Below are 181,827 nucleotides of genomic sequence, written 5' to 3'. Positions count from 1 at the left end.
TCCGCTTTAGCTTGAAGGACTATTTAACCCTTGTAGATGAAACAGGTCGCGTAATAAGAGCAGACAAACGAGGCGCTATCGATAACAAAACCGCAAATATACTGTCAAGACTTCACATCAGCGATAAAAGTTGGCTCAAACTCACCACAAACTTTGAAGGTATATTCACTGGCGCGGTGGGCACCGCAGAGCATTTGTGTGAATTTACTGAGCACGTGGGGTTAAAGCGCGCACACGGTAAAGCAAATGCCCAAGCTTGTTTGAATAACGCGTAAACTTAACTAAATTCAAAGACCACACTAAGACAGCAAGATAACCACAAGAAAAATACAGCTACCTTGGGGGAGAAGTAAAGCTTGCCTGAAATTCATTCATTTAATCAACATCTATAAAAATCGATATGCAAAGGCTTACAAGATGAAATACATGCATTGTTGTTGGCCAATGGATAGCAGTGTTTCAGAGCATTATTATTGCGTAGCATTATTATGGGTAGCTTAGTAATTTTTTTTGGTTAAAGTTGATTCGATTCAGGTTTTGCATCGCTATTTTGTCGCACTTCACAGTTGATATTATGTGTCACACATTTACTCAATAGCCTTTGACATAAACATACTATATGGATCTTCTTGATAGTTACCAAAAGGGGCACATGGTTGAAAACCAAATTGTTGATAAAGTTTTTGTGCTGGAATAAACGCATCCATAGTACCCGTTTCCAAACTTAATCTTTTATACGAACGAAGAATCGCTTGTTCAACGATATGCTCTAATATCTTACGAGCAATACCTTTACGTAAAAACTTGGTCGATGTGCGCATAGACTTTATCTCGCAATGATCTTTATCAAGTTCTTTTATAGCGCCAATACCAGCTAAATCTTGATTAACCCATAAACTCCAGAACGTTACATCGGGGTGTTCAAGTGCACGCAAATCTAGCGCGTGAACACTTTCTGGAGGTGAGTGAGCTAGCATATCTTCATGATGTTCTTGTAACAAAGAAATTACAGCTTCATGTCTTAATTCGCCAAGCTTAATATCCATATTGCACCTTTGTTTATCTGTATACCTAACGCCCATTCAGAAGCTAAAATAAGCGAGGCACGAGCAATGGCCAGCTTTTTTAGTCCTTTGGAATACCTTGTTATTTGCTAATTACGAAGAAAATGAACACTATATCTGTAGTAACTTGGGATATGACTATGTTCAATATCAACAACTTTATAGCTATTATATTCTGGATTTTCTGCAATAAACGCCATAGCTTTTTCATATAAAGCAGAATCAGTTCCTTCTTGAAAGTTTACATCTGTAGCCCATTGGGGAGGTGGGCCTCCGTAGTAAATTTTTAAAGTATAAATATCGTTAGTCTTAGCTATAGCCTCGAAGGTTGATCCATAGGTTGATGTTGTAACGCAAGATGTTGTATTTAGTAAAAGGATTAAAACAACACAAAACTTGATCAATAATTTCATTAACACTCCTATGCTCTAAGGCAAATAACGCCCAATTTACAGGCAAAACTAGTTGGCTAAAATAAATGAACGAAGTGAACAAAAAGCCAACTGTTTTTTGTCCTTGTTTAATTTCTTATTATGTTTCTAATTTAAACGAAGAGTAAGTTTTGCAACCCTACGACCTAAGTGCTTTGCCGTTGCAAGATCAACTTCATGTGCGACACTATTAGTCGTTTGGGAAACGACTCCTAATTGGCAACCTAATCGATTTAAAGTGGAACTATCTGTTCCATATGAAGCATCAATATTCACCCACAACATACCATGCTGACTTGCTAAAGTGGCCATGTATTGCAAAGTACTTGATTGGTCACCATTTAGGCCTGTTCCAGAGGTGAATCCAGCAGAGACTTTATCAGCCCACTCTTGGCTCTGCCAATGTTCACTTGAAGCATCCGCAAAAGCCTTGAATTGAGCTGATACACTTCCCATATATGTTGGGCTTCCAAAGATAATCGCATCGCATAATTTTAGCGCTTTGAATAACTCTTCGTTTTCAAATCTTCCTTCAAGGATTTCGCGCCCTTCAATTTTATGTTCAAGCACAGTTATTCCATGTTCTTGTTTAGCACCTAAAGCTATTGCTTTAGCAAGTTGTCCTGTGACATCACTCTTAGAAAAATAGACTATCGCTATGCGGGACATCGATTTCAAACTCCTTTATTCGATTGTGCACAATCAAAACTAACACCTCGTTAAGAGGCAAAACACCGTTGATTAAAATAAGCGACAAAGGAGTATAAGCCAACTGTTATTTGTCCTGCTTGAGTGACTTATTATCTTTCTGTTTAATAATCCATGAACAAATTATCTCATTAACCTCTTTAACTATTGGCTCATTACATGAGCTAGCATAGCTCAGTATTGATGACTCTTCTGTTTGAACCCTGAGCATATGATCCATGTTTTCAATTATATGAACATCTGACTGACTTGAAGAAATACTTGGTATTAAAAGTGTATCATCGGGATGGCACTGAAAATCTTTACTGCCTCCAATCGCTAATATTGGGTGCTCTGTATTTTTCAAGAACGATTTAACGTCATAGTTAAAAGTCTCTCGATAAAATTTCGTACTCACCCTAGAAAAAGAAACCCATATTCTATTAGCTTTAGTTTTTTCAACCTTACGCCTAAGCTTTATCATGGTCTCTAATGGGGTTTTAGAATATAGAAACAATCGGGCTAATTTTCCTTTTATTCCCGTCATTTTGTTTAAATCACGATTAAATATTTCAGCGTTTTTGACTCCATCTTCTTCAAAACTTCTTAGACTGGCACATAACATCAATATACCTGCAAGGTTATGCTTTTTAGACGCTATCTCAGGAGCTAAAACAGCTCCTTCACTATGTCCGAGTAGATAAATTCCCTTTGAATCTACAGCATCTGTTTGCTCGCTAATGAAGTCAATTGCAGCACATGCATCTTCAACCATTTCAGATAAGCCAGCAATATTAAAATTGCCTTCACTTTTTCCACAGCCTCTTTTGTCATAACGAAAAGAAGCAATTCCTTGTTCAGCCAAAAAGTCGGAAATGTATTTAAAGATTTGAGTGTTGAAGCCTGAAATATTCCCGTCACGATCTTGAGCACCACTGCCATGAACCATAATTACACAAGGTGGTGGTGCGTCACATTTAGGTACAGTAAGCGTACCTGATAGAAATATGTTATCCGATGAAAAGATTACTTCTGCGAACATGACAACCCACTTTTGAAATGTAACACCTTGTTAAGAGGCAAAACACCGTTGATTAAAATAAGCGACAAAGGAGTATAAGCCAACTGTTATTTGTCCTGCTTTAATAGCTTGCTAGAGGTAAACGTCCCCGGAACAACAGCATTAGCGACTGATTTAAATAACACTACCCACAACGCCAACAAGACAAACCAATATAATTTTGCCCCCTCTGTTTTTAACTCTCGTACTTTGGGTTCCATATATACATATGGAAGTAGAATGTTATTTTTTGATTTTATTTGATGGATTAATCCATCTTCATGCCAAATAGAAACATTAGATCCAACCTTTAAACTTCGTGCTAAGTTTTTACACTTACCCTCACCAATACCAACTGCTGAAAAAGTATCTTGGTATGAGCCAATATTAAGATCGAAGTATGAATATACTTTATCCGTTTCATCATCTATCACTTCTTCTTTATGACATTCAACAAAGTCAATTTTTGTTGAATATTCATGTATGTTCGTTAAATCAGTAACTATATATTTAGGTAATACAAAGGCGAGTACAGCTAAATTGATTAAGATAAAACCCAAAATGAACAGCTTACGCTTTTTTCCATTTCCCTCAGCAGAGAAATCAATGATAAATTCATTTTCATCATCGTCCTCGTCTTCCTGATCTTCAATTTCTTGGGCTTTTTTTTCAAACTCTCCACTTTCTTTTCTTCGTTGAATTTCTTCACATAACTGCTTATATCGCTCAGGAAATTTATCTTTATCGATATTTTGGTTAACATCAAATAATTCATCCAATGTGTAATTTGAATAGTTGATTGACAAGATATTTCCTTTTACCTCTAACGCCCCATTAAGAGGCAAATAATGCTTGGCTAAAATAAGCGACGATGGAGCAAATAGCTAGCTGTTATTTGCCCTGTTTGAATGACTTATATGCCTTTTGTCTATTTAGTGATCAGAACTAGAGCTACTTCCCTTGTTCTGTTGATTTAAAATCTGGGAGGTTTTTTCTTTTTCCCATTCTTCACCAAAGGGTTGAAATACCTGGAAAGCGAGGCCAGCAATAAGCGCACCAAAAGATAAGAATACAACAATCAATGGACCTAAATTTTCTCCATCATTGTAGTTAGGCAACATAAATAGGAGAAAGACTGCAATTAAAAGTGCCGAGAATGTATAAAAATATTTTATAGATTTAACCTTCTCTTTTGCTTTGTTGTGCTGAGAATGATCTTTAATCATATCCGCATCCCCTTCTGTTTGGAGATTTTTTTCATTATTTATAGCACATATAAGCTCATCAGTTGAGATTTCAAAAACCGCAGCCAAAGACTTCAAGGTTTCAGTTCCAATGCTTTCTCCTTTTTCTACTCTTTGAATTGTGCGAACATTTAAATCGCTTAGTTGCGCCAATTGTTCTTGAGACCAGCGTTTTTCGAGTCTTAATGATTTCACAGGTAACTCCATTTATTGTTGAATGCTGATGCACTATACACCAAGGGCATACTGTCGGTAATGACAAACAGACGACAAATAGCCGACAAATAGCCGACAGACATAAATTTACGCTTAACAACGCCGCATTAAGCCGAAAATTATAGTTGGCTAAAATGTGTGAAGCACGAACAACAGCCAGCTGTTATTTGTCTTGCTTAAGTGGCCTGTTATGTAACGATTACAAACCCCAGATCTGATTTAACGATGCTAAAATAAAAAAACAACAGAATAATGAAATAGAGCCGAGTATAAGTGACGTAAATATAATGACAAAATGGTTCCAAGACTTAGTTGAAGCTAAGAAAAGGAATGGACCAACTAGCCAAATAGAAGAAGATAAAAACAATGCAGAACCTATTTGACTTACTTCGTCGGTTTCACTCCATACACTTGCACCAATAACTAATAAAATGCATAACAAAGCGAACCAAGAATACAAAACAAACTTGGCTGATTTAATATTGGTTTTACTCACACTAAATATCCAATATAAAATTAATATCGGTGCATTAAAAATTAATAGATCGATATATGCCATACTTCCTTAGTTACCTAACGCCCCACTAAGAGGCTTTTAATTGTTGGCTAAAATAGTCAGGCACAAAAAACAGCCAGCTGTTATTTATCTGTTTGAACGCATTGTTATGTGAAATATATCTCGGTGCTATTCCTCTAAAATAACTTCGAAACCACCGTAGATTAAACGTTTACCATCAAAGGGCATTGGATTTTGATCTGGGTGCATTCTAGGATCTGCCATAATAGCGTCCCAACCAGCATCACGAACTTCCTTTGTTGGCCATACAACAGATGAAAAAACTACAGTTTCATCTTTGCCACATTTTACAGCCATAGGGAAGGATGTAATATCACCATCAGGAACGTTATCTCCCCAACTTTCAGTAATTTTAAGTGCTCTGTGATCTTTGAATACGACCGCAGACAATTTCGCATGTTCAATGTACTTTTCTTTATTTACTGTTGGTACTGCGGCAACAAAACCATCGACATAAGACATATATTATTCCTTTTATACTCTACAGGTTGAAGTTCACATAACGCCCTATTAAGGGGGAGATTGTAGTTGGCTAAAGTATAAAGCGAAGCGAAACTAGCCAACTGTTTATTCTCAATTAAAATTTATATTGTACAATTGCCATATATTGCTTTTGCCTATGTTCCGCTGCTCGACTTTCCCATAAAGTTCTATTTTCATTGTTCGAAGTTGAGTTGATAAATTCAGCGCCTACATTCCAATTTATATCCAGTTGATATCGCCATGCCAACGTAAGGCTATCACCATCGCTGTCATTAGGGTCTTGTCTGTTCTGATCAGTTTCTTTTACTTTGAATTGGTCATGGCGTAGTGAAAATCTATGTGATCCTAATTTATAATTAAACATCACATACCATGAATAAATATCAGTAAACACTCCTGTTTCTTGACTGCCCATACCGGTATCACCAGATAAATACTGAGCTAACAGCCTAAAGTTACTTGTAAATTTATGTTGCATGGCAACGGAATAATATTGGGTTTTCCAAGCATATTGACGATTTTTTTCAATGGCATTTGGATCACCTCTATTATCGTAGTAATAAACTCTCACGTCAGTTTGTTTTAGATAACGCCAATGCCCTCCAACGTAATATCCCCATTTACTATCTGTTTCAATAAAAGGCTCAACAAAATTAGGCGTATTAATAGGGATGTCTTGCTGTGAAAAGTAATCAGAAAAGACAACGGCTTCATTATAAAAAGTTTGCCTATTATGCTGTGCCCAACCACGCCAAACAAGCAAGCTGCCTAAGCCATCATTCGCTTTAAATATAGAGGCTAATGCGGTATAACTATGAGGGCTATTATGCTTTCTTCCACTTCGAGTGATTGACCACTGAGCACCTAAGGTTCTTTGCTCTTCTGCAATCCAAGAATTAATCGCTGAAAAACTATATGTATAAGGACTTGTCCATCCGGTTGATGTATTTTCGAGTGACATTTGAGGATAAAACATGCCGAATTTAATTTGATGTTTTAAGCCTTTATTTAATGGCGAATAAGTAAAGTAAGCTTCTGTTAAACCGATGCTTTTTTCACCATCAGGATTGTAATTGGCGACAAGATCAAAATTAACATTAGAAATTAAGTCGCCACTTATTTCTATCGCCGCTTGTGTTAGCATCAGTTTATCGTCGTCGTTATACCGTAATATACCCACGCCTTCTTCCTGCCAGCTATTTAACCAAGGCTGATGATAATCGGCTTTAATATATCCTGCTTCAATCACCCCTTTAACCGTTATTTGTGCAGCATTAACTGCAGAACTCAATAGAATAAAGGTGGCTAATAGTGTTTTATTTGTTGTACTAAGCATTATTTTCCTCATAATTGAGTAACTAAGGTAAAACTCACCGCCATGAATCGCCTTACTAATAAAGTAACCTTGTGCTGTTTCAACACCAATTTTATTCAACATCTTAAGACTTTATTTATTTTCAATGCCTTCAGCTACAACACTTAATCCTAAGTTGTGCGCTAAATCAGTGATCGATTTAATAATAATACTATCTTCATTACTTGTAATAAGTTCAAGCACCATAATTTATAGATATTGTACTTATCTTTACAAACGTAAAAAGCGATATCAGAAAATTGCATTAGGCCATCAGCTTTAATAGAGTCTTCTGGATATACTGCTATTGCCATACTGGCCGAGACATCTAATTGTATATTATTTATATCAAAAAACGGCTCGAAAATCTTGACTACTAGTGCGACTAAATCATCAATAAAAATATAAATCGTACTAAAATACGATTTTGTAATGATTTCAAATTAATAGTCATCTAATTCATCATCATCTTCATAGGCTGCATATCTAGGCTTCATCGTCTCTTTTACATTAATGGTGATATTCGTATGACTAGAAACCGTTATTTTTTGAGTAAAAGATTGATCAGCCTCTTGGAGTAATGGATGCCATATTTTCAGTGTGTATTTTCCATCTGGGAGTGCTAAATTAATATTACCCTCACCATCAGTTTTGCCAAACCAAGGGGTATCAACAACATAAACATAACCAACCATCCAGTCATGTATGTTGCAGCCTAGGATCACTTCTCCAACTTTATCAAACAAACGAGGGTCTAATTTTTTCTCACGGTATAGTTGTATTTCAAAAGTTTTCGCTGGTGAAAAGGAATAAACATGATGTTTTATTCTGTCTGAATTGGGAAAATCAATGTTAGTATTTTTATTAACGACTAGGATGTGGGGGGAAAATTGTCGATTAACTTGATCCATAATAGCAGTATAAGGAACCGACAAAGTACTCTCTGCCACGGTAGGTTTTATTTCTGGCTCAGCGAAAACGACTATATTAGACAATGGTTTGTTATCGACATCAATCACTAGAAAGTTTGTATTGCTTGCTTTACAGGCAAAGGAACTAAGAATCATTAAAACAGAAATTATTTTGTAATTAAAAACTCTTACCATAATGCCACTTTCCACGCTTATTATTAAATATCTCTATGTTACAAAATTAACACATTTCACTTATTTATTACTATATTTTACCAAAACAATTGGCCATTCAGACCAAAAAATCAAGAATTTTAGACGGAATACTAAAGAATATTATTCGAATTTAAAAATGTTATTCACTTAACAATACTTGAAGAGAAAATAATTGCGCTCAAGCCATTAGTCATTTTTTCCTTTTAGATCTTTAAAAAGGCGCTAACCACTATTTTTATTCGTAGTAGCAAATCATTTCTTTTCTCCACATAGCTTTTAACAGAAAGCTTCGCCTTTAGAGTCTCAACCAAAAGACAAAATCCAATTATCTTTAATAACTTAACAAAATAAAAAAATCATAATGTAATAAAAAAATTAATAGCTACACTTAGATAAACTGATGAAATTAATAAGTGACGCTTTGAGGAATAAATTAATGATGAGATATAAAGCAGCGGGCATCGCCTCAATAATATTACTATTAATAACACAATCGTACTCACCCAAGGTCATGGCCTATAATATGGCTCAAAACATTTGTGAGTATGTCGCGGCTGACGATAAGAGGAGATTCCGCTCTTTATTAAAAGCACAACGTATAAAAATACGCTCTATTTTTGATGAAATAACCTGTAACGGTAAAAATATATTATTTTTTGCTGCAGCAAGCAACGCTAATGATGTCGGTGAAATGATTATTAAAAAATTGCCGAGAAAAGTATTAGGTGAATTAGTTGATGAATTAATAATTGCCTCGCCAACCTTAGGCACTATAGCTAAAGAAAGAGCCGGTTAAGTGATCTATCAAGTCATATCAAGACAATAATGTTTTTAATCTAGCTCAAATTTACGGGCAGTTATTATGATAAAAATAACAAGACCACTCCTTTAACTAATAATAATTTGGGGTGGTCTCAATTCATCTATTTGCAGGGTTGTAAAACGCCAGCAATAATTTAACTAACTAATCAAAATCCCATTTAAAGGAAACATCAAAAGCAATGCCTTTCGTTTCACTACGAAATAAAGTATCAGAAAACTCTATTTCTTTACTTTCATCAAGTAGGTTTTGTACTTTGAATTTTAACGTTGTTGAATAGGTAGGATAGTAGGTATATACCATATCAAGTGAATGAAAAGGTTGCTCATACTTATCATCTTGCTCTTCAATACCTGGGATAATAATACGTTCACCAAAGACATTATAAGCCATTGTCACCGAGTGATTACCATTTGGCGCATCATAACCTAAATTGAGATTAACCACATATTGCGAGTGGCCAGTCATTCGACGCGTCGGATTAGTAATCGCGGCAGAAACCCCAGTTTGCTCAACAACGCGTTGCGTGTTGATGTTTATTTCAGAGTCACTTAAGGTTACGTTACCTGATAAGAAAAAGTCGTTACCATTCATACCAGCAAAATCACCCAAAAAGGCAAAATCTTTCATAAACTCTAGCTCAATACCATAAACTTCGCCGTCGTCTGCATTAGCAATAACGATAAGCGGAGGGCCATCTTGGCCTGGTGATTGTACTGATTCAATCGGATTTATCATATCTTTGTAGAATAACCCTACTGACAAGTTTTCTCCCGTATCTAAGTACCATTCCCAACGTAGATCGTAGTTTTTAATATCCGTGGTTTCTATACCAGCAGTGCCTCGAATAGGGTATCCAGTTAGCGGGTCAAGGTAAGTTGATGGCGCAACCTCGCGAATATCTGGGCGTATTGTGGTTTCACCATAAGATAAACGAAACTGAACAGCTTCACTCATCATGTAAGTAAGCGCTAACGCCGAGTATATATCATCTTCTTGAAAGGCTAATTTCGATAAATCTTCTTCTGTTGGTTGTGGTGGTAAATCAAAACGACCGGTTGCTGGATCTAAAGGTGCGACGACTTGACGGTAATCTTCCCAGCGAAAGCCGCCACTGATACGCCAAGTATTGTCAATAAACCAATCTGCCTCAAAGTAGTAAGCATCGGTCATTTGTGCTGAATAATAGTCATCGCCCATTACAGAGGTGTCACGTATAACCGTTTCACTGCCTTGTAATGGCTGATTAAGAATAATATCGTCTGTTAAAATATCATTCATTTTATTACCACTAAGACTCAGTTCTTCAAAGGCTAAGGTATTAACATCGATACGTCTGGAAAAAGCGTCACGGGTTTTTTCAATAAAATCACCACCGAACTTAAGCTCTAGTTCTGATTGCGAAAAAGTTATGGGTAAAGATAGGTTAAAACCGCTGTTTTCTACTTTATCTTCCAAGTCCTGAAAAGAATAACGGGTAGCGGTTGAAGCCTTACGTAAACTACTTTCGTTAGTAAGATCAAAAGTACCATCTTCGTTTTCATCACTGAGTATGTAGCGCGTAGAAACATTACCCGGTGCGTAACGACTTGAACGAGCGTCTGAATATTTCCAATCAAAACCTATGTTCCACAACCATGGCAGATTGTGAGTACCACGAACCTGATTAGCGATCATTTCGCGCTCTTCGTAGCTAACGTCACTGTCTCGAATGCGCAAACCATCACTGAGTAATACATTGTTAGTATTACCCAGTTTGTCTTTTATTTCGTCGGCGGTATCACGTAGCACAATGAAACTGTAATCAAGGCGATGATCTCGGTCATACTCTACACCTAAGTTCAGCAGTCCAGACCATTTTACTGAATGTTCCGTTGAGGTAACTTGGTCAAAACCTCGTACTAAACTCCATGAATCATCGGTGTTATTACGAAAATCTTGACCTTCGTATAATTCACTTACTTGCCATTCATTGTCATAAGATAAAGAGGTTAAATATCCCCAGCGATATTTACCCAGTTCAAATTTATCACCGAGCGCAATATCAAGGCCAAAATCTGGGGCGATATTTTCTTTAACTGGATCGTAATCACGATTAAGCTGCGCGGTTATTGCACGGTTTTCATCTTGACTAATATTTTTTAATGGACTGTAATTTTTCCATAATTTTTGTAATGTTTTGGGTGCTGCGCGAGTTCCATCATCTTGGCCACGCCAATCATCACTGCCACCATTGTAGCTGTAACCATCGTCAAAATTTTCGCTATTGCCACCTAAATTTCCAGAGATATTAAAAAGGAAATCTGTTGGAATACTTTTTAAACGGATATCAACATTACCACCACCAAAATGCGCAGGCATTGAAGGTGAGTAGGATTTTTGTACAGATAAAGACTCGATAATTGACGCTGGAAATAAATCCAGAGGTATAACACTACGTGTCGGATCTGGGCTGGGTACAGCGGCACCGTTTAACTGTGTGCTTGAGTAACGTTCGCCTAAACCACGTACATAAATAAATTTACCATCAACTAATGTCACACCGGTAACACGTCGTAATGCGGCAGCGGCATCGCTGTCGCCGGTGCGTGAAATTTGCTCTGCACCTAAAATGTCGGCGATAAAGGCTTGGTTGCGACGCTCTTCAATAATAGCGCTCGCCGTACCTTTTAATCGACTTACCTTAACAACAACTTCTTCAATAGCTTCATCTTCTGCTGATGTTTGCTCCGCTACTGCTGATGTCGCTGCTAGGCTTGTTATTATCGCTAGTGCTAAGCCACTTAATCGTAAACAATTATTTGGTTTGTTTACCTTGATTTGCTTGGCACTATGCATTAATTTTTTGTTCATCGTTAACCTCGATAGAGTCTCTGTGCTTGCTTTAGATACGCTTTTACTGCTTTGCTAATCGCTTGCATCAGTTAGGTTGATTGAGTATTTATTAGTTATGCTGAAATAAAAAAGCGAACACTGATTATTGGAAAAAACAGTGTTCGCCTTCAACGTCTAATTATTCTTCAAGACCTACTGTCCATCCTGCTGTCCAGTTTTTCGCTTTCGTTACGGCACCGACATGGTCAGCATTTTCAAAAAAGCTGTTACCGGTGAAGTCTTTAGGTGTTGTGGTATCGATGGTGAAAATGCCTTCTAATACCGCACTTGTATTTGCAGCCGTACTGTTTTCGGTATTATCGTTAATAAACCAGCTCATTAAATCAAAGGTTGCATCACTAGAGTCTTTAGAATCTTTAAACGCTTCATCACAAGCCACAACTGAGTTGCTCATTAGCGTATCACCAGATTTTGCTTGATCTACCGTTAAGCCAGCTTCCAACTCAACACATTCGCCCATGCCTGCAGGACCAGTAACAACAAAGTTATGAAGTTGTGCTTTCGAGCCTTCTCGGAGATAAACACCTTCAGAGTCTTTATCTGCAGTGTCAAATGTATTACCAATAATGGTCATGTTGGCAATACTCGGGTTTGATTGTGGTAGTTTGTTTGGTGTTGAGCCGTCGTTGTCACCTTCAATACCACGGTTTGCTTCACCATTTTGTGGGTCATGCTTAACGAGTACGTATTGTAAGTTGCCACGAAAGCCATTATCCCAATCAACGCTGTCATCTTTATTAGAGGTTAAGACCACGTATTTAAGGTTAACCGTGCCACCAAAAAATTCGATACCATCATCAGCATTTTCATGTACTTGAATATATTCGACTTTGGTACCAGAGCCAACACCACCAAATGTTATCCCGTTCAGTTCGTTGTCTGGTGCTATTTCATAACCTGCATGCTTAACAACGACATAACGTAATGTACCTGAGCTGTCAGCATCGTCTGTGCCGCCAAAGACTGCGCCATCTTGAGCACCTTCAATTTGAAGTGCACAGTCACTGCCATCCGTTGGACATTTATTTGATGTCGCATTACCCAATAACACTATTCCACCCCATTGACCTGCACCTGTTTCAGCGCCAGTCAAATCTTGACTCGACGTAAAAGTGATAGGTTTTGAGGCTGTGCCATTTGCTTGAATTTCTGAATCACGACTGACCACTAGGTAATCGCTACCTGAACGACCATAGATGGTTGTACCGGCTTCAATCGTCAGTGTTGCTGAGTTAATTTTATCGCCACCAACAAAAACAGCGCCGTTTAGAGCATAAATATTATTAGCGGTTAACGTTAAGTTATTAGCAATAACACCGCTTAATTGACAAGTAATGTTTGAGCCATTGACTGAAGAAATTGCCGATGTACCTGTCGGACAACCTTGTGTTTCTGCCTGAGCGGTTACTACACCACCACCGTAACCAAAGGCCCAACCTTCACGCCAATCGTTACCCGCGTTGTCAGCACTGTCAAACGCGCCAATGTAATCAACGGAGTCAAAAAAGGCATTTTGTGTATTAGCGACATCTTGTCCGGCATTATCAGCAACGAGTGGTGAGTTAGCATCGGGAATACCGTTTTCATTAATTAAAATAGAACTACTGATACTGTTGGATGCTTCTGCACTGAACCATGCTTCGAGGTCAAGCAAGACACTACCGTCTTCCGCTTTAGCATTTTTTAAATTTTCACTATTACTACAGGCCATAACACTGTTTTGCATAACAATTTTACCACTGTTAGCATTATTAACGGTTACAGAGCTCGTTGCACCACCTTCAATTTCTAAACATTCCCCCATTTCACTGGTGCCGGTTACCACCGTATTAAATATTTTTGCTGCGGTTCCTTCGCGTAAGTAAATACCTTCTGAGTCTTTATCTGCACTGTCAAAGTTATTACCCACAATCGTCAAGTTAGCGATAATTGGCGCTGACTGTGGCTCTTTATCAGGAGTAGAACCATCGTTATCCCCTTCAATACCACGGTTTGCTTCGCCGGCATTTTTAGCATGTTCGACATAAATATGTTGCAGCATACCTTTATAACCATTGTCCCAATCGATACTGTCATCTTTATTGGCCGTTAAAACTAAATGCTTAACATTGACCGCACCGCCAAAAAATTCTACGCCGTCATCGGCATTTGAATGTACTTGAATATAATCAACCGTTGTTCCTGAGCCAACACCACCAAACGTTATACCATTAAGTTCGTTGTCAGGCGCAATTTCAAACCCTGCATATTTAACAACAAGGTATTTTAAAATACCTGAATTGTCTTCCCAGTTTGAGCCACCAAAGACTGCACCTTCTTCAGCTCCTTCAATTTGAAGGGCACATTCACTGCCATCAGTAGGACATTTATTTGAAGGAGCATTACCTAAAATAACTACGCCACCCCATTGACCAGCTGTTGTTTCTTCACCCTTAACATCTTGCAGTGAGGTTAAAATAATAGGTTTAGTTTTTATGCCTTCTGCCATTATTTTTGCGTCGCGGTGCACAACGACATAATCACCACCTGATTGTCCAAAAAGAACAACGCCGGGCTCTACGGTTAGCGTTGTTCCTGCCATCACTTCTAAAGCTCCACTAATAGCATAAAATACCGGCTTGCTATCAGCACTGGCGACTAAAGTCATATCACTAGTAATTTTTCCATCAAGCACTTGTACAGCAACATCAAAACCTAAAGCTGTTGAAACATCTTGGCCCAACACCGAACTAGACTTACCCGGTAATTCGGTCACAATTGGGTCAGTTGGAGCAGGGTTAGTGATGGTTGTATCGCCTACTGAGTTATCTACTTGAGATGAAAGTTTAATATCGCCACCACCACAACTGGCTAAAGTAATGGCACAAGCTAGCGTACTGATTTTAAAGAGTGAATTTATTTGCATGTTAGTCTGCTCCGCAGAAATTATTAGAATAAAGTTGCGGCTATGCTACTAAGGTTAAATGACAGAATTGTTGAAGTAATATGTAGTTTTTATTTAAGAAAAATTACATAAATGTTACATAATAAATTTCTATTACTGATATCGCTTAACTTACTCACTGATCTGTTAACTTTTCAAAACTAAGCTATTAAAGCTGAACAGATTGAGATACGTTGTTGAATGCGTTAACGTGAGTAAAACTCATAATTTATCAAGAATGTACTATGATGTATTTTAATAATCCTTGGTAATTCAAAGTGAGCACTTAGCATTATCATCTAGTATTTTTTCATCCTAACTTTTAACAGCTCAGCCCCAATTAATGAAAGGAAATTGCATATGAATGACAAAACAACAACGACAGCTGGCAAATGCCCAGTAATGCACGGCGGTGCAACAAAGAGCAGTATGTCCAATATGGGATGGTGGCCAAAGGCACTAAATCTTGACATTCTTCATCAGCATGACAGTAAGACTAATCCTATGGGTGCGAATTATAATTACCGTGAAACCCTGAAAGATCTTGATATGGCTGCTCTTAAAACAGATATGCATGCCCTCATGACAGATAGTCAAGACTGGTGGCCTGCTGATTGGGGCCACTATGGTGGCCTAATGATCCGTATGACTTGGCATGCTGCCGGCACCTATCGTATCGCGGATGGTCGCGGTGGTGCAGCGACTGGCAATCAGCGTTTTACGCCAATAAATTCTTGGCCAGATAACGCCAATTTAGATAAGGCCCGCCGTTTGCTGTGGCCTATCAAAAAGAAATACGGTAACAAACTTAGCTGGGCTGATTTAATTGCTTACGCTGGCACTGTTGCTTATCAATCTATGGGGTTAAAAACCTTCGGTTTCGCTTTTGGTCGTGAAGATATTTGGCAGCCAGAAATTGACACATATTGGGGCGCCGAAAAAGAATGGCTTGCACCAAGTGGTGGAGAAGGCAGCCGTTATTCTGGTGAGCGTGATTTAGAAAACCCATTAGCTGCGGTAATGATGGGGCTAATATATGTTAACCCTGAAGGTGTAGACGGCAAGCCCGATCCCCTTAAAACAGCGCATGATATTAGAGTAACGTTTGAACGTATGGCGATGAACGATGAAGAAACGGTTGCCTTAACGGCCGGTGGTCATACCGTCGGTAAATGTCACGGCAATGGTGACGCTTCGCAAATAGGACCAGAGCCAGAAGCTGGAGATATTACTGAACAAGGTTTAGGTTGGAACAATAAAACCAAACGTGGCATTGGTCGCGATACCATCACCAGTGGTATTGAAGGCGCATGGACTACACATCCTACTCAATGGGATAATGGTTATTTTTCGATGTTGCTTAACCACGAGTGGGAATTAAAGAAGAGCCCAGCGGGTGCTTGGCAGTGGCAACCAATAAATATTAAAGAAGAGCATAAGCCTGTTGATGTTGAAGATGCAACTACACGTCAAACGCCTATTATGACTGATGCCGATATGGCGATGAAAATGGATCCAGCGTACCGTGAAATTTCAGAACGTTTCTCTAAGGATCCTGAATATTTTTCTGACGTTTTTGCACGAGCATGGTTCAAACTCACTCATCGCGATATGGGGCCAAAGGCACGTTATATCGGTAAAGAAGTCCCTCAAGAAGACCTTATTTGGCAAGACCCTGTTCCCACTGGAGCCACGAGTTATGATATTGACTTACTGAAAAATAAAATAGCAGCGAGTGGTTTAAGTATCAGCGAAATGGTTGCAACCGCTTGGGATAGTGCGCGAACCTATCGTAACTCTGACAAACGCGGTGGTGCCAACGGCGCACGCATTCGCCTTGCTCCACAAAAAGATTGGCAAGGTAACGAACCAGCACGCCTTAGCAAAGTACTTTCTGTGCTAGAAAGTATTGCCACAAGTAGTGGTGCAAGTATCGCTGATGTCATTGTTTTGGCAGGTAATGTTGGTATAGAACAGTCCGCAAAAGCGGCTGGTTTTGAAGTCACTGTACCCTTTTCACCAGGGCGTGGCGACGCAACAGATGAAATGACGGATATTGACTCCTTCGAAGTGCTAGAGCCCACTCATGATGCTTATCGAAACTGGCTAAAAGCTGACTATGTTGTCAGCGCAGAAGAACTAATGCTTGACCGAAGTCAGTTAATGGGACTTACCGCGCATCAGATGACCGTGTTAATTGGTGGTATGCGTATGCTTGGCACTAACTACGATGGTACAAAACATGGTGTGTTCACCGAACGTGAAGGTGTACTTTCTAACGATTATTTTGTTAATTTAACAGACATGAATTATACGTGGGAACCTGTTAGTGATAACCTTTATGAGATGCGCGATCGTCAATCAAATGAAGTAAAATGGACAGCAACACGAGTTGACCTTATCTTTGGTTCTAACTCAATTCTTCGTTCATATGCTGAAGTTTACGCGCAGGATGATAACCAAGAGAAGTTTGTTGCTGATTTTGTTACAGCATGGGCGAGTGTCATGAACGCTGATCGATTCGATCTAGTCTGATGATTAGCTAAAATTTCACGCCGCTATTTACCGCGGCGTGAATGATAAATCTAGCCTTAATAAGTAGCGAGTTAAAAGTATTGCACCCGCAATACTTTTTTTTTAGCTATAAACTCTTTAACCTAATAGCTGGAATGACCCCATATCCTTTAAAACTATCACTTGAGCTATAAGCGATTGTATTAGCGATAATTTTTAAGTTTACCAGCGCTCTACACTCCATTGCACGGCCATAATCGCAATTAATATAGAGCCAACAGGTAGTACACCTCTTGTATAAAACGTGGTGTTACGTAATAAAATTAATATCGGCAGTAAAATAGCAAGTATCGCTAACTGACCTATTTCAACACCAAGATTAAAGGCTAGTATACTCAGTAACTGTTGATCCGCAGGTAAGCCTAATTCTCCTAAGACACCAGCAAACCCCATACCGTGCAGCAAACCAAAGGCAAAGGTTAACCAAGCTAAACGTAAAACCACTGGCCAAATATTATTGAGCGCCGCAAATAAAACCGATAAAGCAATGCCCAGCTCTACCCAACGACTGCTTGGGCTTAACCAGCCTAAAGCGGTCGCTGTTAACGTTAGCGAATGAGCCAAGGTAAATGCACTCACGATCCATACGGTGTTAGTCAAAATAGTTTTAACACTTGATATAGCTTGCCACTTTTTATCTTTACGCTGTAGCACCGCCGGCAATAACAAGGCAAACAAAAACAGGATATGGTCTATACCGATCCAAATATGTACAACACCTTGATAAACAAATTGTGTAAATGTCGTCCAGGCACTACCTTTGCTCAAATCTATGGTGATTTTTCGAGTGCTGTCATCTAACACTAAACTGTGTAAGTGGTTACCATCACCAATATTTAGAACCACCTCATGGCTACTATCTAAAGAAAATATTGCGCTGTAGGCAATTTCTAATGGGCCACTGATTGGGCACTGACCTGAGAAATCAGTAACAGCGAAAGCTTCATTGGCATGATCTTGCAAACGCTCCATAATCTCAAAACGTAAGTTACACCTTAAATTTTCACGACTCAATAATAAATGCTCAGCCAAATAGCTAGCAATCTCAGCTTGTCGACTCTTGACCTCTCCCCAGGTTAACTCACCGTTGGCATTTATATCCAAGCCAACAGCTAATTCTAAATCAGTCAAACTCAATTGCCATTCGCCACTGATACGACCGGTGTCGTCGATTTCGGCAATAATGTAACTGGTACTCAATTGATGAGCGACGACAGTATTGGCCAGTAATAACGACAGGCTTATTAGCCCTATTTTTAACCACTGCTGCATATTTTTATCTCACTACTTTTACGGTTTATTAAGGTTTATTGTGTTGAGGTGTAGCTTAAATCTGAGGCTTTTTATCAGGTGATTCTTTAAATGCTAAAGCACGTTTGAGCAAGCGTTCATCCGAGCCCAGCTTAGCTTGTTGCCAATTAATTCTCGCCCAATAAAGCGCCTTAATAGGGTTAGGAACAATATCGAGATAATATTGAGCTATATCTGCAGCATGAGCGGTATCATTTCGTTGCAAACGTATTTCGATACGTTGGGTTAGTCGCTGCTGCCATACGCCATTAGTTGCCTTAGTTATTTGTTCGGCAAGGGTCAAACGTAATAACAAAGCATCATCAAAACTATCACTTGCTTCAACGATAGGTCCTAATGTATCTAAAACAATTTGGCCTTGTTGTTGTGCTAAATAAATATCCGCCCACAGCGCTAAATAACTAACAGGGGCCTGATTCAATGGGTAGCCTGACAAATGGTCTATGGCTTGTTGTGTTAGCTGCTGACGGTGAGCAAGATCAGCTAAAATTTGATTAAGCCATACCTGTTGGGCGATAGGTATATCACCCGCAAGCTTAACGATATTTCTTAACTGTTGGTAACTTTGAGCAACTTTGCCTTGTTCAGCACTAACCTCTAGCACGCAGGCGCTACTGACAAATAAACTGCCCTGCCCCAATACTTGTAAACAGGCACTTTTCGCAGCGTCAAGATCACCTTGTACCATGTGTATATTGGCTTTCATTAACCAAGCAGCGACGTTGTCTGGCTGATATTGAAGTATCTGAGTCAGTAATTGTTGGGCCTGATTAAATTGATGGTAATGCTGTAAGACGGTTGCTGAATAAAATTGTAGCTCTAGATCATTAGGGTTAGCGACCAACAAGGGTTTCAGTAAAGCGCCAGCACGGCCATAATAACGACTTGCTAAGCCAGGCTTACTTGCGTCATTGAGCAGTTGGGCGATAAAAATCTTTGGCTGTTGTGCAGGTTTAGGTACCGTCCAGCTAGCAACGATACTTTGATTTGATTTGGGCACATAACTTTCTGAATGCACAGGCGATGAAGTGGCAATAAAAACCAAAAATAACAAGGGGCTAATAAAACGAAGTGTTGGCATATCATTATCCATAAAAGGGCGCCTTCCTTGGCGCAGTCAAGATGGTTCTACTGTTGAATCAAGTCGTCGTATGCTGCTGGTTCCTCAACATCTTGAATAAACGCACGACCATTTACGGCCAAGGGTTTATCGCTTGGTTGCTGACTAAAAGCTGCACGACTATAACTGGCAAATGACACTTCCAGCGCTTCAATCGTAATATTGATTGTACCGCTAACAGGATAATTAATTCCATCAGAGGCAGTAAAAGTAAAGCTGTCACTTCCTGTCACTTCAGCATTAGGCTGGTAAGTGAAACTACCATTACTATCAATGGTGACCATTCCTAGCATCGGCTCTTGGTCTAAGCTAAAAGTCAACGTGTCACCATTTTCATCATTTGCGCTTAACATGTCAGTGATAGGCGTTTCTGTTTGAGTGATCAAATCGACCGATATCGTAGTCGGTGATGCGTTTTTCGTAATAGGTAGCTCATCGACATCATTATTACAGCCTGAAACTAGCATGGCGGCCGCTAAACTTAACACGACCCCTTTAAGCTTAAAGACTTGACTAAGATGAGATGCTGTATTTCGTTTACTATATAACATAATAGTGTTCCTTATTTAGAGCCTGGTAAAGGCGTTGCTAAGTATGGAAAGCTAGTATCCATCATAGAGGCATTACTTGGCGCACCATCAGTAAAGGGTACATTACCAACACTTGCATCTTCTGGTGCACATAAGCCCAAATCTGTATCTGTGCCATTAACAGGAATTGGGTAACATAAACGACCCATAACAACACGAAGGGCAATATCTACCACATCATCTCCTGGTCGGCGACCATTTGGAAAACCAGCTAAATCGTCACCAGCAACACCAAACGATGACTGCATATCGGCTGCCACTGCTGCAATACCAGTATTTAAGCGTAGCATTTCAGCTGCCGTCACTGTTGATAACTGATTAACACCTGGGAAACCCGTTAAAAATGCGGTAACTAAATCAACCCTAGGGAAATTAGTGGGTGCCAACGTTTCGATATTTGCACCTAAAGTGGTATTAACTGCATCTTTAAACAATATATTCAGCAGTTCAGGTAGCGTTGGATGAGTCACATAATCAGCAAACTGACCATCTGCACTTGGATGAGAACTTGAGAACTTATCTTTATCGGCCAAACCAATAACCAATTCATTCACTAAAGGAGAGCCAAGACGAGAAACTTGCGTCAATGCACCACCATTTACTTCAGTGTTATCAAAGCTAGCATTAGGATTCAAAATTCTAGCCTGAGGCAAACTTGCCGTAGTCCAACTACCGATAACGCCATTACCTGTGCCTGTTAAACAAGCTGTCGGTACTTCAATAGCGATACTAGTAACATTTTTGTCAGCTAAATCATCATTACTTGCTGATTGTGTAATACCACCGGGGAAGCCATCGCCATCGCCTGCTCCAGGAGCACTGTCACCTTCAACAGGAACAAAGTTCACTAAATCAAAAACTTTACCTAAATTAACCGCAAATGCGTCTTTACGCTGACCAACAAATACTTTTGCTGGTGCATCACAGCCAGGTATAGCAGCTGAGTATATATGGCTGTTAGCATAAGCTGAATACTGCTCAGCGTTGCTAAATGTTTTGTTACCGATGTAATCGAGTGGCTTAGCAAAACTTGCTCCACCCGAAGTACTATTAGTAACAGCAGCACTGGTACCCGTTCGCATTGGACCAGAAATCATATTAACCATGTAGCTTTCAGAGAAATTAGCCGCACTTTTATCTGCCATACTGATGCCGCCAACATTTTTAAGTGGTACACCAACAGATTTCTGTTCTCCTTCAGCGCCAACCATCAAAGCAACACCTGCATTATTGTTGCCTAACATCTGGTTAAAATTAAAAGTAAAGGTTATATCTTCAACAGCATCACCATCGTTATCAATATGAATCGCATAAGTTGCAGCAGGGTCCATAGCGAAATAGTTAGGTCCACCATAAGCATCCTGTAAAGGAATGTAATTTGCGATGAGTGTGACGTAATTGCCACGGCCTTCTTCATAACTATTGAATGCATAAAAGTCTGTTGAGTCGACTGTTGGCATACGTGTGACGTTAGGCGCTTCACGATGGCTTGATGCAGATACAGCTTGAGACAAAGTTGCACTCATTATTGCCGATACAATTAGTGTTAATTTAAATTTTTTCATGACGTTTCCTTTATAATTTATAGTTCTTAATGGTTACTTTCTTGAAAGCTCATTAAGTTAAACGATCGAGATTATGAATTGGATGCAAGAAAAATAACTTATTTACAAATTAATAATTATTCAGCCGAACCATAGTTTCAAATCGTGTTATTTTTACTTTTTATATTGGATAGCGTTGTTGCACTTTTTTTAGGTCATGTCGCCTTAGTCAACTTAATCAACAACAGCTAAGGTAAGCCTAGGTCATAAAATTATAGAATGTCTATTATTTGTCATTTAATATAAACAATATATTTACAAATTATTGACTTTTGTCAGCATAAAACAACAGATAAAAAAAAACGAAACTGTCGTTTCGCTTTTTAATATTCGCAGTAAAAGCTAAAGAGTAACTAAAGAATAACCAGTTCTGAAGTATATAAGACAGTGGTTGGTGAACCATTCGGTGAACCACCTAATGGCTCTAAGCTAACCGCTAAAGCCGCAATCTCAATCTGATCAAATAACTGAGGTTTACTTAAAACTAACTTACCACTTTTAGGTAGCAAGCCTAAAGAAATCGGAGGCCGACCGTCTGCTGCCACTATCCATAACTGATAATCAGCATCTGACTTAGCGATTAACTTCTTGGTCGCTTGCACGCTAATAGTGTCTGCACCAATTTCTAGCGCCCATAATAAGTCGGCTTGTTCATTACTCATTAAAGCAAGTTGTTGAACCTCAGGCTGAAGTGGTGGTTGAAAGCTAAATAACAACACAGCAAGTACTATCGCAGCCGCTGAAGCTAAACCCGCAATACCTTGCCAAACTCGAGGCTTAGACTTAGTTATTGCCACAACATTACTTTTTATAGGCTCAGCTACAAATCCTAATTGATCTTCGATACGCAGCCAAACAGCTATGTCTGGGGTAACCGGTGGAATTTTTTGCCCTAAGCCGTTGAGGTGCTGCTCCCATGTTTGGGTTGCATCACTGATCAGTGGAAATTGCATCATCAATTTTTGAAAGCGCTGACGAGCAGGGCCACGTAGAGTACCCAGCACATATTCTGCTGCAAGGGCGTTTTTGAGGTTTTCAGATTGATAATTCATGGTGTTAAGCAACTCTGTAAGCTCATAAGACCACGTCTTATCCAGCTTTTAATTGTACCCAAAGGGTTATTTAGGTGTTTAACCACCTCTTGATGAGAACAGCCATTGAAGTAGGCCAAATAAATAGCTTGTCGTTGTTGAAGATCTAACTGCTGTAAACATTTGTCGAGTAAGAGTTGTTCTGAATCACTTATTTTCTCACTAGTATCAAGATCAAAACTTTCATTCTCAATGAGTTCATCCTCTTTTCTAATTTTATGATAACGTAAAATGTCTAGTGCGCGATAACGCACTATGCTGACCATCCAAGTCAACACTGTGCCTTTACCCGTTCTATATTCAGACGCGTTATGCCAAATGCGGACATAAGCCTCTTGCAGAGCTTCTTCGGCTAATTCTTTCCTAGATAACATTTTTAGACAGACTGCATAGAGCTGTTTACTGGTCGCTTGATAAAGTTTCGAAAACGCTTGTTTATCACCTTGGGCTGACGCGCCAAGTAACGCTAAGTGCTGTTCATGTTCCATTATTTATTGCTCTTTTTTTAAGGAAAATTACATATACTCAAAGATAGTAACCTAAACAATGGTGATTTATCTACAATCCTCTTACTAATAATTTTGAACAAAAGTCTAATAAACATAAATAATTTATCACCTATATCAGCATGAATATTGAGGAGATTAATTTATAGGAAGATAGGTGAATATAAGATGGGCTATTTTTTTAGGTATAAAAAAACGGACACTTCAAGTGAAGTGTCCGTTTTTTAATGTGGCGGTGAGCGAGAGATTCGAACTCTCGAAAGGGATAAACCTTTACACGCTTTCCAGGCGTGCGCCTTCAGCCACTCGGCCAGCTCACCAATTTTTTCACTAACAGGCTAATTTTATTGAGATGAATTAGCATGATAATTTTATCTATTAAAGACATTTTAAAACAAGTCTTGACTCGCTACTCAGAAAATCTACTGCGTAAAAAAATAACTTTATAAACACTTTAAACTTATAGACATGCCATAAAATAAAGTTGCGCTATGGTAGGTAAATTTAATAGCCAACACAACTTAATTTTAATAAAAAGAGGCCAACTGATTACTTTACCAGCAAAAAATCACCTTAATGGTTATTTACTGGCTAAAGCGTTGTTAAACGTTAGCATGCGATCCAATGACTTCAATGCACCGTCGCGAAGTTTCATGTCTACAAACACTTCTCTGCCTAATGGATTAAGCAATGCGTCTTCTATCTCTTTTAAACCGTTCATTGCCATCCATGGGCAATGAGCACAACTTTTACAGGTTGCGCCTTCACCCGCTGTTGGTGCCTCAAAGAATTCTTTATCTGGGCATAGCTGCTGCATTTTATAAAAAATACCACGGTCTGTTGCGACGATAAACTTTTTATTGGGCATCACTTGAGCAGCTTTAATTAGCTGGCTGGTTGAACCAACAGCATCAGCAAGCTCAATAACATCTGCAGGAGACTCTGGGTGCACCAAAATGGCAGCATCTGGATGCAAAGCCTTCATATCCTTTAACGCTTTGCTTTTAAATTCATCATGAACGATACAAGCACCCTGCCACATTAACATTTCGGCACCCGTTTGCTTTTGAATGTATGCGCCTAAATGACGGTCAGGTCCCCAAAGAATTTTTTCACCTTGCTCATCAAGGTGTTCAATAATTTCTAACGCACAAGAAGAGGTAACGATCCAATCCGCTCTAGCTTTTACCGCCGTTGAAGTATTCGCATACACAACAACAGTTCTGTCAGGGTGCTGGTCACAAAAAGCAGAGAACTCTTCGATAGGGCAGCCTAAGTCTAATGAACAAGTTGCTTCGAGTGTTGGCATAACCACGGTCTTTTCAGGCGTCAGTACTTTCGCGGTTTCGCCCATAAAACGAACACCAGCAATAATTAGCGTTGTTGCTGGATGATTGTTGCCAAAGCGCGCCATTTCTAAAGAGTCGGCGACACAGCCACCCGTTTCTTCAGCTAAAGCCTGAATTTCGGGATCGGTATAATAATGAGCAATAAGTACCGCATTTTTCTCTTTCAATAAAGTTTTAATACGATCTTTATATTGGCTACGTTCATTATCTGAAAGTGGAGCTGGTTTCGCTGGAAATTGAAAATCAAATTCTACGGCTAAATTACTTTGCGACATTATTTATCTCTGATTATCTCTTTAAATACCACGCAATTATACGATATAGATATCGCGATGTGTATAAGACTTTTAACTATTAAAGATTAAAACAAGATAATACAGGATGGTATTTTATTGAACATGTAACTTTTGAATTAGATATTAATTAAGGATCGCCTTGAAGTTAAGCGTTTACCTTAAGGACTTACTTTAAGCAGTGTTTGGCCATAAAAGATTTGACCCTTGGAATCAACCGGCTTAACGTTTAAAAGCATCGGCTTTTTGTTGTTTGCTATCTGACTTATAAATTTAGAAATTAACTATTTAAGAAGTGGTCGGCCGTGAAGGGGTTAAACCTTCGAGTTAATCGGCTTAACGGTTAAAAGCCTCGGCTTTGGTATTTGTACTATCTGACTTATAAATTTAGAAGTGGTCGGCCGTGAAGGATTTGAACCTTCGAGTTAATCGGCTTAACGGTTAAAAGCCTCGGCTTTGGTATTTGTACTATCTGACTTATAAATTTAGAAGTGGTCGGCCGTGAAGGATTTGAACCTTCGAGCTAATCGGCTTAACGGTTAAAAGCCTCGGCTTTTTGTTGTTTACTATCTGACTTATAAATTTGGAAATTAATTATTTAAGAAGTGGTCGGCCGTGAAGGATTTGAACCTTCGAGTTAATCGGCTTAACGGTTAAAAGCCTCAGCTTTAGTTTTTGTACTATCTGACTTATAAATTTAGAAATTAACTATTTAAGAAGTGGTCGGCCGTGAAGGATTTGAACCTTCGAGTTAATCGGCTTAACGGTTAAAAGCCTCAGCTTTAGTTTTTGTACTATCTGACTTATAAATTTAGTAATTAACTATTTAAGAAGTGGTCGGCCGTGAAGGATTTGAACCTTCGACAAATTGGTTAAAAGCCAACTGCTCTACCAACTGAGCTAACGGCCGACATATAAACTGTGGTGTTGAGAATCATCATCAACTAATGCAAAAATCACTAACATGCTAATTTTGCATTGTACTTGTTAAGAAAGAAGTTGGTCGGCCGTGAAGGATTTGAACCTTCGACAAATTGGTTAAAAGCCAACTGCTCTACCAACTGAGCTAACGGCCGCCATATTTTCTTTTTTTCGAAATGAATTTCGAATCTTACAAGGTGCTTCTTTTTCTTTATAAGAAATAAACATTATAAAGAAGTGGTCGGCCGTGAAGGATTTGAACCTTCGACAAATTGGTTAAAAGCCAACTGCTCTACCAACTGAGCTAACGGCCGACATAAGTGCTAATTCACACTGCGTTGCACTAGTGCCTCAACGCGACGCATATAATACTCATAATTTTTTTTAGTGCAACCTTAAATTCAACTTATTTCTTATTAATTGACTACTTGCATAAAAAGAAGGCAGTTAGTGTAAGTTATCGTCGCTTTTATTGGTTATAAATTTTCTAACCTAGGTTTTGCTAGTTGAGCCGCACTTGAATCTGGGTATTGTGCGAGGACTTTCTGATACCAAATTTTTGCTGATGCATTATTATTTAGCTTTTGTTCAACCATCGCCAACTTCAACATTGCATCGCTTCGCTTGTTTGAGTCGAGGTATTGTTCAACCACTAAATTAAATTCATTTTTTGCTTTGGTGTATTCAGTTTTATTAAATAATAGCTGTCCTAACCAATAATGTGCGTTGGGTGCATAACTAGAATTTGGGAACTTTCGATTAAACGCTTGAAATTCAGGGATCGCTTTATCGTATTGTTTGTCTTTTAAAACTAAATTTACCGCGCTGTCATATGCTTGGTTTTCAGTTAAATTCGTTGAATAATTTATTGAAGCGTCTGAAGAGGCTTTTGCTGGGGCTATAATCGCCGCAGGAACGTTATTTTCAGGTTTTAATGCTTCTGTTACCCTACGGTCAAGCTCTTGATATAACTCACGCTGTCGATTCAAAACTTGACTAAGCTGATGAGTATGTAATTCAGTAACACCACGTAATTCATTCACTTCATTTTGAAGTTCATCAAGCTGTCGCTGCACCTTGACTTGGGCACGATTACGAGCATCAAGTTTACGTTCAAGATTAACCAACTTCTCAGCCATTGTTTCTGGTACCGAAGAGGTGTATTGCGATGGGCTACTTTTAATTGCACCCGTCTTGGTTATATCTATAACGGGAGCAGATTCTGCTGCCACTACCGCAAGGGTAGTAACAGCAAAGGACATCCCGAATAAAAATTTATTCAGTTTCATTTCTATCCTTGATTAGTAAACTAATACCGCACGACGATTTTTAGCAAATGCGTTTTCACTACGGTCTTTAATCATTGGCTTTTCTTCACCGTAGCTAACAACACTTAGCTGTGCAGATGAAACACCCATATTTTCTAAATAAGTTACTACCGCTTTGGCACGACGTTCGCCTAAAGCAATGTTGTATTCAGGCGTACCACGTTCATCGGCATGACCTTCAACTAAAACTTTCATGCTTGAGCTTTTGTTTAAAAATTTAGCATGTGCATCTAAAATAGCAGAAAATTCAGTGCTAACTGTAGAGGTGTCAAAATCAAAATAAACGATGTGCTCAGCACGAAGTTTTTCTAATGCTTGACGTTGTTGCTCTTCAATTTCAGCGGCACGTTGTACGGCACTTACTTGAACATCAGCAGTATTATTTTCAATTACTGAAGACTCTTGAGCATTAGTCGCTACATTGCTTTGTTCATCAGTTTCTGAATTTGAACTACAAGCAGATAAAGCCAAAATTGGCAAAGCAATCGCAAGAGCTTTCACAGTTTTATTCAAACGCATTATAATTGTCCTTATTTTTCTAAAGTTATGTTTTAAATTAATGTTTAATTTTTTATAAAAATGGTGACCAAGCAGGTGCTTTTACTTCACCATCAGCCGCGGGTAAGCGCGCTTTAAATCTTCCATCTACAGATACTAAACTAAGCACTTGCCTATTATTGTGTAAAGTACTGTAGATTATCATGCCACCATTTGGAGCTATGCTCGGCGACTCATCTAAACGTGTTTTAGTCAGAACTTGAAAAATTCCTGACGCCAACTCTTGTTTAGCTAAATGATAATTCCCTCGTGTTCTGTTCACCATAATTAGTTGGCGACCGTCAGGTGTAATTGAACCACCAAGGTTCATTTCACCATCAAAGGTGAGTCGTTTAACACGACCATCGACTAAATTTACGCGATAAAGCTGAGGTTTACCACCCCGTTCTGAACTAAATACTAATGATTTTCCATCAGGGCTCCAACTTGGCTCTGCATCTATCGCTCGATGACGGGTGATACGACGTAGTTTTCTTGTTGCTACTTCCATAACATAGAGCTCTGAATTGCCATCTTTAGATAACATCATCGCAAGTTGATTACCGTCGGGTGACCAACGTGGGGCACTATTTATACCAGGGTGATCGCTTATCATAGTACGCTTTCCGGTATAGATATCTATAATATATATTTTTTGTTGGTTATTCTCAAATGTCGAGTACGCTAACTGATTGCCACTTGGATGCCATGAAGGTGACATTAACGGCTCTTTAGAACTCAACAAAACGTGCTCATTAACACCGTCATAATCAGCCATCACTAACTGAAAAGGAAATTCACCTTGGTCTCGCACTATCACATAAGCAATTTTGGTTAAAAATGCACCTTTGCTGCCGGTTAACTTTTCATAAATAACATTACTGATGTGATGTCCATAACGACGAAATTGGTCAGCATTAATCTCAAAAGCACCCTCAGCATAAATATGATCAGAAGTTTGAACCAATTCTCCATTGCTTAGCATTTGCGATTGTCCACCGGTGATCTGCCCGCGAATAACATCAACCAGCTGGTAGCTTATTTTGTAACGACTAATACCTATTTGATTAATTTCTCCAACAACAACCGCTTCAACGCCCTCATTTGCCCAAGCTGAATAATCAATGTCTTGATCAGAAAAGGGTGTTTGTGGAAAACGATTATTTTTTATCGGGTTAAATTTACCGCTGCGCAATAAGTCTTCACCAATAATAGACGATATATTTTCTGGGAGTGGCTCTAGCCCTGTCCATTTAAAAGGTACAACAGCGATAGGTCTAGCGCTATCAATACCCTCGGTAATGACAATCTCAAGCGTTGCAAATGCACTATTTGAAATCAGTACGATAAAGAAAATGAAGGCTACTTTAAATTTATTCATATATTTTACTATTTTCTCAGTCATGGGTTATTTTTCATTGAATATAAACTGAACCATTAAAATTCAGGCACCACTGTTAGGCTAATCGTACGCATTTCTTTAAATACTTCGGGGTCTTTAGACACAGGTAATGTCCCTGCTTTATAAATAGCCGTCTTTGAAGCGCTACAAACTACTTGGTCCCCTTTGCCAATAACAACGTTGGTTACAAAACCTGATGGTGCAAGACTTATGGTTAATTTACAAGACTTACCTTCCATAGTGCTGCGGTCGGTGATCAAGTTTCCTTGAATTGTTTGCCTTATAAGGGCGGTAAAGCGACCAACCTCACTCATTGTTTGCTGATATCGGGCTTGTTGTCTAACCGCCATTTCTTCTGCCATTTGTTGCTCTAACATTTTTTGCTGTCGTGCACGCTCTTTAGCTTCTTGCTCTTTACGTTTACGCTCTGCTGCTTTTTTCTTGAGTAAATCATCGGCTTTTTTGGCTGCTATTTCTTCTTTTAAGCGCTTAGCTTTTGCATCAGCCGTCGCTTGTTCTGCGATTTTTTGTTCTTCATCTTTTTGTTTGCGTATTTTTTCAGCGGCGTTAGCTTTGCTTAGCGCTTTTTTTGCTGCTGAGTCAGCTGCCTTTTTCTCTAGTAATTTTTTCTTTCTTTGTCGCTCAAGTTCTTTAATACGTTTTTCTTCTTTAGCACGTTTTACCCTAGCGGAAGCCACTTGTTGTTCCAAGACTTTTAACTGTTGAGCATCATCAAGTTTTTTTTGCTTAATTTTATTAACTTGTGCTTGAATTTTACTTTTATCAACAATAGTTGCCTGAATAGTCTGTACTTGCACAACTTTGGGCGCCACTTTGGGTTCGCTGTCAAAATCGCCCATCAATAATACCGCAGCTAATACGATATGTAATAAGAAACTCAATGATAATGCGATAGCAAATTTTCGGCTCATTAATTATTTAGCTCCAGGGTCTGTCATTAAACCAACCGATGGAACACCTGCTTTTTGTTGTAATAACACCATTAGTTGTATCACAGCATCATAAGAAACAGCACCATCACCGTTAACAACGACTGGCGTGTCAGGTTCAACTTTTAAATGGGCAGCAACCAGTGTTGCCACTTGTTCAGCTGACATGGGTTCATTCTTACTGGTACCGACCGCTAAATAATAATTACCGTCGGCATCAACGGAAGCGACTAAAGGGGGTTTTGACTCTTTATCAAGCGCTTCAGCATCGGCCTTAGGAAGGTTAACTTTCACACCTTGAGTGATCAATGGTGCGGTAACCATAAAAATAATCAATAACACCAACATAACATCAATGTAAGGAACAACATTGATTTCTGCAACTTTACGGCGTCTTACTCTTTTATACATAAGATATTACTCCGTTTATGCTGATGGTTCACTGGTACTTTGACGTTGTAAAATACTGGAAAATTCTTCCATAAAATTACCGTAGCCATTTTCTAATTTTTCAACATGGTGGCTAAAACGATTAAAAGCGATCACTGCTGGTATTGCAGCAAATAAGCCCATAGCCGTGGCAATTAATGCTTCAGCAATACCCGGAGCAACCATAGCAAGTGTTGCTTGCTCAACAGCGCCAAGTGCAATAAACGAATTCATAATTCCCCAAACAGTTCCAAACAAACCTATGTACGGACTAATAGAGCCCACGGTCGCCATAAATGGCAAGTGTGTTTCAAGATGGTCAACTTCACGTGAAAGTGCAACGCGCATTGCTCGATGAGTTCCGTCAACAATCGCTTGTGGTGAATCCATATTGCTTTTTCGTAAACGGGCAAATTCTTTAAAGCCTGATACAAATAAACTTTCAATACCGGTGGCAGGACCTTTAGACGAAACTTCATTATAGAGTTTACTTAGGTCTGCTCCGCTCCAAAACTTATCTTCAAAGATTTTCATTTGTGCCTGTGCGTCGTTAAGTGCTTTTCGACGTTGAAATATCATCGCCCAACATGCAATAGAAAAACCGAGTAGAATTAACATTACACTTTTAACTAACAAACTGGCTTGCAGGAATAAATCAAATATAGAAATTTCAGCTGACACGTTTTAACGCTCCTAATATTTTTTCGGGAATAGCACAGGGTTTGGCAAGTGCTAAGTTAACACAAGCAATTTGGACAACAACAGCACAAATAAGCTTATTTTGCTGATCACTTATTTGTTGAGTAAAAACCAGACTGGCGCGTTTCAATTCGCTAATCCATGAGGTAACAATAAGTAAATCATCTAAGCTGGCTGAAGCTACATTATCCATTTCCACTCTTCTGACCACTAAACCAATGTTTTGTTCTAAAAAAGATGATTGATTAGCGTTTAATTCTCTCAACCACTCAGTACGTGCACGTTCACAAAACTTTAAATAGTTTGCATGATAAACAATACCGCCGGCATCCGTATCTTCATAATATATCCTAACTGGATAAACGTGTTTAATATCTGGCATGAGTTGTATGATGTAAAACGCTCAGTGCATCGTTATTTGTATTTTTATCGTTAAAAATAAAATTCGAGACACTCAATTATAATTTCTTCTATATTAATGATAATAACTTCTGACGACAAGCGTTTAGTGGTAATCGAATGTAACATTTTGAGAAATAGTTTCTAGCGGAGAATTACCGGTTTGTACCGCGCTGATTAAAGACACACCAAAAAAGTAACATTAGTTTTTCTAATGCGGAATATCTAATTTTTTTATCTTGTATAAATAGAACACTTACTCTAAAATCCGCTTGTTGTTCGAGCTAGCGTAATAATTATTCAAGTTTATCTTCACTGATATAACGGGGTAGTTGATAGCCAGACAATTTGAATAGATTTTATCTCTTCTCTCTGACATGTTTATTGGAACCCTATTTCCTCTTATCAACTTAATTTATAAGTTGGCCCACATAATTTATGTGGGCTTTTTTTTACCTAAAATTTGATATAACGATGTGGATTGGTTATTAAACCGGCTTATCTAAACCAAAATGCTGGTAAGCACGTTCAGTTGCTATACGCCCACGCGGTGTTCTTTGCAGGAAACCTTGCTGAATAAGATAAGGTTCAATAACATCTTCAATTGTTTCGCGCTCTTCGCCAATGGCTGCTGCGACATTATCAAGGCCAACAGGACCGCCCATAAATTTATCAATAATCGCTTGCAATAATTTCCGGTCCATTAAATCAAAACCTTGATCATCAACCTCTAACATATTTAGTGCTTTAGCGGCCGTTGCTTGGCTAACAATGCCTTGCGTTTTCACATCGGCATAGTCACGGACTCGACGTAATAACCGATTAGCTATTCTTGGTGTGCCACGAGAGCGCTTGGCCACTTCAAATGCGCCTTCTTCATCAATAGGTAGCTTGAGAAAGTAGGCTGAACGTTTAACTATTTCAGTTAAATCTTTAGTGTTATAGAACTCAAGTCGTTGCACAATGCCAAAACGGTCTCTCAGTGGCGAGGTTAAGGCGCCGGCACGGGTCGTTGCACCAATCAAGGTAAATGCCGGTAAGTCTAATTTTATTGAACGAGCAGCGGGCCCTTCTCCAATCATGATATCTAGCTGATAATCTTCCATTGCGGGGTAAAGGATTTCTTCAACCACAGGACTTAGACGATGAATTTCGTCAATGAAGAGCACATCATTTTCTTCGAGGTTAGTCAGTAAAGCCGCTAAATCTCCGGCTTTTTCTAAGACAGGACCAGAAGTTGTGCGGATATTCACGCCCATCTCATTAGCAACAATATTGGCAAGTGTGGTTTTACCTAAACCAGGAGGACCAAATATCAATAAATGATCGAGTGGTTCATCGCGCTTCTTTGCTGCCGCGATAAAAATTTCCATTTGAATTTTGACATGATCTTGTCCAGTATAATCGGCTAGTAGTTTAGGACGAATAGCACGATCAATGGTTTCTTCTTCTGGCTGGGCAGTAGGTTCAATAAGACGATCAGCTTCTATCATTATTTTCTCTTGTGTCTTTGCTTATTTAAATACGGCTAAGTGAGTATTGTCAGGCCGATGTTACTATTAGCAGCCTGTTATTTACGTGTTAGCTTTATCTACATTTTATCAATGCAGTAGATATTAAAGCATTGACTTTAATGCGTCACGAATAAGATCTTCACTCGTTGATTCTGCTTTAAATACGTTTCGTATCGACTTTTCAGCTTGTTGCTGACTGTAGCCTAAAGAAACTAATGCGTTAATCGCATCACCTTTTGCATTAGTCACAAAAGTATTTTCATGATGAAGCTCAATCGGAAGTGTTCCCGATGCTAATGGCGATGCCGTATGAGTGACTTGCCAATCTTTTAAACGGTCGCGCATTTCAATGAGTAAACGTTCAGCTGTTTTTTTCCCAACGCCTGGTATTTTTACAATGCTGGTCAAGTCGTCATGAGCCACACAGCTAACAAATTGGTCTGCAGACATGCTTGAAAGTATGGCAAGGCCTAATTTAGGGCCAACACCATTAACTTTAATAACCAGTCTAAATAATCTACGTTCGATTTTATTAGCAAAGCCATATAATAATTGCGCATCTTCACGGACCACAAAGTGCGTATAAATAATCGCTTGTTCGTTTAATTCAGGTAAGGCATAAATACTGGTCATTGGCATAGTAACTTCGTAGCCAATCCCCCCACACTCAATTAAGACTTCTGGTGCTAATTTTTCTAATAATGTTCCACGTAAACGACCAATCACAGCTAAAACCTTCTCTACATTAACTTTTGGCAACCATACCACTATATATTTATACAGTAAAGTCGCTTGCGTGGTTTATCGTAATCGTCCACGGACGATTTTACTAACCTGCCCCGCCATTTTTGCAAGAGTATCATGGCTATGCGCATGACAAAGCGCAATAGCGAGTGCATCGGCAGCATCCGCTTGCGGCATAGCAGGCAGTTTTAAAATACATTTCACCATGTGTTGTACTTGGCTTTTATCGGCGGCGCCCGTGCCAACAACCGATTGTTTTATCTGTCTGGCTGAGTATTCTGCAACCGGTAAGCCTTTATTGGTTGCCGCAACAATAGCAGCTCCTCGCGCTTGCCCCAACTTCAACGCGCCACCAGGATTAACGCCCATGAAAACTTGTTCTATAGCAAAAAGTTCGGGAGAAAATTGCAGGATCAACTCAGAAACACCAGCAAAAATAGTTTGTAGACGCAGGCTAAAGTCATCTTCCTCTTTATTGCCCGCATATGCTTTTATACAGCCACTGCCCAAATATGAGATTTTGCGACCTTCTTTTTTTATAACACCGTAACCGGTAATACGTGAGCCAGGATCGATACCTAGGATTATGGTCAAATTGAGTTCTCTTATTTAATAGTATTTTTAACGAAAGCAGGAATGGCTTAAAAGAGTATCGAGATTATGCGTTGAAGTCAGTTAAATGGCAATGTCGTCGTTCGTTGTAATTCATGGCGCCACAACATTGCCTAGAGGGATCAGGGTCTATGATTTACCTAGAACAAAAATGACCTGTACAAAGCAATAATACAGTGAAGGCATGGTTGCCTAAGAACTGTCATGACCGTACATTCTATAGATAAAAAAAGCAGCTAATTAGCTGCTTTTTATCGAACGCTGATTATTTATAAACTATTCAGCTAAAGGTTCTTCTTTCTTTTCAGCTTTAGGTAAACAAGCGATGCCCAGTTCAACAAGCTGTGCTGGATTTGCTTTACCCGGTGCATTGGTTAGTGGACAAGCCGCTGTGGTTGTTTTTGGAAAAGCCATAACATCACGAATTGATGATGCGCCAGTCATTAACATTACTAAGCGGTCTAAACCAAACGCTAAGCCAGCGTGTGGTGGAGCACCATACTGAAGTGCTTCAAGTAAAAAGCCAAATTTTTCTTGCGCTTCTTCGTCACTAATACCCAAAATCCTAAAAACTGCAGCTTGCATATCTTGGTTATGAATACGTACCGAACCGCCGCCTAATTCACAGCCATTTAACACCATATCGTAAGCATCAGAAAGCGCGCCAACAGGGTTAGCTTCTAATGCTTCAGCCGTTAAATTAATAGGTGCGGTAAACGGGTGATGAATTGCATGCATGCCGCCATCAGCTTCTTCAAACATTGGGAAGTCAACAACCCACAATGGTTTCCAATCACCTTGTAATAATTCTAAATCTTCACCTAGTTTAAGACGCAATGCACCAAGTGATTCAGTAACAACATTGTACTTGTCGGCGCCAAAGAAAATAATATCGCCTGTTTTAGCATTAGTACGTGTTAATAACGCTTTTACCGCTTCTTCATTTAAGAACTTCAAGACCGGCGATTGTATGCCGTCAATACCAGTACTTAAGGCTGCGTCAACATCATTAACTTTTAACCAAGGCATGCCTTTAGCACCATAAATGCCAACATACTTAGTCAGTTCGTCAAGACCTTTGCGTGAGAATTTTGCAGCACCACCCGGAACACAAATTACCGATACACGGCCTTTTTCGTCGTTTGCGGGTCCAGAGAAAACTTTAAACTCTACATCTTTAACAATATCAGCAACATCCACTAATTCTAGTGGATTACGTAAATCAGGTTTATCTGAACCAAAACGTGTCATTGCCTCTAAATAAGTCATACGAGGGAATGTGCCTAAATCAACATTCATCAAATCTTTAAATAATTTAACGATCATCGTTTCAGCAACATTCATCACTTGCTCGCTGCTCATGAATGACGTTTCAATATCTATTTGAGTAAATTCAGGCTGACGGTCAGCGCGTAAATCTTCGTCACGAAAACATTTAACAATTTGATAGTAACGTTCCATACCCGACATCATTAACAATTGTTTAAACAACTGAGGTGACTGCGGTAAAGCAAAGAACTGACCTTTATGTGTGCGACTTGGTACTAAATAGTCACGTGCACCTTCAGGTGTTGCCGCAGTTAAGATAGGTGTTTCAATATCTAAAAAGCCCTGCCCTTCTAAGGACGTTCGCACTGCCGATGTTACTTTTGCACGAAAACGCATACGTTCTGTCATCTCGCTACGACGTAAATCTAAATAGCGATATTTTAAACGTTGTTCTTCTGAATTATTTTGGTTGGAATCAAGTGGTAATGGTGCAGACTTATTTAAAATAGTCAGCTCTAATCCTAAAATTTCAATAGCACCGGTTTTCATGTCTTTATTAATTTGACCTTCAGGTCGGGCACGCACCTTGCCTTTAATTTGAACACAAAATTCATTACGTAAGGTATTCGCTTTCGCTATAACTTCAGGTAAATCTGGATCATAAACGACTTGTACCATACCTTCACGATCACGTAGATCTAAAAAGATCACCGCACCTAAGTCTCGACGACGGTTAACCCAGCCGCATAAAGTAATTTCTTTGCCAATGTGAGATTCGTTCACATCACCACAATAAAGATCGCGCATGTCTGTTGTCCTGATAATACTAACTAGCTCATGCAAAGTATTAGCATGGCAATCGTTAGGATGGAAAATTGCCGACATTATAAAGGAATATGACGACAAAAAAAGCATTAAGGGGAATAGTGACCGTAAAATGATTAAAAAATATTTTACGGATGATAAAATAGTTTGGTTTTATTTATTTAGCTGCGTATGTCTCTGAGTTGAAGACATAATGATTTTTTCCATTTGCCTTAACTCTATACATTAACGTATCGGCAATTTTTAGCAGGTCATTATCTGTCACACCATCATCGGGATACATAGCAATACCAATACTACAACCAATATTAACCCGTTCCACCGACAATTCAAAAGGCTGCTGCATCAGCTTTAATACTTTGTCGGCAATATAAGCCGCTTCACTTTTTTGATGCAAACCTGTTAGCAGTAGAACAAATTCATCACCACCGAAACGAACAACCGTATCTGACTGTCGAACACAACTTTTTAGTTTATTAGCCACTTTGACTAACAGTTCATCGCCAACATCATGGCCATGGGTGTCATTTATAGTTTTAAAACCATCAAGATCGAGAAATAAAACGGCCATTTGTAATTGTTGGCGCTGATGGAAGCTAATGGCAGTATTTATCCGGTCTTTTAGCAATACTCGGTTGGCTAACCCGGTTAATTCATCATGGGTCGCCATATGTTTCATTTTTTCTTCAAGCAATTTACGCGTTTTTATTTCACCATATAAGCGCCTATTCCACATTATTATCGCAATAATAATAATGAGGATAAGTACACCAATTTGTGCTGAGACTCGCATGACAACGTCTTTATTAAACCCTGTTTCTATATTCACTCCAAACCAGCGGTCATAAATTTTCTGTTTTTCATTCTCAGAAAGAGTCAATAAGGTTTTGTTTATGATTTGTTGTAATTCAAGCCAATCCGGTCTAATGGCAAAGTGACTGCTGTCCCTTTGCAATTCTTCCAACACTGACATATCTAAAACACTGAGACTTTCTCGTTTCATTAATTCAGAAGCAGACGCTATATTAGAAATAAAACCGTCAACCTTACCTTGCTGAACGGCAAGTAGGCCGTCATTGTGAGTATCAACGAGTTTTAACGATATTAATGGGTGTTCTTTTCTAATAGCAGACGATAGATAGTAGCCTTTAATAACGGCTAATGTTTTACCATGAAAACTGTTAAGTGTCAGTTGAGAGCCCAATTGACGTTGGTGTAAAATGACCCAAGGCATACTCCAATAAGGTTGAGTAAATAGAACCTGTTTCTTTCGCTCTTGCGTCACAGAAATACTGGCAAGCATATCAATTTTTTCCTCGACTAATCCTTGATATAAGTCATTCCAGCTATCAAAAAATGTAAATTCAAACGCTAAACCAGAACGATCTGATATCAACTTAAGTACATCGGGGTTGATACCTGTTACTTGGCCTTTTGCATTAACAAATTCCATTGGCATCCAGTTTTTAACCAGTCCAACATTTACTTTTTGATTTTGTTCTAGCCATAATTGTTCAGACTGAGATAAACTCACTTTTTCAGCAGAGCGAACAAAATAGCCGTTATTTTTATCGATAAGCCAATTTCTCTCGAGTCTAATAAGTTGCTCAATAGGGATATTGTTAAAGCCTTCGTTAATCAATTCAACCAATTTATCATTACCCTTTTTTACTAAGGAATAAACCGGTGTTGGGAAAGTAACATTTTTTAATTGATAAAATGAAGATTGTAAATTGCTTTCTATTAAACGGGCATTTAGGTATTCTTGAGCACTGACCATAGCATCAACATTGCCTAATTCAGCCTGATGAAGAAGTTCATTAGCTGTCTGGTAAACCTGAACTTTTAGATTAGGGTACCTCTTAGTTAAGGTGTTTTCATAAGTAGTCCCCGCTAAAATACCTATTCTTTTACCTTGTAAGTCTTTCAATGAATAAACATTATCAATTCGGGTAGAAACAAACACGCCAGCATCAACACCATAAATTTGTGAAGCGATCTGTAATTTATTATTAAAATTTTCGGCTGAATAACCAATATGTATATCGACATCACCGCCTTGTAACATCGCTAATTCTTGTGATGGAGATTGAGCAATAAATTCAATTTCAATGCCACTTTCTTTCGCCCATAAACGCCATAAATCAATAAATAAACCTTGCGGTTGCCCCGTAGGAGATACCGCCATATAAGGCGGTGCTTGTGTTAGGAAGCTTAATAACAATGTTTTGCTACTTTTCTCTCGTCCTAACCATTTTTTTTCTATTAGCGATTTTTCGGCAACCGTAATTTTATCAAAACCTTCAACGATAAAGTCTTTTAACAACGTATTTTCTATTGATGTGGCGGCTACATATTCACCTTGATAAAAACTAATTCTTTTGTAAGGTGGGTATTGTTTATTTAATTCAAAATACTCACTAAAAAGTTTAGAAGGTTTTTCAACGTCCGTATAAACCATTATTTCGTTAGCTAATGCCGCTTGATATAAGACATGGCGATTTTCGTATAAACGTAATTTAAGGTGCGGATATTTTTCTAAAATGATTGCGGCATGACTTGACCCGCGAACCGAACCAATAATGTAAGGTGACAATTGGCTAATTTCAGTTAAATTAGTAAAGTCTCTATGGGTATAAAAATAGAAATCGTGATAGAAAAATGACGGTGTAAGCAATAATTCTTTACTGCGCTCTACTGTTTTAGTCATTCCGCCATGAATGTCAACTTCACCTGATTGAACCTGTGATAATGTTGATAACCAGTCCGTGGTAATAAATTCAATTTTAACACCTTGTCGCTCTGCCCATAGCTTCCAAAGATCGGGCATTAATCCATCCGCCTGTCCTTTGTCATTGAGGAACATATAAGGATAGCTGGTTTTGTTTATCGCTATTGTGAGTGGCTTTGCTGAGATTTCAAAACGTTCATTGTTTGCTTGCACTGTTATAGCAAAACACATCACCAGTAAGATTAGACAACGAACAAAATAATTGAGTTGCAACAGCAATTCCTTAATGGTTAAAGTGGATGAAATAACAACGATTATAGACCTTATTCGTCATAAGTTGCAGGGTAAATTTTAGCTTTAACTACTAAAAAGTACGCAATACTACCCTATGACAATAAATTTGGGTTAAAATAACGCAAAATTGATATTTAAATACCAAGACAAGTTCAGCCTAATGAAACCATCAGAACCCGATTTAATTTTTTCAAAAAAACAAAGCCAAATTAAAGATTTTACTTTTGACGCACATGTTGTCGAAGTTTTTCCTGATATGATTTCCCGCTCTGTACCTGGTTATAATACCATTATTGATACCATTGGCCGCTTAAGTCAGCGTTTTGTCACTGACAATAGTCATGTGTATGACCTAGGATGCTCACTCGGCGCCGCAACGATAGCCATGCGTAAAGCGATCACCGCAAAAAACTGTAAAATTATAGGTGTTGATAATTCTTCTGCCATGGTTGAGCGCTGTAAAATGCATGTTAGTGCATTCAAAGGTGCTACACCGGTAGAAATTATTGAAGGGAATATTTTAGATATTGAGATTGAAAACGCTTCAATGGTAGTACTTAATTTCACCTTACAGTTTATTGAGCCAGAAATACGCTCGACATTAATAGATAAAATAGCCAAGGGTTTAAAGCCTGGTGGCTTATTGTTATTATCAGAAAAAATATCAGCTGATGATAAGATCTGTAATGAACTACTTGTCGATTTGCATCTCGACTTTAAACGCGCCAACGGTTATAGCGAACTAGAAATAGCCCAAAAACGTACCGCTATTGAAAAAGTTATGCGCATTGATAGCTTACCCGAACATATTGCACGCTTAGAAAATGCTGGTTTCAACCATCAAACGCCTTGGTTCCAATGTTTTAACTTTTTTTCACTCATCGCCATTAAGTAACTTTATTCATGTCATTCAATAAATTTTATCAAGAAATAGCTCAAAACCGCCTAAGCCATTGGTTAAACACTCTTCCTGCGCAACTTAGCCAATGGAAAAAAGAACAATTGCATGGCGAGTTTGCCCAATGGCAAAAAACCTTAACCGCTTTACCAAAGACGACACCATCAGTCGTTAATATCAGTGACGGAGTAACTGTCGGTAAAAAAGAAGATATTACTGAAGGTGAATATAAGCGTTTAGAAAATTTACTGAAAAAATTTAAACCCTGGCGTAAAGGCCCTTACCATATCCATGGTTTGCATATAGACACTGAATGGCGCTCCGATTTTAAATGGGATCGTTTAAAAGAGCATATTAGCCCACTCAACAATAAATACGTTTTAGATATTGGTTGTGGCAGTGGCTATCACTTATGGCGTATGCGCGGTGATGGAGCTAAATTTGTTGTTGGCATAGACCCAACACAATTATTTTTTACACAATTTAATGCTATTCAGCACTTTGTTAACGACCCTAAAGTCAACTTATTGCCGTTAGGTGTAGAACAATTACCTGAGCTTAATGCCTTTGATACCGTATTTGCCATGGGTGTTTTATACCATCGCCGTTCTCCTATTGATTTTCTTTACCAATTAAAAGCACAGTTAGTAAAGGGTGGCGAGTTAGTGCTAGAAACTTTAGTGGTTGATGGTGATGAACATACCGTTTTAGTGCCTGGCGAACGTTATGCTAAAATGCGTAATGTCTGGTTTTTACCTAGTTGTGATGCGATGTGTGCATGGCTTTCGCGATGTGGATTTAAAAATATACGGGTGGTCAATACCGATATCACCGCACTTGATGAACAACGAAAAACTGACTGGATAGATACTGAGTCACTGGCTGATTTCCTTGACCCTGACGATAACAGTAAAACAATAGAAGGTTACCCCGCGCCAAAACGCGCTATTTTTATTGCTAATACTTAAGTTGTCGAGATAAGTAGTCTGTTAATTATCTGCAGAGCATATTTAGGTAGTGACTTTTATTATTTAAGTATGTGATTATGATAGGTAAAAAATTTAACACAATTAAGATAAAAGGGTGTCTATGAACGAACTTTGGTCGCAGCGAAAACTAGCTAGTGTTGCAAAACGTCTAAATGATCACCGTAGCCCTTTTCAGCGTGATCGTGCGCGTATACTCCATTCTGCTGCTTTTCGTCGCTTACAGTCTAAAACCCAAGTGATGGGCAGTGGACAAAGTGATTTCTATCGAACCCGTCTTACCCATTCATTAGAGGCAGCGCAAATTGGCTCAGGAATTAGTGCCCAATTAAGAAACAAGCATGCACAATTATCTGCTGAGCTTTTTCCTGATGATGAGAACTTAATTGAATCTATTTGTTTAGCCCACGATATTGGTCACCCTCCATTTGGGCACGGTGGTGAGGTTGCTCTTAATTATATGATGCGTAACCATGGCGGCTTTGAAGGCAATGGGCAAACTTTTCGCATTGTTTCACACTTAGAGCCCTTTAGTGAGTTTTATGGGATGAATTTATCTCGCCGAACATTATTAGGCTTAATAAAATACCCACAACTATTAACCGAGTTAACACAATTACCTTTACCTGTTGCTCCGCACAGTTTTAGACAATTAAAAGCGGCTGACTGGCATCCTGCCAAAGGCTTATATAGTGATGACACTGAAATGTTTGATTGGGTTTTATCGCCATTATCTGCTGATGATCGCGCTCTTTTTCAATCAATAAAAAAAACCAAAAACAAACATAACAAAACAATATTTAAATCACTCGATTGTTCAATTATGGAGCTCGCTGACGATATAGCTTACGGTATTCATGACCTAGAAGACGCAATAGTTACAGGTGTAGTCAGCCAGCAAGATTTTGAACAAGAAGTTATCACTAAACTTAAAGCAATCGATGAACCTTGGTTGCAAGATTATTGTCAACGTTTAACAGCAAAGCTTTTTAATGAACAACACTACATTCAAAAAGAAGCGATTGGCGGCTTAGTCAATTATTTAATTACCGAAATATATTTAGCTGATTTAAATGAAAACTCGACAATAAGCTTTACTGAACCCTTATTACGTTACAACGCTAAGCTACCAGTTAATGCCGCGAAGGCACTACAGATATTCAAAGACTTTGTCTTCTCATTTGTTATTAAACAAACCAGTATTCAACAACTCGAATATCGTGGGCAACAAATAGTGATGGAGTTATTTGAAGCATTGGCCAGTGATCCCGCTCGATTATTGCCTAAACATACCAAGCAGCGTTGGCTTTATGCAAAAACGCATAACTTGAACGAACATCGAGTAATTGCTGATTATGTCTCAGGGATGACGGATGACTATGCTACTCATCTTTATCAGCGACTGTTCCTGCCCAGTGGTTCATCCCGTCTAAGTGAGCGCTAACTCTAAGCATGCAATGAAGCTAGATATTGACTTGGCTTCATTGTTTACTGTTTGCGCTAAAAGTAAAACGGTCAATACTGACAAAAATTAGCGTAATAGATAAAGCTTAATTCAACCTTGCTGATAGAGTGAACAAACAGCACCTGCGGGATCTTTAATCACCACATGCTTATCTTTACCTACCTGCTTTATTTCAGTGAGCAATTCGCCGCCAAGCTCGATAACATTTGCAACGGCAGCGTGAATATCTTTAACTAAAAAATAAGGTAACCATGTCGCAGGCATACTAGCATTCACTCCTTTAGCATGACAAATACCACTGATCGCTTCACCGCTATCAGGACTCTTCATGACATAATCGTTATGATCGCCCATCGCCACGTTTTCAACTTGCCAACCAATAACGCGCTGGTAAAAATCTTTCACCTCAGTGGCATTGTCTACCGTTAAATCTAACCAAGCCATTTCACCTATTTTGTCACTCATTTTATTTCTCCACTGATTCAATTATTTTTGGGTTTCTTGGATAATACTTTTCAGGCAAGGTGCTGATATGTTCAAAATATCGGGTATCTTTATAGGGTAACTTCATAAAGCCTGATATTCCCTGACCTTGAATTGTTGGTAATAGCGTAATAATTTCAGCTAAACACTCGGCAAATTCTTGCTTTTTTTCATGGTTAAGTAACATTAAATAACTATGAATTTTTAAGTGAGTGGGCAAGACTTCAAAAATAATGCAGCCCGTATGATGAATTAGATTTAAACGTCCTAATACAGCCATTATTTCATCGGGTAGATAGAGGTATTCATCGGGGTCTTTACCGTCTTCAAAGTATGAATGCAAACGTGTAATATCATCTACCTCAGCAACATCACTGATCTCAAATGAAAACTCCTGTCCCAACTCAGCAATGAAGTCGTGCTCACTACTTTGTCGTTCGACATGCAAAGTATTTCTGGCATTAAATAAACAACTCTTAAACATACCAACGCGGTGAATACCTTGAGCGAGATGCACCATATTATTGACAGCACTTTGAAAAGAAGCATTAAGATTAGGGTCAAACAAGGTTAAGTTAGAATCAATATAAACACCATCGGCCTGCCAACGTATCGCTAAACCACCAACCACAGGAAAATTACCTAGCCGACCAACTGCGGCAATAAATGCTTTTTCGGTATCGCCCATGCCCATCAAAAAGTTTTTGTAATATTTTTCTAGTTGCGCATCATCAATCTCGTTTAACTCATCACTCTCGGTAGACTCTCTTAAAAAAGATTTTCTCGAACCGTAAACCACAGTATCAAAAATTTTGTCTGTTTTAGATTTTAACCAAACAGGAATAAGTAATTTAGCATCGAAAGCCGTATGCTTTTTGGCCATAACCATGCGTTTTAAATAAGGTAACTGTTTAAAAAAGTAATCACCGGCGCTATTACGTGTTTTGAGATCGTCGCTGAGCATAGCATCAATAATTTTCGCCAGTAACTTTGGTAAACCCAATGAAAGCGGAGAAATAACCTGATGACCATATCGACACGATTGACCTGACGCAATCGCATAAATAGTTGCCGCTAACCCCTGTTCATCAAAGCGAGGCGAAGACATTGCGCCACTTATTTGGTCTTGACCAATAAAGTAAACATCACCTAAACGCGCATTAGTATTTTGCAAATCGCTACTCATTAAATCCATGACACTATTCGCGGTATTTTGCCCACTAGCATCTAGCTGCGCAACAACAGCAGAGCCCCAGTCGACTAAGTAAACCTTGCCCGTTTTTTCATTAAAAACAACATTTGAGGGTTTAATATCCCCATGAACATAGGGTTTCCCTTTGCTGTGTTTTTTAGGGTTGCGTAAATAAAGCAAAATTTCAGCGAGTTGAATCGCGATATTAACGACAAGTTCAGGCGCTAACGGCCCATGTTGTTGAGAATATTTTTCTAAATCGATGCCCGGCGCTCGTTCCATATGCACGATAGATTGGCGCTTAATTTTGTAATATTTAACAACTTTAGGGATGCGTCGATGCGATAGCTCTCCTTGAATTTCAGCTTCTTCTGCTAGTCTGTCTTGTACGTGTTGCGGTAAGTTCATCCGTGAAAATTTGAAAACGAAGGCATTCCCTAAGTCATCATCACCATTAAACACAAACCCATAGGCGCCCTTTCCCAATAAGGCGATATTTTTATAGCCCAGTAAACTTAATTGCTGCTGACATAATTCAACCCAAACTTTTAATTTAGTAGCGTCTTTAGTGTTTAATAAGTAAACCGATTGCTCTTCGGCAATATAAAAATGTTGCAGTTTATTTTCGTGCACGTGATTTCCTAACAATGCTTGCTCTGCTAAAAAGTATATCTTTAAAGTGACTTGATGTTAACTCAAAGCTCCCGCTTAAATTTAAGCGCTTGAAAGATAATTCTATTGAGGTAATATCTTTAAAAAATAATAAAACATAGATAAAAGGATTTATATGAATTTACTAAAAGCACTGATACTTTTGGCTGTTGGAGCAATACTCGGCTATGGTTTTTCATCGTTGAGCACAGAAAGTTATCAAGATAATTTGGCTCATCCTACGGTAATGGCAGTTAAGACACCCCCAACCGCAAAGATATCAAAATTTAAAGTCGCTCCGGATTTACTCGATCAAACCGTTGTCGCTACTCAAGTCCAACCACAAGTCACCAATAACCAGACATTAACAACTGTTGACGATGAGGAAATGTTAAATCAGCAGCACCTAGATTTAATCGCTGAGCATCAATTATTAAAAGACAAATATAAAAAATCTAAACGTAAAGTATCATCATTGAAATATCAATTAAGTGAATTTGATGGCAGTGAAGCAACCGACGAAGAAATGGAAAAACTAGCTCCAGAGCCCTTCAAATTTTTCTTGAGTTCATTTCGAGGAAAAACAAGAAATGACATCTACGATTTTCATCAAAAAGAAGACGATTTAGATTGGGGTTATAATATGCAAAACAATATTTCAGACTTTGTACTAACCCACTATGATGGCATGAACGTAGATTTAATATCAGTTATTTGTAAACAGCCTTATTGCGAAATTCTAGTGACTGAAAAACAAGAAGATGCTTGGGACAATATTATCAAAGACTTATCGGTACAAACATGGTGGAAATTCTCATCATTTTCAACGTCAACAAAGTCAAATGAAGATAATGAACTCTCTATCTATGCTTTCTTCACTCAATAAAACGTCTCCTTGAGAACCGATACCACCATAAACAAAAAAACCTGCATGAGCAGGTTTTTTTTAATATCAAAAAGCGTCAAACTAAGACATATGCATCAACATATTGCTTGGCTCTTCTAAGAATGATTTCCACAAGTTACAAAAACGGGCAATTGAACCGCCATCAATAACACGATGATCACCAGACCAACTTACTTGCATAATGTAACGTGCTTCAACTTCACCTTTATCATTAAAGCGTGGTAATTTTTGTAATTTACCTAACGCAACAATCGCTGATTCAGGTTTATTGATTATCGGTGTAGCAACCGTGCCGCCAATCGCGCCAATGTTTGAAATGGTAATAGTTCCACCCTTCAAATCTTCTGCACCAACACGACCTGCACGGGCAGAGTCAGTTAAACGCATGATATCTTTAGCAACGTCAACAATAGATTTGTTCTGTACTTGCTTAACATTAGGGACGAGTAAGCCGACTTTAGAGTCAACTGCCATACCAATATTATGATCGTCAAAATAAGTAATTTCAGTACAATCATCATTAACTTGCGTATTTACAATCGGGAATTCTTTTAATGCTAAAGAAATCGATTTCATGAAAAACGGCATCATAGTTAATTTAATATCTTGTTTCGCATAAGCGTCTTTCATACCGCTGCGTAACGCCATTAGATTCGTCATGTCAATTTCTTCACAATAAGTAAAGTGAGGAATCGTTGACACTGAACGTACCATAGCCTTTGCCATCGCCGCTTTAATACCGCGAATAGGCTCAACACGTTTACCGCCACTTTGTGCCACCGCAACAACTGGCGCTACATTTTCAGTGCTTATAACTGGCGCTTTAGTGAAAGAAACAACGTCTTCTTTATAAACACGCCCTTTCTTGCCACTGCCTGGTATTTCATGAATATTAACATTTAATTCGCGAGCTACACGGCGCACCGCCGGGCTAGCAACAGCTTTACTGTTAATAATCTTTTTCTCAACAGCTGCTGCAATAGTTGTTAAAGCCACTTTTTCAACGGCAGAAACCGTTGGCGTTTCAAGAGTTTCTGCCGCGACAACTGCATTCTGATGGCCATTAGCCGCCAGTTTTTCTATTTCAAATAAAGGCGCATGTACTTTCGCAATTTCACCTTTAGCATAGTAAAGCTTAGTCACAGTACCGTTATGCATCGCTGGAATTTGTACTAGCGCTTTGTCTGTCATTACATCAGCAATGGGTTGATCTTCAACAATCACATCACCTTCTTTAACTAACCATTCAACGAGTTCACACTCAACAATACCTTCACCAATATCAGGTAAGATAAAGTCTTCACGTTCAAGTGTTGGCTCACCATGAGTCGAAGCCGCAACTGAATGCTCAGCAACTGGCGAACTTGGCGCAGCAACCACTGGGCTTGCTTGCACAGGCGAAGGTGCCTGCTCTTGATCGGTTGTCATTGAAAAAAGTGGCTGATGTACTTTGGCAATATCGCCCTGAGCGTAATAAAGCTTAGTAACCGTACCATTATGCATCGCCGGAATTTGTACCAGCGCTTTATCTGTCATCACATCAGCAATGGGCTGATCTTCAACAATAACGTCGCCTTCTTTAACTAGCCATTCAACTAGCTCACATTCAACGATACCTTCACCAATATCGGGTAGAATAAAATCAATACTCATGACAAAAACCTTAGTAATTTATGCTGTGTTTAATGGCTTCGTACACTTTTAAGTGGTCGGCAACATATTCTTTTTCTAGTGATAATGGGTAAGGTGTATCCATACCACAGATGCGTGCAATCGGTGACTCAAGGTGTAAGAAACACTCTTTTTGAATCGTTGCTGCAATTTCACTAGCAAAACCCGCCGTTAATGGCGCTTCTTGGCTAACAACTAAGCGTCCTGTTTTGGTAACAGAATTAACAACCGTTTCAATATCCCATGGTAAAATAGTACGTAAATCTATGATTTCACATGAAATACCATCAGCTGCAGCCATTTCAGCCGCCTTCTCTATTATTTCCATTTGTGCGCCCCACGCTAATAACGTGATATCACTACCTGGCGTAACAATTTCAGCTTTGCCAAGGGGTAATTGATAGTCTTCTAAAGGCACTTCGCCCACAGAGGCACGATACAAACGCTTAGGTTCAAAAAAGATAACCGGGTTTTTATCGCGAATAGACGCTAACAATAAACCTTTTGCTTGGTAAGGGTTACGAGGTACAACAACTTTTAAGCCCGGTGTATGAGCAAAATAAGCTTCTGGTGATTGGCTATGATATAAGCCTCCCGCGATACCGCCACCGTATGGTGTACGTATCGTTAAATTACCCACATCAAATTCATTACCACTGCGGTAGCGAAACTTTGCGGATTCATTAACAATTTGATCGAAAGCAGGGAAAATATAATCAGCAAATTGAATTTCAGCGATAGGCACACTGCCTTGAGCTGCTAAACCATTAGCAAAACCAATAACACCTTGTTCAACTAGAGGTGTGTTAAAACAACGTAATTTACCAAATTTTTCTTGTAAGCCACTGGTTGCGCGAAAAACACCACCAAAATGGCCAACATCTTCACCAAAACACACAGCGCGTTCATTTTCTGTCATTGCAATTTCAAGTGCGTTATTAATTGCATGTAATAAATTCATTTGTGCCATTATTTAATTCTCCCCGCGGTGAATGGGTAGGCTTCTGGATACTTTTTAATATGTACTTTCAGCTCGGCAAGTTGTGCTTTTAATAGCGTTGGTGGTTCATCATAAACATCAGTGATTAAATCTTCAACGGGTGGTTTATCAATTTTTTCAGCAACTTTTACTGCCGCTAAGACTTCTTCACGTAATTTATCAAACAAGGTTGTTTCTTGTGCTTCATCCCACCACTTATTCGCTAACATCCAATTTTTCATACGAAGAATAGGATCATGTGCTTGCCATTTAGCTTCTTCTTCACGCGTACGATATCCAGAAGGATCATCTGAGGTAGAATGTGCACCTAAACGATAAGACATGGCTTCAATAAGTACTGGCTTGTTTTCTGCTAAAGCATAAGTACGAGCATCTTGTGTCGCTTTTAAAACCGCAAGTATATCGTTGCCGTCGATTCGAATCGTTTTAATTCCGTAACCCACACCACGAGAAGCAATACCATTACCTGCGTATTGCTCATCTGCAGGTGTTGAAATTGCGTAGCCGTTATTACGACAGAAAAAGATAACAGGAGCACGATGTACTGCTGCCATATTTAATCCCGCATGGAAGTCACCTTCTGACGCAGCGCCTTCACCGAAATAACAAATTGTTACCGCGTCAAGCCCTTGTATCTTCTGGCCATATGCATAACCGGTCGCTTGTGGTATTTGAGTAGCTAGTGGCGATGAAATCGTCATGTAGTTTAATTCACGGCTGCCGTAATGAATGGGCATTTGACGACCTTTGCCTAAATCCTTTTCATTACTGAACATTTGATTCATGAAGTTTTCGAGTGAGAAACCACGATACATTAATGCACCTTGCTCTCGGTATTGCGCCATGATCATATCTTGAGGTTTTAAACCGGCAGCACCACCGACACTTGCGGCTTCTTCACCCAGTGCGGTCATGTAAAAGCTTAAACGACCTTGACGTTGCGATGCGACCATTCTCTCATCGAGTACACGGTGAAACGCTAACGTTTTATAAATTTTTGTTGCTGATTCTTGATCAATTTCAGGAAGCTCAGCACCTTCATATACGGTGCCGTCTTGTTGTAATACTTTGAGGATGGGAATTTCAACTGAATGACCATCAATAAAAGCGGGTTGATGTACCACCGGACTTTCTTTATATACGTCAGTGTTCATAGCCTTCTCTTCTCTTCTTGTCTTATGGAATATGTTCATTGCAGGATTTGCTATACCCATTATTCTTAATGTAAGTGTACTTAGTTTTAGTACTTTTTGGGTTTTGCGCAATGAGCTGCTGTAAATAATCGAACGTACTTTACCTTTACGTAAACTGAAACACAAGTTGTGTGAGCTAAGTAAAATTTTGGGCATACGGCAATATCATCAATATGCCCATAAAAGTTTACATAAGCATGACCATTATTCGATAGATGTGGGAATAACGGTTAATAATGCTCGCTGCCCAATAGCAACATTAGCATTAGGGAAGATAATTGCTTCCCCGACTTTATCTGTTTTGATCTCGTTACCATCATCTATTGCGAGTACGGTACCTTTTGGAAAGTCAGTAAAGTTTTCAACGTTATCAGAAAAATTTAAAGCAAAGTTTTCACCCTGACGATTAATGGTTTGGTAGATCTCATAAATACTAAAGTCATTTTCATCATAGTCTTTTAGCAACAAGTCTTGTCCTGAAATCAAACGCGTTAGTGTTTCTTTAACTTGAACGAATTTAGCCATGTCATTTTCACCAAAGGGCATCACTTTGCCTAATTCCACAGTAAAAGCGTCAGCATTAAATTCATTTGATGAAAAGTAACTAAAGGTCGTGGTTGGTGAATGCGAAAGTAAAATAGTACTTACCCCACACGCATGCATAAATTGAAGTTGAGATTTTTTCCAAGCTTTACCATGTCGAAAAGGATAAACCGCAAATTTATCGTTTTTTGAGCCTCTAATGGCGGTATGTAAATCGTAATGACAACGCTCTCTCTCTTTATTACTGGATAAGCTTTGACCTTGCTGGAAAAAATCTCGCACGGTATTTTCAAGTAATAAAGCACGGTGGCGTTCTTTATTAATTAAACCCGCCCCCTGTCCCTGATCAGCAGAATGGCCACCAGAGAATAAACGATTCATATTTTCTTCAATAAAACGTTCAGAAATGTTAATAGAAGCTGGGTTGCCAAAAATAAACAGTACACGCTCGGTACAAGCAAGCTCTCCTAAAATAAGCTTTTTAATGAGCTCAGCACAAATTTCAATTGGAGCGGTTTCATTACCGTGCACGGCACTAGAGAGCACAATGTCTTTACTAGATGTTTGCAGTTCAACGGGTTCAAAAGTAATAAGACCGGTATCAAGTACGGTAACGTTTGTTTCGCTATTACTTTCTTGATGTTTAATTTGAAAGGAAAAACGTCCTGCTATTGACCACTCATTTGCACGAGTTAAGGCGAGAAAGTCACCCGTAGATTGTAACGCTTGCTGTTGTTCTTGTAAGACTACTTGTAATTTATTCAAACCACATTCACTAAGGCAATAAAAATTACTTATATTGTACAAAAAAATAGAGATTATTGCTTGGTTTGATCACAATAAAAGTTAAAGCGACGATAAAGAAAAGTGATGAGAAGTAGCGACGTTTGGCAGTGCTAGCATATAATATGGGTTAATGATTTAGGTCACTAACCCATATTATTATGTTATTTCAATTTATAGCAGGGTAAAAATTCTGATACCTTTATCTTAACTATCGACCTATAAACCGGCTTTAGTAAAAGCAGCACTTACCAGTACTTGGGCTTCGGTAATAATAAGGGCTAAGTGTTTTTGATCGATAAAACTCTCGGCATAAATTTTATAAATATCTTCGGTCCCTGAAGGACGAGCAGCAAACCAACCATTGTCAGTTGTAACTTTCACACCACCAATAGCGGCATTGTTGCCAGGTGCGTGTGATAAAACTTGGTTAATTTTTTCACCAGCGAGCATCGTAGTCGTAATGTCGTTAGCGCTTAATGAAGTTAGCACTTGTTTTTGTTCAAAACTTGCAACGGCTTCAACACGTCCATAACAAGGCTCACCTAATTTTTCAGCAAGCTCTTGGTATAGTTGATAGGGGTCTTTACCGGTAACAGCAAGAATTTCTGCTGCCAATAACGCCATAATAAAACCGTCTTTATCTGTTGTCCAGCAACTACCATCACGAGATAAAAAAGCAGCACCCGCACTCTCTTCACCACCAAATGCATATGAAGCATCACTGAGACCATCGACAAACCATTTAAAGCCCACCGGCACTTCTGATAAAGGACGGTCAATATAGTTAGCAACACGGTCTATAAGTGAACTAGACACTAGCGTTTTCCCAATTTTACTGGTTTTAGGCCAGTCACGATGAGTCATCAAATAATATATAGCAACGGCTAAGTAATGATTAGGGTTCATTAACCCGCCCGTGCGAGTGACGATACCGTGGCGATCAAAATCGGGATCATTGCCAACAGCAATATCAAACTTGTCTTTTAAAGCAATGAGTCCGGCCATGGCATAAGGAGATGAGCAATCCATGCGAATTTTGCCATCTTTATCAAGTGGCATAAAAGCAAAACTGGCATCAACAACAGGATTGACAACTTCAAGATTTAACTGATATTTCTTTGCGATAACGGGCCAGTAATGAATCCCTGAACCACCAAGTGGGTCAACACCAATTTTAACACCGGCTTTCGCAATAGCTTTCATGTCAACCACTTGTTCAAGTTCGTTAACATAAAAAGTAATAAAGTCTTGTTTTGATAATAAAGCGGACGAACAAGCTTGCTGGTAGCTAACTTGTTTGACATTGATGAGCTTTTCGGCAATTAAGTCATTGGCTCGTTGTTCAATTTTTTTAGTCACACCACCTTCAGCTGGCCCGCCATGAGCTGGATTATATTTAATGCCGCCATCTGTTGGTGGATTGTGAGAAGGGGTAATAATTAAACCATCGGCTTGCTTATCTTTATTTATCGATAATTTATTGTGAGCAATAATGAGCCTAGAAATAACCGGGGTTGGTGTAAAACCATCATCGTCTTGAATAACGACCGGGATGTTATTAGCAATTAACACCGACAGCGCATTAGCAAAAGCGGGCTCTGAAAGGGCATGGGTATCTTTACCTAAAAACAATGGCCCTTTCAATCCTTGTTCAATGCGATGTTCGGCAACTGCCTGGCAAATAGCCAGAATATGTTGCTCATTAAAGCTGGTTTTACTGGCATTACCGCGATGACCTGAGGTACCAAAAGTTACCCTTTGCGCGGTAATAGCAACGTCTGGCCTTAATAAAAAATAATCACTGACTAATTTACCAATATTGATACGGTCTTGTGGTCTAACTGGTTTTCCTGCGTGTGCATGAATAGTCATGATATTCCCTTTATTTTTTATTTAAATATTATCGTCGACAACTTTATACGGCTTATAAAAGATCTCTAATATTTTCGGCATCTTCGTTAGTGTAACCTAACATTAGCGATGCTTTCGTTAACATCATTTTTTTACGGGTAGTGTTCGAGTTTGTCATTACCCAAAATGGACTATCAGGTATTTGTAATGGTTTAGTACTGCTACCACTGGCGGAAAGCTCATCTTTGCTTTTGGCAAAATATAGACGGTCTCGCCCGCGGATCTCAGAGACAACAGCAAAACTTTCACTGTGCACGCGATATAAAGCGGCAAGAATAAGTAAAAATCGACCAACTGCACCACGTTGCATGGCTAACTCTTCTTTATTGATATAATTGAGTACATTATCAATACTAGGTGGTTCTGCCATTACTTCTTCAACTATCACGGCTTCCATTTCGATATTTTCTTCAACGCCAGGCACTAAGTTGTCAGTGGTGACTTCAACATCTTGAACACTTTCGACAAGATCATCAAGCGCATCTTCAGCTAACGTTAAACTCAGTAAGCGACGCAAGATTGACGAAGCACTTTCGCCAATAAATTGGGTATTCGACACTATGTGTTGATAAAGTTCTTCATCTATTTCAATGTTTTTCATTAATTACCCTAGAATTTTATTATTCGCGCAGGATTATACTTAGCTTAAGGAAAACTTTCCAGCGCCAATATCTCGATAAAGCCTCAAAATAATTGCATGGTGCAATAAAAGCTAAGACAATAAAGGTTAAAGCAAGTATATACATTCGATGAGCTATCAATGACTAAGAATTTACATTACCAACAACAAGGCTCCGGCGCCGATATTATTTTAATACATGGCTTATTCGGTAGTTTAGAAAATCTCAATATGGTGGCAAAAGGTTTAAAAGATAATTACCGAGTAACTAATATCGATGTGAGAAATCACGGTTTATCTTTTCACAAAAACTCAATGAGCTATCAAGAATTAGCCCAAGACGTTGTCGATCTAATGGCAATAATTAATATTGAACGTGCCCATATCCTTGGACATTCGATGGGCGGTAAAATAGCCATGCAGCTTGCACTAGACCATAGTGAAAAAGTGGATAAGCTTATTGTTGCTGATATCGCGCCTGTTGCCTATCCACCTCACCACAATCTAATTATTGAAGGTTTACAAAGTATTAAGCTTGAAGACATTAATAATAGAAAAGATGCAGACAAGCAATTGTCTGCATTCGTTGATGACATAGGCGTTAGGCAGTTTTTATTGCGTAATTTAGTGGCCAAAGATGGAAAATTCAATTTCAAATGCAATTTAGATAATATTCAGCAATGTTATCGACAAATAATGGCGGCAAATGAAGGTAAACAAGATTTTAAAGGTGAAACCCTTTTTATCAAAGGTGGTAACTCTGATTATATAACCGCAGCGCATCGTGATATTATCCAAGCATTATTTCCAAATAGTCGAGCCAAAATCATACAAGGCACAGGGCATTGGTTACATGCAGAGAAAACGACAGTATTTAACAAAATTGTTAATGACTATTTAAGCCTTTAATATCGACTTATAAACGCTTTAAAACGAATGAATCAAATAACCTTTTTAGGTTTGCTACAATTAATTGATTGAAAAAATAGCGTCAAATTGCCTTGTCATTTGTGGTAAAAATTATGTGTTTAAGCGTTAGATTATGCTATAGTGCGCCTGAAATTTTTAGGGTGAATTATGTTAGCTGAAAACTTAGAACTTATTGAAACTATTGGTTTGAATTTATTTTTTGCTTTTATCTTTATTTTCATTGGCTTATCGGTCCATGATGTAATGACAAAAAATGATGTTCCCAAAATGGGCCGTATGGTCGTTTATTTGGTTCTATTTTTAGGTTGTGCTGGCTTTATTGCCAAAGGCATTATTCAACTGGTTTGGGAAAGCCAAGGGGTTGGGTAAGAGTTAACAATGGCAAAAGAAGCAAGTGATTTAACCACTATTGATTTGTTTAGTGATGAAAAGCGTCCCGGGCGCCCAAAAACAAATCCTCATTCGCGTAGCGTGCAAGTAAAAATAAACAAGCGCAATCAAGTTAAACGCGATAAAAACAATGGCTTAAAACGAGTTGAGTTTAAAATACATCAAGACTTGTTTGAGCAACTCGACGACTTAGCTAAAGTTAAAGGTGTTAGTCGCGGAGAACTTATTGAGTCGATATTGAAAAATTCAATGACGGCACCAGCATTAAATATTAGTAAATAAGGGTTTTATACCATGGCAATTGTAGGTTTATTTTTCGGTAGTGATACAGGCAATACTGAAGCTGTCAGCAAAACTATTCAAAAAAAGTTAGGCAAAAAATTAGTTGAAGTAAAAGACATCGCAAAAAGTACAAAAGAAGAAATAGCTGAATTTGATTTAATCATTTTAGGTATTCCAACTTGGTATTATGGCGAAAATCAATGTGATTGGGACGACTTCTTACCTGAGCTTGAAGAAGTAGACTTTACCGATAAGTTAGTCGCTATTTTTGGTTTAGGTGATCAAGAGGATTATTCTGAATACTTCTGTGACGCAATGGAACCTTTAAAAGATATTGCCGAGTCAAGAGGCGCAATTATTGTTGGTAACTGGTCAACTGAAGGTTACGAATTTGAAGCATCTAAAGCCTTAGTTGATGAAAAAACGTTTATTGGTTTATGTATTGATGAAGACCGTCAGCCAGAATTAACTGAAGCGAGAATTGACAAGTGGGTTACTCAAATATTTGAAGAAATGTGTTTAGCAGAACTTGCAGACTAATTTATTTCTTATAAGCCACTAATAATAAGCCTGTATCGACAGGCTTTTTTTTGTCTTACTTTTACCTAATTAGGTCAATAAAGTCGGTTTATTCTTCTGACGTATATATAAACGCCTATTTAGTTTAGCAACTAACTCACCATCAATATTTTTGACATAAACATTGACCGTGGGTTGATATTTTTCACCATGACGGGTTTTTTCAATAATCTCATTAATAAAATCATCACTGACGTAAAAATCAGCTGTTACTTCGCCTTTCCCTGGTCTGATAAAGTCAATGTCAGCTGATTTATCCCAGACATAATATTGATTATCTAAACGCGCTAAAATCATTAACACATAAAAAGGGTCGGTCATCGAGAATAGTGAACCTCCAAAATGTGTGCCTAAAGCATTTTTATTCCATGCTCGCATTTTTAAACGCACCTTGGCTTGTCTAAAATCACTAGAAAGTTCTGTAACTTTGATACCCGTAAATAAAAATGGCGGCCAAATATTTAGCAGTAATTTTAATAACCACGCTTTTTTTAACATCTAAATCTCCTTTGATCCTATAATCACTAGCTCACACAACTCATCGTACCAGTAAAGCTATTGGTGTTTATACAAATTTCGAAAATCAAAGCCAATGAATTTACTATTCATTTCAACTAAGGCTTCCCTCAAGCAGAAGAACCCCCTATAATTTTGTTTAAATTACCGAATTAGAGAATTAAAGTTAATGGCAGACCAAAATGAAGAGCTAAAAAGAGCTGGATTAAAAATCACCCTGCCGCGAATCAAAATTCTCACTATTTTGCAAAATCCGAATAATCAGCATATTAGTGCGGAAGATGTTTACAAAATATTATTAGTGCAGAATGAAGAGATTGGCTTGGCTACCGTTTACCGGGTACTTAATCAATTTGACGATGCGGGCATTGTTAGTCGTCATCATTTTGAAGGCGGTAAATCAGTTTTCGAATTAAGTCATAAAAAGCATCACGACCACCTTGTTTGCTTAAAATGTGGCAAAGTAGTTGAGTTTGAAGATAACGTCATTGAACAACGCCAAGAAGATATTGCTAAATCACATAAAATAAAGCTAACAAACCATAGTTTATATTTATATGGTGAGTGTGAAGATGAAGAAGCTTGTGATTCATACCGAACATCTAATAGCTAAGTTGTAGTATGAATTTCGCTTAATAAAACCTGCTTTTAGCAGGTTTTTTCTTTACTGAACAACAATATAATTTCTACAAGTATTAAGATAAATTAGGTGTGTAAATAATCTTTTTCTGGACAAAGAAAAAGCGACATAAAAGTCGCTTTTTCGTTGCTAAATATAATGCTGCAAATCCATTTGCTAATTTTTAAATTTCCTAAATCATACGGAAATTATTTTTGGGTAATATCACTTTACTCAAACTTTATTACTATCCTTAATTAACATCCATTTCAGTACTAACTGTTCATTTAATTCCTTTAAATGACTCCGTATAAGCAGAGGTATTATCTCTGTGTTAAGTATCCCTTCTCAGCTAGTTTCATCCATAAATTTTTATTCATTATAAGCGTAGTAAATTAAGTTAACTTCAGCACTTGTTGTTGCATCCATTCATGTAAATCCATTTACCTTCCATTCCGTTGGAAATGTTAGTGTCCTTGCGGGTAAATCCTTTATCAACTGAATATTAACTTATACCACTTTCCATTTCGTACTTCCTATACGTGTTCAACAAATAGTATTTATCCCTTAAACTTATTTGTAGTGTTATCCATAACTTGTGTCGTCCTGACAAGATAAATATTAGCATTCATGTGTTTTGTCGCTAGCAAGGTAAACGAAATAAAATTAACGTTATTTTGTCTTTTTATCGAACAATTCAAATTTATTACTATTAAACATATAGTTACAAAGTGTTTCTTTTTACACTTACAAATTATTGTATGATCACTGACGTCATTGTGCGAAATGGCTTACACCATAGGTGTGACTTTGTCGGAAGGTATCAAGATGATAAGTGATGGAATATGAAAATATCACTGAAAGTTAAAAGAAAATTGGTTACTCTTGCCAAAGTTTTCAGATCAAACAATATTTTTAGGAGTTTATGTGCTTTTGTTGAAGTCACTATTTTGTTTAACCGGTTCAGATAATCGTCGTCGATTCATCGCTATTCATATAAGTTGTTACTTGTTGTTTACCCTTACTAGCGCCATTTTTTCTTTTAACAACTTATTATCTTTTATGGCATTGTCTATTTTTGCAGGTATTTTTACTCTTTCAACAAAGCGTCGTCTAAATGATGCCAACCTCAAGATAAGCTGGTTGCTGCCACCTACAGCCAGCTTTTTACTTGCTGGGTTAATTATCATCATCAGTGATAACACCATAAGCTACTGGTTACTTTTACTCCCTTTAGCTATTTCTACCTTCTTAATGACCTACAAAAGCCAAAAAATTAATCATATTCTTGGTTACGCTGGTCATGTCGATTTAACGGGCTATATAAAAAAAGGAAGTTCTCAACCTCAAAAACGTATAGAACCGACATTTAATCAGCACGAAGTAAAAGATTCATTGGCAAGCTCCTATCAAGATACCCCTGATACGTTGGCTCAACATGATAACAAAGCTAAAGACTCGCCTGTTTCCCCTACTAATGATATTGGTGAAGCGATCAGGCTGAAGCTACTTAACAATAAACAGAAGGTATTAGCGTTAACAGTACTAATATTAATCATCATAATGGCAATAATTCTGCCATCGAGTATTACCTCAGTTGATGATGACGTTATAGCAGCAAACACTAATGAAAAAACAGCCATAGAACAATCAAAATTATCCCTGAGACACGAAGTTACACTGCCTGATAACTTTTCTTTATTGGCATCATCTTTTGATGGTATTACTATAAAATGGCAGGGTGACAAATCTATTAGTGGTTTTTTATGGCAACAAATGACCGCACAAGGTGATAAAAGCTGTCAGGTTATCTCTTATGATAGTGGTGAAGTGATTAGAACATTGGACGTTAATCAAGAAAATAATGGTGACTATTTAGCGCGGTTTTCACCACTAGATACTAAAGTGATAATCAAGAATATTGCCATTAGAAGCAGCTTTACCTTATGTGGTTATACCTTTTCTCTAAACGGTAGCCAAGCCATTTTAGGTAAGCACCCATATTATTCAACATTCCTTGAGAATAAAATTACTATATTTTAAGCAAAAAAATACGGCTCTAAGAGCCGTATTTCCTGAACTAGCTTATATGCATCCTGCATATTATATGTGTCCCGCTTCATCCATAAAGAACTGTCCGTAGTGTTTCCTAATAATCCTTTGCTTTCCATTCATCTTCCGTGATTGCAACTCGTCCTGAGTCACATCAATAGTGATATTTCATCCTTGGGCTTATTCCGTCAGCCGTTATTCCTTTAACCTAAATCCATTTAGTTCATTCGATGACTCCTGTCATCTGGCTTGTTCCTCTAGCCGTTATTCCTTTAACCTAAATCCGTTTAATTCCTTCGATGACTCCTGTCATCGGGCCTATTCCTTCAAGCGTCCTTTTAAGAGTACTCTACTCTATCGGTCTTCCTGACCTGCATCTTCCTGATGTGGTTAATATTACGTTAATTAAGATTTATTCGTACCCATAATAATACTTTATATTTAACGATATAAAAATGTAACAAGCATGTAAATATACAAAAACCAACATAATCAACAACTAAAGAATATAACACGTCTTTTTTTTTACATCTACTTACTCAATATCTTACATTAACGTAAGATATGTCTTACAAATATTTAATCAAAAATGCAATAGTCTGCAATAAATTGCGTGGTTCGTCACAAATAATGAAAAATGACTCACACGATGAGGAAATTTAACATTTAAGTTACACCGGAGAAAATTTTGTAACCCGTCAACGATCCAATAAGGTCAGCAAAGATACGAAACCGGACGTTAGCCTTGGCTTATCTAGCGACATTTTAATCGATGAAAATCAGCCCTGCGTTAGATAATAGAATTGTTCTAAATTTCATCAGGAATCTATAAAGTCAAAAATTCTAATTTGATTAGAAAATACCAAAGCGGATATTAGATTAATATAATTTTAGGTATTAAATTCTATGGCGCTTCGGGGCACAAAGCGATTTAGGTTATTAACTCTAGTTTAACTGTATTGCAGTGATGTTTATTGTGGTTTTGATTAGGCTAGAAAAATCGCCTGAATTCATTGTAATTCCATGATGATACTCAGCTTTAGTGGTATAAGTTTAAGTTTGTTCGTAGGGGGGAATACCACCAATTCCAATAATAGGTCGCTCATGGTTATAAACCTAACTATCAACTACCTTGAATACAGAAAATGTTTGAACAAGCACTGTTTACTAATTGTTATGTGAATGACCACAGACTTTAGGAGTAAATTTAGGCTCAATTTTTTGCTTGAGGCTCTTTTAACCCAATATCAATTTTGATTATTTAAAACTTTACGTTTCTGGTGCACGTTAAGATACTATTATAAGGTATTAATATTAATCTTATAGTAGTTTACTATAAGATTGCTAAATCTATTTATTCTTTACAATAACTGTTGGTCCAAACTAAGATAGTTACTAACATTATCAATGTTCACATAATCTCTATCCACCTGGTCTGTAGTGGTCGTAAAGAGCTTTCTAGTCAATTTAAGGAATACTAAATGAAGATTCTTGTCGTCGACGACCATGCGCTATTTCGTGAAGGGTTAGTATACGTGCTTAATGGGCTTGAAAATGACCTAACTATTTTAGAAGCGAGTAATTATGATGAAGCGATTATATATTTAAACAGTCATCCGGATCTTGATATGGTTTTGTTGGATCTCTCCATGCCGGATAAAGACGGTTTTGTCCTTTTAAGCTATTGTAGAAAAAATTTCCCACTTGTTTCAGCAGTCGTTTTATCAGCATCGAAACAACAAAGTGACTTAAACCGAGCACTTGATGGTGGCGCTTTAGGTTTTATTCCAAAAGACACAACCAGTAAAGTGATGTTAAATGCACTTCGTTTGATTATTTCAGGTGAAATATACATTCCATCATCGATGACTTTACGAAAAAATAATAATCAGAATACACAGGAAACACTCACTCCTCGACAGCAAGAAGTTGTCAATATGATGATGAAAGGACATTCTAATAAGAAAATAGCGTTAGAAATTGGTATTGCTGAAGCAACGATTAAAATGCATGCCACGTCTATTTTTAAACGTCTTGGCGTAAGTAATAGAACAGAAGCTGCACTTATGATACAAAAACTAGAGCTGTTTAAATAACGCGCGTTTTGGTTATTTTATACTACTTAAAAATGATCTAAGTTTCATCGCTGGAACGGGTTTAAATAACACTAGTAACCCACTGTCTTTTATTTCTATTAATCGTTCTTGCATCATATCACCTGTGATTAATAGCGCAGGGATATCCTTGCCATATTTCTCGTGAAGCGCTTTAATAGCATCAATGCCTGTTCTATTTTCTTTTAACCGGTAATCAGAAATAATAACGTCTGGACTTTGATTGTTTTCTTGAAGTTGGTGTATCGCAACAGTAGTATCGACCGCAGCTATTACCTGATATCCCCAAAGTTCTAGCATACATGTGAGCCCTTCACGGATGCTCTCTTCATCATCAATAACTAGTACGAGTTTATTTGTCGGTTGAATTTGTTCGCATATATTGCTTACTTCGGAATTTGCTTTACTCATCATTACTGCTTGCGTAACAACAATTGAAAAAATTGAACCTTTTCCTATTTCGGAGGTTACTGAAATTTCATGATTAAGTAAGTCGGCAGTTCTTTTAATGATAGATAAACCGAGCCCTAAGCCTTTTTGCCGATCCCTTTCAGGATTACTCACCTGATAAAATTCTTCATAAATTTCTTCAAGTGTCTCTTCAGTCATTCCTATACCTGTGTCTGAGATTCGAATGTAAACTTTCCCGTTACGCGCTTCGCAAATAACTTCCACGCAACCTTCACAGGTATATTTAATGGCATTAGACAAATAATTTCTAAGAATACGTTCAAGTAAATCAGGCTCACTGTGAACGGCTGGATATTCAGTGGGCCATATAAACTCTATATTGTTTTCTTGCGCCTCTCTGGAAAATTCCTTAGTTAACTTGTCAAAGATATCACTCAATGCAAAGTCTTGTTTATTTACTATAACCACACCAGCATCAAGTTGAGATATATCAAGTAACTTGTCAAAAAGATTGGTAAGGGCCGTTACTGATGAATTAATTTGTTCAACAACGCGTTTAACTTTTGGGAACTTGATTGTTTCATCTAGTACCGAGGTAAATAATCCTAATGCATAGAGTGGTTGACGAAGATCATGACTGGCTGCAGCAAGAAACTTAGATTTAGCTTTATTAGCTCGCTCTGCTTCTTCTTTTTGTTCTTTGAGTTGTTCAATAAGAAAGAGGTTTTCAAATCTTAGTGCTAATGTTGCCTTGAAATGTTTATTAATTTTTATGTTAAATAGCGTTAGCACTAAGAAGTATGTAACAGAAATAATGCCCAGGGTATTATGAAATTTATCACCAATGATGAAAAATTGAAGGGTTATTGGCAGTAACGTAGCAGGAATATAAGCAAAGTAGCACGGCAAATAAATACTAAATGTGAAGGCAGAACCTCCTGCCATAACCATTAAACCTCCCAAAAGAAAAATTTGGTATATTTGATTGTCTGCAGGTAAATAAAGAAGGCTAAGCGTCGCCCAAAGTACTCCAGCTAACCCGCTACCTATAATGAGAGATAATGCTAAAGGCCTTAAGTCTTTTGAATCAAATTTATCTTTATAGTTGAAGTACAAGCCAGCTCTAACAGCCACCATAACAAACATTAGCCCTAAACAAATTTTAAGTGAAGTCTGCGAAACGACATCTGAAAAACCATAAGACAGTGCCAAAACAACGACAAAATTAGTAAACAAAATTAAAGGAATAGAACTGTGCATTATTTTAATTTGTTCAGCGTGAATTTTATCTTGAATGTGTTCGTCTTTAACTAATTGCAAAATATTCCCTTTGAGTGTTCTAGGTACCGCGAGTAAATGGTGAATATATTAGTATGTTTATCATGCAGTATTTCAATTGATTCGTCCATCTTACTTCCTAAATTCCAATAAAGTGTAAATATCATGATTTTCAGTTAGATAGGATGTAACTACAGACTTTAGTCTGTGGTAGGTAGACCTATGGGGACTTATACGCTGGTAAGGGCAAGCGTATTATAGGTGCATAAGGCCAATGTGTGCTCGGATAAATAACATAGATTTTTCGCTATAAAGCATCAATCGAATATAACGGACTATTACCATGAAAACTTCAGAAATATCTTCTCCTCCAACGATAAGTTTTCCTTATAAGCCTGACTTCAGTTCAACTAAGTTATGGATGGCCACTTGTGTACTGCTTTCTTCAATGGTTATTAACATTCGAGTGAATGTCTCTTGGGGCAATGTATGAAAGTGCTAGTGATATTGGCATTTTGCTTAGTTGCTCTACTGGCATATTTTTTTCAAGAGCAGCTTGTAGAAAAAGAAATTCTAGTTCTAGATAAAACGCTAGTAGCAAGCATTTCAAATAGAAATATTTCTGTAGTAGATCTCATTGAGCGTCTCAAGTCACGTAGTGGTGGTATACGACAACAGATGGCCAGCGAGCAACAAAAACAACTCGTACTCAATGAAATGATTGCTCGTGAAGTACAAGTAATTGCAGCAATGCGCGCTGGTTATAATACTGACCCTAAAATTATAGCCGCCTTTGAGAACCTTATGGTGGCAAAGCTTAGAAACAATCAACTCGACCAGCTTCTTAATGAAGTCAATGTAACTGACGATGAAATTTCCGCTTATTATCAAGACAACATCGTAAGATACACTACACCTGCAATGACACGTTTTGCCATGATCCAGTTGGCACTATCCCCACAAGCATCGGCAGAAAAATACGCATCGGTAAAAACCACAGCTGAACAGGTGTATAGCTTAGCGAAAACCTTACCTGATTCGATAAATGGTTTTGGCTCTCTAGCGGCGAAATATTCTGATCATCAAGCCTCACGCTACAGTGGTGGTGATGTGGGTTGGTTAACTTCGGGCAAACAAGGGCAATTTGATATTGTTATTGCTACAGCACTCACACAACTCACCCATAAAGCTAAGTTATCGCCATTAGTACAAGGCATTGATGGCTTTTATTTATTAAAACTTATCGATATAAAGCCTGAACATCAAAAATCGCTAGCGCAGGTATCTGGCAATATTAATAACTTAATAGCAAAGAAAAAACGCAAACAGGTTGAATCTGATTGGTTGCTTTCACTGCAAGAGTTGGCAGCACCGCTAGTTATTAATCAACAAGCAATGCAAAGAATTGATCTTTCTAATGCAGCACAGGTACCTAAAAACATGCAAGCATCACCTTTATTACCACAAGGCTAACTGATGCTATATCCAACAATAATAATCCAGACCTTCTTACTCGGAGTCGAATAATGATTAAGTCAATATCACCTTTTGCCAGTATTAGCGTGTCGTTTGCAATATTCTTAAGCAGTATACTTTTCAGTGGCTCATCAATGGCAACTGTCAGCTGTGTAGAAGGCGGGCAATGTACCCAAACCATTGAGCTCGTGCCAGGATGGAATGCTATATATGTACAGGTAGAGCCTGAAGATGGTGGAACTCAGGCGGTATTTGCAGATTTTGTTGATGAAACCGGCCCACAAATAAACAGCGTGTGGACTTGGCTTGAGCAGCGATCAAAAATCGATTTTATTCAAGACCCTGATCCGGAAAATCTATTAAGTGCGGCTGGTTGGTTACGTTATTTTCCGCCGCAAGCACAACAGTCTTTTTTAACTAACCTGTTTGCTATTTCGTCTAACCGTTCTTACTTGGTTAATCTGGCCGGTAGTGCTAACGCGTCCTTGACCATTAGTGGTAAACCCGTAGTGCCGAAAGCAAATTGGGTGGCAGGGTCATTTAATTTAACGGGTTTTCATATTGACCCTACTAACCCGCCTATTTTCTCCGATTTTTTAGCTAACTCATCCGCACATAATGGCCAGCCTATTTACCGTTTAAATAACAACAGCTGGCAGTTGGTTGACCCTTTAACTACACCGATTGAACCTGATGTAGCGTACTGGATTTTCAGTCAAAGCGGCAGTGATTTTACCGGCCCCATGCATATTGATTTACCGCAGCTAAACCGGCTTGAATACGGCTCTACACTAGCGCGCTTAAAACCAATTTTACATAATCGACAGAACGCTGAGCAAGATGTTAAGTTGCACCTTATTGGCGACGCGCTTGGCTTGCGTTACTCCAACGATAACCCAATTGCAGCAGAGCGATGGTTGGCCTTGCCAGCAAGTCTCAGTAAAACCCTTCCTGCCAGTGGCGAACTGCGTTTTCCTTTGGGCGTACGACGCGCCGATTTTACCACTGAAAACTTTAGTCAAACCCTTGAAGTTATTGGTGGTGCGGGTAGTCGTTGGTTAATACCTGTAAGCGCTTCTGCCCCCAAACTCAATTCTTTGTGGATAGGCACAGTAACGATAAACCAAGTTTCGCAGGTGCAGAATTACAAGCACGATTGCGATATTGCTGCCTATCAAGAAATATCCTCTGTGTTAGTAGACGGTGTACCCGTTACCACTACTACAAATATACCGGCCCAAACTTATGCTTTGTGTGTCGATGATAATCGACTACCCATAACAAAAGATGCCGGCAACGTATTAACGCCGGTTGCCGCTGAATTTTCGTTTCGCATTATTATGCATCGCGACGGCACACAAGTGCGCTTACTTAAAGATGTGATTCAAATGCGTAAAAAAAATCTTGATGGCACTGTGGGTGATTACGTTTTACTTACCGATGACTCACTCATAGCCGACTATACCGGCATAGTTTTACGAGATGGCGAAGCCGTTGGTAAACGTGTTAGCACCATGGCCTATGATTTTGGTTTGGATGATTCAGGCACAGAAATCACCAGTATGGGCATGGAAGGGGGCGGCTCGTTAGATACCCATGTAACTTTTCAGCTGAATTTAGCTGCCACAGCGCCAACAAACCCTTTTGGTCATATTTATCATGCTCAGCATGGTAAAAAAACCATAGATGGCCAAGTGGTATCAAGAGCTTATGCCGTGAACCGAAAAATGGAATTTACATTTGAGACTATCGAAAATGGACTCGGTGCAGGCTATGACGCTAAAGGTGGAACTTATAGAGAAGTGGTTGATGGGTTACACAAATTACCCATTATTGCTGCAGGCACCTTTACGCTGCGACACGCCGCTCAAATTGATAAATTGAACCAATAAGGCATCAACCAATGAAAACTATACAACCACATAAAACCAATAATTGGTGCCTAAAGTTAGTTTGGGTATTGCTCATTATTTTTGCATCGATACAAAATAGTATGGCGCAATGGCCAGTGCAATTTGGTGGCGACGGTGATGAAGAAATTATCGACATGGCAGTAGACAGCAATGGCAATATTATTGTTGTCGGCATGTTTGACACCAAAAACTACTTTCCTCTAGGCACTGATGCTAAGTCACTCATTATAGAATCAGCTGGCGGCAAAGATATTTTCGTTGCCTCTTATAACAGTGGCGGTAATGTCAATTGGGTCAGAACAGTCGGCGGCACGGGCGACGATACGGTCAGCTCAGTAGCCGTTGATCATGAAAATGCTATTTATATTAACGGTAATATTGGCTCTGGCGCTGCAACTTTTGGTAACGACAGAGAAACGAGTCTTAGTGTTAATACCGGTTTTACAGGTAAATTTTTTGCTGGCGGAACAAAAGATTGGGCAAAAACCACAACTTATTCTCATTATACTGCACAAAATGATGTTGATTTAGCCTCGTACACAACCACCACTATTAATGCACAACAACAAGAAGAGTTTGCCAGTGGTCTCTTTAGTGGAAAAACAGCAGTCGCAAAGTCATGGAAAGGATATTTCAACGGTATTGATGCTGATGGACTAAGTTCAACAACATACATGATTGAAGGCGGAGATGGAGAGTTGGAATATAGACAAGAAGTGAGCCGAATAGCAGCATCATCGGCGACTGAGGTTTATGTGTTGGGTGTTATTGCTGGTATTGGAAATACTGGAGGCTCATGGTGTGGTACCAATATAGCAAGTGGTGGTGTTTATCCTTATGAGTCGTGGGTATTTGTCTCAAAATACCAAGAAATTAATGGCGTATGGACATGCCAGTGGTTAACACAAGTCGACGATATTCAATATAGAGGCGACATCGTTACCGATATTGAAGGCGACGTATATTATAGCGCTGCTGGCTTAGTCAAACGCTTAGATGGTGGAAGCGGTACTGAAAGTATTTTAGGTGAAGTAGACGACCGTTCGTTATTTACTAAACCTTCGGCTTATACCGTTAGGTACATGGACCATCTTAGTACAGACTTAGGTGGGTTGGCAGTTGATGACGAACAGAACGTTTATATTTCAGGTGCCTATGTTGGCGCACCAATTTTTACCGATCTTGACGAAGCGAAACAATTAAGAGCAGTAACAACACCGTCTTTATTTGTCGCCAAACTGTCGGCAAATGAGAGAAGTGCTGACCCTTTCGGCTGGAAATGGGCAACCACAACTACAACAATTAACGACGAAGAAGACTACATTGCACAAAAAAACGCACGCATTGGGTTAAGCGCCACTGGCAATACTGTATTTGTGGCAGGTTCTACTTCGGGTCGAGAGCGTTTTAATGACAGTGTTGTTGAGCCAAAAGATCGTCAGGTTCTTAGCTTTGATGGCATTGATGATGCTCTGATAATACCATCGGCAGAAACCGAAAGCATTCTCTCTCCTACCGTAGAATTTAGTTTTGCCTTGCGTTTTGGCAACTTAGCTGAATTTCCTCAAGCGCTAATTAGTGATAATGATCCATCGGGCCAAGTATCCGATGCTAACCGCTTCAGCTTGGTGATGGAGTCGCCTACTGAGTTGGTTTTAAACAATTCAGGCGTTACTGGGGATAAACGTTTAATACTTGCATCGCCACTTAATGATGGTAAAACGCACACTTTACGATTTAATTATCAAGCCAGAGCCGGTGAAAATGGTGCTGATATAACGGTTTGGCTTGATGGTGTTCAGCAAGATACTGGTTGGTATAGTTCTTGTCCTGGCAATTGTTTATTTTATGCCGCAAAGTTGTTTTCTTTGGGCTCTCCTGGTGTGTTAGTGGGTACTCATTATTTTAAAGGTACGCTTGAGTCGTTTTCTTTAAATACATTTCCTGTGAACACCTATCCGGACTGTCCCGGCAACACATGTATAAATGGAGAATGGGATTTCACAAGCTCTGCAGAAAATGGCGATATTAGTGATGTAATAGGCAATAACGATATCCTATTAGCAGATCTAAACGCGGCGCAAACACCTTCAATTGGTATTAATACAGACACTGCCCTTAGCTTTGATGGTATTGATAATGTTATTTCAATGCCAATTCCTTATGACACGGTTACACAACAAATACCCGTTTATGAACTTGGTTTTAAAGTATGGTTTGCTGATAATGCCGACGCGTCTTATCCGCAAGTGTTAATGAGTGATAACACCAGATTTCATTTAATTATGGAATCGCCAACCTTGATAACCCTCATTGAAAATCGTGCAGAAAATACCGAGGGCGCATTTAAATTCAAATTAAATTCGCCGCTACAAAGTGGTCAATGGCATACCATTAAAATTAATCGAGCGCTTGAAATATATGGTGATTTTGACAATGCCGTTAGAGCAACAGTTTGGGTCGATGGTGGGCAAATTTATCGTGAAACTAACACCAGTGAATGGTTATATGAATTTGGAGGCATTGAATACAGTGGCTTTGCCGCACAAACTCTGTTTTTTGGACAAACGAGTAGCACAATAGCAGGGTACACCAATCTAAAACCTTTCAACGGTTATGTTGATGAACTCTATATAAACGCTGAAGTATATTCGTTAGATGCACTACAACTTGCCGATCCAGATGGTCCTGAATATTCACAGGGGCCACTTACCCCAAGTGATTTAAGCCTCAAAGGTTTATGGGAGTTTAATACACCACTAACCAATAGTGTAATTCCCAATTCCGCAAGCTCAGGCACAATGATGGATATTGATATTAGCGGTTTAAGCGCGGCAGAACTTCCTAGCCAAATCATCAATAAATACGATGATCCTCGCGATGGCTATATCTCATTATTAGATGCTGTGTCAGGCTCGTGGTTAATACCGCAAAGCTGGGAAATTGGTGAAGCAATAGCCTTGCCTGATGGAGCATTGCCATTACAACCCGATATTAAAATTGATGGTCAATTAGCTTCCGACTACTCCAGTTACCTATACTGGAGTCCTTCAGAAGGGAAACTATACGTCATTGGTGAAGCACCGGGTATTGTTACAATTGAATGGAAAGTCAGTTCAGATACACAAAATGAAACTAGAGTCACAACGTTAGGCTCGCCAGTTCAAACCAATAAAAATGTACAAACACACGTTGCGGGAACTTCTGTTCTGCTTGAACCTGCAGTAAATAATACAGCGCAACGTTTGGTATTTAGTGGTGTTGTGTATCCAGCAAACTCGAATGATTTAGTGAGTGCGGGTATTCAGGGCAAGGTTTTCAATCGAGCTTCTGTAACGGCAAGTCAGTCTGACTATGTTACCTTGCAATACACAGTTACACCGGAAGGTGAAGCGCCTAATGCACAGCTTCAAGCGTCAGTATTTCAAATCGTTTATACCAAAGACTGGCACGATCCAAGTTTTGACCTTCAGACCGCAGCCGGTAGTTGTGTTATTGGGCAGCCAATAACAGACGATAGGCATAATCTATTGAGCAGTCGCAATGGTCATGTGGTTAATAGTCTTTCTCGCTATGACGGTACCATTCATACAGCAGGCATTGGCCCCATTATACCGGTTAATAAACGTGCCTCTGATGAAATTGACGATTACCTTGGTGTCGTTTGGTATACCGCCAACGATTTTGGACAATATTGGGGCGATACCCCCGCGCAATATAATTGTGCTTGGCCAGAAAATCCTAACAAAATAGTGATTGCGAGCCAACAAGGTTTCGAGCTACTGCCAAATATGAGCAATCCTGTTATTTATCGCCAAAATGACCCTGAGCTAGCCGGTTATAACCCAAACGAAGAGCATGCATTATTTGAAAACGAAAGAGTTTACGCCTTACGCAATGATTTGAATGTAGTGCTTCAAGCAGCAAATTCAGCACAAGGCTCTGATCCTTACGTATTGATAAAATATCAAGACTCAATAGCTGACAATCAATGGGCGTTTGAAGTATTAGCCATTGCAGCAAGTACTAATAACAGACCTTTTAGCCCAATTGATGGCAGTGAACTTTATCGTCAAACTGCCGGCTTATTGTTACAACTGCCACAACCGATGACCCGTATGGCGGTTTGTGAAGAAAATGCAATTACCGTAGATGAATCTACAGCGGCTTGGCAAGATAAAGACGATTTTACCTGGGCAAGAGCCGCAGGTGATGTCACTTTACAATATTACTATCCATTGCAAGGCGGTTTTGATTACGATCTAGATGCCGATGGGTTTCAAGATTTAGAAATAGGTACCTGTATACCTTGGTTAAATAGATTAAACAATAACACCGCTGACTCACCTCCGGTAAATGTTGAATACAGTTTTGAATGGCCAGCATCTGTACCGGTGTTGCAACCGGGTGCCACATTATTCAAACCGAATGGCGAAGTGCCTTGCTCAAATGGCGCCGAGGCTGAAAAAGCATGCTATTTACCCACCATTGACGGCCAAGCTGCCGCACAAATTATTTACGATGAAAGTGTGGAAACAGGTAACGGGCAAGTTGCCGATGCCTTGGTTAAGTTGATGGACCCTTTAAGTGCGCGTAGCGTCGATTTAGAAGAATTAGACGCTACTATTGGCACCTTAAGTCAGCAAGGAAAACTGTTTTTCATCGATCTACCTTTTGTGCTCCGTTCTCGCTTAAGTTATGACAAAATCAATAAACAATTAAGTTTCAAAGGCACGGTTGATTTCCCCTTGTTTGGTGACCCGCACTTACTACCGAACATTATGACAAACAAAGAAAAACAACAAATTTTAGCGCTAAGCATCAACACGCCATTTCAAGACGCAGTAAAGGCCCTATATAACTTAACGCGTAATCCTAATCAACTTGATTTGGTTGCTAACGATGGTGAAGGTGGTGGCTCAGATGGCATACCAGATATTGCCTACTTAATTGGTTTGCAGCCCAAATATTTAGGTAAAGGTATTGATGAAGATGGTGACGGGCTCGCTGACAACTTTGTAGATTTAAACCCTATTAATCAAAAAGATGATCGCTTAGACGACAGTGAATTTAGTTTACCCGGGGGGCAGTTTTTAGCGAGTGCAGTTGACCATACCATAGCAGAGCCACAAGCTATGCTAGGATCTCGTATGGCACTTACAGCTGGCCGCCCAGCTGGCGAAGGCTATGTAACCGTTGTATTTAATAACGACCCTAGTTTAAGTTTACCCATTGAATTAGAAGTTATAAATTTGAGTGCTGATTATGGCGTGTACCAAGGTAATATATGGGTTGTGCCATCAGATAATATTTTTGAAGAAGCATTAACCTTGCGCCATACAGGCGATTTTGCAGGTGATCCTGATGAGATTTCTTTCAATTGGTATTATCAACCGGATACCAGTGGTCAACCTTTTGCACCGCTTAATGCAGATTTCGGCCCTGATAATTCTGGAGACTGGGACTTACTCACGCCAGATTCAGGTCTTGGCGCACTGGATATTACTATTCAAGGTCCCGGTTTATTAACCCTGAGTGATAATTGGTTTATTACCCATTATACCGGTTTACCTATTCGAGATAATGCCACGGTTCCTAGTCCGTGGGCAGGTGACCCAACGCAACCACCCAATGCACCCAAAGCAATGTTAGCCATGGGCTGGATAAAACGGGTTATTGCCGGCTTGAATCCATTTGATCAGCGGGTTAATAATTTCCGCACCGATGAAATTAGTACCTTAAGCAGTATGATAGCCCAAGCAGGCAAACCGTATTCAGGTCCTATTCCCTTTAATCCTGACCCAGATGTTGTCAATGCTGTCGGTATTATTGAAGCGTACCAAACAATATTAGAGCGCGGTAAAGACTTAAGTATTCGTTCTGGTTTCGATGATATTGCGGCGAATACGCAGTTGTTGAATGCTTCAACCCGCATTGCTGACTTATATATGCTGCTAGGTAATGAAGCTTATGCTGATGCGCAAGACCCAACTATTGGTTTTGATACCAGCAGCACTGTTGGCAGCTTAGCGTCTTCAATATTTACCTTTCAAAATCAGTTGGTATCGCCGTTAGAAGAAGAACTAGTATTATTGCGTGGTCGTGATGACAGCCGCGCTGGTGTTGCAGGAGCTCCTGTTAATAACCGCTTGTTTTGGAACTTTACTCAAGGCAGTGGCGAAGTTGCTTATGTACAAAGTTACCGAATTACTGATCAGAACGCCGATGGATTCATTAATGAGACCGATGCCAGCATACTTTATCCGCAAGGGCATGGTGATGCTTGGGGCCATTACTTAACCTCGGTTAAAACGAGATACGATCTATTACAAGAGCCGAATTACACTTGGACACCACGCACTGAGTCAGTAACGATTGGTGGCGCGCCCATTGAAATTGACTACTTAGATGAGCGGAAATTTGCCGGTGCAGCAGCAGCTAAAGCACGCGCGGGTGCTGAAATAGTGAACTTAAGTTATCGTGAAAAATATGTCGAAGCGCCTTCAGGTCAATGGCAAGGTTATAAAGATACCGACCGAGAACGTGCTTGGGGTTTAGACGGTTGGGCACGACGTTCTGGACAAGGGGCTTATTTTGATTGGCTTACTGCCAACGCCATACTCCCTTCACAAGACCCTAATCCCGACAATGAGGGAATTGAAAAAATTGACCGCACAACCGTGGTTGAGTTAGCCCAAATAATTTCGGGTTTCAATTCAATTCAAGCACAAGTTGATAAAGCTGACGCTGGTTTAAATCCTTTAGGTTTAGCCAAAGGAGTGGTGCCATTCGATATCGACCCTAGCTTCTTGCAAGTAAGTTCAGCAGTACAAGGCCAGAATCATTTTGACCAAATTGCCAGTCGTGCTCAAAAGGCATTGGATAACGCCCTAGTCGTTTTTGATCACGCCAGTCAACAAACGCAGTCGCTACGAAACGTGCAAGATGATGTTGATAAATTAACCTCACTGGTAAGTGAACAAGAACGAGGCTTTAAAAACCAATTAATTGAAATATTCGGTTATCCGTATGCGGGTGATATGGGCGGAGGAAAAACCTACCCGTCTGATTACGATGGGCCAGACATTCTTCATTATCAGTATGTTAGTTCTGAGTTATCGGGTAATTTACTGCCAAATGCTGAATTTACAACTTTCTTCTCTCCCATGACATTTGGTACTGAAAATAGCTTTATATTTGACGCAGACTCCCTAAATAATGCATACACTAATGTCGATGCTGGAGCAATATTAGAGGTTAACTTTCCTATTGTAACGGGAGCAGACTGGGACTTTATCGCTCCTGTAGCTTGGGGTAAGCGACGGGCACCGGGGCAATTACAAGTAGCCGTGTCAGATTTGCTTCAATCTCAGGCCAATTTAAAGCGAGCTTTAAAGCGACATGAAAACTTATTATTAGATTTAGAAGCCGCTGTAGATTTGGTGGAAGCGGAATACAACACGGCGGCTGAAACAATTACCGTATTACAAAACCAACAGAATTTATCTGATGATTTAGAATCTGCAATTGGGCTTGCAAGAGCTGTACAGCTCTCTGGGCGAACGGCAGCTAAAGTAGGTGAAGAAATCGGTGAAGCAGTTAAAGAATGCTTTCCAAAAGCAGTTGGATTCTCAGTTGACGCTACTTCCGTTCCTAGATGTACTGCTTTGGCTGGTATAGGTGTAGCGGCAAACGTTCTCGGCTTCGCAGCTGCAGATAATGCTGAGATTGCAGAGCTAGATTTAGAACTCCGTAAAGAAGCAGCTGAACTGCAAGCGGGTATTGAACTGATTTCAAATACAACCAATGTTGAGTTGTTAGCGCGGATAAAAGCACTTGAAAATCTTTGGCGCGAAGAAGCTGTACTTCGATTGGAGCTTTTTACTCAAAGTGAAGTGGTCAATCAGACTCAAGGTCGCTATTTCGCAAAACTGGCTGAGGGTGAACGCTTAATTGAAGAACGTAGGGCATTTCGTATAGCCGCTGCCGGAGATACTCAGCAATATCGTTACCGAGATATGACCTTCCGTATTTTCCGCAACGATGCTTTAGCGAAATATAGAGCGCAGTTCGACTTAGCTGCTCGTTATGTGTATTTAGCAGCTGCAGCTTACGATTATGAAACTAACTTATTGGGTAATGAATCTGGATCGGGTCGTGACTTTCTTGCTGATATTGTGCGTCAGCGCAGTTTAGGGCAGGTGATTAACGGTGTACCTATTGCTGGAACACCTGGCCTAGCCGATGTATTGGCGCGTCTCACTCAGAATTTTGATGTCTATCGAGGTCAGTTAGGGTTCAACAACCCCCAAGTTGAAGACAATCGCTTTTCGCTTCGCAAAGAGCTCTTCAGGCTGGCGGGAAATGACGACGCGTGGAGTAAAACTTTAGAAGAGGCTCGTGTCGCTAACCTTTGGGATATACCTGAATTTAAACGTTATGCGCGCCCGTTCACGGTAGAAAGTGCGGGTGAGCAGCCGGGCTTAGTGATCAGGTTTCCAACAACAGTGACCTTCGGTTTAAACTTTTTTGGCCATCAACTCGGTGGAGGAGATAGTGCTTACGACCCCACTAATTTTGCCACTAAAGTTAGGGCAGTAGGCGCTTGGTTTGAAGGTTATGACGGCGCCGCATTGTCTAATACGCCACGGGTTTATTTAATACCTGTAGGTATGGATGTATTACGTTCGCCCTCAGGGGATGACTTTAAAACCAGAGAATGGCATGTTGTTGACCAAAAACTGCCTGCACCTTTTCCATTAGGCGCTTCAGATTTACCTAATCCTGAGTGGATACCTGCCAATGATTCATTAAGCGATACTTATGGCGATATCCGTCGTATGTCGAGCTTTCGTGCCTATCATGACAGCGGTGAATATGTTCCGTCACAATCGATCAGTGATTCTCGTTTGGTTGGACGATCGGTGTGGAATACCGAATGGATGCTGATTATTCCTGGTGGCACTTTGCAGAATGACTCAGACGAAGGACTAAATCGCTTTATTCACGGGCAATTAACACCCGATGGCGTTAGTCGCGATGGTTCTGGTATTACAGATATTCTTTTACACTTTCAAACCTACGGTTATTCAGGGAATTAAGGCGATGACAATGAAACAAATTAACGTGTTCACATTGACAAAATGTTTAATGGTTTGTCTATTGTTGCAAACGAACTTCACCCAAGCGGAGATACCTGAACCTGACAATTTATTTTACGGTTCTATTTCTCTCGATAGTCTATTGTTAACGTCGGCTGATATTCATGTCACTATTGTGGTTAAAAATAACGGTGAAGAAATAGCAAGTTATCGTTTGGGGGATAATCCCATTATTGAAAACCGTTATGTATTGAATATTCTGATAGATTCGTTAAATGCGCGAACTGACAAAGTTGCACGCATTGGTGATACGTTGACTTTACATTACCATTCAGGAGATCTCGTCAGCGAAGTAGGAGAAATAGTGATTGAGGAGCAAGGAGTAGCAACTGAATTTAACATAGCATTGCTCTCTTCTGATCTTCATGAGGAGGATGATTTAACTGCTAACGACTCTGATGGTGATGGTATACCTGATGAGGTTGAATTAGCAAACGGATTAAACCCATTTGATGCTTCGGATGCACTTCTAGATAGTGACGGTGATGGTATAGATAATTTAAGTGAATTCTTAGCCGGAACTGATATTCAAAAGGATGAACAGCCACCTTTAGTTATTGCGCCAGGGACACTTGTTGTTTCAGCAACAGGATTATATACCCCGATAAATTTAGGTGTTTCGGCTGCTTTTGATCAAAAAGATGGTGAATTGACCCCATTGCCCGATGGCAATGGATTTTATGCGCCGGGTAAATATACCGTAACTTGGACTTCGTCAGATGCTGAGGGCAATCAAGGAATCGATACACAAATTTTAATGGTAAATCCCTTAGTTAACTTTTATGCAAATAAATTGGTCGCGGAAGGTGAGCGAGTTAACGTAACAGTAGAATTAAACGGTTATGCTGCGAAATACCCTGTAACCATACCTTTTGTGGTCACAGGCACTGCTGAGGCAAATGGAATTGACTATACGTTAATAGAAAGTCAAATTGAGATTGATAGTGGTTTGGTTGGTAGTACTGAATTATTGGTGGTTGACGATATGATATCGGGGGAAAATATTGAGTCTATTATTTTCACTATGGGTACACCAATCAATGCTGTTGTTGGCAATAAAAATACTTTTGTTGCCAGTATCACCGAAGAAAACATTGTCCCTCGTGTCAAACTGGTTGTTGAACAAGATAATAAAAAGACAAATATTGTTGTTATCGGTATGGGAAATATTAACGTTACAGCGGTAGTAGAAGACCCAAATATACAAGATACCCATAGTTATGATTGGTCGTTAAGTGATAGCAACTTAGTAGATGTTGATGGAGATACACTTAATTCTATTTTAGCTGTCGATTCCACTGCCCTGACAGCTGGAATATATAAAATTTCATTGCTGGTAACTGACAGTGAAGGAAATAATACTAACGTTGAACATTATATTGAACTTCTACAGGAAGCGCCTTTATTAACAGACGTTGACAGTGACGGAGATGGGGTTGCTGATAATATTGAAGGTTTTCACGATAGTGATGGCGATGGTATTGCACAATATATGGATGCAATAGCACAAATACATTTAATGCGAGCGAATTCACAAGTGAGTAATGCTTATATAATGGAAACTGAGATAGGCTTACAGATTTCATTAAATGAGGTTTCCTTGAATGTTGGAAATAGTTCGCCTTCGATATCGATGGCGGAGCTGCAAACTGTTTTTCCTAACTTACAAGAAGAAAGTAGAGTTTTTAATGGTGGTATTTTTGACTTTCGTGTCTCAGGTATTTCTGAATCAGGTGCTTCAATAAAAATTATTATCCCTCAATTAGCAGCCATTCCTGATGAGGCTATTTATACTAAATTACATATCGAGGATTTAAGCTGGCATCAATTTGTAGAAGATAATAAAAATATATTATATTCAGCGCCCGGAGCTATGGGCTTCTGTCCTGCGTCAAATGACAGCTCTTATGTAGAAGGTTTAGTTGCAGGGTATTGGTGTGTAATGCTTGAGATAGAAGACGGTGGAGTGAATGATGCTGATGGCAAAGCAAACAAAACAGTTGTTGACCCCGGTGGCGTACAATCACCGATTGTTACCGAGGCACCACCTCCAACACCTGAGCCGTCAATTCCAATAGAATCTAGTAAAAGTAGCAGCGGTGGTAGTTTTGACTTTGGTCTATTGTTTCTACTTGCTCTGTTTTTTACTTGTAATCGTCGTATTTTATTCAGATCAAAGGTTGTGATCTGATAAATTGCTCTGTATTTATAATTAGGGCTTCTAATGGTCGTAAATAGTCTGTTTTCAATTGGATAGGCTATTTATCTCTTATTTTTTAAGAGAATATTAACTTTTTATAAAAATGGTTTTTCTACTAAAAAAGTTTGTGTCATTTAAAATTTATACAATAAGAAATGTATTTCTTCTTGAATAATTAGGTTGCTATATTAATTTTATATTGCGCTCAGGGGGCGATTACGCCTTAGACTTAATACTCTATATTGATTCAAAACTTAAATAATTCCAATGTCTGCTTTGGGGATTTGAGATCTAACGCCATGCAAAAGTTTTAGTCATAATTTTAGTTGTGAATGGATGTGAATTTAAGTGAAAAAGGAAGCTTTAGGATCTATGAACTACCGTTTTTAAATCAAAAGCTAACTTCCGCTGATGGCTAATAAGTGACCATTCAGTACATAGCTTAGGAGGTTTTTAAATTTTCTTATTTTTTGTGACGTTTTTTATAGTTTTCTCACGACTTTTGACGAAAATTTTTCAATCGATTTAACTCAATCTAGCTACAGCCAAGAAAATCCTGAACGAGAGTTCTAATTATTCATGAAGATCCATAATTGTGCAGATCCTCCCTCCTTAATCATACCGGGTAACGCAGAAAAGGATGTAGCGATTGTTTAAGGGGGAATTACGTTTAGAGAAGGTCAATCCCCCAGAGTTGAATCTCAATATATAGAGTTTGAGGATACGAGTCACTCGCCGACCATCGAACAGGATCAGCGCGGAGTATATGCGGTATTAAAGTGGTTTAAAAAGCATTTTTAATATGACTAATTAGCGTATGCCAAAAATATTAATGAGACGATTAAAAAGGTTATTTTTAATCGTGATGTCTAGCAATAAACATTTGCTACCCAAACTTTAATGATTTAGAGAGCGGTTGTTAGAACATGGGGTTTATATTTCATCCTTTAAATAATAAAGGCACAAAGCTATTTTGTTAACTATGCCCACCTATGATTAGTTAATAACTTCTCGCCACGAGATGACTCGATCATTGCCTCTAAAGACTCCAAAGGTGGCTATCGCGCTAGGGTTTTCATTTAAAGTTTTCACTTCTACACCATTCCAGTGCCAATCGTATTGCAGCCATGGATATATGTTATAGATGACTTCTACCTTTCCTTGATTCCCTGATGCTACAGCAGGTAAAACAATTTGTCGCGTTACGCCATTAGGTAAATCATCAATATCTACAAATGCACCCGAAACAGCAGGAATATCAGCAGAATCAAGGCCAACATCATTAAGCGAGCCGAAACTAACATTAGTCGAATTGTATTGGATACAAGTATCAGTATCAGCTAAAACAAAGTTAGTGCCATCAAAATACTCTACTGATAAAACTTGCCCTATACGGGACGTTTCTGGACCAAAGCTGTTGTTAAGAGAAGCTCGACCAAAACGAATTTCTTTCCCTTCAGGGTTCAAAGCCCATAAGCGACCATTATCGGTATCACCATCACTGTCAATAGCGACTACGCTATCTGTGTCACTTACGGCTGCAATTCCTAATTCTATTTTAGCTGGGAAAGGAGTTATCTCTGTATTTTGATCTCGAAGGTAAACAAAGTTATCCTCAGCGTTAAATGCGTAAGTAATAACTCCTCCGCTCTCTTCAAGAAAAACCCCTTCACTTAAATTGGCAGTAAGCTTAACTTTCGCACCAAGTAAATCAAGAGTGTCAGCATCTTCTGTTGGCGTAATATAGGTAACATTACTCGGTAAAAGTTTTATGAAATCTCCCGTGTAATTACTTGTTGTTGTGCAAGTTCCACTAGGACAGATTGATGATTTTGCCGTAATGAATAATTCAGGAGCAAATTGATATTGCAACGATCCTTTACTTGAAATTGATGATGTCGATGTTCTACTCATTTGCCCGCTATAAGCGAAAGTCATTGCTGGAAAGGGGTTATTAATATCACAAACCGACATTAGATCGCCATCCAGACCCGTTGTTAATTCAAAATGATGAGGGATAAAGCGACCAACATAAGGTGCTACTCCTGTAATATCACCTGCCCCTAAATAAGTACCATTCGTTAAATTTGCAGCAAATTTGACAATACCTACTTCGTCATAAGTCATACTTTTATTATTATTAACACCATTAGTAGCAATACCATTACTAAAATCAGTAAAACTGACATTGGTTAAAACCCCTTCTGTACCTAGGGTTGGCAGATAAAGGCTATCGGTTATAATAGCGTTTTCTGATGTGGCTTCATTACCAAAGTTAACAGTAGTGGTATTATCAGATAAATCAGCACCTGTATCTGGTATTCCATTTCCATCACTGTCATCTGTGGCTTGCCACTGTACGGCTGTTAAACTTGTAGTAAAATCATCCCCTGCTTTTTTAAAAGCACTATTAACTTGATTAGCACTCTGTGCTTTTGGGTTGCCATTAACATTAATATAAAACCCAAGCGGCCTAACCACAAAAGCGCTAGACGAACCGAGCATATAATTACCTGTTGGGTCGCCATTTTCATCACGAATATTATATCTAGCATGAAGTTGTACTTTGCCCGCATCAGGATAAGTAAAAATAAATTCTGCACTGTTTACGGCTTCGTTACTAAAATTAAGAGCCACACCCGTATACGTTTTGCTCGCCGCATTATTTAAAGTTTTAATAGGGATATCAGTGCTTAAGTTATTGATTGTTACTTGGCTACCTGCACACTCGTTAGGGTCAACACAAGTTGCTAGCATTTCAATAGTGTTGCTATCAATAAATGCTGCCTGACAAGCACCCGTTGTAGGGTTTTTCTTTACCGCTTGTACTTTTAATGTACTCGCTTTATAACCAGTATTTGAGGGCTTGGCTGATAATTGCTCTGGAATAGCTGTCCCTTCTGTATCGGAGAAAAATCGAAAACCAGTATCTTCAAAAACTACATCACAGCTTGCTGAAGCATCATTTTTACACTTATAAGTTTGATCTAAGCTTAATGTAGCCGCTCCTGGATTGGTGAAGTCAAAACTGACACCGGTGCGACCAACAACGGTCACTGTTTGATTTACCATACCATTAATTGCTAGTTCTACGTCCGTAGCGTCTAAGTTAACTGTATTACAATCGGCATCTGCACAAGCTTTTATGATGATACTTTCAGCTTCACAAGTTAAACCACTCCCATCATGTTCAATTTCGTAGTGATCAATAATAGGATCACCACAGTTATTGGTAAAATCCTTGAAAGTACCGACCAATGCTAGACCACCAGCTTGTTCATTTGTGTGATAAGTATCAGTGTCTCTGTCACTGTCTTCGACAATACTAAACCCAACATTTACAGGTGAGATAGCACACCGTTTTAGCCAACCACCGTCACCACCATTACGAGTGTTCTGGGTGGCAATAATAAGTGGGTTGTCGCTATAACTGCCAATTAAGTTGAATATACGGCAACTATTTAGACCTTCGATATTATTGCCTGTTTGAAAAGATTCATATCTTATATCATCCGTTAGCTGTCCAATAACACCTTGGGTAATAGCCAAATAACCTATGGTTTCATTGGAAGCAATAGTTCCTGTGTTTGTTTCTGCTCGATCTAAAGCCATATTAAACTGAGTTTTAGTAACACTTCTAATAGCGGTAACTAAAAAGGGCTCTGAAATAGGGAAAGGGCCGTCTGGATTATTTACGTTGGGTTCATTATTCATTGTCTGAATGGATGCAATGATAGAGGGTGGTTGTGAAAACCCTAAATCGGTAATATCAACAGTATCCCAAGAACTACCGCTAAAATATCTCCCTTGAAAACGTTTAGTATCCAATGTGCTCACCCGCATTTTAGCACCTCCATCTAGATCATAATCTCCTTCTACAATAGCCAAAAAATCTACTGTTTGAGCTATGTTACCTGCGGGAGCGCTAGGGTTGGCTTTTTCTGGTGATTCCACCTGAGCAATATCAAAACCACTTTCTGTAACATTGCTGATCCTAAGTGCAAGGCGATCACTATTACTCGCAGTAGTAGGTAAACTAAAAACCACTGGAGCAACTGAAAAAGGAGTATCAAAACAAACACGAGTAAATGAAGGGTTATCTGCTGTGTTATTTAAGGTAATACGCCCTGCGACAACTTCGATTTTGCCACAAACTACTGGGTCTCGCGTTGAACCATCGCCATTGACACCCGCTTTTTGCTTGGCATATATATTAGCTATTCTATCTGAGTTAAGTACAGCATCATAAATTTGAAACTCATCTAGTTTTCCTTCAAAACCTTGAGCCACAGAAAAGTCACCACCAAATTCATCTTGTTCTTGGCCAATAACAATTGCATTACTATTAGTGACAGATAAAACACCGCTATTAACACCATCATCACAATCTTGCTCATTACCATCAACAAATAAGCAAACATCTTCACCCCTTCGGGTAAGAGCAATATGATGCCATGAGCCATCAGTGAGTTCGATACTACTTTTTAATGTTTTACTCCCATTTTTAACTTTAATATAAACTTTTTTATCATCTTCCAGAGCTATCTCTAATTCATCATCTTCATCTTCGCCAATGCCTAAGGCATGAAAAACTTCCTGCTGCTTTTTATCTACAGTTGTATTAACCCAGAAACTCACCGAGAAGTCATCTAGGCCATTAACAGATCCACTAGGCACCATAACCCAGTCATTAATGCCATCAGCAGTTAAGTCGAGTGACCGATTAATAACAGCATCATCAACAGGATCTGATACACCAAAGGTTTTACCAGAATAATTTCCCGTTTGATCAAAAACCTCATCATCAGCCCCTGTGTAGCTACAATCATCAAAACGGTAATCTACGATTAAACTCGCTGCTTTAACAATTGTTCCAGTAGCAGTTGCATCAGCGATAGAGCCTGCACTTGCATTACTTAATGTAAGAGTAAAGTCACCACTCCCTGAAGGTGAAGTAATAATATTTACTGTACTAGATATATCACCCTCGAATATCGTTACCGTGCCATTAGCGCTCGTATAATCAGTTCCTGAAGTAGCAGCCCCATTTGAGGTGGCATAATCCAAGGTAATGTCTTCGGAGTAACTACTCGTCAGCTCAATAGTAAAAGTGGCAATATCGCCAGCATCAATACTTATATCATCAACAGAAATATCGGGCTCATTTCCAATCACCGTAATACCAAATGTAATTGAAAAAACATCACTTTCTTTGTTGGTGTCACAACCATCTTTTCTATAGGCATAAAAAGAAATAGTATAACTACCTGCTGTTGAAGGTGCAGTAATATCAAAACCACGATTATAAGTGCCCGCACGTTCTATATTAGCGTCATTATTGCAAGTAGTCGTACCATTTAATATGTAAGAAGTGGATCGCCAACGCCCATTATCACCGTTCCCATCGGTAGTGACATTAAGTAGCACTGATATTGTTTCGCTCGCTGAAACTATTGTAGTTGGAGTACCATTAAGTAGTACACTATTAATAACTCTCTCAGCTTGACTCGGCAGTGAAAAACAAAGTAACAAAATAGCTAATATTAATACGTTTTTCACGGTGTGATCCTTCCCTATACTATCTGACTAGAACAAGCATTTAAAATGCATCTACATATTGACATAATCTTAGATTGTATTTTGCTTTATCAACAAGTTGCCATTTTTACAACAAATAAGTTTGGTCGCTTGATGAAAGCTTTCATCATCAAAACTCTGTCTTGGCAAAAAATAAAATATAGGCAATGTTAACAAAATAAAGCAAAGGTAACGCTAAGTAGCTAAAGTTGCAATATAAAGAGGTGAAATTGACTGACCACTAAATAAAAATGGATACTCACTTGTATCCATTTTTACTTATTCAAACAACCTATAGCTTACGACTGTTAATAAACCTGTTAAATAACGAGACCATAAAGATATTATTTATCTTTATGGTCGTTAATATCTATCCATGAATTACCTCAAAGATATCTTTAAATGAGGTTTTAGTAATAATATCAATATGTAAATGTAATTTACGCGCAATATCACTCGAAGATATAACACCTCTTATATGGTGATTACTCCTATCAACAACTAAACAATGGCGTAATCCATAATTTTTTAATGTTGAAACAACATCATTAACCTTAGCATTTTCAATATCTTTGTAATCAAGTGCGTGTAGCATAGACCTTGGTATCATCATATCTTTTACTAGTATTTCATCTCTAGCAATGCCCTTTGCAACTTCTGCTACGATACGTTGCTCTGACAACTCATTGGTACTCACTATACCTAAAAAATCATTGTTTGTTGACACAACTATTTTCATTTTTACATGTGCTTTGAGCATCAACTTTAAAGTATCAGCAGCATCAGTATCCCCTTCAATCACTAACGCCTTATGTTCTTTAAAATCAGTAAAGATATCTGTAGCTGGCGATGTTAAAGATATATTGTGAAAATCTTCTGGTGATATAATCTTGTCTATCAAATCTAAATCAAATAACTGTAAACTGGTCATAATTACTACTCACTTTATTAAGAATCATCTTGTCTCTAACAGAAAAAAATACACTAAATGATATTTTCCTGTTGCTTAATCAAGGTTTTAATCGTGTTACTCTGTTAATTAAACGCTTGATTAAAAGCATCTTTTGTATAATTACAAATCACTTTTATATTGATGTTTTTTCTGCCTAGTAAATGAAATATGACAGCCGAACTTAGCATGACCTTTTCGACAACTATCAAGCTCAAAAGTAACATGAACACAATGAATTAAATGTTTATGTATACTAAGGTTTTTACGACTTTATTAACGTAGGATTTTAATTTTAAATCCTAGCTTATATAACAAAAATCGTTGATAGCATCTTAAATAAATCTCCACAAAAAAATTGTCGAGATTAGGTCAAAAATCAATATTTAAATGGCCTGATTAAAAGCAATGAAATTTATACGATTTTTAAGGGAGGAGCTCTTGGGTGCAGGTATTGAAATTTGTCATTCAATAATATGATGTTTTTGTTTGTTGAAATTTTAAATAGGTAGGTAACTTGGTTGATGCGATTATTTGTCTTATTGCTAATAAGCAATACATCAGGTTCTGCATCACATGCGATATCAGTGAAGACTTCAAGAGTGAATTGTTGAGCAATGTTCGAGTTTATTTCATCGCCAATACTATATCCTAACTCTCCATGGGAGCTGGTTATAACAAATAAAAGTATGGCGAAGATAAATTTACTCAAGCGGTTCTCAAAATAAATTACTATTAAATATATATTGAGTGACAAGTTTATTTTTTCAAGTCAGTAAATGTAATTTTTTATTTCTATGATTTTCAAGTTACTTTTTCACATGTAATTTCTCTTAAATGACACTTTAGATAGCGCTTATTTAGGCTATCTACTGGTTATATCTAACAGCATAATCTAAGTAAAAACTCAGCAAATCTTAAGTTAACTCTGCTATCTTCTACAAAGAGAAACTGTTTATTATAGGCTTACCTTGAAAATATTAATTATTGAAGATTCAACTTCATTAAGAAGAAGTCTAAAAATAGGGCTGTCAAACTTAGGTTTCACGGTAGATGATACTGGCGATGGCTCTGAAGGCCTAAGTATGGCTTTAGCTGGTGATTACTCGCTACTAATACTTGATTTGATGCTGCCATCTGTTGATGGCACTGCAATATTAAAAGCTATAAGAAAAGCCAATAAAGACCTAAGGGTACTGATACTATCAGCAAGAGATCTGACTGAGGATAAAATATCAGGCTTACTAAATGGCGCTGATGACTATTTAACAAAACCGTTTTCATTCGATGAACTCCATGTTCGTCTGCTTTGCTTAATGCGCAGAGGCAGCTTAAATATAAATGACAGCAAAATTAATATTGGCGTTTTTTCATTAGACATCCATTTAAAACAATTGCTATGCAATAGCATCGATGCCCATTTAACACCTAATGAATATAAGCTTGTTGAATGTTTATTTACCAATCAAGGTAAAGTCGTCTCTCCTGAAAAACTAAGTGACTATCTAGCCGGCCAGTACAATGCAGTAGCAAAAAATTCCATTGAAGCCCATCTATCAACTACCCGAAAAAAAGTAAGAGATATAGGGCATGATTTACCCATAAAAACCAAGCGTGGTTTCGGCTATTTTGTTGAGAAAAATTAATGACTTCTATTAAGAAAAAGTTAAGTCGATATATATCAATATCAATATCGATATTGTTAGTCTCGCTCTTTTTAATTACTGATATTAGTGTTGATAGTTGGATCAGCAGTCAGTTTGACCGCGCGATGATTAATAAAGCCGGTTTATTAGAAACCTTAGTAAGCGAGCATCCTGACAAAGTAGATTTTGATTTTGCTGATGAGTTTATGCCTGAGTTTTCAGGGGCTAACGATCCTGAATATTTTCAATTATGGCGAGATGACAAGGTATTTGAGCGCTCTGAAACACTTAAGCTTTTTGAAAATAACGACTTACCCAAGTTAGACGTTACACTACACAAATCATCAATAACAAATATAACGCTACCCGATGGGCGTTCTGGCCGGATGTATTTCACAAAATTCATCCCTCAAATCGACAGTGATGTGAGAGAAGAATACGGAATAACAAAAGCGTTCTTTGCAAAAACTCAAAAGCCAATGGAGTTGGCCTATGCAACGAGTAACGAGGGCTTAAATCAAATTCTTTGGTTTGTTGATATTATTTTTATATTGACCTCGATTTTCGCGGTTATCGCGGTAAGGATTATCGTTTTTAATGTTGTTGAGCGAGGGTTAAAACCGCTCGATGAGTTAAATATCAAACTGAAACAGATTAATTTAAATTCTGAAATTAGCACCATATCAACTAGCCAACTCCCCGAAGAACTTATCGCAATAGCAAACGGAATTAACCATTTTATCAGCGAGAATAAAATTCTTTATTCCAGAGAAAAAAGAATTACCTCTGATATTGCACATGAGTTAAAAACGCCAATCGCCGAGTTACTTAATTTAAGTGAAGTTGCAATAAAATTCCCTCATGAAGAGCAGTTAGCCGCAAGCTTTAAGACGGATGTACTTGCGATCACACAGCGATTAAGAAATATCGTCAATGGGATACTTTTATTGCAAAAAAGTACTTATCAAGCTGAATTAGAGAAACAACAAGTAAATGTTGAGCTGTTACTTAAGACAATCATGGTCTCTGAAAATAAGCAGTGCAGAAATATTACCCTTAGCTTTAGTAAGCAATGTGGTTATATTCAGACCAATGAATTTGCTTTCACTACTGTGCTAACTAATCTGATTAATAATGCGCTCTACTATAGCCCAGAAACAACTCCGGTGATTATTGCCGTAAGGCCTGAACAAAATACCCATAAAATACGGCTGGATATTTCAAACGTCAGCAGTTTTGAATATTCAGAACAAGACTTAACGATGTTTTTTGAACCTTTGTGGCAAAAAGATTCATCAAGAACATCCGAAGAAAGGTACGGGCTAGGTTTAGCAATTGTTAAATCTTACTGTGAGAGAATAGGGGCTATTTTAGACGTAGCAATAGCACCTGACCAAAGTATTACTTTTACTATTATAATATGATCTACGGTATTATTTTATCTAGCCTATGACTAAGCTTGTGGCGTTATGAAAAATAACGACCATCAGTACCACTCAATTGCATTTATGTTTACCGCTTTAAAATTAAATATTTGCGATAAAGCTACGATAATTCGTAAACGTCAAGGTAGTTACCAGGCAACTAAGCTGCCATTAATATTTTGTCAAACATTGATGATATAAAACTTTTAACTTTAACTATGCCCCCATAACGATCATAAGTAGATATAATAGCTATTTCCCTTTATCAATTTTATTTGTTAATGTGCTAGTGAGTTAAATCAGTATCGATGTGGGGACGACCTCACCGCTCTATTTTTTCAGGGGACGACCCCTAAATTTAATAGAGTGTCTATATGTATTGGTTCATCTTATTTCTCGCAGGAATTTTAGAAGCTGGCTGGTTAGTTGGTATTCAAAAATCAGAATCTTTTACAAATATCCCATATGTAATATTCGCTGTTCTTTCAATGACGCTTAGCTTAGTGTTGTTCTCAATAGCATTAAAAGACATTCCTGTTAGCCAAGCATACCTCGTTTGGTTAGCTATAGGTGCGTCATCAATTTCAATCATAAACCATTACTTTTTTGATCAACCACTTTCAATTCAACAATTGTTTTTCTTTTGTTTGATCTTTGTTGGTGTGGTTGGTCTAAAAATATCTAATTAATACAAAAATTAAACTTAGGAAATATATATGTCTGGTGAAAAAAACTTAGCAAAATTAATCGCGTCTATGACGCCTGTTTTAATCGAAGATGGATATGTGTTTGGTACTCTTGAGACATATGATTATCAACAAGTATTATTGCTAAACCCTATAAGCACTTTTCAAGAAAAGGAAGGATTAACCGTTATATTGACGAAAGAAAAAGCCGATGAATTTAACATTTCGTACTCTGGTGTTTTTAAATGTATTACATTGAATGTACATTCAAGCCTTGATGCTGTTGGGTTAACCGCTGCGGTTTCTACTAAATTGACGCAATCCAATATTAGTGCAAATGTGGTTGCTGCTTACTATCATGATCATGTTTTTATTGCCGTTAAGGATGCCGAACAAGCATTAATTGATCTTAATGCACTTACTCAACAAGGCATTGCAGGTTAAGACCGTACTGGTTATTGAAAGGCATTACATGGTTTGTATACTGCTGAAGTATCTACTTTGTCAAGAGGTTGCCTTTCAAATTTAAAACCCTAATGACTTCAATGTTGGCTTAGTTGCCAGTTAGGATAAATCCGCATCTATGACTTATGATTATTCTCAGTGGCCTAATAATATATTGATGCTAACGTCGCTTAATCGGAACAGTTGCTATTATAAAAATGAGTATTAACGACTCTTTTTCAAAAATGATTATGATTTATTCCTGAAAGTTGCTGGTTAACCTAAATAACATTAGCTGGCCAATGTTATGTAGTCGCAGTAGTCAATGGTAATAACCGAAAGTTCTAATGTAATTGGGTGGCATAACTGATGTTATTATTCAAAAAAAGTAATGTCTAAAGAAGTACCTAGTATTGAAATAAATGCCAATGTCGTTCAGTTTCGTTACAAATATGTTTTTTAACACTGACCACCTTTTATCTAAACTATCGATTTAGTGGCGAATGCCAGATGACATGACTCAATTTAAAAATATTAATCTTAATCTTAATCTTAATCTTAATCTTTATAAAAGACAGCTTAAAACAAAACGCTCTTCGCCTTTTGACTAAACTGAGGCTTGAATTTTAATCTAGTCACGCTTTAACCGAATAGGTAAACGCTAAAATCACCTATTTAAGATTCTTCTAGTTTACGGCAGGTATTATCAATTTTTTTAATTCGAGTGTTGCAACTTCTTTACCTTCTTTTTCTTGCTCTACTCTAAAAGGAATAAAGTTATGCTCGACACTTAACCAAAAATGGGTTTTTCTTGAGCTATTGGTTTTTACTCGAGAAACCTTTAACGTATCAACCAGCCCCATTGGTGTCTTAATTTTTTCTCTACCTGAATATTCAAATATATAACTTTTAACTGAATTATCATCATAAACAAAATATTCTAAATGCTGTTCTTTTTTTTGTAAGTCATGGCTCAATTTCTCGATAACTAATAACGGGTCGAGTATATTAGCTTTTAAAGCAAGCGACCATTGTTCAGCGGTATCGCTCCCTAAAACAAGTTGGTTAGCATAATTAAATTCAATCGTTTGATTCTTTGTCTTCTTAAATGTTCGCTCATCTTTGCTGGTATATTTTATTGGTTTTATCTGTTGGGCATCATATGAAAACTCACTAGATTCTTCGGTATTAATGACATAAAAATATTTTGAAGCCTCCGTTTTAAATGTCAGTTTATACTGATTATCAGCAGTTTTTGATAACATCCGCTCTGCTGTTCCATATTTATCACCTTTTCGATAAACGGTATAATGCGCTGTATATTCTGCCAAAGTGGCATTATTCGCTACAGTGGATTTCTCTGTACTTTGTGCATAACAACTGACCATAACTAAACAGGACAATATATAAGTTCGAATATAAGTTGAGCGTAAATAATGAGAGTAGAGAAACATCCAAATAGTACCTTGTGGTGGTGATGCAGAAAAATCACGTGGAAAACGTTCTCTTTTTAGCGTAAATCACGTCCAAGGTAAATTGATTTTTATCTTAAAGGCTATTTTCAGTTTAGCCTAAGCGAACCTTAAGTTTGTATTATTACTATGAAGACACTAACCCATAGGTGTTTTTATGAATTTAATAATTAAATATATCTCTTATTTCAACAATATAAAATTAACAACGAATCAATTATTGTTCTTTACCAGTTGCTACATAGCACTGATATTGAATTTACCTTTTTTGATCAAATCCACAACGATTATTACGGCGCTCGATAACTATAATTTATTCTTTCTGGTGTCATTGCCAATATTTTTATTAGCGTTAACCATTATCATTCAAGGGCTTTTTTCATTTAGATGGTTAACTAAACCTTTGTTGATCGCTACGGTGATTTGTTCTGCTTTAATATTTTATGGCACCATTTCATACGGGATCGTTTTTGATTACGGTATGGTGCAAAATACTATAGAAACCGACACGGCTGAAGCGTGGTCCTACATAAATTTTCACGCTATTATATTCTTTATATTTTTTGGATTGCTCCCCTCTTTCATTATTTATTCGGTACAATTAATTTATAAGCCCTTTTTCAAAGAACTGTTAAGTCGACTAAAAATCATTAGCCTAAGTCTTATCTCGGTCTTTTTAATAGGCGTCTTTTTCTATTCAAATTACGCGGCTGTTGGCAGAAATAATAAAGACCTTATTACCTACATCATCCCTTATAAAATGGTGGTTTCGTCATTCAAATTTGTCCGAAATCATTATTTTTATCCACCATTAGAATTTAAGGTCTTAGATACAACACCATCAATAGTGCGTGACAGTCAGAAAAAGCATGTCACCGTAATGGTATTAGGAGAAACAGCTCGCGCTCAAAGTTTTTCACTAAATGGCTATAGTAAACGGACTAACCCATATACCGAAAAACAAGGTGTTGTCTCTTTCTCAAATATGAGTTCATGTGGAACGGCAACGGCTGTTTCTGTCCCCTGCATGTTTTCAAGATTAAATAAAACGGGTTATGACAAACGTGTTGCGATGGCACAACAAAATGTTGTAGATCTTATTCACTTAGCGGGGGCTGACGTTTTATGGATAAGTAATAATAACGGCAGTTGTAAAGGCGTTTGTACGCGGGTAAAAACGAAACAGATAGACACTAACCAATCAAACCCTTTGTGTGATGGTGAGTACTGCTATGACGAAGCACTTTTAGCGCCCTTAAAAAGTAAGCTTAATGAACTAACCCATAAAAACACCATGATCATACTGCATATGATTGGCTCTCACGGACCCACTTATTTTAAACGCTACCCTAAAGACAAACGTATTTTCACTCCTGATTGTCAACGCAGCGATATTCAAAATTGTACACAAGAGCAACTTATTAACAGTTATGACAACACTATCGCTTATACCGACTTGGTACTCTCAAAAATTATTAATGAGTTAAATCAAGTGGCTGAGAAAAATGATATTGAAACTTCTTTGCTTTATATTTCAGATCATGGCGAATCACTTGGTGAGAATGGACTTTATTTACATGGTTTGCCCTACGCCTTCGCTCCAGAGGAGCAAACCCATGTTCCCATGATCTATTGGAACGACCCAATGCAAAATGACTTTGACCTTAATTGCTTGAAAACATCAGCAAAATCACCTATAACTCATGACAATGTTTTTGACACTTTACTTAGTATTATGTCAGTTCGAACAAAAGCATATTATATTGATAATGACCCTTTTCTGGCGTGTAAATCACAAGGTGCTGTAGCACGCACCACTATAACCCAAGACAAATCAATGGAGATTCAAGACTAGTGTTTGACAATATAAATAAACCCAAAGGGTTGCATAGAGTCTATTTAGCGGCTTTAAATTCACTACGCGCATTTAAATGGCTTTACGCCAATGAGTCAGCGTTTAGACAAGAGCTTTTACTGCTTATTATTGCCATACCACTGTCTTTTGTATTTGATATAAGCTTCAAAGAACAAGTGATATTAGTCCTGGCGATCCTCTTTGTTATATTTACAGAAATAATAAATACCGCCATCGAAGCTGTTGTTGATAGGGTTGGTTTAGAGATTCATCCATTGTCTGGGCTTGCAAAAGACTTAGGATCTGCAGCAGTGATGATCAGCCTTATTGTCGCCAGTAGCATTTGGCTAATAATACTTCTGTAATGCTCATAAAAGCTTAACTTCAGTTTAAGTTAAGCTTTCCTTAAGTTTTATACTTTAAGGTAAGTATCGTGTTTTATTAGAGATATTAATAACGATGTTTACCTCTACAACCGCTTTAGTTCGTCCATTTTTACTGTTTGCATTATTATTAATTTTTACACTTTTTGTCGCTAGGCTTGGCTTTGCGATTTGGCAAATTGAACGTTTTACCGATTTTAGCAGTATGGTTACCCTGATACTTAATGGGCTAAAAATCGACTTAAGCACGCTAGGTTATTTATTAATTTTACCTGGAATAGTTCATCCCTTGCTAATGCTGTCTAAATTTCAAAGCACATGGCTTAGCGCGTTAAGAGCAATGTTTTTCTTTATTTTTATGGCAGTGCTCTTTTTTGAGCTTGCCACACCTGCATTTATTAATGAATATGGATTTAGACCTAACAGGTTATTCATCGAATATTTAGCTTATCCTGATGAAGTCATGAAAATGTTATTCAACGGACACTTATTGACCATAGTTGTATTATGTTCCTTAATGATGGTGTCTAGTCCGTTTATTTGGCGTACGGTAGGTAAACTCACTCGTACCAAAAAGCCAATAATTGCTGTAACACCCTCATCATCATCCCTATCATTTATCATGCTCTTTATTGTGCTTTTTCTCTGCGCCAGAGGTACTGTAGGTCATCGCCCTATTAACCCGTCATTCGTTTATTTTTCTACCGACCCACTGATTAATTCATTAACCTTAAATTCAATCTATAGTGTTGCTCATGCTTATAAACAGTTCGGTAATGAAAAGTATGCATCAAAACTTTATGGCACTATGGCTACAGAACAAGTTATTAAACTTGTTCGCCAGGAAACTGGCTTAAATACACAAGTTTTTAATAATAATGCGCAACCTTCTTTTAGCGCTAGGGCACCCGTTTACCAAGGAAAACCTAAAAATTTAGTGATAATTTTAGAAGAGAGTTTAGGTGCGCAATTTGTTTCATCATTGGGAGGGCTACCACTTACGCCTGAAATTGATAAATTAAATACTGAAGGCTGGGCGTTCAAAAATTTATATGCTACCGGTACACGCTCTGTAAGGGGCATTGAAGCGGTTATTACTGGGTTCACACCAACGCCAGCTCGAGCAGTAGTAAAGCTTGATAAATCTCAGCATGGCTTCTTCACCATCGCAAGTTTACTTGAGAGAAATAATTACACCACGCAATTTATTTATGGTGGTGAAAGCCATTTTGATAATATGAAAGGTTTCTTTTTAGGCAATGGCTTTAGCGATATTGTTGATTTTAACAAAATACAAAACCCTCAGTTTGTCGGTTCGTGGGGAGCCAGTGATGAAGACTTGTTTAATCAAGCTGATATCGAATTAAGCAAATTACACAAAGGTGATAAACCTTTTCTAAGTTTTATTTTTTCATCCAGCAATCATGATCCTTTTGAAATACCCTCAGGTAAAATAACGCCACTAGCATATTCAACAGCGCAATTAGCTCTGTACGATTCAAAAGAACTATTGCGCCATCAGGCGATCCAATATGCAGACTATGCTCTGGGTAAGTTTATCGACCAAGCAAAAAAACAACCCTATTGGCAAGACACTATATTTATTATTGTTGCTGACCATGATGCTAGAGCGTTAGGAAACGACCTTGTTCCTATTAAAAATTTCCATATTCCAGGCGTTATTCTTAATTCAGGCAATAAACATTTATCTGATGAAAGAATTGTAAGTCAAATCGACCTTGCTCCGACCTTGCTGTCCTTAATGGGCGTAACTAACGATTCCCCTATGATTGGCCGTGATTTAAATAATACCCAGATCAAAGGAAGGGCAGTGATGCAATATGCCGATAACTTTGCCTATATGACCGATGAGGATGTCACAATACTGCAACCACAAAAGCCACCAGTAAATTTTGACTATTCTTTAAAGAAAAAGAAACTAGAACCTAAAGCAATTAACGCGAAACTTGCTGAGATCGCTTTAGCCCATGCTTTATGGGGAAGTTTAGCCTATGAAAATCAATGGTATTCCAGTAAAACTGAGTAAAACACTGAATAAAAGACTGAGTAATCGAAACTTAAGTTATTATTTTTAATAACTTATTAATGATATCACTGACATATTTTCGTCAGCATTCCATTCGTGAGCTTTATTAAGTCGGCGGGGCTCAATTCTATTTCTAATCCTCGCCGGCCTGCACTCACATAGATAGAGGCGTAATGGTTAGCTGAGGCGTCAACAATTGTTCTCAGTGCTTTTTTTTGTCCAAGTGGACTTACTCCTCCAAGAACATACCCCGTTGAACGTTCAACATCAGACTTATCAGCCATATTAGCTTTTTTAGCTCCAACAGCTTTTGCAATAAGCTTCATACTAAGCATAGCGGAAACCGGAATAATACCTACGGCTAAGCTTTTATCATCTAGCATTACCACTAAAGTTTTGAATATTCGTTGTTCGATGACACCTAATTTTTCGGCTGCTTCGAGTCCATAGGACTCCGTGGTTTCATCATGAGAATACTCATGTATTTTATGTGAAACTTTATTTTTTTTAGCTACATTGATTCCTGGTGTCATTTCAATATCCTAAGTGAGTAGCCTAAAGAAATCGCTGATAATTGTTGGCTAATATATTATTATAAAAACAATGTTCGAACTTAAAGAGCTTCTTTAAAGCGACTCTTTATGTTCATGCTGACAGTTCCAGCATATCTCAAAGGAAGCATCATTTGTTTCAGCGCAGCTTTTACATAGCCAGTCTTCGCCTTTGTTTGCCTGCTGATATGACGTTAATATCGTCGTCGCACGTTCAAAATCAGCCTCATTAACAAGCCAGACTTCTGGCCAAGCATCAAAAGCTGATATTTCACCTACGGCTCCTTGAGCAAATTCATTTTTAATAAAACAACTTATTTGTTGTGCTTCAATAAGGTTTTTAACATTGTTAACCATAAAATGGTTTTCGTGAGCATAAAGCAGTTTCATCATTTCGCCCTAGTGATAGCTATTAATAGGTAGGGTGTAGTTAGCTAAAATATTAACCAATGAATTCATTATTATTTTGTTAATAACAATGAATTTACGCAAGTACGTGTTGGCTAATATGCTGATTAAATTGGATAAGATCGAAAGAACCTTTAATCTCAAATTTAGCCATACCGAGTTCACTGACATAGACTTCTATTTCACAATCCAAATCTAATGTGCCCGATGACTCAACTGAAAAAGCCTGTATTTTGCTATAAGGCAAAGAAGTATAGTCGACCTTTGAACCGGTAATTCCCTGAACGTTGGCGGCAATAATGCGCTTATTTGTGAATACCACTTGGTCTCTAATACTCTTAAAGGCCGCAAAAATTGACTCCCCCTCAATCATAAACTTGTGAAAGTCTTCTCTCGCATCTTCGATTTCTATTGGTTTTAATTTGAACACCGAAGAGTTTTTAAAATCTATCATAGTTAATCCTTATGTAAATAATTTTCGAATACCGTAATAAAAAGCATAGCTTTGCAGTATTGACAAACGTGACATTTATCTCCAACTTCATGGCTTCCCACGATGATGTTACGCCATAGCAGTATAGTTGGGGTGTGCTTGTACCCTATTGATCCACATTTGAATCGCAGGATATTCAAGCAGATTAAAACCACCCTCTTCTGCTACGTGTGTATATCCATAAAGTGAAATATCAGCGGTAGTCAATGTGCTCCCGACAAGATAAGGTGTTATTTCCAATTGCTTCTCCATAATTCTTAGAGCTTTGTGACCCCCTTCTTGTTTGGATTGATATTCCGCTTTACGGTTATCAGGTAAACCAAGATATTTAGCAATAAACCTAGCAACAGCAATAAATGGCTCATGGCTATATTGTTCAAAAAATTGCCACTGCTGTACCTTTGCATTTTCATATCTATCTTTAGGTAACAGTGATGAACCTGAGGCAAGGTAATTCAAAATAGCGTTAGATTCTGATAAAAAACGTCCGTCATCGAGCTCAAGTAACGGAATTTTTCCTGTTGGGTTCTTTTTCAAAAACGACGCTGTGCCACTCTCACCTGCAAGTATATTAATATTAATCCACTCATGCTCTATCTTTAAAATTGAGGTGACAAGCTTAATTTTATAACAATTACCTGACTGAATATCCGCATATATTTTCACTAAATTATCCTTAAGCATGCCACGGTGCAATAATTGCTCGAACAATTATTATCGACAATATAAATAATAGCTTGTGTAATCAAACAGCGTAATACTTTACTGACTAGCTATGCCGATTACTCGTCCAACAACCAACCTTGCTCTACCGCATTATCAATTTGCTGACAAACATATAACCATAACTGAGGAGCGAGTCCTTCAAGAAAACTATTACGTTTTAGTACCTGTGATTTGTTAACCTTATGCTTAACCCAACTGCCCCCCTCATTCTTTATATTTTGTAAAAAGGGTAAAACGCTGTCTATGGCTTTAGCAAATCGAGCATCAACAGTTTTAGCTTCTTCGAACTCTAACCATAAGGCATTAAAAGCTTGAAACTGTTTATCCGGCAATAAACCAAAGATACGGGTTGCTGCAGCAATTTCTTTTTCTTGTTGCTCTGCTAGTGCTTGTTTATCGGAAAAAGCAAACATATCTCCTGCATCTATCTCGACAATATCGTGAATAAGTAACATACTCATCACTCGTGCTATATTGACTTTCTCTACTGCATACTCTTGAAGTATTTCAGCCGTTAATGAAATATGCCAACTGTGCTCTGCACTGTTCTCAAATCTATTTTTATCAGACTTGACCAGCGCTTGTCGATAAATTCCTTTGAGCCTATCTAATTCAATAATAAAATCTAATTGTTTATTGAGTTCTTCCATTGTTTTTCCAAAATGATAAGGTAAATGAAGCATAATTTGACGACAGTTCGCCGCCTATAGCATAAAAGATCGTGCTTAGTGGTGGTCAACAAATCATCAAATAATGGCGAGGCGGGAATGAGCAACTAAGTGGCGTTTAAAACCAAACCTTTCGATTGATTAATGATCACAAGTGAGAAGACAATTTCTGTTGCTCCACCAATAAATGCGCCAATGATAAAATTAGCACCTAACAATATACATAACATACCAGAAAATATCAGCACGCTTCCTAAAAGCCAATATATTTTTAAGCCATACAGCGTATTAAACACTAGATAACGTACACCAATGATCATCAGCATTATCGGATAAAACCATTCAACTTGCAGCTTTGCTACATAGAAAGCCAAAAATAAACCAACAAATAAGATAATTGTACTTTCTAATGCCAGTTTGCCAAGGGGATTTTTAGGATAGTGATTGCCAGGACGTTTAAAGTATTTTGACAATAGCATCGACAACGGATGGATAAACATACCGCCAAAGAATAATGCTAGCATACTCAATTGATTCGAATGCACTAAGGCAACTGAACCAGCAGCACACCAAATTAAACCAGAAACTAATACACCAATTCCACCATCAAAATATGAAAAGCGCATATTTTCCTGTGCTGCTTCAAACTTCATCTAAACTCCTTAACTTTGCAATGCATGTCCTATTAACGGCAATTCACTGACAATAATATCCTTAACAAAAATATTGAGTAAAACCCTATAGCTAATACTTAGTGTTTGAACATTTTTTGTAAGCTAAAATGGATAGTTAAAGCACAAAAATTTGATTAATCAACAAAATATAACATTGGCCACTTTGAAAATACAACCGCTACATTTTTAACTTAGGTAAAAAAACACCTTAAATTAAGTAAAAAAATACCAAATATTAATTTGGTATTTATCTAAAGTTGACCAAGAGAATCAGTTTAACTTTTACTTCGGTAATGAATCATCAGTGAACCCGAAACATTACCAATAGAGAGCTCTTTAACCAGTTCATAATCAACTTCTTTAAAAAATTGTTGATATTTCTTTGTTGTCGCATAAACAGCAACCCCTTCACTTGCAGAGTGCTCTTCTAATATTGTATTAACGGCTGCCATAAGGTAATGACCAAAGCCATGATGTTGATGTAAAGGATGAATCGCAATAAAAGCAAGCATATGAAATTTCTTCATTGGTACAGCAGCAAGTACTGTTTTTTCTTTTTCAATCATCTGTTTGGTACTAAAGTAGCCAGCACCTAACATCATCTTTAAACGCCAGTGCCAAAATCGCTCTGAACTAACACTTTCATCTGGGCTATTTAAACAAGCAACACCTACCATTGCCTCCCCCAAGTATAAGCCAACCATAGGTTGTTTAGCATGCCAAAAAGCACTTAACTCTTCTCGAATGGCTGCGCGCAACTTTTGTTCGTAATCGTTGTTTTCATTGGAAAATATTTCTAGAAAAACAGGATCATCATGATAAGCTTGATACAATAAAGAGGCAGCGAGTTTTAAATCTTCACCTGACAAATAAGCAGCTTTTATATCAAGATTTTTTTTATCACGTATTACTTCTGACATACCTTGTCATCCTTGCGTTTATTATTTTTATCTCATCACCATAGCAGTAAAAAACGAATAAGGTCAAACAAAACTCCAACGCTTTCAAGCTATTTTCTTAAGACAAATATGTAATAATAAACCGTAGATAGCAGGTGCCGTTATAGTAAAAACATAAGGGTTTAGTTGTAAAGGTAGCACTAGTCGTTACCTTTACACTATATGCAATAACGATTAACCTGAAATGTTGCGTCTATAATCTGCACCATTACCCGTTTCTAATAAAACACCATCTACAAAATGTAAATATGTGCACTCGTCCTTAGTGGTTAAATCATCTTTATGGACGCGATGAGTACGATAAAAGAGCACCTGTATTTCTTTACCGTCTATTTGGTATTTTTCATTGAAGTCGCCAAGCCCTAGCTTTTGCTTAACATCACTATAGCTGGCATTTAATTGAATTTTATCAATTTTTTTACGGTTTTCATATTCACGATCGCCAAACGAAGTTGACATTGAATGCCCTTCATCACCGCCACCAACAGCAATAACACATCCCGTTAATGATAAAGTTAAAGGTGCTGCAATAAGTAATGCTATAATTGATTTTTTCATAAGTTTCCCTGATTAATATTTTATGTGTAAATATTTTATATAATTTAAACAACGTTATTGGTCTACAACTTACTTAATAGCAAGGGATAAACCAACTCGGCAACACATTGATATATATATAAATAAAATAAAAACCAGATAAACACAGCGAACATACTTTGTGATATTCGCTAAAACATAGCCTCTTTGACAAGTAATTATAAATTTATGACCATAACTGACGAAATAACAATCATCGCTAATCAATTAGCTAATCAAGGTAAAAAGCCAACGGTAGCCTTGCTTAAAACCAAACTAAAAGCACCAGTTCCACTGCCAACCCTTATATCAATATTAAGAAATTGGACCCATGACCCTAAACTGATCACATTAACCGGTGAAACTAAGAAGCTTGTTGAAAAAAATCAAACGCTAGCCTTGAACTCTCCAGAAATAGAGATGATGATAGCTAAAGCAATAGCAACGGCATTAGAGCCAATAGAAACTGAATTAGCAGAGCTAAAAGCCCTGATCATTAGCCTAAAAAAAATATAAGTTAAGGAATTCTAGGGCTGAGCATATTAATAAAGCTAACCAGTGAGTCGGCCACTTTCTTATGCGCTTTAGCACCTACTTTTTCGACCCAGATCTCCCCGTTGTCATTGTTGACACTTAAAATCATATTATCGTCGTCGGTCAAGGCAAAAAATAAAGTTAATGGTTGCTTTAATTTCTGCTTCATTAATATATGCCCTATCACATTTTCTTGTAAACGTTGGAAGTCATCTTTGCTCCAAGCAAAAAGTAGTGATAAAGCGCCTTCCTCACAGCTTGCATCTAAGGTGTCGCTGTACAAACTGGTGAAATAGGTTTTAAAATCCGCGTGTATTGTTATTTCTAACGCTTTTTCAACATTATCAAAGTTAATCGGGTCGCTGATTTCACAAGGCTGCCAATATTGATGATTTTCATCATAATCATTTGATAAACAGGGAGAAGGCCATTGTTCGTCTTTTTCGATAAGCGGTAAATGCTGGTAACGTTCTTGGTATTGTGATAAATATTTTTGTGAAAATAATGATAAAGATTGCATTAACTCGCATGGTGATGATTTCATCTGTTAAAAAGATCCTTTAAAATGTAACGACAAATAGCCAATAGACTAAACTAGCCATTGTATGACAAATTATAAAAACGCAAAAGTATTAAGCCAATTAACACTTGGAAAAGCCACTAATTATTGCAGTGAATATAACCCAGAACTCTTGCAAGCGGTACCTCGAACTTTAAATAGAGACAGTTTAGCTATTCACGCTGAAAGCTTACCCTTTATTGGCGAAGATGTCTGGTATGCCTATGAACTTTCGTGGCTCAATAGCACAGGTAAACCCGTTGTTGCTGTTGCAGAATTTCGTTTTCCTTGCACCAGCACTAACATAGTTGAGTCAAAGTCATTTAAATTGTATTTAAATAGCTTTAATCAGAGTCGGTTTTCATCTTGGCAAGAGGTTGAAGATTGCTTAATTAAAGATCTATCCAATACCGCTGAAGGCAAAGCGGGCGTAAAGCTATTTCCTGTTGATAATTGCCCTGCACTGGAAATAAATCATCAGATTTTTTCTGAAAACACCCTATGTATAGATGATGTTGAACTTGATATTGATAACTATCAACTTGATCCAACGCTGCTCAACAATGCAAATATTGCAGGGGAAATTGTCAAGGATGAATCTTTAGTCAGCCATTTATTAAAATCTAACTGTTTGATTACTAATCAACCCGATTGGGCAAGTATTTATATTCAATACAGTGGTCAAAAAATTTCACCGAGCGCTTTGCTAGCTTACTTAATATCATTTAGACAACATAATGAGTTTCACGAACAATGTGTTGAAAGAATATATTGTGATTTAATGAAATATTGTCAAGTGACTGAGTTGACTGTTTTTGCGCGCTACACCAGACGAGGCGGTTTAGACATAAATCCATTTCGATCGACGTCTACCTTACACGCACCAACCGGAAGAACGCTAAGACAATAAACACTATTTGAGTTAAATCAATTATAAATCATTATCAATGCTGACTTTTTAGCATCTTAGGTTTACTATTAAGTCATATAATTTAAAAGTGTGTTCATTTTTATATTAACTATATTTAGCTATACTCAATGCAAATTTATCAAGTCCATTAGCCGATAAAGTACTTTACGGAAGACCGTTTTTTATGAGCAACAACCCAGCCGCCAACAAAGAAATAACATTACTGAAGAAAAAACTCGAACTCGCCATTACTTCACGTGCCGACGTAGAAAAAGACCTGAACTCACAGTCTTCATTGTTAATAACCTTTATTGAAAAGCTTTCTCTTGTATGCAAGGGCATGGATATTACGTTAGATAATAAGTTGGCTAAGTTACGACTTTTACTCAAACAGTCGGCGCCACTTGCTGACATTCAAGCACACATAGCCGCAACTTCACTTTTACTACAACAGCAATCTCAAATAAACATTTCAAATCTTAACCAATTACACGAAAGATTCCATATCGCTGGTTTAGCTTTGCAAAAAATCAATGGCTTACCTGCTGACTTACGACGTAAATTACGTAGTTTAATCACGGAGTCAAAAGATCCCAAAGATGCTGTTATACAATATGTTCCCTTGTTAAGTCAGTTATTAACCTTTTACGATGACGCCTTAGCAGCAAAGTTTATTGACGCTGCTCCTGTGGGGGGATTATTAGGACAACAGAACTCAACAACAAAAACGGTTGAAGTTAATAACGATGCCGAGCTGAAATACATCGCTCGTTTTGAAACAATTATTGCCGACTTAGTTGTCTCAGATAAACATGCAAAAGATATCGCTGTGATTAAGTCTCAGCTCAATGAAGGTATATCAAACAACAGCTTACTAGACAGTTTTTTGGCCGTATTTGATGTGATCATTGAAGATTTAAACGATGAAAGAAATACTGCAAAAGTATTTCTTTCAACATTAAGCGAAACCTTAACAACGGTGCAGTTCGCAGTAAAAACAACACTAAACAGTTGCAAAGAATCTCAATCACAACATGGTTTATTAAATGAACAGTTGCAAAAACAGATTGTAGATATGGCTAATGGTTTAGATAAAGCCACGTCTCTAGCCGATATTAAAGTTGATATTAATGCTAAGTTAAAACTTATTGCTGGTACACTTTTAAAGAAAACAACCTTTGAACGTGAACAACAAGATGCTTTACACGGTCAATTATCGTCAATGACTGAAAAGGTCGAATTATTAGAAAAACAAAGCCGAAACTTTGAAAAACGCATTCAAGAACAACAAGCCAGAAGCTTACAAGACGCCTTAACTAAGCTCAACAATCGCGCCGCATTTGATGAATACTTCGCTAGAGAAATGGTGCGTTTTCATAATAAAAATTTCGACTTGGCTATTGTGGTAATGGACCTTGATAACTTTAAGCGTATTAATGATACCTACGGCCACACTGCTGGCGATAAAACCTTGCAAGTTATTTCAAGTACCTTAAAAAAACACATAGGTAGTGACGCATTTATTGCACGTTATGGCGGAGAAGAGTTTGTACTCGTATTCTCTGGTACCAATCAAGAAAACTTAATCGATAAACTTAACCGACTGCGCTTACAAGTCGCAAAATTACCCTTTAAATTTAAAAGTAATAAAGTGACCATCACCATTTCTATTGGCGTTACACATATCCAACAAGATGATAATGTCCATATGGCTTTTGAACGAGCAGATGGTGCACTTTATCAAGCCAAAGAGAAAGGCAAAAACAACGTTGTTTATCTATAAATATCGTCTGAAAATTCCGTTTTTTCCTGCAATTATCCATAAAAAGCTAATAACCTTGGTACGTTTCAAGTTATTAGCTTTACATTTTTCTGAAGGAGCTCAATGATGAATACGCAAATAAATCCTGTTGGCAATATGAACCTGCTCTCACAATCAGAAATAGAGCAACTTCAAAAATCAGCGAACAGTAAAACTTATCAAGTCTATCGAAATTGTTCACTCGCGGTATTAAATGCCGGCAGCCATACCGATGATGCAGAACAAATATATCAAAAATTTCAAGATTTTGAGATACAAGTTTTGCGCCGCGAACGTGGGGTAAAACTAGCTTTAACAAACCCACCCGGTGATGCCTTCGTTGATGGTAAAATAATAAAAGGCATACAAGAGCTTTTATCAGCGGTGTTACGCGATATTCTTTTTACCCATAATCGATACCAAGCCGATGCTAAACATACTCAGCAAATAACAGATCTCACGTTTGATATTTTACGAAATGCGAATGTTATTATCCCTGAAAGCGATCCTAATCTGGTTACTTGCTGGGGTGGTCATTCTATAAACGATAATGAGTACAAGTACACTAAGGAAGTGGGTTATCAATTGGGCCTGCGAGGCTTTAATATCTGTACAGGCTGTGGCCCAGGTGCAATGAAAGGTCCAATGAAAGGAGCAACTATAGCTCATGCAAAACAGCGTAATAAAGACGGTCGTTATATTGGTTTAACAGAGCCAAGTATTATTGCGGCTGAGCCACCTAATCCTATCGTTAATGAATTAGTTATCATGCCTGATATCGAAAAACGCTTAGAGGCTTTTGTTCGAATGTCACATGGTATTGTTATTTTCCCTGGGGGCGCAGGAACAGCCGAAGAATTGCTTTATATTTTAGGTATTATGCTCAATAGCAAAAATGAAGCTCAAAAATTACCTATTATTTTGACAGGACCTAAAGAGAGCGCAGAATACTTTATTCAAATTGATCGCTTCATTGGCGCAACTTTAGGTGAAAAAGCACAAAACCTTTATGAAATTATTGTTGATGACCCAATTGCAGTAGCTAAAGCCATGCGTCATAAATTAAATGAAGTCATAACTTATCGCAAAAAAACGGGTGATGCCTTCCATTTTAACTGGTCTTTAGTGATTGAGCCCGACTTTCAACAGCCTTTTGAACCTACGCACGAGAACATTGCTAACTTGCTAATTAGCTATGATTTAGACAAAGCGACATTAGCAGCAAACTTACGCCGTATTTTTTCTGCTATAGTAGCCGGTAACGTAAAATCGCAAGGTATTAGAGCGATCAGAGAGAATGGTCCCTTTGAAATATCTGGCGATAAAAAAATAATGAAACTAATGGATAATTTACTGGCGTCATTTGTTGAGCAACAACGAATGAAACTACCTGGCAGTAAATATATACCATGCTATAAAGTAATTTAAGGGTAAATGAATGTCCGCACATCTTGTATTAATTGATGCGTTGAATTTAATTAGGAGAATATACGCAGTACAAGAGCGTCCTTTTCTTTTTAATAACGAGCTTGCAGAAAACACCAAACAACAAGTCCTGTTTAATACCCAGATCGCTTGTGGACAAGCGTTAACAAAAATACTTGATCATCTACAACCTAGCCATGTTTTAGCGGTATTTGATAGTGATAAGCCTTGTTGGCGTTACGAGCTATTCCCTGATTATAAGAAAGGTAGAAAAAAAATGGCAGCACATTTGGCTGCCAGCCTTCCTGATATTCAAGATGAGTTAATGAAGCAACAAGTCGATTCATTAATACCAGAAGAAGATGAAGCTGACGATATCATTGCGACATTGGCGGTAAAAATGGCATTAAAAGATCAAAATGTTACGATCGTTTCGACAGATAAAGGCTTCCTCTCATTACTGGGTCCACATATCGGCGTTTATGATCACTTTAATCGTCGCCATCTTGATACTAACTTTGTACTAAGTAAATTCAATGTTAAGCCACAACAGCTTATGGATTTATGGACATTAACCGGTGACAATACCAATAAAATCCCAGGTGTTGCGGGGATTGGACAAGTCACTGCTGCACAGTTATTAAATCAGTACGGATCATTAAAAAGTATACTTGAAGCAACTGACATTAAAGCAACATTAGCCAATAAGCTTGCTGAACATAAGGAACAAATTGCACTCAGCCAAGAACTTATTACACTAAAAAAAGACATAGCACTGGGCTTTAATTTAAAAGATATTCGCCTTTCTTCTTAGGGGGCGTGAACAAAATATTAGTATTAAACGTTGTATAAATTAACTAAAATAATTAGCGGTTGTTAAGCTTCATCTTTCAATATTGATCAACAATTTAACGGAAATTTTAATAAATGAATAAGAAAGTCATCTCTCGTATCTTAATCGCATTAGCCATTTACGGTGTTTTTGTTGCCCTAGTGGTAAACTTTTATGATGACAGTCCATCTGATATGGAATGGGGTGATCGCGAATCATATAACAAACAGTACATAGGTAAATTAACCTTAGAAAAGTTTAATTTCGACCAAGCAATAAAAGAATTAGGCAGTCCCGATATAACAGAGGCGAAAAAAGTTAATGAAGACAGTTTTCAAGTGACCTTTTATCGTACTCAACACGTTAAATCTGATGGATTTACTACCCAAGACGAATGTACCGCACTTTTATTTAAAAATGGCTCACTTATCGCTATTGGCAACACAGCTTACGAACAGTTTCAGCAACTATAACTAACGCTGAAAGCAGCTTTAATAAAACAAAAGTCTAATAACGTTTCATTAAACGATCCTTTATACTAACAACTATAAAACACAATCAGGTAAAACCAAACGATGTAGGGTGCCTGAAAGGTTTTATCCTAGATTACACAAGTATCGCGTGCTATAACAGCACCCGTTTCCTAATTTGACAAACTCTTTTGAAAGGCAGAAAAATGGCTACACAAACCATAACAGTGATCCCCGGCGATGGCATTGGTCCCGATATTATCGATGCTACAATTAAAATACTAGACAAAGCCGGATGTGATTTTGCATATGAATATGCAGACGCCGGTCTTACTGCTCTTGAAAATCATGGCGACTTGATCCCTGAAAGTACCTTAGCGCTTATTCAAAAGAATAAAATAGCCCTTAAAGGTCCACTTACCACACCGGTTGGCGAAGGCTTTACTTCTATCAATGTTACTTTGCGTAAGCATTTCCAACTCTACGCAAATGTTCGCCCTGTAATATCGTTTAAAGGCACTAAAGCCCGCTACGAAGACATAAACATCATAACGGTACGTGAAAATACCGAAGGTATGTATTCAGGCTTAGGACAAATATTGTCTGATGATGGCGAAGTTGCTGAAGCAAAAAGTTTAATTACCCGTGAAGGTGCTGAACGTATTCTTACTTTTGCCTATGAAACGGCTATCAAAGAAGGTAGAAAAAAAGTAACAGCTGTTCATAAAGCGAATATTTTGAAATCAACTTCTGGCTTGTTTTTAAAAGTTGCGCGTGAAGTTGCTGCCCGTTATCCACAAATAGAATCGACAGAAATGATCGTTGATAATTGTTGTATGCAATTAGTAATGAACCCAGAACAATTCGATGTCATTGTAACAACCAACTTATTTGGTGATATTTTATCTGACTTGTGTGCAGGTTTAGTTGGTGGTTTAGGTATGGCTCCTGGCGCTAACATTGGTGGCGACTGCGCTATTTTTGAAGCTGTGCATGGTAGTGCACCAGATATTGCAGGCAAAAATTTAGCTAACCCTACTTCAGTGATATTAGCCGCTATTCAAATGCTTGAATATTTAAACATGGGTGATAAAGCCAGTAAGATCCGTAATGCAATTACAGATGTTATTGCTACGGGTGATAGAACGACTCGTGATTTAGGCGGCACTCACGGCACCACTGATTTTACCCAAGCGGTATTAGAGCGTTTATAAACCTAACGGGTTAGAAGTTGTTAGTAATACCCGCTTGTAACAGACATTAAAAAACCGACATTACGTCGGTTTTTTAATGCAAGAAGAGCCGTGCTATTCTTCTTTCATTGGCGGTGGAGATAATAATCTTGCATGAACAGTTATTTCTTCACGATCATAATAAAGGTGCTTAGCGTAGAGTTCATACTTTACTTTATGCTCACTAAAAGCATCTTTAAGTATTTGTAAGTCATTAGTGACTTCCTGATAACGGCCTTTCATTGGCAACTTTAAATTAAATATAGCTTCTTTACAGTAACCTTTTAATAACCACTCAGCCATTAGCTTAGCAACGCGTTGAGGTTTTTCGATCATGTCACATACTAACCAATGAACATTTTGTTTCATTGGTACATATTTGAAACCGTCCATCATGCGATGTTTAACTTGCCCTGTATCCATTAATGACTCAGCCATAGCGCCATTATCAATAGCTGTCACCATCATACCACGACGTACTAATTGATATGTCCAACCACCAGGAGCAGCGCCTAAATCAACAGCTTTAAGACCTGATGTTAAACGTTCGTCCCATTCATCGCGAGGTACAAAGTGAAGAAAAGCTTCATCTAATTTTAATGTTGAACGGCTCGGTGAAGCGCTTGGAAACTTCAACCTTGGAATACCCATAGTATAAACAGAGCTATTATCGGCTAACGAAAAACCAAAAATAGCTTCTTTACCACTTAGAAAAAGACCATGTAAGATAGCGCCATCGTTATCACCTTTTTCCATAAGAATTTTATTCTTACGTAATGCCTGGCGTAGCGGTACAGACAGCTTACGACAGAATTTCGAAAGTTCTTTACCTTCGTTTGTGTCAAGCATTTCCATCCGTAAATCAGCATATTGCCATTCGGTACCTAAAACTTCGGTAATAGCTTCAACACGATTGTAATCAGGTAAGTCAATTTTATCTGTTACGGTAACAAACCAATCGCGAGCGAATATCAGGCGGCGCAATGGGATTTTTTCCATTAAAACTTCACCGTCTTGAGGATTATTTAAATGAAAATAGACTAAACCTTCGTTTTTAGTTAGCTGTAAATAGCCAAACACTTCATTCCACGCGGCTTTTTCTTGAATTTCTGCACCACACTCTTTTTCAAAGCCTGGGCGACAATATAATATAATAGAGGTCATAACTAATTTACCTACAAACGATCTTGGTCTGTGTTTAAAGTACACAGAGTACTATTAATTCCCGCCCAGCTGATACACAACCAACCCAGCGCAAATGATATACCACCAAAGGGAACTATTTTTCCAATAACAGTAAAATCAAAAAATGTTTTTATATACAAAACACCACTAAAAAATAAAATCCCGGCTATAAAAAAGCTTGCTGATAAATATAAAAGATTAATAACTTTAGCCGCATGACGCTTACTCATTAGAACTTGCAACCAAATGGCTACAGTAAGTAGTGCTATAGTATGAAAAAATTGATATTGCAATGCATTGGCAAGGCGTGATTGTACTTCATTTGGTAAATTTGCCCCAGCATGAGCAAACCAAGCGCCGAATAATACAGAAAAACAGCCACTGATACCAATAAATATCATAATGGCGGTCAAGTAATTTCTATAAACACAACTATATTTCATCTGGATTATGCTCATCAATAAATTTAACCATTTCATTAACCGCCGATTGTATGTGTTGAGCATGGGTAAAACCTGACTTTACTCGTGGTTTCAAATTATGATCACCATCGGTAAAAAATATACAGTGACAACGCTCTGAAAATTCATATTGTGCAATTTCTTCTTGGCTACCTAACGCATCTCGAGTGCCCTGTAAAATTAATATAGGCATTTGTGTTTCTTGCAAAGGTGCCAACCTTAATTTTTCAGGTTTTTTCTGTGGATGAAACGGGTAACCTAAACACATTACCCCTAAAAATTTAGCTGTTTTATCTCCAGCCAATGTCGCAGCGACACGTCCACCCATTGATTTCCCTGCGATGAAAAAGGGTAAATCACTATCTAACCCGTCAATAACGGTGGAAAAACATTCCAGTAATTTTGGCATTCTATCGGGTGGCCTACGATTACCTTGCGCCAAGCGAACATCCATATACGAAAAGTTAAATCTCAATACATTGATATTTTTTTGGTTTAAAGCAAGACTGACTTGTTCCATAAATTCATGACTTTTATCGGCACCCGCACCATGAGCAAAAACAACTAAAGCTTTAGGCTTTGCTACGGTACTAATAATAGTTGAAATATCAGGAGTGAGATTAATCATCTTATTGGTCATTTAATTCTTCTTGGTCTTGGGCAACAGTATCAAGCACCCATTCACGAAATGCTGCAATTTTACCTAAATCAACTTGTCGGTCTCGACACACGACGTAGTAGGCATTTTTACTTTCTAAAACATCTTCAAAGGGACATATAAGCCTACCTGCATCAATATCAGGTTTCGCCAGGAAACTATGAGCTAAGGCGACACCTTGCCCATGCATTGCCGCCTGAACAACCATAGCGGAATGACTGAATATGGGTCCATGATTGACATTGGTTGCTTTAACGTTTACTTGTTTGAACCATCGTTTCCAGTCACGGCGAGAAGTATCATGCAATAAAGTATGGTTGATCAGATCTTCGACTTTATCGAGTGGCTTTTTACCTTGCAACAATAAAGGTGAACAAACAGGAATAAGATATTCTTTTTGTAATTGTTCTGCATCAATATCAGCCCAATGGCCGCGGCCAAAATATATCGCTACATCAACATCACCCGTCAATGAATTCTCAGGTTGATCTACCGCTTTAATTCGAACATCGATGTCAGGATGTAAAGCATAAAAAGCATTTAATCTCGGCACCAACCACTGAATAGCAAAACTTGGTTGTGTGCTAACGGTTATCGCGCCTTTTTCACCACGGGCAAACAATCGCTCAGTTGCTTCGTTAATGGCATTAAAGACATCTTTAATATCAAGATAGTAGGCTTGACCTTCTTCAGAAAGCAACAAAGCACGATTTTTACGCATAAATAACTTTATGCCTAAAAAATCTTCAAGCGATTTTATTTGATGACTGATAGCCGCCTGAGTGACGAATAATTCTTCAGCAGCGCGAGTAAAACTCAACTGTCTTGCTGATGCCTCAAATGCTCTCAAAGCGTTTAGTGGCGGGAGCCTGTTAGACAAAATTCACCTTTAACCATAACTTTTACGTGGAATAGCATTCAAAATAAATGCATAAATAAGCAACAATGATAAATAACTATTATTCATTAGTTTTTCTAATGACAAACATTATAAATTGTCATTTCAAAAGTTACCAGAGTTAACGTAGAATTCGTTTCATAGATGAAGGACTTCATCTTTATCCCAAACATATTGGGCTAGCTATTGAATGTGATTCCCAACCCATATTCAAGAATTAAGTAAGAAAAGGTCCCAGAACATCTATATGGATATAACGTTTAATTTAAGGGTGACCCTATGAAATTTTTTAATAAAGTAGCAATATTAACAGTAGCAGCAACCATGATGGTAGCACAAGTTCAAGCCATAGAATTGGTAGAAGTAGAAGCAGTCGCTGAATTTTCAATAACATTAGCGGCTGAAAAGAGTCTCGCTGATTCAATGAAATTAAGTACCTTTAGTACCATGTTAGCAACAGCTGATATTAACCTGCCAGTGAGACAAATAAGCGATAAAGAAGTAAAGTCTACTCGTGACTATGAAAAGTCGCTATTGATTGCTGAGTAAGCGCTTATCTTAATTATAGGTATACTTTAAAAACTTTTACGGAAGTTTCTCTAGAACTTCTCTAAAGTGGATAATTAAATATTAACCTATAATAGCCCAGCGTAAAGAAACAAAAAAGGATGCCATTAGCATCCTTTTTTAGATCTTATTCACTCAAAACGCATGCGTTAACTTGGAAATATACGATTATTTTGCCAAAGTTTACTAAAGATAGAATCAACAGACATTGATGCCGCTTTTGAAAACTTTTCCGCTAAGGTTTTTTTCATTACGTATCTTAAAGCAATAATTTTGTGTGACTTACTACGAGACTGAAGGAAATCATCACTGGTTTGAATTTCATCAACTAAACCAAGCTCTTTCGCGGTACTGCCAAACCAATGTTCGCCTGTTGCTACTTTATCAATATCTAAACTTGGACGACGTTCGCGAACAAAGTCTTTAAAGAGTAAGTGAGTTTCTTCTAATTCTTCAGAAAACTTTTCACGACCTTTATCGGTATTTTCACCAAACATAGTCACTGTACGTTTGAACTCGCCGGCAGTAAATTGTTCGTAGTCAATATCGTTTTTCTTGAGCAGTTTATGAAAGTTAGGAACTTGCGCAATAACACCGATTGAGCCAACAATTGCAAACGGTGCAGAGATAATATGATTGGCAACACATGCCATCATATAGCCACCACTTGCCGCAACCTTATCAACTGATGCAGTTAACGGGATATTATGCTGACGAAGTCTGTCAAGTTGTGAAGCTGCTAAGCCATAACCGTGCACCATGCCACCACCGCTTTCTAAACGTAAAAACACTTCATCTTCAGGGGTTGCAACCGTTAGTATTGCTGATATTTCTTCACGTAGTGCACTCACTTCTCTTGCGTCAATGCTACCATTAAAATCAACAACAAAAATCCTAGCTTCAGCTTTAACTATAGTACCTTCATTATCGGCTGATAATTTTGCTGCTTTCTTATCAGCTTTAGCTTTTTCTTTCGCTGCTTTCTTATCTTTCTTATCTTTTTCTTTTAATTCTTCTTTTGATAAGAGGTAATGAATAATATCTTCTTCAACATCGATAAACTCTTCAGATAAGTCATTAAGCTCTAACTCACCTTTTTTACCGGCGGGTTTCATCGCTGAAGAAGCAACAACCGTGACAATTGCGACAATCGCAATAACTAAGGTGATCGCTTTCGCTAAAAACAACCCGTACTCATACAAAAATTCCAATACATTCTCCTGTTATTAACCTCATATGTCTAAATCGTTTATTGGCTTGAGGCTAATATTTAAATTTATCTATTAGCTATATGGGGCATATTGCAAATAAATAAAGTTAATAAGTTAAAAAGGCAATAAAAAGGCAATAAAAAACCCTCCTAAGAGGGTTTTTTTAGTTGTTGCTAAAGTTATTTAACAACACCTGTATCTGTTACTTGAATTAATTGTCCCATAGTCGCAAAGAATACGGCTACTTGAGATTGCATCTCTTGTGTTGCTCTAGCACTTAACGCAGCATCAGGTGAAGCAGCATTAGCACGAGGGTCAAGTATTGAACTATGATGACCATGAACAAATCTTACCACACCAGAGCCAGCAGTAGTTTCACTAACAGCTTCCAAGCCTAATAAAGCAATAGCAGGTTCTGTGCCACCCATAGGTGTAAACGGTGCTCTGTTAGTCACTGTTTGGTCTGAAAGGTTGTCTGCGCCGTCACCAACAACTTCAATGAAGTGTGTAGGTGTTTGTGTTGCAGCTAATGCTTGTACATAAGCAATAGGGTCACCAGAATCAGTAACGGTTTGCGCCGCAAATGTGAACTGCGCGAAACCAGCATTTAGTGTTGCTTTTTGCTCAATAGATAAACCATCATAGAAAGCAAAATAGAAAGCACTTAGTTCGGCTTGAGTATAATCAGCAGGTAATGTTGCTGCAACTGCTGCGGCAAAGTCAGGCGATAACTGCATGGTTAAATTAGATTTAGCCAAGCCTTCAAATGCTGGAGAGTCTAAACCAAAGTTAGCTAACATTAAACCTGGCATAGCTAAAGAGGTACTAGCAATTTTGAATAATCCATCAATTTGTGGATTTAGTTCGGTATTTGCTAAACCAACAGCATTCATACCATATATACCACCTAATGAATGTCCTAGAAGGTGTACTTTACTGCTATCAATTTTAATTGGGTTACCATCGCTGTCAGCACCACCTAAAAAGTTCATGCCTAAACGCAAACCTAATAAATCAGCAGTACTTTGACGAGTATTATCACGCATACTCAGCATGCTACCCAAATTAACATAGTGTAATGTAGACACAGTACTGGTATTAATTTCATCAGTACCGTCACCGTCTAAATCAAAACCACGGCTACCATGCAATGGCTGATCAATTGCAACAGTTGCTATTCCAAATAAAGATAATATGCCAGTGATTGGCAACATTTGCTCTTTGGTTGAGGTAATGCCATGCACTAATATTGCTACTGGCCAACCGTTAGCAGGTTCTACTAATGGCTCTAAATCCATACTTGCACGCACTGGGTTAGCCCAAGCTAAATCAGGAGTAGTCATTTGCACATCAATCGGCATCATGACGCTTGTTGCTGGGATAGGGTTAAACTTAGTTAAATTACGTTCAGTATCAAGAGTGGCTAATCCTGGATTTTCGCTTGAGCTTAAATCACGTAAACCAAAATTCATACAAAAACCATCATTTGCATCTAACGCATCAGCAGGGATCGCCGCTGGGTTTGCTGCTGCTAAGCCAGCAAGTGTAGCGCCAGAATCACAACGTGCACGCCACCAGTCATTAACAGGAGCTAATGGGTTTTCAGCAGAAGGTACACCTGAGTAATAAGGAAGTGTAATTGAACCACGAATATAGTTTGCTGCTGAATATAATGGGATCAAACTTTCTGGAATTAAACCCGTTAATACGTTTGCAACTGAAATACCGGTATCGGCTACGCCAATTGCTGGGATTCCTTGTTGAGCATTAGCAACCATTTGAGGTACGCCAGCAGCCATCAAAGACTTAACCGTGCTTAATACACGCGTCGTTGATTGTGTTGTCATTGCAGCGGTATAAACAATAGTATCACTGCTAACCCCTGCTGCGACTACAGCAGCCTCATAACTATTAATTGCAGCTTGCAAACCTAATTGCGATGCATTGCCTAGTGGCAAAGTATTAATATCTTGACGTGCTAATTCATAGGTAGTTGAACCCGCAATAGCTTTACCATTGTTATCACGAAGATTGTTCGTCATTACCATAACATAGGTCGTTTCTGCTTTAAGCGGTTGAATCGGAATAAATAAAACATTATCGCCAGATTTTTGCGTAACAAAATCTTGCATGAACACAAGTTCACCAACAACTTTACAGGCAAGGCCACGAGTTACAGCAGTACAATCACTGTCATTCGCATCACCACCCATAATTGTTTCGAAGACTCTTACCGACGCAGGTTCAGAAGCACTAGCGGCATCTAAAGATGTACCCGCTGGGAATTCAATTCCAAGAGGAAAAGGCTGAGAAATAGACCAACCGTCCAGTGCACTAATGGCTACAAAAGGGTCTGAACCATCAGTTGGATCTGCAACAGGAATTTCTAACGTACCGTCAACGGTACCAGAAAAAATCAAGTCATTCGGAATAGAAAGTCCGGCAGCACCCGCACTTGGATTAAATTTAACACGAGCGGTTGGTGTTACGGCACTGCCGTTTTCAACCACTTCATTTTGAACATCTTTAATTGATTCATCATCACATGCCGTTAGTCCAAGAACACTGGCAATAGCAACACTAAGTACGAGCTTTTTCATTTTATCTCCCCACAGACGAGCTTTATATTATTTAGCTTTTTATGCTTTTATTTTTTATTTATCTGTAATTTCGTGAAGCGTAGCTCACAAAACTAACTTGTTCGACCAGTTAAACTTACCGTAAGAACTGCCTAAGTGCTAGCGGTTTCTTCTTTTATTATAACTTTAACTAACATTTTAGCTAAAACTTTTAAATATTACTCGTCAGTCAATAGGTCAAAGTAGTAGAATTACTGCCTTATTTACCTTCAAATAATTTGTATTGATACTATGTTTAATTACCAAATAACAGCAAATTCTTTAGCCAATAAAATAATTTTAGTTACCGGCGCAGGCGATGGTATTGGTCGCCAAGCGGCATTAACCTACGCTGAATTAGGTGCTACGGTTATTTTATTAGGAAAAACAACCGCTAAATTAGAGTCAGTTTACGACGAAATAATCGCACAAGGTTCCGCTGAACCTGCCATTATCCCCCTTGATTTAAAGGGTGCAACCAAGCAGCACTACATAGATATGACCGCGACCATTGTTAATCAATTTGGTAAACTTGATGGCGCGTTACTCAATGCCTCAATGCTAGGTGAATTAACACCTTACACGCAGATACATCAACAAATTTGGCAAGATGTAATGCAAGTTAATGTCACGGCTCAGCATCTAATGGCTCAGGCGTTAATCCCTGCATTACTGCTCAGTGATCATGCGTCATTGGTCTTTACCACCTCTGGTGTTGGTAATAGTGGTAAAGCTTATTGGGGTGCGTACAGCGTTTCAAAGTTTGCGACAGAAGGGCTAATGCAAGTTATTGCTGACGAATACGAAAATACCACGTTACGTGTAAATGCGATAAACCCAGGCGCAACACGCACTAATATGCGTAACACTGCCTACCCAGCAGAACATGAAAACGATTCAGCAAAACCGGTAGATATAATGCCAGCCTATGTGTATTTAATGACGAGTGATAGTTTGGCTGTTAATGGCCAACGAGTTAACGCGCAAAAAGCAAAATAAGCAGCTAAAAAAAAGGCTGTAAGAATAAACTTACAGCCTTTATGTTTTATCAATTAAGAATTATCGTAATTCTCTTCTTAAAATTTTACCTACGTTGCTTTTGGGTAAGTCATCTCGAAACTCAACATACTTCGGCACTTTATAACTGGTTAAATTGGCGCGACAATGTTTAATCAGATCTTTTTCCGTTAATGTTTTATCCTTAAGCACAACAAATATCTTGACCGCTTCACCTGTTGCGTCATTATCTATACCAATAGCAGCGACTTCTAATACACCTTCATGCATCATGACCACTTCTTCAATTTCATTAGGATAAACATTGAAGCCTGAAACGATAATCATATCTTTTTTACGGTCAACAATTTTAAAGAAACCTTTATCATCCATAAGAGCTACATCGCCTGTCGCCAGCCAACCTTCTTTTAGAATTTCAGCCGTGTCCGCTTCGCGCTGATAATATCCTTTCATGACTTGTGGACCTTTTACCCACATCTCACCTGGTTCACCAATTTCAGCATCACTACCATCATCTTTAATGATGCGTATATCTGTCGATGACGCCGGTAAACCAATGTTGCCACTATAGCTTTTTTGATCATAAGGACATAATGTTACTAAAGGTGCACACTCAGTTAAGCCATAGCCCTCTAATAAACGTGTGCCTGTGACACGCTCCCATGCTTCACCAACAGAACGTTGCACTGCCATACCGCCGCCAAGCGACATTTTCAATGTACTAAAATCAAGGTCTTTAAAACCAGGAGTATTTAATAAGCCATTGAATAAAGTGTTAACGCCAGTAATTGCGGTAAAAGGATATTTAGCCAGCTCTTTTACAAAACCAGGCATATCACGAGGGTTGGTGATCAATAAGTTGGTACCACCTAACGTTAAAAAGGTTAGGCAGTTAGCCGTTAATGCGAAGATATGATAAAGCGGTAATGCGGTGACCACGAGTTCTTTGCCGTCTTCCATCAAAGGCTTTATTGCGGCTTTTGCTTGTAATAAGTTTGCAATCATATTGCGATGGGTCAGCATAGCCCCTTTTGAGACACCTGTTGTACCACCGGTATATTGCAAGAAAGCAAGATCTTCACCACAAAGTTCTACTGGCTGGTAAGTTTTGAGCATCCCTTGAGAGACAACTTTATTAAATCTAATGGTGTTTGATAATTTAAAGGCAGGTACCATTTTTTTAACATATTTGACCACACAATTAACTAGCGCACCTTTTACAGTACCCAGTCGGTCGCCTAATGAAGTAAGAATGACATGTTCAACTGAGGTATTATCAATGACTTTTTCTAAGGTACTAGCAAAGTTTTCAATGATTAACATTGCCTTAGTGCCTGAATCTTTCAATTGATGCTCGAGTTCACGGGCGGTATATAGAGGGTTAACATTAACCACGGTCAAACCAGCAAGTAAAGCACCAAACAATGCAATAGGATACTGCAAACAATTAGGTACCATAATGGCAAACTTATCGCCCTTAACTAAACCTAAATCATTTTGTAAATAAGCAGCAAACGCTTTTGATTGTATCTCTAGATCTCGGTAATTGATTTCTGCGCCCATATTAATAAAGGCAGTGCGTTCGGCATAAATATCAACGTATTTATTGAACATATCAGATAACGAGGAGTACTTATCTGCATCGATTTCAAATGGGACACCGGGTGGATAACTTTTTTCAAGCCAAATTTTTTGCGTTTGTTGCACTTTGCGACTCCTCTAATAATAGCTTAACTGTAGACGATTATTGGTTTTACTCGATTAATACTTTTATATTTTACGTATTATTTTTTAATCGATATCGTCATTTTACTCTATATGAATGAATTTTTATTTTTTAAAACGGATGTTTGAATTTTCTTTTTACGTGATTACTGGTCTGATGTCTATAAATTTTAGCCACGTTTACCGTTTTCTCTTTATAAACGGTAACATTTAGAAAAAATCAGCCAATAAACTCTAAAATATGTCTACTAGTCTGCTCAGGTTCAGCCATATGGAAGTGATGTCCCCCAATTAATTTATAGCTGATAAAGTTATCAAACAATGGACCAAATTCTTTCAAACCAGTTTGTACAAATGACAAGCCTTTGTCACCATAAATTAATTGCACAGGAATTGTAATATCTTCAATAAACTGTTTTGCTTGCGCCAACGTCAGCCGATACGGCGATGTATTCCTTAAACGACGGTCAGTTCGCCAAATAAAGCCATTACCATCTTCAATAATCCCCCTTTCAACCAATAATTTTGCTTGTTGAAAGTTTAAATCAGACACTTGTACTCTAGCCTTAATTGCAGAATCTAAACTGGGGTGAAATTTTTTCTTTTTTGCTGAAGGCGATAATTGTTGATTGCACGTTAAACGACTTAACAGCCCCTTACGTAAATGCTCGGTCGCTTCCTCAGCTTCACCACTAATAAAGCCAATTGAATCGAGTAAGGTTAATGACTTAACCTTTTCAGGAAAAGCGGCTGAGAATGCTGATGAAATCATTCCACCCATTGAATGGGCAACTATATCAACTTTCTGCCAGTGATTTACTTCCCACAGCAATAACAAATCATAAACGTAATCGATAAAATGATAATGGGCATCAGCACTTCTGTGGGACGATAAGCCATGCCCCGGCCAATCTATAGCGATAACACGCTTACCTTTAAAGTAAGGTAACATAGGTACAAAACTAGCCGCGTTATCTAACCAACCATGTAGACACAAGACTAGCTCGTCGTTTTTGTCACCACAAGCTAGACCAGTCAGGGTGAGTTCACCTAAGTTAAAACTCACCTCTTCGACGTTATCGGGGATACGCAAGGTGACTATTTCTTTTTAACTGGCGCTGGTGCTTTTCTTACCACAACTCTTCTTGGATAATTGGAATAGCGAGGCTGCCAGAAAGAAGGAGACGACCAAAATGGATTATGGATAACGCGCACATCGACTTGCTTTTTTTCTTTCCACAAGTGTATTTTTGTCGCGGTTAAGACCGGATAATTATATTCGTGCTCGCCAATTTTTCCTTCTTCTGAAGCGGCGACAGTGCCTAATGCAGTTATACTGCGACCTTCTTTATAAATAACGGGATCGAGTAGACCTGAGAAATAAACACGAAATCGTCCCAACGTTTCATTACCTTGCTTAGGTATCGCTGATGACTTTAACGGAAAGTGAACAATTTCTAACATACTATTGTTCGCATTATTGGTTACTTTTGCAATAACGCCACCCCAGCGAGCCGCATTTCCTTGTTCTGTATTAGCATTATCTCGAACAACGACAAAGTCTGTTAATACTGTATTATCAGGTACCTGCAATGCTTCTGGAACTGATGAACAGCCACTTATAAATATTGCACTTACCCATAAGGGTAGCATTAAGATTATATTACGTTTTTTCATCATATTTACCTTTTCTAGATATATTCGCTAACCAAACAATACCACCAACACCAATACTAAACCATATAACGACCCATAAAAATTCAGGTATGCCAGTGAGTTGTGCTAATGCAGCACCATCGCCAAAGTTTCGTCCATCAACCAAGTACCAAGGACTTTTTACACTGTTAAGTAAAATAATTGCCCCTGTTATTTGCAAACTTGTCTGTAAGTAACTTAATTTTTTATATTTAAATTTCAATAAAACGAGTGCTAACAAAACACTAATAATAATTAGCGTTAAAATATCTCTCGCCCAAAAAATCAAAGTGGTTAGTAACAATAATGCGATAATACCACTTAATATTTGTGCTGCCCGTTGGTGCATACTCGCGATAAAGTAAATCCCTATTCCCCATAACGCCGCGCCAGCATAACCCATAAAGCTAATAAAAAAATTCATTCCTCCACGAGTTGTGCATAGCCCTGCCCCATTAGAAAACAATTGAATTTGTACGATAGTCCCCCCGGTAAAGAGCGCAGCTAGGCCATGGCTGATTTCATGAAAATAACTTTCAAGCCATTTGAAAGGTATTGAAACAATGGGGATTTGGCTAATAATTAATGCGGTAATCAATATTAACCAAAAGTGATATTTTTTCAAAAAGGACGAAGACTTACTATTCATGGATTATTTTTCATTATGATAAAAGAAGAATATGTGACAAAACGCGGCTAGTGTTAATTAGACAAGTAAGTCGATACCAAATACCTGCTGAATATTTTCACGTTGAGCAATATTATCTACTGAAGAATATGCTGCAATTGCGGTTTGGTTTTGCTTTGATGGGCTGTCATAACTTGCTTGGCTATTATTTTTATTGCCGACTTGCTGGTTAGTTTGGCCTGAAAAAGAAATATTACTTGCTGAAACGGTTTGTGATGCACTTGAGTTGAGTTGTGCTTGCTGATTCTCAAATTGAGCTTGTTCGACTAAAGCAAGTGCTTGCTCATCGATATCAAAACGTGCAACTTGACTCGCTTGTTGGTCTTGCTCTTGGGTTTGTTGCGTGCTGTCTTTGTTGGTTTTTTCAGCTTGCCCTGTACTTTGCTCAATTTGTTGGACACGAAAGCGATCACGTTGCTCAGCAACCTGATTTTGATTATCAACCGACAACGATGCGCTTGATTGGGGCGTGTACGAACTCGTACTATTTATTTGCATAGTTTAAATTTACCAAAGTTTTGCCAAATTACAAAACTTTTTGTATTTTCACTTAAATAAAATCGATTACCTACCCGGTAGCTTTTTCCATGAAACAGTATCACGTACATAAACCGGTTGAGCGTTTTCAGCACTAACCGCCTTACCTTGAGAAAAGTAATACTGACCAATTTCTAGTAGTTCTTCCGCATTAGGAAAAAGTATCTCTGGTGTTCCCGCATTAATTTTTAAAGGCTCAAGTTCATTTTTATAAGCGTCCCAGCCAGTTCCTACACCATAGACCTGCTGATTTTCAGTTAAAGACTCATTCAAATACTCAGCTAATTTTTCAGGTGCTAATACGGTATCTTGCAGCGCAGCTTCCATAATACCTTGCTCATTTAATCGATAATAGCCCGCATAAACCTCTGACATACGAGCATCAATCGTTGCAATAACCTCTACTTGCTGGTGCCGACTGTAAGCTTGTTGAGCCATAGCCTGCAGGGTTGATACCCCAACAACTTTTAAATCAGCAGCAAAAGCTAAGCCTTGTGCGACGCCAACGCCAATTCGAACGCCGGTAAAACTTCCCGGTCCTTGTCCAAAAATAAGCCCATCTAATTGTGCTAACGTTATGTCGGCTTTTTTAAGTAAGCGGTCAATCATCGGCAGTAACACTAAGCTATGCGATTGTGGTGCTAGCTCAAATTCACTGATCGTTTGGTCGTTAAACGTTAATGCTACTGAACATGCTTCCGTTGAAGCGTCTATTGCCAAAAAATTCAAATTATTCTCTCTAATACTTATCATTATTACTATTTAAATTAACTATTACTCTGATAGTGAAGTAAGAAATTCACTCGCTTGCTCAATATCTCGACTGCGTTTCATCATAGGTAAACTTTTTAAAAAAACTTCGCCATAAGGACGATTCACTAATCTATCATCACATATTACCATGACACCTTGGTCGGTAACATCTCGAATTAAACGACCAACGCCTTGTTTTAATGCAATAACAGCTTGTGGTAATTGGATTTCAGCAAAAGGATCACCTCCGCGCCGTCGAACATCTTCACAGCGCGCCTGCAACATCGGGTCATCGGGTGAAGCGAAAGGAAGTTTATCTATAATGACACAAGTTAATTTGTCACCTCTAACATCAACTCCTTCCCAAAAACTGGCGGTTGCTAATAAAATCGCTTGTGGGTTGTCAATAAAAGCGGCTAACAAAAGTCCTTTACTCATTCGCCCTTGAACTAATAAGGGTGATTCAATCTTTTCCGCTAAAATATCTGCAACTTGGTTTAACATCCGATAGCTAGTGAATAATAAAAAGCAAGCTCCTTTACTTGCTGTTATTAACGGTATCGCTAATTCAGCGAGTGCTAGTGCTCGACTATGGTGCTGAGCAGCAGGTAAATAGCGCGGTACAATTAGCTGTGACTGCGATTGATAATCAAACGGGCTATCAACAAGTAAGGTCGCTGCTTTCGTTTTCGCTATATTTAAACCTAATTGCTGAGAAAAGTGATCAAAGCCACCATTTACCGCCAACGTAGCTGAGGTAAAAACCCAACCCGCTTCAGACTTAGCAATATAATCACTGAATTTGTCGGCGACACTCAATGGTGTTAAATGTAAGACCACATGCCGCCGTGTTGTTTCATACCAAAAGCTCATACCATCGATATCAACGTTTGCCATAATGTCGTATTTCGCGAGTATGTCCACGGCACGATCGTAGCAATTATCAATAGCTTCATTACGAGAAATACATAACTTGATCACTTGATAGAGAAAGTCTAAATCTGTTTTTAGTGCAGCAAAGGCCTGTTGAAACCTTGGCTGGGCATATTTTTCTCGCCAGTTGCCGCGTTCAGGATCATGAAAAAAGAGTAAACGAAATTCTTGCGCCGCTTTTTGGCACTTCTCTGCAGCTCTGCCTAATTGTTTCACATCGGTTAAGGTTGTTTTGTATATTTGAATAACATCAGAACATAAATCGAGAATTTGTTTAGTAGAAAAAGCGTCACCAAAGTATTCACTGGCGATATCAGGTATTTGATGGGCTTCGTCAAAAATCACCACATCTGCTTTGGGAATAAGTTCACCAAATCCAGTGTCTTTTAAGGCCATATCAGCAAAAAACAAATGATGGTTAACAACCAAAACATCCGCATCAATTGCTTTTTTTCGAGCTTGCACTAAGTAACAGTCGTCAAAGTTAGGACAATCTTTTGCCAAGCAATTATCTGTGGTACTGGTAACAAAAGGAAAAATGCCAGAATCTTCAGCGACATCGACTATTTCGCCAATATCACCACTGCGAGTCGACGTTGCCCAGGTACGAATTTTGACAAAATCTGTCAACATTGCCGCATCTAGCTGACCACGCTCTTTTACATAAAGTTCAAGGCGATATATACACAGATAATTGGCCCGCCCTTTTAATAGAGCAATCTGCGTATTCGTTGCCATAGCATTACGAATAAGCGGTATATCTTTATGAAACAACTGTTCTTGTAAGTTTTTAGTGCCGGTAGAAATAATGACTTTTTTTTCAGAGAGTAAAGATGGGATCAAGTAAGCAAAGGTTTTTCCTGTTCCTGTGCCCGCTTCTACAATTAAGCAACTCTTTTGTGAGATGGCGCGTTCAACATCTATCGCCATATCAATTTGCGCCTGCCTAGGAGAATAGCCGTTAAGTACTTTAGCGAGAATACCTGAGGGTGAAAATGCTTGTTCAACTAGGGTCATAGAAAATACTACTGATAAATATTGTCACCAGTATAAAGAATAAAAAGCCAGAGAGAAATATACATTCGATTAATGAGCGAGTTGCCCAGTAAAAAACTTAAACAAAAATATCCAAATGAGTGATATCTTCATCAGGTTCATCATGATTTTTCTTAGGGTGAGTCAGTTCATCTTTATGAGTGATCACGTTATCGGTGTCATCATGGGTGTTATCCACAATAGTATCGGCAATCACAGCAGACGTTGATTGATGCTTCTTTTTATTTTGCTGATGTTCTTTTTGATCAGAATCTTTTTTAGCTAAAACAACGTAATGCTCATGATTTTCAAGATGATCCAAATCATCGGTCAGCTCGTTAATTGCAGCTTCTTTAGTCAGTGGTTTCACACGCAGACGTTCAGGTTTAATCGGCACCGATACAACACGTGTTAATACGGTGGTAAAAATATCCATCAGTTATAGGTCCTTTTATTAAACTCTTAACTTAAGTATCGACCATTTTACTTAAGTATCGACTATTTTAGACAATTCTTTATTACCTTATGCGATTATTTTATAAGAAGTGTTTATTTATTACTTGCTCATTATAAAAATAATCAGTACTGTAAAAGCCATGAGAGAATAATCGTCACGGAATAAATTCTTCGTCAGATTATTTAACCCATTTAACCTGTAAAGTGAATGACACTTACTCGTTAAATAACAAAACAAACTATGAGTACAATATGAATATTAACCTAAGCACATTACATCACCATATCGATTAGCTGCTCAGGTTTATTCGCTGAGGGGCTGTGACCTTTCGGCGAGTTGTATAACTCAGATTTAACCCCCGAAAGAGTCTATCTCTCTCGGGGGTTTTTCGCATTTTATAGGCCTTGAAATTGTATATACACGTACTAGAATTTTGGCCAACGCTTTATTAAAGGAAATACAAACATGACTACAGAAACTCGCTTACGCATCGCTATGCAAAAATCAGGTCGTTTAAGTGACGACACTCAAGCCTTACTCAAACGTTGTGGTTTAACACTCAATGTTACTGATCGACGTTTGTTAGCACATGTTGCTAATATGCCTATCGATATAATGCGCGTTCGTAGCTCAGATATCCCAGGCTTAGTGATGGACGGGGTTTGTGACTTAGGTATTGTTGGTGACAACACCCTAGAAGAAGCGGCATTAGAACGTGAATTGATGGGGCAAAAGTCTCAATACATTCGAACTTCACAGCTTAATTTTGGTGGTTGTCGTTTATCTATTGCGATGCCTGAAGGCTTTGATTATCAGGGCGTCAAAAGTTTAGACGGCTTACGTTTTGCAACGACTTATCCTCAACTACTCAATCGTTATGCTAAAGAAAAAGGCATCAATGTTGATTTTTGTTTATTAAAAGGCTCTGTTGAAGTTGCTCCGCGAGTAGGTTTATCTGACGGTATTTGTGATTTAGTTTCAACCGGCGCTACACTAGAAGCCAATGGTTTAGTTGAAGTAGAAGAGATTTTTAAATCTAAAGCATCGCTTATTCAAACAGCGAGTACTTTGTGTAGCGAAAAACAAAGTATTCTTGATACCTTATTGCCACGCATCCAAGGTGTTATGAAAGCAAAAGAAAGCAAATACATTATGTTGCATGCGCCAAAAGATAAAATTGCCGAAGTAAGTGCCTTAATGCCTGGTAAAGAAACGCCAACAATCTTACCTTTAGCGGGTCGCGATGATTTAGTTGCTGTTCATGTTGTTGCTACCGAAACGTTTTTTTGGGAAACAATGGAAAAACTCAATGCACTCGGTTGTAACTCTATATTAGTTATGCCAATTGAAAAAATGATGGGCTAATGCGCGTCATCTTTGGGATTGCATCGCCACGGCTGTGATCCCAAAAATCTAGGGTACCTTTCACGGTAAGTAAAGTATTAAGGTTAAAAGTAATGATAAATAAAATGATCGATTGGCAAGCATTATCAAAAAGAGAGCAACAAACAGCACTTGCTCGACCCGCGATAAGTGAGAGTGGTTTACTTTCACAGCAAGTTGAAAACATATTAAATAACGTGAAACGAAATGGTGACAAAGCGCTTTATGAATTAACGGAAAAATTTGATGGTGTAAAACTAACCACATTAACCGTTACTGATGAACAAATAACTGCAGCCAGAGCAGCATTGTCGACTAAAAGATTAAAAGCCATTGAAACGGCTTATGGTCAGATCAGGCGCTTTCACCAAGCACAAATATGTGACGACATTACTGTAGAAACATCCCCAGGCGTTCGTTGTACCTTAAAAACTGAAGCAATCGAAAGTGTTGGTTTATATATTCCGGCAGGCTCTGCACCTTTGCCATCGACGGTACTAATGCTTGGTGTACCTTCACAGTTAGCCCAATGCCCGCGTACTGTTTTAGTTTGCCCTCCCGATATCAATGGTAACCTTGCTGACGAAATTCTAGTGGCCGCAAAATTATGTGAAATTGATGAAATTTACACAGTCGGTGGCGCGCATGGTTGTGCAGCAATGGCTTTTGGCACAGAAACAATAAAACCGGTCAATAAAATATTTGGGCCAGGTAATAAATACGTTACCGAAGCCAAAAAGCAACTTGCTCAACAAGTAAATGGTTTTGCCATTGATATGCCAGCGGGTCCTTCTGAAGTGTTAATTATTGCCGATGCCAATGCAAAAGCAAACTTTGTCGCAGCTGACTTGCTTTCTCAAGCTGAACACGGACCAGATAGCCAAGTTATCTTATTATCTGACAGTGCCGAATTAATTACTAACGTTCAAAATGAGTTACTCAAACAAGTCGCGGTACTTTCTCGTCGAGAGATAGCAGAACAAGCGCTTACACAAAGTCGTTTGATTTTAGTAAAAAGTTTGTCGCAAGCGGTTGAAGTTTCAAATATTTATGCTCCTGAACATTTAATTATTCAAACCGATAATGCTCAAGAGCTATTAAAAACCTTACGCAACGCAGGTTCAATATTTGTTGGTGAGTACACGCCAGAGTCCGCAGGCGATTACGCCAGTGGTACAAATCATGTTTTACCGACTTATGGTTATTCTAAAGTAATTTCTAGTTTATCATTGGCCGATTTTTCTCGACGATTTACTGTGCAAGAGATCACTAAACAAGGCTTATTAAATATTGCCGAATGTATCACTGAGCTCACCGATGCCGAAGGACTAGACGGCCACAAACGAGCAGTAACCATCAGGTTAGAGGAATAATCATGTCAACAATAGCTGATAAACTTGCCCGTGAGGAACTTGTTGATATGGTGCCATACCAATCAGCAAGGCGACTTTATGCAAGTGGAAGTGACACATCGTCTGCGAATAGTAATAAAATTTGGCTTAATGCCAATGAAGCATCAGGTCCAGGGATATATGCTATAGATAGCAATTGCATTAACCGCTACCCTGATTTTCAACCTGACAACTTAATCAATGCTTACAGTGAATATGCCGGATTGTCCCCTGCTAATATTCTTGCTACACGCGGTGCTGATGAAGGTATTGAACTTATCATACGTACCTTTTGTAAAGCCTATCAAGACAGTATTTTAATTTGTCCACCAACATATGGTATGTATGCCATTAGCGCAGAGAATCACGGCGCAAATATAATGCGCGTACCGCTAGTTGATAACCAACTTAATATTGAGGCTATAAAAGCTCAAGTGGGTAAAGTTAAAGTTGTTTTTTTATGCTCACCAGGTAACCCAACGGGTAATGTATTAACCACTGATTCAATTCGAACCGTACTTGAGATGTTTGGTGATAGCGCAATTGTGGTTGTTGATGAAGCTTATATTGAATTTAGTCCTGAAAATAGTACCGCAAGCTGGTTAAAAGATTACCCGCAATTAGTGATTCTTAGAACGTTATCAAAAGCATTTGCCTTAGCGGGTTTACGCTGTGGCTTTACTTTAGCTAATGCTGATATTATCACTATGCTGAGTAAGGTCATCGCCCCTTACCCTATCTCTGCACCAGTAGCAGACATTGCCAGTAAAGCATTAGCAAAATTAGCGCTTGAACAAGTAAGTATCCGTGTTCAAGAAACGGTGATTTTACGTCGCCAATTATTTGATTGGCTGAAAGACCAAGACTGGTGTGCTAAAGTTTTTAACAGTGATGCAAACTTTATTTTATTTCGCGCCGTAGATACTGACACTAAAAACTTTATTTTCGATTGCCTAAAACAACAAGGTATTTTAATTCGCGACCAATCTGCGCAACAACAATTAGCCGATTGTTTACGTATTAGCATAGGTAGCGAACGTGAATTATCGCTCCTAAAACAAACGATTATTAATGCAGTAAAAGAGATATAAAATGCTCAATACAAAAAAACAAAACATACTATTTATCGACAGAGATGGCACTTTAATTGAAGAACCTGTTTCTGATAAGCAAGTAGATACACTTGAAAAATTGGTTTTTGAGCCTGACGTTATTCCAGTGTTATTAGCACTACAAAAAAAGGGTTTCCGCTTAGTTATGGTGTCAAACCAAGATGGCTTAGGAACGACTAGTTATCCACAAGCCGACTTTGATTTACCTCATAACAAGATGATGGATATTTTTTCCTCACAAGGCGTTATATTTGACGATGTATTACTTTGTCCGCATTTTGACAATGAAAATTGCAGTTGTCGTAAGCCTAAACTTGGCTTAGTAAGTGATTACTTACAGCAAGGAAAAGTAAACTTCGAAAACTCTTTTGTGATTGGCGATCGTGATACCGATATACAACTTGCTGCTAACATGGGTATTCGCGGTATAAAATATAACAAAGAAAGCTTAAATTGGTTGGCAATTTCAGCACAATTATTGAACCAACAAGAACGTGAAGCTAAAGTTGTTCGTACCACTAAAGAAACCAATATTAACGTTGCGGTTAATTTAGATAAAGTCGGTACGGTAAAAATTAACACCGGATTAGGCTTCTTCGATCACATGCTTGAGCAAATTGCTGCCCATGGTGGTTTTTCATTGGAGGTCAGTGTCGATGGTGATTACCACATTGATGAGCACCACAGCGTTGAAGATACCGCTCTGGCACTTGGTCAAGCACTAAGGAAAGCATTGGGCGACAAACGTGGTATCGGTCGTTTTGGCTTTGTTCTGCCGATGGATGAATGTCGGGCTGAATGTTCTATCGATTTATCGGGTCGTCCGTGGCTTGAATTTGATGCTGATTTTACTGATAACCGAGTAGGCAATATGTCGACGCAAATGGTTTCACACTTTTTCCGTTCACTTGCTGACTCTATGGCTATTACCCTGCACCTTTCAACAACCGAAGGTAATTGCCATCACCAAGTAGAGAGTTTATTTAAAGTGTTTGGTCGAGCATTACGTCAAGCCATTACGGTAAGTGGTGATGTGCTACCTAGCACAAAAGGTACCCTGTGATGTCTGTTGAAAAAGCAATGATGAACGTTATTGTTGATACTGGTTGTGCCAATCTTTCTTCGGTTAAGTTTGCTGTAGAACGTTTAGGCTTTCAAGTGACCATCACTGACGATATTACTCTTATTAAAAATGCCGACAAAGTGATACTGCCAGGTGTTGGCACAGCAAAACATGCTATGGCAAACATTCGCGCGAAAGGACTGGTTGAAACCTTGCAAAACTTAACTCAACCCGTGTTGGGCTTTTGTTTAGGTATGCAGTTAATGTGTGACTCGTCAGTAGAAAGTAGCGATGGCAAAAAAGTTGACTGTTTAGGTATTATTCATACCGATATTATACCGCTCAATGCTGAAAATAATAGATTACCGCATATGGGCTGGAACACATTAACATCTGTTGGCGATCACCCGGTATTTAAAGGCATAAATATAGGTGACTACTTTTACTTTGTTCATAGCTTTGCCGCGCCAATAAGTGAATACACCTTAGCAACTTGTCAATATGGCTCTAGCTTCTCCGCGGTGATTGCCAAAGATAACTTCATTGGCTGCCAGTTCCATCCCGAGCGTTCAAGTAAATTAGGTAGTAAAATCATTAAGAATTTTTTGGAGTTAGCCCTATGATGATCCCAGCAATTGATTTAATCGATGGCCAAGTTGTACGATTATTTCAAGGTGATTACAGCCAAAAAACTAATTACCAATACACAGTGCAAGAGCGCCAACAAGCCTATGCTAAGTCAGGGGCAACCGTAATGCACTTCGTTGATTTAGACGGTGCTAAAGACTCAACAAAGCGCCAACTTGAAACCTTAAAGACCGTCGTCAAACATCCAACGATGACGATTCAAGTCGGTGGTGGAATTCGTTGTGAAGACGATGTTAAACAGCTATTGGCATTAGGTGCAGACCGTGTAGTCATTGGGAGTTTAGCGATTAAACAACCTGAACTTGTGACTCAGTGGTTAAAAACCTATGGATGTGAAAAAATTGTCTTAGCACTAGATATTAAAATTGATGCTGCTGGCAATAAAACACTCCCTACACACGGTTGGATTGAGGACAGTGGCGTTAATTTAGAAGACCTACTTGCTCAATACCATAACGCTGGCATCAAACACGTACTATGTACTGATATCAGTAAAGACGGTACGTTAACAGGCACCAATGTAGACTTGTATCGCGAGGTTTGTGCAAAATATCCTGACATCCAATGGCAAGCTTCAGGGGGGATTGGCAGCCTTGACGATATTAAGGCTTTAATTCCAACTGGTGTCAGCGGTGTTATTTTAGGTCGTTCGTTACTTGAAGGTAAATTCACACTTGAGGAGGCGATTGCATGCTGGCCAAACGCTTAAGTTATGGGCTTGAAACCGTGAGTTTTTTATTGTCTAAGCAAAGTACAAAGGTTGAAGTTTTATGTTAGCAAAAAGAATAATACCTTGTCTCGATGTACGTGATGGCAAAGTTGTTAAAGGTGTCCAATTTAGAAACCATGAAATTATTGGTGATATTGTACCACTCGCCCAAAAATACGCAGCCGCAGGTGCTGATGAATTAGTTTTTTATGATATTACCGCCAGCTCAGATAATAGAGTGGTTGATAAAAGCTGGGTTAGCCGTATTGCTGAAGTCATCGATATTCCTTTTTGTGTTGCTGGTGGTATAAAAACAGAGCAAGACGCAAAAGAAATCTTAATGATGGGCGCGGATAAAATATCAGTTAACTCCCCTGCTTTGCGTGACCCTAATTTGATTTCTCGTTTGGCTGACGTTTTTGGTCAGCAATGTATTGTTGTCGGCATTGACAGTTTTTATGATAAAGAAACGGGGTTGTATCAAGTTTATCAATTTACTGGAGATGAAAGTCGTACCCAACAAACCAAGTGGACAACCTTTGATTGGATCAAAGAAGTTCAGCAACGTGGTGCAGGTGAAATCGTTTTAAATTGTATGAATCAAGATGGTGTTCGCCAAGGATATGATATTGCGCAATTACAAAAAGCACGTGCGGTGTGTAATGTTCCTTTAATAGCATCAGGCGGTGCGGGTGAAATATCGCATTTCGCTGACGTTTTCAAACAAGCCGATGTAGATGGCGCACTTGCTGCAAGTGTTTTCCATAAAGGTATCATTGAAATAAACCAATTAAAACAAACATTGAAGAATCAAAATATAGAGATAAGATTATGCTAGTTACCCTAGAGAACATTAATGAATTAGCTTGGGCTAAAATGGAAAGCTTAATACCTGCAATTATTCAGCATCAAGATACGGGTGCCGTTTTAATGCAAGGTTATATGAATGAAGCATCCCTCAAAGCAACATTAACAACGGGTAAAGCGACTTTTTTTAGTCGTTCAAAACAAGCACTTTGGGTGAAAGGTGAGACATCAGGAAACTTTCTCAATGTTAGCCAGGTTCTAACCGATTGTGATAACGATAGTTTGTTAATTGCTTGTCGACCTATTGGACCAAGCTGTCATTTAGGAACTGAGTCATGCTTTCCAGAACAAAAATTAACTCAGCAAAACTTCCTTAGCGAATTAGAGCAAGTGATTGCTAGTCGAAAAGGTTGCGATCCTGAAAGCAGTTATACTGCGCACTTATTTTCGCGAGGCACCACTAAAATAGCACAGAAAGTTGGCGAAGAAGGCGTTGAGGTTGCACTTGCTGCGGTTGCTGAAACCAAAGAAGACTTACTCGGTGAATGTGCTGATTTGTTTTACCACACACTCGTCTTACTTCAAGATAAAAACATTGAAGTATCTGAGGTGATGGCGGTACTACAAAAACGACATAACAAGTAAGCTGAGTTAACTTTAAGATAGTTGTTTATAAGACACTTTATCAACAGCTATCTTTCTTTAATTAAGCGGCTATACTCAATTTTACGTCTAAGGATAAATAATTTAGAAAAAGATTTTTATACGCCCCGACATAGAGTTATTTAACACTCATGATATTAAAAATATTTACAAAATTAATCACTGTTCTTATACCCTTGCTCTTTATACTCTAGCTAACATTATTTAGTCCCCTTACAAAAGCAGAAGATATCTTAATCTTCATTCGTGATGATGTTTACCAAGATTATATGACCTTCTTAAATGGTCAGGATGTGCATACAATTAAAAATTTTTCAGGAAAAAATATCCGCCGCGATGTTGTCGATATGATTATCGCCCAGCAAGCTTTAAAAATAGGTGGTTTTGAACACAGCTTCAAATATGCAACAGGTAAAATTAACTTTAGAAATACTAAGATGTTGGCATCAGGACGCTTACTCATTAGTTTTGACTCTTATTGGCTTGCTGATGCCAAAGCACTTAATGACAGTGTTTATACTTCTGATGCAGTTATCCGACAAGGCGAATACATTGCCGGTATATACACCAGCCCAAGTAATAATGCTGTTTTAGCTATAACAGAACTCGATGACCTGCAAAAATTTACTGCCGTTTCTACGCCAAAATGGCGTACTGACTGGCAAACGTTAAAGTTATTGTATTTAAAAGAGCTGATCCACGAAGATGAGTGGCTAAGCCAAGCTCGCATGGTAAACCTAGGTTGGATAGACTTCTTATTAATGCCTTTTAATTCGACACCCGATCAATCCTTTACAATGGATAAAATTCATTTAGTGCCGGTAAAAGGTGTTGCTATAGAGCTCAAAGACAGTCGCCACTTTGTTATTAGTACAAAACACCCTCACGGAAAAACCGCATTTAAAGCCATTAATATCGGGTTAAAGAAATTACGAAGTCAGCATAGAATTGTACAAGCTTTTACACAAGCCGGTTTTTTTGTAAGCCCTGATAAAGTCAAAATATTAAACCTAAACTAATCTTTGTACTATCTGCATATTATGTCCTACAGCCCTTATTAAACATCATAAAAAATTCAGTAATTCATTATTTTCATTGACATTTACAGAGAAGAGCGTATATTTTTCCAGCAGAAAATGGATGTTAAAAACAGCTAAGGAATAGCAATGTTTAAATACTGGTCAATAAAAAGTTATGGCACAAAATTATTGCCAACACTAGAACGTGATTTTGGGTGCAAAGAATACTATACCGCAGCTGAAATTCGCATAACAATTTTTAAAAATAACTTCTCCCCCACCTACTTACCTTTAGGTTACATACTCTTTCTTGATGAGATTTCTTTAAAAGAAACGATGTATATCGAGTTCCCTCACATAGATGTTAATGAATATCGACAAGAAATTTCAAATTATTTAATCAGTAAAAGTTATCATGGCTACTTACAGGTACTTCACCACTAAATCTAGGTATTATGCCAATATGACTCATTATCTGAGGACGTCTACTGATGAAACTAGCTATTAATGCGTTAGATATTTAATATTTATAATACCTCACTATTAAAGTCAGTAAGCTTATCTTGAGCATTGGCTTTGCTAATAAAGTAACCCCGCTAATTAATAAAATGGGTGTTATTAACTTTACCTAGTAGATAAATCATGAAAAAATAAACTGTTTCCTGATAATCACAATAGGTAAGGTTTAATGAAAGTAGCTTGGCAAGTGAAGCATTTTAAAGCGCTCAATATCGATGAACTGTATGAAATATTAAAGCTTCGTATTGATGTTTTTGTGGTTGAGCAAACTTGTTTTTATGCTGATATTGATGATATTGACCGGCACAAAGATACCGTTCACCTCTTTTGTTACCTAGAGGGTAAGATCGCCGGCTACTTGCGTATTTTAGCAAAAGACCAAAGTTACCGCGACTATATTGCTATTGGCAGAGTTATTGTTGCCAGTCATGCGAGAGGGACAGGTTTAGGTCACCAGTTAATGGCTGAGGCGTTAACCGTTTGTCAGCAATATTTTCCAGATCAACAAATTAAAATATCAGCCCAAGAGCACCTTGAAAGCTTTTATGGCAATCACGGTTTTGAACGTGTTTCTGCTATGTATCTTGAAGATGATATTCCGCACATCGCTATGTTAAAAGTTGTTCAATAAATAAGCAGGTGTTTTAAACCGTTATTACAAGCGTAGCGCTCAAATAAGCATTGCAGTATGCATGCTTATTTGAGTTATGTTATGTATTAGTTCAAAAGAGTGTAGTACTCGCTAAAATGCAGTAATAAATAAGCGGATATTTTCAACGGCTAGAATAAGCATAACAAGGAATAGTGATAACATGCCTATTTGACGCTGCTTAGAAACCCCAGTAGTTTTTGAAAGTCCTACGGCGTGCAGAATACGGCCAATAAATAATATCGCACCTAAGGCGTGCAGTACTATCGGGCTCGCCCCGTTAACCTCATAAATACCCAACATTATTAACGCCATAGGAATATACTCAGCAAAGTTACCATGTACACGAATTGCTTTGGCAAGGGGTTGATGACCACCGTCACCAATACCGGCTTTAAACTGTAAACGTAGGCGAATAATATTGATGGCTAAACCAACAAATAAAAGCGCCAACAAACTCGTGTAGAGGCCTGTTATCGATAAACTTACTACCATGAAATTTCTTCTTATATTTATAGATGAGGGAATATAGTTTACGTTTTAAAATTAATTTTGATAGCCTAAAAGGCTATTATTTTAAGAAAAATTACCCTGTCTATTTTTCACAGCCAATAAAAACAAAAAAATTCGCCGAAGCGAATTTTTTGTTAGGTATTTATAAGCTCGTTATTAGCTACTTGTTAATAAAGGGCTTATAAAATCAACCGAATTAATTTAATTCGTTAGCAAGTAAAGCACTGACTTCTTCTACAGGCTTAGTGCCGTCAATCGTTAAATACGAACATGCACCCGCTTTTGCTTCATCTTGATAGTAAGCCACTAATGGTTTAGTTTGCTCATGGTAAATGCCCAGGCGTTTGCGGACTGTGGCTTCTTCATCATCAGGACGAATAGACAAGTCTTCACCGGTATCGTCATCTTTACCTTCAACTTTAGGCGGATTATAAACTAAATGATAAACACGACCAGAACCGGCATGAACACGACGACCACTCATGCGATCAACAATGACTTCATCAGGAACATCAAATTCAACGACACTGTCAACTGAAACGCCGTTATCTTTCATCGCATCTGCTTGTGGAATTGTACGAGGAAAACCATCAAGCAAAAAACCTGCTTTACAATCATCTTGTGCAATACGTTCTTTGACTAAACCAATAATCAGATCATCAGAAACTAATTGTCCAGCATCCATCACTGCTTTAGCTTTATTACCCAGGTCAGTACCTGCTTTAATAGCAGCACGTAACATGTCACCCGTAGAAATTTGTGGAATACCAAATTTAGCCATTAGGAATTGTGCTTGAGTGCCTTTGCCAGCGCCGGGAGCACCTAATAAAATAATGCGCATAAAATATTGCCTTATATGTTTAATATACTAATTAGGCTGTTGTACTGGTGTCAAAACGTCTCGAATATAACAGCCAAATGAGTATTTTTTCGATTGTGCAACACTATACAAGTTCAATTGTAGTCAGACAAGTAGCATTACCGCTCTATCATCAAAAAAGGCACTAAAAAGCTATTTTTTATACTAAAGTCTATGGGGTTATCGTAGTGATATAAGGCATTTAAAGATAATACCCAAAATTATAATCAACAAAGAGACAAGCAAATAAGGACTAATGAGTCTTACTTACTATAAAGAAAAAACTTGCGATAAAAATATAATCTCCAAGCACTTGAGTAATAAGTAAATTCAAATGACCATCTTCTACTGTGATATTTCCATAGATACGCAATACGTTAATCATGTAGCTTAGAGCAGCCAAAAAAACGATTAAACACTGAGTGCATTACCTTTATTAGGATCAGTAAAGGTAAAGCTTGCGTTGTCACCTACTGATCAGTCATTGTGGTTGAGTGTAAAAAATTAATTTATTCACACTCAATATATTTTATATATAAAATAAAGCGTTAAGCATACTTTTAATAACCGCTTCTAGGTGGTTACCCCTATTGCTTGTTTACAGTATTAACTATATAAATTTATGTGGTAATAATAAGTAGTTCCGCGATCAGCCTTATGGAAAGCAGCAATGAATCAGATACATAGATGTTGTAGAAACTCTTTTTTTATTATTATATTTTGCCTTGTCGCGAATTTATTAACGATAACTTCTGTTCTTGCACAAGACATAGTGGGTGAAGATGTCGATGAAATAATAAGTTTGTTAAACCAACAACAATATTCAACAGACTATTTTCAAGAAAAATTATTGCCTCGCCTGGCCAGTATTGATAACGATAACCAAAAAATAAACTTATTGATTCAATCTTGTGTTTATAGCATGTTTGCCGATCAATACAGTGAGGTAAAAATTTGTAGTCAACGTCTCAGTATTTTAGCCGAGCAGATTAAAAATAAAAGTGCGAAAAATATTGCCGCTATTTATTTAATCGTCGGAGAAGTAAACTTACAAGACTCATCCGACGTCGCACATAAAAAATTAAGTACACTTTACCCAACATTAATAAGCAAGCACGCAAAAATTCATTATGATATAGCCTTAGCCATGACAGCTATTAGAGAAGATTTTCCTATTTTAGAAAATCAGATACTGCGTAATAGCCTGCAAAAAATAATAGGACAATCAAATTATTCTTTCGAAGAATTTGCCATGCTTTGGGCACTCTCTGCTATTTCTAAAGATGCAAATGAATATGTTAATTTAACTCTACGGTTATTACGCTCATCAAACAAACATAATTACGTTATTAATAAAGCGTCTTTTCTATATAATTTACAATGGCATTTAACCGGTGTTAACGAAATTATTATTGCCAATCGTGTGGCTAATGAGTTACTAAAACTAGCCAAAGAAGAAACAGATGAAAGCAGTAAAGTGCTACTTTTATTAGCCTACTTAGATAATAAAGCACGGCTTAAAGAAAATGTTCCTACTGAAACAATAAGCTATATCAAATCAGTTACCACTGATGATGAATTTTGGCAGGCTTGGTTAAATACTGTCTTGTCATTTTATTATGCAACTGAACAAAACGAGCAAATGTCACGGTATTATTTCGATGTAGCGAAGCACTACTTTGATGCTCAACCCGACTTAGCTACCCCTGATGAATTTATAGAAATTGAATCAATACTCGCCTTTAACAGTAAGGACTATAGCAAGGCAAAAGCTTTGCAAGATAAATTTTGGTGGAAAAAATACTTAACAATAAAAACCAACCAGCAAAATAATATTATTGATGTTAGGAATACCCTCAAGAAAGTCATTGATGAAGAACAAAAAAGCAGAATAGTTGTCGAACAACTGTTATTGAAGTCTGAACAAGCCAGTATCACATTGGCGACGGTATTATTTATTATTTTTATCTTAGTTATCTTTCAATACAAAATGTATTTAAAACTAAAACATGAAGTAGAAACAAGAGTTAAAGCTGAGGTCGGTTTGCGTGAGGCAAAATCATTGGCAATAGAAGCTAAGATAGATGCGGAAAAAGCAACGATGAAAGCTGAAAAGGCGAATCAAGCTAAAAGCGAGTTTTTATCAAACATGAGTCATGAGATCCGCACACCAATGAATGGTGTTTTAGGCTCACTACAAGTATTAAAACAAGAAAATTTATCTGACTCATCAAAAGAATTAGTTGATATCGGCATTATTTCCTCTAAAAATCTCATTACAATTATTAATGATATTTTAGATTTATCTAAAATCCAATCAAACAATATTAGCTTAGAATCGCTGCCAACCAACATTGGTGAACTGTTCAAATCTATTATTTTAGAACTGTCTTTTTTAGCAGAGCAACAAGGTATTACCTTAATTTTTACTATAGAAGAAGATCTTTGTACTTACTGGTTAACGGACCCGATAAGGTTAAGACAAATTATTGTAAATTTAATTTCTAATGCGCTTAAATTTACCCCTAAAGGTGAAGTTAGCATAACGCTTATGGAGAAAGATGAGAAAGTGGTTTTCGAAGTCAAAGACACGGGAATTGGATTATCACCAGCTCAAATTAAAAAACTTTTTATCCGTTATGAACAAGCAGATACTTCCACAACAAGAAATTATGGTGGTACGGGTCTAGGTCTGTCTATTGCCAAGCAATTAACAAACTTGATGGGGGGTGACATTAACGTCATTAGTGAAGAAAATGTTGGCTCTATTTTTAGTGTGGTATTGCCATTAAAGAAAACTACGTTGAAAAGTCATAGCAAGTTAGCATTGAAAAAAACGCAAGCCCCACAGGCACAGGGATTCGATATTCTATTGGCAGAAGACAACAAAATAAATCAAAAAGTATTTAATGCTGTTATACGCCCGACTAAAGCAAACATTCGTATTGCAAATGATGGCATAGAGGCAATAGCAGAAATCGGCAAACTAATACCTGATTTAATTTTTATGGATATTCAAATGCCAAATATGGATGGCGTTGAAGCGTGTAAGGCGATTAAAAAAAGCAATCCAAATATCCCAATTATTGCCTTAACGGCGAATGTTATGGCCCACGATATTAAAAAGTACCGACAAGCAGGATTTGATGATTGTTTAGGCAAGCCCATTGACGTTCAGGAAATTTATACACTATTGCAAAAATTTTTAACAAGTGCCCAGACCAATAAAGCCAGTGATATTGATAACTGAACTTTAAAAATTAACGCCATTACCTATAGAGAGAGGTAACTTATGGTTACTACATGCTTAGTTAACTTTTAATGCCTTTAGGCTGCAAATAACCGATACGATAATGCCAATTTTATGGTGAGATAAGATAATTGTTATAGGTCAAAATAACAGGCTCTGCTAGCGTTCATCTTGATATTGCGTTGAGTATTAACGTTCAGCTTTAAATTAATGAACTCAAATGAAAGCATATACTTAGATAGTGGGTCTAGTGGGTACTTGTTCAATTATATTATCGAAAAGCCCATGAATAAATTTTTTATCGCAATAATTGCCGCCATTATTTTAATACCTAGCCTCTATGCGGGTATTTCATCAACTTTATATACCACTCAAGTTGAATGGCATAGTTATCAAGACGCGCGTGCAATGGACTCAACAAAACCAATTTTTGTCTTTGCTAAAATGCGCTTTTGTACAACCTGTGCAGCAATGGAAAAAGATGTTTTTACAGATCCCGCTCTTGCTAAAATATTGAATGAGCAGTTTATTCCTGTTAGAGAAACTATCAACTTTATGCTTTCAAGTTTTGTTTTTGACGATCTTAAAGATAACAAAGGTGAGCAGCTTACTTTTAGAGGATTTCCAGCGGTGATGATCGTTCGCGGTGACCAATATTCCTTGAGTCATGGTTATAAAAGTGTTGAGCAACTACAAACACTGTTAAATAAAGCCACAAATAAAGTAGACTGAATTAGATATAAAAAAGGAGCCGAAGCTCCTTTTTTTAATCTGTACACTAAGAAATATTAAAAGCTTACTTAGTAAGGCTCAACATTAATTTGTTTAAACGTGCAACAAAACTTGCTGGGTCTTTTAAGCTACCACGCTCAGCTAACATCGCCTGTTCAAACAATACTTGCGTCCACTGATTGAATTTTTCATCATCAGTTTCATTAGCAACATGTTTTACTAACTCATGCTCTGCATTGATTTCGAAGATAGGTAATGCGTCAGGTACTTCTTGTCCAACTGATTGCATAAGCTTCATCATTTGGCTGCTCATGTCGTGCTCATCGGCAACGATACAAGCTGGAGAATCAGTTAAACGTTGCGACAATTTAACATCTTTCACTTTACCAGCTAATGATGTTTTAATACGGGTAACAACAGAATCAAACTCTTGCTCAAGTTTTTCTTGTGCTTGTTTTGACTCTTCATCTTCCATATCACCTAGGTCTAAACCACCACGCGTGACCGATTGTAATTGCTTGCCATCAACTTCTGTTAAGTGGCTCACTAACCATTCATCGATACGGTCAGACATTAATAATACTTCTATGCCCTTTTTACGGAAAACTTCTAAATGAGGGCTGTTTTTAGCCGCTTCAAAGCTGTCTGCAACAACATAGTAAATCTTTTCTTGTCCTTCTTTCATACGTTCTACGTATTCAGGAATTGAAACACTTTGAACCGCAGTATCATGCTCTGTTGAGGCAAAGCGTAATAAGTTTGCAACTTGCTCTTTATTACCTTGATCTTCTGCTGGGCCTTCTTTCAATACTTGACCAAACTCGTTCCAAAATGACTGGTATTGCTCTTTGTCTTTTTTACCTAGTTTTTCAAGCATTTTAAGTACGCGTTTAGTACAGCCTTTACGGATCGCTTGGGTAATTTTGTTATCTTGTAAAATCTCACGAGAAACGTTTAACGGTAAATCATTTGAATCTAATAAACCTTTTACAAAACGTAAATATGTAGGCATAAACTGTTCAGCGTCGTCCATTATAAATACGCGTTGAACAAAGAGTTTTAAACCATGTTGTTTTTCACGGTTATGCATGTCAAATGGCGCTTTGCTTGGAATATAAAGTAATGATGTATATTCAGTTTTACCTTCTACTTTATTGTGCTCCCAGACAAGTGGGTCGCCAAAGTCATGTGATACATGCTTGTAGAATTCTTTATATTCGTCATCAGAAACTTCTGATTTTTCACGAGTCCACAATGCAGTGGCTTTATTGACAGGTTCCCATTTGGCAGGTACTTCAGCAACGGCTTCAGCAGCTGGAACAGTAACATTGTCTTCGTCATCTTTAACTTCAGCAACGGCTTCAACACCAGGAACTGCTGGTGTTAGCATTTCAACAGAAACAGAAATATGATCTGAGTACTTAGTGACTATTGATTTTAAACGCCAATCGTCAGCGTATTCTTGCTCTTCTTCTTTTAAGTGAAGAATAATATCGGTACCACGATTAGTCTTTGAAATTTTAGCTGTGGTGAATTCACCTTCGCCAGCACTTGTCCATTCAACACCTTCGGATGCATCAACACCAGCAGCGCGAGAACGCACAGTTACTGAGTCTGCAACGATAAATGCTGAATAAAAACCAACACCAAATTGACCAATAAGTTGTGAGTCTGAAGCTTGATCGCCAGAAAGTTGCGAGAAAAACTCAGCCGTACCTGATTTAGCGATAGTACCTAAATGATCAATAATTTGATCATGCGTCATACCAATACCATTATCAGAAATGGTAAGCGTATTATTTTCTTTATCGCAACTAACTCGTACGCGTAAATCACCATCACCTTCGTATAGATCAGCATTTGATAGTGCGTTAAAGCGAAGTTTGTCAGCAGCATCGGCCGCATTTGACACTAACTCACGTAAGAAGATTTCTTTGTTTGAGTAAAGTGAATGGATCATTAATTTAAGTAATTTAGCGTTATCAGTTGCAAACTGATGATTTTCTTTTTGGCCTGTTTCTGACATTTGAAATATATCCTACATTTATCGGTGTTTAAAAGAGAACATGCAAATATGATGCTCACGTTGATAGATAACATGTGGGGCTAAGAGAAATTATTTCAAGGGAATGTGATGTTTCTTAGGTAAAATAAATTTAAAAATATGCTTTGAATATGTGTTCAATGCATAAATTTACTCAAGATTAGAATGAATAGCTCTTACGTCCTGATAAAGCATGAGATAAGGTGTTACCGTCAACATATTCAAGTTCACCACCAACAGGCACACCATGGGCAATTCGAGAAATAACCACTTGATATTTTTTAGCCAGTTCGGCAATAAAATGTGCGGTAGCTTCTCCTTCAACCGTTGGATTGGTTGCTAAAATAATTTCCTTAAACTGATCTGTCGCCAGTTGTTTCTCTAATATATCTAAGCCAAGATCATCGGGTCCAATACCATCTAACGGCGATAAGTGCCCCATTAAAATAAAATAACGTCCTTGAAACTCCCCGGTTTGTTCTATAGCAATAACATCACCTGGACTTTCAACAATACAGAGCTGCTGGTTTATAAGCCGCTTAGCACTTTGGCAAATTTCACAGGTATCATCTTCAGTAAAATTTCGGCATTGTGAACAATGACCAATATTTTCCATCGCCACTTTTAATGTACCCGCAAGCTTAGCGCCGCCAATACGATTACGTTCAAGTAAATGAAACGCCATACGCTGCGCCGATTTAGCGCCAACACCCGGTAAACATTTAAGTGAATTGATTAATTCTTGAACCAGTGGACTAAATTTCATAACAACCTTAAAACAATGTTTAGCTAATTTTCAACGCAGGCAGTTTATCAGTTGAAGCATAAAAACCAAGATAAATTATTCTCTCGTCACTAAAAATAATACGCTATGATAGTCCAAGAATAATTATCAAAACGAATCGCTATGTTATCCAATATTTTTATTACCTTAGCCTTACTCATTGTCAGCGCTTTTTTCTTATCACGATATTTCACTTTACCTAAAAACATTTGGCTGCTTTTTATTGCCCAACCCCTTGTTATGGCGGCATCACCGGTGATTGTTTTTATTGGCGGTATATTGTCGACCCGTATGGCAAGTGATCCTTCTTTAGCGACCCTCCCCGTTACCGTGATGATTTTAGGGGTAGCCTGTGGTGCTATTCCTGCGGCTATGTTGGCAAAAAATAAAGGTCGCCGCTTTGCGATTTTTACCGGTTATAGTGTTGGTTTAGTTGCGACCTTAACGGCAATGGTCTCTGCACTTATTGCTAACTTTGAACTCTTTGTCTTTGCTGGTTTACTCTTTGGTATTAGTACCTCATTTATCCAGCAATTACGTTTTGCAGCAATTGAGAGTATTAAGGACGATAAAGATATTCCAACCGTGTTGTCGATTTTAATGCTAAGTGGCATTTTTTCCGCTTTTCTAGGCCCTGAAATAACCGTAGTCGCGAAAGATTGGTTAGCATCTCCCTATGGATATGCTGGCTCATTTTTAGTGTTAGCCGGATTAATCGTTTGTGCGATGATTATTATGCTGAATTTTAAAAACACCCAGATTGAATCTCATCAACAAGTGGGCGACACTCGCCCATTGAGTGAAATTATCAAACAACCTATTTTTATTATTGCAATATTATCAGCGGCTATTGGTTTTGCCTTAATGAGTTACTTAATGACAGCAACCCCCTTGAGCATGCACCAGATGAGCGGTCATAGCTTACACGAGACAAAATGGGTAATTCAAAGCCATATTGCCGCGATGTTTATCCCTTCACTTTTTACCGCTTGGTTAGTAAAAAGAATCGGCTTGAAAAGCTTAATGTTAATTGGCACAGTGATTTATGCGTTAGTCGCTGTTGTGGCACTTTCTGGCGAGCAGGTTATGCACTATTGGTGGGCACTGATTTTATTAGGCATAGGTTGGAATTTTTTGTTTTTGACTGGTACAACCTTACTGCCGCAAAGTTATAAGCCGAGTGAACGACACAAAGTACAAGCAATTAATGACTTTATTATTTTTGGTTTACAAGCAACTGCATCGTTACTCGCTGGTTGGGTTTTATTTAAAGCGGGTTGGCATACAGTAGTTCTTACGAGTATGCCCTTTATTGCCATACTCTTTGCAGTAACTTGGTTTTACTATATTAAAGACAGAAAAAAAGCCACCAACAAGGCAGCTCAATCTTAGCGATACCAATAATAGTATCAACTTATTTACAGGTGGTCATCGTTGTCTGAAAGACCAACGCCAATAGAAAAAGTCATTTTTTCAGCTACCTCAAACTCTAGACCAGCGATTGCTTTATAAGCAATCTGCTGATTTTTTTCTTCACCAAAAAGTGCACTCTGGTTCGTTTGCACCGCGCCAAGGGCTAGTTCAATAAATGGTGAGACATTATCACTTAAGCTAACATAGTTAAAACGAGAAGTTGCCCATAATCCCAGTGATTGATAATTACCCGAAGAAACTTGCCGTTCTTTAGATAAATGATTGGCGTCAACATTTTCAGCTAAGCCACTAAAATGTGCTTTGGCATAATGAATTGAAACCTCTGTCGCTAGCTGCCAGTCGTCATTCAATTGATAACGCTTACCTACACCAAGATAAACTTCAGGAACAAGATCAATTTGAGTCTCACTTAAGGCTAAGTTAGCTAAATTATCATAATGGCTTAGACCAAAACCAACAAAAGCATACGATTCCTCATCAGTTGCTATTGCCGAAAAGCTTACTAGGTGACTCACTAAGGCTCCACAGGTAATCATTATCGCTATAGATTTGTTCATCTTCATTCCTTGTTTATTGATCTTTTTCATAAAGTAAAATATCGCCTGGCTGACAATCTAGTGTTTGGCAAATGGCTTCAAGCGTTGAAAACCGTATCGCTTTTGCTCGACCACTTTTAAGTACAGATAAGTTTTGTGGCGTTATGCCTACTGACAAAGCAAGATCGTTTAATTTCATTTTACGTTTTGCTAGCATAACGTCCAGTTCTATAATCATAGCCACTAGATAACTAACTCCTGCTCTTGATGCAAGCTAGTCGCTTCGCTCATTATCCAAGCTATCACGTATATCACTAAACCAATTAATAAAAATCTTAACTCATCAGAGCCTAAGCTTATGTATAACGATAACGTATCAGAAGCTCCTGAAAATCGTAATACTAAGGTCACCACTATCGGATAAAGAAGCTTTAAGGCAATCCAAGCTAATAGCACAGTACCAATATTTTTAATGCATTGAATATTGGCGACAGTGAATACTAAACCCTGCTGATATAAACCAAATAACTTAAACAAAGACCAATAAATTAAAAGGCTTGGCAACAAATCTGCACTGCCTAGTATAAGCAAAGCGTTAAAACCTTCATCGGTTAAGGCTAACGCTAAATTTTCCCAACTACCTGAAAAGTCGATATTGGCCGCTGAAGAAATAAATGAAAAATTGTCAGTTAGCTCAAAGGTGCCTTCATTATTAACCCCAAAGAGTAATAAAAATGTAAAGCTGAAAACTTGCATAACAACAAATAGCGCAACGAGTGCCCTAACTATTTTACTTACTTTGCTGATCCTATGATGCGCTAACATAAAACTTATAACCTAAATTTATTCAATAAGCCTAATGTAGCAGAAAAAACATGCTTATCAATCTATTTTTACCGATAAACGATAAATAAATACTGTTGTATAATTACCCGCTGACTTTAGTTAGCGAGAAAAACGATTCAATATCGATTCACCTTCCTCGCTAGGGAACAGCTTGACCATTTCTCGCTTCAAATAATCGATACCAATCTTCACGGCTATAATTAAGCTCTAGTGCTACTTTTGCAGCAATAATTCGTTCTGGTGTGGTCGAACCAATAATAGGAAATATCTTCGCGGGGTGTTTTAGTAACCAAGCAAGAATAATTTGCCAAGGTTGACAGTTATACACTTGTGCTTGCGAAGTTAACTCCTCGGCGATACGTTGTTCATCTTCAACTGAAAAGGTATTCCCCCATGCAGAGTAGGCAACACCACCTAACGGGCACCAGGCAATTGGCGATAGTTTATCTTGTTGACATTGATCCAAAGTGCCGTCATTTAACGCATCAACATTATGAATATTAATTTCTATCTGATTCACCAATAACGGTAAATCTAATGCACTTTGTAACATCGCTACTTGTGAGGGTTTAAAGTTACTTACGCCAAAATGCGCAACTTTACCGCTGTCTTTGAGTTGTTTAAAGGTTTCGGCGACTTCATTAATATCAAATAAATAATCAGGGCGATGTAATAAGAAAAGATCGAGTTGCTCGGTATGCAAACGCTTTAAAGAACCTTCTACACTCGATAAAATATATGTTTTGCTAAAGTCATAGCGTGTTGGCGCATAAGTATTTTCATTGTTTTTTGGACGAATACTTGCTTTGGAGGTAAGGATCATCTTTTCTCGTAAGTGCGGTAATTGCTTTAACAATTCACCAAATAATTGTTCACTTGCCCCTCCACCATAAATGTCAGCATGATCAAAATGATTGTAGCCTGCATCAATCGCGCTCTGCACCGCACGTTTGCCTTTATCGATATCATTAACTGATTGATCACCTGCAATTCGCATACAACCATAGATTAATCGTGATGACTGGAGTTCGCTCTTACCTAAACTATAATTTTTCATTACAACTTTGCTCTCGTTTTATCGCTAATTGACTGACATAATAGCGACTTTATGGTTGTTGTTCATCAACAACTCAATCACTGCATACGTATAAATAAGGTTTTTTTCATTGCAACATTTTATTTGGGATATTGATCCAGTTTTACTTTCTATAGGTCCTTTAAGCGTTCATTGGTATGGCGCGCTATTTGCTGCCGCTATCATATCGGGTTTACAGGTGATGAAATGGGTGTATCAAACAGAGCACAAAAACCTAGAGGCTCTGGACAACTTACTGATGTATTCTGTATTTGGTATAATTATTGGTGCTCGCTTAGGCCATTGTTTTTTTTACGATCCTCAATATTACTTTGCTAATCCTTTAAAGATACTGGCCATTTGGGAAGGTGGTCTTGCTAGCCATGGCGGCGGTTTAGGACTTATTATTGCATTAGGTATATACGCAAGAAAGTATCAAGAAAACTATTTATGGCTGCTCGACCGATTAGCTATTTGTACCGCACTCTTTGGTGTATTTGTTCGTTCAGCTAACTTTGTTAACTCTGAAATATTAGGCGTTGCCAGTGATGCGCCTTGGGCTATTATTTTCGCGCGTATTGATAATATACCTCGCCACCCTGCGCAACTTTATGAAGCGATTGCGTATTTACTGATTTTTATTATTCTCTTCTTTATCTATAAAAAATCAAAAGATAAAACGCCTAAGGGTTCATTATTAGGCTTATTTTTAATATTAACCTTCACCGCTCGATTTTTAATTGAGTCAGTAAAAGTTAAACAAGCTGCTTATGAGTCGATTTGGGCGTTAAATACCGGGCAAATGCTGAGTATTCCATTTTTTATCGCTGGTATCGTTTTATTAATATGGTCGTTATCTGCCAAGAACAAACTAAAATAAACTGAGTAGCATAATGAGTAAAAAATATTACGTGGTTTGGAAAGGATCAAAAACAGGTGTCTTTGACAACTGGACAACGGTTCAATCCGTAACATCAGGGCGTGCTGATGCTCAATTTATGGGGTTTCCTTCACAAGTTGAAGCAGAAGCCGCTTTTAAGTCAACTTACACCAAAGCATTAACCCAGCGATCCTTAAAAACACCACCACGCAACGGAGCTGAATACCCCGCTGCGGCTAAAACCGCAAGTTCATCATTGAGTCGAGCAACAGCTTCAGCAAAACCTGCTGGCAGCACAGTACGCAGCGATCGTGAAGTCACTAAAGCTAATATCGATATTTATTGTGATGGTGCGTGTTCGCCCAACCCTGGAAAATCAGGGACTGGTGTCGCTGTTTATCATCAAGGTGAAATTCATAGCCTTTGGTATGGTGCCTATAACGCCAATGGTACTAATAACACCGCTGAGTTAATTGGAATGTTACAAGCCTTTAAATTGGCGAAAGCTTATATTGAAGCTAATCCTGGTAGAACCATTCAAGTACTGTCTGATTCAAAATACTCCATCGACAGCATCACGAAATGGGCAACAGGATGGAAAAATAAAGGTTGGAAAAAAGCAAATGGCGAAGCGATTAAAAATCCAGAGTTAGTCAAGGTTTGCTATACACTCTATCAAGAAATTAAAAAACATATTGCTATTACTCATGTTAAAGGTCACGCGAATATTGAAGGTAATGAGCTCGCCGATCGCATGGCTGTACTTGCCAGAACGTCACAAGAAATGAATTTTGTACAATATCAGCAAACAATAAATATTCGCGAAATATTAGCAACCGAAGCGGGATAATAGATCAATATATAATGCGGCCATATAGTCAACGTTCTCATTGGTTAAATGCCGCATAACCTCAAAATAAATAGGAAAAATGCAACGATATTCAATTGTTTCTTTTTTCCTACTTTACTTAAATTTTTCGGTGCTTTGCTCAATCTAAGCTATACTCAACATTCTATTTCTTATCAGAAACGTAGCCATTATCAATCTCTCAAATCATACAATATCTTGTATATTCTCCCAATTAGGTATGAATAACGTCCAAGCAGATATAACAAGTTTTGCAGAGACTCATAAAGCTATTCCAGTAAGATTACCCTTGTATTAAGCAAAAATATAGAGCCGATCACAAGTCATTATTTTAAAAGAAGCCGTGCAGGAGGATGCTAACTGGTCTGAAATGACTTACAGCTTGGTTTGTTCATTAGGTTAATGCGAGAGCAATACATAGAAAATTAAACCTAGGCATAAACTTTTCAAATAGAATCGAGATAAAAGAATCATAAATAAAATAATCTACACATAAAGCACTTTATTTAACCTTAAAGTTGATTCCGCGCATTAATCTACTTTAATTATGCTTATATAAACAATATAGTGTTAAATAACAGAGTGTAAAAATCTATATAATGGAGATAATAAATGTCGGATAATAAAAAATACCGTTTAGTAACACGTAGTGATTTTGATGGTTTAGTTTGTGCTATTTTACTCAAACATATTAATTTAGTTGACGGTATTCTCTTTGTTCACCCCAAAGATATGCAAGACGGAAAGATAGCGGTTGGGCCAGATGATATTTCCACCAACTTACCTTATGTTGACGGTGTTCATATCGCTTTTGATCACCATCATAGTGAAACACTTCGTAATAAAAAACGAGATAACCATGTTATCGACCCTGATGCGCCTTCAGCTGCTCGCGTTGTTTATGACTACTACGGTGGCCTAGAAACTTTCCCCGCAAGTTGGACAAGCATGATGGAAGCGGTAGATAAAGGTGATTCAGCACAATTTAATAAAGAAGAAGTTTTGCATGCCAAGCGATGGGAATTACTTAATTTCATTATGGACTCACGCACAGGTTTAGGCCGCTTCAGAGAGTTTCGGATTTCGAACTATGAACTGATGATGGACTTAATTGATTTTGGTAAAGATCACAACATTGACCAATTACTCGCACTCCCTGATGTTAAGGAACGCACCGATCTTTATTTTGAGCATGAAGAAAAATTTAAAGAGCAAATTAAGCGCTGTGCAACCGTACACAATAACTTAGTTGTGCTGGACTTAAGAGAAGAAGAAATTATTTACTCGGGTAATCGTTTTGTTATTTATGCCTTATTTCCACAATGTAATATTTCAATTCATGTTATGTGGGGGCTTAAAAAACAAAATACTGTTTTTGCTACCGGTAAATCTATTTTTGATCGCAGTGCAAAAACAAATGTCGGTGAACTTATGTTGAAATACAATGGTGGTGGGCATAATGCGGCGGGAACCTGTCAAGTTCCACATGATCAAAATGAAGCTTGCCTTGCCGAACTTATTGCGACGATTAATGCCGATGGCTAAGTCGCATTAGTCAGACTCACGGCTCAATAATAGCTTACTATTGCCGTCAAAAATGATGGTAATAGTAAATCGCTAATCAAAAATATTAATAGCCTTTATTCCAGTCAATATAAAAAGGTATCTGGTCGTTACTTCGATATTGTTTAATGTTCTTGGTCACTATTTCACCTGCACTTTCAAAATGTGTCGGCGCAGAAATATGGGGAAGAACCGTTATTTTTTCATTCGACCATAAATCATCACTTTTATCTAAAGGCTCTTGTTCAAAAACATCTAGAATTGCATGTTCAAGATTGCCATTGGCTAAGTGATTAATAAGGTCGTGATTAGCGACGATACCCCCTCGAGCAAAGTTAATAATACTGGCGCCTTGCGGTAGGTTTGTCAGCAGATCATCGTTGATGAGTTGGTAGGTCGCTGAAGTAAGTGGTAGTAAACAAATTAAGATATCTGTTTGCCTAACCATAGTCACTAATCCCTCGTCTCCTGAATAGCATGTAATGCCATTAATTAACTTATCACTTTGACTCCAACCAAGCACATTAAAGCCATTTTCATGCAAACGTAACGCGCTCAACTTACCTAATTGACCTAAACCTAAAATACCTAAGGTGCGCTCTTGTGGCAGTAAATAGCGATGTTGTAGCCACTGCGCTGATTTTTGTTGTTGTAAGTATTTTGGCATATCACGATGTAAATAAAGCACCCAAGTTAAGACCGCCTCACTCATGGTTTGCGCTAATATTGGATCAATTAAACGCACAAGTTTAAAACTTGGCGTTGGTTTATTATCACTTAATTGCGAAACTAGCGCATCGACCCCTGCCCATAGGCTCTGTACCCATATGAGTTTGGGGTATTGAGACAAGATATTAGCATCTGGATTAGCAACAATAGCGATTTCGCATTGAAGCTTTTGCTCAACAGACAAGTCTTTATCAAGCTTAATTGCTTCATTTGGCAGCTTAGTTGATAATAGCGCTAACCAAGCATCCTGCTCTTGCTGGGCAAGTTGACTAACAAAAGTAATAACAGCCATTGTTAAATGTTTCCTCTTAGCATTATTCTTTTAAAACCATATCAATACACATTACGGCAGCAAGGATCAGCTTTCTAATCGGGTGATCTTCAGGAACATCAGCAGAAATTTCTAATGCGTAATTGTCTGCACTGGTAAATAACTCTTTACCTATGCCACCCCATTCTTTCGATATATGAGCAAGTTCATCATTGCCATCCATAAAGCGAAAATTCCAACCAACCCAGTTGCCCTTTAACTGACAGACAAGTTGGTCTTGGTTATCAAAGATATCGAATTTTCCACCGATTGAAAATAATTTTTGTTTAAAGTAACCAACCGCATTACCGTCACAATCAAAAACAGTTACTTTTGAAATAAATAAAGAGATACCACGCTGAATTCGGATGATACGCTGATCGTCAGGCGTACGTATTTGAACATCAAAAGGTGTCATGGTTTTGTAGTCAGTGAAACGCAGCATTTTAGTAAAAAAGCCTAAATTAGGCTCTCGACATTCCATGATGATATCCCCTGTTTCAGGATCATAAATGTCGTAATTATTTGCCGCTTTAAATAGGCCAACATGCTCTTTGATTATATAAGTATTCTTATTAATTCTAGTATTCATTAAACGCTCACTCCGTGAGTTTAGCTATTGTTGTTATTACGAAAATCATTGATGATAATAGTTGTCTTTGCTTTTATATTGATTGAAATTACCATTAAACCATACAAATTGACGTTATTTAGTCGCTTTAATCACTTGCTCTAAATAGGTAGACATTTCAGTTAATACTTTATTCTTACTGGGTTTTATTGTGGCATATAACGCGTATAAAAAACTCTGTGTGTTATGTAATTTAATTAACCCTTGTTCACTTTGATAAACATCTTGCCATTGATTGAAAGGAGCAGGATCAACCACTTTAATAAGCCAAAGGTTAAAATCATCAGCAGAGTATTGTTCTCGTAAAAAAACATATATAACAGCCATAGCGATACGTTTTGACTCTCCTTGAATATATGAATGTTGATCATTAGCAGTAAGTTGGCTAGCTAAAGCGACCAGTATCTTATCGAGTTGCGCTTTGTTAACTTTAGGGTTTAACGCCAATTGCAGCATAAGGTCTGCAGCGTGAGCGATACTATGTTGCCAGCCAGTTTTAGTTGAAAAACCGCGATAATCTTTTACATTAGTTAAAAAACTCGTACCGACATTGACTAAATAGTCTCTTTGGTCAGCGGTTAAAAAAGGTGAGTGCCTATCGACACGAACCACTTCAGCTAATACCAAGATTGAGAATGACTGATAGACACCAAAGGTGTCAGTTACTTTCGATTCTAAAACACGAGTTAAGTAGTTAAAAATTTTAATATGTATTGCTTGGCTAAGGTGTTCGTTTCGCAACCAATAACTTAATGCTTCAAAAGCGACACCATCTCTTATTTCAGCATCTGGGCTTGCTAAACAAGCCAGTAATTGTAGTGCTAAAGCTTCTTTATCTGCTTTGTTTTCAAGGGTAAATTTATCTTCTTTGAGTTGTAGTAGATTTTTTTTATGCCATTGCTTCGATAAACACTGTTTATTGACTTGCTGCGCATTGATCAATACTTCATTAGCAGAGAAGGCAGAGCTACTGATAAAAAGCATTAATATTATTGGTATTTTTAATGAAAATTTCATTTTACATCCTTTTAAAGTTATTTAATTATCTTAAAAATAAGCACATCAGGATACCACCACATCGGCAAAAAAAACATAAAATGAAGACGTTAGTGAGTTGTATTGAGAAAGGATTTAAGAACGATAGTAATTAACAGAGTTTGCATATAGCAATCATTGGTGGTTTAAACTGATGACTTGCTTTTCAGCTAAGGCAATTAACGTTTCTAATTCACCACTTTGTTGCAGACGCATTATTTCTTGGTTAATAAGAGCAACCAAATTTTTATTTTTCTGATGTATATAATGATAAAGAGGAAAAACAGCTAATGGCTTTTTTGCAGGAATTATGTTTTGGTAACCCAACTTTTTCAAGATTAGCTGACCGTCTATAGTATTGGTCAAGACAACATCAACTAAGCCACTTTGTAATATTTTAAACATATTTTCAGTGCTATTCATTTCGACAACATTACTTAAGCCATTCGTTATATTATCGGTGTGTTTTACACCTCTAATTTTGGCCAATTTATATCTTTTTAAATCATCTTTACTGACAATATTGAGCTGCTTACTTGCTAGGCTAAATGGCATAGTTTGCAAAGAATAATAAGGAGTAGGAACTCTGATCATTTCTTTGTTCTCATCTGCGTAGGACCAAATTCTCATTATTTCGCCATCACTTTGGCCGATACTCGCTAACAATTCCGCTCTTTTAGCGGGTAAAGGCGTAATAGTAATATCTATTCCAATATTTTTATAAATTTGAGGTAAAACAATCCGACCGACTTCTTGTTCGATCAGTAATTCAATAGAAGCAAAATTGTAGTGGAGAGCTTTAGGCAGTAATAGATAACTATGCTTTGGATTAATGGCTGAATTATCATATGAAATATTAGTAGGTGTAACTATTGAGTGAGCAAGTACATTTGGAGATACCATCAAAATGAAGCATATACCAATAAGTAAAAAATAAAGACTGAATATTACTTTCACTTGGACTACCACCTTCAAATTAATGCTTATAAAGTATAATCCTTTTGGTAACGACCTCCTTGTTTTTCTTGAAAACTTTACTTATGCAGAGCCTATTCGATAGGACCATAATATAAATTGGCGGGTAAAATGACAAGTAAAACCTTAAAATGCGGCCCGGCATACTTTGCTCAGTCAGATATAATAGCTATCTAGTGGCACATAACAATATCGCAAAAGGTTAACAATCGGGGCAAAATTTAAACATAAAAGCCTACTGTTCGATTAACTAGACCGGTCACGTGATACTCGTTTTAGCTAAGGCATGACTTCGCGTCATGCGAGTCGTGGTTTAGTCATAGGCCTACCTTTTCATACTCTAGGTTGCATATTAGAGACTTACGCAATGAACAACACGTAATATTTTTCACTCTGACCTAGTGTTTTATTCACAAGACTAAAGCGGCGACAAGACAAGCTAGCTTTAAAATAAAAAACCCGCTAGATAGCGGGTTTTAAAGGTGAATTAATCAGACTAAACTTACTGATATAAAATAATCAACATTGATATTTATTGTACCGGGATATTAATAGTACCCGTAACAATGTCACCCGCTTTTGTTTGATAAGCATATTCAAACGTTAGACTATTTTCCGAGCTATCTAAATCATCAGAAGCGTATATAGACGTTGAGGCGCGGTAAACTTTCTGATTGTCTGATTGAGCGGTTCCTGTTTCAATCGACGTTTGAAGACTTTCGGTAATTAATGTTTCATTTTCAGCAAGTTTGACTAGTCCCAATGGTGAAACATTATAAGTATTACTATCTCTAACAAGAGTAAAATTTCTTACTGAATTATAACTGACGCCGTCTTCTGTTACCGAGTAAAGACGCATTGAAAAGCTTTGTAACGTTTCAATTGATGATGGTAGATATAAATAAACACTGCGATCATAATTTGAAGGTGAAGAACTATCACCCGCTGAATTGGAGAGAGTAATCGCATTTCCGTTGCTGGTAAAATTATTGTTATCTAAATGTACGTCATTAATATCAAAGTCATCATTATTTTCGATATAAAACGAAAGTGAATCATTATTAACATCGACAGATTTTTCTGTAGACTTCACAACTAAGTTACCGACATTGTATTGGTAATTTTGACCTTTAGGCAAAGAGTTAACCGGCGTAATCGTAAGTTTGGTGTCATTTAAACTCATCTCAAATGAAACAGGAATATCTACCATGCCACTAACAACTGTAGTACCGGGTAAAATAACATCAGTCGATGAATCATTACCTTTAACAACGGTAAAACCAGAAGTATTAGTAAGTGATAGGCTACTTGCTGATGCGGTAATAGCTTGAGAGTAGAATACACTGAAACTTTTATCGATATAATTTACTTCATTTGCCGCAATAACGACCTCTAAAGAAGAGCTATCATTAGTAACAACTCTTGGCATAACCGCTAACTCAACAACGTCAGTATTAGCGATATTATAACAACAGTTTTCTAAAGCACCTGAAATGTTGACTCTTAAGCTTTCATCATCGTTCTTATTCAGTGATATTGAAGCACTTTGATAAGAGATATCGTTTGCCATAAATGAAGGGATTTCTACTCGTGAGTAATCGCCAAACATTGCTGAAATCACATACTGTTCTGTTGCAGCATCAAAAGTAGAAGTCGTCTGTGTACCCGCAGAATCTGTTGAGAATAACTCAGCACCTAAAATAACATTCGCACTTGCATCAATCATTGTAATGCGAAATTCAATCTCTGTTAACGGCATTTTTTCTTCAACATAAAGCGTTAATGATTCATCAGTATTCGATGATAAAAAATATAAATCATTGCTATTAATGTTGTTATTTAACTCAGGGTTATAATCTATTTCACCATCTTTATTGAGATCTAAGTTGGCTCTAACCATAGTATTTAGAAACTTTGGTATGGTGATATGGTAAACACCGTTGGCTTCATTATAAGTCGAGTGATGTTGATACTTATTCGATCTTGAACTAGTCCCATAATGAGACGAAGCCTTAAATGCTAATCCAGTAAGAGGCAATCCTGATGTTTTATTAATAACAGTTATTTGCATATCTTTAGCTGTAGAAACTTGAAATGGATCTAAATCATTGACCGTATTGACTGCATTTGAATAACCCGTATTAATGAAATATGTACGTGATAAAAATTCATTATTGCTACTTTCAATAATCATTTCAATATCAGAATTAGCAGGAAGGTTTTCTAGTTTAAACTCGCCACCGTTGAAGCTAACGCTATCGACGAGAACAACATCAGCGGCAATAATTGTAATGTTCGAGGTTGATACAGCTTGATTATCCAATGCATTAACAACGATACCCGTTAATGTAACAGAAGCGGCAGGAGTACCAGGATTGATAGAATTGTTAGTGCCACTAAGAATTTCATTTTGTGCTTGGATTGCTTGCACTACATCTTCGTTATTATTGTCGTTTTCTACTTCTAAACATGCTGTTAATAAACATAAAGAAACGCTTATCATCACTAGATTTACATACTTCAATTTTACTTTCCTTTTAAAATTTAGAAGGGAAATAGAATCAAACAATCTTTGTCGTATCGAATTCCCTTCAATAGAGCAAAAATGTTAACACATAATTAAATAACAGTTAACAACCTTAGTGTAATTATTGATGTTAATAATAAATAAAAATAGGATTTAACATTGGACGACTTAATTAACATACCAGTTATCTGACAAGTTCCGTATAAAAAAATTATGGAATAACGGCTTGGGGATTACGATATGGTTTAATGCTAGTTTATGCAAAAGCGCTCTTTGTGCTCAAAGAGGCTTCGGCGTTCACCCCTCTTTGGGAGTAGTCAGCCTCCTGAAAATCAAACCCTTTAACAAAACCAAAGCTGGTAAATTAAAGTGAGTGTTTTCTAATATGACGAGAATCGATATTTAAATAAATTCAGCATGAACTCAAGCTCCGTCATCCTGACCCCAAATTCCATCATCCTGAACCCAACCTCCGTTATCCTGAATCCTTACTTAGTCATCCTGAACTTGTTTCAGGATCTCGACATTAACAATTCAAAGCCCAGATACTGAAATAAATTCAGCATGACGTGAGTGGATACTGAAATAAATTCAGCATGACGTGAGTGGATACTGAAATAAATTCAGCATGCACTCAAACGCCATCATCCTGAACCCGTACTCCGTCATCCTGAACTTGTTTCATGATCTCGACCTTAATAATACAAAGCCCAGATACTGAAATAAATTCAGCATGACGTGAGTGGATACTGAAATAAATTCAGCATGCACTCAAACGCCATCATCCTGAACCCAACCTCCGTCATCCTGAACTTGTTTCAGGATCTCGACCTTAACAACTCAAAGCCCAGATACTGAAATAAATTCAGCATGACGAGAGTGGGTACTGAAATAAATTCAGTATGACGAGAGTGGATACTGAAATAAATTCAGCATGACGAGAGTGGATACTGAAATAAATTCAGTATGAACCCAAACTCCGTCATCCTGAACTTGTTTCAGGATCTCGACCTTAACAACTCAAAGCCCAGATACTGAAATAAATTCAGCATGACGAGAGTGGATATTGGAATAAGATCAGCATGCACTCAAACGCCATCATTCTGAACCCAACCTCCGTCATCCTGAACCCGTACTCCGTCATCCTGAACTTGTTTCAGGATCTCGACCTTAACAACTCAAAGTCCAGATACTGAAATAAATTCAGCATGACGATAATGGATACTGAAATAAATTCAGCATGACGATAATGGATACTGGAATAAATTCAGTATGCACTCAAACGCCATCATGCTGAACCCAACCTCCGTCATCCTGAACCCGTACTCCGTCATCCTGAACTTGTTTCAGGATCTCGACCTTAACAATTCAAAGCCCAGATACTGAAATAAATTCAGTATGACGATAATGGATACTGAAATAAATTCAGTATGACGAGAGTGGATACTGGAATAAATTATGTATGACGAGAGTGGATACTGAAATAAATTCAGCATGACGAGAGTGGATACTGGAATAAATTATGTATGACGAGAGTGGGTACTGAAACAAATTCAGTATGACGATAGTGGAATAAAAAAAAAGATGTTCGAAATAAACTACTTGATAATTTTGGAGAAAAAATTGATTTACACTTAGTGATGGATGAGTGCATTTACGCTATATCTCAAATGCATATTCAAGCACGAAAGTTTATTAAGCCTACAATCAACAATGGATTAAGTATTTTCAAAAAGAGAAAAATAAGTATAGAAAAATAATATGGTAAGGTTTAACTGATATCTGTTTATATTAAAGTAATATTAGATTACTGTCGCTTGATGTTGAATGGTTTAATGTTGTTCTCTACATTCAGGAAAAATATTCAGTTGCATTGAATTATCTGAATATTGAGCACAACACGTATTAATAAAAAACCCGCAATCTCTTTGCGAGAATGCGGGGTTTTATTAAGAATTACAAATTAGCAGCGCTAGCTTACCAACCTGTTTTTTCTTTAAGTGCTACGCCGATATCAGCTAAAGAACGAACAGTTTTAACACCAGCCGCTTCTAATGCTGCAAATTTCTCATCAGCAGTACCTTTACCACCGGCGATAATCGCGCCAGCGTGACCCATACGCTTACCTTCTGGTGCAGTAACACCAGCAATGTAAGATACAACAGGTTTAGTAACGTGTGCTTTGATATATTCAGCCGCTTCTTCTTCAGCAGTTCCGCCAATTTCACCAATCATTACAATTGCTTCAGTTTGTGGATCATTTTGGAACATTTCTAATACGTCGATGAAGTTAGTTCCTGGGATCGGGTCACCACCAATACCTACACAAGTAGATTGGCCAAAACCTGCATCAGTTGTTTGCTTAACGGCTTCGTACGTTAACGTACCAGAACGTGAAACAATACCTACTTTACCAGGCTTGTGGATGTGACCAGGCATGATACCAATCTTAGTTTCGCCAGGAGTAATAACACCTGGGCAGTTAGGACCGATCATACGAACGCCAGATTGATCAAGCTTAGCTTTAACGTCAACCATATCTAAAGTAGGAATACCTTCAGTGATAGTAACGATAAGCTCGATGCCTGCATCAATTGCTTCTAAAATTGCATCTTTACAGAAAGGAGCTGGAACGTAAATAACTGTTGCTGTTGCGCCAGTTGCTTCTACAGCTTCACGTACTGTGTTAAATACTGGTAGGCCTAAATGCGTTTGACCGCCTTTACCTGGGCTTACGCCACCGACCATTTGTGTACCGTATTCAAGTGCTTGTTCTGAATGGAATGTACCTTGACCACCGGTAAAACCTTGACAGATTACTTTAGTATCTTTATTAATTAAGATAGACATTATTTGCCCTCCGCAGCTGCTACAACTTTAGTCGCTGCATCAGTTAATGACTCAGCAGCAATGATATCTAAGCCAGATTTTTTAAGAACTTCACGACCTTCTTCAGCATTTGTACCTTCTAAACGTACAACTACAGGTACTTTAACGCCTACATCTTTAACTGCAGCGATAATACCTTCAGCAATCATGTCACAACGTACGATGCCACCAAAGATGTTAACTAAAACAGCTTTAACGTTGTCGTCAGAAAGAATGATTTTGAATGCTTCAGAAACACGTTCTTTCGTTGCTCCGCCGCCAACATCTAGGAAGTTAGCTGGCTTGCCGCCGTGTAAATTAACGATATCCATAGTACCCATTGCTAGGCCTGCACCGTTAACCATACAACCAACGTTACCGTCTAAGGCTACGTAGTTTAATTCAAAACGTGCAGCATGAGCTTCACGTTCATCTTCTTGAGATGGATCATGGAACGCGCGCATTTTAGGTTGACGGTATAAAGCATTACCATCGATACCAATTTTGCCGTCTAAACAGTGAAGATTACCTTCGTCAGTAATAACTAACGGGTTGATTTCTAATAAAGCGAAATCGAAATCTTCAAACATTTTTGCAAGACCTAAAAAGATCTTAACAAATTGCTTCATTTGCGTCGGGTTTAAACCTAACTTAAAACCTAATTCACGAGCTTGGTACGGTTGAGCACCAACAAGTGGATCGATTTCAGCTTGGTGAATTAACTCAGGCGTTTCTTCAGCAATCTTCTCAATATCAACACCGCCTTCAGTAGAGGCCATGAATACTACTCTACGACTAGCGCGGTCAACAACAGCACCAAGGTATAATTCGTTAGCAATATCTGTACAGCTTTCTACTAAAATTTTAGCAACTGGCTGACCGTTAGCGTCAGTTTGGTAAGTAACTAAGTTCTTACCTAACCAGTTTTGAGCAAAATCTTTGATTTCTTGCTTAGATTTAACTAGCTTAACGCCGCCAGCTTTACCGCGACCGCCCGCGTGAACTTGAGTTTTAACAACCCACATAGTGCCGCCGATTTTATCAGCCGCTTCTGCCGCTTCCTGAGGTGTATCGCAAGCGAAACCTTCAGAAACTGGTAAACCATATTCAGCGAATAATTGTTTCGCTTGATACTCATGCAAATTCATGGTGTATTTCCATTTATCTGTGAATGATAATGACAGCTGTTCTTAGTTATAAATATGAGTAAAATCTTAATTTTAATCATAAATATAAATAAAATTCGCTATCATCGAAAAAAGTTGATCGATTATAGTATAAAAGCTCTAAGGAACAAAGTCCCCAGAGCTAATACTATAGTCTAAATCAAAAGATTTAAACTTCTCGATTATATATCAAGAAGTAGACGTGTTGGATCTTCTAACAAGTCTTTAATTGCCACTAAAAAGCCAACAGATTCTTTACCATCAATTAAACGATGATCATAAGAAAGTGCTAAGTACATCATAGGAAGTATTTCAACTTTTCCATCAACAGCCATAGGTCTGTCTTGGATCTTATGCATACCTAAAATAGCCGCTTGCGGTAAGTTTAAAATAGGTGTTGAAAGTAGTGAACCAAAAACACCACCGTTAGTAATCGTGAAATTACCGCCGGTCATATCTTCAATTGAAAGCTTTCCGTCGCGACCTTTTATTGCTAAGTCACGAATACCATTTTCAATCGCTGCCATACCTAATTGATCTGCATCACGTAATACTGGTGTTACTAAGCCACGCGGCGTAGAAACAGCAATTGAGATGTCAAAAAAGTTATGATAAACAATATCGTCACCATCGATTGATGCATTAACCGCTGGAAAGCGTTTCAATGCTTCAGTAACCGCTTTAACATAAAATGACATAAAGCCTAAACGCGTATCATGCGTCTTCTCAAAAAGATCTTTATATTGCTTACGAAGATCCATAATTGGCTTCATGTTAACTTCGTTAAACGTTGTTAGCATTGCCGTTGAGTTTTTAGCTTCTAATAAACGTTTGGCAATTGTCTTGCGTAAACGTGTCATAGGTACACGTTTTTGTGTACGTTCGCCTAAATCTTGTGCAACAGGCGTCGCAGCAGCAGTTTTTGCCGCTGGAGCTGGAGCTGCAGGTTTATTAGCCGCTGCTTCAACATCTTCTTTAGAAATACGTCCACCTTTACCTGTACCTCTAACATTAGCAGCTGTTAAGCCTTTTTCTGTCATTAAACGACGAACAGAAGGGCTAGCTAATTCATCAGAGCTAATCGCATCTTCTGAAGTAGCTGCAGGAGCACTTGCTGTTGCGCCCGCATTAAGTTGGCCAATAACTTGTGAACCTAATACCGTGTCACCTTCGACGTGGATTATCTTACCAATCACACCATTGTCTTGAGCAACAACTTCTAGAACAACTTTATCCGTTTCGATATCAACCAAGTTTTGGTCAACAGAAACTGTATCCCCCTCAGCAACATGCCAAGTAGCAACTGTTGCATCAGCAACAGACTCAGGTAAAACCGGTACGATGATGTCGATAACTTTCACTGCTGTTGCCGCCGCAGGAGCTGATTTTGCCGCTGCTGCAGGTTTTGCCGCTGCAGGAGCTGAAACATCAGCTGATGCATCGCCTTCAGTGAGGATTGCAATTACTTGCTCGCCCAATACTGTTGCGCCTTCGGCTTGAGAAATCTCAGTGATCACTCCATCAACGACAGCTTGTACTTCAAGCACAACTTTGTCAGTTTCAATATCTACTAATACTTGGTCACGTGAAACTTTATCACCTACTTGAACATGCCAAGTAGCTACGGTTGCATCAGCAACAGATTCAGGTAAAACGGGAACCTTAATTTCGGTTGTCATTTATTTTATTCCTTACTCACTAGTCTTCAACAGATAGCGCGTCATTGACTAGCGCTTGTTGTTCTTTTACATGGACAGACATATAACCTACAGCTGGTGCTGCAGAGGCCTTACGACCAGCATATGTCAAATAAGTACCTTCAGGTATTGCCGCTCTAAAGTGATGCTGTGAACAATACCATGCACCTTGGTTTTGCGGTTCTTCCTGACACCAAACGAATTGCTTAACATGCTGGTATTTGGCCAACTCTGCTTGAAGCTCTTCTTCTGGAAATGGATATAGCTGCTCGATTCGAATGATAACAACATTTTCTTGCTCACTCTTGCGACGCTGATCAAGTAATTCATAGTAAACTTTACCACTACAAAAAACGACACGTGTCACTTTTTTCGGATCGATATCGTCAACTTCACCAATGACATTATGGAACACACCCGTCGATAGCTCTTCTAATGAAGAGACCGCTAAAGGATGTCTTAATAATGACTTAGGCGACATAACAACCAATGGACGACGCATAGGACGAACAACTTGTCGACGCAGCATATTAAATACTTGCGCAGGTGTTGATGGCACACAAACTTGCATATTATGATCGGCACAAAGTTGTAAGAAGCGCTCTAATCGTGCAGATGAATGCTCAGGACCTTGACCTTCATAGCCGTGAGGTAACAACATAGTTAAACCACATAAACGGCCCCACTTTTGCTCACCTGAACTAATAAATTGGTCAAAGACTACTTGTGCACAGTTAGCAAAATCACCAAATTGCGCTTCCCAAATAGTAAGCCCTGCAGGCTCTGCTGTGGTATAGCCATATTCAAAGGCAACCACTGATACTTCTGACAACACTGAGTCATGAATATCGAATGGACCTTGTCCTTCGCGAATATTTTGCAAAGGTAAGTATTTGCTAGCATCATCTTGGTTATGTAAAACAGCATGACGATGGAAAAAAGTACCGCGGCCAGAGTCTTGCCCAGTAATACGAACACGTTTACCTAAATCAACAACCGAGGCATAAGCTAAGTTTTCTGCCATACCCCAATCGAGTAATTTTTCACCCGATGCCATTTTAACGCGATCATCGTATATCTTCTTAACACGACCTTGTACAGGATGAGACTCAGGATATGTTGACAATTTACCGGCAAGTTCTTTCAGCTTTTCAACAGAAATTTCTTTATCGTAATCATCGTCCCACTCATGGCCAAGGTATGGAGTCCAATCGACAGAATGCTCTGTCATAGGTCGCCATTGTTCAACCGTACACTGACCTTCGTCTAGCAATTTACGATAATAAGAGGTTAATTCATTCGACTTATCTAAATTGATTGAACCCTCAGTATCAAGTTGCTGTGCATAGAGTTGACGAGGTGTTGGGTGTTTCTTAATTTTTTTGTACATCAATGGCTGCGTTGCACTAGGCTCATCAGCTTCATTGTGACCATGACGACGGTAGCAAACAAGGTCGATAACGACATCGCGCTTAAATTCGTTGCGATAATCAAGGGCAATTTGTGTTGCCAAGATAACAGCTTCTGGGTCATCGCCATTAACATGAAGAATCGGTGCTGAAACCATTTTTGCTATTTCAGTACAATATTCACCACTGCGCGTATCTGCAGGATTTGACGTTGTAAAACCAACCTGATTATTGACAACGATACGTATCGTTCCGCCAACTTTAAATGCACGTGCTTGTGACATATTAAAAGTTTCTTGAACCACACCCTGACCGGCAATAGCAGCGTCACCATGAATCGTAACCGGAAGAACCGTATCACCGACTTTATCACCACGTCTGTCTTGACGCGCACGGACTGAGCCAATAACAACAGGGTTAACAATTTCTAGATGCGATGGATTAAAGGCCAAAGCTAAATGAACATTGCCACCAGGCGTTACAAAATCTGATGAATAACCTTGGTGATATTTAACATCACCTGAAGATAAAATTTCATCGTGTTTACCGCCAAACTCGTCAAATAACTTTGACGGATTTTTACCCATCACGTTAACTAAGACATTTAAGCGGCCACGGTGAGCCATACCAATAACAACTTCTTTAGTGCCTTGCGTACCAGCACGAGTAATAAGCTCTTTTAGCATAGGTATTAACGCATCACCACCTTCAAGGGAGAAACGTTTAGCGCCTGGAAACTTAGCTCCAAGGTATTTACAAATACCATCGGCAGCGATAAGACCTTTAAGAATTTCTTCTTTTTGGTCGACAGAAAATTTTGCTTGCGACTGAACAGACTCTAAACGTTGTTGGATCCAACGTTTTTCATCGGTGTCAGTAATGTGCATATATTCAGCACCGATAGAACCACAGTAAGTAGTTTTTAGGGCATTGTATAAGTCACCTAACTTCATCGCATCTTGAGAAGTAGCAAATGAGCCGACGTTGAACTCTGTATCAAAGTCGTTTTCTGAAAGTTCATGATGCGACAGTTGTAAATCGCGTACCTTATCTCGCTTCCACAAACCTAATGGGTCAAGGTTGGCATTTTGATGTCCACGAAAACGAAAAGCATTAATTAGCTGTAAAACTTTAACTTGTTTGGCATCACTACTACCAGAAACAACAACAGTTTTATGGGATTGCTTAGCTAATTCTTTAAATTCATTGCGGATTTCAGAGTGCCTGAATTCTAAGTCAGCACCTTCAATTTTTGGAAGTTGTTGGAATAACGTTCGCCATTCTGCAGAAACAGATTGGGAGTTATCCAAATAAGATTCGTATAATTCTTCAATGTAAGTAGCGTTAGCGCCACTTAAATGAGAAGACTCTAACCAAGCCTTCATTGTACCTTCGGGCATTGCCTGTTCCTTTATGGGATAAAAGCAATAAAAAAATAAACAATTATCGTTAGCAAGTCAACTAGACTAATGGCTAATTGTCATCTGCTAATGATGACTATTCCTGTTTTAAAACACCAAAGTGCTAGATAATTTCATCTAACACTCTGCTATTTAATTTTATACTGCGCGTGAAATCAACATCGACTTAATATGGCCGATAGCTTTCGTTGGGTTTAATCCTTTTGGACAAACATCAACACAGTTCATAATACCATGACAACGGAATACGCTGTAGGCATCTTGCAAACCATCTAAACGTTCTTCGGTTGCAGTATCACGGCTATCAATTAAGAAGCGATAAGCATGCAACAAACCTGCTGGTCCAATAAACTTATCTGGGTTCCACCAGAAAGACGGACAAGAAGTTGAACAACAAGCACATAAAATACACTCATATAAACCATCAAGCTTTTCGCGCTCTTCAATCGATTGAAGATGCTCACGTGCAGGAGGGTTTTTACCATCATTAATTAAGAACGGCTTGATTTTTTCATATTGATTATAGAACTGTGTCATATCAATAACTAAATCACGTACTACCGGTAAACCAGGTAAAGGGCGTAACACTATTTTCTTTGCTGGAACAGCCGATAATGGTGTAATACAAGCTAAACCATTTTTACCGTTAATATTCATACCGTCAGAGCCACATACTCCCTCACGACATGAACGACGGAAAGAGATAGTCGTATCTTGCTCTTTTAATAAAATAAGTGCATCAAGTACCATCATATCTGAGCCTTCTGGAATATCCAGCTCATAATCTTTCATGTAAGGTGCATTATCAACATCAGGGTTGTAACGATAAATCGAAAAAATTTGTTTCATTGCAATGCTCCTTAATATACACGAGCTTTCGGTGGGAAAGCTTCACGATGAATAGGTTTCATATTTACAGAACGTTTTGTCATCTCTTCTGTTTCTGGCGTGTAGATAGAGTGGCATAACCAGTTCTCATCATCACGTTCAGTGAAATCTTGACGGGCATGTGCACCACGAGATTCAGTACGGAAGTTAGCTGCTTTAGCTGTACAAAAAGCCGTTTCCATCAAGTTGTCTAATTCTAAACACTCAATACGTTGCGTGTTAAATTCTGTAGACTTATCATCGAGGCTCGCATGTTGAAGACGTTCACGGATTTCAGTCAACTCTTGCATGCCTTCGGCCATAGCCTCACCTTCACGGAATACCGAGAAGTTAAATTGCATACATTTTTGCAAGTCTTTACGTATTTTAGTTGGACTTTCTCCACCTTTTACAGATGACTCCCAACGATTAGTACGTGCTAATGAAGCTTCTAAGTCAGACTCAGAGGCATCTTTTCCGCTTTGCGTATCATTTAGGTAAGTGCCTAAGAAATTACCCGCTGCACGACCAAAGACCACTAAATCAAGAAGAGAATTACCACCTAAACGGTTTGCTCCATGAACAGATACACAAGCGATTTCACCAACGGCAAATAACCCTTCAACGATAGTTTCTTTACCCGTTTCTGGGTTAAAGTTAATCGCTTGGCCATTCACGTTACAAGGGACACCACCCATCTGATAATGACAAGTTGGTATAACTGGAATAGGTTCTACTGCTGGATCTACGTGAGCAAATGTTTTAGATAAATCACAAACACCTGGTAAACGTTTTTCAAGCGTTTCACGGCCTAAATGATCAAGTTTAAGTTTAAGATGCGGACCCATAGGACCGTCAAAACCACGACCTTCACGGATCTCTGTCATCATAGAACGAGCAACTACGTCACGACCTGCTAAATCTTTAGCATTTGGTGCATAACGTTCCATGAAACGCTCGCCATCTTTGTTAAGCAGGTAACCACCTTCTCCACGACAACCTTCAGTAACAAGCGTACCTGCACCGGCGATTCCTGTTGGATGAAACTGCCACATTTCCATGTCTTGCATCTGTATGCCAGCACGAACTGCCATACCAACGCCGTCACCAGTATTGATGTGAGCATTAGTTGTTGATGCATAGATACGACCAGCACCACCGGTAGCTAATACCGTAGCACGGGCTTTGAAGTAAACAATCTCGCCTGTTTCGATACAAATAGCGGTTGTACCAACAATAGCACCGTCACTATTTTTAACTAAATCTAGTGCATACCATTCAGAGTAGACATTAGTTTTATTTTTAACGTTTTGTTGGTACAAGCAATGTAATAAAGCATGGCCAGTACGATCGGCTGCGGCTGCTGTACGTGCAGCTTGTTCGCCACCAAAGTTTTTAGATTGGCCACCGAAAGGACGTTGATAAATCTTACCTTCTTCAGTACGAGAAAAGGGTAGACCCATTTTCTCTAACTCAATAATAGATTCAGGACCTGTTTTACACATGTATTCGATTGCGTCTTGATCTCCGATATAATCAGAACCCTTAACGGTATCGTACATATGTTGTTCCCAATGATCTTCATGCGCATTACCTAGCGCAACAGTGATACCACCTTGAGCAGATACTGTATGAGAACGAGTAGGAAAAACTTTAGAAATCAAGGCACAAGATTTGCCTGATTCAGAAATAGCTAATGCAGCGCGCATACCTGCACCACCGGCGCCAATAACTATAGCGTCAAATTCACGAATTGGAACGCCCACTTATACACCCCACACAATTAAAAAGCCTGCCGCAAGGTAAGCTAATAAAGTAACAGAAAAGAAAAATTGTAATGACCCACGCAAAAAAGCTGGTTTAATATAATCAGACAATACTTGCCAAATACCAATCCACGCATGAATAACAACTGACAAAACAGCAAGTAATGTTGCTATTTTTACTGACATCAAGCCAAAAAAGCTATGCCAAGCGTCATAAGTTACATCTGGAGTAACTACAAAAAAGCCAGCGATCAATAACGTATATAACGTTAAAATAATAGCGCTTGCTCTTATAAGAATAAAATCATGTACGCCATTTCGGCCTACAGTAGCAATGTTGTTTACCATAACCAAACTCCTACTACGACGGTAAGTATAAACCAAAGTGCCATAGCAAATTTAGCACTGGTGTTACCTGAAGCTAATTCTTCAAAATGGCCTAAGTCCATAAATAAGTGACGAACACCCATTAATATATGGAACGTTAGAGCAGAGATTATGCCAAACATAATGAATTTAAATATGAAACCATCCAGACATGCTTGAACTTGAGCAAATCCTTCAGCGGAAGATAGAGATAACGAAAGTGCCCACAATAATATACCAATAGCAAATACCATAATGACACCAGAAACACGGTGCAATATCGAGGCGTTTGCCGAAGGGTGCATTTTAATTGTAGTCAGATCTAGGTTTACAGGACGTTGTTTTTTCACAATTTCGCCTAAAGAGTTCTTTGAGCCTTCAACTTGTTTTTTTATTGCTCAATGAAATAAGTAAACGTGTTTACAATCAATTGAGCAATCCCCTAGCGATCTTAGTTAATATTTGTCTATTAATGAAATAATCTACAAATACAAAAATTAGATCAGCTTGATTATATAGCTGAACATTTTTAATTACAATTTTCTTACGCGAGAATTTCACCTTTATTTCAAAGGTATCAGACTATTATTTAACCTATTTTAGCAATTCTTTAACTTTAGTCTAAGGTAGAAACAATTGGTTTGACTTTAAGGGGGTATAATGAAGTAGAATACGGTCAGTTTTATATTCATAAAAACTGACTAACTTTTCAAAAGTAAGTTCAGCAAGCGAATTAAATAATTTATAGGGGATTAAACATATGGCTGAATCTAAAGCCACTCTCAGTATTGATGGTAACGTAGTTGCAGATTTACCAATACTTTCAGGTAGCGCCGGTAACGACGTAATAGACATCAGAACTTTGGGTAATTATGGTTATTTCACTTATGACCCGGGTTTCTTAGCAACCGCTTCATGTGAATCAGCTATTACTTATATCGATGGTGGTAAAGGTATTTTACAACATCGTGGTTATCCAATTGACAGTTTAGCTAAACAAGCTAACTATCTAGAAGTTTGTTATATTTTGTTAAACGGTGATGCACCAACATCGACTCAATATGATGAATTTGTTGATATTATTACCAACCATACTATGGTTCACGAGAAACTGGCTCATTTTTTCCAAGGTTTCTTGCCTGACGCACACCCAATGGCAATGCTTTGTGGTGTTGTTGGTGCTATGTCTTCATTTTATCATAGTGATTTAGACATTGAAGATCCTGTGCAACGTATGCGCAGTGCGCATCGCTTAATTGCTAAAATGCCAACTATTTCAGCAATGGCTTACAAATACAGCATTGGCCAACCATTCGTTTATCCACGTAATGAATTAAGCTATGCAGAAAACTTCTTACATATGATGTTCTCTGTACCTGCAGAAGAGTATGTTGTTAGCCCTACTGTTGCCCGTGCCATGGATAGAATATTTACATTGCATGCAGATCACGAGCAAAACGCTTCAACTTCAACAGTTCGTTTAGCTGGCTCTTCTGGTGCTAACCCTTATGCATGTATCGCTGCAGGCGTAGCATCTTTGTGGGGCCCTGCACATGGCGGCGCTAACGAAGCCTGCTTAAAAATGCTTGAGCAAATTGGTACATTAGAGCGTGTTGACGAATTTGTTGCTCGTGCTAAAGATAAGAGTGATTCATTTCGCTTAATGGGTTTCGGACATCGTGTTTACAAAAACTTTGATCCACGCGCAACAGTAATGCGTGAAACATGTCATGAAGTATTGAAAGAGTTAGGCATAAAAGATCCTCTTTTAGACGTGGCAATGGCTCTTGAAAAAGTGGCCCTTGAAGACCCATACTTTATTGAGAAAAAACTTTACCCGAATGTAGATTTTTATTCAGGTATCATCTTGAAAGCTATCGGTATTCCTACCAACATGTTCACAGTAGTATTTGCTATGTCTCGTACCGTGGGTTGGATTTCTCACTGGGATGAAATGTTAGGTCAAGCGGGTCAAAAAATTGGTCGTCCTCGTCAAAATTATATTGGTGAAATTGACCGTGAATTTATCCCATTAAATAAAAGATAATTCTTTATTTTATAAATCACTCTTTGAAAGGTAGCTCACGCTACCTTTTTTATTCCTTCAATTTTAGTCGCATCATAAAAACAATTAATAACCCTTTTTTCTTTGATTATCAGGAAATTTCTTTTGCCTCGCCTTAGTAATAATTTTCTCTTTACTGCAATAAAAACAGCTTTATCTTGATAAAAACATAAAGCAGCTCAATAAATAATCATTATAACAATAAAGAATACTAGCTATACACATAAAAAATAGTATTAATAAACAGTAAATTAAAAAAACACAGACGGATAGTTCAGCTTAATTCCGGGCCAAATCTATACCGATAATAGCTAAAAATTACTACAATAATTGTTTACAATACTGATGATTTATTAATTATAAGTAAAATAATTGATACCTTGCCACTGCATATTTATTTTTCCAACACTATACTCAGCTAAATCAACTGTAATTGTCACCTTACACTCTCACAATCATTGATTGATTTATTAATAAATCAACCAAACCATTACAATTCTGCTGCCTCAACACTTTAAATTAAGGTGCAGCCAGCGGATAAAGTCGTCATTGTTAAGGGTAAAAATAGCGAGATAAAGAAAAAAGTTAATTGCTTACGGGATTTGCTGTATTCAGTGTTAATTCACCCTTATAATGTTAAAAATTTTATGAGTTAATGATTACGGTATGTCTGAATATCAAATGAGATTTGGTGGGATTGCGCGTCTTTACGGCGCTGCAGGTGCTGCTTTATTAGAAAAAGCGCACTTCTGTGTGATAGGCATCGGTGGTGTTGGTTCTTGGGCTGCTGAATCTTTAGCAAGAACAGGGATTGGTTCGATAACATTAATTGATTTAGATGATATCTGCACAACCAATATCAATAGACAAATTCATGCACTTACTGAAACGATTGGAGAAAGTAAGGTCGATGTGATGGCTGAACGTATTAAGCAAATTAATCCAAGCTGTCAGGTGAATGTCATTGAAGATTTTGTCACTTTTGATAATTTGCGTGAACTATTAAGTAACGATTTTGATTATGTCATCGATGCTATTGACTCAGTGAAAATAAAAACGGCTATTATTGCTCATTGTAAACGCAATAAAATACCAGTAATTACTATTGGTGGCGCAGGAGGGCAAACAGATCCAAGTAAGATTCAACTTTGTGACTTGAGCCAAACTTATCAAGATCCATTGCTTGCTAAGGTAAAAAATCAACTGCGCCGTGAATTTAACTTCCCGAAAGCCGATGCAAAAACAAGCAATAAGCGAAAGTTTTCAATTGATGCCGTTTTTTCTACTGAACAACTGGTTTATCCTGATGAAAATGGCAATGTTTGTCACGCAAAGCAAACTCAAAATGGTACGGTACGGTTAGATTGCAGCTCAGGTTTTGGCGCGGTTACTCACGTTACAGCCACATTTGCTTTCTTTGCTACCAGCCGTGCAATTAAGAAATATTTAGCTAAGCATCAGCTTTGATGTTGCCTTGCCATCATTTTAATTTTTTCAACGATGGCTTTAACACCATTACTACGTGATGGGCTCAAGTGCTGTAACAAACCCAACTTTGAAAAATAAGATTGGTCGTCAAACGCTAATATCTGTGCCGATGAAAGCTGCTGAAAAGCAGCTAATATAATTACCATTAAACCTCGAATAACTTTAGCGTCACTGTCGCAACTAAAAATAAACTCATCTTGAGTATTTTTAGTTGCTATTAACCAGGCATGACTTTCGCATCCTACAATCAAGGTAGTGTTGTTACGGAAGCTTTTATCCATTCTGACTAATGACTTACCCAACATCATTATTTCTCGATGACGAGAATCCCAACCTTTTAATAAACTAAATCTTACTATCATAGCTGAGTGATTAGTTGAATTGACCGGCTGTGCTAAGTGATATGGTTCAATAATAATTTTATCAACATTGTCATCTGTGCCTTGGATCAGTAAATTTAGTTTCTCAATAAAAAAATCAATTTCTGCATAAGTATTATAAGCCGCTAATGAAACTCTAATACAGCCACTTAATTTTAAATAGTCCATTAAAGGCATCGCACAATGATGTCCACTTCTGATGGCAATACCATATGCATCTAGCCCGCTGGCAATATCGTAATTATGTGCACCACAGACGGTGAATGAAAGTACGCTAATATCAGGTTTGTCCTCAACAACAAATTTAACCACTTTAATTTGTGATAATTTTTCATAACAGTAGCATGTCAGCAAGCTTTCATATTTTGCTAACAGAGCTACTCCAAATGAATTAATGAATTCAATACTGGCAGAGAAAGCAATAACACCAGCATAGTTCGGTGTCCCAGCTTCAAATTTAAAGGGGAGTTGATTAAATGATGTTCCTTGAAAACTAACTTTTTTTATCATTTCTCCCCCCCCCTGATAAGGAGGCATAGCCGTTAATAAGTCACGTCGACCGTATAAAACACCAACGCCCGTGGGTCCAAACATTTTGTGTGCTGAAAAAACGTAGAAGTCACAGTCTAGAGTTTGCATATTTAGTGCTAAGTGGGCACAAGCTTGAGCACCGTCAATAACCGTTATGGCTTTATATTTTTTAGCTAAGGTGATTATTTTTTTAACGGGATTCACTTTACCAATCACGTTAGAAATATGCGTAAAACTAACCACCTTAGTTTTTTCATTAAAATAATCTACTAAGCTATTTTCATCGATACGACCGCTCGCATCTAAAGGTAAAACTTTAATAATAGCGCCAGTTTTTTCGGCAATCATTTGCCAAGGCACGATGTTAGCGTGGTGTTCAGCATGGCTTAATAATATTTCATCGCCCGCTTGTAAGTTTTTCTGCCCCCAACTCTGAGCAATTAAATTAATTCCTCCCGTTGTACCTGGAGTCCAAATGATTTCTTCTAAGTATTTGGCTTGAATAAAGTGTTGCACCTTAGCTCTAGCTTGCTCAAAAGCCAAAGTAGCTTTAGCACTCAGAGCATGTGAGGCACGATGAACATTAGCATTATATTGCTGATACACCTCAGCTTCGGTATCGATAACCACATTAGGCTTTTGAGTGGTAGCGCCATTATCAAAATAAACTAAGGGCAAGTCGTTGACGGTATTACTGAGCAAAGGAAAATGCTGGCGAAATGTGCTGACATCGAATTTATTCATAAGAGATTACATGCAAAGATAATATTACTGACATAATTATACCTGATAATACTATAAAAATTGATCATTTAAACAATCAAGAGTCTCGCTAGTTTATTTAGACAATAGTCCAAAATAATAGGCTAATTTACCTGTTTTAAACTAGAGTTAAACAGTAAAGAAAATAAAGGGTGAAAAGTATGAAGTTATTTTCATGGTTCATTAAAGCAAATAAGCATCCAAAGCCTGCACAAGAAGGTTTACCAACAGCTGTATCAAATGACATCGCAGATGAAGGAATAAATGCACTTAATCGCAATACTATGTGGCCGATAGCAAAAGTTAAAAACGCGACTGTGATTATTAAGAAGGCAAATAAGAAAATGAATACGTCTCAAAGTACCCATAAATATGAGACGACTAAAGCGAGTAAGCCAATTATTGGCCCTATTCCTTTAGGTTAGGCAGAGCTCGTCTCAACTAATCTGGCTGATAAAAATAGCGCGAAAGCGTTATTTTTTTGCTTCTATTGCTAGACTAACATTATGTAAATAGTGTGGCATTAAGAACTTTTCGGGGTTGTCGGCTAGCAATTGTAAGTATAAAGCTGGAAAGCCTGTTTGATAATAACGCATCCTAGTTCTTTGCTTTAAAGGTTTTATTGCAACAAAGTCTTTTTCATTACAGCTTTCAGCAATAAAAGCACCCACGCTATCACCTTCTTTAGAAACAGTCCCTAATTTCCAACCTTGCGCAGTATGAGTCACTAACGATGTTTTGCTTGAAATATATTTAGCCCAAGGTAATTCGCTGAGAATTACTGCACGGACTTTCTCACGAGAGCCTTGATAAAAACGGGGCAAAATTGCAACATTATGGGAGAACATCGCATTTTGCACAGCCAAGCAACGAGAATGATTTTTAGGTAGCGCGTACTCATCAATAAAGCCAAGTAGATGAGCCAGCTCATGGTAAAAGACTTCTGCATTATCATGACGATCAATATATAAAATACCCGCGTTTACGTTAGCACCGCCTTTTTCAACAAGCACTGCAATGAACCTGTCTACTGGCACTCGCTTATTATTTGGCCAGATAGATTCGTCACATCGAATCGCTTCATTAGTACTTTGGTGACAAGCGAGTGTTATTTTACTGATGTATTGTACCGGTGAAAAACAAAGGTAAGGTTGTAATGTTGCTAACGTCGAGGATGATATCAGTTCTTCAAAATATGCTAAGTCGCGTAGATTCGTTGCATAGGGCGCAATGCTCGCTAGACAATTTGCTTGTGACGGTATATTTGGAGTATTTAAGACATTGTAACGCAATAGCTTTTTCGAAAAAGACTCAAGTTCTTCAGATGGTTTGTCTGCGTTTATCGTCTCAAGCTGCTTAATATATCGGTCTATTTCTGGTTTTTCTCCTATTGAAATTAAAACCTCAAGTAAAAGCGTTAGGGCAGATCCATTAGACGATATTGGTAATAATAATTTTTTAGCCGCAAGTAGTTTGTTATGGAAAAAATAAATTTTCGCTAAGTCTATTCTTGCTTGCTGATGACCTAATCGAATGGCTTGTGCAAGCCATAGCTCGATACTTTGATTATTGTCGCCTTGCTTACTTTTATAATATTGGGCTAATTTAAATGCCACCTCTCCATCACTTTTAGCCAGTGATTTAGCAATATTTTGCCATCTTGGGTCGTTATCAACATAAGTATTTAAATGCTTATACAAAAGAGTGTTTAAGCCAAGCTTTTCTATAACGGTTAATTGTGAGTGGTTAGCGTAACCATTTTCTACGGCTTTAATTAATGAGTTTACCGATAAAAAAGAGCTTATTGATATAACAGTCAATAAGCTGATGATGGTTAAGCTGACTTTATATTTCATTTGCAGGTATAAATAACATCCATCAACACATTAAGACGACTTAGCGGCTTTAACAATTTCTTGTCGCATTAAGTCTAACTCTAGTTTGGCGTATCTGTGTTCAACAAACTCATAGACGTTAGTACTTAAGGCTAATTTAAAAAAGTTTGCTGCAAGTTCATTATTGTCTTTGAGTTGATAGTATTTACCTAAGTAGAAATATGCCTCGCACAGACGTTCACTTAAAGCCTTATTAGAATTTACGCCTATTGATAATTGACTGATAAATTCTTGCTCGGTTATCTCACCTAGATAAAGTTGAATAATATTTTTAGCCCAAACACTCTCTTCAACTTGCTCTGCCGCGACCTTTAATGATGTTTTCGCATTAAGGTTATTTGCCGCTGACTCGGCTAAATACATCCATAAAATACGGTAAGGGTCATTACTTTTTCGTTGCTGAAAAGTACTAAAATCATCAATAGATAGTTCAGCACGACCACCATAATATAAAGCAATCCCTCTATTTAAATAGGCATATTCATGTTCAGGCGCTAAATCTATTGCCGAATCAAAAGCCTCGTAAGCTTGGTTGAACTCTTGCAATTGGGTGAAATGGATCCCTAAAAAATTATAGGCATCAACAAAGTCTGGCTTTAAACGCAAAGCTCGATTGAAATCAAGACGGGCTAATGAACGTAAACCAACACTGTCGTAAACAACACCGCGGTCATAATAAAGTTCAGCTCGTTGTGCATCGGTTATTTCAGCTCTTTGAATAACATCAGTTAGACGCGCTATCGCTATTTCACTTTTATAATTTATGGCTAATGGTTCGACAATGATAAGTTGATTCATGGCGAGCGAAGCGTCATTTTCTGGGCTGCTTGCACAACCTTGTAAAGATGAGATGACGATGACAAGCGCTACTTTAAAGAATTTATTCACAGAAATAATGTACCTAATGAAATTTTGTATTGACTCATTTTAGTATATAAAAAAGGGAGCCATCAGGCTCCCTTTTTATCTAACTTTTTAAGTAAGCTATTCAGCAGCGTCAGCTACTGGTGCTTCCTTTTTCTCATTAGCTTCTTTAATACTTAAACGTACACGGCCTTGACGGTCGACTTCAAGTACTTTAACCGTAACTTCCTGGCCTTCAGTTAATACGTCACTTACAGCATTAACACGTTCGTCAGAGATTTGAGAGATGTGAACTAAACCATCTTTACCCGGAAGTACGTTAACAAAAGCACCAAAATCAACGATACGTACTACTTTACCTTGGTAAATTGTACCTACTTCAATTTCAGCCGTTAATGCTTTAATACGATTAATCGCATCTTCAGCTTGCTCACCATTAGTTGCAGCAATTTTAACAGTACCATCGTCATCAATCTCGATAGTTGTACCTGTTTCTTCTGTAAGCATGCGGATAGTAGCACCACCTTTACCAATGATGTCACGAATTTTATCTTGGCTAACTTTGATGGTATGAATGCGTGGTGCAAACTGTGAAATATCATCACGGTGACCAGAGATAGCTTCATCCATTACAGATAGGATATGAGTACGTGCAGCTTTTGCTTGATTTAAAGCAAGTTGCATGATTTCTTTAGTGATGCCTTCAATTTTAATGTCCATTTGAAGTGCAGTAATACCACCGGTAGTACCCGCTACTTTAAAGTCCATGTCACCTAAGTGATCTTCATCACCTAAAATGTCTGAAAGAACAACAAAGTCGTCGCCTTCTTTAACTAAGCCCATTGCAATACCAGCAACAGAAGCTTTAATTGGTACACCAGCATCCATTAATGCTAATGAAGCACCACAAACAGAAGCCATTGAAGATGAACCATTTGATTCTGTAATTTCAGAAACAATACGCACAGCATATGGGAATTCTTCAAGTGAAGGCATAACCGCTAACATACCGCGTTTTGCTAAACGGCCATGGCCGATTTCACGACGCTTTGGAGAGCCAACAAAACCTGTTTCACCAACACAGTATGGAGGAAAGTTATAATGAAGCATAAATGCGTCAGTCTTCTCACCCATAATAGTATCAAGACGCTGTGCATCACGTTGTGTACCTAAAGTAGCCGTAACTAATGCTTGTGTTTCACCACGAGTAAATACCGCAGAACCGTGAGTTCTCGGTAATACGCCTGTCATAACGTCTAGGGCACGGATCATTTCAGGATCACGACCATCGATGCGAGGCATGCCTTTAGTGATACGACCACGAACAACAGTTTTCTCTAAGTCATGGAATAAATCTTTTGCTTCTTGAACATTAAGATCTGCATCGCTTGCTAATAATGTTTCAACAACACCATCGCGGATTTCTTTGATTTTTTCGTATCGAACAGCTTTTTCAGTGATTTGGTAAGCTTCGTTAACTTGTGCTTCACTCAATTCTGCAATTTTAGCAATAAGGTCAGCATTCTTAACTGGTGCAACCCAATCCCACTTAGGATTGTTAACTTCAGCAGCCATTTCTTTAATTGCTGTGATAGCCGTTTGCATTTGCTCATGGCCATACATAACAGCGCCAAGCATAACTTCTTCAGATAAAATATCAGCTTCAGACTCAACCATTAGTACTGCAGAATCAGTACCTGAAACAACTAAGTTTAACTTAGACGTTTCTAATTCAGATTGTAATGGGTTAAGAATGTATTTGCCGTCAGTATAACCAACACGTGCTGCGCCAACAGGACCACTAAATGGCATACCTGAAATAGCTAAAGCTGCAGACGTACCTAATAAAGAAATGATGTCAGGGGCAATTTCTGGGTTAGCAGAAACAACCGTAATAACAACTTGAACTTCGTTAGTAAAGCCATCTGGGAAAAGTGGACGAATTGGACGGTCAATTAAACGACAGATTAATGTTTCTTCTTCAGAAGGACGGCCTTCACGTTTAAAGAAACCACCTGGGATTTTACCCGCTGCGTATGTACGCTCTTGGTAGTTAACTGTTAATGGAAAAAAATCTTGTCCTGGTTTTGCTTCTTTCTTACCAACAACAGACACTAATACACACGTATCGTCCATGCTTGCCATAACAGCACATGTTGCTTGACGTGCGATAGCACCAGTTTCTAAAGTAACGGTATGTTGACCGAATTCAAATGTTTTTGTCACTGTATTGAACATAAATGTTCCTTTTTAGCTAAATATAAATTTTCTTGATTAACCAATCTGTACAATTATTTATTCACTTAGAGCAAAATTTTAACCGCTTAAGTTGAACAAAAAATTATACAGTTTGGATTGATTAGTTTTGCAAAAGCTTAAATTTTCTAAAAATTTGCAGGCACATTATACTATCAAACGCGCTATTTACTAGCCAGAAAGGGGAATTGTTATTAAGAAAAGACAAAAAAGCGTACTTTGACTAAGTTTGGGCAAGTTACCCAGTAAATTAGCAATAAAAAAAGGAGCTATAAAGCTCCTTTTTTTGATATTACCTTTAAGAAAAAAGGTAACAAATAAGTCACATCTTAACGACGTAGACCTAATTTAGCGATTACCGTTGTGTAACGCTCAACGTTTTTGCCTTTTAAGTAATCAAGTAACTTACGACGTTGTGCAACCATGCGCAATAAACCACGACGTGAGTGATGATCATGGATGTGCTCTTTGAAGTGACCTTGTAGGTGGTTGATTTGTGTAGTTAACAAAGCAACTTGTACTTCAGGTGAACCAGTATCACCTTCTTTTTGAGCATATTCTGCAACGATTGCAGCTTTTTCTGTAGCATTTAAAGACATAATAAATCCTTAGTGTGATGTACTCGAAAGTACTTAAAATTCGCACCTCGCCAAACACTAATTCAGCTAAGGTGACAAAAGAGCGCGCATTGTATCAGCGACAGACGAAATTGCAACTGATATTTGTGTCACACCATTAATAACTTGTCGTTAGACTATATAACATTTAACCATGAGTAAACGCTGTTTTATTTTACTGATATAGGCGATAACCAGCCAAGATCCTAAAATGTTAAATAATTTATTACAGCGTTTTCAAAAATTCGTCTAAAACAACAATGCGTTTTGGTGCAATTAAACCGTTGTCGTCTATGTGACCAACACCAATGAACTCTCCATCATTGATATTGTCTCCAACAAAAACCTGCACTAAACCTTCAGCTGGAACATTAGCTGCTTGTACTGGATTACCGTGGCGCAAAAAGTTAGCAGACATATCATCTATAAAAACCTCAGGGATACCATCACAGGCCGTCGTCATCGGTAACAATAAAGGGTCAAGTAAAGTAGAAGGCGCTAACTCTTGCTCTTCTGCTTGTGCCACTAATGCTTGTAATTGTTCCAGTGTTACCATTTTATCTGTAGGATAATTTCCCACGGCACTTCTGCGTAAATTAGCAACATGTGCGCCACAACCAAGCAGTTCGCCTAAATCGTCGATGATAGTACGAATATAGGTGCCTTTAGATACATGAATATGTAAATCAACTTCATCACCTTCAAAGCGTAATAAGTCTAAACGAAAAACCGTAATATCTCGTGACTCACGAGGGACCTCAACACCTTCTCGCGCATATTTATATAAAGGCTGGCCTTTATATTTTAACGCTGAGTACATGGAAGGAATTTGCTGTGTGGTACCGCGAAAAGACTCAAGTGCTATTGCTAATTGCTCACTTGATACATCAACCAGCTTTTCCGCAACAACTTCGCCGTCAGCGTCACTGGTTGTAGTGCGCACACCCAATTTTGCTGTTACTTGATAGGTTTTATCAGTATCGAGTAAAAATTGAGAAAACTTAGTTGCTTCACCTAAACAAATCGGCAACATACCGGTAGCAAGTGGATCTAATGCCCCAGTATGCCCGGCTTTCTGTGCAAAGAAGATACGCTTAACTTTTTGTAAAGCACTGTTCGATGACATGTCATAGGGTTTATCAAGTAGGATCACCCCATTAATTGGGCGACCTTTTCTGCGTTTAGCCATCTAGCTGTACCCTATGAATTTTCTTCGTTGTTGAGATCAGTTGCTTCTTTAGAGGCGGTAGCATCTCGCTCTGAGCTTTCAGCAATATGCTTATCGCTAGCGACAGCTTCATCAACCAATGAACTCATTCGAACACCTTCAGCCATAGAGCTGTCATAAACAAAACGTAAATGCGGCATAATACGAGCACGTAATTTCTTCGCTAATAACGAACGAATAAAACCAGCAGCTTCATTTAACACTTCAATGGAGCTTTTTATTTCTGAGGCTTCATTGGTAAAAAAAGTCACGAATATTTTTGCGTAAGCTAAATCACGTGTCAACTCGACAGCAGAAACTGTTGTCATGACTAAGCGTGGATCTTTAACTTCGCGCATCAAAATAGTCGCGATTTCTTTTTGTATTTCTTGTCCGACACGGTCGGTACGGGCAAATTCTCTTGCCATAGGAAATTCTCCTAATAAAATTATCGAGGACTTTTACCTGATAACTTTTAATATATAAACAAAAATGGAGGCAAAGCCCCCATTTAGTATTTGTACAACAGTAAGTGAGCTATCTCATTACATTGAAGCCGATTAACCAACAAAAGCAGTCAATCAATCAGCAATAATCTAAAGTTATAGCGTACGCTTAATTTCTATTGTTTCGAATACTTCAATTTGGTCACCAACGCGAACATCATTGTAGTTCTTAACACCGATACCACATTCAGTACCGTTACGAACTTCTGCAACATCGTCTTTGAAACGACGAAGTGATTCAAGTTCACCTTCGTATATAACAACCAAGTCACGTAATACGCGAATTGGAGCACTACGTTTAATGATACCTTCAGTAACCATACAACCAGCGATTGCGCCGATTTTAGGCGACTTAAACACGTCACGAACTTGTGCAAGACCAATGATTTCTTGCTTGAACTCTGGCGCTAACATGCCGCTCATGGCTTGTTTAACTTCATCAATTAATGCGTAAATAACACTATAGTAGCGTAAATCAATGTTTTCAGATTCAATCACTTTACGCGCAGATGCATCAGCACGAACATTAAAACCAACCACGATGGCATTTGAAGCCGCCGCTAATGTCGCATCAGTTTCAGTAATAGCACCAACACCTGAACCTATGATTCTAACTTTAACTTCATCAGTAGATAACTTAAGTAATGAGTCACTAATAGCTTCAAGTGAACCTTGAACATCCGACTTAATTACAACGTTTACTTCAGAAATTTCGCCTTCAGCCATACTTGCAAACATATTTTCAAGTTTAGCTTTTTGTTGACGAGCAAGTTTCACATCACGGAATTTACCTTGACGGAATAAAGCAACTTCACGTGCTTTTTTCTCATCTTTAACAACAGTCGCTTCATCACCAGATTGTGGAACACCACTTAAACCAATAATTTCAACTGGGATAGATGGACCTGCTGATTGAATATCTTTACCATTTTCATCGCGCATTGCACGAACACGGCCATATTCTAAACCACAAAGAACAATATCACCTTGCTTTAAAGTACCTTCTTGAACCAGGATAGTTGCTACTGGGCCGCGGCCTTTATCTAATTTAGATTCAATAACTACACCACTTGCCATTTTATCGACAACAGCAGTTAGCTCTAAAACTTCAGACTGTAGCAATATTGAATCAAGTAAGTCATCAATACCTAAACCTGTTTTAGCTGAGACATGACAAAATTGAACTTCACCGCCCCACTCTTCAGATAAAACACCGTGTTGAGATAATTCACTCTTAACACGTTCGATATCAACACCTTCTTTATCCATCTTGTTTACAGCGATGATAATAGGTGCATCAGATGCTTTAGCATGTTGAATTGCTTCAACAGTCTGTGGCATAACACCATCATCTGCAGCAACAACAATGATAACGATATCGGTTGCTTTAGCACCACGAGAACGCATAGAAGTAAAGGCAGCATGACCTGGAGTATCTAAGAAAGTGATCATACCATGACCAGTTTCTACGTGATAAGCACCAATATGCTGAGTAATACCACCGGCTTCACCGTCTGCTACTTTCGCTTTACGAATGTAATCAAGTAATGATGTTTTACCGTGATCAACGTGACCCATAATAGTAACAACAGGTGCACGAGTAATCTCGATACCCGTATGATGACGGTCAGCAAGTACAGCTTCTTCCAAGGCATTTTCTTTAACAAGTACAACTTCAAAACCCATATCTTCAGCAACAAGTGCGGCTGTTTCTTGGTCAATAACTTGGTTAATGGTTGCCATTGCGCCTAGTTTGAACATAGCTTTAACAACTTCTGCGCCTTTCTTAGCCATTTTATTGGCAAGTTCAGCAACCGAAATAGTTTCGCCAATGCGAATATCTTGTACTTTTGTTTCTACTGGTTTAGTAAAACCATGTTTTAAGCTGTCAGGTGAAGATAAAGTTTTACCTTTACCGCGACCATTGTTGCGGCCACGAGCATTACGGTCTGCAGGTGCTTTTTTCTTCTTACGACGACGGCCACTTTCATCAGCAGAGTCATTTTTATCTTCAGCTTCTTGAGCATATTTAGAAGAAGTTAAATGAACAACCTCTTTCTCTTTAGCTTTACGCTCAGCTTCTTGTTCTTTCCAGCGCGCTTCGTTATCTTCTACTAATTTTTTAACTGCGGCTGTTGCTGCTTTAGCTTCTTCTACACGCTTAGCAATTGTATCAGCTTCTAGAGCAAGTCGAACATTTTAAG

149 protein-coding genes, 4 tRNA genes and 2 pseudogenes are annotated in these 181,827 nt (G+C 38.1%); 55 read left to right on the top strand and 100 right to left on the bottom strand.

Features of this window, described 5'->3' with window-relative positions:
* Window positions 1-275: pseudogene (locus tag H4J56_RS08475) on the top strand (transposase); the annotation flags it as partial.
* A 312-nt stretch (window positions 276-587) separates the two neighbouring features.
* On the opposite strand, the gene H4J56_RS08470 reads toward H4J56_RS08475, so the two are convergent.
* The 10 genes from H4J56_RS08470 to H4J56_RS08420 all read right to left on the bottom strand — a co-directional run bounded on the left by H4J56_RS08470 (window position 588) and on the right by H4J56_RS08420 (window position 8,183).
* Entirely contained in the window at window positions 588-1,046 is a 459-nt protein-coding gene (locus tag H4J56_RS08470) for a GNAT family N-acetyltransferase (protein WP_182222831.1), read from the bottom strand.
* A gap of 107 nt (window positions 1,047-1,153) precedes the next feature.
* Window positions 1,154-1,477 carry a hypothetical protein gene (locus H4J56_RS08465; RefSeq protein ID WP_182259176.1) on the bottom strand — a complete coding sequence of 108 codons (324 nt, stop codon included), beginning with the start codon at window positions 1,475-1,477 and terminating at the stop codon, window positions 1,154-1,156.
* 126 nt (window positions 1,478-1,603) lie between these two features.
* Window positions 1,604-2,164, bottom strand: coding sequence for a flavodoxin family protein (locus tag H4J56_RS08460; RefSeq protein ID WP_182259175.1), 561 nt, complete (start codon window positions 2,162-2,164; stop codon window positions 1,604-1,606).
* A 106-nt stretch (window positions 2,165-2,270) separates the two neighbouring features.
* Window positions 2,271-3,224 (bottom strand): S9 family peptidase, encoded by a 954-nt coding sequence (locus H4J56_RS08455; protein ID WP_182259174.1) that lies wholly within the window; start codon window positions 3,222-3,224, stop codon window positions 2,271-2,273.
* A gap of 86 nt (window positions 3,225-3,310) precedes the next feature.
* A complete protein-coding gene (locus H4J56_RS08450; protein WP_259368172.1) occupies window positions 3,311-4,048 on the bottom strand; it encodes a hypothetical protein in 738 nt (245 codons plus the stop codon).
* Between the two features lie 126 nt (window positions 4,049-4,174).
* Window positions 4,175-4,681, bottom strand: a complete 507-nt coding sequence (locus H4J56_RS08445) for a helix-turn-helix transcriptional regulator (protein WP_310733774.1) — start codon at window positions 4,679-4,681, stop codon at window positions 4,175-4,177.
* A gap of 220 nt (window positions 4,682-4,901) precedes the next feature.
* Window positions 4,902-5,261 carry a hypothetical protein gene (locus tag H4J56_RS08440; protein WP_182222835.1) on the bottom strand — a complete coding sequence of 120 codons (360 nt, stop codon included), beginning with the start codon at window positions 5,259-5,261 and terminating at the stop codon, window positions 4,902-4,904.
* Window positions 5,262-5,387: 126 nt separating this feature from the next.
* Window positions 5,388-5,741, bottom strand: a complete 354-nt coding sequence (locus H4J56_RS08435) for a DUF1428 domain-containing protein (protein ID WP_182259173.1) — start codon at window positions 5,739-5,741, stop codon at window positions 5,388-5,390.
* Window positions 5,742-5,856: 115 nt separating this feature from the next.
* On the bottom strand, window positions 5,857-7,200 hold the full coding sequence (locus H4J56_RS08430) for a hypothetical protein (protein WP_182259172.1): 1,344 nt from the start codon (window positions 7,198-7,200) through the stop codon (window positions 5,857-5,859).
* A gap of 359 nt (window positions 7,201-7,559) precedes the next feature.
* Window positions 7,560-8,183 carry a methylamine utilization protein gene (locus H4J56_RS08420; RefSeq protein WP_182243839.1) on the bottom strand — a complete coding sequence of 208 codons (624 nt, stop codon included), beginning with the start codon at window positions 8,181-8,183 and terminating at the stop codon, window positions 7,560-7,562.
* A 496-nt stretch (window positions 8,184-8,679) separates the two neighbouring features.
* On the opposite strand from H4J56_RS08420, the gene H4J56_RS08415 reads away from it, so the two are divergent.
* Window positions 8,680-9,039 carry a DUF3718 domain-containing protein gene (locus tag H4J56_RS08415; RefSeq protein WP_182231074.1) on the top strand — a complete coding sequence of 120 codons (360 nt, stop codon included), beginning with the start codon at window positions 8,680-8,682 and terminating at the stop codon, window positions 9,037-9,039.
* 168 nt (window positions 9,040-9,207) lie between these two features.
* Here the strand turns inward: H4J56_RS08415 and H4J56_RS08410 are convergent, their stop codons facing one another.
* Complete coding sequence (locus H4J56_RS08410; protein ID WP_182259178.1) at window positions 9,208-11,901, bottom strand: TonB-dependent receptor domain-containing protein; 2,694 nt, start codon at window positions 11,899-11,901, stop codon at window positions 9,208-9,210.
* 175 nt (window positions 11,902-12,076) lie between these two features.
* Window positions 12,077-14,863 (bottom strand): hypothetical protein, encoded by a 2,787-nt coding sequence (locus H4J56_RS08405; protein ID WP_182259171.1) that lies wholly within the window; start codon window positions 14,861-14,863, stop codon window positions 12,077-12,079.
* Between the two features lie 378 nt (window positions 14,864-15,241).
* On the opposite strand from H4J56_RS08405, the gene katG reads away from it, so the two are divergent.
* Window positions 15,242-17,416, top strand: a complete 2,175-nt coding sequence (gene katG / locus H4J56_RS08400) for a catalase/peroxidase HPI (protein WP_182218131.1) — start codon at window positions 15,242-15,244, stop codon at window positions 17,414-17,416.
* A 201-nt stretch (window positions 17,417-17,617) separates the two neighbouring features.
* Here katG and H4J56_RS08395 read toward each other — a convergent pair whose 3' ends face one another.
* From H4J56_RS08395 to H4J56_RS08285, 23 genes are all read right to left on the bottom strand, one after another.
* Window positions 17,618-18,727 (bottom strand): HupE/UreJ family protein, encoded by a 1,110-nt coding sequence (locus H4J56_RS08395; protein ID WP_070376319.1) that lies wholly within the window; start codon window positions 18,725-18,727, stop codon window positions 17,618-17,620.
* 55 nt (window positions 18,728-18,782) lie between these two features.
* Window positions 18,783-19,859 (bottom strand): lipopolysaccharide assembly protein LapB, encoded by a 1,077-nt coding sequence (locus H4J56_RS08390; protein ID WP_182231071.1) that lies wholly within the window; start codon window positions 19,857-19,859, stop codon window positions 18,783-18,785.
* 35 nt (window positions 19,860-19,894) lie between these two features.
* Window positions 19,895-20,353, bottom strand: coding sequence for an Ig-like domain-containing protein (locus H4J56_RS08385; protein ID WP_404842544.1), 459 nt, complete (start codon window positions 20,351-20,353; stop codon window positions 19,895-19,897).
* Window positions 20,354-20,448: 95 nt separating this feature from the next.
* Window positions 20,449-22,002, bottom strand: coding sequence for a DUF4331 domain-containing protein (locus H4J56_RS08380; RefSeq protein WP_404842543.1), 1,554 nt, complete (start codon window positions 22,000-22,002; stop codon window positions 20,449-20,451).
* Window positions 22,003-22,433: 431 nt separating this feature from the next.
* Window positions 22,434-23,132 carry an anti-sigma factor domain-containing protein gene (locus tag H4J56_RS08375; protein WP_182222842.1) on the bottom strand — a complete coding sequence of 233 codons (699 nt, stop codon included), beginning with the start codon at window positions 23,130-23,132 and terminating at the stop codon, window positions 22,434-22,436.
* Window positions 23,129-23,659: a sigma-70 family RNA polymerase sigma factor gene (locus H4J56_RS08370; RefSeq protein WP_182218111.1), complete on the bottom strand. Its 531-nt coding sequence runs from the start codon at window positions 23,657-23,659 to the stop codon at window positions 23,129-23,131. Before H4J56_RS08370 ends, H4J56_RS08375 begins: the two co-directional genes overlap by 4 nt.
* Window positions 23,660-23,907: 248 nt before the next feature.
* Window positions 23,908-23,997: transfer RNA gene (locus H4J56_RS08365), tRNA-Ser, on the bottom strand.
* Window positions 23,998-24,257: 260 nt separating this feature from the next.
* A complete protein-coding gene (gene nadA / locus H4J56_RS08360) occupies window positions 24,258-25,301 on the bottom strand; it encodes a quinolinate synthase NadA (RefSeq protein ID WP_182243890.1) in 1,044 nt (347 codons plus the stop codon).
* 852 nt (window positions 25,302-26,153) lie between these two features.
* Window positions 26,154-26,229, bottom strand: a tRNA-Lys gene (locus H4J56_RS08355).
* Window positions 26,230-26,319: 90 nt separating this feature from the next.
* A tRNA-Lys gene (locus H4J56_RS08350) sits at window positions 26,320-26,395 on the bottom strand.
* An 83-nt stretch (window positions 26,396-26,478) separates the two neighbouring features.
* A tRNA-Lys gene (locus tag H4J56_RS08345) sits at window positions 26,479-26,554 on the bottom strand.
* A 162-nt stretch (window positions 26,555-26,716) separates the two neighbouring features.
* A complete protein-coding gene (ybgF, locus tag H4J56_RS08340; RefSeq protein ID WP_182245174.1) occupies window positions 26,717-27,529 on the bottom strand; it encodes a tol-pal system protein YbgF in 813 nt (270 codons plus the stop codon).
* A 12-nt stretch (window positions 27,530-27,541) separates the two neighbouring features.
* On the bottom strand, window positions 27,542-28,087 hold the full coding sequence (pal, locus tag H4J56_RS08335; RefSeq protein WP_070376300.1) for a peptidoglycan-associated lipoprotein Pal: 546 nt from the start codon (window positions 28,085-28,087) through the stop codon (window positions 27,542-27,544).
* 52 nt (window positions 28,088-28,139) lie between these two features.
* Window positions 28,140-29,486, bottom strand: coding sequence for a Tol-Pal system beta propeller repeat protein TolB (gene tolB, locus H4J56_RS08330; protein WP_182218105.1), 1,347 nt, complete (start codon window positions 29,484-29,486; stop codon window positions 28,140-28,142).
* 56 nt (window positions 29,487-29,542) lie between these two features.
* Complete coding sequence (tolA, locus tag H4J56_RS08325) at window positions 29,543-30,439, bottom strand: cell envelope integrity protein TolA (protein WP_182259170.1); 897 nt, start codon at window positions 30,437-30,439, stop codon at window positions 29,543-29,545.
* A 3-nt stretch (window positions 30,440-30,442) separates the two neighbouring features.
* Complete coding sequence (tolR, locus tag H4J56_RS08320) at window positions 30,443-30,868, bottom strand: protein TolR (protein ID WP_146798955.1); 426 nt, start codon at window positions 30,866-30,868, stop codon at window positions 30,443-30,445.
* A 15-nt stretch (window positions 30,869-30,883) separates the two neighbouring features.
* Window positions 30,884-31,567 carry a protein TolQ gene (tolQ, locus tag H4J56_RS08315; protein ID WP_070376296.1) on the bottom strand — a complete coding sequence of 228 codons (684 nt, stop codon included), beginning with the start codon at window positions 31,565-31,567 and terminating at the stop codon, window positions 30,884-30,886.
* Window positions 31,557-31,967, bottom strand: a complete 411-nt coding sequence (gene ybgC, locus H4J56_RS08310) for a tol-pal system-associated acyl-CoA thioesterase (protein WP_182217695.1) — start codon at window positions 31,965-31,967, stop codon at window positions 31,557-31,559. Before ybgC ends, tolQ begins: the two co-directional genes overlap by 11 nt.
* A 505-nt stretch (window positions 31,968-32,472) precedes the next feature.
* Window positions 32,473-33,477, bottom strand: coding sequence for a Holliday junction branch migration DNA helicase RuvB (ruvB, locus tag H4J56_RS08305; protein WP_146798954.1), 1,005 nt, complete (start codon window positions 33,475-33,477; stop codon window positions 32,473-32,475).
* Between the two features lie 123 nt (window positions 33,478-33,600).
* Window positions 33,601-34,224, bottom strand: a complete 624-nt coding sequence (gene ruvA / locus H4J56_RS08300; RefSeq protein WP_070377216.1) for a Holliday junction branch migration protein RuvA — start codon at window positions 34,222-34,224, stop codon at window positions 33,601-33,603.
* A 75-nt stretch (window positions 34,225-34,299) separates the two neighbouring features.
* Complete coding sequence (gene ruvC, locus H4J56_RS08295; RefSeq protein WP_182259169.1) at window positions 34,300-34,836, bottom strand: crossover junction endodeoxyribonuclease RuvC; 537 nt, start codon at window positions 34,834-34,836, stop codon at window positions 34,300-34,302.
* Window positions 34,837-35,130: 294 nt separating this feature from the next.
* Window positions 35,131-36,930, bottom strand: a complete 1,800-nt coding sequence (gene aspS, locus H4J56_RS08290) for an aspartate--tRNA ligase (RefSeq protein ID WP_182171721.1) — start codon at window positions 36,928-36,930, stop codon at window positions 35,131-35,133.
* Between the two features lie 175 nt (window positions 36,931-37,105).
* Window positions 37,106-39,952, bottom strand: coding sequence for a transporter substrate-binding domain-containing protein (locus tag H4J56_RS08285; protein WP_182230872.1), 2,847 nt, complete (start codon window positions 39,950-39,952; stop codon window positions 37,106-37,108).
* Window positions 39,953-40,133: 181 nt separating this feature from the next.
* Between H4J56_RS08285 and cmoA the strand changes: the two genes are divergently transcribed.
* The 3 genes from cmoA to H4J56_RS08270 all read left to right on the top strand — a co-directional run bounded on the left by cmoA (window position 40,134) and on the right by H4J56_RS08270 (window position 43,301).
* Window positions 40,134-40,868: a carboxy-S-adenosyl-L-methionine synthase CmoA gene (cmoA, locus tag H4J56_RS08280; protein WP_182171727.1), complete on the top strand. Its 735-nt coding sequence runs from the start codon at window positions 40,134-40,136 to the stop codon at window positions 40,866-40,868.
* An 8-nt stretch (window positions 40,869-40,876) separates the two neighbouring features.
* Window positions 40,877-41,839 (top strand): tRNA 5-methoxyuridine(34)/uridine 5-oxyacetic acid(34) synthase CmoB, encoded by a 963-nt coding sequence (cmoB, locus tag H4J56_RS08275; protein ID WP_070376289.1) that lies wholly within the window; start codon window positions 40,877-40,879, stop codon window positions 41,837-41,839.
* Between the two features lie 121 nt (window positions 41,840-41,960).
* Window positions 41,961-43,301, top strand: coding sequence for an anti-phage deoxyguanosine triphosphatase (locus H4J56_RS08270; protein ID WP_182230871.1), 1,341 nt, complete (start codon window positions 41,961-41,963; stop codon window positions 43,299-43,301).
* Window positions 43,302-43,412: 111 nt separating this feature from the next.
* On the opposite strand, the gene H4J56_RS08265 is transcribed toward H4J56_RS08270, so the two are convergent.
* Complete coding sequence (locus H4J56_RS08265; protein ID WP_182217703.1) at window positions 43,413-43,787, bottom strand: VOC family protein; 375 nt, start codon at window positions 43,785-43,787, stop codon at window positions 43,413-43,415.
* Window position 43,788: 1 nt separating this feature from the next.
* Window positions 43,789-45,630 (bottom strand): protein kinase domain-containing protein, encoded by a 1,842-nt coding sequence (locus H4J56_RS08260; RefSeq protein WP_182259168.1) that lies wholly within the window; start codon window positions 45,628-45,630, stop codon window positions 43,789-43,791.
* Window positions 45,631-45,784: 154 nt separating this feature from the next.
* Here H4J56_RS08260 and H4J56_RS08255 point away from each other — a divergent pair, with 154 nt between their 5' ends.
* Entirely contained in the window at window positions 45,785-46,534 is a 750-nt protein-coding gene (locus tag H4J56_RS08255) for a hypothetical protein (RefSeq protein ID WP_182259167.1), read from the top strand.
* 81 nt (window positions 46,535-46,615) lie between these two features.
* Here H4J56_RS08255 and H4J56_RS08250 read toward each other — a convergent pair whose 3' ends face one another.
* From H4J56_RS08250 to seqA, 6 genes are all read right to left on the bottom strand, one after another.
* On the bottom strand, window positions 46,616-48,208 hold the full coding sequence (locus tag H4J56_RS08250; protein WP_182217709.1) for a dihydrolipoyllysine-residue acetyltransferase: 1,593 nt from the start codon (window positions 48,206-48,208) through the stop codon (window positions 46,616-46,618).
* A gap of 10 nt (window positions 48,209-48,218) precedes the next feature.
* The gene (locus H4J56_RS08245; RefSeq protein WP_070376283.1) at window positions 48,219-49,196 is read right to left on the bottom strand and encodes an alpha-ketoacid dehydrogenase subunit beta; all 978 of its coding nucleotides are present in this window, start codon (window positions 49,194-49,196) and stop codon (window positions 48,219-48,221) included.
* Window positions 49,196-50,380: a thiamine pyrophosphate-dependent dehydrogenase E1 component subunit alpha gene (locus H4J56_RS08240; RefSeq protein WP_182217711.1), complete on the bottom strand. Its 1,185-nt coding sequence runs from the start codon at window positions 50,378-50,380 to the stop codon at window positions 49,196-49,198. The genes H4J56_RS08245 and H4J56_RS08240 overlap by 1 nt, the downstream gene beginning before the upstream one ends.
* Before the next feature lie 243 nt (window positions 50,381-50,623).
* Complete coding sequence (astE, locus tag H4J56_RS08235; RefSeq protein WP_182243559.1) at window positions 50,624-51,727, bottom strand: succinylglutamate desuccinylase; 1,104 nt, start codon at window positions 51,725-51,727, stop codon at window positions 50,624-50,626.
* A 237-nt stretch (window positions 51,728-51,964) separates the two neighbouring features.
* Entirely contained in the window at window positions 51,965-53,620 is a 1,656-nt protein-coding gene (pgm, locus tag H4J56_RS08230; RefSeq protein ID WP_182243560.1) for a phosphoglucomutase (alpha-D-glucose-1,6-bisphosphate-dependent), read from the bottom strand.
* A gap of 52 nt (window positions 53,621-53,672) precedes the next feature.
* Window positions 53,673-54,260: a replication initiation negative regulator SeqA gene (seqA, locus tag H4J56_RS08225; RefSeq protein ID WP_182217716.1), complete on the bottom strand. Its 588-nt coding sequence runs from the start codon at window positions 54,258-54,260 to the stop codon at window positions 53,673-53,675.
* A gap of 159 nt (window positions 54,261-54,419) precedes the next feature.
* Between seqA and H4J56_RS08220 the strand changes: the two genes are divergently transcribed.
* From H4J56_RS08220 to fldA, 4 genes are all read left to right on the top strand, one after another.
* Window positions 54,420-55,187 (top strand): alpha/beta fold hydrolase, encoded by a 768-nt coding sequence (locus tag H4J56_RS08220; RefSeq protein ID WP_182217718.1) that lies wholly within the window; start codon window positions 54,420-54,422, stop codon window positions 55,185-55,187.
* A 168-nt stretch (window positions 55,188-55,355) separates the two neighbouring features.
* On the top strand, window positions 55,356-55,577 hold the full coding sequence (locus tag H4J56_RS08215; RefSeq protein WP_070376277.1) for a DUF2788 domain-containing protein: 222 nt from the start codon (window positions 55,356-55,358) through the stop codon (window positions 55,575-55,577).
* 9 nt (window positions 55,578-55,586) lie between these two features.
* Window positions 55,587-55,880: a LexA regulated protein gene (gene ybfE, locus H4J56_RS08210; RefSeq protein WP_070376276.1), complete on the top strand. Its 294-nt coding sequence runs from the start codon at window positions 55,587-55,589 to the stop codon at window positions 55,878-55,880.
* Between the two features lie 12 nt (window positions 55,881-55,892).
* The gene (gene fldA, locus H4J56_RS08205) at window positions 55,893-56,420 is read left to right on the top strand and encodes a flavodoxin FldA (protein ID WP_070376275.1); all 528 of its coding nucleotides are present in this window, start codon (window positions 55,893-55,895) and stop codon (window positions 56,418-56,420) included.
* A gap of 69 nt (window positions 56,421-56,489) precedes the next feature.
* Here fldA and H4J56_RS08200 read toward each other — a convergent pair whose 3' ends face one another.
* Complete coding sequence (locus H4J56_RS08200; protein WP_182230866.1) at window positions 56,490-56,957, bottom strand: DUF4442 domain-containing protein; 468 nt, start codon at window positions 56,955-56,957, stop codon at window positions 56,490-56,492.
* 187 nt (window positions 56,958-57,144) lie between these two features.
* Between H4J56_RS08200 and fur the strand changes: the two genes are divergently transcribed.
* The 3 genes from fur to H4J56_RS08185 all read left to right on the top strand — a co-directional run bounded on the left by fur (window position 57,145) and on the right by H4J56_RS08185 (window position 61,742).
* The gene (gene fur / locus H4J56_RS08195; protein WP_070376273.1) at window positions 57,145-57,588 is read left to right on the top strand and encodes a ferric iron uptake transcriptional regulator; all 444 of its coding nucleotides are present in this window, start codon (window positions 57,145-57,147) and stop codon (window positions 57,586-57,588) included.
* A gap of 939 nt (window positions 57,589-58,527) precedes the next feature.
* The gene (locus tag H4J56_RS08190; RefSeq protein ID WP_182259166.1) at window positions 58,528-59,637 is read left to right on the top strand and encodes a hypothetical protein; all 1,110 of its coding nucleotides are present in this window, start codon (window positions 58,528-58,530) and stop codon (window positions 59,635-59,637) included.
* 1,490 nt (window positions 59,638-61,127) lie between these two features.
* Window positions 61,128-61,742: a response regulator transcription factor gene (locus H4J56_RS08185; protein ID WP_182251647.1), complete on the top strand. Its 615-nt coding sequence runs from the start codon at window positions 61,128-61,130 to the stop codon at window positions 61,740-61,742.
* 12 nt (window positions 61,743-61,754) lie between these two features.
* On the opposite strand, the gene H4J56_RS08180 is transcribed toward H4J56_RS08185, so the two are convergent.
* A complete protein-coding gene (locus H4J56_RS08180) occupies window positions 61,755-63,491 on the bottom strand; it encodes a HAMP domain-containing sensor histidine kinase (RefSeq protein ID WP_182241852.1) in 1,737 nt (578 codons plus the stop codon).
* A gap of 301 nt (window positions 63,492-63,792) precedes the next feature.
* Between H4J56_RS08180 and H4J56_RS08175 the strand changes: the two genes are divergently transcribed.
* The 5 genes from H4J56_RS08175 to H4J56_RS08155 are packed head-to-tail and all read left to right on the top strand — an operon-like array spanning window position 63,793 to window position 78,190.
* Complete coding sequence (locus H4J56_RS08175; RefSeq protein ID WP_182241851.1) at window positions 63,793-63,942, top strand: hypothetical protein; 150 nt, start codon at window positions 63,793-63,795, stop codon at window positions 63,940-63,942.
* On the top strand, window positions 63,939-64,922 hold the full coding sequence (locus H4J56_RS08170; RefSeq protein ID WP_182251646.1) for a peptidyl-prolyl cis-trans isomerase: 984 nt from the start codon (window positions 63,939-63,941) through the stop codon (window positions 64,920-64,922). Before H4J56_RS08175 ends, H4J56_RS08170 begins: the two co-directional genes overlap by 4 nt.
* A 53-nt stretch (window positions 64,923-64,975) precedes the next feature.
* The gene (locus tag H4J56_RS08165) at window positions 64,976-66,817 is read left to right on the top strand and encodes a hypothetical protein (RefSeq protein WP_182241849.1); all 1,842 of its coding nucleotides are present in this window, start codon (window positions 64,976-64,978) and stop codon (window positions 66,815-66,817) included.
* 11 nt (window positions 66,818-66,828) lie between these two features.
* Window positions 66,829-75,939 carry a hypothetical protein gene (locus tag H4J56_RS08160; RefSeq protein WP_182259165.1) on the top strand — a complete coding sequence of 3,037 codons (9,111 nt, stop codon included), beginning with the start codon at window positions 66,829-66,831 and terminating at the stop codon, window positions 75,937-75,939.
* Window positions 75,940-75,949: 10 nt separating this feature from the next.
* Window positions 75,950-78,190 carry a thrombospondin type 3 repeat-containing protein gene (locus tag H4J56_RS08155; RefSeq protein ID WP_182251644.1) on the top strand — a complete coding sequence of 747 codons (2,241 nt, stop codon included), beginning with the start codon at window positions 75,950-75,952 and terminating at the stop codon, window positions 78,188-78,190.
* Window positions 78,191-79,195: 1,005 nt separating this feature from the next.
* Here H4J56_RS08155 and H4J56_RS08150 read toward each other — a convergent pair.
* Both H4J56_RS08150 and H4J56_RS08145 read right to left on the bottom strand, forming a co-directional pair.
* Window positions 79,196-83,758 carry a DUF6701 domain-containing protein gene (locus H4J56_RS08150; RefSeq protein ID WP_182259164.1) on the bottom strand — a complete coding sequence of 1,521 codons (4,563 nt, stop codon included), beginning with the start codon at window positions 83,756-83,758 and terminating at the stop codon, window positions 79,196-79,198.
* 388 nt (window positions 83,759-84,146) lie between these two features.
* A complete protein-coding gene (locus tag H4J56_RS08145; protein ID WP_182259163.1) occupies window positions 84,147-84,707 on the bottom strand; it encodes a CBS domain-containing protein in 561 nt (186 codons plus the stop codon).
* Between the two features lie 989 nt (window positions 84,708-85,696).
* Here H4J56_RS08145 and H4J56_RS08140 point away from each other — a divergent pair.
* From H4J56_RS08140 to H4J56_RS08125, 4 genes are all read left to right on the top strand, one after another.
* The gene (locus H4J56_RS08140) at window positions 85,697-86,371 is read left to right on the top strand and encodes a response regulator transcription factor (RefSeq protein WP_182218550.1); all 675 of its coding nucleotides are present in this window, start codon (window positions 85,697-85,699) and stop codon (window positions 86,369-86,371) included.
* On the top strand, window positions 86,371-87,795 hold the full coding sequence (locus H4J56_RS08135) for a HAMP domain-containing sensor histidine kinase (protein WP_182259162.1): 1,425 nt from the start codon (window positions 86,371-86,373) through the stop codon (window positions 87,793-87,795). Before H4J56_RS08140 ends, H4J56_RS08135 begins: the two co-directional genes overlap by 1 nt.
* A gap of 374 nt (window positions 87,796-88,169) precedes the next feature.
* Window positions 88,170-88,484, top strand: a complete 315-nt coding sequence (locus H4J56_RS08130) for a multidrug efflux SMR transporter (RefSeq protein ID WP_182218554.1) — start codon at window positions 88,170-88,172, stop codon at window positions 88,482-88,484.
* A gap of 27 nt (window positions 88,485-88,511) precedes the next feature.
* Window positions 88,512-88,925 carry an ACT domain-containing protein gene (locus H4J56_RS08125; protein WP_182259161.1) on the top strand — a complete coding sequence of 138 codons (414 nt, stop codon included), beginning with the start codon at window positions 88,512-88,514 and terminating at the stop codon, window positions 88,923-88,925.
* 686 nt (window positions 88,926-89,611) lie between these two features.
* Here the strand turns inward: H4J56_RS08125 and H4J56_RS08120 are convergent.
* Window positions 89,612-90,379 carry a DUF3108 domain-containing protein gene (locus H4J56_RS08120; RefSeq protein WP_182259160.1) on the bottom strand — a complete coding sequence of 256 codons (768 nt, stop codon included), beginning with the start codon at window positions 90,377-90,379 and terminating at the stop codon, window positions 89,612-89,614.
* 175 nt (window positions 90,380-90,554) lie between these two features.
* Between H4J56_RS08120 and H4J56_RS08115 the strand changes: the two genes are divergently transcribed.
* The 3 genes from H4J56_RS08115 to H4J56_RS08105 all read left to right on the top strand — a co-directional run bounded on the left by H4J56_RS08115 (window position 90,555) and on the right by H4J56_RS08105 (window position 94,682).
* Entirely contained in the window at window positions 90,555-92,252 is a 1,698-nt protein-coding gene (locus tag H4J56_RS08115) for a phosphoethanolamine transferase (RefSeq protein ID WP_220465920.1), read from the top strand.
* A complete protein-coding gene (locus H4J56_RS08110; RefSeq protein ID WP_182243594.1) occupies window positions 92,252-92,617 on the top strand; it encodes a diacylglycerol kinase in 366 nt (121 codons plus the stop codon). The genes H4J56_RS08115 and H4J56_RS08110 overlap by 1 nt, the downstream gene beginning before the upstream one ends.
* Before the next feature lie 94 nt (window positions 92,618-92,711).
* Entirely contained in the window at window positions 92,712-94,682 is a 1,971-nt protein-coding gene (locus H4J56_RS08105) for an LTA synthase family protein (RefSeq protein ID WP_182259159.1), read from the top strand.
* A gap of 65 nt (window positions 94,683-94,747) precedes the next feature.
* On the opposite strand, the gene ybaK is transcribed toward H4J56_RS08105, so the two are convergent.
* The 8 genes from ybaK to H4J56_RS08065 all read right to left on the bottom strand — a co-directional run bounded on the left by ybaK (window position 94,748) and on the right by H4J56_RS08065 (window position 99,719).
* Complete coding sequence (ybaK, locus tag H4J56_RS08100) at window positions 94,748-95,215, bottom strand: Cys-tRNA(Pro) deacylase (protein ID WP_182222487.1); 468 nt, start codon at window positions 95,213-95,215, stop codon at window positions 94,748-94,750.
* 93 nt (window positions 95,216-95,308) lie between these two features.
* Window positions 95,309-95,623, bottom strand: a complete 315-nt coding sequence (locus H4J56_RS08095; protein WP_182259158.1) for a DUF2007 domain-containing protein — start codon at window positions 95,621-95,623, stop codon at window positions 95,309-95,311.
* Window positions 95,624-95,717: 94 nt separating this feature from the next.
* The gene (locus tag H4J56_RS08090; RefSeq protein WP_182173093.1) at window positions 95,718-96,095 is read right to left on the bottom strand and encodes a PH domain-containing protein; all 378 of its coding nucleotides are present in this window, start codon (window positions 96,093-96,095) and stop codon (window positions 95,718-95,720) included.
* A 108-nt stretch (window positions 96,096-96,203) separates the two neighbouring features.
* Window positions 96,204-96,800, bottom strand: coding sequence for a glutathione S-transferase family protein (locus H4J56_RS08085; RefSeq protein ID WP_182231321.1), 597 nt, complete (start codon window positions 96,798-96,800; stop codon window positions 96,204-96,206).
* A 116-nt stretch (window positions 96,801-96,916) separates the two neighbouring features.
* Complete coding sequence (locus H4J56_RS08080; RefSeq protein WP_182222485.1) at window positions 96,917-97,510, bottom strand: HD family hydrolase; 594 nt, start codon at window positions 97,508-97,510, stop codon at window positions 96,917-96,919.
* Between the two features lie 125 nt (window positions 97,511-97,635).
* On the bottom strand, window positions 97,636-98,181 hold the full coding sequence (locus H4J56_RS08075; protein ID WP_182217556.1) for a DUF7010 family protein: 546 nt from the start codon (window positions 98,179-98,181) through the stop codon (window positions 97,636-97,638).
* A 296-nt stretch (window positions 98,182-98,477) separates the two neighbouring features.
* Window positions 98,478-99,122, bottom strand: coding sequence for a GNAT family N-acetyltransferase (locus H4J56_RS08070; protein WP_182217554.1), 645 nt, complete (start codon window positions 99,120-99,122; stop codon window positions 98,478-98,480).
* Between the two features lie 213 nt (window positions 99,123-99,335).
* Window positions 99,336-99,719 carry a DUF3192 domain-containing protein gene (locus H4J56_RS08065; protein WP_070376254.1) on the bottom strand — a complete coding sequence of 128 codons (384 nt, stop codon included), beginning with the start codon at window positions 99,717-99,719 and terminating at the stop codon, window positions 99,336-99,338.
* A gap of 207 nt (window positions 99,720-99,926) precedes the next feature.
* On the opposite strand from H4J56_RS08065, the gene H4J56_RS08060 reads away from it, so the two are divergent.
* On the top strand, window positions 99,927-100,253 hold the full coding sequence (locus H4J56_RS08060) for a hypothetical protein (protein ID WP_182259157.1): 327 nt from the start codon (window positions 99,927-99,929) through the stop codon (window positions 100,251-100,253).
* Between the two features lies 1 nt (window position 100,254).
* Here H4J56_RS08060 and syd read toward each other — a convergent pair whose 3' ends face one another.
* Window positions 100,255-100,815 (bottom strand): SecY-interacting protein, encoded by a 561-nt coding sequence (gene syd / locus H4J56_RS08055; protein WP_182259156.1) that lies wholly within the window; start codon window positions 100,813-100,815, stop codon window positions 100,255-100,257.
* A gap of 61 nt (window positions 100,816-100,876) precedes the next feature.
* Between syd and queF the strand changes: the two genes are divergently transcribed.
* From queF to H4J56_RS08025, 6 genes are all read left to right on the top strand, one after another.
* A complete protein-coding gene (queF, locus tag H4J56_RS08050) occupies window positions 100,877-101,740 on the top strand; it encodes an NADPH-dependent 7-cyano-7-deazaguanine reductase QueF (RefSeq protein ID WP_182259155.1) in 864 nt (287 codons plus the stop codon).
* A gap of 184 nt (window positions 101,741-101,924) precedes the next feature.
* Complete coding sequence (locus tag H4J56_RS08045) at window positions 101,925-103,523, top strand: GGDEF domain-containing protein (RefSeq protein WP_182259154.1); 1,599 nt, start codon at window positions 101,925-101,927, stop codon at window positions 103,521-103,523.
* A 105-nt stretch (window positions 103,524-103,628) separates the two neighbouring features.
* The gene (gene ppnN / locus H4J56_RS08040) at window positions 103,629-104,969 is read left to right on the top strand and encodes a nucleotide 5'-monophosphate nucleosidase PpnN (RefSeq protein WP_182222500.1); all 1,341 of its coding nucleotides are present in this window, start codon (window positions 103,629-103,631) and stop codon (window positions 104,967-104,969) included.
* A 10-nt stretch (window positions 104,970-104,979) separates the two neighbouring features.
* Complete coding sequence (gene xni, locus H4J56_RS08035) at window positions 104,980-105,780, top strand: flap endonuclease Xni (RefSeq protein WP_182259153.1); 801 nt, start codon at window positions 104,980-104,982, stop codon at window positions 105,778-105,780.
* Between the two features lie 113 nt (window positions 105,781-105,893).
* Window positions 105,894-106,271, top strand: a complete 378-nt coding sequence (locus H4J56_RS08030) for a DUF3192 domain-containing protein (protein ID WP_182243598.1) — start codon at window positions 105,894-105,896, stop codon at window positions 106,269-106,271.
* Between the two features lie 203 nt (window positions 106,272-106,474).
* Window positions 106,475-107,482, top strand: coding sequence for an isocitrate dehydrogenase (locus H4J56_RS08025; protein WP_070376246.1), 1,008 nt, complete (start codon window positions 106,475-106,477; stop codon window positions 107,480-107,482).
* Window positions 107,483-107,575: 93 nt separating this feature from the next.
* Here H4J56_RS08025 and rlmM read toward each other — a convergent pair whose 3' ends face one another.
* From rlmM to H4J56_RS08005, 4 genes are read right to left on the bottom strand one after another with little or no spacing between them, the layout of a single operon-like run.
* Entirely contained in the window at window positions 107,576-108,664 is a 1,089-nt protein-coding gene (gene rlmM, locus H4J56_RS08020) for a 23S rRNA (cytidine(2498)-2'-O)-methyltransferase RlmM (RefSeq protein WP_070376245.1), read from the bottom strand.
* A gap of 11 nt (window positions 108,665-108,675) precedes the next feature.
* A complete protein-coding gene (locus H4J56_RS08015) occupies window positions 108,676-109,164 on the bottom strand; it encodes a DUF423 domain-containing protein (protein WP_259368171.1) in 489 nt (162 codons plus the stop codon).
* Window positions 109,118-109,786, bottom strand: coding sequence for an alpha/beta family hydrolase (locus tag H4J56_RS08010; RefSeq protein WP_182259152.1), 669 nt, complete (start codon window positions 109,784-109,786; stop codon window positions 109,118-109,120). The genes H4J56_RS08015 and H4J56_RS08010 overlap by 47 nt, the downstream gene beginning before the upstream one ends.
* Window positions 109,776-110,684 (bottom strand): transcriptional regulator GcvA, encoded by a 909-nt coding sequence (locus H4J56_RS08005; protein ID WP_182217538.1) that lies wholly within the window; start codon window positions 110,682-110,684, stop codon window positions 109,776-109,778. The genes H4J56_RS08010 and H4J56_RS08005 overlap by 11 nt, the downstream gene beginning before the upstream one ends.
* 297 nt (window positions 110,685-110,981) lie before the next feature.
* On the opposite strand from H4J56_RS08005, the gene H4J56_RS08000 reads away from it, so the two are divergent.
* Window positions 110,982-111,251, top strand: a complete 270-nt coding sequence (locus H4J56_RS08000; RefSeq protein WP_182259151.1) for a hypothetical protein — start codon at window positions 110,982-110,984, stop codon at window positions 111,249-111,251.
* A 167-nt stretch (window positions 111,252-111,418) separates the two neighbouring features.
* Here H4J56_RS08000 and sohB read toward each other — a convergent pair whose 3' ends face one another.
* Entirely contained in the window at window positions 111,419-112,480 is a 1,062-nt protein-coding gene (gene sohB, locus H4J56_RS07995) for a protease SohB (protein WP_182259150.1), read from the bottom strand.
* A gap of 179 nt (window positions 112,481-112,659) precedes the next feature.
* Window positions 112,660-115,080, bottom strand: a complete 2,421-nt coding sequence (locus H4J56_RS07990; protein ID WP_182217535.1) for a VolA/Pla-1 family phospholipase — start codon at window positions 115,078-115,080, stop codon at window positions 112,660-112,662.
* A 270-nt stretch (window positions 115,081-115,350) separates the two neighbouring features.
* Between H4J56_RS07990 and H4J56_RS07985 the strand changes: the two genes are divergently transcribed.
* Complete coding sequence (locus H4J56_RS07985) at window positions 115,351-116,097, top strand: YciK family oxidoreductase (RefSeq protein ID WP_070376239.1); 747 nt, start codon at window positions 115,351-115,353, stop codon at window positions 116,095-116,097.
* A gap of 60 nt (window positions 116,098-116,157) precedes the next feature.
* On the opposite strand, the gene fadD is transcribed toward H4J56_RS07985, so the two are convergent.
* From fadD to H4J56_RS07945, 8 genes are all read right to left on the bottom strand, one after another.
* Window positions 116,158-117,822 (bottom strand): long-chain-fatty-acid--CoA ligase FadD, encoded by a 1,665-nt coding sequence (gene fadD, locus H4J56_RS07980; RefSeq protein WP_070376238.1) that lies wholly within the window; start codon window positions 117,820-117,822, stop codon window positions 116,158-116,160.
* Between the two features lie 238 nt (window positions 117,823-118,060).
* Window positions 118,061-118,933: an alpha/beta fold hydrolase gene (locus H4J56_RS07975; RefSeq protein ID WP_182222479.1), complete on the bottom strand. Its 873-nt coding sequence runs from the start codon at window positions 118,931-118,933 to the stop codon at window positions 118,061-118,063.
* A 5-nt stretch (window positions 118,934-118,938) separates the two neighbouring features.
* The gene (locus tag H4J56_RS07970) at window positions 118,939-119,517 is read right to left on the bottom strand and encodes a Slp family lipoprotein (RefSeq protein ID WP_182204073.1); all 579 of its coding nucleotides are present in this window, start codon (window positions 119,515-119,517) and stop codon (window positions 118,939-118,941) included.
* The gene (locus tag H4J56_RS07965; RefSeq protein WP_182217530.1) at window positions 119,504-120,184 is read right to left on the bottom strand and encodes a M50 family metallopeptidase; all 681 of its coding nucleotides are present in this window, start codon (window positions 120,182-120,184) and stop codon (window positions 119,504-119,506) included. Before H4J56_RS07965 ends, H4J56_RS07970 begins: the two co-directional genes overlap by 14 nt.
* A gap of 57 nt (window positions 120,185-120,241) precedes the next feature.
* A complete protein-coding gene (locus H4J56_RS07960) occupies window positions 120,242-120,721 on the bottom strand; it encodes a hypothetical protein (protein ID WP_182217528.1) in 480 nt (159 codons plus the stop codon).
* Between the two features lie 66 nt (window positions 120,722-120,787).
* Window positions 120,788-121,489: a tRNA (adenosine(37)-N6)-threonylcarbamoyltransferase complex dimerization subunit type 1 TsaB gene (gene tsaB / locus H4J56_RS07955; RefSeq protein ID WP_220465324.1), complete on the bottom strand. Its 702-nt coding sequence runs from the start codon at window positions 121,487-121,489 to the stop codon at window positions 120,788-120,790.
* A gap of 45 nt (window positions 121,490-121,534) precedes the next feature.
* Window positions 121,535-123,463 carry an ATP-dependent DNA helicase gene (locus tag H4J56_RS07950; RefSeq protein ID WP_182217524.1) on the bottom strand — a complete coding sequence of 643 codons (1,929 nt, stop codon included), beginning with the start codon at window positions 123,461-123,463 and terminating at the stop codon, window positions 121,535-121,537.
* A 97-nt stretch (window positions 123,464-123,560) separates the two neighbouring features.
* Window positions 123,561-123,917, bottom strand: coding sequence for a hypothetical protein (locus H4J56_RS07945; RefSeq protein WP_182222474.1), 357 nt, complete (start codon window positions 123,915-123,917; stop codon window positions 123,561-123,563).
* A 486-nt stretch (window positions 123,918-124,403) separates the two neighbouring features.
* On the opposite strand from H4J56_RS07945, the gene hisG reads away from it, so the two are divergent.
* From hisG to H4J56_RS07890, 11 genes are all read left to right on the top strand, one after another.
* Window positions 124,404-125,303, top strand: a complete 900-nt coding sequence (gene hisG / locus H4J56_RS07940) for an ATP phosphoribosyltransferase (RefSeq protein ID WP_070376230.1) — start codon at window positions 124,404-124,406, stop codon at window positions 125,301-125,303.
* Window positions 125,304-125,395: 92 nt separating this feature from the next.
* Window positions 125,396-126,694, top strand: coding sequence for a histidinol dehydrogenase (gene hisD / locus H4J56_RS07935; protein ID WP_182217521.1), 1,299 nt, complete (start codon window positions 125,396-125,398; stop codon window positions 126,692-126,694).
* A 2-nt stretch (window positions 126,695-126,696) separates the two neighbouring features.
* Window positions 126,697-127,803, top strand: a complete 1,107-nt coding sequence (gene hisC / locus H4J56_RS07930; RefSeq protein WP_182222473.1) for a histidinol-phosphate transaminase — start codon at window positions 126,697-126,699, stop codon at window positions 127,801-127,803.
* A 1-nt stretch (window position 127,804) separates the two neighbouring features.
* On the top strand, window positions 127,805-128,887 hold the full coding sequence (gene hisB / locus H4J56_RS07925) for a bifunctional histidinol-phosphatase/imidazoleglycerol-phosphate dehydratase HisB (RefSeq protein WP_182217517.1): 1,083 nt from the start codon (window positions 127,805-127,807) through the stop codon (window positions 128,885-128,887).
* Entirely contained in the window at window positions 128,887-129,510 is a 624-nt protein-coding gene (hisH, locus tag H4J56_RS07920; RefSeq protein ID WP_231907369.1) for an imidazole glycerol phosphate synthase subunit HisH, read from the top strand. Before hisB ends, hisH begins: the two co-directional genes overlap by 1 nt.
* The gene (gene hisA / locus H4J56_RS07915; protein WP_182259149.1) at window positions 129,507-130,244 is read left to right on the top strand and encodes a 1-(5-phosphoribosyl)-5-[(5-phosphoribosylamino)methylideneamino]imidazole-4-carboxamide isomerase; all 738 of its coding nucleotides are present in this window, start codon (window positions 129,507-129,509) and stop codon (window positions 130,242-130,244) included. The genes hisH and hisA overlap by 4 nt, the downstream gene beginning before the upstream one ends.
* Window positions 130,245-130,305: 61 nt before the next feature.
* On the top strand, window positions 130,306-131,082 hold the full coding sequence (hisF, locus tag H4J56_RS07910) for an imidazole glycerol phosphate synthase subunit HisF (protein ID WP_182217515.1): 777 nt from the start codon (window positions 130,306-130,308) through the stop codon (window positions 131,080-131,082).
* Entirely contained in the window at window positions 131,076-131,696 is a 621-nt protein-coding gene (hisIE, locus tag H4J56_RS07905) for a bifunctional phosphoribosyl-AMP cyclohydrolase/phosphoribosyl-ATP diphosphatase HisIE (RefSeq protein WP_182217514.1), read from the top strand. The genes hisF and hisIE overlap by 7 nt, the downstream gene beginning before the upstream one ends.
* A 311-nt stretch (window positions 131,697-132,007) precedes the next feature.
* Window positions 132,008-132,733 carry a hypothetical protein gene (locus H4J56_RS07900; protein ID WP_220465919.1) on the top strand — a complete coding sequence of 242 codons (726 nt, stop codon included), beginning with the start codon at window positions 132,008-132,010 and terminating at the stop codon, window positions 132,731-132,733.
* A 147-nt stretch (window positions 132,734-132,880) separates the two neighbouring features.
* The gene (locus H4J56_RS07895) at window positions 132,881-133,177 is read left to right on the top strand and encodes a hypothetical protein (protein WP_182222471.1); all 297 of its coding nucleotides are present in this window, start codon (window positions 132,881-132,883) and stop codon (window positions 133,175-133,177) included.
* 244 nt (window positions 133,178-133,421) lie between these two features.
* Window positions 133,422-133,883, top strand: coding sequence for a GNAT family N-acetyltransferase (locus H4J56_RS07890; RefSeq protein WP_182259148.1), 462 nt, complete (start codon window positions 133,422-133,424; stop codon window positions 133,881-133,883).
* A 111-nt stretch (window positions 133,884-133,994) separates the two neighbouring features.
* On the opposite strand, the gene H4J56_RS07885 is transcribed toward H4J56_RS07890, so the two are convergent.
* Window positions 133,995-134,396: an MAPEG family protein gene (locus H4J56_RS07885; protein WP_182259147.1), complete on the bottom strand. Its 402-nt coding sequence runs from the start codon at window positions 134,394-134,396 to the stop codon at window positions 133,995-133,997.
* 214 nt (window positions 134,397-134,610) lie between these two features.
* On the bottom strand, window positions 134,611-135,255 hold the full coding sequence (gene adk, locus H4J56_RS07880; protein ID WP_070376218.1) for an adenylate kinase: 645 nt from the start codon (window positions 135,253-135,255) through the stop codon (window positions 134,611-134,613).
* Window positions 135,256-135,943: 688 nt separating this feature from the next.
* Between adk and H4J56_RS07875 the strand changes: the two genes are divergently transcribed.
* The gene (locus H4J56_RS07875; RefSeq protein ID WP_182259146.1) at window positions 135,944-138,523 is read left to right on the top strand and encodes an ATP-binding protein; all 2,580 of its coding nucleotides are present in this window, start codon (window positions 135,944-135,946) and stop codon (window positions 138,521-138,523) included.
* A gap of 285 nt (window positions 138,524-138,808) precedes the next feature.
* Window positions 138,809-139,255 carry a DUF255 domain-containing protein gene (locus tag H4J56_RS07870; protein WP_182243701.1) on the top strand — a complete coding sequence of 149 codons (447 nt, stop codon included), beginning with the start codon at window positions 138,809-138,811 and terminating at the stop codon, window positions 139,253-139,255.
* 64 nt (window positions 139,256-139,319) lie between these two features.
* On the opposite strand, the gene htpG is transcribed toward H4J56_RS07870, so the two are convergent.
* On the bottom strand, window positions 139,320-141,281 hold the full coding sequence (htpG, locus tag H4J56_RS07865; protein WP_070376215.1) for a molecular chaperone HtpG: 1,962 nt from the start codon (window positions 141,279-141,281) through the stop codon (window positions 139,320-139,322).
* 178 nt (window positions 141,282-141,459) lie between these two features.
* Window positions 141,460-142,065 (bottom strand): recombination mediator RecR, encoded by a 606-nt coding sequence (recR, locus tag H4J56_RS07860; protein WP_070376214.1) that lies wholly within the window; start codon window positions 142,063-142,065, stop codon window positions 141,460-141,462.
* Between the two features lie 141 nt (window positions 142,066-142,206).
* Here recR and H4J56_RS07855 point away from each other — a divergent pair, with 141 nt between their 5' ends.
* A complete protein-coding gene (locus H4J56_RS07855; protein WP_182259145.1) occupies window positions 142,207-143,475 on the top strand; it encodes an MFS transporter in 1,269 nt (422 codons plus the stop codon).
* A 26-nt stretch (window positions 143,476-143,501) separates the two neighbouring features.
* Here the strand turns inward: H4J56_RS07855 and H4J56_RS07850 are convergent, their stop codons facing one another.
* The 4 genes from H4J56_RS07850 to H4J56_RS07835 form a co-directional block, all read right to left on the bottom strand.
* Window positions 143,502-144,074 carry an outer membrane beta-barrel protein gene (locus H4J56_RS07850; RefSeq protein WP_182259144.1) on the bottom strand — a complete coding sequence of 191 codons (573 nt, stop codon included), beginning with the start codon at window positions 144,072-144,074 and terminating at the stop codon, window positions 143,502-143,504.
* Between the two features lie 13 nt (window positions 144,075-144,087).
* A complete protein-coding gene (locus tag H4J56_RS07845) occupies window positions 144,088-144,297 on the bottom strand; it encodes a helix-turn-helix transcriptional regulator (protein WP_070376211.1) in 210 nt (69 codons plus the stop codon).
* Window positions 144,297-144,878, bottom strand: coding sequence for a DUF2975 domain-containing protein (locus H4J56_RS07840; protein ID WP_070376210.1), 582 nt, complete (start codon window positions 144,876-144,878; stop codon window positions 144,297-144,299). Before H4J56_RS07840 ends, H4J56_RS07845 begins: the two co-directional genes overlap by 1 nt.
* Before the next feature lie 160 nt (window positions 144,879-145,038).
* On the bottom strand, window positions 145,039-145,956 hold the full coding sequence (locus tag H4J56_RS07835; RefSeq protein ID WP_182259143.1) for an aldo/keto reductase family oxidoreductase: 918 nt from the start codon (window positions 145,954-145,956) through the stop codon (window positions 145,039-145,041).
* A gap of 109 nt (window positions 145,957-146,065) precedes the next feature.
* Here H4J56_RS07835 and lgt point away from each other — a divergent pair, with 109 nt between their 5' ends.
* The 3 genes from lgt (at window position 146,066) to H4J56_RS07815 (ending at window position 149,267) form a co-directional block, all read left to right on the top strand.
* Entirely contained in the window at window positions 146,066-146,854 is a 789-nt protein-coding gene (gene lgt, locus H4J56_RS07830; RefSeq protein WP_070376208.1) for a prolipoprotein diacylglyceryl transferase, read from the top strand.
* Between the two features lie 13 nt (window positions 146,855-146,867).
* Window positions 146,868-147,704: a ribonuclease H family protein gene (locus H4J56_RS07825; protein ID WP_182215410.1), complete on the top strand. Its 837-nt coding sequence runs from the start codon at window positions 146,868-146,870 to the stop codon at window positions 147,702-147,704.
* A 630-nt stretch (window positions 147,705-148,334) separates the two neighbouring features.
* On the top strand, window positions 148,335-149,267 hold the full coding sequence (locus H4J56_RS07815; RefSeq protein WP_182215412.1) for an exopolyphosphatase: 933 nt from the start codon (window positions 148,335-148,337) through the stop codon (window positions 149,265-149,267).
* An 85-nt stretch (window positions 149,268-149,352) separates the two neighbouring features.
* Here H4J56_RS07815 and H4J56_RS07810 read toward each other — a convergent pair whose 3' ends face one another.
* The 13 genes from H4J56_RS07810 to sdhC form a co-directional block, all read right to left on the bottom strand.
* Window positions 149,353-150,306, bottom strand: coding sequence for a glyoxylate/hydroxypyruvate reductase A (locus H4J56_RS07810; RefSeq protein ID WP_182215414.1), 954 nt, complete (start codon window positions 150,304-150,306; stop codon window positions 149,353-149,355).
* Window positions 150,307-150,328: 22 nt separating this feature from the next.
* Window positions 150,329-150,916 carry an LURP-one-related/scramblase family protein gene (locus tag H4J56_RS07805; protein ID WP_182215416.1) on the bottom strand — a complete coding sequence of 196 codons (588 nt, stop codon included), beginning with the start codon at window positions 150,914-150,916 and terminating at the stop codon, window positions 150,329-150,331.
* Between the two features lie 114 nt (window positions 150,917-151,030).
* Window positions 151,031-151,972, bottom strand: a complete 942-nt coding sequence (locus H4J56_RS07800; RefSeq protein WP_182259142.1) for a DUF2785 domain-containing protein — start codon at window positions 151,970-151,972, stop codon at window positions 151,031-151,033.
* A gap of 153 nt (window positions 151,973-152,125) precedes the next feature.
* Window positions 152,126-152,947, bottom strand: coding sequence for a transporter substrate-binding domain-containing protein (locus tag H4J56_RS07795; RefSeq protein ID WP_310733765.1), 822 nt, complete (start codon window positions 152,945-152,947; stop codon window positions 152,126-152,128).
* A gap of 550 nt (window positions 152,948-153,497) precedes the next feature.
* Entirely contained in the window at window positions 153,498-155,489 is a 1,992-nt protein-coding gene (locus H4J56_RS07790; protein WP_182259141.1) for a hypothetical protein, read from the bottom strand.
* Window positions 155,490-157,469: 1,980 nt separating this feature from the next.
* The gene (gene sucD / locus H4J56_RS07785) at window positions 157,470-158,342 is read right to left on the bottom strand and encodes a succinate--CoA ligase subunit alpha (RefSeq protein ID WP_070376201.1); all 873 of its coding nucleotides are present in this window, start codon (window positions 158,340-158,342) and stop codon (window positions 157,470-157,472) included.
* A complete protein-coding gene (sucC, locus tag H4J56_RS07780; protein WP_070376200.1) occupies window positions 158,342-159,508 on the bottom strand; it encodes an ADP-forming succinate--CoA ligase subunit beta in 1,167 nt (388 codons plus the stop codon). Before sucC ends, sucD begins: the two co-directional genes overlap by 1 nt.
* A gap of 200 nt (window positions 159,509-159,708) precedes the next feature.
* Window positions 159,709-161,205: a 2-oxoglutarate dehydrogenase complex dihydrolipoyllysine-residue succinyltransferase gene (gene odhB, locus H4J56_RS07775; RefSeq protein ID WP_182215423.1), complete on the bottom strand. Its 1,497-nt coding sequence runs from the start codon at window positions 161,203-161,205 to the stop codon at window positions 159,709-159,711.
* A 19-nt stretch (window positions 161,206-161,224) separates the two neighbouring features.
* Window positions 161,225-164,032, bottom strand: a complete 2,808-nt coding sequence (locus tag H4J56_RS07770; RefSeq protein ID WP_182222941.1) for a 2-oxoglutarate dehydrogenase E1 component — start codon at window positions 164,030-164,032, stop codon at window positions 161,225-161,227.
* 159 nt (window positions 164,033-164,191) lie between these two features.
* Complete coding sequence (locus tag H4J56_RS07765; protein WP_070376197.1) at window positions 164,192-164,902, bottom strand: succinate dehydrogenase iron-sulfur subunit; 711 nt, start codon at window positions 164,900-164,902, stop codon at window positions 164,192-164,194.
* An 11-nt stretch (window positions 164,903-164,913) separates the two neighbouring features.
* Window positions 164,914-166,686, bottom strand: a complete 1,773-nt coding sequence (gene sdhA, locus H4J56_RS07760; protein ID WP_070376196.1) for a succinate dehydrogenase flavoprotein subunit — start codon at window positions 166,684-166,686, stop codon at window positions 164,914-164,916.
* Complete coding sequence (gene sdhD, locus H4J56_RS07755; RefSeq protein ID WP_070376195.1) at window positions 166,687-167,034, bottom strand: succinate dehydrogenase, hydrophobic membrane anchor protein; 348 nt, start codon at window positions 167,032-167,034, stop codon at window positions 166,687-166,689.
* Window positions 167,028-167,402, bottom strand: a complete 375-nt coding sequence (gene sdhC, locus H4J56_RS07750; protein ID WP_070376194.1) for a succinate dehydrogenase, cytochrome b556 subunit — start codon at window positions 167,400-167,402, stop codon at window positions 167,028-167,030. The genes sdhD and sdhC overlap by 7 nt, the downstream gene beginning before the upstream one ends.
* Before the next feature lie 410 nt (window positions 167,403-167,812).
* On the opposite strand from sdhC, the gene H4J56_RS07745 reads away from it, so the two are divergent.
* On the top strand, window positions 167,813-169,099 hold the full coding sequence (locus tag H4J56_RS07745; RefSeq protein WP_182215429.1) for a citrate synthase: 1,287 nt from the start codon (window positions 167,813-167,815) through the stop codon (window positions 169,097-169,099).
* A gap of 684 nt (window positions 169,100-169,783) precedes the next feature.
* Window positions 169,784-170,584 carry a tRNA cyclic N6-threonylcarbamoyladenosine(37) synthase TcdA gene (tcdA, locus tag H4J56_RS07740; protein WP_182215431.1) on the top strand — a complete coding sequence of 267 codons (801 nt, stop codon included), beginning with the start codon at window positions 169,784-169,786 and terminating at the stop codon, window positions 170,582-170,584.
* Here tcdA and H4J56_RS07735 read toward each other — a convergent pair.
* Window positions 170,575-172,260, bottom strand: a complete 1,686-nt coding sequence (locus H4J56_RS07735; RefSeq protein WP_182259140.1) for a SufS family cysteine desulfurase — start codon at window positions 172,258-172,260, stop codon at window positions 170,575-170,577. The two genes, tcdA and H4J56_RS07735, sit on opposite strands and share 10 nt — an antisense overlap.
* Before the next feature lie 179 nt (window positions 172,261-172,439).
* Between H4J56_RS07735 and H4J56_RS07730 the strand changes: the two genes are divergently transcribed.
* Window positions 172,440-172,703 carry a hypothetical protein gene (locus H4J56_RS07730; RefSeq protein WP_182215434.1) on the top strand — a complete coding sequence of 88 codons (264 nt, stop codon included), beginning with the start codon at window positions 172,440-172,442 and terminating at the stop codon, window positions 172,701-172,703.
* Between the two features lie 48 nt (window positions 172,704-172,751).
* Here the strand turns inward: H4J56_RS07730 and H4J56_RS07725 are convergent, their stop codons facing one another.
* From H4J56_RS07725 to infB, 7 genes and pseudogenes are all read right to left on the bottom strand, one after another.
* Window positions 172,752-174,134 carry a hypothetical protein gene (locus H4J56_RS07725; RefSeq protein WP_182259139.1) on the bottom strand — a complete coding sequence of 461 codons (1,383 nt, stop codon included), beginning with the start codon at window positions 174,132-174,134 and terminating at the stop codon, window positions 172,752-172,754.
* Between the two features lie 30 nt (window positions 174,135-174,164).
* On the bottom strand, window positions 174,165-175,061 hold the full coding sequence (gene nlpI, locus H4J56_RS07720) for a lipoprotein NlpI (RefSeq protein ID WP_182259138.1): 897 nt from the start codon (window positions 175,059-175,061) through the stop codon (window positions 174,165-174,167).
* Between the two features lie 96 nt (window positions 175,062-175,157).
* Window positions 175,158-177,275: a polyribonucleotide nucleotidyltransferase gene (gene pnp / locus H4J56_RS07715; protein WP_182215440.1), complete on the bottom strand. Its 2,118-nt coding sequence runs from the start codon at window positions 177,273-177,275 to the stop codon at window positions 175,158-175,160.
* Window positions 177,276-177,622: 347 nt separating this feature from the next.
* On the bottom strand, window positions 177,623-177,892 hold the full coding sequence (gene rpsO / locus H4J56_RS07710; protein ID WP_070376186.1) for a 30S ribosomal protein S15: 270 nt from the start codon (window positions 177,890-177,892) through the stop codon (window positions 177,623-177,625).
* A gap of 244 nt (window positions 177,893-178,136) precedes the next feature.
* The gene (truB, locus tag H4J56_RS07705) at window positions 178,137-179,099 is read right to left on the bottom strand and encodes a tRNA pseudouridine(55) synthase TruB (protein WP_182215442.1); all 963 of its coding nucleotides are present in this window, start codon (window positions 179,097-179,099) and stop codon (window positions 178,137-178,139) included.
* 11 nt (window positions 179,100-179,110) lie between these two features.
* Window positions 179,111-179,545 (bottom strand): 30S ribosome-binding factor RbfA, encoded by a 435-nt coding sequence (gene rbfA / locus H4J56_RS07700; RefSeq protein WP_182215444.1) that lies wholly within the window; start codon window positions 179,543-179,545, stop codon window positions 179,111-179,113.
* A 174-nt stretch (window positions 179,546-179,719) separates the two neighbouring features.
* Window positions 179,720-181,816, bottom strand: a pseudogene (gene infB, locus H4J56_RS07695) (translation initiation factor IF-2); the annotation flags it as partial.
* Window positions 181,817-181,827: the final 11 nt, after the last annotated feature.

The sequence above is a fragment of the Colwellia sp. BRX8-4 genome (assembly GCF_014077345.1).
GTDB lineage: Bacteria > Pseudomonadota > Gammaproteobacteria > Enterobacterales > Alteromonadaceae > Colwellia_A.
The sequence above is the reverse complement of the archived record's forward strand: the minus strand, read 5'-3'. Positions and strand labels throughout refer to the sequence as shown.

What these genes read in the sequence shown, in the direction of transcription:
- H4J56_RS07765 (WP_070376197.1), bottom strand. Translation starts at nt 164,902, where the DNA reads ATGAAACAAATTTTTTCGATTTATCGTTACAACCCTGATGTTGATAAT.
- H4J56_RS08465 (WP_182259176.1), bottom strand. Translation starts at nt 1,477, where the DNA reads ATGAAATTATTGATCAAGTTTTGTGTTGTTTTAATCCTTTTACTAAAT.
- H4J56_RS08245 (WP_070376283.1), bottom strand. Translation starts at nt 49,196, where the DNA reads ATGGCACAAATGAATTTATTACATGCAATTAATAACGCACTTGAAATT.
- cmoB (WP_070376289.1), top strand. Translation starts at nt 40,877, where the DNA reads ATGTCATTCAATAAATTTTATCAAGAAATAGCTCAAAACCGCCTAAGC.
- H4J56_RS08375 (WP_182222842.1), bottom strand. Translation starts at nt 23,132, where the DNA reads ATGAATTATCAATCTGAAAACCTCAAAAACGCCCTTGCAGCAGAATAT.
- nadA (WP_182243890.1), bottom strand. Translation starts at nt 25,301, where the DNA reads ATGTCGCAAAGTAATTTAGCCGTAGAATTTGATTTTCAATTTCCAGCG.
- H4J56_RS07875 (WP_182259146.1), top strand. Translation starts at nt 135,944, where the DNA reads ATGAATCAGATACATAGATGTTGTAGAAACTCTTTTTTTATTATTATA.
- ruvB (WP_146798954.1), bottom strand. Translation starts at nt 33,477, where the DNA reads ATGATAGAAGCTGATCGTCTTATTGAACCTACTGCCCAGCCAGAAGAA.
- H4J56_RS08395 (WP_070376319.1), bottom strand. Translation starts at nt 18,727, where the DNA reads ATGCAGCAGTGGTTAAAAATAGGGCTAATAAGCCTGTCGTTATTACTG.
- hisA (WP_182259149.1), top strand. Translation starts at nt 129,507, where the DNA reads ATGATGATCCCAGCAATTGATTTAATCGATGGCCAAGTTGTACGATTA.
- H4J56_RS07805 (WP_182215416.1), bottom strand. Translation starts at nt 150,916, where the DNA reads ATGAATACTAGAATTAATAAGAATACTTATATAATCAAAGAGCATGTT.
- H4J56_RS08175 (WP_182241851.1), top strand. Translation starts at nt 63,793, where the DNA reads ATGAAAACTTCAGAAATATCTTCTCCTCCAACGATAAGTTTTCCTTAT.
- H4J56_RS07730 (WP_182215434.1), top strand. Translation starts at nt 172,440, where the DNA reads ATGAAGTTATTTTCATGGTTCATTAAAGCAAATAAGCATCCAAAGCCT.
- H4J56_RS08380 (WP_404842543.1), bottom strand. Translation starts at nt 22,002, where the DNA reads ATGAGTGCAACTTTGTCTCAAGCTGTATCTGCATCAAGCCATCGTGAA.
- H4J56_RS08010 (WP_182259152.1), bottom strand. Translation starts at nt 109,786, where the DNA reads ATGACCAATAAGATGATTAATCTCACTCCTGATATTTCAACTATTATT.
- H4J56_RS08410 (WP_182259178.1), bottom strand. Translation starts at nt 11,901, where the DNA reads ATGCATAGTGCCAAGCAAATCAAGGTAAACAAACCAAATAATTGTTTA.
- queF (WP_182259155.1), top strand. Translation starts at nt 100,877, where the DNA reads ATGACAAATTATAAAAACGCAAAAGTATTAAGCCAATTAACACTTGGA.
- H4J56_RS08170 (WP_182251646.1), top strand. Translation starts at nt 63,939, where the DNA reads ATGAAAGTGCTAGTGATATTGGCATTTTGCTTAGTTGCTCTACTGGCA.
- cmoA (WP_182171727.1), top strand. Translation starts at nt 40,134, where the DNA reads ATGAAACCATCAGAACCCGATTTAATTTTTTCAAAAAAACAAAGCCAA.
- fldA (WP_070376275.1), top strand. Translation starts at nt 55,893, where the DNA reads ATGGCAATTGTAGGTTTATTTTTCGGTAGTGATACAGGCAATACTGAA.
- H4J56_RS08155 (WP_182251644.1), top strand. Translation starts at nt 75,950, where the DNA reads ATGAAACAAATTAACGTGTTCACATTGACAAAATGTTTAATGGTTTGT.
- H4J56_RS07960 (WP_182217528.1), bottom strand. Translation starts at nt 120,721, where the DNA reads ATGCAAATAAATAGTACGAGTTCGTACACGCCCCAATCAAGCGCATCG.
- H4J56_RS08455 (WP_182259174.1), bottom strand. Translation starts at nt 3,224, where the DNA reads ATGTTCGCAGAAGTAATCTTTTCATCGGATAACATATTTCTATCAGGT.
- rpsO (WP_070376186.1), bottom strand. Translation starts at nt 177,892, where the DNA reads ATGTCTTTAAATGCTACAGAAAAAGCTGCAATCGTTGCAGAATATGCT.
- H4J56_RS08095 (WP_182259158.1), bottom strand. Translation starts at nt 95,623, where the DNA reads ATGAAACTGCTTTATGCTCACGAAAACCATTTTATGGTTAACAATGTT.
- H4J56_RS07800 (WP_182259142.1), bottom strand. Translation starts at nt 151,972, where the DNA reads ATGAAATTTTCATTAAAAATACCAATAATATTAATGCTTTTTATCAGT.
- H4J56_RS08135 (WP_182259162.1), top strand. Translation starts at nt 86,371, where the DNA reads ATGACTTCTATTAAGAAAAAGTTAAGTCGATATATATCAATATCAATA.
- hisIE (WP_182217514.1), top strand. Translation starts at nt 131,076, where the DNA reads ATGCTAGTTACCCTAGAGAACATTAATGAATTAGCTTGGGCTAAAATG.
- H4J56_RS08130 (WP_182218554.1), top strand. Translation starts at nt 88,170, where the DNA reads ATGTATTGGTTCATCTTATTTCTCGCAGGAATTTTAGAAGCTGGCTGG.
- H4J56_RS08240 (WP_182217711.1), bottom strand. Translation starts at nt 50,380, where the DNA reads ATGAACACTGACGTATATAAAGAAAGTCCGGTGGTACATCAACCCGCT.
- H4J56_RS08045 (WP_182259154.1), top strand. Translation starts at nt 101,925, where the DNA reads ATGAGCAACAACCCAGCCGCCAACAAAGAAATAACATTACTGAAGAAA.
- fur (WP_070376273.1), top strand. Translation starts at nt 57,145, where the DNA reads ATGGCAGACCAAAATGAAGAGCTAAAAAGAGCTGGATTAAAAATCACC.
- adk (WP_070376218.1), bottom strand. Translation starts at nt 135,255, where the DNA reads ATGCGCATTATTTTATTAGGTGCTCCCGGCGCTGGCAAAGGCACTCAA.
- H4J56_RS07965 (WP_182217530.1), bottom strand. Translation starts at nt 120,184, where the DNA reads ATGAATAGTAAGTCTTCGTCCTTTTTGAAAAAATATCACTTTTGGTTA.
- H4J56_RS07850 (WP_182259144.1), bottom strand. Translation starts at nt 144,074, where the DNA reads ATGAACAAATCTATAGCGATAATGATTACCTGTGGAGCCTTAGTGAGT.
- H4J56_RS08385 (WP_404842544.1), bottom strand. Translation starts at nt 20,353, where the DNA reads ATGCTAGTTTCAGGCTGTAATAATGATGTCGATGAGCTACCTATTACG.
- rbfA (WP_182215444.1), bottom strand. Translation starts at nt 179,545, where the DNA reads ATGGCAAGAGAATTTGCCCGTACCGACCGTGTCGGACAAGAAATACAA.
- hisH (WP_231907369.1), top strand. Translation starts at nt 128,887, where the DNA reads ATGTCTGTTGAAAAAGCAATGATGAACGTTATTGTTGATACTGGTTGT.
- H4J56_RS08440 (WP_182222835.1), bottom strand. Translation starts at nt 5,261, where the DNA reads ATGGCATATATCGATCTATTAATTTTTAATGCACCGATATTAATTTTA.
- H4J56_RS08255 (WP_182259167.1), top strand. Translation starts at nt 45,785, where the DNA reads ATGAATTTACTAAAAGCACTGATACTTTTGGCTGTTGGAGCAATACTC.
- H4J56_RS08430 (WP_182259172.1), bottom strand. Translation starts at nt 7,200, where the DNA reads ATGTTGAATAAAATTGGTGTTGAAACAGCACAAGGTTACTTTATTAGT.
- H4J56_RS07895 (WP_182222471.1), top strand. Translation starts at nt 132,881, where the DNA reads ATGTTTAAATACTGGTCAATAAAAAGTTATGGCACAAAATTATTGCCA.
- tolB (WP_182218105.1), bottom strand. Translation starts at nt 29,486, where the DNA reads ATGAATAAATTTAAAGTAGCCTTCATTTTCTTTATCGTACTGATTTCA.
- H4J56_RS07770 (WP_182222941.1), bottom strand. Translation starts at nt 164,032, where the DNA reads ATGCCCGAAGGTACAATGAAGGCTTGGTTAGAGTCTTCTCATTTAAGT.
- H4J56_RS08000 (WP_182259151.1), top strand. Translation starts at nt 110,982, where the DNA reads ATGAAATTTTTTAATAAAGTAGCAATATTAACAGTAGCAGCAACCATG.
- H4J56_RS08025 (WP_070376246.1), top strand. Translation starts at nt 106,475, where the DNA reads ATGGCTACACAAACCATAACAGTGATCCCCGGCGATGGCATTGGTCCC.
- H4J56_RS08250 (WP_182217709.1), bottom strand. Translation starts at nt 48,208, where the DNA reads ATGAGTATTGATTTTATTCTACCCGATATTGGTGAAGGTATCGTTGAA.
- H4J56_RS07840 (WP_070376210.1), bottom strand. Translation starts at nt 144,878, where the DNA reads ATGTTAGCGCATCATAGGATCAGCAAAGTAAGTAAAATAGTTAGGGCA.
- hisF (WP_182217515.1), top strand. Translation starts at nt 130,306, where the DNA reads ATGTTAGCAAAAAGAATAATACCTTGTCTCGATGTACGTGATGGCAAA.
- H4J56_RS08030 (WP_182243598.1), top strand. Translation starts at nt 105,894, where the DNA reads ATGAATAAGAAAGTCATCTCTCGTATCTTAATCGCATTAGCCATTTAC.
- H4J56_RS08405 (WP_182259171.1), bottom strand. Translation starts at nt 14,863, where the DNA reads ATGCAAATAAATTCACTCTTTAAAATCAGTACGCTAGCTTGTGCCATT.
- pgm (WP_182243560.1), bottom strand. Translation starts at nt 53,620, where the DNA reads ATGACTATTCATGCACACGCAGGAAAACCAGTTAGACCACAAGACCGT.
- H4J56_RS08105 (WP_182259159.1), top strand. Translation starts at nt 92,712, where the DNA reads ATGTTTACCTCTACAACCGCTTTAGTTCGTCCATTTTTACTGTTTGCA.
- syd (WP_182259156.1), bottom strand. Translation starts at nt 100,815, where the DNA reads ATGAAATCATCACCATGCGAGTTAATGCAATCTTTATCATTATTTTCA.
- H4J56_RS08015 (WP_259368171.1), bottom strand. Translation starts at nt 109,164, where the DNA reads ATGAAATGGTTAAATTTATTGATGAGCATAATCCAGATGAAATATAGT.
- ybgF (WP_182245174.1), bottom strand. Translation starts at nt 27,529, where the DNA reads ATGAAACTGAATAAATTTTTATTCGGGATGTCCTTTGCTGTTACTACC.
- H4J56_RS08270 (WP_182230871.1), top strand. Translation starts at nt 41,961, where the DNA reads ATGAACGAACTTTGGTCGCAGCGAAAACTAGCTAGTGTTGCAAAACGT.
- H4J56_RS08415 (WP_182231074.1), top strand. Translation starts at nt 8,680, where the DNA reads ATGATGAGATATAAAGCAGCGGGCATCGCCTCAATAATATTACTATTA.
- H4J56_RS08370 (WP_182218111.1), bottom strand. Translation starts at nt 23,659, where the DNA reads ATGGAACATGAACAGCACTTAGCGTTACTTGGCGCGTCAGCCCAAGGT.
- aspS (WP_182171721.1), bottom strand. Translation starts at nt 36,930, where the DNA reads ATGCGCGATCTTTATTGTGGTGATGTGAACGAATCTCACATTGGCAAA.
- ybfE (WP_070376276.1), top strand. Translation starts at nt 55,587, where the DNA reads ATGGCAAAAGAAGCAAGTGATTTAACCACTATTGATTTGTTTAGTGAT.
- ppnN (WP_182222500.1), top strand. Translation starts at nt 103,629, where the DNA reads ATGAATACGCAAATAAATCCTGTTGGCAATATGAACCTGCTCTCACAA.
- xni (WP_182259153.1), top strand. Translation starts at nt 104,980, where the DNA reads ATGTCCGCACATCTTGTATTAATTGATGCGTTGAATTTAATTAGGAGA.
- H4J56_RS08460 (WP_182259175.1), bottom strand. Translation starts at nt 2,164, where the DNA reads ATGTCCCGCATAGCGATAGTCTATTTTTCTAAGAGTGATGTCACAGGA.
- ybgC (WP_182217695.1), bottom strand. Translation starts at nt 31,967, where the DNA reads ATGCCAGATATTAAACACGTTTATCCAGTTAGGATATATTATGAAGAT.
- H4J56_RS07890 (WP_182259148.1), top strand. Translation starts at nt 133,422, where the DNA reads ATGAAAGTAGCTTGGCAAGTGAAGCATTTTAAAGCGCTCAATATCGAT.
- H4J56_RS08070 (WP_182217554.1), bottom strand. Translation starts at nt 99,122, where the DNA reads ATGTCAGAAGTAATACGTGATAAAAAAAATCTTGATATAAAAGCTGCT.
- tcdA (WP_182215431.1), top strand. Translation starts at nt 169,784, where the DNA reads ATGTCTGAATATCAAATGAGATTTGGTGGGATTGCGCGTCTTTACGGC.
- sucD (WP_070376201.1), bottom strand. Translation starts at nt 158,342, where the DNA reads ATGTCTATCTTAATTAATAAAGATACTAAAGTAATCTGTCAAGGTTTT.
- H4J56_RS07735 (WP_182259140.1), bottom strand. Translation starts at nt 172,260, where the DNA reads ATGAATAAATTCGATGTCAGCACATTTCGCCAGCATTTTCCTTTGCTC.
- ybaK (WP_182222487.1), bottom strand. Translation starts at nt 95,215, where the DNA reads ATGACACCAGGAATCAATGTAGCTAAAAAAAATAAAGTTTCACATAAA.
- rlmM (WP_070376245.1), bottom strand. Translation starts at nt 108,664, where the DNA reads ATGACCTCTATTATATTATATTGTCGCCCAGGCTTTGAAAAAGAGTGT.
- H4J56_RS08215 (WP_070376277.1), top strand. Translation starts at nt 55,356, where the DNA reads ATGTTAGCTGAAAACTTAGAACTTATTGAAACTATTGGTTTGAATTTA.
- H4J56_RS08065 (WP_070376254.1), bottom strand. Translation starts at nt 99,719, where the DNA reads ATGAAAAAATCAATTATAGCATTACTTATTGCAGCACCTTTAACTTTA.
- H4J56_RS07855 (WP_182259145.1), top strand. Translation starts at nt 142,207, where the DNA reads ATGTTATCCAATATTTTTATTACCTTAGCCTTACTCATTGTCAGCGCT.
- H4J56_RS07985 (WP_070376239.1), top strand. Translation starts at nt 115,351, where the DNA reads ATGTTTAATTACCAAATAACAGCAAATTCTTTAGCCAATAAAATAATT.
- H4J56_RS08125 (WP_182259161.1), top strand. Translation starts at nt 88,512, where the DNA reads ATGTCTGGTGAAAAAAACTTAGCAAAATTAATCGCGTCTATGACGCCT.
- H4J56_RS08090 (WP_182173093.1), bottom strand. Translation starts at nt 96,095, where the DNA reads ATGATAGATTTTAAAAACTCTTCGGTGTTCAAATTAAAACCAATAGAA.
- H4J56_RS07990 (WP_182217535.1), bottom strand. Translation starts at nt 115,080, where the DNA reads ATGAAAAAGCTCGTACTTAGTGTTGCTATTGCCAGTGTTCTTGGACTA.
- hisD (WP_182217521.1), top strand. Translation starts at nt 125,396, where the DNA reads ATGATAAATAAAATGATCGATTGGCAAGCATTATCAAAAAGAGAGCAA.
- H4J56_RS08200 (WP_182230866.1), bottom strand. Translation starts at nt 56,957, where the DNA reads ATGTTAAAAAAAGCGTGGTTATTAAAATTACTGCTAAATATTTGGCCG.
- pnp (WP_182215440.1), bottom strand. Translation starts at nt 177,275, where the DNA reads ATGTTCAATACAGTGACAAAAACATTTGAATTCGGTCAACATACCGTT.
- H4J56_RS08185 (WP_182251647.1), top strand. Translation starts at nt 61,128, where the DNA reads ATGAAGATTCTTGTCGTCGACGACCATGCGCTATTTCGTGAAGGGTTA.
- hisB (WP_182217517.1), top strand. Translation starts at nt 127,805, where the DNA reads ATGCTCAATACAAAAAAACAAAACATACTATTTATCGACAGAGATGGC.
- H4J56_RS08120 (WP_182259160.1), bottom strand. Translation starts at nt 90,379, where the DNA reads ATGTTTCTCTACTCTCATTATTTACGCTCAACTTATATTCGAACTTAT.
- H4J56_RS07745 (WP_182215429.1), top strand. Translation starts at nt 167,813, where the DNA reads ATGGCTGAATCTAAAGCCACTCTCAGTATTGATGGTAACGTAGTTGCA.
- H4J56_RS07945 (WP_182222474.1), bottom strand. Translation starts at nt 123,917, where the DNA reads ATGGATATTTTTACCACCGTATTAACACGTGTTGTATCGGTGCCGATT.
- H4J56_RS07950 (WP_182217524.1), bottom strand. Translation starts at nt 123,463, where the DNA reads ATGACCCTAGTTGAACAAGCATTTTCACCCTCAGGTATTCTCGCTAAA.
- H4J56_RS08160 (WP_182259165.1), top strand. Translation starts at nt 66,829, where the DNA reads ATGAAAACTATACAACCACATAAAACCAATAATTGGTGCCTAAAGTTA.
- H4J56_RS08115 (WP_220465920.1), top strand. Translation starts at nt 90,555, where the DNA reads ATGAATTTAATAATTAAATATATCTCTTATTTCAACAATATAAAATTA.
- H4J56_RS07815 (WP_182215412.1), top strand. Translation starts at nt 148,335, where the DNA reads ATGTCGGATAATAAAAAATACCGTTTAGTAACACGTAGTGATTTTGAT.
- H4J56_RS08390 (WP_182231071.1), bottom strand. Translation starts at nt 19,859, where the DNA reads ATGGATAATGATATGCCAACACTTCGTTTTATTAGCCCCTTGTTATTT.
- H4J56_RS08145 (WP_182259163.1), bottom strand. Translation starts at nt 84,707, where the DNA reads ATGACCAGTTTACAGTTATTTGATTTAGATTTGATAGACAAGATTATA.
- H4J56_RS08060 (WP_182259157.1), top strand. Translation starts at nt 99,927, where the DNA reads ATGACCATAACTGACGAAATAACAATCATCGCTAATCAATTAGCTAAT.
- H4J56_RS07825 (WP_182215410.1), top strand. Translation starts at nt 146,868, where the DNA reads ATGAGTAAAAAATATTACGTGGTTTGGAAAGGATCAAAAACAGGTGTC.
- H4J56_RS08220 (WP_182217718.1), top strand. Translation starts at nt 54,420, where the DNA reads ATGACTAAGAATTTACATTACCAACAACAAGGCTCCGGCGCCGATATT.
- tolA (WP_182259170.1), bottom strand. Translation starts at nt 30,439, where the DNA reads ATGAGCCGAAAATTTGCTATCGCATTATCATTGAGTTTCTTATTACAT.
- pal (WP_070376300.1), bottom strand. Translation starts at nt 28,087, where the DNA reads ATGCGTTTGAATAAAACTGTGAAAGCTCTTGCGATTGCTTTGCCAATT.
- H4J56_RS08265 (WP_182217703.1), bottom strand. Translation starts at nt 43,787, where the DNA reads ATGAGTGACAAAATAGGTGAAATGGCTTGGTTAGATTTAACGGTAGAC.
- recR (WP_070376214.1), bottom strand. Translation starts at nt 142,065, where the DNA reads ATGAAATTTAGTCCACTGGTTCAAGAATTAATCAATTCACTTAAATGT.
- sucC (WP_070376200.1), bottom strand. Translation starts at nt 159,508, where the DNA reads ATGAATTTGCATGAGTATCAAGCGAAACAATTATTCGCTGAATATGGT.
- H4J56_RS07835 (WP_182259143.1), bottom strand. Translation starts at nt 145,956, where the DNA reads ATGAAAAATTATAGTTTAGGTAAGAGCGAACTCCAGTCATCACGATTA.
- H4J56_RS07725 (WP_182259139.1), bottom strand. Translation starts at nt 174,134, where the DNA reads ATGAAATATAAAGTCAGCTTAACCATCATCAGCTTATTGACTGTTATA.
- htpG (WP_070376215.1), bottom strand. Translation starts at nt 141,281, where the DNA reads ATGTCAGAAACAGGCCAAAAAGAAAATCATCAGTTTGCAACTGATAAC.
- H4J56_RS08165 (WP_182241849.1), top strand. Translation starts at nt 64,976, where the DNA reads ATGATTAAGTCAATATCACCTTTTGCCAGTATTAGCGTGTCGTTTGCA.
- H4J56_RS07885 (WP_182259147.1), bottom strand. Translation starts at nt 134,396, where the DNA reads ATGGTAGTAAGTTTATCGATAACAGGCCTCTACACGAGTTTGTTGGCG.
- tolR (WP_146798955.1), bottom strand. Translation starts at nt 30,868, where the DNA reads ATGTATAAAAGAGTAAGACGCCGTAAAGTTGCAGAAATCAATGTTGTT.
- H4J56_RS07870 (WP_182243701.1), top strand. Translation starts at nt 138,809, where the DNA reads ATGAATAAATTTTTTATCGCAATAATTGCCGCCATTATTTTAATACCT.
- H4J56_RS08470 (WP_182222831.1), bottom strand. Translation starts at nt 1,046, where the DNA reads ATGGATATTAAGCTTGGCGAATTAAGACATGAAGCTGTAATTTCTTTG.
- katG (WP_182218131.1), top strand. Translation starts at nt 15,242, where the DNA reads ATGAATGACAAAACAACAACGACAGCTGGCAAATGCCCAGTAATGCAC.
- H4J56_RS07810 (WP_182215414.1), bottom strand. Translation starts at nt 150,306, where the DNA reads ATGGCTGTTATTACTTTTGTTAGTCAACTTGCCCAGCAAGAGCAGGAT.
- H4J56_RS08075 (WP_182217556.1), bottom strand. Translation starts at nt 98,181, where the DNA reads ATGAAGTTTGAAGCAGCACAGGAAAATATGCGCTTTTCATATTTTGAT.
- H4J56_RS08420 (WP_182243839.1), bottom strand. Translation starts at nt 8,183, where the DNA reads ATGATTCTTAGTTCCTTTGCCTGTAAAGCAAGCAATACAAACTTTCTA.
- hisG (WP_070376230.1), top strand. Translation starts at nt 124,404, where the DNA reads ATGACTACAGAAACTCGCTTACGCATCGCTATGCAAAAATCAGGTCGT.
- odhB (WP_182215423.1), bottom strand. Translation starts at nt 161,205, where the DNA reads ATGACAACCGAAATTAAGGTTCCCGTTTTACCTGAATCTGTTGCTGAT.
- H4J56_RS08435 (WP_182259173.1), bottom strand. Translation starts at nt 5,741, where the DNA reads ATGTCTTATGTCGATGGTTTTGTTGCCGCAGTACCAACAGTAAATAAA.
- truB (WP_182215442.1), bottom strand. Translation starts at nt 179,099, where the DNA reads ATGGCTAAACGCAGAAAAGGTCGCCCAATTAATGGGGTGATCCTACTT.
- hisC (WP_182222473.1), top strand. Translation starts at nt 126,697, where the DNA reads ATGTCAACAATAGCTGATAAACTTGCCCGTGAGGAACTTGTTGATATG.
- H4J56_RS07970 (WP_182204073.1), bottom strand. Translation starts at nt 119,517, where the DNA reads ATGAAAAAACGTAATATAATCTTAATGCTACCCTTATGGGTAAGTGCA.
- sdhD (WP_070376195.1), bottom strand. Translation starts at nt 167,034, where the DNA reads ATGGTAAACAACATTGCTACTGTAGGCCGAAATGGCGTACATGATTTT.
- H4J56_RS08080 (WP_182222485.1), bottom strand. Translation starts at nt 97,510, where the DNA reads ATGGAAGAACTCAATAAACAATTAGATTTTATTATTGAATTAGATAGG.
- seqA (WP_182217716.1), bottom strand. Translation starts at nt 54,260, where the DNA reads ATGAAAAACATTGAAATAGATGAAGAACTTTATCAACACATAGTGTCG.